Origin of the sequence: Paenibacillus sp. P36 (assembly GCF_045866505.1) — a bacterium.
GTDB classification, from domain to species: domain Bacteria; phylum Bacillota; class Bacilli; order Paenibacillales; family NBRC-103111; genus Paenibacillus_E; species Paenibacillus_E chondroitinus.
Map to the genome: position 1 here is coordinate 4,233,976 of NZ_AP038372.1, position 230,686 is coordinate 4,464,661.

A 230,686-nucleotide genomic window follows, 5' to 3' on the forward strand; every position below is an offset into this window, starting at 1 on the left:
CGTCATACAGCAAAACAGGTTGGCGCAGTGCTACGCGCGGCAGCCTGTTTCGTATGCAACAAATCATAAAAAAACACAGACCTATAAAAGTTATCACATGGCATGTAGGTTGCAATCCATGTATCATCTAAGTAACCGTTCATGGGTAAATCTGGATGCGGAGGGTGGTTGGGTGTACAAAGCATTGGTTGTTGACGACGAAAGAATTGAACGCGAAGGCATTAAATTTTTAATAGAAACGCTAGGGCTGTCTTTAATAACTGCCGAAGCGGAAAACGGAGTCAAAGCATGGGAGTACTTGCAAGCCAACGAAGTGGACATCCTGTTCACGGATATCCGCATGCCTTTTATGGATGGTTTGGCGCTTGCGACTAAGGCCAAGAAACTTAATCCCAAACTTAAAGTTATTATTGTAAGCGCATTCGGGGATTTCGAGTATGCCAAACAAGCTATTCAAATTCATGTTGTTCACTATTTGCTCAAGCCCGTTGAGGTATCTGAGTTTTTGGAGGTTGTGACGCAGGTTGTCCACTTATGCGATGAAGATCGGGAGCAAAGGGAAATAACGCTTAAGCTTCAGCAGGTGTACGAAATAGGAAACCGTTACGTACAGGAACAAACGCTGCTTAATTTATTGCAAGGAACCGCGTCTACGCGCAATGCCTTAGCGGGTGAGACTGTTTTCGAATGGCTAGATGAAAATGCAAGATATCGAGTTGTTCTAATGGATATGCGGAGAAAGTTTTTTGATTCCGTTGATCATGGATTCGAAGCCGAATTGAAATCAATGCTTCCATGGGAATGTTTGTATGTAAACTTGAATGAATATCAAAGTGTGCTCTTCTTACATATTGAAAAAAGTTGCGATGATATCACGAGCTTAGAGCCGTATGGGTTACAGCTGCAAGAGTACCTGCTTGTAACGTATCATGCTAATCATGTGCTTGTTTTCAGCAAATTACTTAACGGCTTTCAGATGCTTTCAGCTGAATTTCAGGAGATGGAAAAAAGATTGGAACACAAATTTTTCCTGCCTGAATCAGCCATAATGTTTATGGAACAAGCCTGCCCTTCACGGCAGGATGAACCTACGGATATTGAGCGATTACTCGAGGAAATCTCAACTCATATGACCTATGGCGAAACTCTTTTGATTCGAACCGGTATCGAACAAATGTTCTATACACTTCAAAACAGCAATAGCCTTTCCAACATTTATGTAAAATACATATGCACGGAAATTGCAAAGAAATATATCCAGACGTATAAACGTGAATACCATGCTTGCTTTCATAGGTTTGTCGAGCAAATCTATACAACACAAAATCTGGTCCAACTGAAAGATTTGATGATCGACCTGATCGTTGAGCGAGAGAAGCCTTCTACAGAGTCACCCAGAAAGGTGATCGGCGAAGTTCTTAGGCTGATTCACCGCAATTATGGACAGGATATCGGCTTGGATTCTTTGGCGGAGAAGGCTTATTTGTCCCCAAGCTATTTGAGCCACCTGTTCAAGAAAGAGACCGGAGCAAGCCTTGTCAAATATATAACCTGCTACAGATTGGAAAAGGCGGGTGAACTGCTTCGGAGTACCACGAAGAAAATTTCAGATATTTCGCAAGAGGTGGGCTATACCAACTTCGCTTATTTCTGTTCCATATTCAAAAATTATTACGGGAAAACGCCCGCCAAGTATCGGGAAGGGGACTCCGCATGAGTCGCTGGCTGGACGTGCTCAAGAATATGCGCTTCAAGCAAAAGCTGATCCTGTCGTACCTGGTTGTTAGCTTAATTCCACTGGCATTGCTAGGCGCCTATTCGTACAATAAATCCAAGCTTTTTCTCCAAAAACAAGCGATCCAAGGCTTGCAGAATACGGTTGGGACATTAGCAAGAGGGATGAACGATAAGTCGGAACAGGTTGAGCGGACAGTGGATTCCGTCGTTATGAATACAGGACTGCAGCGTATTTTTGCTACTGACTATGCAAGCCTTACCCTTCTTTCCGAAGATCTAAGAAACTATGTGAGTCCCTATTTTAGCATGATCAAAAATTTGAATACAGACATTCTGCAGCTCACCGTCTATACATCAGGCAAAATGCCCGAGTATGGTGAGTTTATTCTCTCATTGGACCGGATTAAGGAAGGGAGTCCGTGGTATAAGGACATAGCCGAACAAAAGAAAACGGGTTGGTATCTTGAAAGCTCTGAGCTGGCCGTATTCAGACCGTTTCCAACGATTCTGTACAATCAGATGTCCGGTATTCTGTACTTGAAGCTGAACAAGGATCGCTTTTTTGATTCGCTTACAACGGTGAGTACGGCACAGTCCGCACACGATGGACTATTTATCTCCGACCACAATAATCAAATTGTTTACTCCAACAACATTGAAGCTGCGGAACTTCAACGACAAATGCTGCAGGCTCCGTTAAAGAACAAGGATATGGTCGAAATCGATGGCCTTCGTTATATCCTGATTCAGGAGCCACTTCGCCAAGCCAATTGGACGCTTCATTATTATATACCGGAACAGGACATATCCATGGATGCGACAAGTATTGTCAAAGCGACGATTGCACTCATTATTACGTGTATGGTCATATTGGTTGTCCTTATCTCGGTATTTTCGCATACCATGATCAAACGTATTTATCACCTGAATAAATGGATGAAGCAGGTACAGCTCGGAAATTTGCAGATGGATATTCGAAGCGATAGCAGGGATGAAATAGGGGAATTAACGAATCGTTTCGGTATTATGCTCCGCCGGATTAATGAGCTGGTAACAGAAGTATACCAGAACAAACTTTTTCAGAAAGAAGCGGAGTTTAAAGCCCTCCAGGCTCAAATTAATCCGCATTTTTTATATAACACGTTGTCCGTCATTAACTGGAAATCATTGAAGATCGGGGCTACGGATATAAGCCATGTGGTCACGATGTTATCCCGCTTCTATCGGACTGCTTTAAACCGTGGTGAAAGTATGACTTCGGTGAAGGATGAGCTGCAGAACACTCAGTCTTTTGTGGAGATTCAGCTGGTTATGCACGATTACAGCTTCGACGTCAGTTACCAAATAGATGATGATGTCTATCAGTACGATACGGTGAATCTATCCATTCAGCCGCTTGTCGAGAATGCAATCGTACATGGAATCGACCAAAAGGAAGAAGGCGGAGGCAAGCTGACGATTAAGGCTATTGCTAACCAGGATACGATTGACATTCATGTAACGGACAACGGGCCTGGTATCGATAAGCATCGACTTGGTGAGATTCTGATTAAACAGTCCAAGGGATACGGATTAAAAAATGTGAATGAGCGCATTAAACTCGTGTTCGGGAAAGAGTATGGCATTGAAGTGATCAGTGAAATGGGGCAAGGAACGACGATGATCATGACAATTCCGAAATATAGAAACACAAAATCGCAATAAATCAATATTTTTCAAAAAAATGAGATAAATCAATGAAATCAACGCTGTGCTATAGTAAATAACAAGTGAATGCGCATTCATTTCAGATTTGTGGGAAAGGAGAGGGTTATTTGCAGGAATCCGTTGTCGTAACCCCAAGAGTTGAAACCGTTTCCAGAACAAAAAGTGAATTCAGACGGAAATTGAAAAACTATCGCGTTCTTTACTTTATGCTGCTTCCAGGCTTGCTTTATTTTCTTGTTTTCCACTATATCCCGATCTACGGTGTTGTGCTAGCTTTTAAAAACTTCAAAATTATGCAAGGCATTATAGCGAGTCCCTGGGTGGGATTTGATCATTTTGAAAAAGTTTTTGCAGATCCGAATTTTTATCGCGTCTTAAATAATACGCTGATTATCAGTTTGTATAAAATCGTCTTTGCTTTCCCGATTCCGATTATTTTCGCCCTCTTATTAAGTGAAATCACGAGAGAACGGTTTAAGAAACTCGTTCAGACGATTTCCTATTTGCCTCATTTCATGTCTTGGGTCATTTTGGCCGGGATATTCATTAGCATCTTCTCGCTGAAAGGTCCTATGAATGCAATTGTCAAACTATTCGGTGGCGATCCGGTTTTATTCATGGCTGATGATCGATACTTCCGTACGATTCTGGTCCTAACAGACATTTACCAAGGCTTTGGTTGGGGATCTATTGTTTATTTTGCAGCGATCGCCGGGATCGATCCGCAGCTTCAGGAAGCAGCCATTATGGATGGTGCCAGCCGTTTTAAAAGAATCATTTACATAACGCTTCCGATGCTGTTACCCGTTATCTCCATTATGCTTATCCTTCGTATGGCTCATGTGCTGGATGCTGGCTTCGATCAAATTTTCAATATGTATAACCCCAAAGTGTACGGAGTATCAGACATTCTTGATACTTTCGTGTATAGAAAGGGTTTGCTGGAAACGAACTATAGCTATGCGACAGCGGTGGGGCTCTTTAAATCCGTCGTGGCCCTTGTGCTAATCGTGCTTGTCAATAAAGCCGTTCACATGATGGGAGGAAAGGACCATACCCTTTGGTAGTCAGGCTTGAGGGAAGAGGGATGGAGGAAATCTGCTATGAATAAGACGAAAAAAACAACTGTAGAGACAATCGGTGAATTTTCGCTTTACCTGGTTATGATTGTGATTACGATAATCACCTTGTACCCTTTTTGGAATCAAGTGGTGACGTCGATTAGTTCTGAAAGCACCTTATATACGACAGGGATGCTGCTTTTTCCGAGCAAGCTTTCCTTTGAAAGCTACTATGTTATTTTTCAATACAAAGCGATCTGGTCCGGTTATGGCAACACGATTCTGCGTACAATTCTGGCCGTAAGTTTAAGTCTAACTTTTACCGCGTTGTTCGCTTATCCGTTGTCCAAGAAGGATTTGCCTTTTAACCGAACCGTCACATCGCTCGTGCTGTTCACCATGCTGTTCAGCGGAGGTTTAATTCCCAATTATTTGCTGATTAAAAAGCTGGGCATTTATAACTCCATTTGGGCTCTTGTGTTGCCAAGTATGATCAGTGCATTCAATGCGTTAATTATGAGGAACTTCTTCCGATCGATTCCGGACAGCCTTGAAGAGTCAGCGCGCGTGGATGGAGCGGGTTACTTCTTTATTTTTCGTAAAATCATTGTGCCTTTATCCAAACCGGTTCTGGCTACAGTTGCATTGTGGATCGCGGTCCAGCACTGGAACGCTTGGTTTGACGCCTTAATTTATATAACCGACCCGAAGAAGCAGGTGCTGCAGGTCATTCTCAGAAAAATCATCGTGGATAATAATATGGATCAATTAAACGCTATGCTTTATCAATTTGATCAAAAGGACATGTTCTCTACTCGTCAGCTGCAAGCTACCGTTATTATGTTTTCTGTCATTCCTATGTTAGTGATTTACCCTTTCGTGCAAAAGTATTTTGTTAAAGGGATCATGATCGGTGCCGTTAAAGGATAAACAATAGGGATTGAAAGGGTGATCAAATTGAAAAAGGTTATTCCAGTGACGATAAGCGTCGCTTTATTTGGAGCCGTTCTGGCTGGTTGTTCAACGGGAAGTGGTGTAAAAGGGGAACAAACCGCTGCACCAACGGTCGAGAAAAAAATGAAATTAAGCTATCTGAATCAGAATTTCGATAAAACCGTCAAAGATTCTTATGCGATTAAGTATGTCGAAAACAAGTTCAATGTCGATATTGAACAACTCCCACGTTCGAAAGACAATTATAAGGACGAGCTTCTGCTAAAAGTGGCTTCTGGAGAAATCCCGGATGTATGGGTGGATCTAGGTTTTCCCGAATATGAGAAACTGGTGAATCAGGGAGCTGTTGCCGAAATTCCGCAGGAGATGATTGAGAAGAATGCCCCGCATTACTGGGCTTGGCTGAAGAAGCATTTGGGTGATGACCCCTTGAAGTTATATAAGAGAGACGGTAAAAATTATTCCATGCCGATCATCCAGACGTTGGGGCCGGACCGTACGGTTGTTGGTTTGCGTAAGGACTGGCTGGAGCAAGTGGGCATCACGAAAAACCCTGAAACATTGGAAGAGTTTGAAGATGCACTGCGCAAGTTCCGCAATAACGATCCCGATAAAAATGGAAAAAAAGATACCTACGGTTGGACGGGTCAAGCTGTAGGCGTGAAAGATATTTTCAGCCCGGTATTCGGTGCGTTCGGTGTATTTCCAGGTACATTTACGGATAAGGACGGTAAAATCGTTCGGGGAGAGATTGAGCCGGGAGCGAAACAAGCGCTTACGCTGCTTAATAAATGGTACAAGGAGGAGCTGCTCGATCCGGAATTTGTGTTAAACAAAGGACAGAACGTGGATGATAAAATCATCTCCAGCAAAGCCGGAATTGTAACCGCTTCCTGGTACCAATTTATTACGAAAGCCGCTTTTTTTGATGGAAAATATTACGATAAACTTCGTGTCAATGTACCGAACGCCAATTGGGTGTTAACCGCTGGACCCAAAGGACCTGATGGACAACAGGGCACTGTACAGTTAAACCCTATCGCAAGTTCAGGCGGCCAATTCGGCAAACATATGGAAAGAGACAAGGAGAAGATGGCCAAATACTTGCAGGTTGCGGATGCCACAGCTTTTGATGCAGAGACTTTTGAGAATATTGTGTATGGGGAAAAAGGAAAAACCTATAAGAAGGGAGAGAAAGGAGATTACATATATCTCCCTCCTTACGATAAAGAAGAAGAGCAGATCAAGTTCGGTATCGGTCAGCAGTACACGTTCCTGGGCAAATCATTTAACGATTATGACTTTCAGACTCCGTATATGACTCTTAACGAGCTGATGTCATTACGTAAGTCTTCTGAGCACATTGGCAAAGGAAAATACGATATCATGCAACCAATTGCGATTCCAGCATATAACGAAAACATCGACGCGCTTGACCAATTGACGCTGAAAACTTATATCGATATCATCACCGGACAGCGTCCTGTAAGCGATTTCGATAAGTATGTGGAAGAGTGGAAAAAGGCCGGCGGTACCAAAGTCATGGCCGAAGCACAGAAGAAATATGAAGAAAACTTCAAAAAGTAATTGGGCATGATGATCAAATACACCTAAGTTTGTGTGGCGGCTTCGTGACACAAACTTAGGTGTGTTGATTTTTCATGGTATAATTTAGAAGAAATCTATTCTATCGTTTTATCACAAGGGAGTGTGCATATGAACCTAACTGATCTTAAGAAACACATTCCGTCTATGTCGAATATCTCTGATATTTCGCTGGTTACTAAGGGATTTTCTTACGATGTTAAGTACTTTTTATATGAGGAAAGCGACTCACCTAAATTTGTCTTACGCACTTCACCAAAGCAACAATTTCAGCAAAAAAAGCAAGAGTTTGATGCCGTCACACGTATCTATGAAAGGGGAGTCAAGACATCCAGGCCGTTAGAATTCGGTTCGATCGAAGCTTTAGACATTTGTTACATGATACTGAATTATGTTGAAGGGGAGGATGCTTCTGAAATTCTTCCTTCGTTATCGACAGACGAACAATATCAGATCGGTGTTGAAGCGGGCAAAGAACTAAAAGTCATGCATGAAATAGCTGCACCTGGCATGGAAAGTTGGCATGAACGAAGATTATTGAAACATAATCGCCAGTATGAAAGTTACCGGAACAGCGGGGTTCAGCTGCCAGAGGAGGATGCCATTTTATCTTTTATCAATAACAATCTAATACATATGACCGATCGCCCTAATCGATTCCAACATGATGATTTCCATCCGAGCAATCTGATTGTTCATCATCGCCGTTATTCAGGGGTCATCGATTTTAACCGCTATGATTGGGGAGATCCTTACCATGATTTTTTGAAAATCGCCTATTTCAGTAGGGAAGTAAGCATTCCATTTTGCGTTGGGCAAATCAATGGGTATTTTAATAACGAAGTTCCCCAAGAGTTCTGGAAGTTGTACGCATTGTATACAGCTATGATTATCTTTCCAACGATTACGTGGACTCTTAAAGTTGTGCCGGAGCAGCTTGAATCCATGTTGGCTAGAATTCGCGTTGTGCTGGAAGATCATCAGAATTTTGAGGAAATTGTTCCTCTCTGGTATAAAGAAAACTAGCAGGGAAACAAAAAGGAAAGCAGGACGCGTTATGACATGCGCCGCGTGCTTTCCTTTTTCTTATAGCCTGCTAATGAACTAACGCTGCCCGTAATGTCGTGATGCCGTGTTCCAGATAAGCCTTAAGGCATGTCAACGTATATACCCAGCCTTCTTTGTTGCCTACAAGTAACGGAATAGACTCCATGTCATCTGCAAAACCGTCTTCGTTCACTTCGATTATCGTGTTCATTTCGTCCTTTAACGTGAATGTTATGGTGACGAGGTGTACATGCCCGTAATCCCATTCGAATGTAATTTTCTCATCTTTCACGATCTCTTTAACTCTAATCTCGCCATCCGCATTGTATTCATCATAGCGCAGCTTGATTGTTTTGCCAGGTGCCCATCTCTCAGAACTGGAAGAGAACCAGAAGTTTCCGATCTTCTCGGGATCGACGAATGCTTCGAATACTTCATTTGCCGGTTTGGCAATGGCCATTTTGGTTACATTGTTCATCGGTTACCCTCGCTTTCGAACATTTTTTTGAACTCGTCATGCAGCTCTTGCCATCCATAAAGAACAGCGTTGCTTCCAGCCATAGAAGGCATCTGTTTGCCGTCGAGGATGCCAGTTAAGCCTTTTAAACATAAAGTCCAACCCGCTGCAAGAGAAGGTGCCATTTGATAATCTGTGAAGCGATGGCGGAGAATAAGAATGGTGTTGTTATCACTCACACTTAATTCCCAACGTAAAATGTCGTTGCCCCACTTGAAAACAAGCAGGTGAGGGGCTTCCACCGTAAGCACTTCGCCTTGTCGTTTGACGTTTTCCTCTGAATGGTTCACGTGGGATAGTGTGACCTCTCCAGTCGATACAAGGTCCCGATCCGTGGCAAAAGGGCCCCAAGCCGGTAGTTGATCCGATTCAGTTAGAGCAGCCCATACATCTTCTATCGGATGCTTCAGCGTGCGTTCAAGAATTAACACCCATTCTTCATCCGAACGGTTAAGGAGGGGCATTAGTTCTTCGCCTTGTGGTTTCATTGCAGGTTCTCCTTTTTGTTTCGTTTTTGCCGATCGAGATGTTCTTCCAGCCTATCGACGTGTTGATTCCATTTTGCGCGATATGTACTTAACCAATCATCCACACCGGCTAAAGGACTTGCATCCAAAGAATAGATACGGCGCTGTGCATCTGCTTGGACACGAACGAGGCCGCTCTCGCGCAATAATCGCAAGTGACTGGAAATCAGCGGCTGGGATAAACCCAACTCTTCGGTTAAATCTTTGACCGTTGAATCTGAACGCAGCAAACAGTCCAGGATTCTACGCCGAGAAGGCTCGGCAATTATGGTATAAATGTCGTGCAAAATCATCACCTCTTGTCTGTCTGATAATTAGTATAAGTGATCGTTTATATAAATACAAATGCATATAAAAAGACAAAAAGACACCTCGAAGGTGTCTTTTTATAGTTCACGGACTGGTTAACTAGAATCTAACGGGAATCACTAGTGCGCGAGGACTTAGAGGAGCCTACACGTCTGCCTGGCCATGTTTTTACATTCGTACCAAGCACACCCACAATAATAATAATTGCACCGATGATGTGATAATAGGCAAGCTGTTCATTTAAAAAGACGAAGCCCCCAACAATTGAAACCAAAGTAGCAAGATGATTGAACACACTTACCTTCGATGCCTCCAATTTGGATAAGGCGAAGTTGCTGAGCAAGCTGGAAACGAGCGAAGAGAGGACGCCCAAATAGAGAATAGACATTAAGAACACCGGACTGGCAAATGGCTCAAAATAAAGGGATAGCGTTCCTAATGCCAAATGCTCACTAGCCGCCATGAGGTTGAAAACAAGGAAACCAATGATGGTCATCACATAGGTCATGGCAAACACATTCAATCGCAAAGTTAGCTTTCTTGCAAGCACACTGTATCCCGCTAAAGAAAGGGCTGACAAAAGAATGAGCAGTGTACCTTTCATATTCGTTACATCAATTGTCGTGCCTTTCATGACAAAGATGAATATAACCCCTGCAACGGAGAGTAGCGTAGAAAACTGTTGCAACCTAGTTGCACGTTCCTTCAGGAAAAGTGCTGCTGCAATCATCGTGAAGATCGGCACGGTCGCATGGATAATGCCTGCTTCAGCAGAAGTGGTGAACTGTAAGCCAAACGCTTGAAAAGCAAAGAACAGCGACGGATATAAGACCGCAACTGGAAGAATAACCAGAACATCCCGCGGTTGTATCTGCAGCTTCACCCATCCTAATAGAACAGGACTGGTGGCGGCGATAAGGGAGATCGTAAATCGGTGAGCAAGGCTATCCAGTGGGGAAGCAACTGTTAAAGCTAATTTTCCAAACAGAAATGAGAGTCCTACAATGGTGGAATAAATTACGATGGCTGAGTAGGCATAGCGCTTTGTTTTGGTATCGATTTGTGCGGTTGTCATGACGTTCCTCCTATTATCTGTACTTGATATGACTATCGTATCTCACCCTCACTACATGCTACAATATAGAAAATAGCAATCTGTACCGTTACAGATTACAACTAAGGAGCTTGTCCGATGTACATGTATTTGAAGCTAATGAATGAGCTAGAGGAACTGATACAGAAGGAACCTTATAAGGATGGACAGAAACTTCCTTCTATTCGCACGCTTTCGGAGAAGTATACTTGCAGCAAAAGTACGATCATTAAGGCGTTGAATGAGTTGGAGATGCGTCATCTCATCTATGCGATGCCTAAGAGCGGCTATTACGTGGTCAAAGGGATGAACGCCGCTCAGGATGAAACGTCTCCAATTTTGAACTTTTCAGCTGCTGCTCCTGATCCAAACGTATTTCCTTATTTGGATTTTCAGCATTGCATCAATAAAGCGATTGACACCTACCAGAAGGATTTATTTGTATATGGCACTGCCAAAGGGATGTCATCCCTAATCGAAATCGTGCGTAAGCAATTAATGCGCTACCAGGTGTTTACAGATGAACGGAACATCTTTGTGGTATCCGGGGTTCAGCAGGCGTTATCACTCCTTGCCGCAATGCCATTCCCTAACGGAAAGCAGAAGGTGCTGATTGAACAGCCTAGCTATCATCTGTTTATCGAGTATTTGGAGACGCGTCGCATGCCAGTTATCGGGATAGAGCGCAGCTTTTCTGGAATAGATTTTGACAGACTGGAAAAGATTTTCCAAACCGAAGACATCAAGTTTTTTTATACCATGCCGCGGTTTCACAACCCTTTGGGCTGTTCCTATACGAGCAAAGAAAAGAAGCGGCTTGCTAAGCTTGCTGCCAAATATGATGTCTACATCGTTGAGGATGATTACCTTGCCGACTTCGAACAGGACAGCAAGGCCGATCCCATTTTTACGCAGGACGATTCATCACATGTCATTTATTTGAAAAGTTATTCCAAAATCATTTTCCCCGGTTTGCGAATAGGCATTGCGGTTATTCCTGTTCAGCTCGCTGAAACGTTCAGGCTGTACAAGAAACAAGATGATATCGACAGCTCCATGTTGTCGCAAGCCGCTCTTGAAATCTATTTACGCAGCGGAATGTTCGATCGCCATCTTGCCAAAATCCGGAGTAGATATACAGCAAGGGCGAAGCTGCTCGATGCAGCACTTACGAAGGAAGCTGCCCGCAGTGGAGGTGCCTTCACTTACGAACATTCTAAATATCCGTTTATACATACACATATCTTGTTGCATCAAACAATTCCTACTGAGAAGCTTATCGCTAAATTAAAGAGAAACTCAATTCTGCTGGAATCTATGGACAGGAATTATTTGCAGAATTTCGAGAGGAAAAATATAGTGAAGCTAAATGCTACGAACGTGAACGAGGATGAGATTGAAAGAGGGATAAAACGGATTAGCGCTGTCATAGCGGAGTCGATTCGCTTGCATTGATTTTGTATAATTTTCCACTTGGTGAGACACAATGAAGTGAGAAATTATATGGTGAAATGAGTGATTACAGTTGAAGTCAGTCCCTCCATTATGGAAGGAGCTAAGTCAATCAGCGGATTTCGTATGCTACGAACATCAAATGAACACAGTTCCTTTGTACATCGGTTATTTCAAATCACTCATTGAACCACAAGTCTTACAGCAGCATATCCTCGGATGCTTAAGCAACAGTCCAGATAAATCCTCCTTGGAGGATTTATATCCTAAATTCCACGTAGCGGAAAAAGAGATTTCTTCCGATTGGGATTTCATCCAAAACAAGATTTATCAAGGATATGTGGCTATTCAATATGGCCATCAAAGCATACCATGCATTTTGGTCAACGCAGCTTCATCCAATGGTCGTAATGTAACCAGTCCTGAAATTGAATTCACCGTGGAAGGGCCGAAAGAAGCTTTTGTTGAATCATTGGACATCAATTTGAACTTGATTCGCAAGCGAGTTCCTAGTCCTGATTTACGTATTAAAGAGTACACGGTAGGGAGTTTAGGTAAGTCAAGAGTTGCGATTTGTTATTTGGAAGGATTAACGAACAAACAATATTTACAAACTTTTATTAAGCGCATTGAGGATGTGCAATTTGATCAAATTACGGATAGCTCTTTGCTTCAACAAATGATCGAAGATAATTCCAACTCCATCTTTCCCCAGTCGATCGGGACAGAAAGACCTGATTACGTTGCGTGGGCGTTATCTTCTGGGCAAATATGCGCAATGAAGGATGGATCCCCGAGTGCGTTTTTTGCGCCGGTCAATCTGTGGCAATTTTTCATTACTTATGAAGATTATTATTTGCCATGGATTGTTGCTTCCTTATTAAGGCTGATTCGTATGTGCTCAGTTCTGTTTTCCGTCTTTGCGTCCTCATTTTATGTAGCTGTAATGACATATCACGGACAAAGTATTTCCAATGTCTTTTTGCCCACGATCGTTTCTTCGAGGATCAATGTACCTTTTCCACCAATCGTGGAAGTCATCATAATGGAACTTGTTATTGAATTATTGCGGGAGGCTGGCGCTAGATTACCTACGAAAATCGGACAGACCATTGGCATTGTTGGAGGTATTGTCCTCGGTACGGCGGCAGTCGAAGCTGCGCTTACAAGCAATTTCTTATTGATAATCGTAGCGCTATCGGCCTTAGCCTCGTTCACAACACCTATTTTTCGCATGAGCGCTACCATACGAATTCTTCGGTTTCCGTTTATCATCGCCGCACAAATATGGGGGTTATTAGGTATTTTTATTTGCACGATTACCTTGGTTGCACATCTGTTGAGGTTAACATCTCTCGGGATGCCGTACTTGGTTCCATTTTATCCTTTCCGCACTTCCGATTTATATGATACCGTCATTCGTCCGCCATATTCCAAATTTCACCATCGATTAAGCTTTCTCCGAACACTCAAGCCCACAAGATTTAATAAGAAAAATGCCAACGCAAAACGAGACATCGATGATTGAAGCAGCTCTGGGAGTGACAAACGATGAAATCAAATGAACATCCGCGATTTACAATATCACCTTATCTGGTTTTCGTTTTGATACATAGCATGCAGTTCGGACCCGAGTATCTGTCCATGTCGAACATTCCGATTCAATTGGCCGGTCAAGATACCTGGATTTCTATTATCCTCTGTGGACTCAGTTTCCACGTCATTATTTGGATGATGTATCGAATTCTTAATCGAAATGAGACGGATCTAATTCAAATCCATCAACGATTTTTCGGGAAATTGGCGGGTGGGGGTCTTAACTTTATCTTTATCATTTACTTCTTGCTCATTGCCAGTTTTCAATTGCGTTTTTTTATAGAAATTATACAAGTATGGCTATTTAAAGATCTGGAAACATGGTCATTAGCATTCGTTTTGCTCCTGCTTGTCTATTACATTGTCGCAGGGGGTTTTCGAGTTATTGTAGGTATATGTATGTTTAGCTTATTGCGAATTGTAACTATCTTAGCCATGTTTTTTCCTGCGGATTATTTTCATTTCAACAATTTAACTCCTCTATTCGATCATTCGTTAAGCGAAATCGTCAAAGCAGGCAAGGAGATGACATTTCCCTTTTTAGGCGTGGAAATGCTCTTTTTTTGCTACACATTCATCAAAACTCCTCAAAAATCTCAAAAATGGGCGCATTTCGCAAATTTCATCACCACAGTATCTTACCTACTCATTATTTTCTTCTCCTTGTTATTGTTTAAACCAGAACAATTAGCTATAGAAATATGGCCGCAATTAACCAAATATAAATTTATTCAATTCCCTTTTATTGAACGATTTGACTATATTGGCGCTGCTGCACAGCTATTGTGGGTAGTTCCTATTTTGTGCTTTTGTTTCTGGGCTGCAAGCCGAGTGTGTAAACTCATGTTTACTGTGAAACAAAGAAGTGCCTTGCCGATCTTATTAATTCTCGTTTTTGCGGCGGTATGCTTCATTCCAGATCATTCTCATATTGAAGTCGTTCAAAACATGCTATACGATATTGGATTTTACCTCATCTATGCGTATATTCCATTTGTATTTTTAGTTGACGTTATCAGAATGAAAGTGAGAAGAACCGTATGATTCGTTTCTTTTACATCCTAGTGCTCATCGCGAGTGTGCTGTTGACTGGATGCGTAAAGCAAGATGTTATTGACAAAATCACGATTTCATTCACCGGCGCTTTCGATGAAGCACCCGATGATCAAATTGAATTTACGATTGCGGCAACAAAGTTTCAAGCCGATAAATCCCGGACTGTTTCTAATGCTTTGTACTCAAAGGTCGGACATACAAGCAAAAACATTTTGGAAATAATGGATTTGCAATTAAACCGTCCTATTAAACCCGGAAAAATATCAGTCCTCTTAATCGGAAAAGAATTGGCGGAAAGAGGGTTGGCGGATGAATTAGACGTGATCTTGCGGGACGCTATAGCTTCACGAAGGATGTATGTGGCCATTGTTGATGGCAAAGGAAAGGAAATATTGCAAGCAAATTTCAGCTCGAATGAAGAAAAAGGGATGTATTTGTATAATTTACTCGACACGAATGTACGCACTGGACTTGTTCCGAGGCAGAACCTTCACGATTTTGAGTACGCTTATTTGGGCAAAGGAATGGACCCCTTTTTTCCGCTTCTTACCTTACAGCCGAACGGTCAAGTTCAGATTTCCGGATTGGCATTATTTAAGGATGACAAATACGTACTGTCACTGAGCCAAAAGCAAATGCGCGTTATGAAGCTTCTACTCGGAAATGTGAGGTACGGCACACTTGAAACGAAGCTGGAGAATGGACCATACATGGCAATCAAGAATATCGGTTCAAAAGTGAACTATCGCGTGGGTAAAGAATCGAAAAGTCCGAAAGTGACCATAAATCTGAGATTAAACGCGGAAGTTATCGACTCAAAAGGGATGGCGTTAACGAAACAAGAGCAGCAAAGCATAAAAGAGAGTTTCGAAAAGGATTTAACTACAACCGGTTTGGATCTTCTACAATTATTTAAAAAAGAAGAGATCGATCCCCTCGGTTTAGGTGATTTCTTGAGAAGCAAAACGCGAAAGTGGAACGTTGAGGCGTGGAAAGAGGAATATCCAACGATGAACGTTAAATTGAATGTGAGAGTAGATCTAACGGAGATTGGAATTAGGAAGTGAAAGAGAAATCTAAGTGCATAATATATGTAACAATGGGATAAATTACAAAAGATTCTTTTCGTCATAACTGACCATTCATAGCTGCATGTGAGGAAAATAATATGGACGGAACACAAGGAAAAATTGGGATTATATCCATCATTATGGTCATGATGCTGTTCAATGGTTTGACTAGTCATGTAATTGTTAATCCGTTGGTTTTGGATACATCGGGTAGAGATGCTTGGATTTCTGTTCTACTGACGGCTGTTCTCTACCTGCCGTGGTGCGCACTTCTTGTTTATATTATGAGAAAATCAGGTCAACAGGAGCTGCGGACATGGTTGGCAAAACAAACAAGTCCGCTTATAGCTTGGTTCATTATAGCTCCGATTTGCGTGGAACTATTTTTGATTGGAGGCATGACGGTTATCCAGACGGAGGTATGGACCGTCACCAACTATTTGCCTGCAACTCCTCAATATATTTTAATAATTACGTTAGTTTTGGTTTGTTATTACTCGGCCTATAATGGCATTCGCACGATAACAATAGTTGCGGGTATCTTACTTCCTACGGTCGTCTGCCTCGGATACTTCGTTTCCATTGCCAATATGCCGGAGAAAGATTACGCGCTTCTCAAGCCTTTTCTTGAACATGGTTGGCAGCCGGCTTTGAACGGTATGGTTTATACAGGAGGAGCATTAGTGGAGATTATGCTGCTGCTATTGTTCCAACACCGTTTTAAAACGAAGATGCGGGTCTGGGAAATGCTGCTGCTCGGTGTGATTCTCGTATACATTACATTAGGTCCTTTGGTAGGGGCAATCACGGAATTCGGACCTCAAGAAGCTGCCAAGCAGATGGTATCTCCGTATGAGCAATGGCGTCTTGTCAAAATCGGTTCGTATATCGAGCACGTCGATTTCTTGTCTGTGTACCAATGGTTGGCCGGAGCAACTATTCGAATTAGTCTTTCCCTTTTTTTAATATCGGAATTAATCCCAGTTAAAACGAGAGTAATGCGACGTTGGTTCATTCTGTCAATAACGCTTTGCACCATTATATTTTCAATAATTGTAACACACCAAAATTCGTTCTATTTATGGATGTATAAAATTTATTTTCCTGCAACTTTGATTTTCACTCTAATCATAACAATTGTTTTAGCCGTTATTGCATGGATGGCCAAACCCACCAAGGAGTGAGCAGCATGAGCGTTAGTGTTACGCAATCTGGCGATGTAACGAAAGAGCAGATGGTTCGACAATTGTTCGCAAACTGTTCTGACGTTCAAATTCAGACTTACTTATTTGGTGAGGATGACCCGTCATCCACAATTATGATGATCTATGCCGAAGGTTTATGTGATGCCGTTCAAATAGGGAAAGTTGTCCTGCCTGAGTTGAATCATGTTTATAAAGAAAATGGTTTCGAATATTTGCAAAACGGATATGTGCTTGGCTCTTTACCGCTCATTTCATTGGATGGTGAAGCAACTGAGCAAGAAATGACAGATTGCGTCTTTCAAGGGGATCTTCTCCTTGTTTTTGTAAGTTCGGATGCGATGTATAAGCTTAATATTTGCAACCGTCCTCAGCGTGCTCCTGATGAATCGAGCGTCGAGATTTCAATAAAAGGGCCGAAAGATGGATTTGTGGAAGAGTTTTCGACGAATATTGCTCTGATTCGCAAACGGATTAGAAGCAATTCCTTATGCTGTGAAACGTTCATTCTCGGAAGAAGAACAAGAACGAAGATCGGACTTATGTATATTAATGACATACTAGCACCTAATATCTTAGAGGAAGTTCGTTCTCGCTTAAATAAAGTCGATGTCGATGGCATTTATAGTATCAGTCAAGTGGAAGAAGCACTTACGGATAAGAAATTTGCGTTATTTCCAATAACGGACTTCACGGGCAGACCGGATTATGCAGTCAACTGCTTGTTGGCCGGCCGATTTATTCTTATTATCGACGGCACACCTTTGATCTTAATTGCACCAGGGACGTTTTCGTTGATTATGAAATCCCCGGAGGATATTCATTTCAGTTTTCAATACGTGACTTTTGCTCGCCTGATCCGTTTTTTAAGTTTCTGGATTTCGATTCTCTTGCCTGGTTTCTGGGTGGCCCTTACTGCATTTCACCAAGATCAAATTCCATTTCGGCTCATGGCGACCATATCGGTAGTGAGAAGCGGTTTACCTTTATCTGCACAGATGGAAATGTTTACTTTGTTGTTCCTCCTAGAGGTTTTTCGAGAGGCCGGAGTGCGATTGCCTAGCTCCATTGGACAAACATTAACGGTTATCGGTGGGTTAGTCATTGGTGATGCCTCCATACGCGCAGGTTTGGTTTCGCCTTCGGTGGTGGTGGTTGGGGCGATTACCGCAATCATGGGAGCTACGCTTGTTAATCAGACCTTGGGCACAGTTGTAAGTGTGATCCGGTTGATTATTTTCCTAGCTTCAGCCGTCATTGGTATGTATGGGCTCATATTGGGTATGGTTTTGTTGATCATTCACATGTCCAGGATCAAATCGTTCGGGATCCCTTTTTTATCCCCGTTGTCCCCGCCTAATTACAAAGACCTATTTAAGAGCTTTTTAAGGTTTCCATGGGCTAAAATGCGTTTTCGTCCGCAAGAGCTGCACACGATCGATTCAGACCATAAAGGGAAAGATGCGGAATGAGGAAAATCGGTCTTTTTCTAATCATCTTAACCTTTCTAATTCTCCAAACGGGTTGTTGGAATTCCAAAGATATTCAAACCATGGCTTATGTAACAGCGATTGGATTGGATTACGAAGATGGAAAATATATCACCTATGTACAGGTGCTCAATTTTGCCAATGTGTCCAAAACAGACTCATCACATCTAGGGAAAAATATCCCCATATGGATTGGGAAGGGGAAAGGGGAAACGGTCACTGAGACGTTTAACGCAATTTATGCGACTTCCCAACTAAGAGTTTATTGGGGACATGTGAAGTCAATAGTGTGCACGGAAAGATTTTTAAAGAATGGTAAAAGAGTCAAAGAGGCTTACGATATGATAAACCGTTATCGAGAAATCCGTTATAACGTTCTGTTGTATGGAACAAAAGAGTCGTTAAACGATTTATTTCAGCAGAAGTCAATTCTGAATCTATCTCCGACAGATTCCTTACTGGACAATCCGTCACAAATCTATTCTCAGCGCTCGTATATTTCGCCGCATTACGGTTTCAAGATTATTTCAGAGATAAATGAACCAGGGCAATACGCCATGCTTCCTTCGATCGCTCTTGACAAGGAAGAATGGACCGAAGATAAACAGCCCAGATCGATGTTTAGAATCGATGGGGCGTATTATCTAAAGGGCAGCCAAACCCTAGGGTGGATGTCCGAAAAAGAGCTGGAAGGTTTTCGATGGCTACAAGAAAAACTATCGCGTTCCCCGATCAACATTCCAGATACGAAGAAGCCTGTCGCAGCAATTGTAATCATTGAGCCGAAATCGCGTATTCTGCCTTCAATTCGAAATGATAAGGTGTACTATACGATTAAATTAAAAGTGAATGCCTATGTAGATGAAATGGTTGAGGATATTTCTCCAGAAGATATGCGGAAACTCGCTGAGAAAGTGATTGAAGATCAGCTCAGAAAAACGTATGAGATAGGGCTTAGCAAAAAAATTGACGTGCTGCAATTGGGCGAGCGGCTTTACAGGAACTACCCGGAAAAATGGCATGAACTCAACCAGCGCAACGACTTCAATTTGGATGCCGACTCTCTTGATAAAGTGGAGGTCAAAGTTAAACTGCAGCACACTGGCAAGTATAAAGCTAGAGCGCATTAACCCCATCTCACTGCCGTTTCAATTCCTTGAATTTCTGAATGACATGCTTTCCCTTTAGATGATACCAAACGATAACAGGGGCGAAGAAGTTGATGCCCAGCACACTGCCTACAACAATCCACATAAACCACTCCGTGTTTAGGATAGACAGATAGATGGGGGAATGATAAAAGTCCATTCAAGCTGCTCCTCTCTATGATTGGGGATTTTGTATTAGTGTAGCCAGCGACGGGAGGTGACATCCGTGCAGGAAATGAAGCAAGAACGCGTAAAGTTAACTTGGTCTGACAAAACCGCGGCCATTGAGGAATTGTTAGGCCATAGTGTCGATCTGCAGCGACGTGATTTTATGTTTTGCGGTAATCCGGAATTTCCTGGGTGCTGCTTCTATTTGGAGGGACTGGCGGATGCGACTGTCATTGACACGGCGCTCAAAGCGCTCGTCGTCTCGGGTAACGAACTGGTGGAGGAACCGGAACTGCTGGCCACGGCGGAGGAAATCATCAGCAGCTTAATGTTCAATGCATCAATCCGAGCCTGTGGTACGTTGGCTGTAGGTGTGGAAGGGATTCTGACAGGCGACACACTCTTCCTGATAGAAGGCGTGGAACAAACGCTGCTCGTCAGTTCGAAAGGATGGAAGGATCGCAGCGTAGAAGAGCCTTCCTCGGAAAATAACGTCCGTGGTCCGCGCGACGGCTTTACGGAAAGCATCCGCACAAATACCGCGCTTGTCCGCAGAAGGATTAAAGATCCGATGCTGCGGATGGACGGGATGGTCATCGGGACAAGATCGAAGACGGATATCAACATCGCTTATATCCAGGACTTGGTCAAAGAGGGGCTTGTTGATGAGGTGAAGCGGAGGCTTTCTCACATAAAGATCGACGCGATTCTCGAAAGCGGCTATATCGAGGAAATGATTGAGGACGCACCGTTCTCTCCGTTTAATACAATCCAGAGTTCGGAACGGCCGGATAAAGTAGCTTCTGCCTTGTTGGAGGGGAGAGTCGCCATCTTTACAGACAATACGCCGGTGGTTTTAATTGTGCCCACATTTTTTTGGCAGTTCATTCAAGCGCCGGATGATTACTATAACAGGTACTGGGTAGGTACTTTTTTTCGCATTGTGCGTTACCTGGCCTTCTTAATATCTTTGATGCTGCCTTCCATCTATGTGATGCTTGTTTCCTTCCATCATGAGATGATTCCGACTGCGCTTGCGCTAACAATTGCTTCCGGGCGTGAGGTGGTGCCATTCCCCGTACTGTTGGAAGCCGTCATGATGGAGCTTGCTTTCGAGCTCATGCGCGAAGCCGGGCTACGCATGCCGAAGCCGATCGGGCAAGCCGTGAGCATCGTCGGCTCGCTTATTATTGGCCAAGCGGCGGTGCAAGCAGGATTGGTTTCGCCCTTCATGGTCATCGTCATCGCCATTACCGGGATTTCCTCCTTTGCGATTCCCAGTTATTCTTCATCGCTTGCGCTGCGCATTTTCCGTTTTCCTTTGCTCATCGCTTCGGGAACTCTGGGACTGCTAGGATTCTCCGGCATGTTCTTCATCCTTCTGCTTCACGCACTCTCAATCCGTTCCTTCGGGGAATCGTATTTGTCACCAGCCAGTCCTTTCCGCGAAGTGGATCAGCGGGATATGATGCTCCGATTTCCGCTTTGGATGCTTGATCAGCGGCCGGCATTCGCCCAAGATACACAGCGGATGAGCGATCAACAGAAGCCGCATGTGCCGGAGGAACAAGAGACATGAGAAGACTAGTTTGCTTATTCCTAGCGATCTTGCCTATGCTGCTTACAACATCTTGCTACGGTTTGCGGCAGATCAACGAATTGGCGATCGTCACAGCAGTCGGTCTGGACGTTGGCAAAGAACCCGGCAGCGTCAAATTGTCCGTGCAGATTATTCGTCCAGCGGATGCTAGAGGGCAGACGGGCGCGCCTTCTGGCGGTACGGGAGAGCCGATTTATTCCGTCAGCGCCGAAGGCAAAAGTATTTTCGAGGCCATTCGCAATCTGGGGCACTTTACTTCACGTCGTGTCTATTGGGCGCACAATTTCTTGATTGTGATGCACGAAAGCTATGCCCGCAGAGGTATCGCAGATATGATTGATTTTTTCACCCGCAACCATGAACTTCGCATGAATACATGGGTTACAGTAACGCCGGATTCACCGAGTGAGGTTATCTCGACGATTACAGGCTTGGAGGTTGTGCCCGGCGAGGCGGTTGACCGCCTGTTCCGCAACGTGCAAATCGTAGGACTTGCTCCCGCCAGTAATATGATGAATTTGGAAGAAGCTTATTTGAGCCGCTCCGTGGAACCAGTCGTTGCCCAAGTACGGCTCGTACCTAGGGGGATTTCCAATAAGAGGCCAGAGCAGCACGGTTCGATTAAGCAAGTTGATTTGGAAGGAGCAGCGGCTTTTGTAAATGACAAGATGGTCGGATGGCTTTCACCGAAGGAAACCAAGGGGTTAATGTTTTTCTTGCAAAAACTGAAAAGCGGTATTGAAGTAATTCCTTGCCCAAATAATCAAAATAAGATTGTGACAATGGAATTCAAAGATATTGCCTTCAAAGTAAAGCCATCTTATTCGGATAATCTTCCTAACTTCCATATTCGACTAATGATCAAGGCAGATGTAGTGGAGAACAACTGCGGTGCTCCCATGACGGATATACGCGAAGAGACCGAAGAAGCGCTTGAGGCTAAGCTGAACTCCGAAATTAAAAGCGTCTTGACCAAAGCACAGCAGCAATACCATTCCGACTTTCTGAAACTCGGAGACGTATTTCGCAACAAGTTTCCGATGGAGTGGAAGCAACTCGGCTCCAACTGGGGGGCTGCGTTCTCCGAAGCGCAAACAACCGTTGAGATCAAGACAACGATTAAGTCAACCGTGCTGAAAGCAGCAGAGCAGGGGGTTAAATGAGAAAACTACAGATTACCAACGGCATGTTCATTGCAATGGTTGTCAACGTGATCTTCGCCAAGGCAATCGGTGTAACGCAAGGCGTTCTGGCACGTGCCATCGGCCAAGACATGTGGGTGGCAACGCTGCTGGGAACACTCCAAGGCGCGGCCATGATGTTTGTGACTTACATCGTTCTTCGCAGAACTCCGCATCTGAATTATATTGAACTCAGCGCACTGCTGCTCGGCAAATGGTTCGGCAAAATCATAGCGTTATTGATTTTCGTCTTCTTCTTGGGGGAATTCGGACCGATCATGATTACTTTCGTGTATCATTTGAAGGATTACTTTCTCCCTGAGGCGCCGGTCTGGCTTTTTACGGTATCTTCGTTGATCGTTGGCGCGATTGGCTGCTACTACGGCCTCGAAGTGATGGGGCGTATTGCACTGATCGGTCTACTTTTTATTTTTCTGTTAAACACACTGATTATTCTCGGCTCGACCAATGAATTCGATATTCGAAATTTGCTGCCGTTTCTCGAGCATGGCTTTCTCCGGACAGCAGCCGCGAGCCTGCACTTTGATGTGGATTGGGCGCTTGCCGTCATGCTCGGCGCGCTAATCATCCCGTACGTAAACGGTACGGCAGCACGTGGCGGCCAGCTAAGTGTCATCAGCATTCTTGCGAGCGGCATGCTGGTCATCATCTGGGCAATTCTTGAGGGTGCGGTCTTATCAGCGGAGGTAACGAGCCAATACACGATCTCCTGCATGAAATTGGCGAGGAATGCGCATATCGGTAATTTTTTGCAGAGATATGAAATGATTATGATTGCGCTATATTCCGTTTCGGTTCTGTTCGAAGTCATGTTTTGTATCTATGGTTCGTCAGTTAGCCTCGCCAGCATCCTGGGCTTGAAGAGTAATAAAACGATGATTCTGCCTGTTTGCCTCATTCTTGGTGTGTTCGGGACATGGATAGTAGAGGATCATTTTCGCGCAATTGATTATTTGGAACACATTTGGCCAAAAATTGCGCTGCCTGTGGCATTCGGGCTGCCGCTGATTCTGCTGGGGCTAAGGCTGCTTTTTCGGAAGAAGCTTGATGGTGTTGCTTCGTCATAAATGAGGCATTTGGCTAAGATACCCTTGGCGGGGGCAAATGGGGCGTTGGTTGATGTTGAAACCTGAAGGTAGGTTTCTCTGCGACGCAAAGGGAGCAAGAGTCGATCTTCAAGGATGCGCCGCTGCAGGAATGGTAAGAATCTCTAGGAATCATATGAACGTCGACCGACCAATGAAAATTCCAATCCAGAGATATCGATCGCCGTACGACGTTTTGATTTTGATTGACCTGGCGCATCCAAAACAAATCGCTGTTGGGAACAGGCGCTCGCAGACGGAACGGAGTCAATCCATGTTGTAAATGTAGGCAAAAACCCAGTTTTTGAATTTGATTATACATGTTCACAAAACCCGTATTTTATACATATGTCTATAATGGCTTTTAAAGTCTTGGTATGTCTATGTTTGTTTTATTGTCGGATGACAAGAATTTGTTCCGATAAATGACAAGAATCTATTCCGATTCACGCCACCCCGCCCCCTATGTATATCTAATGCCATAAAACGGAAATAAATATACTAAATAAACTAACTTATTTGGGGATGAAATTATGCAAGAAAGAATTATTTGGAGAAAAGAATGGCTGTCTATTTATGAATCTCCATTTAGTATCTATGATAAAATTTGTTATGCAAACGTTATAACCCAAAGTGAATTTTTTAAACACTTTGGTTCACCACTGAATAATGACGTCTCCTTTTTACTAATTCGAGGATTAGATTATTCTAAAATTGAAAACATGATTTCATATCCCTTGCTGTCACAATTTCATAATTCAATTAATAATTTATCTGAGAATTTTTTAAGTAGATTCACTCGCACAGATCATTTTTACAATAAAGATTTTTACTATTGCCAAATATGCTCATTGACTGGTTACCATAGTTTATTTTTTCAGTTCAAGTTTATTAAAGAATGTCCCTTTCATATGGAGCCACTGAAAAACATTTGTAGAGTATGTAATCAACCTTTAAATTACACTTATTATAAGAGCTCTTCTATATCACAGTGCTGTACAAATTGTAACGAACCTGTTTTGTTGCACCAGCATACATTCCCAAGCTTTAAATCCTATACAATGAGAGATATTAAATCTCAGGATATACTGGATTTTCTCAATTTGAACCTTGCTAAAAAAGAAATTCTGAAAAATACTGTATTTCCACAAATTGAAAATCAGACTACGAAAGGTGATTTAAACTTCGTTCTCTATTGCCTTAGTGAGAGATATAATTATTTACAAAATAATTTAAATGGTCAGAACACTTGATTTTTTGTCCAACTTAACTCCGATAATTTGGAAGGTGCCAAAACCCGTCCTTAAAACTGTGTGTAATTATTTTTGGATCTCGTCGGCAATCGGACGATATATTCTTGAGATGGATTTCTTTTCACTCGACAAGGAAATAAATATGTTGCCAACTCCTCCTTGCTGAAAGATCTCCAAACCATATGGAAAATAAGCGCTCCCCCTACTCGTCGATCACTCTAAAAAGTAAGTAAAAGCTAGCTGATATCCTGAATTCAAAATATTTATTCACCAGTCGCAGCGTCAATGATTCGAGTTGAGACACATTTTTCAAGCCTTTCTCCAGCAGTATGGCACTTCCTTACGGATATTGAAGAATATCGTAAGCGCGCATTATTTGATTTGGGTTTTAACTCATTCTGAAAATATCTAAATTTTTAACGTAACTTTCAGTAATACTTTTATGCGATGATAAATTTTTATTCATGGCCAATGTCATTGGATGATGTGATATTTCAGTTGGTTTGATTATTCTTTTCTTATTTGAATTAAATGGGCAAATTAAATCAATTGTTGACATTGTATCTTTATGGTCTTTTACAATAAAACTCGTATTTTTACTATCTTTGAATGAGTTACTACTTGGATAAGGCAGCTTAAATATCATCATAGGAATATCCAAATGCCTATTTCTAACTAATTCATTATAATTAGGTACCATTTTTTTAGCAGCCCCTTCCGACGCCAATTTTTTCCATGAATAAAAATTGTGCAAATAATTTACTGCGACAAATTTCATTATAATCCATTTAAATAAACCCATTTGCATTTTTTTTTTGTGATTATTCTTCCCTATTAATAATTTAATAAATTCAAACAAATCCGGTTGAAAGAAACCAGACAGTAGCTCAAATCCGTGTATTGTTTTTGAAACATCTACTATTAAATCATCACTGAAAAAATATTTGTCAGCTATTATTGAGTGTTTCCAAAAAACATATGCGTAAGCAAATGGGCAAATCTCTGGATACTCTCCTCTTTCCTCTTTTCTTAATTCACGTAACCTTTTAATACATGATTTATGTTTGCTTAATTCACCATTTAATAAGTGACTCTCTATCGATTTAAATACATTAACACTTTGTCTATACATATACTTGAAGAAAGACATATTTTCTCTTTTATAAGTAGTTATAGTGAAATCGTGATCGATATAGTAATCATGAAAGCACTTCTGATTATCGATACTAAACTGTGATATTGTTAATGGAGACTTTAGGTGGCTTGATAACGATTTACCATTACCACCGTACGTTATATGTGATTCAGCATCTTCTAATAATTCAACAATTGTTTTAATAGGATTCTTTTGAACAATTGCGTGCTCAGGCAAAAATATTACACTTTGATTTTCATAGTTATAGTTTGTATCTAGCCAACGTTTCGTATATTCACATGCTATTTCTACTCTTTTGCTCCAATTAACCCATCGATTTTGTAAATCAGCTAATTGAAAACCACATTTACATGTGTAAGCATCGGATAATGCTGTATCAGAAATTTGATAAGGTATTATCGAATTACAGTTTGTACAAGTTTGTTTTAATTCTCTCATATGAAATGGACAGTGTTTTAATAACTTGAATTGATGTAAAATGCTGTGATAACCATCTTTCATACATTTCTCACACCAATTTAAGTCTTTGTTAAACCAATCAATTGGATTTGATGAAATCCTTTGTAAATTGTTAATTATTTTATTTAAATTCTCATTATTTTGTAATATTAAATTTTCACCAATAGAATTGATTAAAGATACTCCATCAAAACCTTGCATTGTTAGTAAATTAATATGTTTTTGTGCATTAATCTGTCCTTTTATTTTTTTAACTTTTTCATTTCCCAAATGTTTTAATAGTTGTCCTCTTCTCTTTATAACATTGGAGAAGCAAAATTTTTCTAGAATGGACCAAGGCGATTCAAAGGGACGTATCCAATCTGTTCTCCAGATATTTTTTTCCATTGAATCCTTCCCCCTTTTCTCATGTATTAAGCGAGTGCCATAAAAATTTCCGATTCTACATAGCCAGAATTTTGAATGGCTTCTTTCCAATTATTTATAGTTAACCATTCTGCTCCGTTCCCCGTTGTTCCATTTACTTTCAAAGCATTTTCCACCGTAAATGTAAAATACTCCATTGGAATCTCCATTTTTTTTGATAGTCCATGTTCTTTTCTTAAGTCTTTAAATAAGTTAAACAAATCTTTAGCAAAACTTTTCAAACGTTTACCTTTATCGAAAGCATCTGGGAAAAAGTAACGCGTATAGCTATACCCACTGTTTTCAGGATAATCTGTAACTTCGTCATAGCACATTAAACAATGTTCAACCTCTTCAAGTGAACGTATTCCAAAAAACTCATGTTCGTTAGTCATAAATCTTCCGATTATCTGTGCTTTTTTTTGCTCCAGGAAAAATGTTCTTCTTGCAAGCAATTCAGTTTGACCAACTGAAATAACAGTCATACTAATCTTTTCATGATCAAGATCATTGTATATATCCATTAGCCAATTATAATGATATTCAGTCAATCGCTGTGCCTCATCAATCACCAACATGATTCTACGCATTTGGGATCTCTCCCCTTGCTCAAGCATTAGATTGACTATTTGTCTCCTCATAATTGAAGGATTTCGTTTTGATGGAAAAGCAAACTTAAAATCGGCCAACAAATCCCCGAAAAACTTTTCCTCTGTAGGTACACGATAACTTTTGCATTGTGTCCTTAAAATGGGAAAAAAAGTTCCTAGTTGAGTTGGCAAATAATTTAATGCAAATTCAACTGATCTACTTTTTCCAATCCGTGGTCTTCCATAGACAATCATTCCTGGTAAACGATTAATTACGATTTTAGTTAGACTTTCCATAAGTCTTTTCACTTCAATTGTCGGAAGTATATATCCACCTTGTTCAATTGGATGCGTGCCTGCAGGAACAATAGGTCTGCTCATTCTTGATACCCCTTCATCTTAAACTTTCACCTTCAAATTAGAATGTAATTGTTTTGTATTTTGAAAGAAATTCATCCATGCTTCCAGACTGCTTCTCCTTCTCTTCCTTTACTAATTGACGTGCTTTATCAAGAGCTTCATTTGTCTTTAAGGCTTGATCTAATATGTCCTTATGCTCCTGAGGTGTATTTTTTTTAGCAGCTGCTTTACTATCTCTAATAACTTCTTGTACTTGTGTAATTTTATTGGCAGCTTTCTTTTTTTTGCCTTCAATCGCTTCGTTCATCAAGTAGTTGGTATAGACAAATATCGGATCATCCCATTGAGTGTACTGTATTAGTCGTCGTAGTACTAACTGGTTAATAGCTTTTCTTGTTTGCAATGTATGCGCAGTGAGTGACCATTTACCTGCTGCTATCAAATATCCAAATTCGCTGCCATCGGGAAGAAAAGCTTTTACAGTTCTTATATCATCTACGTTCACATGTAAAGAAATATCTGTTCCAATTAGATGAGCACTATCAGCAAGAAGATCGCTCCGATATTCAACTCCTTCATATTGAACATAAGGCCTCTTACCATTCTTAAGTGATCCCCTTATAGTTCTAGTTATTGTGGTTTGCAAAAATAACAACTCCGATCGTTTTAATTCTACAAGCAACCGTGGAAATATACCGTTATCAAGTCGTTTGCCTATTAACTCTAGTGGTGACTGATGGTAAATTCCGCCGTGTGGAGTTCCGTTGTAATTTGATATTAGTACATCGACGAGCTGCTTTAGATGTTCAAATGTAATGTTATATTGAATAGCCTTAGCCTCTGGATCTTTTCTTCGTGGGTCAGTTGCGTTCCCACCAGTTGTATTTATTAATCTATGGAATCCATTCTCTTCAAGTGTTTGAAAAAATCGTTCAATAATGCCTCTTCTCATTGGAAGATCTACCGGTCCTAAATTTGTAGTGCAACCAAGTAAATTTCTTAAGCGATCTTTAACTAAGTTGGCTAGATGAGATTTAGCATTATCAAAGCAAATTACATCAAATACTGCCCATTCTAAATCAGGGAAAACCTCCGAATGATAACCCCCGTTCTCATTATAAGAAAGACCGTCAATTGTAAGTACCATCGTTTCGTGAGGTATTACTGCATTACGTATACAAGTCATTACATCGCTTGCACTATATTCTTTGCTTAAACTTATCGACTTACCAAGTACACAGCGGGTTGATACATCAATTAGAGTAAGAATCCAAAAACGTTCCAAGACCTTAACAATAGAATCTCCTTCGGGTGTAATAAGCTCAACAGCAAATACACCATCGATTCGATGGGCATCAAATTGAACCCTTTGAAATGGTGTCCTAGTTATTGGCTGATTTTGTTCCCCTATACCACTGTTTCTTGATTTTTGCTCAGCATCATGCCCATATCTTGATGACACTTTCCCAAAATTAGCTTGGCCAAGCATTCGTAGATATCGATAGAGCGATCTAATACCTAATCGATCAGTATTAAATGGATAGTGAGTTAAAGGAATTTTCTTCTCTTTACAAGCATCTACAAATTTTTTGTGAATATTCAGGGGTTTCATTGCTGGCTCAAGCGTTTTCCGATTCCTACCTAGATATAAGTCGTCAATTAGATCTTTTATATCAGGATATTTATCAAGTAACAATTTAAATTCACCTGTGTGACGTGATGAATTTAATTTCTGATTAATCACGTTTAAAGAATAGTTTTTTAGTGTCTTATTAGGAATCAAAGCTCTAAATCCCCATGGAACACCATTATCGTCAACTTCTATGCAACGAGAAATTAACCGATATAAATTTCGTGGACTAACGCCAGTCTCATTGTGTATTTCCTTTTGTGTTGCTTCTCTTTTAACATACATCATGATAGCTCTTTTTCGATTCTGGTAAATCGCTTGGTCATTATTATTAAGAATAGCTTCATTTACTGTTGGCCAAAGATCAGGATTTATTTGATCAGGTAGAAGTTGCTCACTTTCTATCAGTTTCATACGACTCATTAAGCCAGACCTCCGTATTAGCGCTCCATATTTGATCATTAATGTTAGCAGTGATTTCACCGTAATATGTAAGCGAGTAGCAAGTTTCTAAAATTTCTCTGATTGAATATTTTCCATTTAATTCTTTGAATATCTGTGAAATTGTAGTAGGCTGCTCCTTAACCGCGACTAATATACTATCTTTCGCAGAAATCTTAGGGGAATTTTTAATACAAGAAAGCATTTTCACCCTATTTTCAAGCCCTATAGGAAATGCCCGAATCTCTTTTTCTGTCATTACTTGATGATTAAAACCATTGTTCTTACACCATTCTTGCTGTGCAACTATTTGTCTCATGTTCCGGTTGTAATTATGGTGCTGAGGCTGTAATTCAATATCGTATTTGACTTCAATAAACTTTTCCATACCGTTTGTCTTTTTAATCCACATGTCAAAAATGCTCGAATGCAATTTACCATCGACTACAAAACTAATTTCAATTGGTTGTTCGCAATATGTTTTTATTGTTGGATCAGTTTCAGCTAACACCCAGTTTTCAAATTCTAAGTCACTATACAAGATAACTTCTCTCATATTCACTTTTGGTCCATCTGAATTCCAGTAATTGTTCCCGTACTTTTTATTTCTCGGTACAATAATTGGAGTGTACATCTGCCTCTCTCTTCCTTCTTATAAGTCTGTTATCTTTTTATTTCCAATTGTTTGTATTTCAAACATATAGGTTGTAAAAATATTTTTCATACCAATTATATTAATAATTGAATAAGGAAATACTATAGTTATAGACTATGTGAGGGGGTTGTTATATAGTGAACGAAAGCGAATATTATAAATTCGTAGGCGATCAAATTAGGAAAAAACGTTTGCTACGCAATAAGACACAAATGCAAATTAGTCATTCATTAAAGATATCCCGCCCTTCACTTGCAAACATTGAGGCTGGTAGACAGCGTATTCATTTATTTTTGTTGCATCAAATTAGTAACGAATTAGAAGTAACCATCTATGAACTCCTACTAGCAAAATAAGTTAGTTACTTTATAATAAAATTAATTAGTGTTTCTTATTTTTTTCGAAAAATTGTTCTTTTAATGCTCGTAATTTTTCCTGATAAATATTTATTATTTCTGGTGGACTTTGATTAATTTCTACTGGGGTAGCTATTACATAAGTACCGGAATCAAATATTAATAAAAAGTCTAGGTTTGGGCGCAAAAATAAGATCGGGATTTGCCAAGTTCCCTCTCTTAGTGCATGCTCAAACCATTTCTTTTTAATCATATTTGAATTCGTGTAAGTCTTGCCTTCAAAGAATAAACCCTTAGGTGTAACCTGAGCTATATCTAAATGAAGCAACTCATTATCATCAATTATCATTTTTCTTCACCTCATATTTAGTTATAGGCAAAACAAACCAAAATAATACTTATTAGTATCACAAATTTTAAATTAATGATTATACTCTAATGTATCAGCTTGATCTCATTGTTTACACTTACACTAGAGGTGTAAATATGAATGGCAACTCGATCTTAACAATGGTTGGAAAGCGTATTCGACAAATTCGTAAATTGAAAGGATATACGCAAGAAGAGTTAGGAGAAAAATGCGGTTTTCATTTTTCTTATATTGGCGGGGTTGAAAGAGCTGAGAAGAACATATCTCTGATTAATATTCAAAAGTTGGCGAATGCTTTGGAGGTTCCAGTTCAAGAGTTTTTTTCTTACGAAAAAACCTCTTTTCGTAAAAATACGGAACGTGAAGATGTATTGACTGATGTTAATGAACTATTGCTAGAAATGAAAACTCAGGATCTAAAAAAAGTAAGATTGTTCTTAACCGAAATAATGAATAACAAATAGGACACCCTTAAATCAGGGTGTCCTATTTGTTATGTAATCTCTTATAACAATAGTACTATTTATATATTTTGGTCTTGTCCGCAATCGGACTATGTTCTTGTCACTTGACACTTGTCGGGTGACAAGAACGCTGAGACTGCTGATTGGACTGATGATCAACGTGACTCTTCCATTATATCGGCTTGATCTCTGCCAAGAAAGCCAAAGGCGAACCCGTACGTATTCTGATTTAACTCGTTCTTATTACAGCTTTTGGATCGGCTTTTTTAGATAACTACAATCTTTGAGGAAACTAGTCTTTTTCTTTTCACGGGTTCATGTAATTCTCGCAGTACCTACTCTGACTTCGACTATCTTGCCTGTCGTATCAACGGTCGCTACGGCAGCGTTATCACTGCTCCACGACATTATCTGCAGTCGCTGGAGTAACGGTCGCAAAAAGCGTCTCAATCTGCCCCGACTGCAATTGAAGTGTTGTTTTGTTAAGCGTTAATTTATTTGTAAACACCTACGTATGCTTCTGGGAATTTAAACTTCCACCGACTTTCGAACTGTCTTATCCTTTCAATTGGAACAATCTGATCAACATCCCATCTAGTTTCCTGGGATTGCAAGAAGGACGGTCGTTCCGGAAATGTGTTTTTTCTTCCTCTTCCAGGTGGGGTATATGGAGAAAAAAATTGGCATATGCCTAGTACATAGAGAGATAGTAGAGAGGAGCTGTGGCATGGGAAAACGATGGTTGATGTTATCGGCGGTGGTGTTGTTGGCGATGGGTGCTTCTGGGTGCGGGTCGAGTGCGAAAGAAAACGAGACGATCAAAGCGTCGGAGGGGAACGCGACAGTGACGAAGGACGGCAACGGCGGGACGGTTAAGGTGCCATCAGGCAAGAAGTCGCTTCCGTCGGGCTTCCCGACCGATGTCCCGATGCCCGACGACGCGGTCATTCTTTCATCCGCCGATATATCCACCGAGGATGAGAAAGGCTATATGATTACCCTCACGACCGGACTGGACGTTGAGAAGTGCGCCGACTTCTACCGGGAAAAGCTGAAGCTCGATGCCTCCAAGCTAGCCGGAGCCGATGCGATTTCGCCCGTCGGCGTCACCTTGGTCGGTGAGATCGCTAAGTACAACTTGCTCGTTATTATCGCTCCGGACGGTGCCAACGGTGCCACGACGGTTACGATTACTTTGTCTGCCAAGGAATAGAGCGACCGCAAAAAACGCCTCCAGCCGGAGGCGTTTCCAAATTCAAGTGGGGGTTGTTTATTTAAAAGCTAGTATTAATTTCTTGTTAATCTCTTCCTCTGTTCTCGCTTTGTTCACTATCGTTCCTCGATAGTTCAACAAATGGGTTCGAGACGTTGTTATTCAACGATAATTGTCGTATGAACTTCACCATTATAATGACTGTCTCTCCTCGGTTCAATTTCTTACTTGTCGGTTCTGGAATTCACGCCCTCCATTTTTATTTGTTTGCTATCTGTCAAGGTAAACAGAATATAAGTATGACTGCCCTAAATTGTAAAAGACTCGTTGTTTCCAATGTAAGTGAGCGATATTGAGTAATCATCGGATACCCCCTTTTAAAGTTCTTGACACCAATCGGGATTGTTATCAAGTTCTTGTCGGTTCGGAATGACAAGAGCTTAATAACATAAAATAAAATAGCCGCTAATTAAGCAGCTTTAATATTACTATGTTCTTGTCTCCCTACACATCTCTAATATTTGAGAATCAACTTATAATGCCTATCTCTACCTTCCCCTTCTAGAACTAATAAAACTACGATATGTTTTTTTGCAAATTAGGTAGATAAGAATCAATATATTGGGCTTTGCCCGATGCAAAAAGATAGGATCCCCATGTAAAAAACTTCGCCCCTTCATTCTCACCTACCATGTGACACTAAGACTGTAGTCTGTTGTATTCATATTACCAGTTTAACCAGAGTATGCTACAATATGTATACAAACAAGCGCAGCCACTCCTTCTGTTCAGTCAAAAGCTTGATAGAGTATTTACCGACTAGGAGGAATAGCATGGAGTTGATTCCTAAACCGAATGAGCCTATGTACAGCATCAATGAAGTCATAGATGCTATGGCACAGCGGCTGCATGTATTTCAGCAGTGCAGCGATCATAGAGCTGTTTTTCAACGTGTCTACCTCCTAATGACAAAAGAGATGCAGAGACGCCTGGAATCCGCTTTTTTCAATGATCCCGTGTGGATGGAGAGAGTTCTGATCGGTTTCGCTCAATATTATTTTGATGCCATGGATGCCTTTGAAGCAGGAAAACCGTGTTCCCCTGCCTGGGAACTTGCTTTTCAACAAGCAACTAGTAAGCGTGGATTCGTTCTGCAAGATGCACTGCTGGGCATCAACGCTCATATTAATAACGACCTGCCATTGGTACTGTATCGGATTCTAGAAGAAGATCAGAGCTGGCCTGATGCTCGAATTATGCTAAAGCGTCGTTTAGACCATGAACGCATTAATGACGTGCTGGAATATCTGTTAGATCAGGTTCAAGATGAGCTTACACTGCATTATGCCCGTTTTATAGGTATTATTGATCGCGTAATGGGCAGAAAAGATGAATCCCTCTCCAGTGTCATTCTCACTCATTTCAGAACTCGGGTATGGAACAATACCGAATTTTTGCTTAACGCTCTAGATGATCATCAGCGGAAAAATGTTCAGAATCGGATTGAGCGTGAAGCGCTTGATATTGGGCAGAAGGTCGCCTATTTCCGCACCTTTAGGCGGATGAGCTATCTAGCCCCAATAACTAGGCGTAATCGATGGTTCTAGGATCACTGCTACTCAAAAAAAAGACTACAGGCCAACTCGTAATTTTCGAGTTGGCCTGTAGTCTTAAGCGAAGGACATTTACCGTTCATTTTAGACAAATGTGTTTAATAACTGTTAGAACAATTTCAGTTGTCATGTATTCCCTCCAAAAATATTACAAAAAGGGCGATTCTCCTTGAGAGGAAGAGAATCGCCCGTGACACCCCTGTAATTAGTCCAAATAAATCTGGACTATTCTAACAAATCGAAACATGAAATATGAAAATTAAAATTCTTAAATAGATTAAATTGTTAAATTATTACATGAATATTGCACTATAACCAGCTTTTTATATTGAATAGTCATATAACATAAGTATACATGCCGTTACCAGAGTTGTGATAGTTCAGTATTATATTTTACCTAGGACAAATTAGGAGTGGCAGACAAAGACAATCTGATAAATCCGGATTATCTTCTATGTCCGCTACAGAAGGAGGATACTGTGAGCATTAAAAAAAATCCCACGAGTAAAGTAGCAAAACTATGTGAGAAGAGGAGGAAAAAATTTGCTCCATGTCAAAGAAAACCCATTACTAAAAAGAGGAGCACCACTCAACTTACAAAGTCTGACCATTTCTCGCCAGACAATGAAACTTCACTTACTACTGGTAACTCAACAAACTCCTCGCAAACTGAAGGCGCATCTATAACCGATACTTCTAACAGCTTAAGCGGTGCTCACAATAATTCCGATACAGATAGCAATGCAAACGCAACGGATACTTCAAACAGCCTCAGTAGTGCAACCAATACTTCTGATGCAACCAGCTCGGCATCTGTAACGGATACATTAACTAGCACGAGCGGATCCAACAATACCTCTGATACCGATAGTACTTCGGAACTAACTGAAAATGTGTCCAACCCGAGCAGCGTAAACAATACGTCGGAAACTACTAGCTCAGCATCTGTTACGGACACTTTGACCAGCAACAGTGGATCTAACAATACTTCTGATACTGACAGCACTTCAAACTTAACGGAGAATATTACAAATCCGAGCAGCGCTACTAATACATCTGATGTCAATAGTTCCGCTTCGGTTACAGATACTTTGACTAGTACAAGTGGATCTAACAATACTTCCGATACCGACAGTACATCAAACCTTACTGAAACATCAATTAGCACTAGTAACTCAACAAACACATCAGATACGGACAGTACATCAAGCCTAACTGAGACATCAAATAGCACTAGTAACTCAACAAACACTTCAGATACTGACGCTACGTCAAACGCTGGGCCAAGCTCTTCAACAACAGGCGACAACTCTTCTAGCACAGGCAGCACTGCTACAAACACTTCAGATACTGACGCTACATCAAACGCAGGACCAAGCTCTTCAACAACCGGAGATAACTCTTCGTCTTCCAGCAGTACATCTTCCAATCCTTCTGATACCGATGCAACTTCAACAACAGGAGATAATACAACTACGAACACAAGTGATGCTGACAACTCATCAACAAATGATAATCAAAGCAATGCTAACAGTACACTCAATTCAACAAGTTGTGCAGAAAACGAATCCACCAATACAAGTGAGTCAAATAACGAGTTCGATTATAACAGTGCTCTAATGAGCACAGCTAATGGTCTAGCTAGCTCTGCGAACAATTCTGCTAATACAGTCTCCAATGGTAACAGCTTCACTGTTGGCAACAGTACGTTAATTAATTTTAGTGATAATACTGTACTCCTACTAGCTTTACTCCTTTTCAGTAAAATCTGTTGCTGTACTCCTGGGAACAGTACTACTACTTCAGGATGCTCATGCGGAGGTAAGAGTAATGCAGGAATGGAATCCTTAATTCTGAAATTAATGGAAGATGAGAAAAAGAAACATCAAATGCTAGTAGACGTATTGAAACAAAACAATTCTATTGGTTAGGAGCATGCTGCAATGACAACAGAAAATATTAATTATTCAAAAACACTTTTCACCTTTTCTAAGAAGGAAGGGCAAAATGAACTAGCAATTAATTTGATCAATAATTCGGAAAATAATCGTAATTTGAACGTAGTAATCTTAGAATCTGAGACAAGAAATATACTTTCCGCTACAATTGAGGGGAATGTTTTAGAGGATATAGTTACCATTCCTGCTAAGACTATCAGTCAATTGGTGATCAATACTACAAAAGTAAACGGGCCTATTGTTATGGAACTTTCACAAACCGGTGGAGGTATTTCAATGCGACAAAGAAGCTCTTCTTCAGGCGGAATGGTCTCCAACCTGATAGATTTGATGCTTAAATAATTTGACTAATACTCATCCAGTAAATGTAACCATCTAAGGCTCTCTGCTTGCCACTTATTCACACAATCAGTGAGCCTTAGACAGTAAGATTCGATTGAGTGCCCCATCTCCACCCTCTACTCTAATTCCCCCTCGAAGTAATTCCGAGATCAACAATTGCTTCAACTCACCTCTCGAGAATATCTCTTTCCAACTCTGAGTGCTCAACTTATTTGTGCTTTTCGACGTATAATTTATTCCTAATCAAAACGCGTAGCAATTTGACTTTTGTAGATCTATGTTCGTTTTAATTTTATAGGTTCTCTTATACAGAAATATTAGATTTTGATTCGTAATAATTTCAATTTTCCAAGTTTAGAACTCGCTTATGTCGTATAAAATTCTTACTGACTCAACTTCACTCAATTGAACCAGTTTAAAAAGCCAAGCTGCTTTAATTTAGCCGCCGTAAGAGCAAGACAAGTGAACGCATCATTTCTATAAGGTTCCTCCTGCCCTATGAAAAAAAATTTAGGACCACTTGCTGTGCAAGCATCCAAAATGCTATTTAAATGATAATTCTCATTAGTGGCTCCAACATCTATTCCTTTTGAGTAATCATAATCTAGCCCTTTAATCCGAGTAACTGCAACGCGTCCCTCGTACGCTTTGGAATATGTTGTAAGGTTTTCACAACCTTGTCGATAGCCTGGGATATCCAATCCAAAATGAAGATATTTCGTATTATTATATATTCGGTTTAACCAACTCAATTCTTCGAGCATGCTAGACTGTCGGTGAACATGTTGAGCATAAAGTGTGATACCCATAGGCAATAGTTTTTGAGCTAAATCATCTACATGATAAAAAAAGTTTTGAACAGCTTCATCGTCGATGAAAGCATGTGGTGACAAAATCGGGATTTGAAGCAAATTACAATTTAACTTTTGACAATCTACAACGATCTTTTCAATATTAATCAACAAAGTTCTGGATTCATTTAAAATGAGTGGTTCGACAACAGTACCTAAGGACGCTACTTCAATCCCCAAATAAACACAGACTCTTCTAAGTTCCATTAAATTATCAATATTTGGAAAATTGGCAACTTCAATAAATTTATATCCTAATTTTCGCACTTTTTTTAATGTGTTATAGATACCCTGCTCTTCAATTTCACCCTTTAGCATCACCATTTGAACACCAAAATTCCCTGTTACCATGTTAGTTCCCTCTCAAGGATGATTTTTGATATTAATCTACTAATCAAAATACAATCTATTGATTTAATTCCCTTAACATGATATAAAATTTAAGCAAATATCAATAGTACAAATAGCAAGATAATAGCACTCATTTTACTTATTCAACTAGACATTTACTAAAAAAGTAAGAAGGTTAACAAATCATGCAAGACATCATATTTGACCATTTAAATTTCCAAAAAACAATACAACTTTTAAATCATTTTACTAAAATGAACATCAGGTTTTTTGATCATACAAACTATGAAGCAATTGAATTCGTCGTACAACAAATCCCAACTTTATTATGTTCTGAACTAAGTGATTATAAGAATTTATCTGAAATATTTGAAAAAATTCAAACTGGTAGCTGTTTGTATGCCAAAGACAGTTTCGGATTAGAATTTATTACTGCTGAAATTCGCCGTAATGATCTGCGTCAAGGCTTCGTTCAAATCGGTCCATTTTTGTCAAGCATTCCAAATTCAGAGTGGATAAGTACAATAATCATTAATAACAATTTGCCAATAAATGAACGCAAACAGCTGCAGGAATTTTATCAATCGCTTACGGTTATAAATGCCAATGATTCTAATTGGATTGCTGATCTCTTAACTAATCTAACCATTCAACCACATGTGTTCACTCGCTTAGAATCGTCTGTTGTTATGCAGCCAATTTTGAATCATGAACAGGCAAAAAGTATCGCTGTAGAAAAGATATGCGTAATTGAGAAGAGGTTTGCGTTTGAGAAGAAAGTGATGAATGCGATTTCCCATGGAGATATAATGCAACTGAACAATCTGTATGCCGAATTTGGCGGACATCTTCTTCTTCCCGACAATGTTCCATCTAGACCAATACGTTCAGCGAAAAATGAACTCATTTCCGTAGACACACTTTGTAGAATGGCAGCGGAAAAAGGGGGACTTCCCCCTGAATACGTTTATTATATTTCAGAAAAATTCAATGTCTTAATTGAACGAACCGAATATTTGCCTGATTTGAAAGCTTTATGCAGCCATATGTTGGTAGAATACTGTGAAATTGTAAATGAGTATTCAACTAAATACCTTAATGACACAGTCAAAAATGCAGTGAATTACATTAATAGAAACCTTCTAATGGAGTTAACACTTCAAGAAATTGCTAAAAATGTTCATGCCAATTCGTCCTATCTTTCGCGCAAGTTCAGGCAGGAAGTAGGGTTAAATATTACAGATTTTATTAATAGACAGCGCGTTGAAGCTTCCAAGACCTATTTGCAAAAAGATCAATTATCGATAACCGAAGTTGCTTTCATGGTTGGTTTTAACGATTTAAATTACTTCACGCGTGTATTTAAAAAATACACCTCAAAAACCCCAACTCAATATATAAAAGAATCCCGTGTGAAACAGCATGAACTGTGACCCATAGTAGACATTTGTAATAAAGTGTCTACTATGGTTATTTTTATGTTTTATTAATTGGCGATTGCTACCTGCATTTCACGCGTTAAGATTTTCGAATTTGATTAAAGTATGTTATACACTCATCCAGTAAATCAGACTTCTTTTGTGTTCCGAGCAACCAACCGAAGGTTACCGGACTCTGCTGAAATTCAGACAGCTCCACTGGTACTATCTTTCCTTCACGTGCAAGAGGATGTTCGTAAAAAGTGTATTCATGTCCTATTGTTATGGTATTGAGTTCAAGTACGGCTGCCCCTACTGCTTCAACATTATTGGATTCAAACAGAACATTTACCTTGCCAAACTGATTTTCGAAATCCTCAATAAACCACTGAATGAAATCATCGTTATAAAGGACGAAGGTTTGTTTTTTCAACTCCTCAGGTGTAATGGTAGACCTACCCGCAAAGGGTGAATTATTTCCTACTCCAATAATGATCTTCCCGGTTGAGACAGGCTCAAAAGTATACGCTGCAAGGGATACAAGTAAACTTTTGTTTATGGTGATGAAAGCGGCATCCAAATTACCCTGTTCTATTTCTTTTATACTTTCCAAAGTCCCTCTCTCGGAGATGTCTATAGAAACATTGGGGTAATGTTTCTTTAAGTTGGATGCTAATTTTATGAAAGAACCCATTACTCCTGGTATTCCAGCCAATTTAATCTTATGACTTTGTATTTGAATATGTTGTTTCGCTTCTTTTTTTATCTCTTCAATTAATCCAAGCGCCTGGCTTGCCAACTGAATGATCCTACTCCCTTCAGATATTACTTCAGCTCCATAGCGGGTACGATTGAATATCGGATAACCGATTTCTTTTTCGAACGCGGTAATGGATTGACTTAAGCCTGATTGCGTTATATGCAGCGATTTCGCTGCATTTGCTAACGACTTGAGCTTTGCTGTTGCTACAATGTGATTTAGTTGCTCAAGATTCATTTTAAATCCACCTTTAGTTGTACTTAAGTAAATGATTTATAATTAATTATCCTAAGAATTAGATTCATGTTATTATTTTGACGAAATGCATGATGATAATAAGGAGATGGATTTATTGAAAGCCGCGGTATGGTATGGTAAACACGACATTCGAATTGAAAATAAAGAAGAGCCTAAAATTGAATCAGGGAAAATAAAAATAAAGGTTGCTTGGACAGGCATTTGTGGGAGCGATTTACACGCCTATCATGGAGCGCCGGGTATTGTTCAAGTTGGCGAGCCTCATCCTGTAACGGGTCAAATGGCTCCATTGACTCTTGGACACGAGTTCTCCGGAATCATTCAAGAAATCGGTAATGGAGTTACTGGTTTCTCAAATGGAGATCGTGTAACTATTGAACCGGCAATTAAGTGCGGCAAGTGTGACAATTGCGTAAAAGGAAATTATAATTTGTGTAACCATAACGGATTCGTTGGTTTACAGTCGAACGGTGGATTTGCAGAATTCGCGATGGTGGAACCTCATATGGTTCACAAGTTGCCAGACAATCTTTCTCTTGAAGAAGCGGCAGTTATTGAGCCAACAGCCGTTTCTTTCCACGCCTTAAAGATTAGCAATATGAAGATTGGAGACACGGTAGCTATATTTGGTGTAGGCCCAATCGGCTTGACTGCCATCCTATGTGCGAAAGCAGCCGGTGCATCTCGCATTTATGCGGTGGATGTATCTAAAGAACGACTTGATATGGCTCACAAGCTTGGTGCAACTGTAATTAACGCCATGGAAGAGAATGCTCCAGAAAAGATTCTTTTTGAAACAGGCAGTGGTGTGAATGTCGCTTTTGATTGTGCTGGTGCAGAAGCGACTGTAAACAGTGCGATCTCTTCTATCTCAAAAGGTGGACAAGTTGTTGTTGTATCCATTATCCCCCAACCGATTAAAATTGATGTTCTTGAATTAAACCTGAAAGAAGCAAGTATTCTTGGGACAATAGGTTATCGCCACGTTTATAAGGAAGTTATTTCTATGCTGGCATCTGGTCAGCTGGATCTAAAACCTATTATTACAAAAAAAATTGTTTTGGATGACATTATAGAAGAAGGCTTCAATGCCCTCGCTAACGACAAGAGTCAAGCAAAAATCCTTGTAAGTCCTAACTCTATTTAGACATAGAATATTAATATGTCGCTATAAACCTCCTTTTAGGATGTTTGTAGCGGCATTTATTTGTATTTATAGAATAAGTTTTCTATAACTTGGATACGATATCTTGGATACGATTACTGCATCCTGAAGATACAATCCGTGAGGTCTATATGTCATGAATACATCAAATTTCTTTTCCAATGTAACAGCGTTGCTCACATCCTCGCTTCATCATAGCTCGGATCTTCAATTTCGATATGTCGAATTCCATGGGATTAAGCTATGCATCGCATATTTAGAGACTTTATGCAATCCTACTAACTTAGATAAATTACTGCAGTTCCTTCAGGAATCTGAGCCATTCGAAATGAGTGACCGATTGGATACAATGAGTCAAAATTACACAGAAAATGTGTCGGATACGATTAAGGGGCTGCTGTCAGGTAATTTTGCGTTTTTTTTAGAAAGTAATCCCATAACTTATCTCTTCAATGGTAAAGTGTCTCATTCTCGTTCCATCGAAGAGCCCTCATCCGAAAAATTGCTGCAAGGGAATCATCTTGGATTTATTGAAGACTTGGACACAAACATATATCTGATTCGCAAATCGCTTCCTCTCCCAGAAATCACTGTTAAGTATTATCATGTTGGTGCCGCTAACACCAAAGTAGCCGTCATCTATAAAGCTGGTAACCAAACAGAATCAACATTATTAGAACTGGAGAAAAGACTCCAGCTAATTCCAGATAATGCCCCGATCACTGTTGGGCTACTGGAGGAATGGATAGAGGATAAAATATGGAACCTGTTCCCACAAATATTAAAGACCGAGAAACCTGATCGCGTAATTAGTCAACTTCATAATAATGGGCTAGCCATCATGTTTGAACAGTCTTCAACGGCATTGATTATCCCAGCAACCTTTATTGAAATGTTTCATACGACGGATGACTACACAATTCGGTGGATGCCCGCATCTATCTACAGACTGCTCAGATATTTTGCTTTTATTATAGCTTTGATTGCACCAGGATTTTATATTTCCGTTGTATCCTATCATTTTGAAATTATTCCAAGCGATTTAATTCTTAAGGTTAAAACTGCGGTTGAAGGTATCCCTTACCCACCGTTCATAGAAGTCATGATCATGTCAATAACGATTGAAATTATTGTGGAAGCCGGATTAAGAATGCCTACTGGAATCGGCCAAATTATAGGTATTGTTGGCGGTTTAGTTATTGGTGACGCTGTGGTTAAAGCGGGGTTCATTTCAAATATTATGATTATTACGATCGGCATTACCACACTGAGTTCATATATAATTCCTTATAATGAAATGAATATCGCGGTCCGTCTCCTAAGAATCGCATTTTCAATCGCCGCGTCTATACTTGGCTTCTATGGTATGATGCTTTTGTTTTTGTTTATGATTATTCATTTATGTCGGTCAACATCTTTCAATCGGCCATTCTTTAGTTTGGATGAGCTGCTTCAAGTTGACAAGATTTTAAACAGTATAATACGGGTACACGCCAAAATCGCTAACAAATTAGGAGATAAGCTATGACCAGTAGCCAAGGACTCAAAAGCCGTAGTATATTTTCATTGGTCGCGTTATCACAGCTCGGTGTAAGTATTTTTTCACTTCCTCTTGGACTTTTTATGGTGACAAAGCAAGGGGGCTGGGTATCTTGCTTAATAACAGGCGCTATAACGCAGCTGGCTATTTGTTGCATCTGGTATGCTTCGTATTCAGAATCAAAACAAACATCCATTGACAGATTGAGATCTATTTTTGGACGCTGGATTGGAAGCTTAATTATGTCCGGATACATTTTGTATTCTCTTTTCATAATTTCTGTAGTCTTGTACTACTGGGCCGACATAACGAGGGCATGGATATTTCGTTCTACGCCGTTGCTGTTTACAGGCGTTCTCTTGACAATGCTTGCTGTTTACTTATCGCTAGGAGGCATACAAGCAATTAGCCGATTTGCCCCAATCGGCTATCTTGGCTTATTTCTATTATTTTTTATTGTGATAACTGTAATACCAGAGTTGAAGCCAAGCAGATTATTCGTGGGAAGTAATTCGTATGGATTCATGCCCGTTACTAAGGGAGTTGGGATCGCCGTTCAGAGTATGCTAGGATTTGAAATTTTGTGGTTGTGGATCGGTCATTCAACAGATAGACCCAAAAAAATATTATTGGCCGCATCCATGGCAAATTGGTGCGTAACTTTGATTTATATGCTAATTGTGATAAGCTGCAATTCCTTTTTCAGCGACGGTCAGTTTCGATTTATCTCGTATCCGTTACTGTATTTAATTAAATCAAAAGCATTTATTTTTATTGAAAGAACTGATTTGTTTATTCTTAGTTTTTGGATCTCCAATGTACTTATCACGATGAGCGCTTACCTATCCTTAGCATCTAGTTATTTTCAAATATTATTTCCGCGTGTTGGCTTGCGTACGATAACATATTGCTTTGCGCTTATTACAGCTGTTCTAGCCTACCTAATAGGAGATAACGATATATCCGAAGCTTCTCTTACAAGATTAATATTGCCAATGGGGATCGGTTTTGCATTTCTTATTCCCTTAATCGCTACTGTAAAAGCCAAATTAACCCATCTTGCGGAGGGACGAATACGTGCTGATAAATAAAAAATGGCTCTCGCTATTCGCCTGCTTTTTACTTTCCGGCTGCTGGGATCAACGATTTCTGAAGGATGTCAAGCTAGTTCAAGGCATTAGCATTGACTATTCCATAGAGCATAAATATGAATTATCCGTGGCTTTACAGAAAACAGAAAAAGTAACATCAATGAAAAGCCTTCCTGTTCTTACCGAGAATGGATATACCTTAAGAGAAGCGAAATTAAAAATAAATAAACGTGTATCTGGTGATGTTGATACTTCAGGTAATAAAGTCATTCTAATCAATGAGAATGTAGCTCGTTACGATGTATACTCCCCTCTTGATGTCATTTTTCGAGATTCCCACAATTCTTTTACAACCAAATTGGCCATTACAGATGTGTCAGCGAGGAGTGTGCTCAATACCCAGATAGCGGACGAACCCTTTATAGGAAATCACATTTACAAATTAATTCGAACAGGTGAAAGCAAAGCCAACATTCCCAAGACGAACATTCAACAATTCTTCACAAATGAATTCGGATCAGCTACCGATGGGGTATTACCCGTACTAACCACTGAGAAGAAAGAAGGCACAAGTGTCATTTCACTTTCGGGTGCGGCATTGTTTAACGATCTGAAAATGAGCGGAAAGTTGGATACGATTCATTCCCAAGTACTTCAATTATTAAGCGGAAATAAGGGGAAAGATTTCAGCATGACAGTACAAGTCTTTGAGGGTGACAAAAATGATCCTAAAAATTATGTTACATTTATGATAAGACGAATTATCCGTCAACTGGAGGCAAATAAAACTTCTGAAACGACATGGTATGGAAATGTTATCCTAGATATTATCGCTGAAATCGTTGAAAAACCAAACACCAAAATTATTGTTAAAGAAAATGCCGAGCTTTTCAATCAGAGTCTCTCTGCAAAGCTTACAAAATATGCTTTAGAAACTATCGAGGAACTACAACAAGCACATTGCGATGCATTGGGATTTGGTATGAAAATAAGAAAGCAAAACCCTAATCAGTGGGATCGTGAGCAATGGAAAGAAATGTATCACGAGGGCGACATCGGAGCTACAATTCATCTAAGGGTCACTTCTGAAGGATTACTAGAGTAAGTGACGATGTTAGACTTTAACCAAATAAAAACGGCTGCCTAATATTGAACGTGGCAGCCGTTTTTTTTAACTCCCGACAACTCTCTTATGGAAGAACCGCGGTAGATTTTCTTATGTCCAATGATACTTAAGGAAACAACCTCTTCCATTCATGGGTTCAGCATATTCAAAATTACCGAAGCCGATTCGGCTCTCGTAGAAGCTTTGTATGGACCGAATATGTTGCCTGGTGTCATGTCGTTCGCGATTAAACCGAATTGCTTGCCCGTCGCAACGAAGTCTTTTGCCCATGAAGGAATTAAACCGTCATCGTTGTAGCCAGTCGCGCCCCCTACATTGATTTGATGCTTCGTAGCTCGAACGGCCATCGCAAGCATCTCGGAGTGTGTGATTCCCGCGCCAGGACGGAACGTTCCATCTGGATAGCCGCTAATGATGCCCAGTTGCACCGCTTGTTGGATCGCTGTAACAGCCCAAGAGCCAATTTGATCCGCATCTTCAAATGAGAGAGGCGCTGTAGGATCGGCAAGCCCTCCCGGCGTTAGAAAGCCGACCGCCTTCATCAACATCGTAGCGAATTCGGCGCGTGTGACACTTCCGTCCGGCTTAAATGACCCGTCCGGGTAGCCGTTAACGATGCCGTAGCTAGCGGCATTATTAATGATCATCTCCGCCCAATGTCCATTCGTATCTGTGAAATCTGGCTCCGTACCAGTGCTCGGCATGATCGGTTGAATTACCGTTACGTAAGCCGAAACTTGCGAACCACCATCCTCTGCGGACGCTGTAATTTTCACCGTTCCGGCTCCAACCCCGACTACCTTGCCTGTTGCGTCAACGGTCGCAACGGATGCGTTATCGCTGTTCCACGACACGTTCTTATTATTCGCAGTTGCTGGAGCAACGGTCGCAATAAGCGTCTCCACTTGCCCCGGCTGTAAATGAAGCGACGACTTGTTAAGCGTCAATTTGTTCGTAAGCACTTTGTTCAAGTTGACCACTAACTTCGAGATATCAAGATTAGGTAAATTCGTCAATGGTTTGATGAGGATGCTCGTATCAATATTCGATGCGGCGGTCGACTTGGTCTTTACCTGAGCCAGTCGTACGACCTTCCCGGGTTCATTTCCGGGATCGAGCGTATATTTATCGATAATTGGCGCTATTGTGTATGCATAGATATCCCCGTTCTTCTTACTCGTCTCTTTGTCCACGTACGATAATGTTCCTATATAGTCGGTCGTATTTTTAACTGTAAAATTTTTCGTTCCATCCGGTCCGTCGCGCTTAATCGAATAATATGTTTCCATATTCGAATTGTCCGTCCAATTCAAGGTGATTGAACCATCGTCATTAGACACGATCTCTACATCTGTAATGCTGCCTGGCTGCAGAACCGGATAGGGTCCAATCACTTCTTCATCGTAGCTGTTGCTGCCGATAACTGGATAGAAATAATCAGTCATTTTCACTTGAACCGAAACGTATCGCGGGTCCACCGGAATCGTGAATTCTCTGAAATCGCCGATCACGTCAGCCCACGCAGAGCCGTCCGGTGAGTATTTCACACCAACAAAGTCAATGGTCGAATCCGCTTTGTCTGTCCTGAATCTGATTTTGTATTTGTTGCCCGCAATCAGGTAAGCCTGAGTGTTTACCCCATTAAGCCCGACAACATTCATGTACATGATGTGAGCGGTCGCCGATGCACTGCGCATGGGACCAGCCGCGTGCAGGCCTAACATAAGCAACATCGCCGAAGTAAAAGCGACCGTCTTTCGAATCGTGATTTTCATGCGCAACCCCTTCCTTCCAATCGTTAATCATCTCTATCAAGTAATCAACTCCAGTGACAGCTACACTGAAGGTAATTGACTAACATTATAAAGTGGCAGGCATGCGAATCCTGTCGATTGGCGCAAGGATGACGTTTCCCTACTTCCGACTTAGTTGGATATGTCCAAAGCCCTGGGTATCTTTAAGTATTCGAGTACTAAGAGTAGAAATAGAATATTAATATTAATCGTCCATATATAGCCACGAAATGACTTGACATAAAACTTACTTCATTGTAAATTTATATCGCAAACGAATATTAGATGTAAGCCATTCATATCATAAAGTAATTAAATATTTGCTGTGTTTTGGAGGAGCCTGTCACCAAGGGCTCCTTTTGGTCTTTTTTAGCCATGCCGAGCCCTTGATGGGCTCTTTTTTGTGCAGAGAAAGGAGAAAATATGAATGAACTCATTAAATTTCTCGTCACCGCATCTCTTTTTCTCATATGGATGGGTGTGTTATTTGGATTCATAATTTATGCAGCATTCGATGAGAATAAACAAAGACAAAACAATTTGTTTATTGCCGCAGGAATAGTAACTATATCAAGTACAGTAGCTATTGGTTATTTAGTATCAAAACGCAAATAGCATTTAGGAGGAATTATGGAACAGCAAGCTATTTTAGCAATTGGCATCTTTCTAGTGACATACGGCATGATTATTGCCGAGAAAATTCATCGTACGATCATCGCTATGTTAGGCGGCGTTCTCATGGTCGTCTTAGGGATTGTAAATCAAGAATCAGCTTTACACCATATTGATTTTAATACGCTAGGTTTATTGATTGGCATGATGATCATTGTTAGTATTACTGCAGAAACTGGGCTCTTCAAATATATCGCTTTACTTTCTGCTAAAAAAGCGAAGGGCGACCCGGTTCGTATTTTGATATCACTCGTGATTATTACTGCGGTTGGATCGGCTTTTCTAGACAACGTTACGACTGTACTCTTAATGGTGCCCGTTACCTTTAGTATCACTCGACAGTTACGCGTAAATCCTGTACCGTTTCTTATCACTCAAATTTTGGCTTCTAATATCGGGGGTACAGCTACATTAATCGGGGATCCTCCGAATATCATGATCGGAAGCGCGGTTAAAGAATTAACATTCATGGCATTCATCTATAACCTTACTCCCATAGCATTCATTATCATGGCATGTATGCTTCCTATATTCGTCATCATGTTTCGGAAACAAATTCAGAGCACACCAGAATTAAAGATGAGCATCATGCAAATGGATGAAAAAGAGGTAATTACGAACCGTACTTTACTCATCAAGAGTGTTTCCGTGTTGGGTCTTACAATTGTTGGTTTCTTCCTGCATCAAATGCTTCATCTGGAATCAGCAACCGTCGCATTGACAGGGGCCTTTATCCTGCTTCTTCTAACTGGTGAACACGCCATGGAAAATGCTTTTACCAAAGTGGAATGGACGACAATTTTCTTCTTCGTTGGACTCTTTGTACTTGTCTCAGGTCTTGTAGAAACCGGAGTCATCTCAAAACTAGCCGCGCAAGCTATTGAGTTGACGGGAGGTAATTTAATCGCGACATCTATGTTAATTCTATGGCTTAGCGCAATCGCTTCCGCCTTTTTAGACAATATCCCATTTGTTGCGACTATGATTCCAATGATTCAAGAAATGGGTAATATGGGTGTAGACAACCTGGAGCCATTATGGTGGAGTCTAGCGCTGGGTGCATGCTTAGGTGGAAATGGAACTTTAATCGGAGCAAGCGCAAATTTAATCGTAGCAGGGCTATCAGCGAAGGAAGGCCACCCGATTAAATTTGTTACTTTTATGAAATTTGGCTTCCCCCTCATGCTGTTTTCCGTCGTATTGGCCAGCATTTACATTTATGTTCGATACTTAATATAGCGTAGGAGGTATACATGTGAAATTAACCTATGACTGGAATAAGGATATTGTAGAAATTAGCGAGACTCAAGTCTCTAATGAGCTTGAGTTTACGATACGTATTCTCTCAGACCATCACTTTAATTCGATGAAGCTCGTGCAAAAGAACTTTGAAGCCAATGACGTCATAACGGATGTCTTGGTCTACCCCTATACTAATCACGAATACCGAGTTGTTGTCAGAAACGACTTCTATGAAGACTTTATCCTTCAACTTTGCAAATATCAATTAGTAACCAAAGTTGAATGGAAAAAGGGATAAAATACTTCATCTCAGTCAGAAAAAACTGCTACTCAATAATTCGCCCAGACATCGAATGAACATTATAGGATACTGGGCTTTTTTCTTTCTCAAATGTAATTCTGTGTACAAGAGGAATACCTTCCCTAGTAGGCAGGTAACATGTGTCTGAACTGATTAAATCACTTTCCTTAAGAGTTTGATCAAACGACAGCGCCACCTGTTTAGCCTCTTCAATCGTTATCGCAGCATACATGGGTCTTCTTAGTCGTTTCTGTTCCAAATCTGGATGTAGCGTACCCTCGATCCGCTTGATGACACCTGAGCGATCTAACTCCACAAGTAACTGTTCCCCACAAACAGGCCTGTTGAATAGCATTCGCTGCATGTACACGCTGGTTGATGTGTTAGCTAATTCGACAGAAACAATACTCAAATCTTCTTCTACGCGTTTCAAACCGTACAACATCTTGATTTTATCTAAATATTCGTATGCGATCCACCCTGGGGAGTGTTGGGAGGGTATCGTTAGGTTACCTGAAAGTAATGCAGGAGTTTGAGTTTGCGGATTCCACTTTAGAGAAAGTGAATAATCACTTTGCATTCGGATCTTTTCGAGCAGTTCTGAGGATTTTTTAGAAATTGAAGGGCTTTCAAGATCTGGCACCAAAATAGATAGTGAAAGCATTGTTGACAGCATGATATTAGACGCAAGCAAGGAATGTCCTCCTCATGTATTAAATTTAGGCGATACTTATTTAAAAGTATCGCCTAATTTCACTCTACCCATGCGAAGCGTTATCCATTACTGGATCCCATCATTTATCTTAGTTGCGATATCGAAATCTGATCGCTTCGTGCGATTTTCACGTTCTTCTAAAAGAAGCCCGTTTTTCTTAGATTGTTCGAAGGTTGGAGTATTAAAACTGTCATTATCTAAACAAAAAAGAGCAACTTCAAGAAATCAAGAAGTTGCGATAAATGGCCTATATACCTATATTAAGTATATGCATGGATGTTGAACTGAGATAACCTAAATTTCTATTTGTTTATCACATTTTAATTATATACTGAAGTGAGTATTTGATAATCACATACACATCAGTTGTCGATTCGCGGATCAAAACATTTTCAATTGCTTCAGTTGAAATTTTAAATTGCCCATTTTTTTCTAAATTTTCAGTCATAACCAATAAGTCGGTTGCTTTAGATTGGACGATTTCATTGATTCAGATTGAATGAACTTGACTTCATCAATCCTTATATTCTTATTCTTCATATTGGTGAAGTATGGGAAATAGTTCTTTTTAACCACTATTTCAAGTTTCGGAGCACCGCTTGCAAACAGGCTCCATTCATTTTGAAATTGTTTCAAAGTAAGCTGAAGTGTCAAACCCCACTGATCGGTCTCGCTCACCTGAATTAACAGATACTCGGTAGTCTTCTCCTTTAGCTGATCCCCGCCTTGTCTGGCCGTATAGTGCATATGAATAACTACATCCGATATTGTATTATAGTCGAATTGGCGGAATTCGGAAGGCAGCTCAAGCTTCCATGTGCTTATTACACCAGCGCCTTCAAAAGGTAAAAACCGTTCATCATGCAAATTTGTTTCGAACATTCCACTATCATTGCTGCCGCTGCTAGTCACAATGGACTGAATTGATCCATAATAATCGATGAACCTTAAAAAATAAAAGCTTGAAATATCAAGCTTTTATTCATAGGTTTATGTAGGCACTTTTGTGTAATTGGACATCAATTGCCTAATGAGACACAAATCTGCCTACATAAATGATATTAATTTCTTACATTCCTACGATACCATTTAGATAACGATTACTGGCCACCCCGCCATCGCCGTTACATTTGTTTATAATTAATTAGGCTAATCCAGCAATCCATGGAGACAACATTAAACTTACATCACTAGTATTTATGAGATCACCGATCGTAAAACCAGTAATGTTTTGAACTCTAAAATTTATTGATGTGGCGTCATCTACAGTCCCCGTCCCAGTACTTCGACCACCTATTGAAGATCCATTAATTTGATTGTATACAGCTAAATAATATATCAAATCACCAGTTAGTGTAACTGGTGCAGTTAAAGGCAATATGAATAGTCCTGGTGTTAAGCTCGTTGCTACAGTTGTCACAGCAATAACCGTAGCAGTTGTTCCACTGACTGGTTCTAATACGGCCATCTGAAAACTTCCTGTATTAGTTCCAAGTTGTGTTACAAATGAAGCAAGTCTACTGATAGTTGAGTTTTGCCCGTCATAAGCAAGAGCCCCAGTAGCTTGATTATTTCCACTACCAGCATTGAATGCGATTAATACATTGATGTCACCCATTTTTAAAGTTTCAATAAATTGCGAATCATTACCCGCTGCTCCTGTTGCCCCCGGTGCGCCTGTTGCTCCCGGTGCGCCTGTTGCTCCTGCTGCACCTGTTGCTCCAACTGCACCTGTTGCCCCCGGTGCACCTGTTGCTCCGGCTGCTCCCGTTGCCCCCGGTGTCCCTGTTGCTCCGGCTGCACCTGTTGCTCCTGGTGCACCTGTTGCTCCAACTGCTCCTGCTGCCCCCGGTGCACCTGTTGCTCCAACTGCTCCTGCTGCTCCCGTTACACCTGTTGTTCCGGCTGCTCCCGTTGCCCCCGGTGCGCCTGTTGCTCCGGCTGCTCCCGTTGCTCCCGTTGCTCCGGCTGCACCTGTGGCTCCAATTGCACCTGTTGCCCCCGGTGCACCTGTTGCTCCGGCTGCTCCCGTTGCCCCCGGTGTCCCTGTTGCTCCGGCTGCACCTGTTGCTCCTGGTGCACCTGTTGCTCCAACTGCTCCTGCTGCCCCCGGTGCACCTGTTGCTCCAACTGCTCCTGCTGCTCCCGTTACACCTGTTGTTCCGGCTGCTCCCGTTGCCCCCGGTGCGCCTGTTGCTCCGGCTGCTCCTGCTGCTCCCGTTGCCCCCGGTGTCCCTGTTGCTCCGGCAGCTCCCGTTGCCCCCGGTGCGCCTGTTGCTCCAACTGCACCTGTTGCTCCCGGTGCGCCTGTTGCTCCAACTGCACCTGTTGCTCCCGGTGCGCCTGTTGCTCCCGGTGCACCTGTTGCTCCCGGCGCGCCTGTTGCTCCTGCTGCTCCCGTTGCTCCGGCTGCACCTGTTGCTCCAACTGCACCTGTTGCCCCAGGTGCGCCTGTTGCTCCTGCTGCTCCCGTTGCTCCTGCTGCACCTGTTGCTCCAATTGCACCTGTTGCCCCCGGTGCACCTGTTACTCCGGCTGCACCTGTTGCTCCTGGTGCACCTGTTGCTCCAACTGCTCCTGCTGCCCCCGGTGCGCCTGTTGCTCCGGCTGCGCCTGTTGCTCCGGCTGCGCCTGTTGCTCCGGCTGCACCTGTTGCGCCGGCTGTTCCCGTTGCTCCCGGTGCCCCTGTTGCTCCAGCTTCCCCTGTTGCTCCAACTGCACCTGTTGCCCCAGGTGCCCCTGTTGCTCCCGTTGCCCCCGGTGTCCCAGTTGCTCCGGCTGCACCTGTTGCTCCAACAGCTCCTGTTGCTCCCAATACCCCTGTTGCCCCGGTTGCTCCTGCTGCTCCCGTTGCCCCCGATGTCCCTGTTGCCCCTGTTGCCCCTGTTGCCCCTGTTGCCCCAGTTGCTCCAACTGCTCCAACTGCTCCTGTTGCTCCCGGAGCGCCTGTTGCACCCCTGAACCCGGGATTGCCTGTTGCTCCCCTTGACCCGGGAGCGCCTGTTGCTCCTACACTTCCTGCCAATCCAGTGGCACCGACAACTCCCCTTTCACCTTTTTCACCTTTATACCCACGTGGGCCTCGCTTTCCTCTTAATGTTCCTTTACAACATTCCTTTTGTTTCTTTTGATGGTTATTCTTAGAGTTACTATCCTTATTACTGCTACATTCGTTTCTTTTTTGAAAATAGGGTCTTCTTTTATTGCTCCTACATGTTTTATATTTCTTCAATTCCTTATTGTTTGATGAACAAGAACTGAGCTTTTCATATTGCCGACACGTAGTTCTTTCTTTTATGCAAATAATTTTATTTATGTTTAAAGAAACAATCAATTTGCTACACCTCCTTTTACCTAAGATATGCGGTACTAGCACACTGGGACTGGGTAGTAGCATCAATGTACACCTACTGGATTTTTGGAGTGACAAGAAGATCAAAACGCAATAATTATCAAAATAGCCAGTGGATCAGCAAATTTTACTGCATTAATACATGCCAAGTATTAAATTTAATAATTAGGTATCGCCTTGAAGTTGCTCTGCTGCTACAACTAGGGGTTGAATTCGATTCTGAAAATCAGGTGCCTAAGTTTAATTTAGATACGTTTGAAACCAATATTTCTAATGTATTTGTCGCTGGTGTGGTTACTGGAGGCATTACGAATAAAGTGCTTATTGATGATGGACGGCTTCATGGCATTAATACACCTAGAGAACTCGCTGCTCTATTCAAGTGAAGGATTAAGAATAGGAAAAAACGCTCTCCAAGCGCAGGTTCAATAAAACCGTCTGCCTTACTTAGGAGAGCATTTTTTATTAATTCCACTTCATAATTTAAATGCTTTTAATAATTCTTTCTCTTTACCAGTCAGAAAATATTCCTTCATTCCATTGTTCCATATTCTCACAATAAAAGCTGAATAGTGTTGTAAATATTCCTCTTCTGCTACACTTTTTAGATACTCATAAATAGATGGATCATTTGCTTGAGCTTTTTTATGATCGCTATATTTTAATATTAGACTCATCATGTTACCAGCAATCCATTCTTCATACGGCTCAGGCCTTATTGTGTGCTCTAAATATGATACCTTAAACAATTTATAACCGTATTTACTGACAATTACATCTTGAATCATACAAAGTTCTTTATTATCCAAGAGAACAATATCTTTAATTTGGTAAAAATCTCCGGTTATTTGTAAAATGAGGTTCTCTTCATTAGTAGGTAGAGATAATAAACTGTTAAATTCATCTTTAAACCCATCTGGGATAGCACCTATTAAATTCTGTACTCTATTAATAACACAGAGAATTGTTATCCAAATTTTCCCCATATTCTGTATAATGTCATTTTCATTCGGAAAACTTTTATCTCTATTCGTATCAAAATGAATTGATTCGCTTAAATGAGTGTAATTCCTATATGATAATCCAAAAATAAGTTTTTCTCTTGCAGTTGTTTGCGACATAGCTCTAATTAATTTTTGTCTTAATGTTTCTACATTTTTATTCACTTTCGGTGTTTTTGATATGCTCTTTTTATCTTTCAGATACCAACATTTTGATAACTCAATGAATGGTTCACAATCAGCAATGCTTTTAACCCAAATTTTTTTTTGAAATTCAAGATTGTTGGATGGTTTACCGAAAAACTCTGTCCAATCATCATTTTGATTCATCATTGTTTTTAATTCGTTTATTAGTAAGTAGTGTTTATAATATTGCTCGTTATTTGTTTCGCCAAATAGGATGAGGTCTACTAAAGCTTCAAGTAGTTTTCGTCCCCACAGTTGTTGTTCTTCAAATACTGCTTGAATAATGCTCCGCGTTGGAAACGAACTTGAATCGCTAATTTTTTCTCCTGAGACAAAATCTATCCATCGAAACATTGCTGTTCCTATTTTTGAAACTTCATCTAAAGCTCCAAACAAAAAGAAACCCTTTGGATTAGACATAATTAAAAGATGGTTTGATTTTGATGAAAATTGTTGTTGTGACAAATTAAAATAAGTAGAATATTCATCTAATACACTAATTGCACATTGAGCCCAGTATTTCCATTGATCAAAACTCTTTGAATCCTTCATTATTCGCCTCCACCTGCCTCATCACCTAATTTTTGTTTTAGAAAATGAGACATCTAAGTTTGAAATAATCTAATCTAACTCACTTGAACTCCAAGCGAACGAAGTGGTCGGTCGCCCTCTAACAAGCACTATAAATTATATTTTCTCATTTAAATTTGGTCACGAACATGGTGAAAGTATAGCAATTAAATAAATTTTTAATTTAATAAGAATGTGGTTAGTAAAAGGAATATAATCCAAAAATATACTACAAAGATCTATCCAGAATTTTGAGCGTAAATAAGACACCCTAGGACTCTAGGGTGCCCTATTTATTGCTTTGTAGTTTGTCTTTATTAGTAGGAAGGTTAAAGTCATAATTAATAAGTAGCTGTGTCGTCTTACCTATGTATTTGATCGATGCCAGTAGTATTCACTACATCTTACAGCCTGGCATGTTGCTCGGCACGTTTTAGAAAAAGCACTTACTTTTGACGTGTGATTTTATTAACAGATCTCGCCAAATCATTAAGTAATTTTATATAACACTTGATTAATTTTATCAGTTATTAGAGTTACCAAATTATTTGTAGATACAAAAGCCTTAATTGCTTCATCTTCTGATACGTTAGTACGACCATTATGAACAATTTCATTTCTTAATGTGTATGCTTTTAAATGCCAATGATTATATTCTTTAACGCTTAGAATAGAATTGGTGTCTACAAATGTTTTAAGATACTTTTTTAGTAAATCCTCAATTAATTTACCTTCTTGAATAGCCAGTTTAAAGTGCTTAGTATCTCTTCCAGTTTGTAATTTGTCGATATTTAATTTTTCACATGAAGAAACTAATAAGCCCTGCATAAAAATTTCAAAAGCGGTGCCTATTTTTACTACAGCTATTTCATATTTGTTTCTTATTACACCTTGTTCTATAGCATCTAGCATAAGTTCTTGATAAAGGGAAATAGCTGTACCTTCGTGGATAAATTCTTTAAATAATTTAAGGTTATCTTCAAATTGTCCAATCTTGTCTCGCTTTTTTTTCTTATGGTTAAAATTTATATGATACGGTATAAATTTGTAATCAATGTATCCATCCCCTTTTTCAGCACTCTCTGAAAACCAAACTTCAATTGCAGGGGAATCACTGGCTTGCGGTAATGGCATTTCATTCTCTTGGAAGATTAACCTATAAGCATTTATAGTATAGTTTATTATTTCAGAAGCATCTCTTTCTAACTGATCTAAATTTTTTTCCAAAAAATGTTTACTCGGAATTGTGAAGCTTACTTCAATGACGGAATAATTAGTAGGTTCAATTATGCCAGCACTAAAATGATGTTGGTCACTATAAAATTTGATATACTTCTGCACGATATCTTCAGTTGTCAGTTTTATTCTCGCAGTAACTAGGTTTTCCTGTATTTTTGTGATCCATGAGTAATCTTCACCTCTATATGACGAAATATTAGCACCCTTGATTGATTTTAATTTAATCAAGCTTTCATGGTCTTTATAATTCACCTTATATTCTGTATCCTCTGGAAGTGACAGAGCAATATTAAACAAAAACCTAAACATACACCTCGCCATCTTCAATCCTCCTTAAACAAATAATTACATAATTAGTGTCATCTACCTTTATCATTATATTATTTTTTGAGAATTATTTCCTTTATTAATATGCTTAAATTACTACATATTCAAAGTACAGTTAATCAATAAGTCTTATTTTTAGGCTTCGCCTACACCGCGGTCATATTCCTGCACTTCTGAAAGGAGTTACAACCATAAAATTCGCCTTTTAACTGTCTCTCAAAACCATCTTACTTCCGCACTTAGAACAAGTCTTATCTACCGTTGGAATGGCTTGTTTTACTTCCCTTGCTAAAGGAGTTTCACCAGTATCTAGCTTAAGAATTATCTCAATTAACTGCTCGCGGTTAATTAAGCGGATATTGTTCGATTTAACAAGCGAATAAGCTTCATCGGTATACTCTCGATTTGAAATGACAAGCCTTCTTCGGAAGTTCCGTAATGTCCAATCGAAACCTGTACCTCTTGAGCTGCTTTAAGACCGACATTTTTGCTATGTCGCTTCGCTTGGATGACAATCTTCTCTCCATTTTTGACGCTGACTAGGTCAGTACCATAAGCGCCAGCAGCCTTGTCACTTGAACCGAATAGCCATGAGCTTTAATTAAATGGCCAAAATAGTGCTCAAACTGCCTCCAATCCATTTCATCAATGTCATTAATACCCGTTTTTTTAATTTTTCTTCGTAGAGCATCTTCCGATATATAATAATCCCAACAAATAAACCTAACACACAGCCAGCTGCGACCCACCGGCAACAAGTGATTTCGTCAGATTGAAGCCCCCAATAAAGGTCCGGTAATCCCCATCATGAATGCTCAAAAGTATATAATTGGGTCTTGTCGGCAATCGGACTAAATTCTTGGCCTAGATCGGCAATCGGAACATATTCTTGACATCGAGAAATGACAAGAATATGTTCCGATAAAATAAAAAAGCCGCCATTTTGGCGGATATTAATCGGACTATATTCTTGTCACTCGACATTTATTATTGTCCAGCGACATTAAAATACTCCCCTTATTGACATTAAAATGGTTCCATCTCCAAGGCATGCTTTAGATATCTCACAGCATATGTCTTACCTAATCTGGGCCTTCCATAAACCATACCGCCAGTCGTACATTTTTGAGATCTCATCGGTACCTAAAGTGTATCTTCTTTCTTCAATTGGGTGACTTCCCAAAGGTATAAAAGGTCGTTCGAATTCATCAACAAGAGTTTCCATAATTTCACTCCCCTACAACTATTAATGAAATATGGTTCGTAAAACTTTTTTCGGTTTTACTTCTTCTAAATTTCTACGAGGATTAAGTTCTTTATTTGAAAAGTTAATTGGATCACTATTTTGTGTTACAGATTCATTCTCTTTTGTCTCATTTGCTAACTGATCTAATTTCCGATTTAATTGAGCCAATCTATTACGTGCAGATCTATTTGTTTTTGCTTTATTTTTAAGATGTTCGTGAAATATAAGCATGGGGTCATCATACTGGGTAAAGAAAATTTCTCTTTTACTTTTAAGATTAAGTATTGCTTTTCGATCTCTTAATGAATGTGGTGTTATTCCCCAGTGTCCTGCAGCAGTCAGATATCCCAAATTACTTCCATCTTTCAAGAAAACTCGAATTGCACGAAGATCTTCCACATTAACAACTAAGGTTAGCTCTGATCCAATCAATTCAGGGGATCTTGATAGGACTTCACTTCGATAATCAACACCATAAAAGTGAATCAATGGTCGTTTGCCTTGTTTTACACTACCTTGAACAGTACGAGTCGTTTGAAAAGTTAGAAATGATGCTTCTCTTCTTTTATCAGGGTCCATAACTCGCGGTTCCATGCCTCTAGCTATTCTTTGTTTCATCAAATCAATTGGAGCAAAATTATTTATTCCACCATGAGGTATTCCATTATAGTCTGAGATAATAACTTCCGTGATTTCTTCTAATTCTTCGATTGTAATATTGAATTTTTTCGCCTGCTTTTCAGGATCTTTTCTTATTGGGTCAGATGGATTACTCCCAGTCGTACTAACCATTTTGTGATAACCGCGATCTTCAAGGGTTCTAAAAAGTCTTTCAATAATTCCCCTCTTCTCGGGAAAACCAACAGGGCCTGGATTCACTCTACATTCAACAATATGGTGCATCCTGTCTTTTACCATTTTTGCAAGGTTTGCCTTTCCATTGTCAAAACTTAATTCTTCCCATAAGCCCCATTCTGCTTCTGGAATTTTGGAGGAAGGAAAGCCTCCGCTTTCTAAGTATTTAAGGCCTGAAATGGTTAAAATTTTCTTTTTATGAGGGATGATTGCATCCTTGACACATAACAGTACATCATCCGAATTGTATTCTTTGTTAATACTAATGTGTTTTCCTAAAATCGTACGAGTAGCTTCATCCACGATAATTAATAACCATAGACGATCTAATATTTCGGTAATAGTATCGCCCTCAGGTGTTGTATAAGAAATAGTAAAAATTGCATCAATTCGGTGACCGTCAAATTGTACTCTTTGATATGGTCTAATAATCATAGGTTGTTGATAATCTTCTTCGTCGGGCAACAATTTAGCACGTCTAGATGCTTCTTTTCCATATTTTTTAGCAGCTTCACCAAAATGCTCTTTTTGAAGTTTTTCTAAATATCTATATAGCGATCTTTTTGCATTGTCCTTGGTATTAAAAGGGTAATCGTGAATGCCAATTCCTTCCTTTGTGCATAAACCAATAAAATATCGATGAACTAAGTTTCCTTGAATAATGGGGATTTCATCAATCTTAATTCTGCGTTTTAGAAAAGCTTTATCTATATTTTCTTTGATACCAGGGTAGGTATCTAATAATTTTGAAAATGCACCGTTAAGACCTGTAGTTTTAGCATCTGACGATTGCTCAACTTTGCTTGACGCCTTTCGGTTGTAATCTGCGATGCGCTTTTTAGGTATCAACCCACGAAATCCCCAAATAAGTCCTGTTTTCTCGTCAGTTTCAAAACATCTTCGAATAAATCTTCTTAATTCTTTAGGACTAATCTGTGTTGCTTCTAATATTTCAGTATTCTTGATTCCTCGTAAATACATAATTACTGCTTTTTCTCTTCTTTCAAACAACTGAAAATCGTCTTCAGTAAGTAATGTTTTATTGACACTTGGCCAGAATTCTGGGTCCAAATTTTTTTCATCAACTTTTAATTTTTCAAGCAATCGTTTGCTATTCATTTTGGATATACCTCCGTAGCTCGACCTAGTGGGATTCTGTCAATATTGCTTTCAATAATACCGTCAACAATAAAGTTATAAGTTAATCTCCTTACTTTTGCTTTATGAAATTGGACTAGTTCATTTTCTATTTGATATAAATTCGTACATCCACTTTTGATTTTATGTGTAATTGCATTCATTATTTCTTCATCTGCTTTATTTGTTTGCGACATATATGATAGAAGCAACTTTTTATTCTCGAGTAATATCTGATTTTTTCTAATCTCGTTCTCTCGATTTACTGTGTATAAAATACTGTGGTCTTCACACCATAATCTTTGAGAATTGACTTTTTCAATAGCACTAATTCTATGGCGCTTGTGATCAATATCAATTTCATATGAGTAATTAACAGCAACAAACTCTTCTTTGCCATCTTTCCATTTAATCCACATATCAAAGACAGATTTTATTGGTTTTCCATTCAAAGAGTAAATGATTTCTTTAGGCTTCTCGCAGAATGTTAAAACCAAGGGATCCGTTTCGATCAAAACCCAATTGTCATACTCTAAGTCACCTTTTAAGCGAACTTCTCTTTGAATCTTTTTGCTAAATACATGCCATCTATTACTTCCAAGGTTTTCATTCATTACAGGAGTATACATTTTCCCTCTCCTTATCAATAAAATATACAACTTATTTACATGAATATTCCGATTATTCAAAATTTCGATTAATTTCTTAAATATCCTCTCTCGAATAAACACTAGTTTTGTCGTACTTTGCATTAAATCAAAAAAATTTAATAGGGCTATTTTTATGTCATCCTTTTTCTTCTTAGAAAAAAAGTTCCGCCGCGGTTAAAAGTACTATTTTAATGTCAAAAACGGAGAAAGGGAGTAGTTTAATGTCATTTAATCGTGACATTAAACTACTCCCTTAATGTTGAGAAACCCTTGATATATCTGGGAATTCAATGACCCCATTTTAGTGTCGCTATACAATTATGGTGGTCATTACACCTCTATTTGACACAGTTGCCAACCCTCAATAGTTCTACATGAGTTCTACATGCTAAGACGTGGATGACGTATTATCTCACTTCGAGAAATATTTACTGGACTTCCAAAGAAAATAATAAACGCTTTGATCAAACAGAACATTCTCCCCCTTCAATCGGTTCACCACGGTAGTTGTATTTAACAATTCTAACTTCAGCACCTAATTTATTACTTAACAATTTAGCCCTCACAGCATCAAATATTTTTTGAAATATAAATATCACTCCCACGATTGGTTCTCATACATATTTGCTGAACAAGCTTGCTTTACAAAAGAATGAAACCATCAACTGAATATTCAACTGAATATTCAACAGTTAACCCCGCAATCCTGCCCGTTAGTTTAATCATTTGGAAAATACCCCCTTGGCCTTCCGTCGGGAATGAGATAAAGTTCTTGTCAAAATCGGGAATGGGATAAAGTTCTTGTCATTTGGTTTTGACAAGAACTTTATCCCATAAAACAAAAAAGCCGCGATTTTCGCGGCACTTAATGAGATAATGTTCTTGTCACCCGACATCGGATGACAAGAACTTGATGTCATAAATGACAAACTAAATATGTTTCATTTGAGCGGGATTACGATATATCTCCAAATCCTCAAAAAATTCATTCGAATTTTGCATCTTTCATATGTCCTTTCTGGAAATTCTACATCTCGTTCAGGCAATCGGCAATCTTTCTCCTTTAGCGAAATTAACTCAATCTTTAGTACAACGAAAAAGCAGCCGATCTTTTGGGCCGGCTGCAGCACTGTTCGTATTACACTAACATTCTCGTTAGCGTAATGATCGATCTTCGAAAAATGATCATTTAAGGCATATTACCACTCTAAATGCCCCTTCCTCATTTTGGCGATGTAAGTAATTTGTGCTGTGTGACCCGGCAAATGTCTAAATTGATGCAGAAGTATTTGGAGGGCAGTAGCTTGGTTATCAACTCCGCTATTCGTCAGTGGAGATAAGCTCAAATAAGGTTGTTCAAGTAAAAGTTCAGGTTTCGCTCTTATTTTTTCCAGAACCATAATGATGCGGTCAAAAGATTTCGAAATCAGCTCCAAAGCTTGAGCTTTTGACAGCTGGAGACCACGATCAAATTCCTTTTCTCTGTCTCTTGTGTCTGGAACATTAAAGAATGCAGTTTCAATTCGTTGATGTACTGTTCCCCAAATGTGTGCCACTAAATTGGCAATGCTGTTACTATCAGGGGTGGGTGTCCATAAAATATCTTCGTCTGACAGTTGTTCAATTACTTTCAATGTCGATATCTTTTCGGATATGTATTTCTTTAAGAGAAACTCTATAAGAACCGATGTGCTATCCACTAAACTCATACCCTCCAATCGATCAGTAAACGAAGCTGGTTGTCATGACCGGCTGCCGCGATGTCTTATTGAACTATAGTTCTCCGTTAGCGCAACGAGGCTGCCGATCATCATTTTTGGCAACCTACTAGTGGATTTATGGAGCCTTCGTACCCGATAGCTCAGAATTTATGAAAATTTATACCTTTTGGGAGCCGGAATTTGCGGTGTGCCGGACGAACCAGTCTAGTGCGCCGTTCAACATGCTATCGGTAAATTGATGAGCGGCATCGAATTCGGTAATCTCGAAACGTTCTGGGCATGCCGCATAATGGTACAACACCGCCGCCCTAAATCTATGCGCTCCGTCGGGAGGCACATGACCATCTTTCGCCCCGTTCAGGAAGCGAATCGCGGGAGCATGTTCATATTTGCTCGTATTCGAGAGTGGATTGCAGCAGTGATAACAATTCCAGGCGTACGTATCCGGATGGCTCTCTTCTTCATCCGTACCCGGACGTAACCAATCCGGCGTTGAGATGCAGGCAGCGACCGCGGTGATCCGATTGTCCAGCCCTGCTGCTACCAAGGCGATGTCGCCGCCCATCGAGATGCCCCCGGCCATCACGCTGCCGGTCAGCCCAAATCGTTCTACCGCCCAGTCGATCACTCGCGGATATTCCTCCGCCGTCATTGCTATCATCGGCCAGAAATAACGGCGCTTGTTACTTCTTAGTTTACCGATAAACAGCTCACGGCTCTCCCTCATCCGCTCTCCGTGTTCGTAAGGATCGTACGATAAAGCTATGAAGCCAGCGTCAGCGAACATCCGCAGATGCGTGCGTAGTCCGTCCTTGCCGCCGGTCAGCCCCGGAAGCCAGATGACTAGGTGCCCGTTTCGCTCTCCATCCGGCTCCTCCCATATGATCGGGATATGATCCACTATTTCATGATTGAGCTTATTGGTTTCTGTTGCACCCATCGACTACCTTCCTCCCAATTACGATCATATAGTGCGCTTACGGCCTTCTCCTCATTATATAAAGGGAATCCATGGAAATCACTATTTTTGGTTCTTGTGCCCATAAACTGAACAAGCTTCCTTGATGTAGGCGCCTGGTATCGTTGTGCTAGCGTTCTTCGTTAGTTTAGCAACTTAAAGTTCTCTCTCATAACGTACTTCTTCTGAGACATCTTTAAAGCCAACAGAGTTATATAAGGACAGAGCAGATTTATTTGCTGTTTCTACTTGCAGTTCGACAAACGTACTACCATTTTCCTTGAGATATGAAAGCGCCTGAGACAGCAAATGTTTTGCTATACCTTGTTTTCGCCACGACTCTCTGACAAGTACATCTTCAATGATTCCATCTCCATCTTCATCCCTCCAAGCCATAACACTTCCTATTAAGGTGGCATCCTCCCTAACAACAAAAGCAGTCCACGCAGAATTCATCTGATTATCCATTAACCTTTTGTGCCCAATTGGGGCCTCAGGCCAAATCTCCATGTCGACTTTTAAGTATTCATTTACGCTGTCCTCCGAAGCCATTTCCCATTGCATGCATTGATAAGGAGCAGCAAGAACTGGGTGTTCAATCGTCTCGGATAAATTGCTACGCATCGTATACAAACTTTTCTTATACACGAAACCTTTTGTTATGAAATAGTTGTTGTTTTGCTCTTCAGTGGATTGGTTGCCTATGCCAATCATCGTTTGGTAGGCATTCGGTAAAGTTTTTTTCAACTCATATGCTCTATTTAACAAACGCTCATATAGGAGATCATAGAGGTGGTAGTCAGCTTCTCTTTCCGGAAGCGTTTTTAAATTGAAATAAATATAGTGCTTATGTTCTTTTGGGCTTCCTAGTGGTATAGTGCAAACAATACTAACTTGCCCCTTAGCTATAATTTGCTCTTCCTCAACCGCTATGAATACATTCGACCAATTATCTTCTTCTCCAACCCACCAAAAAACCACGTTGTCTCTAGACGTAACAGCCTGGTATAACCCGCCCGTTTTCTGTAAATCATTTTTTGTGAATTTACGGATTTCGATTTCGCTCATTTCACTAATCACCCTTTTTCATTACTTGCGAAAAGAATCAATATTAGTAATTTTATCATTTAATTTGATATAACGGTTAGTAGTAAACAGTTATATTGATTTAGGAGTTAACGCACGATTATGGCCCATAAAGTAAAACATAAAAATTCTGCTGCCACCACACTCTACTGCCCTTTAGTTGAATGGCAAAAAAGAGACCCACAGCAACGGGCTGAGGGTCTAAAGTTTATATTTAAAAGGGGGTCGAGCTTTATTATAGGCTTAATTCATTAATATCACATGAATGTAAGATTTCAATTATGTTACATTCTTTTAATTCTCGTTCTTTCGTTAGCTGAAGAGGATATTAATAAACTACCCATCAACTTTTGCAGACTTGAACAATTCTTTATTAGGATTATCACTACAACATCTAAACATTTCTAACTGAGGCGGGTTCCTATAAAAAAATACATTTCCACATTCATTACATTGATATACTGACTTAGATAAATTAACTGCTAATGATCTAATTCTCATTAGTGCTCTTTCTTTGTCTTCTGGAGTTGAGCCTGCTTTTTCAATGGCATCATCAATTTCATCTAGAAAATTAAACCAATCTTGATTTGAAATTACGTGTGCCTTATACGGCAAGTAATCGGTCTGGTCATATATTGGATGACCACACTCACACAAGAATTTCATCCTAAAACCATCCATTCTTTTTGTTGATTAAATTCATTCTATTTTCGATATTTTATTGCATTATCCTTCACATGGTTGAGAAAACGGCAGCCTTTCACAGCTGCCGTTTCTTTGTGATTGTTGAGCTATAGTCTCCGTTAGCTCAACGAGGTGAAAACAAATTTGCACCTTTTATTATCAAATACCGATAGTGTTCGGGAATATCCCCAAGAAAATTGTTATATTTACCTTTCCAACCATTCGGAATAAAAAACTCATATGATGCAGGCTCAGGAAAATACGAGGTTAATTTCTTGGCATCAAAATCCACGTAAAGAGAAGGCAACAAATCAGAAATATGGTTGAATGTTCCTTCCTCCAATAAATTCTGCAATTCATCTTTTGTAACTTCTAATTCACGAATATTATTGAGAAAGATTCCTGCATTATCCTCATTCACAATTGCAATATCAAATCTATCAGAGAAGTCTTCAGGATTATGGATTGTTAATCCTCTTTCAAGATAAGAAGCAATAAGCTTTCGTAAATCTAAAAACCATAGTTCCTTATCCGTAACAAACCATTTAAATGATGACTTGTATTTTACAAGTACTATGATGTTTTCAGCATATTTTGGCATTTGTTTCATTCATACGTCCCCCTAAACATCCATAAACACATCATTGAAATTATATCAGAAATGGCAGTAAGTTGTGTTAAACTGTCCGTTAGTTTAGTAAGTTACAGGCCAGTCTACTGCTTGTCGGCAATCGGATCAAGTTCTTGACAACCGACAATATTTTTATAAAAAGGTATCATACTCCATATATTCTTTCTTTTCCGTAATTTAAAAATAAGATTATTGTTTCAACAAAACAACAACCGCCTTTTTAAAGGGATATTTTCTATTCTATTAGCACAGAACTTAGTACATAACCTTAATCCATCTAATCAGTAATTTTTTTAAGCTCAAAAATAGTTGCCTCTGATAACATGATAAGCCTGTTGTTATTAACAACAAAAAAAGTTAGAGGTATGTTAACTTTTGTAGAAGGGTCACTTATATTTATTACTTTTACTACATCATTTATATTTAAGTCTGGGATAACTATTTTATATAATCTATAAAAAAAGTCGGAGTTATCGCATGCAGCTGTAATCTTATTCAATGGATTTTTTAGTTCATATTGATAAATATTATAGTTTTTAAGTCCTTTTGATGAAAAAAAGTCTTTTTTGATTATAATTTCATCTCCAATAAATTTTTGCCCTGTTGGATATTCAGAAGCATCATTATATGAATTTGCAAATCCTAAAAGCTTCTCAACTTTCCAAGTTCCATAGAAATATTTTTCAGTTTCACTATCCAAATTTATAATTTCTTGATTACAATATTCGGAAAGATTAGGCTTACTAGAAGTATTTTGATTTGATGTCATTTCAACATTTTCACAAGCCGATGCTAGCATCAACATTATCATAATACAAACCAATAATATTTTTTTCATATTTCACACCCTTTTTTACTTTTTTGATTGTGTCACAATCTCTTTAGACATCATATGGCTATTTACTGCGTATAATTTTTTGCGGTGATAGTAGGATTCAATATGCCAAAACACTGCCGTCCTGTTTTGTATCGTTCATGAAATGTTTAACTTGCTACGTGAATCAGAACGACTACACTTCTCTCCTATTTATGGATTTAAGACAAGATACCAGTAGGACCTCACTAGCGACCTTCGCTTCAAAAGAGTATTAATCATCAATGATAAAACAACAGCATTACAACACTTATGACAAAATGTGTATTTAGGCCATAAGCCACCATCCTTTGATAAGGAGACGCTTAGTAGCTTGTATTTGTTTCGAAGCAATTTGTGTTATACGCAATGCTGCCCGTTAGCCATACATTCAGCGCAAGCGCCGCACCACAGATGATGAAAATGGAGTACAGAATCCGTCAATACTGCTACTAAGGCTGGGAGAGGAAGGTCGATGAGCTATGGTGCCTTTGAGCCCAACCGTTAGTCTGACTCCAACGATCACGGTGCATCACAGATTGTCGCTCCCTTTCGGGAAGCACTCATGGGAGATTAATCCTACTCTGGTTGTTGCACCAGCCTCTTATCCGAATTAGCCGTAGAGAGGATGTTTTTTAAGTGGAAGTCGTCATTGAGCGTGCATGCGGTATGGATATTCACAAGGATAATATTACAGCATGTATTCTAACGTCTAAAGGAAAGGAGATTCAAACGTTTTCTACGAAAACGCTGCATCTATTACAACTTATCGACTGGATTAAACAGCATGAATGTTCTCACGTTGCAATGGAAAGTACAGGCGTATTTTGGAAGCCCATCGTCAACCTGCTTGAAGCTGAAGGAATTGAATTTTTAGTGGTTAATGCCCAACATATGAAGGCATTACCTGGACGTAAAACAGACGTTAAGGATTCGGAATGGATAGCCAAGCTTCTCCGCCATGGACTTCTCAAAGCAAGCTTCATTCCAAATCGAAATCAACGCGAACTTCGAGAACTTGTTCGGTATCGCCGCAGCATCATTGAAGAGAGATCCAGACAACACAATCGCATTCAGAAGGTACTAGAAGGAGCAAACATTAAGCTTGGCTCCGTTGTTTCTGATATTATGGGTGTCTCCTCTCGCGATATGTTGCGTGCTATTGCAGAGGGCGAAGATGATCCCGAAAAACTAGCGAATTTTGCTAGGCGCACCTTGAAACAAAAAAAGAACGAACTCGAACTTGCTCTTCAAGGATATGTAAACCCTCACCAGCGTCTGATGATCAAAACCATTTTAACTCACATTGATTTCTTAAATGAACAAGTTGAAGTGCTCGATCAGGAAGTTGCAACGCGTATAGCATCTTTTCATGAAGATGTTGAACGCTTAGATTCAATTCCTGGTATAGCTACTCGAATGGCAGAACAAATCTTGGCTGAGATCGGAACGGATATAGACAAACAGTTTCCCAGTGCAGCGCATTTATGCTCTTGGGCCGGATTGGTACCAGGACATAGTGAAAGTGCAGGAAAAAAGAAATCTGCCAAAACTACAAACGGTAACAAGTATTTAAAATCTGCTTTGGTAGAAGCGGCCCATTGCGTTGCTGCATCAAAGAATTTTCTCGGAGCAATGTATAGACGCACAGCTGCACGAAAAGGTAAAAAACGAGCTGCAATAAATGTGGCCCATGCAATGTTACGGATTGCATTTTATCTCCTAACACGTAAAGAAATGTATGTAGATCTAGGTGAAGACTACTTTGATAAACATAAGCAACAATCTATTGTGAAGTATGCCGTTCGTAGACTAGAGAACTTAGGTTACTCCGTAACAATTGCTGTTAATTCCTAGTTCTATTTTTATTCCCCCGCCTTCAGACGCTTTCAAAAAAACGGATGAACTGCGTCTTATTTAGTGCGCCCTTTTTCAGGTACTCCGGATTTAATTTTCATGGGAGCTTAGCGACGACATCGCAACAAAAGCCTTTATTTAAGCACGAAACAATATATCCATATCCCCATCTACGAACCCAATCCCGATTGCAGATGCACTTTTGAGGATGTTTGCATACTCTCCTTCTTTAAGATAACGTTCCACTAACAACGTAATGTAGTTTAGACCTTGATCCCAATGTTGAATACTTTCTGTTCTTTTTATATAGCAAATATCTTCTTCCGAAGTAAAATAGTCAGTACAAGCCCAATTTGAATCATCCTCATCGAATTCATCTGAACCAATTAATTGTATATCGTATGTATCATCTGAACCTTCATAAAGGTTAAAATTGAATGCTTTTATATCTTTGGGGATATCTTGCTCTAAAATCTGATTTAACCAATTTGAAAACAACTAATAATTCTCCATAATACCTACCCCCACTTTAATAATAGTTTTGTTATTTATGATGCTATACTGTGGAGCTATACAATTCAACTAAACTCCCGTTACTTTAATGAAACAGGGAGCAGCTGCTGTGGCATTCTGCTCCCTGTTTATTGTGCTATTGTTTTCGTTAAGAGTTTAATCAGAAGTACTTTTTAAACCCTTTACTAACTGATCCGTCATATCCTTCTCGTTCAAAGAACTTATGAGCTCTTTCACGGGTTGAATTGCTTAGAAGCATAATCCGATGACAATTTATTGACCTACAATACTCCTCAACATGTTCTAAGAGTTGCTGTCCAATGTTCGTACATCGGTGATTTTCATGTACAATAATGTTTTCGACAACTCCATACGGTCTTGTCCCATGCATTGCTTGGATACATATATTTAGCGTTACTGTCCCTAATATTTCACCATTGTTATCGAAAACAAAAAGAAAGTTATTAGAGTCATTTCTAATTATATCAATTTGTTCTTCGATTACATTCATTTTCTTACTATTTGGTACTAACATACGATAGAGCTCGTATAGTTTGTCTTTATCAGATCGTTCAGCTTGACGGATCAAACAGAATCATCCCCCTGAATAGTTTAATATCACAATTTATTCTATATTTTAATTGAGCATTCCTGCCCAATATCTTAAGGGCAAAAAGGTGCAGCTACCGTGGCATCTTCTCCTTGGTTTGTTTCAACTATCGTGTCCCGTTAACAAATTTATGTTCCATTCTAATACAAGTGTTTCTACACAATTAAATATATCTGGGATATCTTTACAGAATAACTTAAAAACATCTTTTTCATTATCCATTTTTATTATCTTAATCACTGCTTCAAATCCCTGCTGCTTTGGAATATACTCGATTAAACTAAAAGGCTTTATCCTCTTACTATTATTATGGTATGTCCAAGTTGTTATAAAGTCGGGGAGATTTCTTTCATCGTATCTAGTTAAATTCTTATCTAACTTTATAAAAAGTTTAACTGTTGAAGAAACTTTAACTTCAAATTCTGGAGGATAATATATTTCATTAACATCCTGAAACTGCATTAACTATCTATCCTCTCTTTAATAACTATAAAGTAGAGTTACATTGCTCCATACAGGCATTTAATCACTTTAACTGTTTAGACTTAGCTTCAAGTATTTTCCTCAGTTATTTATTCTTCGATTTAACCAAGTTATCCTCCTGTAAACATGGAAAAGGCAGGCGTTCATGGTCGTCTGCCTCATTTGTCTTTATTGAACTATAGTTTATCGTTAGCGTAACGTAGTTATTATAAACAATGTCTTACTTTATTCATTATTGTTTCAAGTGCAATTAAAATTTCTGCTTGCTGTTTCTCGGAATATCGACTCAAGGTTGCATTCATAACTGGATCTATATGAATAAAGTATTCTACTGCCTCTTTCGATATCTTATCATCATTTTCCCACTCGATGGCTAACTGGGTTAATACTGCACAAATCTCATCAACTTTACTTTTATCTAAACCGTTACCCATCCTTAATTTAATTAGCAATCCGTCATCTCGATGTAAAAGTAGATCTCCGAGATATTTTACTAAGTCATTTTCCATAGTATCCTCCCTAAAACAAAACTTAGTTCCTATTCGTAAATGATCCAGATGTTCAATACAAGCTCGAACAATTATTCGAGAAATACGATTAATTTCCTCCTTATTTCCAAGAGGATTTCCACGCTAATCTGCCCGTTACTTCAACGGACAACGGCAGCCGTGCGGGCCGGCTGCCGTCATGTCGTGATTGAACTATAGTTCACCGTTAGTTCAGTGGTTAGAATTTGTTTATACACTTATTGTCCCATTTAGCCACCCTTTAATAAAACTAGATAGGGAAGTACTTATCCATGTTCGGCTATCATCTTCATGATTCCAAACATAAATATCATTTTTTTCAACCTTGCCGTTTAGGATTGGAAAGGCAATTTGATCCCCATTTCCAGCATCGGAGAAAAATAAAAGATGATCGAATGGCATATAGAGATCTTTAAAGCTATCATTACTTCTAAATTCAAGATTATCTGTAACTATTCTTTCAAGTGCCCAAACAATATCACAACCATATTCATCTAATACTCCATTACTCTCCATTAATAATTCTTTCAAAGATTCTGGTAGTTCGACATGAAGTGAATCTTCCACTTCTAACAGTTGTGCTTCTGTAACGGGTGCGTGAAACTTATAATCACTATTTAGACCCTTTATTAAATCTAACCACATATCTTTTCAACCACCTTATATAAGATACATTCACAATTAAAAACTCCAGAGAGTTGCTAGGTTTACTTGTTTCATCACTCATTCCCATCTTTATATGGAATATTTTAACACAGGTGAGTTACTCATGAAACCCGCCATCACCACGCTAATCTGCCCGTTACTTGAATGGGCAAAAAAAGATGAGCTGCCGTGAAGCAAGCCCCTCAACTATAGTTCCCAAATAGCTTAATTATGCTCAGTTCATCGGAAGCTTAGGTATAGTGCGCCGTCTAGGCACAAGGGTATACGATTAAAGCCAAAAGCAGTACGTATACTGATGTTCATTGAATTTTAGTATGCGGCTTACGAGGATTAACATTGTTTGTATAGATAAATGGATTCATTCGGCACTGGGTGGGGGGTTCTATTCATTCAGCCACCGCCGCTCATACTCTTCGAGCGATTATTTGTGTTTTAACGATACAGCGGCGTATAAAAAGAAAACCACCCTACGATAGTTAGTAGTAAGGTGGCAGAATGAAAAACAATTGATAATGATCTCTTTAACGCCATTTCAAATTTTTTAAGGCATTTAAATTTTAAAGAAAAAGATTAAACTTTATTAAATTCTATTCTTTCACAAATTACTGTAATGTCAATTGGCCCGCCTTCAATCTTCAGTAAATGATAAACTTCACTTTTAGGTATGATAGGCTTGTCACTTTCACCATATTCATAAATATATTTTTTAAACTTTAAAACAATATCATCATTTTCCAACTCATGAATATTAACATCTAAAACAAAACATGGAAAACTATCTTCGTTGGGCTCAAATGCAGTGTGACAATTAAATAAGAAGATATTTTTGCAAATAACTTTTCCTAAATCATTACCATTTTCACTGTCATAAAACTCAAATTGAATGTCTTGTCGGTTATCAATAAATTTTATCTTTTCAAGCATTACATTTGAAAATATTTGCTCCATAGCCATCATCCTTATTATTTATTCGGTTTAGGAGATAGATACGTATCCTCACCAATTGGTTCTACAAACTGCCCTGTGCTATGTCCTCCATTCGGTACGGGAGTTCCATCATAATAGTACCTATTGGTAATTTTCCTAGAACCATCTGATAGAATTGGTCTTTGACGATTCATGATTTTATTTGAGGTTATGACTGCTACATTTTCCGGATCATCAAATGGCTATGGCTGTAAGATCCCTCTTTAACTCGCGACTTTCATTAATTTATCGGTCAATCCGTTTAATGATCGGATGTGGTAGGTTGTGCAAGTTGTCTGCATTAATCTCTTCATCGATAATTCCTGGTGGATCAATAAGTCTAATAATTGCATTAAAATTGGTTTATAGTTTTGTATAACTTTCTTCATTAAAAGATATTCCTCCTCTTGCAGTTAATCCAAGTGATTGCTCACCAGTTAGAATAGGATTTCTCCTAATAAATAGTGTATATCCAACTGATTTAAAAGTGATATCTCCTTGATTAGACGAAATATGCCAAGACCATTCAATATTTCTATTAATGTAATCTTTATTTCGAGGTTCTTTAGGTTCACTCCTAAACACTTTATCTATCTCAAAACCATCATATATAGATAAATTAATATCTAGTTCATAAACATTCTCAAATACCAGTGTGGAAGGTGCCACCCAAAACTTGAAGTAAATGTTGTCCTTCTCTGGCTTAACCCATTCTAAAATATAATCTATATCAAATATTAGTTTATAATTTTCATTGTCAAAAACAATTCCATACACCTTACAATCATGCCAACTCATGTTATCAAAATCTTCATCATTCCATAGATACTTATTAGTTTGCATGTTTTATCTTCCTTAATTTAGATTTCAGGTTTTCTTACATAACGTTATTAATAAACTTTGCACATTTTCTATACCTGAGGTAATCGTGCATTTACTCAACTATCCTACACCCCGTTACTTGAATGAAAAGCTGACGTTCGTGCCAGCAGCCTCCCACTTTGTTGTATATTTAACAAACGTTCCCGTTTAAAGAATCATTGGTAAATTGTTGGATCCTATCAAAGCATTTTGCTTTTAGAATATGACAATTAACAGTTGTAATTTTACTTAGTAGTTCCTTTGTTTTTATTTTTAGTTCTGTCTCAAAATCATTCCATAGTAACATCTCATTGATAATTCCCTCTTTCTTGGCATTACCGAATAATTCGATATTGGTTTGAAGAGGGCTGTCGATGTTCACTGAGATATCATTGTTCAGCTTACTAACGAGTAGTTCATTTTCTTTTCTAATGAACTCAAGCCATGTCCAAGGATTTTCAATGTACTTCAGTGCAACATAGTTGTTCATTTGAAGCTCTGAATAGGCGTCGATAAGAAACTCAAAATGTGTGAGTATTAATTCAGAATAGATACGTTTCGTCTCCAGCCTCATTTCAGTAGACGGGTATGGCAAGTACTCAATTCCATTAATGATCAAAGTAAAACAACCATAAATTTGATTGTACTCATTTATAAAAGTATGAATATCCATTCCTTGAATTTCAGCAATATCATCTTCGAAGATTTCATATTTAATCTCAAACACTCAGAATTCCTCCGAACATTAATGATTACCACCAGAGCTGGCTTAAGGATACTTATATGTTAACACATATTGGAAGTATACTGCCCGTTAGCGTGGAAAAGGCAGCCTATCAATCATGGACGGCTGCCGCGGTGTCTTTATTCAGCTATCGTCTCCCGTTAGTTGAACAATAAAAAACTTAGTTACCTCTTACTGGGACTACTTCAAGCATATTAAAGGGTGCATCATGAACTGAAAAAAATAATCGTAAATCACCATAAATCAATAATTCCCTATTACTTCCATCACCTTTTAATAACATTTTTTGAATCGTATTATCGTAAATCTTTCCTGCTATTATCTTAATTTTCAGTCCCTTATATGTTTGAAAATCAAAGCCTACTGTCATATATGGTACATCTTGCCCTTGAAAACCTGTATATGCTTGACTTCGATACCAGCTATATCCCTTTGGACTCTCTGCAATACTTGCCACCCCAAGTGCATTATGACCTTCATAAAAAATAATTGTTTCATCATTAACATTCTCAGAGGACAAAATCGAAGAACTATTAACCCCTTCTTTGATTAGTCCATTTTCAATTGCTTTATCTTTTGTATTAAACCACTGAAGTTCGGTAGTTGTGGATTCATTATTTTTACAACCAGCCAATAAAATTAGTATAGTACCAATTAAAGTTAATGTTATCCTCGTCAAAGCCAACCTCCCAAATGCTATTAAATATTTCTTTAGTATTTTTTACGCTAAAATTTACAAATAGCTCCATTGTTTTTTATTACATTATCGTATCCGTTTGTTAAATATCCTATACTATTAATTCTTGAAGTCACAAGTAAGGAACGATCCATTTAATCCAATAAGCTGCGGGAATGAATATTATTTGTGCTAATACCGTGCCACAAAATCTAGAGAACATTAGAGATCCAAAAACTTTATTAATAGATGATAACTTTGCCTCTTTTCTCAAAGCTTTATCTGTCAATAACGCCACTTGTGGATCAATTAGCAATGTTAAAAGTATAGTTGCCACTCCGTTTATTAATCCTGAAGATTGCGATGCCCCGATACTGTATTGTCCCGGTAAGAATGTTGCGTATAGAGCTGCCAAAACCCCTACTGTATAAATTGCTGTTACTAAACAATTCATAAGCATTAAGCGTCTCGGGAAACCACCTACTCTAAGACGTTGAATCATTTCCCATTTTGGGATTCGAATATGATAGAAGGCATTTCTTATGACATCGACTCGGAATGCATCTTTAACCATCTTAGGGATAGATCCGGCCTTTTCCAAATGTGATATCAAGCGCCCGGATAATGCTACAAATGTAGGAAACAATGCTATTGCTATTAGTGTACCAAGGGAAGCCGCAGCTAGAATAATTCGAAAGTTTCTAGCAAGGTCAAATTCCAAATGGCTTTTAGCAAAATCAATAACTTTCCCGGTCATAGTTCCCTGAGCAATATTTGACGTTCTTGAAACAAGAACAATCATACCAGTTAAAGAAAGTGCTATTGCTAACTTTCCTGATCGAATTCCCGCCATTCTCACCGCGTATGAGAGTGTTTCAGCAGAATGGATAATCAGCGTAAGCAACGATATTAAAACGATACGTTCAATCATGGAAATTGCCACCCCCGTCTGTTGCTTTTTTTATAAAGATCTCTCTCAACTTAACTCCTTACATATAATAACCTAGTTATTTTTTCCAAAAAAGAGAAATTCCCTTAGTATTTATTTCTTATTTTGATCTTAGTGTCAACTACGTTATCCCAAACTTCGTATTATGAAGTCTCCACCTCCTTTAATTAGATCTTAAAGTTCAATAAAATGAGCAGGCTGCCGTGGCATCTGCTCATTAATAATCTTATTTAAACTAACGTTATTCGTTAGTTGAATACAATGTGATTTAAAATATAAATCTTGAATATGGTTTTATACTACGGGTTATGTAATAATCAATTAAAAAATCTCGAAGAGTCTGAGGAAACTTAAGATCATTCCTTGCTTCGTCTTGCTGTAAAGACTCAATTACTTTTGATAAATCAATCCATTCATATCCAATCTGTGCAACATCATTCTGCAAATGTTTGATCTTGTCCTCTGTTCCAAAAGAACAGAGAAAGATGAATTCAATTGCATGTACTTGTTTAACTAAGAATGAATACTCGTTGTTAGTAGAAATATATTCTCTTACACACACCATTTCTCTTATATCCGCTTTAATATTTAATTCTTCAGTGCATTCGCGTAAAATTGTATCTTCAATTGTCTCGCCAGATTCTTGCCCACCGCCGGGTAATGTATAATAAACACCTACATTATCAAGCTTTTTCTTAATAAACAGTAGCTTATTATCGTATTCTATAATTGCTTTAGCTGTATTCCTTACCAAAAGCTTCCCTCCTATTGACTTATGCCACTCAACTAGCACCCACTTAGTTCAATGACAGTACTACTCTAATATTATTTTTCCATCGAACTTCTTATAATCTTTAAATACTCTTTCGTGATGCTTGGCAAAAAGCTCAGTTGAAGCTTCCGGTAGATTATCTAATGGGTAAAACTTAGCATCTACGCTTTCATTTGTCTCTTTTTCAAGCGTCCCTGTCCATTCATCCACTCGAAACAGATACTCTATAATGTGATGCTCATTACCCCAACGGTCTATGAATGTTTGTGTTGTTGGAGAAGAATAAATAGCAATTAATGTTGCTTTAAGAACCTCAAGACTTGTTTCTTCTTTTACTTCACGCTTCATTGCATCAAACACTGATTCATCTAGTTCCATAGCTCCTGCAGGCATACCCCACGTTTTATCCCCACTACGCTTTATAAACAATGCACGACCTTTTTCATCAAGTAAGATTGCACGTACTGAGTTTACGATAATCTTTTGTGTGCCAATAACTTTTCAAAGTTTGCCTATATAAGAGTCGTGCCAACCACTCATTTTTCTCACCCTTTGAATTATTCTGGATGTGAATATAATAATGTTTTAGTTCTATCAATAAAACAACTAATTATTGATGGATTCGTTCTAATACAGATATTGAAGACCAAACATTTTTGTTGAATTTGTATCAACCATCCTGCCTGTTAGCGGGGTGAAGGGCTGCTACTCGGCAGCCCTTCACTGTTTTACTATAGTTCTTCGTTAACGTAACAGTTTTTGTTGTATCTCTTGTTCTTCAACATAATTGCGATATTTATTACCGCTGTAATAATCAACAATGTCTTGGTTAATTTCAGGGTAGAGTTGAATCGAATTCAACTCCGAAATCGGAATCCATTTAACATCTGTTTGTTTAGGATCTGGCTTTTGTGGAAGCTTGGGATATGACTCTGAATTCAATTCACATTCAAATGTAATCCCCACAGAGTGGGTATCGCCATAAATATAATTGTTTTTAGTTGGTTGATATTCATAAACAAAGGCAACTGGACCGACTTCTACGTCGACACATGCCTCTTCTTTTGCTTCCCTTTTCACAGCTTCAACAAAGGTTTCACCTGGCTCAACACCACCTGCAGGAAGATTGTAATGGACACCGTCACCATTATCATTCTCGTACTCGATAAGTAAAATGGCATCATCCTTAATAATTAATGCACACGCACGAAGTCGTATTTTTTCCATCCATGTTCACATCCGTAATCGTATTTTGTCATATTGGGATATTATACCATATTAGATTTTTGTATAGGAGATTAATTGCATTAAACTGCCCGTTAGCTTAATCCCCACTGCTGTTAATCATATGCTCTAACCAGTAAAAAAACGTTCACCACCCAGTGATGAGTGAAGTGAACGTTTTTATTTCACATCTTTGTTTGTCATTTCAAAACTTTATTGTCTAGAAATCAAAATGACAAATAAAGTTTTGAAATTGGTTACGAGGTAAATTGTCTGAATTACAAATTAGTTTTGAAATTCATATGACAGTTCACACATACTTTTTCAATTGTTTAAGTGAAAGTGAGCTGCACATAATCCAAAAATCGTTTCACCGCTGGAGACAGATAGTGGTCGCGTTTTTTTAGAAGGCCTACTTCGCAGTAACTACCCTCATCTTTGATGGGTAGCCACGCCAAGCCCTCAAGCATCAAACCGTTTGTCTTGGGGAGCATCGATATACCGAGCCCGGCCGCGACAAAGCCTGCTACTGTCATCAAGTCTTCCGCTTCATAAGCGGTGGTAGGTGTGATTCCGATCCGATTGAAACAAGTATCAAGTGTTGCCTTCAGTCCACAATTATGTTTGACTTCTACGTACGGTTCACCAGTCAACTCCATTAAGCATATCTCCTCTCGCTGAGCGAAGCGATGAGTAGTGGGAACAACCACATATAAGGGAACGGTTTTCATCGCTATCCAATCGTATGTGTCCGACTCCAGCTTGATTGATGAAATCATTATGTCGCATTTACCGTTTTCCATCTGATTGGTGATGAACGAGTGGTTGCCTTGTACCAACTCGAATCGGATCTTTGGATATTGCTGATGGAAACCACGAATTAGTTTTGGTACCAACTCCGCACCAAGTATATTAAGATAGGCGATACAGACGCAGCCCGACTCAGGATTAGACCATTCTTCGAGTGCTTGTTTGCCCTTGTCAAGCTCGTGTAGTGCCCGCTTTACGGATTCGGCAAACATTTCCCCATATCGACTTACTATAATGTTCCGTCCGCTTCGTTCGAATAGCGGCACCCCCAATTCATCTTCTAGTTTGGAGATTGAATGGCTCAATGCCGGTTGCGTAATCGCTAATGCTTCCGCTGCTTTCGTTACATGCTGAAGTCGAGCGACAGTAAGAAAATAGTCCAGTTGAGTTAGCTCCATCTTATCTAAACTCCATTCATTATAATTTTTCATTATTATTATCAATATAATAAATTAGACGTTATAAATCATCAACGGTAAACTAATAAAAAAAGGAGATGATGAAGGTGAACGTAACTGCTGGAGTTGAAACGATAGAAATCGCAACTAATTTTAGAGGTAGGCCGGAAGTGTATCATCTTACACTCATTTGGGACAACGATGGAGCCGTCTTGGTGGACACCGGAATTCCCAACCAATTGTCAGTTATCAAAGAGGCTATGATGAAGGTGGGCATTCCATTTGATAATCTCAGTAAAATTATTATTACTCATCAAGATTTAGACCACATAGGAGGATTACCGGAAATTCTGAACTTTTTCCCTCAAAAAATCGATGTGCTGGCTACCTCGGAAGAGAAACCTTACATTCAGGGTGATCAAAGATTGCTTAAAGTAACTCCGGAATTCGTCAATCAAATTAGTTCCCTGATCCCTGCAGAAATATCGGAGGAAAGACGCAAGGCGATCCTTAATGTGTTTAATAATCCTCCAAAAGCGAAAGTTGACCAAATCATAGCTGACGGAGATGAAATCCCCATGTTTGGTGGAATCATAGTCATCCACACCCCGGGTCATACACCTGGACATATCAGCCTTTATCACAAACAATCCAAGACCCTCATTGCTGGAGATGCTTTGATTATTGAAGAGGGTCGTTTAGTTGAAACTGACAATTGCGTGGATGCGAATTTGGCTAAGAAGTCACTGAAAAAGTTCTTACCTTACGATATACAAACATTGATTTGTTATCATGGTGGCATATTTAAGGATAACGTTAATCAAAGCATATTTGACTTAGCAAACAGTTAATAGTTGTTAGCACCCTTGCACAAGCAAGGGTTTTTCTATGCTATGAAATAATGATGAAATTGATGGTTTCTTTCTTCCAAATGACATGAATATGGTAACTTATTCTGGCCCTGTATTTAAGCTTTTTCGCGAGAATTGTTGAACTATCCTTTAGTTGAATGGAAGAAAAATGATCCACGAATCTCGTGGATCATTTTTCTTTTTACCAAGGTTCCTTAAACCTTAGTATTTCGCGAATAGATGCTGAAGCTCTTCCCTTCCATTTGCAGCATATTGTTTGAAATCACCTTAATAAGGTAAGTATTTCCTTTACAGCATTATCAACAAATATTCGTTCTGGACGAGATTTCATAATCACTGTAAGTCCTATTAATGATACGACTAGTGTTTGTGCTAAACGCTTAGCGTTTATACCACTATCAAGCTCCCCTGAGCGCAAACCTCGCTCAATTGTTTCTTGAAATATTACTGAGAGATACATCTGATGTTCCCTTGTTAGAATTTCATATTTCTCATCATGTGGCGAAAGTTCCACCATCGAATTGATGCAGAAACATCCCCAGTTTGGACTTTTTTCATATTCCTTTGCCACTATATTTTCAAAAAAAGCACGGAATGCCTCTTTAACAGAGGAATTATTTTGAAGATTTGAGCGAACATAGGCAGCATGGGTACCCGTATATTTGCGTAAAGCAGCTTCAAATAGTCCTTTTTTGTCTCCAAAGGTAGAGTATATGCTTGGTCGCTGAATGCCCATTCTTAATGTCAAGTCGCTTAAAGAGGTAGCTTCAAACCCTTTTTCCCAAAATAGTTGCATAGCTGCTTCCAATGCCTTTTCCTCATCGAATTCGCGTTGTCTAGCCATAACATCCCCCTATTTACGTATCGATCGGTATAATATGATTTTATGAATAAAAAACGATCCTGTCAATAATATTAGGTCTAAATATGGCTATTCTATACAGGAATATGTTGACAGAAATCTTTTTTAGAGTTATATTTTCCAGGTATTATTTCATACCGATCAGTATATTATAAAAAGCCTTATAAACGTAAATCTAAGGAGGCGTTATGTTTGGAAAAGATTGTTGAAGAACCGGATATCATTACCATGGATTACAAAGGCAAACATGCTGAACCAGCTCAAGAAACGCTAATAGCAGAATCAATGCCCATATCTTTAATGTCTCATAAAATGGCACTCTTATTTGCAATCTCCTGCGGACTGACAGTAGCCAACATATATTACGCGCAACCGTTGCTGGACACTATTTCAAACGAGTTTGCTATTACTCATTCATCCGTCGGCATTGTTGTTACAATCACTCAAGTTTGTTACGCAGTTGGACTACTATTGCTAGTGCCCCTCGGCGATTTATTAAATCGTCGTTGGCTAATAGCTGGACAGATGCTAGTGTCAGTGCTGGCTTTAATTGTAGTTGGCACCGCTCCCATCAGTATGGTGTTATTCATAGGCATAGCTGCTATTGGATTGCTTGCCGTAGTGACACAGACGCTCGTTGCATTCGCGGCAACTTTAGCTGCCCCAGCCGAACGCGGGCGTACTGTGGGTGTTGTGACAAGTGGCATCGTAATTGGTATTCTACTGGCGCGAACTTTCGCAGGAACATTAACGGATTTAGCCGGCTGGCGTTCTGTCTACCTTGTCTCTGCACTATTAACGCTAATTATGGCAGGTGTACTGTTTCGGGTGCTGCCGCATGATGAGCGCAAAAGAGAATCATTATCCTACATGCAATTACTTCGTTCGCTGCTCATGTTGTTCGCACAACAACGAATCCTGAGAATCCGTGCTGTACTATGTCTTCTGATTTTTACCGTTTTCAGTATATTATGGACTTCCCTGGTGCTGCCTCTCAGCACTCCTCCTTTCTCTCTTTCGCATACTGCTATTGGAGCGTTTGGTCTCGCTGGAGTTGCTGGGGCATTAGCAGCAGCACGAGCAGGTCACCTTGCCGATCGAGGTTTAGGGCAAAAGACAACAGGTGTGGCATTGATTCTGTTGCTTATTTCATGGTTGCCAATAAGTTATACTCAACATTCGCTGCTCGCATTAATTATTGGTATTGTTCTTCTTGACCTGTCTGTACAGGCCGTACATGTCACCAATCAGAGCATGATTCTTCCTTTAGTTCCCGAGGCACGCAGCAGACTTACTGCTGGTTACATGATTTTCTATTCCATTGGCAGCGCCATCGGGTCAATCGCATCTACCAGTATCTATGCTTACGCAGGCTGGAACGGAGTGTGCTTGTTAGGCGCAATTGTCAGTGCTTCGGCTCTCCTTTTTTGGGCATTAACCCGCCGCCTTAAATGACTAAGATCGAAATTAACCTCGGACGGCAAACTTCGTTTTGGCATGCTAAAGAGCATCTATCGCCCCTTAAAAGGAGATAGATGCTTTTTAGCTTGTAATTAAAGTGTTCTGTATGTTAAAAATAGCATTCAGATCAATCGAATCTGCTATCTTTTGTTTCCCGCATCGCCTACTTCAGTGAATCATAAAAAGAGTTGCTTCAATGCAGCGTAATCCACACCTAAACTAGCGTTTCAACACTAATTCTCTCTTTTTCATTGAAACCATTCACATCATTTTAGAAGATAGAAATTGTTCCGTAGTCTCAAATATCCTAAAATGTTATACTTCAATAATCTATTAGTGTATTTTTAGCAACAAAAGGGGTGATCAGCATGCTGATAGCTGAACGCTATCTGACTTTATACGACCGTTTTGGCGGTGCAAACTCAAATGGCGAAGCAGTAGAGGCAACTCTGGAAGAGTTGGCAAATGCGCTATTCTGCACGTCAAGGAACGTGAAACTTGTGCTTAAGAAATTAGAGGAAGAGTGTCTCATAAATTGGCTGCCCGGTCGCGGTCGTGGTAATCGATCACGCATAATTTTCAAGGTGCATAAAGAAAACTTCTTGCTCGACCTGGCCACGTCCAAAGCAGATCAAGGCGATTATCGCACATCGTTCGAAGTGCTAAGCATGTACGGTGAAGGAACAGAAGCCAAGATCAAGTTCATTGAATGGCTACAGGGGAAATTCGGTTATCAGAAGGAAACGGTGAGAGGTCTTACCGAATGCGATACGCTTCGTTTTCCCGTCTACCGTAACGTCCAAACACTCGATCCTGCTAAAGTGAATTATGCCTTCGACTCACACATTATCCGGCAAATCTTCGATCGTCTTGTCACGTATGACGAGACGGTAGATCGGATAGTTCCCGGAATAGCTCATACGTGGAACACAGATTCGAAAGCAATGGAATGGACTTTTTACTTACGCAAAGGTGTCTTGTTCCATTCGGGTCGTGAACTGACCTCTCAGGATGTAGTCTTTACCTTCGAACGGCTTCGCTCTCAAAACATGCCTAACCGCTGGATGATGAGAAACCTTTCGGTTGTGGAAGCTCTAGGACCTCGTACTGTACGTTTTGTACTCTCGCAATCAAATCGGATTTTTGACCGTTTTTTATGCTCAGCCGCTTCTTCCATCTTGCCTCTGGATTTGAACGAACACTTTGAAGAAGACTATTGGCGACTGCCGACGGGCACAGGACCTTTCCAACTGGTCTCCTTTTCTCCACATCGCATCGAGCTGGCTGCCAATACCTCCTTCTATGCGGGAAGACCCTACTTGGATAACGTCGATATCATCATCATGCCGGAAGATTGCCAGCAGGAGTCTACAATTGGCTTGCCCTCCGTGATACAAACTCATGATGGGGATAAGTCGGTGCAGGAAGAGAATCCAGAAGAAAATTGGCAATCTCTCTTCCGGTTGTGCGACGGCTGCACAATGATGACATGGAACGGCAATAAAGAGGGGTGGACACAAAACGGGAACTTCCGCAAAGCCATAAGTCTTATGCTCGATCCTGTGGCTATGCAAACCGAACTAGGCGGAGAACGCGTTCTGCCTGCTTATTTTTTGCGCCCTGAAGACAGTTTGCAATATGAGCGCAAAACTGCAACCGATTCGGAAATCTATCATGCACTGACCCAATCGAGCTACGACGGGACCGAGCTTCGACTTGTCGTACACGATAAGTACGAACGAGACGGACGATGGATCGTAACGCGCATGACTAACTTTGGCATTGCTGTCGAGCTGTTTTTGGCGAATTGGAAGCAAGTTTTAGATCCTAAAATCATATCTAGCGCTGATTTCACTATTTCGGGGGTCATCCTAGCCGAGGATGATGTCTGCGAGATCGACATGTATGAGCATGAGGAAGGCATCTCCAGTACTTATCTAACTCCTTCACTCAAGTGCTGGATTCTTTCCAAGATTGACTTGGCTCTTGCCTCTGAAAGCCTTCAAGCCCGTAGAAGCCACATGCGCGATATCGAGGCACGTCTCAGGGAAGAGTGTCATATCATTTTCCTGCATCATCGACAGCTGAATACTTATATGCATCCTTCAGTTAGAGGCGCTTCATTCAACTCTAATGGCTGGATTGACTTTAAACAAATTTGGCTGGAAAAATGATCAAAATATGCCGTTTCAAGTATAGTGTTAAACTCCCTACCGTTATTTCATTAATGCAAAAAAACCTTTACATCCGACCGTTCATCATTGCTACCGAATCGGAGCTGGGCGTAGCTCCTTCGACGCATTACCAGTCCATCATCATCATGTCCCCGGTTGGCGCTTACTACGCGGAAGGCCTCAAGCCGGTTAACATCTATGTAGAGTCAGACTATGTTCGTGCTGTGAAAGGCGGCGTGGGAAGCGCCAAGACCAGTGTTAACTATGCAACGGGACTTCGTGCGCAGAAAGAAGCAAGTGTGCAAGGCTCTCCCAAGTGCTGTGGCTGGACCCCACTCATCGTCTCCAGCTTCTACCAACCGTTTGAGCTCGCTCAGACGTACGTGTAACTTGCGTCGGATGACTCCTCGTTCGTCACCGGCCAGGTGCTGCAGGATTAAGGCGGCATTATGACGGAACGTGAGTCTTATGCTGCACGTCCTCGGTGGTAGCCTGATGAAGAAATGCGTATTGTGTTAGAACAGCGACAGCGTTGGTGAGCTTGATAACGCTGTTTTTTGTTCGGGGTATGTTAACGGTATCCGTTAGAGTTTAATCACTTCTATTCCATTTGTTCTTAAAAACTTTTTAACTCTGACCCCTCAACTACATAACTTCTGGTTGGTTCAAATCAACATACTTCTGCTTCCATGTTGCACCATCGAGAGCCCCTAAAATCCTACTTAGTGCCAGCCGAACATCAACTGTTTCGGTATTTCACAATGAATCAATGGAAGAAGTCAAAAAGTTCAGATCAGTCCAACCCCTCGCTCGACTCCATACCCACTTGTAAGAGGACATTGACCAATTGTTTGGCTGCCGGTGATAGCTCCCCGAGGGAGTGCGCCACAATGCCGATGTCACGAGAGATACCCGGTCGAATCGTCTTGACGACCAAATCGTGAGGAACAGAAGATAGAGTAAAATTAGAGATTAGTCCAATACCCAGCCCGTTTCGAACCATACGAATCAAGGTTTCTGCCGATTGAACCGTCAAACCTTCCCCCAACTCGATTCGGTGTTCTCTCAGGATGGTGGTCATAGCGATCTCATGACCGCCTTTGCAGAAAATAACTTCGTCCCGGTAGCATTCCAGATCAATAATCGATTCCTTCGCCAATGGATGATCCGCGGGAACGAGCGCAACCATGTAGTCAGACTGTAGTCTCTTAAATTCGAATGAATAGAATGGAGACGCCACAATCCCCAACTCCACGGTCCGGTCATCCACCCAATGCTTGATTTGATCGGAGACGCCTTCCAGTAATTCAATTTTCACCAAAGGATAATTTGCGCGATAAATGGCGATAGCCTTGGGCAGCAAGTTCGTAGTTGCTGCCGGGAAGGAACCGACAGTGACCTTGCCACCTAGCAGGCGGTTTTCCCGGTCGACAATTTGATATATGCTGTTCTCGACCGCCTTCATCTGTCTGCCCAGCACGAGGACCTCCCGTCCCACTTCCGTCAGCAGCAACCCTTTATGTTTGTCCCGAATAAACAGCTGAACGTGAAGTGACGACTCCAAATTTCTGATCGCTTTGCTGACTGCCGGTTGTGAGATGAACAATGCTTTGGAAGCCTCCGTAATGTTCAATGTCTCCGCAACCTGCACGAAAATTCGGAGAAGGTTCAAATTCATTGGTGCACGCTCCTATCATAACCTAATGGTTATATCATATATTCCATTTATGTATTTCAGTTATATGAAATTATACCCTATGATGAACTTCGAGAGCGAATTTTGCTTTTCCCATTCTTTATCTAGGAGGTTTTGTAGATGGTAATGTCTCCCGATCAAGCTGAATATATCGGTTCTGCTCCGCGAGATTGGCGGATATGGACGACCGCTTGGCTTGTGACAGCAGTCTTTGTCCTGTCCAATTCAGTCACCCCGCTCTATGTTCACTGGCAGCGTGAAATGGGGTTCTCCAACGGTACGTTAACGTTAATATTCGCCGCATACATCGCTGGTTTGCTCGCGACCTTGCTTGTCGCCGGCCAGATATCTGACCGGTACGGGCGGAAACCGGTGTTGTTCCCAGGTCTTGTGGCTGCGGTCCTCGCCTGTGTCCTATTCGGTACTGCCTCCACGGTCGCCTCATTATTGCTAGCACGATTGCTGTCGGGCATTGCTGTTGGGGTCATCGTATCGGCCGGCATGGCTTCGGTCGTGGATGTCGGTGGCACCTCCCGAAGACATACAGCTTCGCTTGCCGCTTCAGTCGCCATGGTGCTGGGGGCAGGACTCGGCCCCTTGCTATCGGGCATCTTAGCCGTTTCGCTCACCCGGCCGGTCGTCCCCCTGTTCGGTATCCAACTCTTGATCTTAGCCAGCGCTTTCGCCGTTGCAGGATCGCTTCCACGAAGTCGCACAACTGCACGCAACAGCGAATGGCGGCTTAGGATGCCCAGCGTACCCCAAGCCAACCGGTTGCACCTTATTCTTGGCATCGTTATCTTCGCTCCAGGCATCACATCGACGTCGTTCATTCTCTCACTTGGCCCCTCATTGCTGAAAAAGTTGATGGGCGTTTCGAGCCCGTTCGTCGCCGGCGCAATGGCGTGTCTTATGTTTCTGTCGGCGACAAGTGTTCAATTTCTCCTTAAGAAGCTCTCCATCCGAAGCCAGTTTCTGATAGGCACGCTGTCTGTCTTCCTAGCCATGGTCTGTGTGGCAATAGCGGTCTATACATCAGTTTCCACCCCGCTAGTATTAGCCGCCGTGCTGGCCGGTATTGGCCAAGGCCTCGGCCAACTAGGTGGCTTGACGCTGATCGGCTTGCATGTCCCCGAGCATCGCAGAGCCGAAGCCAACGCTGTTCTTAACATAGGTGGGTATATCCCTGCCGCCATCCTCCCCGTGAGTACAGGCTACCTGATCGACTATTTGGGATTGGCTACGGGTGCCAGCATCTTTGCTGTAATGCTGGCTACGGCATCTGTGGCAGCAGCAGGATTTGTTTGTGTCAAACTACGATAAAAATATGGACTAACTTTCGCCTTTGTAAAGCCATAAGTAAGAAACTTAATTGGGAGCTAAGTAAAAGTTACAGTTTGATGCATGATAATTAATTTCATCCCAAATTATCGTATGCAAATAAAACCCCCTAAGGAGATTGGATCAATGAACAATAAACCATTACTCGTTATCGTTGGAGCTGGACCAGGAATAAGTGCTGGTGTTGCAAAAAAATTTGGTAATAATGGATTTCGTGTGGTTCTCGTATCAAGGACCAAAGAATCGTTAAAGCGTAGCATACAAGAACTTCATGAACAAAATATTGATTCTTATGGGATTTCCGCCGATGCTTCTGACCCAAAGTCGTTGAAAATAGCTTTTGGGCAAATCAAGTCGGAGTATGGAGTACCTGATGTTTTGGTCTACAATGTAGCAAATATTACTCAGGGAGATTCCCTTTCGTTAACAGAGCAACAACTAATTGAAGACTTTAAAGTGAATACAGTAGGTGCACTAACAAGTGCCCAACAAGTAATCCCAGAAATGATTGAACGTAAACATGGAACTCTGTTCTTCACAGGAGGTACAATTGCTCTTGAGCCGAATCCGGAATATGCCTCATTATCAATAGGAAAAGCTGGAATTCGCTCACTCGCTCTCTCATTAAGTGAAACATTGTCGCCGTATGGAATTTTTGTAGGACAGGTTTTAGTACATGGTTATGTTAAACGAGGAACCTATTACGATCCAGATCGTATTGCAGATGTTTTTTGGGATGCATATGATATTAAGGATCAAAAAGAAATAATTTTTAAAGAAGTATAACCAAGCCCTTACTTTGATGCACATTCCGTATTTAGAGGTCACCAGAACTTTCTGGTCGACCTCATTTTTTTGAGACCGTAAGATAGCGGTAGCCGGGGGATGAACTGAATAGCTTTCGGTATCCAAGTCCCACGGGCAAATAATTTATTTAAGAGGGAATTCGGTCGATTACTAAGATAAGTTTCTATCCGTATAGACTTCTTTTGCCAAAAGGAAAAATCCTTTGTGCCTTCATTGCTAGTTAGCCCTAACGTTATCATTTTTACAATCCATTCAACTAACCCGTTTAATCAACTCCCCGCATCAACTAATTTGTTAAACATATAAATATGCTCATAATAAGTAAAAAAACGTTCACCCAGAATTGTTGAGTGAACGCTTTTTTATTTCAAAACTTTATTTGAAATGAATAAAGCCTGAAAACATATGGGTTTGCAGGCTTTTTCGTGAAAATTAATCTGACAAATAAAGTTTTGAAATGGATTATGGGTCAAATTGTTTAGAATTACAAATTAGTTTTGAAATACATATGACAAATTAATAAAAACAGTGACACGTTGAACGTTCTCCGTTAGTTGAACGAATCTGGTGCCCATGTAGAGATTCCATCTCCAGGTGTAGCTTGTCATCACCAATGTTTTTCCATTGCTTCTTCACATCGAGCAAATCCATTTCTTTCATAGAACTCAACACTAGTGTTACTTGGCCAAAGAATAAGGAACTCTACATCATTTTCCTTGGACCACTTTTCCATTTTCATTTGTATTTCTGTTCCAATGCCTTGGCTTCTGAAAGCTGGACGAGTATAGACATTAGTAACATATCCGTAGTAAGGATCTTGAGTTTTCCCCGGTCTCGGTACTTTATGTATCAACTGTAAGTACATATGTGATACTATCTTTCTTTCAACTTCTGCTAACCAAATATACCAATCTCCGCTTTCAAAGGCTTTAACTAGAAACTCGCTACAAGTATGGTGAAACTCACTGAAACTAACCGTACTAACTCCGTAATCCTCTATAGAAAAATCCCAACGCATTTGAACAAGTTCATCTACATCGTCTAAAGTTGCTAATCGTACAATTGCCATCTCTCATCCTCCTCGTCCTGGTCTATGAATATTTAAGAAGCTACTAGTACGGTCTCGCGGCAGCTTCTTCTGTATAGCATTAAGCTATCGTTCACCGTCCCTCGGTTTTAAGGGTTTATCTCACATATACTCACTTATTCGCAGGATTTCAACACCTTAGATCAGATCAATCTTAGGATAGTGAACAGATGAACCGGATTGAGATGGCGGGCTGGGCATGTGGAAATAGAGGACTATTAGGAAATATTCCCCAATCAGTTTCTACTGCACACATACTCCACTGATCCCTTGGCGTTCACCTCCCATGACTCAACGGGTCATTGCCCTTACAATCCTTCGTCATACTTGTCCAAGGTGTGGAGACCGATAGCGTTTAGCGGATGGGTCATAGCCCTTATGGAGAACGAACTCGGTCCTCGTGCTTTCTTTGTGAAATCCCGCGAATGAGTCAATATACGTGATACTTCTAGCTTAAGCTTCTTCTGTCCAATTCAAAACCGTTTTCTCTGGCGTAAACTCTTCTCCTCGTTGAACAATACCAACCAAGATCCGTGCTAGTTTCCCAATCAACTTAAAGATGGACTGCTGCTTTTTCATCATTTTCTCATGCACATTATGTTCATGCAGATGGCGGAAAACGGGATTATTCCAAACAAGTTGAACCGTCGCCAGGTAGAGATATTTTCGCAAGGTGGAGTCTCCTCGTTTCGAAAGTACAATTTGTCCTTTTCGTTTTCCAGACTTACTTTGAGCTAAATTAAGGCCAGCCTTCAGTAAAACCTGACGTCCGTGCGCGTATTGCCTTAAATCCCCTGTACCAGCCAATATGGCCGCGGTGAAAATCTTCCCAAGCCCTTTTATGGTACGAAGCTGCTGCACCATTGGAATCTCCGAAAGCAGTGCTTCGATGTCCTTTTCAATCTGTTCTAGCATGGAGGTCACACGCTCAAACTCTTCAATGAGCCGTTTTAAATCTGCTTTCGCTTCGTCAACAGCAACTCGTTCTCCAACACTTCGTTTAGCTTGTGCGATCAGTAGCGCTGCCTTCTCGGTTCCCGTAGTGCCCCCGGCGCGCTGCATATGGACTCTCCAAGCACTAAAGACATCGGCTACCGTATGCTTCTCAAGGTCCTGCGGACAAGGGAAAGTCTTGAGAGTCGCCAATGAACGCTTACAGGTCCAGTCTTTGAACATCGAAGGATATTCTGGGAAACGAATGTCCAGCCAGCGTACGATTCGATTCTGCAGACGTACACTATTCGTCACCCAAAATTCTCGGTCACTCATCAAGGTCTTCAAGCGCTGGAACTCATGTGACTGGCGCGTGTACTCGTAATAGAAACCCCGGCTGACGGAATCTGCAATGGTCAGTGCATCTTTTGGGTCATTCTTTGACGGGCTATTATCCCGGTTTTCTTTATTTCTCTTCGTCGTTGCTGGATTAACCATGACTACATGCAAGTTTTTATCTGTTAACCAGTTGGCCAGGTTGAACCAGTAATGCCCTGTGGGTTCCATTCCGATAATGAGCCTATTTAATCGATGTTTCTGCAGTAATTCACTCATCCAGCGACTCAGTTTTTCAAACCCTTCAACGCTATTGGAGAATGAGAGATGACGTTTCGAAACCACTATTCCGCGGAAATTTGTTGCTTGTGCGACATGTATTTCTTTAGCCATGTCGATCCCTATTACAAGATGCGAGGTAGTAGTTTGTTCAACCCGTTAATTTTGTGCGTCTATTTCCTTAAACTTCATAGTAAGAGCTCCTCCCTGATGTGTGTTCTCGACAAACCCATCATACCGAGGAGCTCCTTTTTTTACAAAGCTCATTTCTTAAGCTCTACAGGATTGTTTAGCTTAACAATGCATTTTACTGCGTCTTGACTTCCTCCTTCATCGTTATAGACCAATCTACGTTGGTATAAAGTCGATCCACTACCTTTCGAATCAACTGAATTCGATCCGGTATTGTGGTTAGTCCTTTGGCACGGAAATCGAATGCCCCTCCTAAATTTGCTCCACCCAGTATAATATAACCATCTTTCCAATCTGATGCTTCCGTGGTCGAGGCACCGCGTCTAGTAATCATATAATCTTTGTTGCTACTAGGAACTCTTAGTATCCATTGGCTGTAGCTATCTTCATTCCGTAATCTTCCGGTCAGATGTAAGGAACCTTCGGCTTCTTTTCCATTTGTATTCGGTGGGGATTCTACTGTGAAATCTTGTAACATGAGTTCATCACCGTCAAATCGGAAAGGAACTGGTTGATCTTTCAATTTGGTAGATTCAAACTCGACCGATACACCATCACGTTCTGAGACAAAATAACCATCCAACACGAAAGTGTAGGGGGTTTCTTGAGGTAAATATTTGAACGTATAGCTCCAATGCATCAATCCATCTTTGTCGCCGGGGATATGAGACTCCGCCATTAAACTCTCTTTATGCTGCCCCTTTCTTGCGTTAACACTATGAATCTCATCCCCCTGCATATCCTCGAAATGAAACTTCAAGCCTTGTTGCTTCCACAATTCACCTGGAGAGCGGGCTAACGCTTTCTCATTGAGCTCTGTATCGATTTCTAATCGAATACCCTGCACCATTCGGGTCAACCTCTTCAAGCGAATCGTCATTCCGTCCGGAGCTGAATAACTTCCCTTTAATGGGGTAACAGTCGTTTTTTTCTTAGCTTCTTTCATATCGATAGAAAAATCGAAGTTCCATTTTCCTTCAATAGAGGGGACATTTGCGCTTGTGTTGCCCAACTGAGTAATTCGACCTTCTATCGTAATTCGGTCCGTTTGAAGAGGCTCTCTAAAGTTCGCAACCAGATAGTAAAAATCATTCGTCTTTCCCATATCATACATATCTCCGACGATTTGCCCCTTATCGTCCCTAATCTTAATGCTATTTTCTAAAGCAAAAGCAATCATTTCTCTTTCATGCTTTCCATCTGGTCCGAACAACTGTAGTGCCAGGATAACTCTGGTAGGGTCTGCTACCGCTTCATCAATTTTGACAGTATAGCCTTTATCTTTTACCTTTATGTTCGGATGCTCCACCAGACCAAACTCTTGCGCCCGGAGCAGTCCGATATCGACGTTATCACGCGTAAAAAGGGAACGGAGAGTCTCAGCCAGCGTTGGCCCGGAATACATAATCACGGTACTTAAAAGAATCAGTAACGAAGCCGCTCCGATTATTAGCTTCCAATAGTATGCGCCTCTTAGCTTGAAAATGCTTTTTCCAGCATCTGTTGGTAGAATTTCTTTGATGGTCACGGACTCATCGGAGCCTACGATCGTCGTCATTGTGCCAGGCAATGATTCTTTCATCGTATCTAGATCTACTTTCTCCAGCGCTGCCATTACTTTGGAGGTGAACGAATCAGATAAAGCTTCCGAGAACAACTGTTGAGACCATCTTGCTTGCTGTTCAAGTTCCTCAAGGTAAAGGGAACGGCACCTCGGGCAGTTGTCGATATGCTCGGCCATTTGTTGATTATGGGAAGAAGGAGCTTCCAGGAGGTATTCCTCCATCTCAACGGGGCTTAAGCATGCCATCGGTCCTCACCTCCTTGACAGTCATCATTTTTTTTAATCTCTTTTTAGCCCGATAAAGATCATTTTGAATTTTGTTAAGAGGTACATCCAATACTTCACTCATTTCCTCGTAACTCAAGTCGTTTGTGTAGCGCAGCAGTAACACGATTCGATAATTAAGTGGCAACTGCTGAATTAAAAGTTGAACCTCCGTGCGCTGTTCCTCCTGAAGCAGAACCATTTCCGGATTTTTACCAGGCAAATGGTCGGGAGGGGGATCCGCTAGCCACTCTGTGGGACGTGATCTTCTCAGAGTGTCCTTCAGCAGGTTAGCCGCTATGGTATATAACCATGCAGCAAGGCTTTTATTTGTGTCATGCGAAGCCAGTTTACGGTATGCTTTAATAAAGGTCTCCTGAGTCAAGTCTTGGGCATCCTGGTGATCCGCCCCCATTCCCCGCAGTAGGCCGTATATTTTATTTTTGTATCGGTTCACAACAAAGGCGTAATCCTCTTTACGGCCATCAAGTACATTACTAATCCATTGCATTTCACGATCTTTCTCATTTCCATCTACACATTCCTCCACTGCTAAGCCTCCTTGGAGTTCTATACAATATAGACGAGTAATATTAGCGAAAACTCTCACTCCGGAGACGAAACAATTTTTTTATAGTAAAAGCCGGCTCTCCAATGGCCGGCTTTTGATCATGTTATTTAACTATCTCCAAAAGAACAACAACAATTCGTTTCATTTTACATTAATTGGGAGGCTTTCGGCAATTTTTTATTACGCTTAACTGCCCGTTAGCTTAATCGTTTAAGGTCCTCCACACTCCTACAATCCATCGGGAATGAGATAAGGTTCTTGTCATTGGGTTTTGACAATAACCTTTTCCCATTTCACCATTTTTCAAGGGCAATTAAATTTTAAACAAATAGTCTATACTGTATTAATTTCAATTCTTTCACAAATTACTGTAATATCAATAGGTCCGCCTTCAATCTTCAGTAAATGATAAGCCGCACTTTTAGGAATGATAGGCTTATCTCCTCCAGAATATCCATAGTTATATTTTTTAAACTTTAAAACAATATCATCATTTTCCAACTCATGAATATTAACATCTAAAACAAAACATGGAAAACTCTCTTCGTTGGGCTCAAATGCAGTATGACAATTAAATAAAAAGATTTTTTCACAAATAACTTTTCCTAAATCATTACCATTTTCACTGTCATAAAACTCAAACTGGATGTCTTGCCGGTTATCAATAAATTTTATCTTATCAAGCATTACATCAGAAAATATATTCTCCATAGCCATCATCCTTTGCTACGTATTTGGGTGTAATCTTATTTGTCTTAGGCATGATCCCAACTTTACTAAGTAATATTTTAATTATGCAGCATCAGTGCCCAATAGCGTAAAGAAGCTGCCGGCAATGTCTTGCGGCAACTCCATGTTGCATTCTATTCAGCTATCTGTATTAATTACGCTATCATTCCTGCGTTAACACCTTACAAAAAGATCATATGGATGCGGTAATTGCATTTGAGTTATCAATTTCTTTCTTACCGTAGATAAGAGCTAATATAACCAATAAAATTAGAAATCCAAGGGCAATATTTAGGTATAAATTCATAATGTTCCTTTTAATGTTCTGACCTTTAAGCTTTAAAATTCAACATCTGGTTAAATTATCCTGCCCTTATTCTAAATAACAAAAAGTAACCCTCAGCAACGGACTGTGGATCATAACTATTTATATTTTAAAGGGGATCTGTTTTATTATAGGATTGATTCATTATGACCATATGAAAATAAGATTTCATCCTTGTTACATTTACTCAACTAACGTTATCCGTTAGTTGAACGAGTGCTCACCCATAATACTCTTTAGGGATTCAGCCCTGGTTTAATTGCAATAATTGATCGCGTACTTCGGTCAATGCAAATCCAAGCAGGTTTCTCCCTTTCCATTTCAACGGATTTTCTATGTCTGGGTTGTCCTTTGCTAGCCCAATACCCCAGATAGGGTCAACAGGACTCGCTTCGACCAATATTCGATTTTTTGTAGTTTTCATGTAATTCCAAAGATCTGAGTTTTGCTCAAATTTCGCATAGTTTCCACGTTTCACAATGTCATAACAGTGCTTTTCCCAAATAGCCCCATCGAAGGACTTCACTAATCGACCAAAATCTTTCATCTCTTTAGGATGCCGCGCATTCATAATTGCTTTTAACATAGCTCTATCGCCAAATAACCTTGCTTTTTCTGCCATCATGAACTGTTCTGCACAACTATAGGATTCGCCGTCAACAATGAACTGACAATTCCACCACTGACTGAAGCAACTCTGGTTGATACTTCCATCAGAAAGAGGTGTATGACCCCAGAAGAAAATAAATTTTCTTCTTTCTCCTTTTTCATAGAGATTAATCAAATCTTCGATCGAGTAAATCATTCAATTCTCCTCGCATTTTTATGAATTCATTGATAAAGCATACCAATATATAGTAACAGATAATTACCATTTACTGAAGAATTCTGCCCGTTACTTCAACGGAAAACGACAGCCGATCGTATGCCGGCTGCCGTCATGTCGTAGTTGAAATATCGTTCCTCGTTAGTTCAATGAGTGTTATGAAACCATTAGTCGTAATACCCTTTTCTAAAAACAATTACTGCTTCTACGAGTGCTCCAGGTCCCTCGTCTTCATCATAATCAGGTGCGTATAGTCCAATACCAAGTTTATTTGATGTAACTCCCACATTCTCTTCATCTTCTAATGCATTATCAAATTGTTCCAACCACTGCTTTGCTTCTATAAAAGGAACCCCATTTAATGGTCTTCCATTGAATACTGCTTTTGTTGGCTGACAAAATTCAATAGCTTCACAAATTCCATGTTCTTGCGTGTAGTAAACAAAAACTACCGAATTACCAAAAAAGTCAGTATATGCTCCCCGAATATCATGCTTTTCATCTGGCTTCTCAGGCATTACGCTCCTGACTTGTTCTTTTGTCATACCCAACGAAATTGGACCAGCACTTTCATATGGTTTTATAAGAAAATCCATTTAACTACCCCCTACAGGCTACTCTTATTAATATACAATTTGTTACGTTATGCTGCCCGTTAGCATGGAAACGACAGCCGATCGTCATGACCGGCTGCCGCAATGTATTTATTAAGCTATAGTGCCCGTTAACGCAGCGCCTACCAACCTTACGCGGTTTAACTATTCAATAACTAGAATTTCCATTTCTTCTAATTGATCATCGCTATATCCGCTTAAATTATCTGATGACACCCACTCATAATTAGTTAATCCAATTCTTTGTGCTATTAGATAAGAAGGTGGGTTTTCATAGTTTATTTTGCTATCTTTAAAATCGAAGATTTGTTCAAGATCGCTAATAGAGTTTCCCTGCTCTAAAATCAAATTTTCCAAATGTTCGAGATTAAATAGATCTTTTTCTATTACCAGACCTTCTCCTGCCCAGTCTGCTTTATAATCAAATACGAGTTCATCTTTGTTATAGACCCTTAATGACCACATATGGTCCTCGAGGTAAACGTAATGAACTAATATGCTTGGATTACTATCACTTAAAACATCATTTGTGTTTTTCCCTCTATGATCAACTACAAAGGAAATCCACCCATTTTTTTCACTGAAAATATACCCTGTCATTTCAGAGTCTCGTAAAAGAGTTACTGCTTTCGTTTGATCCAAAGTCTTAAGATGATAACTTTCACTAAATTCACTCATCTAACGTTAACCCCCTAATTGTTTCTTTATTAACTTACTTACTCACTTGACTGTATATATTCTACTATATATTCACAATTTTCACCTTTTATTTCAATGGTATTCTGCCCGTTAACGTAATAAGAGCTGCCGATCGTACCGGCAGCCTCGTCCTTAGTATTCATCAAATTTATCTATTATTTATCAGTAAAGATTTTAGTCTGGCTTCCAAATTCTCTACAATTTCCATCCATTCACTCGAGTCGCCTGTCTCCTCCCATAGCTCCAACAGTTCTGATTTACTTTTTACTCTTGCGATTGCATGACAAGCAGGCTCAAGCATTTCAACTCCTTGTCCTTTATGAGCGTTTAGCCAATCTTCCAATCCCAAAGTGTAACTGGAACCAGACTTTATTTCCTCGCCCGGTATTCCAAGTAAAGCTGCTATTACTTCTGCTGCTCCAACAACACTAGAAGCAAGATCTGCTTCAATATAATCAGATTCTAATGCTGCATCAAAAGTATTTTTAATAATAGAAATATGATTCGCCTCAATCAAATCCCATTTCCAATCAAGAACTTCATCATTTTCAAATATTCCAAATCCCCAGGCTCCCATAAATTCCCCCAATATAAAAAGAAATAACACTCAAAGCAATTCATAAAGTCTTCTAACTCTTAAACCTTTCGTCGCAACACTGATAATACCTTTTTCCCCTAATTTACATATCATTTTGCTACCCTTTGGCTTATAGCTTAAAGGTATGGAGCAGCTGCCGCCAGGTAAATTGCTCAATAATGTGTTGAACTAACGTTCCCAGTTCGTTCAGCGAATATCCAGCTAACTTAAGTCAAATGTTGACCATCCGTTATCCCGGATTCGATATAGTAAGTCTAAATAAATGCGAGTACACTTACGAGAGTTTCGCTTTGTAATTCTCTCCCAAAGCGTTTTTTTGTAAGGAATTATTATCTTTATTCTTGGTTCACTAAAAAATTCAATTTGCAACATACAGCGCCAAGCAACACATTTCGATTCAATTTCTTTTAAGTCTGTTATAGTAAAGTCGTTAGATGAATTTACATAATTCACAAAATTTTTTCTGCACTCAAGAAAATCGATATAGTGTGTATCCCCTTCATCAATGTAGTATAAACCCTGAGGAGTAATTTCTTTTATATTTTTATAATGAACCGCTTTACCACTAAGGCGGCAATATCCCACAGAATTCACCTCATTCTATAATATCCCTTGCGAATAACTGCTCGTTTAGTGAGTGATAAGCTACTACGTGGTAGCACTATCGTATCCCGTTAACGCAATGATTGTAGCCGAATGGGCTTATAGCTTAGTGCTTGTTCAACCACTTGCTCTGCTGTGAGTTCATTTTCATTCCAGTAAATTAAATCACTAACTTCAGGATGCGGGACGTTAGATTTGAGGAGTTCGATCATGTTATCGATTTCTTCCTCACTACCTTCAACGTTCATAATTTTCCTTACTAACTCGATCAATTCCTCTTTAATTAGCACCTTCATTACGGTCACCCATCCTATAAATGATGAATAATAATTCTGCGTAGTCACCACGCAATCCTGCCCGTTAGGTGAGCGAAAGGCTGCCGATCGTGCCGGCAGCCTCCCATTATTGTGTATTAAACAAACGTCTCCCGTTAGTTTAATCTGCGATGATACCAACTATTGCGGATTTTTGGATATCTGAGACAAACCATATTCGGTTAACCAACTGTCAATCTCTTTACTAGTTTCATTTTGGTACAGATCTTTTAAGCCGTGACCACCATCCGGATATAAGATCAACTTTACGGTCTTATTCATTTCTTTCATACGGTTGGCGAATTCTTGAACTGTTTGCCATACTACACTTTCATCTGCGGTACCCTGCAATAAAAGGACAGGAGACTGAATATCTGGGATTCGGTCAAGTAATGAATTTTCTTTTTCCTTGCCGGGATTTTTGCTGAAAATGTCTTTATATTCATTGGCTAGTTTTCTTTCCTTTTGAACATTATCAGGCCAGACTCCATTGGTATTATTATCCATCCATTGGATGATCGTATCCCACCCGACAAAAGGACTAACCGCAACTACAGCTTTGATGTCCTTACGTTCCGATGCAGTTCGCAATGCCACGCCACCTCCCATGGAAGCACCTGTCAAATATATTGAATCGGTCAATATATTTTCCCATGACATGGCGGCTTTGATCGCATTCCGTGTATCTAAAGTGTTCCCCGCGAGCCCTTGAACAGAACCCTCGCTCCCCATATAACCCCGATATTGCGGTGCAATTCTGACCACATTTTCAGGAGCGTTTTTCAAACTCTCAGCCTGAAACCCAAAAGAGTCATGCGTTTTGTTAGGTCGCTCATAAGCCCATCCACCATGCAGTGTTACATGAAGTGGGTACTTACCTGACTCTTTTGGTTCACTTAAAAATGCTTCTACCTTTGTTCCATCACTTATATAAAATATTTTATAAATATTAATCTTCGGGTTTTGGCCAGCTACATCTACCAATTCTTTAAACACAATAGTTCCATCTTCCTCAGATAATGATGGCGATCCCGACTGTTTATTTGGAGTTTGTCCTGACTTTTCTGGCTGGTCATTATCAACCACAGCCTCTTGTGATGTGCACCCAATGATGATGGTTAGTACAAGCACCATTATCATGATACTTTTTAGAGCATTTGATAATTTATCATTGACCCCTTTGTTCACAGGATTCTCCCCTTTTCACAAACCATATAAGTTTTAGAAAAGCCAGCATATCCCTAATATTACCATATTCAAATTGCACTATGATTAACTTTTTATGCATAACTGGCAGTTACCTAAAATAAAAAAGGAACAGCTGCCGGCCTATGGTGATCTGCTCCCTGATTATTATGCTAACGTTCCCAGTTAGGTTAACAAAGTTCTGTACTTATGAATTATTGCTTTGTGACTTTTCGCTATGTTGTCAGGCAGATCATCAACATTAATAAACTCTAAACTCATGGATTCTGTATCATTAATTCTTAAATTACCACAAAACTCCTTAGTCCAATAAGCTGTAACAACTACATAAAATTCATCACCGTTGGGAGCTTTAATAAAATTCTCTTTACCAGAGAAAACATCAATTAAATTAAGATTTCTAACTTTCAGTCCCGTTTCTTCATACACTTCTCTTTGAGCTGTTTCTGTTGTAGACTCCCCTAATTCCATTAACCCGCCAGGTAATCCATAACGTCCTACTGGATGATGCATTCGTTTTTGCAATAAAATTCTATTTTCTTCATCGATGATAATAACCACCGAGCCAACAAGAATTAATGGAGTAGTACCTACAATTTTTCTTAAGTCTTCTACATAGCCCATTATACTTCCCCATTCGTTTAATTTATTGTTAAAGTATTTCTAACTATCCACTCAAATTCCTTTATATCCTTTTATCTTTCCTTGTATATGAAAAAAGGCAGCACGCCACGTAGCCGCTACCTTCATGTTTATGTGATAGAACTAACGTTCCTCGTTAACTTAATCGATTTTCACTTAAAGTACTTTAGATATCCCCAAAGAATTAAAATCGGGATAGCTGCAAGAAAACATGCTATAGAGATACTGTCCCTTTGCTTTTTATCATTGGTGGTTTCAGTGCTATCATTAGCTCTTTGGCGGTCACCTGATATCAGTGAGCCACTTGTAAGGATTGTAGTGATAATTAGGATTAAACCAATGCCGCCCGATATTCGTTGACTAAAACCATTGTTTAGAAATAATGATAAAATAAAAATAATTAAGGTAACAATGAGTCCACTTATAAGAGATAGTTTAGCTAATTTCAAGTTTAAACGCCTCCTCTAAGCTTTTAATTTCATTTTACCACATATTGGAACTATCCTGCCCGTTAGTTTAATCATTTGGAAAATACTCCCCTTGGCCTTCCGTCGGGAATGAGATAAAGTTCTTGTCAAAATCGGGAATGGGATCAAGTTCTTGTCATTGAGTTTTGACAAGAACTTGATCCCATAAAATAAAAAAACCGCGATTCACGCGGCAATTAATGAGATAATGTTCTTGTCACCCGACATTTATTACTTGCTCCGCTCTTTCTCCAGAAACAACAGAAATTTTCCGTTTTCCCGCTAGCCGTCTTTCAACGTCCAATAAAGGTAATTCATGACTTTGATATCGAGCTATATCTTGATCTGTCCTGCTCACATTGAGGATATAAAGAATAAAATAAGGCTCTTGCATTGCTCTTACTAAATTCTTCAAAGTACCAATCGCATCAGTTGACCAGACAATGATTCTAGAATAGTGCTCTGTATTCTGTATTTGATATACATTTGAATTTGCATAACTTTCAAAACGTTTGAAGTCATCACAATTCCCTTGCTCGAAAAAACCAAATTTACTTGTCATAGTTGTTTTCCTTTCCTTAACTAACACGTGTTTCTGAGCTATCATGCCAATCGTATTAGTTCAATGAAAAAGGGAACAACTGTCGGCCGCGGCGTTTTGCTCCCCGAATGTTTAATTTTCGTTCCTACGTTAGTGCAATGCTCTTTGTTCGATGTACTGTAACAAGAACTCTTTATCTTCAGGAAAGGAAAAATGCAGGTCATGTAGCTGCTCATAGGTCTTCCAAGCAATTTCATATATAAGTCCATCAGGGTCATGGATTGTTGGTCCGCCACCTAAAATTTCAACCTCAAAATATGTAACATGGAATTCAACTGGACCAAATGCCCCTGCCTTATCCTTTATTTTTCTGTTAATTTTACAGCGGTAACCTGTCTCCTCATAAACTTCCCTAATACAGCAATCTTCTAGGGTTTCATCTCCTTCTTTCCCACCAGACGGCACCGACCATCGTTTCTCTTCTTCTGGTTTACCTTGAAGTACCATAAGTAATTGTCTATTAGCATTGACACATATAGCTGCTGCACCCACCCACCGATTCATTGTAATCCCTCCTGCTACAAGACTTACCTACACACTATATTTTAACACATATTGGAAGTAATCTTCCCATTAGTTTAATCATTTGGAAAATACCCCCCTTGGCCTTTCGTCGGGAATGGGATCAAGTTCTTGTCATTGGGTTTTGACAAGAACTTGATCCCATAAAATAAAAAAACCGCGATTCACGCGGCAATTAATGAGATAATGTTCTTGTCACCCGACAGTTATTTAGTTCTCCTAACTCAATCTGATTCCCATCAGGGACACATTAAAAACAGCAGCCCCAATTAAAACTTAATTTTCTTTCAATAAACTTAACCCCTCGTTCCTCACAGCCTAGGAAGTCATTCTCCAGTTCTATTCTTACGATCTTTGAGCCTTCAATCTTGATTAAACTATAGTGTCCTGAGAGAGCGCAATGGACTCACTCTTTTGTCACTATAATTCAAGCTATTGTGCAATTTTGCAATTCCTTTTGACAGGTCTTCACGATTCTTTCCGCTCTGAATCCAATCAGGAAGCCTGCTTGCCAAACTCTGATTTTTATTGGGTATTCTTTCACGTAAGGAAGAATTAATATAGCTATCCAAAAAATCTAAATGTTCTTTGTTATAAGCCCAAAGTACATTCCCACAACAATTTGTTCTTAACCAAAGATTCAAACCCATAAAAGTCCCGTTCCCCCACGTACCAACTACTGGATCACTTAATGCGCCACAACGTTTGCATTGGAGAATGTATCCGAACTTACCATCACTTTTCCTTAACCCTTTAGCACATTTCTTACAATGGGGACACTCAATGAGAATGGTATAATTGAATAAAAAATTATAAATTTTTTCACCATCATCTTTGAATCTTAAATTAGTCATAGATTTTAAATTCCCTTATTTAATTGTTTGCTTAAGTTTTTTCATCATTAATATAGATTAAACGTTCCTCGTTAGCGTAACGAATGATTGAAAATAATAAATTCACCCAATCCACAAAATGGTGTTTTCCGTTATAAAGCTAATGGGTAACTTTTTTATAAGCAAATCAATCCTTGTCACCATATATTCCAAATCATTATTTTCCAGATTAGCATGTGCCCATATTCTCAAATGTTTTAGTTCCAGAAGTGTAGATTCCAACTGTTCTTTTCTTAATTCTACTCCATTCTGAATACTATTTATTTTTAGCTCCTCAATTGCTGTTTGCCAAAACTTTGTAAAGAATTCTTCGTTAGAGATTGGTATTTCATAACCTAGTTCAAATGAATTATCCTCTTGATTCATTCTATACACACTAACAGACATATTTAACCCCCAAACTCCGCGGTGTATTCAAGAAAAGATTAGGCTAACGTTCTTTCGTTAGAGTAATCGACCGATTTCATAAGCTCTTTCTATTGCTGATTTGTAGTTATCCCATTTAAAGTGGAAAGGTCCAATATCGAGTGGTTGATTATTATGTTCTAAGTAAAAATTACTCCACTCAACAATATTTGACTTTTTATCAATAGCTACAGAAATATATCCGCATTCTAAATCACCACACTGCGGACAAAACAATATTGGATACCTATGATATTTTAATTCAAAAGGATATTTAAATAAAAAGTAATCAGTTATAAGCTGTTGATGCTCATCATTACCCCAACCAAAGGCAGGTATTAGGTCGTACTTTTTCAGCCTTTGAAATAAAGATACCGAATCAATGATTAAGTCAGAAAATACTGTGTTGGTTGCTTCTTTGAAACACCTTCTCCATATCTGCTGGCTAATCTTGTCTCCAGAAAGTTTACATTACTCATGGCTTAAATCCCCCAGTATAAACTCATAACACTACAATCCATATTAACACATATTGGAAGTAAACTGCCCGTTGACGTAATAAAGGCTGCTTCGCGGCAGCCGTTCAACTATCGTCTCCCGATAGCTTAGCCCATTTCTGGTGGATGACGGAATAATGTTGCCTGCTCAAAACTATAGGCGATGCTGATTAGCGTGGGCTCACTGAAAGCCCTCCCGGAAAAGACAACACCAAATGGACCCTGCGTCGAATCGCCATCAGCATCAATTGTTCCTTTTGCTGAATAACCGGCGGGCACCGTAATAAGGGGATACCCTAACCGGGCAGCAATGTACATGCCATCAACGTCACCGGGTAACATTAAAGCATCTAAGCCGTGTTGATCGAGTACATAGTCAATCCCTCGCATTACAGCCGGATGGTTATATTCTTGTCGTTTAAGTTGATATGTTGTCTCGTTTAGCGCATTTTGTTCCGAGCGAATCAGATTATCTTGGCCAAACTTCAATGCGGATGCAGCGTGTTTCTGATTATAAGCTATCAGATCTTGAAGAGAATGCACGGGCATATCCGAGTTCAACTTTGATAAATAGCGATTCAGGCCTGTTTTGAATTCGTAGCAGATAACATCATTGTTCCATGGATGCTGTTCCAAATGGAGGTTCACAGTATCGATAACTGTAGCACCTTGCTCACGCAGAACATTAATGGCGGATTCCATGATGGAGAGTCTTTCTTCATCCAACGACCGATAGTAATGTCTGGGAATCCCAATGCGAGTTTTACGCAGAAAGTCTGGGTCGAGATACGATGTGTAGTCATGAAAAGTACGATGCGGACTAGTCCAAGTTGCCTTATCGTTTTCGTCAATCCCGACGAGTGCCCCAAGTAGAATCGCTGCATCAGTGACTGTCTTTGAAATCGGTCCTGGCGTATCCTGACTTATAGAAATCGGGATAATGCCGCTGCGGCTCGCAAGCCCTACAGTAGGTTTTATTCCGACGAGAAAGTGTTGGCTGGCCGGCCCAATAATCGAACCTGCGGTTTCTGTTCCGATCGCTGCTGCTGTCAGGTTCGCCGCTACGGCTGCAGCCGATCCTGAACTTGATCCGCTGACGAAGAGCTTGCCCGGTCCATATGGATTCAACACATATCCTCCTCTGGAACTGTATCCAGCTGGCATACGATTGGACATAAAATTCGACCACTCGGTCATATTGGCCTTACCTAGAAGAACAGCGCCAGCAGCCCGGAGCTTTGCGGCTACGAACGCATCTTCAGGAGCAAACGACTCAGCCAATACGATTGAACCAGCGCTCGTATGCATCCGGTCGTACGTATCGATGTTATCCTTGAGCAGGATTGGAATTCCGTGCAGCGGCCCCCTACTACCTGTTGTATTTCGCTCAAGGTCAAGATTCCTTGCTATTTCAAGCGCATCTGGATTGATCTCTAATAAGGCATTGATCAGAGGATTATACCTATGAATGCGTTCGATATATGCAAGCACGAGAGCTTCGGATGTACATTCACCCGAAGACATTGCCTTCTGCATGCTCAGCAAATCGGCTTCATGAATCCAATCTTCTAAGTTGATGCTCATATATTAAAATACCCCCGGTACTGGTAAATTTTCGGACAACAGTAATATGGTAACATGCTGCCTTGCCAAGGGTATAGGTAAAGTTTTGATTAGAATGTATCGGTTGGGCATCGCAGTAGAGCTTGTATTTTCCCGAAGGTCAATGTTGTAACTAAAGTAATCTGCCCGTTAGTTTAATCATTTGGAAAATACCCCCTTGGCCTTCCGTCGGGAATGAGATAAAGTTCTTGTCAAAATTGGGAATGGGATAAAGTTCTTGTCATTTGGTTTTGACAAGAACTTTATCCCATAAAACAAAAAAGCCGCGATTTTCGCGGCACTTAATGAGATAATGTTCTTGTCACCCGACAGCACGTGTCGGATGACAAGACATGAAAAAGCAATCGGATAATTAGATTTAGGATATTTTTTTCTATTCAGCCCAAACCTTTTCATTATCACTTATGTTCCGTACTGGAATCCAATCAAGTCTCTTCATTTTACACCTCTTACGATTAAACTATAGTTCTGCGTTAGCGTAGCAAAGGGCTGCCCCGGGGCAGCCCTTTCTTTACTAACCGATCCATCATATCCTTCTCGTTCGAAGAACTGATGAGCTCTTTCACGGGATGAATTGCTTAGAAGCATAATTCGATGACAATTTATTTCCTTACAATAATCCTCAACATATTGTAAAAGTTGTTGTCCAATATTCTTACTTCGATCGAATGGGATCTTTCGAGTGTAATGCCCCCTCTTGTTTGTTACTTCAAGACTTTAATAGTCACCTCAAAAATTATTTCTCAACTAACACAGGATGGAAAAAGACGATGAGCATGGTCATGAGTAACCAGGAATTTAAAGTCTTGCACGTGTATCTCCATAATCGAATTTACAATTATTATATAAATGAATAGTCACAGATGAAAAATAAAGAACCTACTGATATATTATCAATAGGTTTAGGTTCAGAGTCTTCATTAACCACTTTATAAACTATCAGTTGTAACGAGTCAATAGAATGTTGCCAATAAACCTTCGGAGATAAATCGATTTTGTCTACACTGTTTGACAGTATTACGAAGTGAAGCTAACTTTATTTGTAAGGTTACGGTAATTTTATTGGTTCTTAACATTATTGAATTTTTCAATTTAATGTTTAACTACTTCAATATAAAAATAAGTAAGTTTTTTTTCGTTCTGTGATAAAACTCCATTATAAGAAGTTTGTGAGTAAATAGAAACTCGATAGATGCCTACACCATTGGATAGTGAAATAGCATACTCAAATGAACCTTTATCAATACTAATCTGTGATGTATCTGTTTTTACAAAACCTTTGACAGTTTTCTTCTCAACAATAACATCTAAATTGGAACCGACTACTTTGTTCACACTTCCAGTAAGACTAAAGGTATCGGTATTTATTTTTTCAAATCCTGATTTAGGGTTTTCAAAGACGACCGAGCTGAATGTATTTGGTGACAGTTCTGAAGGTTCTTCTATTTCAAGCAACATATTTTCCTCAGGTCGTGTGTTAACTGTCTTAGGATCATAAGTAGTTTCTTGCTCAGGACAGGGATATAAAATATCCAAATGTTGTTTAATATTATTTAATAACACTAGAGATTCTGCTCTTGTCAGAAGATCATTTCCAAGAAAACCTTCTAGTGTATTGTCTACTTTTCCTTGAACTATTTTACTATCTAATAAAAACTTTATCGAATTTACTTGATTATAGTTCCTCCCAGTGGCGTTTGTAATTAGTTTGGCTGCTTGCCCACGTGTCATATTTATATTAGATGACAAAGCACCAGATGTCGGAAAAGGAATAACGATGCTGCTTCCCCATCCGTATGAGAATGCATAGTCCATATAAGGTTTAGACCAACTGTTTTCTATTCCAGTATTTTTTTGAAAATCCGAAGGATAGTAAGAACGGATTAACATGCTAATAAATTCTTTTTGTTCGACCGGGTTATCAGGTTTAAATGTTCCATCCGGGTAGCCGTCAACAATACCTTCATTTACAGCTTTTGTTATTTCTCTGGCAGCCCAATGATTAGTATTTACATCGTTAAACGTTACACCATCAGCTCTAGAAATCTGGCCGAAAAAAAACAATGTGCAAAAAGCTAATAAAAACAACGTAGCCTTATTAAACATTATTATTTACCTCCTCCAATTTGTATATTATTAAGACGAAATTCATCCGGATATGTTGCAAAAACATATAGGATCCCCGAAGGGGATCCTATACTTATCCATGAAGCTAAGAAAAGATAGTATCTATATGTTATCTAGGAAGATTAAAAAAGATCGATACTTCATCACTGAATGGAGTACCATATACACCTGTAATGGTTCTTTGCTCATCGGCAGTTCCGTCTTTGCGTTGATAAGACGTTTTTGAGGAATCCCAATTTACAACATTTGTATCATTTGTACCTAAAAGAACATTAAAATGCTAGCCGTATAAACTGTAAGATCCATCAGTGAGGTTTAATCATTTGGAAAATACTCCCCCTGGCCTTCCGTCGGGAATGAGATAAAGTTCTTGTCAAAATCGGAAATGGGATCAAGTTCTTGTCATTGGGTTTTGACAAGAACTTGATCCCATAAAATAAAAAAACCGCGATTCACGCGGCAATTAATGAGATAGCTGACAAATAACAAATGGCTCTCGGTACTCCTTTGTTTAATACTTTCAGGTTGCTGGGATCAGCGATTTCTGAAGGATGTCAAGCTTGTTTAAGGAATTTGTATTGACTATTCCAAAGAGCAAAACTATGAACTATCTTCCTCTACTGTGAGCCTCCCGCTCGATGTGGCAGGAGGCAACGACTACCTTGCTATTCTTTCTTAGTTAAAACTTATACTTCACGATTAACATCAGTTCTTCTAAGTTTTTCAACTGATCCACACCCACGGATAAAACAAAAGATTGATCAAGTGATAAATCCTCTTGATTCCCAAAGCAAACATTCCAATCGTCGATCCGGTTAAGCAATAGGTTTGCTTCATCGATTTTTATCGTAAAGCCGACCGGATCATCCTTGACTTTGGCCACGAACATGACGTTTTCGATAGCGGCTTTAAGAGTTTGCGCCATAAAAGGCAATCTGGTTTTATCGATCTTCAGATAGATGCTGCCGTTTTTGCGGAGCACGTTCCATTCGCCGGGCAAATCGTGTTTCAAGTTCAAAGCGATGTGCAGGCCCGTTTCGTTCAGTTCCTGCTCCATATTCTCGAGCTGCTTCGACAAAGACTTAATCGCTCCGGATTTCAACCGCTCTCCGCCTTCGCAGGATGTGTATTTGACATGCAAAATCGCGTCCGAGATTTTACTGTAGTCGAATTGCCGGAAGTTCGGCATTTCGAGACGCCACCTGCTGATGACCCCTGCTCCTTCGAACGGCAAGTACCTTTCGTCCTTGAAGCTAAGCTCGAACACCCCGCTGTCGTTCTGAGCGCTGCTGGCCGCGATCGCGCTGATCGGAATATTGAATGTGCTGAATCGTCCGTCCGTCTGTTCGGTATCTTCCACGTAGTCTTTGCCCCCAATTGAAGTGTTTCGAAACTTGTTCTCGAGCAGACTTAGCGTCGCGTTAACACCGGTGTAAGGTCCGACGATGCAAGGAATCGAAAGGGATACCGACTTGATGCGGCGTTTGTAATGACCTGGATAATCCATATCGAACAACACTTCCGGCAGCGTGAATTCGCATTTGCCGGCTTCTCTGAGTTGGACGACGGCAAGCGGATTGATTTGGTAAAGAGAGATTGGCTTGACGATTTCGTAATCGTAGCCTCGCTCTTGCTGATAAGCCGCTTCCAGTTGCTTCAGCCCGACGTATAGCTGCTCACCGGCGAGCAGTCCATTCCGACCAGCATCGTAATAACCAGATTGGATGAAATTGGTGCTGGTGACGCCTCTATCAAAGCGATAGACGAGCTCAGCTTTTTTGGCAAGCTCGTAAGCCAAGGTGTATACCTGGTGATGCAGCGTATTTAAGTTATCAGCCATCCAGACGTATAGCTCTTCGTTCGAGTATTTGTTTCGGATGAAATCTTCCACTTCGTTGGCGTTATCAATCGCCTTTTGCTGGTTGGCGATTTCTTGGTTCGCAATTTCGATTCGGATGAGATTGGCGATAATTTGCTTGTCGATCTGTTTGAGCTCGAATCCGGCCGAACTGGCTTGGTGAATTCGATCTTGAAGGGCGCGGGTTAACCCGCCCTTCTTGCCCGCTTGATTAGCCCCGAACGACAAGTCGCTGGCCCTGACATGCAAGCCTTTGGCCACGGCCTGCGCAGCCGATCCAAAAAAACTACCGCCCCAAGCAACGCCTGCTCCTACGCCAAACGGTTTCCCGTCCATGGTGAAATTCGGAATCAGATGTAATGCACCGGCCAGTGTCTCCGAAATGCCCGACCAACGAGTAAAGTCCTGCGCTTCGCTCGCTTTTTCCATGTCTTCCTTTTCAAATGGAATGAGCTTCAACCCGCTATCCCCGTCTACCGTCACGATCTCGTTGGGAATTCCGTTGAATTCGACCGTATCCGAAGGAACCAAGCTTTCGTCGAGACCGCTTAATTTCAAGTAATATTTCATTCTGAATTCGGGCGATACGCGATTTTGCCTCAGGCTCTCGAGGTTTTTCTGTGCTTCGTCCAGCTGCTTCTTCTTGATTTCCATGAGGAGATTTTGCATGACTCCCTCGTGTTTGGCCCGGAGGAGCGTAATCGTCTCGTTGTTTAGTTTTTCTTTGGCGGAAAGCATAGCGCCGCCCAACGCCTTCAGCTCGTTGCACAATTCCAGTGCCTTCTGAAGCAAATAATAGAAGCGGTAGTTCGGCATCGGCGTATGAAGATCGTTCAATACCGAAGCTAGACTTAGCCCGTGAGCCGCGGCTTGTACGAGCAGAGCCGGGTCGATCGGCGGTTCGAACAACGGTAGCTTCCGGAAAACCCCTTCGATATTTTGGCTATTTCGAATCTTAAACAATCTGTCGGCTAGCGTATCCCAATAGCCCATCAGCTTGGGGTTGTTGGGGATACAGAAATACAGCGACGAAGCCGTGCCGTAAATATTGGCGGAAGCAAGCTCTCGATTCGCCAAGCCGATCGGCAAATCCGTTTGATTGCTGAACGGCGCCACCAGTTCCAGTTCGACCATCGCGTTGCCGAACGCATCCCACTTGTCCAGCAAACTCATATAGGTTTGGGGTTGAATCTTCCCTCGCTTCGGAATCATCATAGGCTGCGGACCGAATATATGGCCTGCCAACACGTAACATTGTATGGCTTGGTTGATCGATTCGATCGTATCCTGACGGAAAAGGTAGTCACCCCATGCGATCAAATTGTCAACGTAGCTCATCACGACCCATTTCATGTAAGCAACAGGCCTGCCGCGCGCCACCACGTGAGGCATAAACGGCTTGTCCCGCCATTCGTTGATGGCTTGATCCTCCGTATTCGGTTTGAGATTGTCGAATATATTATCGAGTACCCGTTGGCTATTGATGTTCCGAAACGGCATGAACTGCCAAAAGCGCGTGGCGCCCGATCCTTCCGCAAAAGGATTAAAGACGTAATGGTACCACTTCATCGCTTCCTCGTAATGCTGGGCTTTGCTGAGCGTATTGGCTATCATAACAGGCGTGTGGAAAAACAACTCCCAAGTATAAAGCGAATAAGGTCTTTTAAGCTCGTGGTAGATACAATTAGTCCCTTTCGGCAAGTTGGCCGGCTGATAAGGACCGAAATTGACGTCCGGTATCGTCAAATTCCGATTGAAGAAGGCCTCCAGTTTGCCAGAGTTCATCAGTTGCAATAAATCCTTGGAATTGGAATAGTAAAAGTCGGTGTCTTCCGGATATAGACCTTGAACCATTTCTTTGGCGTTGTCTTCATGAAAATAAATAGTCGTATTCTGTCTTTGAAGACTGACGGGATCGATTTGCCAGGAATACATGTTGTCGAAGTTGTCTTGATTAAAATAATTGATATTAAAAGATTCATTCAACAACTTTGCACTTGTCGATACCAGAGCGGAACCGTTAAACTCGAATGCTCCTTGGTACGACGGATCCAATCCCCATTGATCACCAATATTGATGATTACGCTACTATCACTTACGATGGGAATGAACCTGCAATACTGAAGATCGTGATACGTGCCAATAGGCTGAGTAAAGACGGCGCCGGTGCTCACTTGCTTCTGCGTCCATTTGCCGTTTCTGTACTCGCTCCACGCCATTTTGATTTCATAGTATTCCGTTGGCTGCGCTAAGCTGCCGGGATCATCAGCATACGATTTAACGTTGATGCCGTTCAGATCCTCGGATTGTGTTTTCTTCATAATTTGCGGGAAAAAGACGAGCAATCTATCATTCCATACGACTGGCGTAAGGAAGCTTCCGGTGTCCTTGAGGAGTGACTTTTCCACTTCGTAGCTTGGAATGTCGACCTGCATCTTCTCCCACGGATACCAGTTCATTCCCTTTAATTCCACGTACCTGTAATAAAAAATATGCGGTGCGCTGCGAGTACGGGCGAAAATATGTAGCTTGGCATTTTCGTCGGTTGCCGTTCCTTCGACGTATAACCCAACGACCTCCATGTTGGACACTTCATCCAATTTGTAAAGATAGTTCTTTAGCGCATCGGTGACGTTTTGTTTCGTAATATCCTTTTGGAGTAGCTCGCTTTCCAGTTCTTTGAAGAAGGGGCTTTTGTCGTCCCGAAGATTCGATAAGATCCAATTCTCGGGGTACAGGAACACTTTGCGGTTCGCTTCCCAAACCCTGTAATTCTGCATCCAGTCCCAACGCGGTCTGTCCAACAGTTCGGGAAGGATACCTTTTTCGAGACCCAGGAAGCAACGTTGCACGAACAATTGCACGGACGAGATCGCCTGCTTAATTCGCGAGGTTTCCACGACCGGCTCCATCTGCACATCGATGAGGAAATATTCGAATAGTCCGTTCGCATCGATCACGTTCCGCTCGATCAGTTCTTTTTGTTGTAACAAATAGGCGATCAATGCTTGCTTCTGATTGCTCCGAAGCTCGTCGCTCAGCGGCTTAACGACTTGTTCCCAGTCCGTCTGGTTGTAACGGGCTCGAATCGCATGCTTGATGCTGTCGGCGATCTTGCGGCGAACGTTAAATTTAGTGCCCGGTACCGCCCAATCGAAGAGCAGGTCGATGTCAACTCCGATTTTGTCGGCCACGGCCAACGCTTTTTGCAGCTTCAGAAGGCTTTGTTCATTGCGATAATCTTCAAGGTTGGCAAGATCAAAGTGGGAAGCCGCGATCAATTTCTTAATGCGTTCCGGCTTCCAAGTCGTCAGCTCTGCGATTTTAACCGGAAGCTCGTTCTTGTCCGAATCTTGATCGCGTATCCATTTCCAAAAGCCGAGCATGTTCAATTTCGCCGGCGGCAACGAATTTCGCAACCGGACGTAAGCCTCCAAGCGTCGCCACTGTTCAGGGGAAGGGGCTTTAAACTCAAAGCCGCCGAAGTCTCCTTTGTTCCCGTCTATAAATCGGATTTCGTCCTCGCTTAATTCAAACGTGGAAATCAGCATGGCCGCTTTTTTCAGTGCGATTAGGGCGGGCTCGCAGCGTTTAGTCGCGAACCCCGGAATTAATGCCGTGGAAGGGATCGCACTGACTTCCGTTGACGGCGTCTTCCAGTAGATTTGAGTAATATGAATACCCGAGGCAACCAAATTCACCAACGTGCCGGCGTGCAAGGTTTGGGTGTCGCTCCACCATTCTTTCCCGTTTACCAGGTCCTCCTGTTCGGTAAAAACAAGAGCTTTCCCATCCATGCTGACGGCAGGTTCGGTGTCGCTGTCTCTAACAACGAAAGTATAGAGGGCATCGGAAGCAGGATTCACGTACACCTCCCACTTCGCTTCATTAGGGTTCGCGCTTTCTTTGATATTTTCAAAGATGCCGTAAATCGGCTCATCGGACGCGTCCTGTTTCAAAACCTCCGAAACCAAGGCCTCGACGATTTTGGCATCGAGCCCGACAAACCCGGCAAGCGTATTGATCACGAAACGATGGGAGAGCTGCTGGCGCAAATAGGGAAGATAGATTTCCAGGAAAGCTGCCCGTTTGGGGCCAGCGGTATTCGGATCGGCTTCTCCATCCGGTATTTTGTCGAGCGGCTTGCTGATGTCGCCGGAATGAAAAAGGGTAATGATTCGCGGTTTATCGGTGTCCGTTTGCGCTTGTTCGATCACGCTGGCCAAAAGTTCGTTGAACATTTTGTCCTGCTGCTTTTGAATGCGAACAAAAGCATTGGCCCACTCGAGGCTATTATCGATAGCTTTATAGTCGTTCTTTTCGGCCTCGGTCAATATACCCGTAATCTGCAGGATTCCTGTCGATGGGTCGTATTGGAGCTTGTTTTTGAGTGACTGGGTGTCTTTCAACGCGATGTTCAATTTGGAGGGCGCTTTGGTCTTGAATACGTTTGTGCCTTCCAAAATACCGACGATTTTATCCACCATGCCGCTTTCAAATAGCAGACTTGCCTTGGAACGGACGAGTTCTCCAGTCGCTTGCTCCTGGATATTCAGCATTTGTGCAGCCGGATCTTGAATGGCGGGGTCGGCTTTTAAATTTTGGTGCACTTCGTCAATGGCATTGAGGCCGTCATACAGTGTTTTGCTTAACTGCAATACGTTGAGCTCGGAGGGGGCAAAAGGTTTATTCTCATCGTCCACGCCCCGAATGATGTAATTCAGCTGCTGCGGAGTAAATCCGGCTGCTTGCATACGATCCCAACGTTTGAGGAACAGAAGCGTGGAATGGGCGTCCGCAAAGAGAGGTTCGAATAACGGCAGTATTCGAATAAATGTTGGTATTCTAAGGCCTAGCGCTTTGGATAATAGACGATAGCGGTAGAGAGTGGACAGGCTGCTAAGCGTGAGCTTATTATCCAGCTTGGCATCTTGTATGATGGCTTGAATGTCATCCGCGGAGAGATTAAGGGCTGCCATCACGACCGGAACATGATCGAGCAAGGAAGTGTCTGCCAACAAATAATGACCTTTGTCGTCCGCCTTAAAAATCTTGTCGATGCCCCGCACGTTATGAGTCAGGAAAAATCGCTCATAGAGCGATTTTTCTCCCACGGTGCCGATTGGGCTCCAAAAAGTCAGCAGCTTGTCCAGCTCGAGACTGGTTTGATCCAGTAGTTTCTTAACGGCGACAAGCTGATGAATGAGATTCGGGTTAATGGCTAGCGGATGCTTGATCATATTGCCGCCGCTACCTTCGCAATCCTTGCAATCTTCGCAACAGTCGCAGTCATCCTCCCCGCAATTTTCGCATAGCGTTTCTTCTTCAGGCGCGTTATTTTGCTGCGCAACGGAGTTCGCATGGCTCAAGCCCGCAATCGCTTGATCGGTCTCGGAGATCGTCCACCCGAGCTTGCGCCACAGGCGCAAGAAACGATGAATGCTGTCGTATTCTTCGACCGTTAAGGGCGTGCCGTCCAAATGCTGAAGCATTGCCGTATCGAGATCGCAGCTGTCTTTTTGTTCCGTGTAGATCAAATGCTGTTTTCCGTCCATGGCCATAAAGACGCCTTTCTCGCCTTTATCGCTGACGAAAGAAGCGCCTTGCAAAATATTGGCATCTAGCCAAGCATGTTCGTTAAGGGATACCTTACCGGTTTTTCTATCGATTGCGCCTTGTTCGACGCCGTCATCATTATAGATCTTGCAATCTATGACTGTTGCAAACTCTCGAGTTGCAATCTCTCGAACCGATTTATAAACCTTGCCGTTCGCGCAGCCTCTTCCGCTTTCAATGACGATCATTTTGCCCGCTTTCGCGAATTCGCACTTCACCCAGCGCCGGATGTCTTTATCGGAGATATCCGGCTTGTTTGGGTCGGAATCCGCACACCCCGTAACTTTGCGGCCGATAAGTACTGCTACCTTTTCTTTCAGCGTGGGTACCAGAGCTGCCAACTCTTCGTAATTGACGAGAAGGTCCGCCATTATGTCTATACCGTTTGCTTTGGCGTAGTTTTGCAGAAACCGGTAGTTCAAATACAGGCTCTCCATGATCGCTTTGGATTTGCCTTTGGGCATATTCGGGTTAATATATTCCGTCTTTAGCAGCTCTACTAAATTCACGTAGTCGATGCCAGTGCGGCGCAGAAACTGTTTCTTGATGAGGGTAAGCCCCTCGTCTCCCATCATCGTTTGATCGTCGTCAAAGCCGTAGTATTTGCTGACTGGTTTGACGCCAATCGTTTGCCGATATTCGTCATCGGTGAAGTTTTTCTTTTTGAGCTTGTCCATCAGGTCTTTGGTTTCGAAGCACTCTTGGGTCAGAATCACGTATTCTTCCAACGTGAGTCCTAGAAATTCCGCGTCGGCGGCTCGGTTCAATGCTTCGTTCTTCAGCCGAACGACTTCGTCATCTCCATTCTTTACCTTTTTCTGGAACGTCTTGATCAGTTCGTAACGGCTCGTGTCCAGATGCTTCAAATAGATTCTTTCGGCGTCGATTGGTTGATGATAAGGCAGAGTGAACGGATACACTTCATTTTTTAGAATGCAATACGCCTGATATTCGGTATTCTGGGGCTCGGCAAGCAGCTCCCCGCTCGTTTCGTCTTCCACGTTAAACGCTTTAAGACGCTTGAAGGCCACGAAATTTTCCATCACCTCGTTAGCCAAATCGATATACGGCAAGACGGTGTTCGTATTTTCGCAAGTGAGCTTCAGACAACCCAAATCGGGCCTGCGATCGAACAGCTTCTCGAGAGGCGTGCCTGATATATCTTTCGGGTCCGCCTTCTTCTTAAGCGGGTCCAGGGTATCGAGATCGGGATCCAGATTGTTATTGCGAATATATTGAAGCAGTTCCACGTAGTAGGCAGCCGCGCTATAGACGGACGTGCACTCTCCGCATTCGCAGAAGTCGGCATCGCCAAACAGCAAGTCCCAGGATAAATTACGGTCCTTTGGCGATTGCTCGGGCTTGCCCATACTATTGTCGATCATGGCGATGCCCGTGCCTCTGTACGCTTCGCTTATCGACTGAATGGCGTGCTCGTTGCGCAACCGCACCATTTGCGCGTTCGTATGAATTTGGACAAGGGTGTTCCCTTCCAAGCCGCTCTTGCTCATCATCATTTGGAATTGCGTTTGCGGCATGGCGGAGATTTGCATGGCCGACAGCATCTTCGTATTATATAGTACCGGCACCGCATCCACGTCCGGACTTACAGCGGCTATACGCTGCAGCGTTTTGAGCTGGGTCGATACCGCTTCGCGATTTTCAGAAGGGATATCTTCCATTGCCTTGTCGTTGTTCAGGATTTCGTAGATTGAAGTCGTTTTGATATTGAAATCGGGATGCTTGTCTAGGACCTGTGCGACATTGCCGCCAATGGCGTCGTTTAGAATAGGTACTTTCGGGTCTCTGATCAAGCTTGTTAGCATCGCCGTCGACTCCATGCGGAACAGTTCGCGATGCAGGCTCTGGGCATACGCAAGCCTGTCTTCGTAGGACTCTAATGGTGCTAAAGCCACCGTTTTGTCGACGAACTGTTGCTTGGTGAGCTTGACTGCAATATCGCGCATGGAAGAGACTTCGGGGTCTTGTTGAAAGGTAGAGACGAGATTCGTGTTTCCTTTGCTCCAATCGATCAACCGGTTCGTGAATTCAAGCTTATTTATTTCCGGCTCAAAACTTTCGTCGTTGGCGAGAACCGCTTTAATGACCTCCCAATTTCCGTTGTTGGCTTGGAATAAATTCTCCAAAGTCTTTACTTGACTATCGGATTTGAGATTGGCTTTGAATAAGTCGAGTTTTTCCATAAGACGGCTCTCCTTCGTTTTGGATACTTATTAACTTGAATCTTGAAGATTTAACCTCATTTGAACTAAAATGTACAGACTTGTAGCGTATGAAGGTATTCCCATTTTAGGTGGACAGCTTGAGATGCTGCAGAATGTCGAAAAGGGATTTCTTCTCCAAGGCCTGCTGGTCGTTCTATAGATGGACGTGCACTCTTCGCATTCGCAGAAATCGGCGGCGTCGAACAGCATGTCCCAACACAAATTATGGTTATCCAGATTGGAGGAGTCGGCTTTGTCCAAACTATTGTCGATCATGGCTACGCCCGTGCCTCTATAGGTTTCGCTTAACGCCAGGATCGCTTGTTCGTTGCGGACGCGAGCCATCTGGGCATTGGCGTGAATGCCCATGATGGTGTTGTCGTCCACCCCGCTCTTGCTCAACATAGTCTTGAATTGCGCTTGCGGAATCGTAGAAATCTGCATGGCAGAATGTAAATTCTCGTTATATAGCACCGGCAACGCATCCGTTTCCGGGCTGATCGCCGCGATGCGCTGCAACGTTTTGAGCTGGGTAATCACCGTTTGATAGTTATCCAGCGGGATGTCCTTTAATGCCTCTTCATCGTTAATAACTTCATAAATTGAGGTCATTCATATATTGAATTCGGGCTGCTTTTCTAGAACAGTCGCGACATTTGCACCAATCGCACTGTTCAGGATCGAAACGTTCCGATCTTTGATCAGGTTGACCAGCAAAGCTGTCGGCTCCATATTAAACAGCTCGCGATGCAGGTTTACAGCGAAAGCCGTCTTTTCCTCGTCCGATCCCGAAGTCACGTGATCCTTCACCTTTGCAATAAACGCCGTTTTATCAAGCTTCAACGCGATTTCGCGCATGGATTGGAATGCAGCATCTTGTTGGAAATTCGCATTAAGCGCTTGGTTGCCGTTGCCCCATTCGGCCAGGCGATTGGTAAATTCGGATTGGTTTGGCATGTAAAGCCTCCCTTAAACATTCTATATTTTTTTGTGGTTAATACGTGAGAATCAGACCCTTCTCTAAATATCCGCGCGCAAGGTGGGCGGCTCGTCCGGCGTTAGTCGTAATATCGATAGCCATGCCGGACAATAACCCGCCATTGGTACCAAAGAAGTCCGCAAAGGCTCGTCTTGGACCTAAACCGACGACATGTCTCATGCCTAAGTAACCACCAGGACCTACATGCGGTGCAATAGCTGAGTCAAGTGCAAACATTGCCCGTGATCGCGATTCGACGAAAATGCCGCGTATGGCCATAGTAAATTTACCCCTTAGCAAGTTGTTTACATGGCCTGGTTTTAGAAACCGGCTTAACAATGACCTGTCTACCCTAGCAATCGCTTCATCTGCTACTCGTGCACTTTCCGTTACAATTTGCTGCATCCTTTCGATTAGCTGAATACGTTGCAGCGCTTCCGGTACCGCGTGCGATGCCGCAGCCGGCACCGCATGCGCTGCAGCTGCCGGTGCCGCATGCGCTGCAGCTATCGGTGCCGCATGCGCTGCAGCCGCCGGTGCCGCATGTGCTGCAGCTGCCGGTGCCGCATGTGCTGCAGCTGCCGGTGCCGCATGTGCTGCAGCTGCCGGTGCCGCATGTGCTGCAGCTGCCGGTGCCGCATGCGCAGCCGCTTCCGGCGCTGCATGCGATGCCGCTTCCGGTGCCGCATGAGTCAACACTTCCGATGCACCACTCACTGCCGCCTTAGTTGCTCCAATAGCAACACTAGGGCCTACCCCTGCTACAAAATCGACTCCCGCTCCGATTCGACCGGCGGTCTTCTCGCTTGCTCCTAAAGCGCGCGCAGTTCCGGACGCTGCTTGCTCAGTCAATGTATGTTGTACTTCTCCGGACACGATGGTACGAATTCCTGTTGCAGCAGTATCAATGCCATGAATGATTGCAACTACACCTAATACTTGCGTAACTCCTGTTGGAGCAGCTACTCCTGCTGATCCTGCTGAAATTTCCATTACGCCGCCGACAACCTGTAACAAACCGATTCCTCGATTTAACCATGCCCCTCTTCCATCCGGATCAGAAAACTTTATTGGATTCCCTTTTACGTAGGCATAAATGTTAAGCCCATCTTTTAATCCTGCTGGATCACAGTTTATCCACCTGACTACCCATGGCATATAGTACCTGGCACCGTGATAATATAAACCGCTTTCCTCATCTCTTTCTTTCCCTGTGTAACGGTAGCGTTTGGCAGCGGCTTTTATTGCTGCATCTTTGGATTGATAGGCACTGGTACCGTAAGGGTGGTATTCCTCGTAACTAATGACTCGAGCAGTATCATCCAACTCCAACGACGCCGAACCCAGATAATTGTGCAGTTGATAACGCACCGTTAGTTCAGGACTACTGCGTCCCATCGGTACGCCTAATACCACCCGCGGCTTGGTTTCGGTGTCTATCACCACAAATCGATGCTTCTTATCAATCAGGCTCAAGCTTGTGCGTTCCAACCCCGCATCCGCACCGCTGTGTTGTTTGTAAAGTTCATAGCCGGCTACATAAATCCGCTCGTCTTTTTTGCTTGGAACTGCCCCCGCGCCGGCTTGATTCTCGGTTATTTTCCTAATTCGCTGACCTTGACCATCATATTGGTAAAAGGTTGTTTCCGGCGTGCCGCCGTCCGTTCGTTTCTGGCGAATGGTTGTTACTAGTTCTTCTTTAAAGTTCCATCCCATTTGTTCCAAATGAGGCATAGCGGTCATAAAGCCATGTCGTGAATGATGCGGATAGCTGTAAGTATTTACTCCTATTTGCGTGCTGATCAGGCGATTATTCGCAGACTGATAGTTATAATCCCTTACCCAATTGTTGCCGACGGCTTGATGCCGCATTTGCAGGATATTGCCGACGGAGTCATATTGATAACTTTGGTTATAATTCCGCATAGCCAACGGATCGCCTTGGTTTAGTCGCTGCAAGAAAGCGGTGTCGCTCCAATTGTCTTTGCTGTCGAAGGTGAGCGACGCAAGGTTTTCCCTTCCGGTAGCCTCAGCGAGACGATAAAGGGCATCGTAGGTATAAGTAGAAACCCCGCTAATGAACTGGTTATCAAAAAATACGACCGGAATGTTCTTGTCTTCAATATGGGTGATATTGCCCATAGGATCATAAGTATAATTCCAATCTTGAAGCAGCTCGCCGTTCTCCCGTTTTGTTTCCATACGCCTAAGCCGGAATGTTTCTTTGTCATAATAAAATCGGGTGATTACATCATTCCCATAGATGATTTCATTGCGCTGGCCTTTTTCATTGTAGTCAATGTCTTTAATATAGTCAGAGGCAGCGGCTATACCTGCGTGAGTGACGCTTTCGCTGTTCAGCAATCCCGCTTCGTTATATGACGGTGTGATGACGCTTCCGTCAGGCGCGGTTTGTTTCGTGATTCTTCCGATGGCGTCCGTTTCCGTGATAAAGGTATAGCTTTCGGATTCAAGTTCCGAGTCTAAGTTGGCATCTATCCAGTTGACGACGTCTTTATAATTTTTAAATAGCTTACGGATAGTGGATTTTGGCTGTCCTTTGAAATTGTATTCAGGCGATATCAAAATTCCGCCAGTGTCATAATGCCTGATAACCTGCCCCCTGAGGTTTTTTAGCTCAGGGTTTACCTCCGTTTCACCATAAAAAATCCGATCGAATATATGGTTTAGAGGTTTTTCTCCATCCCCGCCAATCACCTTACTGTAGGTGGGACGATGCAAAAAATCGTAAAAATATTGGAATTCATGCTCTCGCTCATCCCAAGTACGCAGCGGATTGCCTAGTATATTCGTCAGCAGCCATCGAGCCCCGGCATCCATACTGCGCTGATAGACCTTGTTGCCCAGCATGTCGTACTTGTAATCCATTACCGTATTGCCGCGGGCATCGGTTACTTTGCGCACGTTTCCTACAATATCAAGATCGACTCTAGTTAAATAAAATTCATCCTCATCGGCTTTCAAATGTTTATTATGGTCTACCGATAATACTGGTCTGCCCAATGTATCAAAGTGCTGGACTTTAGGGGTGTCGGCATGCTTGGCTACTCTATCGGCAGCCGATTTTTCCCTTTCCGGGCTTTTGCCCGCCGCAATGAGATTGGCATCGATCCGTCGGTTGGCGCGATTGTCATACCAGGAAGATTCCAAAACCGTGTCGTTCTGGTCGAAAGCAACTTGTTTCCAGGAATCGAATTCCGTTCGCGACAAAGTACCGTCTGGCATTTCGGTTTTAATGAGACGTCCCGGCGCATCGTAAAATAAGATTGACGTAACCCCGGACTCCACCAATTCCTTGAGCTCTTCATACTGGTGCGCTACCGAAAAGTAGGGCTCATATTGTTTGACGGCATTGCCTTTGTTGTTAAGCACGGTCCTGCCGTTTCCGATCCATCGCAGCTGCTTGGGGTTCATCAAGGCGGTATCGATGTCCGTCACCAGGTAAGAATTATCGGGATTAACAATCACTTGCTTAGCCGGTCCCGGTTCGGATTGAGCCTTTTTCATCACTACCTGCCCAAGTCCGTTGGAGTATTCCAAACCGATCTGAACAGGTGAATTATTGTTTATTTTATAATGCTCTTCCCGTGAGATGGAGGCGACAACCACTGGTTTGCCCGAATTTTGATAAGCATCAAAGTCATAGACGAATCTTGCCGTGGCATGCTGCAATAAATCTTTTCCATGCGCAGCCGGAGCAAGGAAGAAATCATTGACGAGCGTAGCTTCCGACGGCGATGAAAACTCGTTTAAGCCTATCAGATCATCGGCTTCATCGCCTTTGCCGAATACCGCCATCGCCTTTACCAAGCCCAATTCATCCTTTATAGCTTCGGTAATATTTTGATTCGGATCTTTCATTCGCTGCACAGAAAGCGTCCTGAAATTATAAAGCTCGGCCCTGGTTCGATTGCCTGCTGCGTCCTCGATTTCCTCAATGTAGAGGCGGTAGCTGCTATCATACTGCACCTTTGTTTTGGCACCGTACGGATCGGTATAGGAAACCGGAAGATAAAAGCGGTTCCTCGCATCGGCAATGGCTTCTCCCGTATCGACAACCTGGGTCGTTCCCGAGCGAATCCACCAGCTGTCATCACCCTCTCTGTGTGTAAACTTCCCTTCCAGCATCAGATCTTCATTGACCTTCGCGCCAAAAATATTGTCTACCAGTGTAGGTGTATAGGCTAATTGATAGTTTTCGTAGGGTAGCGCCAAAGATGCCAGCTGATATAACGGCAATGCATCCTTGAGATTATCGCTGCGATAAATCGTGCGCACATGTTCAATTAATCTTTTCTGTGAAGTCCCGTGTGGAGGATTTTTATCAATCTGATGATATTCCGCTTCGACGGCAGCCGTAACCATGTTCTCAAAATCTTTCACTGCATACAGCCCGCCGTTCTTCGGAAACCCCCTCAATTCGTATGTCTTCGTTTCAGCCGGGAGCCGCAGCCTATAAGAAGCGTCGGCATCGATATCATTAGTAAAGCTGTTTTGCGTATAGGTAATCAGTGTTTTGCTCTGCTCTCTTTGTATTTCTATTGGCAAGGTTGCGTCAGCTTTGGCTCGCGGATAAACGACCAAGGCTGATTCAAGCACGTTTCCATATTCGTCAAGTTTGATGTTAAGCGTATGGGCAATGCGCGGGTCCTCCGTGTTCCGCTCGTAGCTGTAGGTGATGGCCTCGCTCTCTTTGACGATGAATACTGCGTGTTGATTTTGACCTTTCGGCTGCAAAAGCTCAATGACGCAATTGTGGGTCGCAACGGTATATGGAGTTAATTGTTTTTGGATTTGATCCGGCGTCGCCCCTGCCGGCGGGGCATCTAAAGCGAATGTTTCCGAGCGCAGTCCCATGCCTTTGCAAGCGCGCAACGCTTCTCCCCATTCCAAAGCGCCTAGATGGTCGATTAGGGAAGGGGCAAGTCCGGGCCCTGCGATGATCCTTGCATCCGGCAAAGGGACTTCAGGGTGGACGACAGCATAACCTTGCCTTGCCATGTCTTCATGCCAATATTGCCGAGCATTCTGATTGAGTAAAATGTCCGTGTCCTTGAAGGCACCGATATGGAACCAGGTTTTGATCACCACGGGATCCTGATGCAAGGTCTTGTCCACGACATGGCTTGCATCAACTTTGGCCCAATGCTCGAAATGTTCGGCATCCGTCTGTTCAACCATGCCGAAGCCCCTGAATTCTTTTTCGGCATGGTCATAATAGCCGTGATGGTAGCGGTAAGAGCTGACGAAACGATGCCCTGTAATCGTATCTCTTGTTTCCGTACTGGAAATGCAATGGACTGGGAAATGCAGTTTAGTTATCCATGGATTGCCCGTGAGCTTGTCTTCCATATAAAAGGTCGTCGAGGGAGTATATGTCAGTTTCACTTCTTTGCCGAGGTTGTTTTTGTAAGCGGTCATGATGTGGGGTTTTTTGCTGTTCATTAGGTCTATGTACTTGAATGGCGCTTGGTTATCCTTGGACAAAGAGCTTGACCAAACGATGCAGGCGACACCATTGCCAAGCAAGTCGGCAACCGTGACTTGGGCCTGTGGGTGGATGTCGGGAAACGATTCGATTTCAAAAGGCGAGTTGTGGAATGCATTTCCGCATACATTTTTCCAGCAGGAAAACTTGTTTTGGCCTAAATAAATAACATCGGCGGTACCGGAACCGTCAATATCGGCTAATCGCAAATAGGACGGATTGAATGAACCGTCATGATCGACTACCGGGGCGTTGTCCATGCCCACCTTAGCGCCAAATCGGCCGTAACCGAGGTTTGGCCAATAGCAAATTTCACCGTTCCTGATCCTGACGATATCCGTCAGCCCGTCGCCTGACATATCCGCCAAGTAAATCGTTTGCTCGGAATCGGAGAAGACGAGACAGGGGCCTTCTTCTTCATCAAACGGCTTGCTTGTTCTATGGTATTGTTCAAATCCTTGGCGGCCTGCCGATTCATACCAGGAAAATACGTGATCTTCAGTAATCAAAACCTCCGGTTTCCCATCCCCATTAAGGTCAACCATCCTGACATTCGCTTCGCCGAAATGGATATTGGGCCAGTTGTCAAACGTCCGGAACGGCAGCCAATCTTCCTGATCGCCTAATTCAAAATACCCTCTTGGTTCGTTGTTCATGCTTACCAACTGCTTGCTTCCGTCCGCATCCAGATCCATCAATTGTAACCTTGAACCGACACCAGCAAAAGAGGGCTTCGGCGAAACGAGCTTTGCCTGTGCAAACCGACCGCCGCCTAAATTTCGTTTATAATACAAGCCTTCCGCTTGTTCGGTCAGAATGCCCGATAGGCCTTCGCTGAATAAATCCGTGAATTGATAAGCCGGTTCGTCCAGTCCGGCCGGCGCATGAGTGAAATGATCCTCAGCTATCGATTTGACCTCACTGTTCCAGTCGAGCTGTTCATATTCAAACTCGTTGGGCGGCAGCTTTTTCACCGAATAGGTTCCGTCCGCTTTCTTGATATATCCGCAGGAAGTGATGGAAGTAAGGTACGTAAAACCGGCTTCGCTTGCGGTGTCGTAGCCGAAGTCCAACGATTTTACCAGAGCAGAACCGCCGGTAAGTTCGGAAAAACGGTGGAACAGCATGACTCTCCTGCATAGTCTCGTCGTTCTGATTTCGAAGCCGGCTCTGTAATCGGAAAAGGCGTCCGTCCTAAAATCCCAATCTTTTGTTTTTGAATAGGGAGCGTTAGTGTCATATTCCCCGTAATCGAATACGGTTTGAAACAGGTAATCCGCTTCATCCGGATAGGCGTCGTTTAATTGTCGGTATGGCGTTTTGTTGCCGTACAGCACCTTCTCCACATATAAATTGGCATAGGTAATCGTTCCGTCTGCCGTGCGGTTTCGATTGTGCAACAGTGCTTCGTCAAATCCTTTATCGTCTTCCTTCTTGTAAATGTAATGAACACAGTTGCCTTTATCGTCGAAGACTAACTCAGGCAGCCAAGCAAATGCTTTAGTGGCATCCTTCGGGTCGGAAATCGTTGACGCCGCACTCCATCCGAACAACGTCGTGACGTTTTGCTTCGAAATGACCCGCCATTTGACTTCTTGGGCCGATTTTCGCGACCACCGCTCAATTCTGGCAAATAGGCCTTCTATACGAGGCCTGTAATACCTAATCGTGTACAAGCCGTCCGGTGAGTCTTTTTCTTTGATCTTGTAATTTCCGTACGCATCCGTGACGTAACGGCCATGCTCATCTTTAGCAAATTGCGGAACAAGGTCTTCCGCTTCGGAAAACAGAAAGATATCCGAATCGAGCTCATCCTTATATTGCGGGAGCCCTTTGTCGGTTTTGCGTTTAATAGACGGCAGACTTAATGACCACCCTAGTCCGAAAACACCGTTCCCGGCGCCCGAGCTGTATGACAACTGCAAGGCGGGTGCAGCGCCGTCCCTGGTTTGCGAGAAGGGCAGCGGGATCGATAAGGAAGCCGTCCCATTCACGGCGTTGACCGAAAACTTTTCATCGATGCTCTTCATGGCTCCGCCGCCCTTGGGCAAAGAAATGGAAGGAATCTCAATGGCGTTGGACTTCGTTTTTCCTCCGTCTGTTTTGAGAAGGGGAAAAGTGGAGGTTGGGCTTCCTTTGTCTTCTTTCATTAATACACCTCATCTTACCGATTAATAGATTCTACTTCCTGTCAAAACCATTATATATTACTTGATATTATTTCCAATATGCTGATTATACTAATATTTTTCTGGGGTTTCGCATATTTCGGAGTATTTCACCAATTATCGACCCTGACGGAGGCTTTTGACGCTCGCATGCCTTTTCGAAAGCCTCAAAATCTGCGCCAAATAGAAGATATCCTATATGGTATCATTCACGATTTTTTGTCAACATTATATCTTTCAACTAATGTGTCCCGTTAGCCAGCGAGGCCACCGATAGAAAAATACGGCAGCTTCGCTTGTAGCTTATTGAACTCTGGTATTATGGAACCGGAATTTCTTTTTCCATAATAAAATCATCCATTACGAATCCATTCCCGATATCCACAATTTGTTCTCGCACAGTCCTGAAGCCCTTTTTCTCGTATACCGCAATACTGGATTCGTTATTTCGATTGACTGTAAGCCAAATTGAGTTTAGGTTACGGCCTTTGCATAGCATTTCTAGAAATACCATCGCTTGGCTGTCCCCAATGCTCCTTGCCTATATAAAACTTGCTCAGGAAGAGCATCTCCTCTTCTAGTCTAACTGACATATATCCGACCGCGGAAAAGCCATTGTGTTGGATTAAATTATATTCAATAGTTCTTTCTTTTTATTTTATATAGTCTACCTGCTTACATATTGAATCAACGTATTTACTAAGTTCTTTATTATACTTTGTTGGATTATCAAAAACTCTCATATACCAACGCCTTCGACAGTTCAAGGGCAACTTCTACTGTATACTTTGCAGACATGCTACAATCTCTTCTTTAAAATGTATCTATATAGATACGAAAAACTGCTGCAAAAAATTTTTCGATTTGGTGAGGAAATGTCCAAAATATCTATTAGACGTAGCACATTAATTTACAGCACTAATCTATTCGGACGATAAGAACTTAATCTAATCCCGCGGCCCGCATCATTTCAAAAATTCAAAAAGACACACCGTCTTTTAATTGGACGATGTGTCTTTTTCAACTTGATTAATAGTTGGTCAACGTATTTATTAAGTGCTTTATTGTAATCGGTGGGTTTTCAAGAATTCACACCGATACATCTTAGTTCTACACCCACATGAAGAAGTTTTTCTTCGGCATTTAGCATACATTCTTGGCCTCATTCGGCAATCGGAACAGATTCTTGTCATTGAGTCTTTCGACATTTGTCTAACAACATAAATATACAGACCATATATAACCAAATGCTGAGAAACCATTTTTCTGCTTTTAATGCAGTATGCTCTCCGAGATTGCCGATAGTATAAAAAACAACTTTAGACGGAGCAATATTCCTCCCTATGTCCCGATGAAATTCTTGCTCTCAACTACCTTATGTATACCACTCTTCAGGAATTAACTTTTTCCCATTTCTCCATTCAACTACTTCATTAACATTTTCAATATCACCGTATATATCAGCATCTGCATGGTCTAGAATAATACATTGCCAATCACCATTGGTAGACTTAACTGACTCGACTAATGTTTTAAATATACTTTTTACTGCAGTTATATCTTAAATCCCGGATCAACTATTTCGTTATCCGCTTCTTGTTTCTTTACTTTAGGGAAATATACCTGGCTTGGTTGATCAAAAACGACAAAACTAGGAACACACGACTGTTTAAGCTTCAAAAAAAATAAAGCCCCAATTAAGGGCTTTGTAGAAAATTATGGGCAACGGTGAAACACGCAATTTAAACAAAACATCGCAAAACCCTCCGTAGCTACCGAAGGCTCTTGCCAACTTCCTTAGAAAGGATTCAAAACATGGAAGAAGACATTTGGCGATGCCATCCGGTAATAATAGCTGCACCAGCCCACCCCTTTATTGGTGAACCTGTTGGTGGTGCTGTATAACAAACGCTCCTCTTCCAGCTCTTCGACTCGTCCTATCCGGCCCTCAACATATTCAAGAAGCCTAAAGGAAGCTGTCTCCAATCGATTGATGACACCGCCGTAGCGAATATCGATGACTTCCCATCCGAACGGCTTAAACATACTCAGCCACTGCGTTCGATGAGCACCTCGCAGCTCCCGCACAGCTTCCCCGATCGCAGGCAGCACATTTGTTGCAATGTGTTTCAGCGTCTCCCAATCCTTAGCATCGTATGCCCGCTTCAACTCGATGCCAATTTCGCTTTTTTGCCTAAGCACCCCACATAGCTTCTCCGGTACTTCAAACAAATAATCGAGCGCGGCATTGTCATCGCGGCGGCTGCGAATGTTCTGCTCCACTTCCGCATAATGCGCCGACATGTCGAGTCCCTCAATTTGCTTGTCAAACATCCCTAGTAGCACATCCTGATACAATAGAAACTTCGAAGGATTGCTCTGCTTCCGATTGTCCGGTTCGGATCCAGGCGTCTCGTCTAAATATTTGAGCTGCAGGTATACATCAGCTTCAATACCTGTACAGAATTTTACCCGCTCTGAGATTCGCGCCCAATCCGGTTTTTCCTCCGAGTATGCGTGTTCAGCATAAAGCTGTAAGCCTAACAAAGCGATGAACGGATTGCTCTCCATCCCATCGTCACCCCACATTGTTGCGTACACCTCGCGAATACCCTCTTTTTTGCAAACTTGAAGTGCGGTATCCGAAGCATTCAGGGACAAGCCGTAGTTTACACCGAACGTATTAAATACCCACACAGCGCCAGCGAATACCAAATTACAACCGAGCGGACGGTGTTTGGCGATCAAGCTCTCATATTCATCTCGTTCCGTATGGACGTAATCCCAATACACCAAATCCACATCTTTGGGGATGCGGCGAGCCATTTCCTCCGAAATTTGAGTATCTTCATTGTAATAGTCACCGCCGCCCTCGGAAGCAAGCTTCAAGAACATATCGCTCCACATCATAGGCTTCAAGCCGCGCCCTTTTGCAACCTTCAGCACTTTCTCCAAATGCGTCGTCATAATATCAAATCGGCTCGCGAATCCATTCAAATCCAAATATTTTCCGCGCCCGAGCTCCTCCGCCTCATCCATACCAATATGGATTTTGCGGCTGCGAAATGGCGCACTGGCAGCCTCAATCATCTGCTCCACCAATAGATCCGTCTTTTCTTCCCCTACCAACAGCGCACCTTTCGTATCCTTATAATGCTTCACGGGCTCCCATTTGAGGAACTCCTCTAGATGCGCGAGTGTCTGAATACTCGGAAATGCCTCGATACCAAATTGATCCGCGTAGTCATCGATCTCTTTTAATTCCGCCTGCGTATACCGGCCCCGCATATATCCGAAATAAGGCTCACCGCTAATTTCATACGTATCCTCCATATATAACATGACGGTGTTCAACCCCATCAAGGCCATCTTATTCAGCATGAATTTAAAGCTGTCCAAAGTCAAAATCGCATTGCGGGACAAATCGAACATCGGTCCGATCGTATCGAACTGTTGTTTTTCCTGGAGTTGAAATGCTTCTCCACAGCGGCCGTGCTGTACGAGAAGACCAAGTCCACGGAAAAACTGGTGCTTTTGCCCATAACGTATATAAGCCTTCCCTTGCTCAAGGCCTACCTCCAAATCGCCCGCGGATGGTTCCACTTGTACAATGACCCCATCTTCCTCTACGGTAATATGTAGCTCTTGTAACAATAGCTGAATTCCCTCTTGCAAATCGGTAGTATCCCCTTCAAAGCGCAACTTCATCTGCATGTCCTCCTTCACCCTTTGACTGCTCTAGCGGTCATTCCTTTCATGTTCTGCTCCTGAAACAGTAGGAAAACGATGATGGCTGGCAGTACTGCAATCGCAAGCGCCGCCATCGTAAGCCTCGTAATCGGTCACATATATCCTATCGCAACAGTTGAGAATCATAAGCTTTTTACTGTCTCGCTCGCTATGTTCTTAGTATAAGGGCGATGATTAGAAGGCGATACGGGAGAAACTTCGGTACAATGGGGGGGCATTAATCAGTTTTTCCTACTCGTTGGAATTCGGAATGCGTGAGCGGGGCAATAAATGACAATGTCAACCTCAGACCACTACGACTTTTTCTCATATTAGGTTTATTATGCCCCACCTCAAAGGTTGTTTTTAATAAATTACACGATTACCAACATTGTAATTTTCGTTATTCCGACCGTTAGTTTTACAAAGGCTGCAAACGACAAAATACCACGAAGAATTCGATTGCTTGACGTACTTAAAATATATAGTAATCCGAATTAAGAGACACTAATGTGTATTGTATTATGAAAAATAACCCTCGAGAATGCATCCTTCAATTACCTCGGGGAACATATCATCATTATGTCTATCAATGGAAAGTAAAACAACTTCTTGTCTTTTGGAAAAGACAAGAAGTTGTATCCATAAAATAAAAAAAACGTGTCATACGCGGCTGATAATATTGATATATGTTTTTGTCCTCTAAGCCGGCAGCTTATTCATGTTGTTGTGCTATCGTAATCCGCAATAAAACTGTTGGTTTGTTGTACCCAATCTATTAACTTTTTAATATAGCAAGATTCATTCTATCAACTTTATATAAATCAAATCCGGGAGTAAACCAAAATTGCTTTATTCCTATTTCCTGAATTAATTGAACTTCTTCGATATAGATCGGATACATTCCAGTTAAAAATATTGACTTACCATTTGTTTGAATTTCTATTCTATCTTTATCGAGTATTGATGGGGAAAAAACTAAGAATCCTGTCATTTTAGATTCCACACTTATAGGTTCTTCAAAGGTGAAAAAATCCCCATATGAAAATCTTTTTATGCCTCTTCTTTCCGAGGCAAGATATGCTATAGCCTCCCCCCAAGTGGGATCACTTGCCTCAAGACTTAATATTAATTCCGGTTTGCCCCCTGACCATTCGGGATGCTCACCTTCTGAAAGCCCGTACGTAATAAAAGTAAGCATTCCTTTCTCAGGAATATCCTTATATGTGAATAAGTATATAGGTTTTCCATTATCCTTGGCATCAAACTTACTGATTTTGTAATCGGTACCAAAGATCTCTTCAATGTGCTCTAAGAATATTTCAACATTTGCTTTGATCATTTTTCCTCCTAAGATGAACTCAACTACGATTCTCACTATAGTTCCCAGTTAGCTCAATGAACCAATGCCCAATGAGTGTACAGAAAGCGTGATGGTGTTAGGCGAGGTTCTCTTTCTCACAAATATTATTTCAATTCACTGAGAACTTTAAATAATACCAATTTAAATGACTCTCTATATATCGAAATTTCATATGCATCTGCTATGCATTCAAATGATTCATCATGAAACAGTAATAGAAAATGAATTCGATCTTTCCATCTTTCTTGCTTGTAATAATTGTGTATACTATTTATTTTTTCTTCTGCTTTAATCCAATTAGAATTGATGACCTTATGAGCGCTATAAAACTTAAGCCCCTTATTGTATAAAGGATGGCCATACATTACCTCATCATTTGCGCCACCAAATTTATAAGCATAGCAGCCATTAAATGTAACGTTCTTACGTTAGCTCCATGATTTTTTGTTTAAGCTGGCTAATTTCTCTATAGCCTTTTGACGAATTTCTTCATCTTTATCTTCCGAAAGAATTATTAAAACTGAATGGGTTGCTTTTTTGTTCATCACTATTCTCATCCTAACAGATGAATCGCTGTCTAGTGCCATTTTGAGTTGAACCCGTTCAGAAAGCTTATTCTTTGAAGCGACCATGAACCTTACGCGATCTGACGGATCCTCAGCAAGAATCTCTAAGACTTCAGCAGGTACCATTTTGTTCTGCGCAACCCAAAACCTCATATCTGGATAATTATCTATTATTTCTAACCAAACTTCTATGGGAGCTTCATCCCAAGCTGCACGTAGATATTCATCTGGAATGTCACTCAGTCTTAGTCGAACAAACTCCTCTGCCGAACTTATCAAATAACCAACTCCGTTATTTCAAATAATTTTTAACTATCTTCTTTCGTCAAATTAATCATTTAGAATCAACAATTTCGTCAAACCGAGCAGCTAGCTTGAGGAATTTTTCACACCAGCCATGTTCAGCCCGATTTTTGAGCGAATCCAAAATGTATTTAGTACATCCTCAACTTAATCGAATTGCGACCATATGACATAAGATGTTGGAGAATCAATTAAAGTCCTCATTTCACTATAGATGACTGAACTATCCTGCCAACTAACGTAATGGAAGCCACCGATCATGCCGGCAACCTCCCATTGGTGTGTCTATTGAACAAACGTTCTTCATTTAGCGGAATGCTCTACCTTAATTTAACTGCCTTGTGATATATCGCTCTTAGCTAGATCCAATGCTACTGCAATTTTAATCTGATACATTTTACTGAGTCCCTTCATCCACTTTTCAATTGGATACACATCAACTATCGGAGCAATAGTATCATCAAAACGGTCCAGTTCAATCTTAATCACTGTCTGGGTATCCACAAGAAAGCTAATTATATCCTCACCTTGTTCGGGTGTCCAAGATAAAACGTGTGCTGTCTTCATTGCGGGAAATGTCTTTTTAATAATGTTTAAAAACCTTCGCATGGATATATCATTGAACAAATGAAATTTCGAGGCTATTAATGTTTTCCTATATGCCTGTTCGGTCATTGTCCCTTTGATCTTCATTCCCGGCCTACTTTCTGAAGTTGCCGAACCAAAAGCGGATACGGCAAATTTATTAATTAACTTTACCTTTCTTTATTCAAGGAAGTCACTAAACTATCCTGCTCGTTACTTCAATAACAAAATAGGATCTGCTGCGAAACAGATCCTAAACTAAAGTTCTTAAGTTAGCGTAGCGTTCATCTTTTTTTAGCAATAAAGAGTTGACAAATAATAGTTAAACAATATATTCTACTTTTTCTGCTACGATTTCGAATGAGGCATTATCATCTTCATACGAGATGATTTTATGAATTCATCATCTGAAGTTGCAATACTTTCCTTACCGTTGCCTCAAGAGCTATCGGGGATTTAGGATTCTAAACTTTGAGTGTTACTTTTCCGGTAAATCATTAGCATCCAGTAAATCAGTTTATGATATACATAAGAAAGAAACCATGCTCCGACAAAAACAATTATAAAGCTAAATAATGTGTATAAATTATACTCCCAGATTGCACCGGGAGGTTTATTGAAATTTTTATATGAACTTAGTAAAAATGGATGTATTAAATATATACCAAATGAGTAATTACTAATTGAATTAAGCCAACGAATTGGCGCATACGATTTATTTAATAATAAGCCCCCTAGCCAAAGGAAGGATATCCCAATTCCTACTGAATAAAAAAGAACAGATATATCATACCATGGTGTATTTTCAAAAAGTATATTTGAATAACGACTTTCTATTAACATTCCGACATATATAAAACCTGAAAGAAAGGTAACCGGCAATATCCATATAATATTTATCTTCAACCATGATTTGAAGATCATGTAGTAAATGCCCAGATAACCCCCAATTAAAAAATAAGCAAAATATGTAGGTGATAATGATGAAACATGGGGTAATTCTTTAACCCAATTTTTATATACATAGAAAGACCCTTGTATTAGGAACCCTAAGGGGATTAAGCAATGCCTAAACCAGGTCCATCTTTTTGCTAATGTCATAAGAGCGGGAAACAGCAGATAAAACTGTAGAATAAGAATCATAAAATATAAATGGTAGCCGATTTCACCCCATTTAAAAGAAACGAAAAAATCATGTAGATTTATATTTATTCCTCTTTTAGAAATATATTGATTAAACGTGTAGTAAAATGAAGACCATACTACATAAGGAATGGCAACCCTCCATATTCTTTTTCGGAAATACTTACAAGCCAATTTTTCATTCCAGTTATCGTAATATTGATAAAATAAGACAAAACCACTGATTAGGATAAATAAAGGAACAGCAAATTGACATGCCCTGTTGATTGCATAAAAGATAATTTGTGATAAGCTTCCATCAGTCGGTTCAAGGGTTGCATCTGAAGTGGAATGAATAAGAACGACCGCAAGAATAGCCAATGCTCTTACAATATCCATTTCATAAATCTTTGATCTAACGGATATTTTCAATTAAACACCTACCACCTCAACGATATTATGTGAATTTTAAACTTTTTGTCCTTTCAAGTTTGGCTTGGATTTCGACTAACACCCTTATTTCCGCGCAATTCGCAAATCACTTCCAATTTGAAGTATCCGCAAAATCATTACGCAATCCTGCCCGCTAGCGGGGAGAAGGGCTGCCACGCGGCAGCCCTTCAATGTTTAATTATCGTCTCCCGTTAGTCCAATGATGGTTCTTATCTAAGATAAGTGTTTTTCTTTTTTTATGATTCTCGAAATTCCACGAGAAAAGGGTGGGTTTGATTATTCAACGCCATATCTATTCTCTCGATGAAATTACTCCAGGTTATCATTTCCCTTGCCTTTTCCAATGAATATTAACCTACCTCATCACTCTTCCCGAATAGTCTCCCCTTCTTCTACACATCCTTGTGGCATCTCCCATCCGCGACGACCTTTCATTAATAGAATTTCGTTATTTTCATTAAGCACAATAACACTTGCAGAAACAATGAATTTCACTACATTCGCCTCCAAAACAATTTATTATGCTTTATTGATTAAACACTTTTATGTGTTGAAGTATACATCTTAAGGAAATTTATGTAAATATCTTCTTCCTACTACCTGTTACTTTAATGGGCAAAAAAGCGCCCCACAGCAACGGGCTGTGGGGCATAACTATTGATATTTTAAAGGGGGTTAGTTTTACTCATTATGGGTTTATTTATTTTCGCAGCCATTTATTTCGGCTTTGGGGTCGTGAATCATGTGATATGGATTTGGGTTCTTTTTGCTCTATACGGTTTATATTATGCTTTTACAGAAGGCGTTCAAAAGGCTTATATATCAGATATTGTCCCTGAAGGCCAAAGAGGTGTAGCAATGGGAACGTTCAATGCTTTGACCGGGATAGCAGCTTTACCGGCTAGTTTAATTGCTGGATTTCTTTGGGAGTCTTTTGGTCCAACTGTTGCATTTGGTACAAGTAGCGTTATTGCTCTTTTGGCGGTATTATTAATCATCTTGTTAAAAGTTTAAGCAGCCGTTCTATAGAATGATCGCAGAAATCGGAAATTGGATCGTATAAAACTGTAAATCTAAAAAAGTAAAAAGACGAGTTTTTACAACAACTCGCCTACATGGTTTGATTCAAGTATTCATTCAGTTGGCACTGCACTTCACCAAATGTCCTTTCCATCAACTAATTTTACTTCATCATGGGCATGGAAAACGGAAAATATCAACTATGATCCCAATTGGAATTCGAATCGTTATAAATAATCTGTCTATCCCGCTAAAAATCCGTAATCGGATAGTGTTTCCCACAACACTTAATAAACATCCTGTAAATGTGTTAAATAGTGTTCGAACAACAACAACCCTACCAATCAAGCCTGGGGAAATACTTTTTATCCTTTTTTGTGTCTTCAAGGACACTCTTCGAGCTGTAGTTAAATGGAATTCTTTAGACATTTTTCTCTCTCCTTTTTTACTTGTTGAATTCCCATTTTCATCTCTTTTAAACTCCAAAATTGCAATCACATTTCACCATCATATTTTTAATTAGCGACTCTCAACAGCAGTTTATGGGGAGACATCTTAGTTGCACACGGCATTTGCCTAGTTTCAGGTACTTTAACGTAACTTTTCATTAATGACTGCCTTTAGAGTTGATTTTCGAATAACAAAATCCCTTAACCAATTGGCCAAGGGATTTAATAAATTTATTCGTTCCTCAAATAAAAAAGCGTTGGGAAGAGTTCATCGATACGTGCTTAAATCAAAACGTCGTTCTTCATAATTCTCCATGTCCATTCTTAGTATATCATTGTTATTGTTTGATTGAGGTAAACTGCCCGTTACTTCAACAGTCAACAGCAGCCGATCGTATTAGCCGGCTGCAGCGGTGTCTATTAATCAACTTACGTTCCTAAGTTAGCTTAGAATTTCCTGGTAAAAAATCAATGAAGGTATATCCAGCACGTTGCTCAGAATCTGACACAGAGAGGACTGAGGCGAATACTTCGAAGTTAAATATGATGTTAGGCGCTGTTGCTGACATTTGACATCTTGTATTAACCATTAATAACTCTAATTGGACCACCAAGATTAGAGGTCAAGAGTTTGGTTAAATATATTAATACACCTAAATGTACAATAAATAAAATCCAAAATATTAACTTGTTTTTCTTTCTAATCCATCTCAATCCAAAACAAATAGCAAGCGAGGCTATTAACCCTAAGAAAATCGTGAGATAAAAAAAATAAAAAGGATTATGTTTTAATAAAGATATATTATAAAAAATAGAGATTGTCTTATTACTTATGATTAAATAACTTTCTATCCAGTAGAATAAAAAAAGTACTATATACATTATTGTATTTAATAACCATCTTAGTGTCTTCAGGTGGCTTCACTTCCTTATCATTTTTTACTGTATTTAATACCATTCTTGCGGCTCCTGTTTAGTTCTCCGATTTCATATAACTCTACTCTGCAAACTTCGCATATTTTAACTTATTTGAAGTATTCTCTAAGCGATTCAACTATCGTTCACCGTTAGCGTAATTCGAAATCACTCTATACGAAAGACGATTTCATTTCCTGTCAATGTATCTTTTAATGGAGAATTGAACTCTTTGAAGATAAAATCCATACCAGAAATAACATCAGGTAATGCGGGCGATACGACATAGTTAAATGATAAATGCCCTGAACTACCTCCACCACTATCCATTCGACAATGGTAAGTTTCACCTAAATATAACTCATAGTGTTTTGTTTTATTCGACTTGACCGACTGCTCACTAATTACATCCCAATCAATATTAAAAGTTATTACGCTTGCGTTACTATACTGCCTCATAAAGGTCATGGTATAGAAAAACCCGTCTTGTTCCTTGAATTTCAGAATAGGGACATTTTTTCTGAATTCACAAGGTTCGACTATCGGTTTATAATGCTCCTCATTTCTCAGAACATGGAAAACTGATTTCAAATAATCCTCATAGAGGTTGAAGGAAATTGCCCATTTCTCAATATACTCAAATTTCGGATAACCTGGATTATTGCTTGAAATTTCTTTACGTTGTTTTAACAATTCGCAAATTTGCTTATCAATAGGAAAGATTCGCTCATCATAATGCTCGGTTGGACGTTCAAATGGCATCCGCTTCATCATTGTCCTCCTAATTGGTTTTGTCCATCAATTATCTCAACTAAATATTAACACATATTGGAAGCCCCTTTAGTTGAGCGGATCGCACAGAAACGTAAACAGGCGATGGATCGGTTCCATCGCCACGCTATCGTTCTTTCGTTAGTTTAATGTTTTCCAACCTAATCACTGTTACTCCAAGTCAATATTCCTTTATCTTCATCAAATCCATTAAGAAATGCTTTATCCATCTTTTTATTATCAATAATCACATTGAGCCACGCTTCCATGGAGTCGTCCAGTCTTTCTCTATCTATTGACATAAACTTGCCCGCTCTGTTTGTTCGAAGTAAGTCGTCTATAAAATTTGCATCTTCTATCGTTAACTTTGTTTTATTAAAACAATAATCAGACAGGTTTTTCAAAAGTAGTTTAGTGTCATCATCAAGAATTGCAAGTATTCCTTCTATTGAAGGTTGCAAACAAGAATAACCACCGACTTGGTTATAGTAAAAAACTCCCGACTTTGATTTTATAATAAGTGCAAGATGTTCCAATCCATATAGACAGACTTTACGTTCATTTTGCATGGGAGTAACCTCGTTTCATATCATCATCCATTTACCATCATATTACCATAATTAGTTTACACTTTTACGGTGCCCTTTAGCTTAATAAGGCTGCCCGAAATTATTCGCGGCAGCCTAACACTTTTGCTTTCTGAGCTAACCTTCTTCGTTAGTGTAGCGAACCAAAGTTCCACTTTATCTTGAAGCGCGATCAGCGTTAAAGCGATATAACTCAGTATTCATTACATAATCTCTTGCAGATACCATATTGTTGCTTTCAAACTCAAAAGATACTTTACCACCATCACTGAAAAGATGAAGATTGCAAAATCCATATGGCCATGAAATAACGCACTCCCACAAATATTCATCAACATTATCTGTTCTAATACATTGCCAGTCCCATATAAATACTAGGTCTGAACCATCACAATTTTTGGCTACTTTCGTTAAATTGAACTCTTTTACATTATCATAAGCATATACCTCTATATTGCCTCCAATTAGCTTGTCGATTTTTACGATACCCAATCCAGATACATACATATCTTCTGTCTCAGGTAGAGAACTATCAAACTTTTCGGAATGCTTCCATCTTGGTTCTAATAATTTAGCTCCCCAAACTTTGAACTCTAAACTAGAAGGAAGGTCATGCTGGCAATAAAAATCTATAATCTTAGCTTTTGTAAAATCAATTCTGTCAAAATTACCTTTAGTTAAATCAACAACATGGTTCATTCGTTAACCTCCAAGTTGCAATCTGATCTCTGTTTCTGAACTATCGTTACCCGTTAGAGCGTAACAACTTGAAGCACCTCGCCCAAACACACCTCATTTCCTAAGGGAAGCCTCTAAATCTCAGCGTCTCGTAACTGGGATAGGTTTAACTTCTACTTGTACAGGTGATAACTGTAGAGCTCCATCCCATCCAAACAGCCCTTGCCGATCAATTCCCCACATCCATAAGGAACCATCTTTTTTAATGACAGCATCCGTATCATTACCCGCAAATACAGCGGTAACGTCCGTTAATCCCTCGATTTGGTAAGGAGATCGATAATTTTCTTTTTCCAGCGTATCATGTGCAAATTCTCGTGGGAAATACCCCATAGACCAAACAGTTCCATCTTTCTTCAGCGCCAAAATGTGTTCATTGTATATTGAAATATCAATAATGTCAGTCAAACCATCTATTGGGGCTGGTGGCTCATCTATCCCCGATCCATCATATTTTGGATTAGACAAATAACCACCTCCCCAGACCCAAACGGTACCATCCTTTTTCAGAGCAACCTGATCGTAGGAAGAACCGTGACCTAGCTTTACGATGTCTGTTAGTCCTTGAAGCTGTACCGGATTGTTAGAACGCATCAAATTAAAAATATCACAACCCCAGGGGCTGCATTCCCAAGTCCAAACCGTTCCATCGTCTTTGAGAATTGATGAGCCCGATAGGTCTTTAATATGGTCGACTCCGTTGACTAGTATTGGTTCTGTCTGCAAGGATGGAAAATACTTTTCCCAGTCGTCTGTTTTCCAAAAACTAGGTATGTCTTTCCATATCCATAGTTTTCCGTCCTTATCGACAGCCTTGTACGGTTCAATTATCACAATGTTCTCTAGTTTGGGAACTTGAGTCAACAATTTTGGGGTTTCCATCCCCCATATGTCTTTTTCCGCATTCGTAGACGACTTTATGTATTCAACATTCCACACAGTTCCATCTTCTTTTAAAGCAAAAGCAGAGTGCACATTAGTACTGATGTTTGTGATATTGTTCAAGCCATCTACTTTTTCCATATGGCCCGGGTAACGAATAAGATCCATCCTATACGCACGTGATGAAATGGAGGTACCCCAAACATCACCTTTATCGTCCAGTACATATGGTTTATAACCTACACCTGCTATATGTACTGCTTTAGTTTCGACTATCTCAGGCGTTGTGACTTCAGCTTGCACAGATTGCGATGCTCCGATGAACAACGGAAAAACCAATACAATACTCAAGGATAAAGCAGATATTGCCACCTTACTTGTCAACATAAATAATTTCATTCTTCCAAACCTCCACGATGTTTAGTTATCAATTTTCAAACGAATATATATATATCTGACGCCACTTTAGAAAGAAAGTTTCTCCTTTTTATCCAAAAAACGGAATTATATTTTATATTAGCGACTTCTGCATCTTTATATGACTTTTGCTTGAACGGTTATATTCATGAGTTGATCGCTTGTATTCACAACAATCACTCATGTCCTACGCATGGGTCCGATTAAAGGAAGAATCGTCTGCTTTAGAAAATAAGTTTTAGACTGATCCATTAAAAAGAAACAGCGGCGGACCAAGACTCGAAAAAAGTCTTAGACTGCCGCTGTTGTTATTTAACTAGCGTTCGCCGTTAGCTCAACAAAAACAGCAGCCGGCAAGTAACCGGTTGCTGTCGAGTTATTTTAAAGTAATCATATCCTTTGCTCAGATAATACTGCTTCATTAATAAATTCTAGCTGTTTAGATAATGTTTTTTTAACTGGACAGTTCATTACCTTTCTCAATACTACTTCCTTGGTTTCTTTATCGATTGATCCTGAAATGTCAATTTGGTACTTAAATATAGTCTTTACTTCGTTACTTCTATCCAATTCAACTTTAACAATAATCCCGTCGTAAGATACATTCATAGATTCCAAAATCATTCTCGTAGTAATATTTAAACACGAAGCATAAGCTGATTCTATCAGATCATGTGGTCTAAAATATTTCCCACTCCCCCCTTTCTCTTCAGTAACATCAGAATGAATTTTGGAAGTACCATTAAAAATTTCCGTAATATAAGTTTCGCTTCCACTTGTTGAGATAACCACTGTATTCCCTCCAATTATATTCTTCATAATAAGGATAACTGTATTATTGCTCTTGCGATGATAGTAGTGAAATATATTAAAACAATTTATTTAATAGATATAACCTATAAATAATTCTTGATCGAATCTACTGCCCTTTAGTTTAACAGACTGCCGATTGCTCAAAGTTCTCTACCTCATTAATTGGACATAGGCACCAAATCGAATAAATACCGATACATACTAGAGATATTTGCGATGTAACTGGCTGGAATTCTATTTGTATTAACGTAAGCGTAATAGCCCTCATCTGGCAATCAGATGGGGGCTATTTTAAACTTGCGACTAAGGCAGCAGTTGCAGGAGTGCAAGTACTCCTATTTATTACCGAAGGAGATTGGTTTTCGCCAGTTCGATGACTTCGTTGCCTTGCCCGTTCAAAACGGCTTTCAGCATCCACATCGTAAATCCGCGAGCCTGCTCGAGGTTGATTTTCGGCGGCATTGCCAGCTCCTGACGATTGACGACGACGTCTAACACTACCGGACCGCTGTGTTTGAGCGTTCGGCGAACGGCGCTTTCCAAGTCATTCGGATCCTCGACGCGAATTCCTTCGATTCCCATGGCTTGAGCAAGTGCCGCAAAGTTTGGATTGTCGAGTTCCGTTCCGAATTCTAAAAAGCCAGCTGCTTTCATTTCCAATTCCACGAATGCAAGCGCGCCATTATTAAAGACAACGATCTTGATCGGGAGCTTTTGCTGACGAAGGGTCAATAGATCTCCGAGCAGCATCGTGAGTCCCCCGTCCCCAGACAGCGATATGACCTGGCGTCCCGGTTGCACAACCTGCGCCCCAATCGCTTGGGGCATGGCGTTCGCCATTGTACCGTGGTTAAACGAGCCAAGTAGCCTTCTTTTTCCATTCATGCTCATGTATCGGGCAGCCCACACAGTCGGCGTCCCAACATCGCAAGTAAAAATGGCATCCTCATCTGCGAGATCGCTGATTACCTTCATAAGGAATTGTGGATGAATAGGAGCTCGACCAGGAGCTGCAAGGTTGTCCAGTTCCTCGCGGACTTTGGCATAATGTTCTGCAAAGTGCTGCAGGTGATCAGGGGAGTGCGGTTCCATTAAAAGGGGTAACAGCATTTCGACCGTCGTTTTTATGTCTCCGCAGACCCCGTATGCGAGCGGCGTTCGCCGGCCTAGTCGGGAGGGATCCAAATCAACCTGAAGGATGGTCGCTTCTTGCGGATAAAATTGCCGGTATGGAAAATCGGTACCCAGCATGAGTAAGACATCGCATTCCATCATGGCGTGGTATCCTGATGAATATCCGATGAGGCCGGTTAATCCGACGGAATACGGGTTGTCATATTCCAGATATTCTTTTCCACGCAGCGCTATGACCATCGGGGATTGCAGTTTCTCGCACAGCTTCATGAGCGAAGCATGAGCTCCCGAGCAGCCAGCACCGCACAGCAAGGTGATCCTATTGCCTTTATCTAAGTAGTCGGCAAGCGTCTTCAATTCGTCTGTAGAAGGGCAGACAATTGGCCGGGTGGAATGGATGACGCTTTCTGGAACCGGGCTTTCGTCGTATTCGAAAGCGGCTACATCACCAGGAAGAACTAAGACAGACACTCCCGACCTTGCCGTCGCGGTTTGCATCGCCATCGTAACCGCTCGAGGTATTTGCCTCGGTCCGGTTACGACTTCACAAAAGAAGCTGCATTCCTGAAACAACATGTCCGGACGTGTCTCTTGAAAAAAGCCGCTGCCAATTTCACTGCTCGGAATATGAGCGGCAATCGCAAGTACTGGCACCCGGTTTCGATGGCAATCGTACAAACCGTTAATGAGATGTAAATTACCAGGTCCGCTGCTACCCGCACAAACGGCGATTCCTCCGCTGAGGGTGGCATCCGCGCCAGCCGCGAACGCTGCAACCTCTTCGTGGCGGACATGGATCCATTCTATTTTTCCGGAACGACGGATTGCATCGAGCAAGGCATTAAGCGAATCGCCGATAATGCCGTAAATTCGCTTTACGCCGGCGTTCAGAAGGGATTCCACGATGGAATCAGCTATCGTTCTTTTCAAGGGAATCTCTCCTTATTGTTTTTATTATTTTGCCATAATATGAGTAGTATATTCTTGATTTCACTACGATCGGGTTTGTTGGGCTTTAATCTTAAATTAAGTAGTCACATTTCGGTAATTTCATTCCTAATTTGTGTCGTATACATACAATGTGCCCATATTTGTGTCGTTTGCTCGCAGCACAAATGCCTTACTTTTGAGACCTAAGATAACTATATTGATTGATGAGCACACCTTCTGAACGTTCGTTCGTAGCCAGGAAACGGCAACAAGAATCTTAATTATAATAGTTCTAATAAAATCTTCCATATCCACTCGTACTAACTCTCGGAAGTAGACGCTATTACTATATACTGACCATTTTTATGGTCATTTGCTTTCGCCTAAGCTGACAACTATGATTGAGTTGGGCAACATATCCTTATACAAGGAGAATTCCGCATGATCAAAGTAGTAATGATCCGCCACGGACAGAGCGAATGGAATCTCGAGAACCGATTTACGGGCTGGACAGATGTGGATTTGTCTCCGAACGGTCTCGAAGAAGCAAGACAAGCCGGAATCATCCTGAGAAAGCAGGGTTACGTCTTCGACGCAGCGCATACATCGGTTCTGAAGCGTGCGATTCGAACGATGTGGATCATTCTTCAAGAAATGGATTTGACGTGGATTCCGGAATTCAAAAGCTGGATGCTGAACGAGCGGCATTACGGCGCCCTGCAAGGATTGAACAAAGCCGAGACGGCCGAGAAATACGGAGAAGAGCAAGTTCACTTGTGGCGCAGGTCCGTCGACGTTCGCCCACCTGCATTGAATCAAAACGATGCCCGATATGAAGCGTCCGCGCCACGCTACCGGGTTTTAAAAGAAGGGGAATTTCCGTTAACGGAAAATCTCGATGATACGGAGCGCAGAGTGTTAAAGTACTGGGAGGAGATAATCGCCCCCGCTCTCACGTCCGGCAAGCACATTCTCATTGTGGCTCACGGCAATACGTTGCGGGCGTTGGTGAAGCATCTGGATCGAGTTCCTGCCGACGGGATCGCCGATCTGAACATACCGACCGGCATCCCGCTCGTGTACGAATTGAATGAGCAATTGTTCCCGATCCGGCATTATTTCTTGGGCATTGACGGCGAGATGCAGGAAGGAACGATTCCTTCCCATATGCCCCCCACTATTAATGTCGGGCAATCACCGCTTCCGTCGGAGTGAGAGGCGCGTTAGGAGAAGTGGCCTTGATCGCGTCCATTCAGCACGTCGCGATCGACAGCGGCTATAATCAAGGCGCGGAAAATATATAACTTGCCCTTGTTTATAGTACGTTTCCCTGCGTATGATTTTAATCTATCCCGCCCGTTAGTTGAGAAAACGGCAGTCCTTATGCGGCTGCCGTTTCTTCGTGTTAATTGAGCTCTTGTTCTGAATTAGTTTAAAGATGAGGCAAAATGTCAATATGTGCTTCGACTTCAAAGATAAATCCTTCAAGGTGTTCGCAGTCAAACCACTCGCTCTTTTCATTTATCTCATATAAAACCTGATAACCATGATAATTAATCAAAAAGTCCCAACCTTCTCTTGAAATCATTGCTTCTAATATCTGACAATAATCAAACAACTTTTCAACAATAGCTTTATTCATTAAATCAGTATACTGATACTTGGTTCCAAATGGCTCAGGATAGATTCGATATGCTAACCATTTCATTTCCATATTTGCACCTCTAAGAGTTTCATCAAATAAGTTATTCGGCGATTTACAAATATTCTCGTCCACTATCCTGCCCTCTAGTTCAACGAAAAAGCAGCCGATCATTCTGGCCGGCTGCCGCGGAGTTCGTATCGAACTAACGTTCTCCGTTAGCGGAATGATGTAGATTGTTGAGAAGGCCATCTTTAGCGGGATGGCATTAACATCATGGAATACGCACTATCGTCTCGTATTTGAACACGATTTCATATGAATTGCTATCGATTGAAACAATTTTTTGATTCAGATCTTTCTGGGATCAGGGCTGCACATCATCTCCGTTAAATTGTTTGGTATAACACTTACAAGTACCTCCTGATTTCATGTCGAAAAACGGACAATGTTTGTGTCGTCCGACATCGGTTGTTGACAAGGTACGTGTCTTGCATGGCAACCCTGATATTTCTACCTCCATTGGGCAATATAAGGAAGCGACGGACACCGTGAATAGAATGCGTGCCCGCAGTCTCACTCAACACCTTGGAGGTTATCCTTTTGGCTATTCTGCATTCGGGCTACTTATTCGGCGTGCTTTGCAGCACGCTGCTTTTTGCGTCCACGTTATCAGGACAAGTATCCGCTCATACGGTCACTCAGACTTTGCGGGAAAATGGCGTATCCATGCCAAGCGCGTCTAGGGATAGACAAGCTGTCAGTGACGCCGTACAAGCGGATGCTTGTTTTAAAAATTATAAGTTTCGCAGTGGTGAAACACTTGAACGCCTGCGAATCCATTACGCGACTCTGGGAACGCCGCAACGCAATGCAAAAGGCGACATCGATAATGCTGTTCTCGTACTTCATTGGACCGACGCTGACAGCCGAGCCCTTCTCGCACCGAGTTTCATGAAGGCGCTGTACAATCCAGGAAGGCCACTCGATGCCCAGCGTTACTATCTGATCTTCGTCGACAACGTCGGGCACGGGCAATCAAGTAAGCCGAGCGATGGTCTTAAAGCTGGCTTCCCCAACTATAGTTACGGCGACCTTGTCGATCTGCAGCATAAGCTCGTCACCGAAACCCTGGGCATCGAGCGACTCCACGCCATCCTCGGCATGTCGATGGGCGGCATGAACGCTTGGCAGTGGGCTGAAGCCTATCCTGACGCTATGGATGGGGTAATGCCTGTAGTGTCTCTCCCGATCAAAGTGTCGGGCCGCAATCTATTATGGCGGCATATTGTGACCGACGCAATTCGCTCCGATCCGGAGTGGAAAGGAGGTAACTATATAGATCCGCCACGCGGTTGGCTGCAGAGTTATGCGGTGCTGCGGATGATGATCGACAGTGTCGTCCATCTGCAAGAGACCTTGCCAGACGGCGCTGCGACGGACGAATTTATCGAAAAGACCCACAAACAAGCAGCGCAGATCGATGCCAACGATATATTGTATTCGCTGAAATCGTCCGCCGACTACAATCCGGAGCCGGGCCTCTCTAAGATCAAAACGAAGCTGTTTGCGCTCAATTTCTCGGACGACGAGTTCAACCCCGAAGAACTCCATGTTCTTGAACGCCTCGTCCCCAAGGTCAAGAACGGCCGGTACGTCGTGCAGCCCGGAACTTCGATATCGCGGGGACACTTGACGATGGCGCAGCCAGAACTGTGGGCACAGCATGTCGCCGCATTCATGCGATGGATTGGCGATGCACCTCCAAGCGGAGCCGGGGTGAACTGAAACCCGGAAAAAGAACCACCCGGGCCTGTAATGCAGCCAGGCGGATGGTCGGAAATGCCTAACAGGAACTGATCGTTAAAAAAGCGCTGGAGCCAAAAGCTCAAGCGACTTTTTTGTTTCCGCGCTTGCTATAGAGTTATCCTTTTACCTGTTATATGACCGTGGTTATCCAGGTTATCTAAGATATCTAGAAAATTCTCTGAAGGGTAAACATTGTTTGTCCGGAGTTGCAGCGGCCACGCCGGGCGAAGCCGTTCCCGAGTAACATCTGCATCTTAAACACGACCCGCAGAGACCACATGCGGTTACTGTCCGATGTTCCAACTGTCAATATAATTTTAATTTGGTCAAATTATTATTTAACGTAATTAAAATATGAAGCCGACACCTCATTTAGTTCACAAGTAAGTTGTCGGATGACAAGAACTTTAAACTAACGTTTCCCGTTAGTTTAATGATAAGTGTCTATCTTTTTTCTCTGATCCAAAGGCAATCTCTTTTATCTCTCCATGCAACCCAACCTAGTGGGAGATCGGATAGTTGGATCAAGCTCGGGTCAATGTTAATTATTTGCTTTAATAATATTATGCGTGCCTCTTCCTCTTTTACTTCTCCATCATCGAGAAACTGCCACATTCCATCGTCCTCGTCATGTGTTACGTATAGAATAGGTCTTTCACGATTCATGATTTTATTTGTGGTTATGACTGCTACATTTTCAGGATCATCAAATGGCCATGGCTGTAACATCTCTTTTTAACTCACCACTTTCATTAATCTATCGTTCTCCGTAAGCGCTGTGGTCGTATCCAGGTGCTGTCCGTGAGTGACCATAAGTTATGTCATTGGCGTTCATTTGCTTCGATTTGATGGAGGATTTCGTCAACGACGTGCGCGATCGGTGCGGTGGCGTCGATTATAATCCCGTTTTTGGGAACGCCTTCTTTCGTTTGATAAATTCGTGCACTGATTTCCCGTTCCTCTGGTCTGCCACCCCAATCAGTTGGGTCCAATGCTACTCGCTCATCAATCCGCCGGAGACTGGTTTCCAAGTCGACTTCAAGGACAAACACGTCGTCGAAGAGATCGATGAATTTGGGGAAATTCCGCGAACCACCACAGAAGAATGTTACCTCCTCATCCTGATTGGCGACCAAAGCTTTTACTTTATTTACATGCCAAATGTGGTGTTCGGGTTTAAAGCCATCCGTTGGGGTACCAGTTTCCGGATCGCCTTGATAAGCCAATTCACGATCACCATGAATGGCATGGTAGCCGCGCCGCTGCAATTCGTTGCAGACCGTAGTTTTGCCAGCGCCGGAAACGCCTCCAATCAGATAATTCCTAATGCCCAAGGTTAGACCCTCCATTCAAGTGGATAAGCACATTATATTGACGCTAAACTCTCGTTAGGTGAACGAAAGGCTGCCGCACATTGCCGGCAGCCTTGTTCTTGTTGAATGTTCAACTATCGTTCGCCGTTAGCTTAACGATTCTTCTTATTACTTGATTAATTCCCAATTTTCCATTCCATTAGCATTGCCAGTTCTAGTCATCCCCAATTTCTCCAGCACGCGAGATGACGGCATATTATCTACCAGACACTCTGCAGCAATCTTTTTTACTTTCCCTGAAGAAAATGCCCATTCTATAATAGCGCCGACTGACTCGGTAGCAATGCCCTTATTATGCATCTCTGGAATGATGCCGTAACCGACTTCAACCATTCCTTGATCATCAGGCTTCCCTTTAAATCCAATATCGCCAATCACTTGGTTATTCTCAGCCAACGATACAAACCACACGCCCCAACCCAACATTTCAGAGTCTTCCTTAAGGTTGTTCAAATATTTAAAAATGTGATTTCCTAAAGTATACGATTCAGAAACTTGATTGACATTTTCCTGGCTGAAGGGAGTAATGATCAGTCGTTCAGTTCTTAATTGCAAAACAAAGCCCTCCTGTTATTGAAATAGCAGAGATGTGAATGAAAATATTGTCTCAAAAACACCATGGACTCCACAAGAGAAACTTTGTTTTTAATGAATTAAACTGCCCTTTAGTCTAATCATTAGGGAAAATACCCCCTTGGCCTTCCGTCGGGAATGAGATAAAGTTCTTGTCAAAATCGGGAATGGGATAAAGTTCTTGTCATTTGGTTTTGACAAGAACTTTATCCCATAAAACAAAAAAGCCGCGATTTTCGCGGCACTTAATGAGATAATGTTCTTGTCACCCGACAACAACACTGTCCAGCGACATTAAAATACTCCCACGTTCTAATTCTAGATACCGCTTAATAAGATCCGGCGTTGGCGACACCGATTCAACTAAACGATTGTGCAAATCATATATTTTATTTGTTTCAACACTAAGAAAGGTTACTGCTGTTCCGAATGTTGCTGGCTCTGACAATGTTAACTTGAAGCTTTGAAACAATGAACATGTTAATCTTACATTTTCAAGCCATCTCATATCTTCAGTAAGTCCACCTTGGGCTTTAACTGTGATGTGAGGCTCTACAACATCTCGAAGGCGATTGCTAGCCCATTGATTACGAAATGAGGAGATTTGTTCTTTGTAATCGTCAGGTGGAACGATACCAATAAAATATTGCAACTTGACACCCTCCATCCTACCCTTTAGTTGAGCAAAGGCTGCCGATCATGCGTTCATTGTGCTTTCGTGTCCCGTTAATTGAACAAGAAATAGAGTTTATAATTCTTTTGCCATTACGATACTCGTTTCTTCATAGCCTAACTTTTCATATAAACCACGAGCAATTTGGTTATGGGCAAAGACATGAAGTCCTATACTCTTGATGCCAATTTCTCTTCCCAACTTTTCTATATCTTCCATCGCTTGCTTGCCAAAACCTTGACCTCGGTAATCCTCCCTAATTTTTATATCGTAAATAAACCCTTTATTGTTTGATTTGACTGCAAACCAAATCATTCCAACCTCTTGGCCGTTAGAACGAATTGTAAACAATTTGTTATCAGTGGTTTTCTCGCCATCAGGCAAAAGGTGTGCATATTGTTCTGTTGCCTTACTAATAGATTCCTGTTCGTTCCAATTACCAGATTGCACGTTGCTTTTTGCATAGCTCTTAATAGCAGAATTAAGGTAGTCCTGAAATTCAGTCGAATTCATTAAATCTAATGTAATCATTATTCTCCCTCTCTGAAAATAAAATGAATAAGTTATATCATATTTCCTTTTGAAAATATTCAATATGGGCTCTTAACTCCACAATCTATATTAGCATATATTGGAAGTATTCTGCCCGTTAGCATGGAAAAGGCAGCCGATCATGGCCGGCTGCCGCGGTGCCTCTATTAAGCTATCGTTATCCGTTAGTTTAAAGATTTTATCTTACCTGTCGTCTATCGCACCACTCATGAGTGGGAATGTTTCAGCTTGTGCTGGCTCTCTTTGTATCTACGAAATGTCGAGCAATATTCTCTTGTGCAGAAAGGATAAATTCCACAGCAGCTCTTATTTTAGTTCAATCCTCTTTGTACTAGTATAAAGTTCCTGGGCAGAGATGGGTTTATAATAAATTCTGGATGAGTAAGGCATTGATGATCTTTTACTAACTGAAGCATCAACAATGAAATAGCTCCATTCTTTGATATTTTTAGGTATGATTTTCATCGGAACTCGTACAATTTTTTTAGTGTTTAATCCTTCACCAACTCTACCATCAAAATCGGGATCAAGCTTCAGATTTATGTTCTGGAGTGCCTCTAAAGATCCGTGTGTTACAATACGTTCGTATTGTTCATGATCAGTATTACAACAATTACCAATTTCATTAACAACCTGATTGAGTTCTCCAATCCCGCTTAAAGATAGTTGAATAGAGCCGTTACTGGAGTAATATGGTGTCCCTAAGTTTTCAGGATCTTTGTTATAATCCAACGTTTGTGTATAGTAAACCAAATACGAATCATTAAATTCTCGAACCGGAAACTGCACTCTGTCTGCCCCTGCAGTCCAGTATAAATCATCAATTGAATATGGAATGATTGGCAAGAAAGGATCATTCGGATCGGCCATATCAATAATATAGATACCAGTAATTTCTCCCTTATAGACCCCATCACTGGTCTCGACAGTCAATTTACTTACATCGAAGTTTTCTGGGTCAAACCCGCCTTTACCTGCCGAAATGAAATTCTGCCACATTGTAAACATATTCGTTTTGTGCCAATATACTTCAGACTGTGCTACTGCATGCTTATCCACCTGCAGTTCTTCGTGATTTCTTACCTTAAGCACACGCTCAATTATTGTAACAGCTTGGGCTCGGCTTGTTGAGTCATCCTGTCCCAAATCTCCTCGATAATCTAATCCGGTAATTAGGCCTGTCTTAGTAGCTATATACATCCACTTTCTTGGATCGGTGTTGTTCTCTTTCTCTGTTGCTCTGACAGCAAGACGGGCCATTTCTTCTCGGGTAATAGGAGAATTCCAGTCTCCACTTGTAAAGTCGCTCCACTGATGAATACTAGCTCGCACAGCTGCATTGGAGAAGGGAGAGTACCATGCATGAGCCGTCCCTTGTTGTATATCTAGCTTCAAGGCTAATACCAACATCTTTATAAATTCCGCTCGGGTTACAACTTTATCCGGATGAAAGTTACCGTCTTCGTAACCATCAATATAACCCTTTGTTGCAGCCTCTCTCACGGTATCTTTTGACCAATGTTGTTCTATATCCGAAAAGTTCTTTTGTATGTTTTCCGACCTATCAGTTGATCCAATTACAACAAATGTTGGAAAAAGTAATACGGTAATAAGAAAAATAATTATAGTTACTGCAGTTCTATACATATGATCCAACCTCTACATTAAAATATTCTACATATTGCTTCCTTAGATAGTATTTTGCAATCTATCATATTTTACATTTATTGGATCACCTTTTCAACACAACTGCCCAATAACTTAAGTTCCTGTTGTTACTGGGAGCCATACGCAGAATGGACATTCAAAAATTTGATATCTCAAACGTGCGCTCGTTCATGAAGTAAAAGTGGTCGAGTAAACCGGGGATTCCCCATTCTTCACAAAAAAAGGTTGCTCTTGCAACGTGAGTTAAATGGATCCGCTGCGGCAGATCCTTCTGCTTATATTGATCTAAAGTATCCGCTCAGATCACTGAGCATAACTGCCCGTTAGTTTAATCATTTTGAAAATACTCCCCTTGGCCTTCCGTCGGGAATGAGATCAAGTTCTTGTCATTGGGTTTTGACAAGAACTTGATCCCATAAAATAAAAAAACCGCGATTCACGTGGCAATTAATGAGATAATGTTCTTGTCACCCGACATTACATGGTTTGTGTCACAATCGTGTGTTTTATTTTTATTGTTTATTTTTTCACTCAACCCTTTCCCCGTAACGTTAAGAAAATTGAATTGAACTAGCGTTCTGCGTTAGCGTAATGACCTTGTGTAATTGTTTAATCATCTCATGCTCCTCGTTAGCCATAGTGATAGTATATTATTTAGTCATTCCTACTTCCACCACGCTAAACTGCCCGTGAACGTAATAAAGGCTGCTTCTCGGCAGCCTGTTAAGTATCGTTTACCTTTAGCTTAATTCAGCATTTGAGGTTTCTGACCAAACTTCTTCAAATAAGAACCCTAAGAGGTTCGCATCTTCAACTCGATTGCGAAAAGTGTCTGTAACGAAAATCCGTGTAGACATTATTCTTTTGTTTGTGTGCAAACGCAAATGAAAAATATCTGATTCCTTAAGTAACTCAGGTTTAAAAGCAAGTTTTGTATACCCTATTAATAGTCCTGTTGTAAGTTTTTTCTCGATTGAATGTGAAATATCAACAGCGTCTAATGCATTTAGAATATTAATTAGGAAAAACTCTCCATCGTTTTCTTGATTAAAAATGGGAAGAATCTCAACTTGACTTGTAATCAAATCTTCTAGTGTTTCAACACTCCTTTTTGAAAAAGCAAGTGTTCCTGTACTCCCCCAAAAATGTGGATTATCTCCTTTAGGTCCTTTATCTATAGAGTACAGTTGAGGTGTATTCCAATTTCTCTTTTTAACGCAGTTCTCCTTAAAGTAATGTTTATCTTGGTCAAAATTTGCTAGCTGAAAATCACCGAAATTGTTGTCACTTTTTAATTCCCAAATCTTCATTAATATTTCTCCTCTACATCGTTAGCACTACTCTTATGCCAAGTATTGTACATTATTCTTTTCAGTTAATTCTCCTGTAAACGTAATAAAGGCTGCTTCGCGGCAGCCTTTCAACTAACGTCTTACCGTTAGTTTAACGATTCGAGCTTTCTTCCAGACAGTTTGAAGCTTAATAAAGTGCCTTTTTCCCTTGGTTTCCATCCCTGATTAATTGCTTCAGGAATTATTAAGGTTACTTCAGCAGGCATTACAACTTTGTTATTGAGCTTCTCAACATGCGGAAACTCCACCCAGTACTCATTAATGTCTGATTCTATATTGACCCTGAGTAATTGGCCGTTAACTTCATTATGCTGAACGGTTAAAGTGAGATTACCCTTTGTTGAGGAGTGATAACCCATCTGTACGATTCTTGCCCGACAGTAATCTTTCTTGTCCCCTTCTTACTGATAGCCATAAAGTCAACTCCAGTGCTTTTTTATAGAAGCTATCGTTCTGCTATAGCGTAATGAATTTATGAATAGTAACCACCATCGACCATGTATTCGTTGGTTTCTCTATAATGTCTATAAATCGCTGTAAAAGCCTGTATTGCTGATCTTAGTTGCTTTCCTTCCCCTGTACATGGATTTATTATATTTATGACTTCCTCCATAGTGGTATCACCCGGCAGTTCTCCCGACAGCACCTTAGTCACATCAGTTTCGAATACCCCATCGAACGGCTTATCACAAAGACCATATTTATATTTAGCAAGATTCCCGTGTAAATCCAACAGTCTCAACTTAACACAAAAACCCAACACACATCACTCCTTTATTTCTATAATCTAATGGTCCTCGTTAGAAACAAAGCTGCCGCTGTCTTTATTTCAACTATCGTTCCTCGTCAGCGGAACATTAAAGCTATCTCTATTCAGCTCTAGGGTTTGTAAATAGACCGATAATTTCTATAATCTCGGCTTCAGCAACACGGTTTGGTCCTTCCATGAAGTACCCTTTAAGTCCTACTTTAATATCATGAATATGTCTTTCCTCTCGTGCTTTGGGAAACATGATCCACATTCTAGCGGTCCCTGATTCTAAAACTGAACATGCCTCATTAATAATTATTTCTCCGTTCTTATCTTCGAACTCAGGGTGGATGACTCTCAACTCAATCCCTGTCTCTAAAAAATCCTCTTCTAAAGCAAAATCACTTCTATATCCTTGTCTAGGAAGTATTTTCCTACCTCCTTCTTCTTTCGTAAAAAATCTATACTTTACTTTAAAATCAGGTGGAAACCCACGCTTTACTTCATTTGATATCCACATGCGAGTACCCCCAAAGATGTTATTATAAAGTTATTCTCTGCAATAGAAATTTTCCCTTTATTTGTAACTATCCTGCCCGATAGCGGGGAAAAGGCGGTCTCTAGCTCTCGGCTTCCTGAGTTGATAGCGATACTGCGGCGGAGAAAAAGAACACCACCTCACTATAGTTCGTCGCAAGGTGGTCAATGATAAACATGCACCAAATATTATTTCGATGGTAGCAGTCCTTTAATAAACTCAGAAAAACTTTCAGAAAGAAGATAAAGATATTTGTAAGATGGTCCTATTTCGTTTTCATTCAAGTTCCAATAGTAAACCGACCCATTATCACTACTTCCTACAGAGATACAAATTAAATTTCTTAAAGGATCTTCTCCAATAGGAACTATATTCTCAGGAAGTCTACCGCTTTTTGTGAACATCAAGTAATGCTCCACTACACTCTTTCCCTCTTTCTCCATAAGAGGGAATAATAGCATTAATGAACTTATTATTTTTCCATCCTTTGAAGTAAATCTTCTTTTACTTGGCTTCCCTCCATTGAATTGCAACAGAAATTCTCTGTAGTCCTCTGGAAAGTTCACCTCATATCTTCGCTCAACATATTCGATTTTTTCAACAAGAATTACTGGGAAGCTAATCTCCATCTCAATTTGCATAAAATGCTCCTCTTTCGTAGGCCACTATTCACCGGTCAAACTGCTCCATGATGGGTTGAACTAAAGTATCCGATAGTTAAATGCGCACAATGAATTAGTTAAACTTCGCAATTAGTTTTTTTACTAATTCGGTGACATCTTTTACTTCACATGATTTTTCCTGTGTAATAAATTTAATACCTTTCGTTGTACTTTGACCCATTCTCGGGATGAAATGTGCGTGGAAATGTGGGACTCCATCGATCGTTACAAGAGAATATACCCGTTCCGCACCAGTGATCTCTTTCAGGGTTGAATAGAGTTTCTTAACCAGATATCCATACGTTCTAGCTTCTTCATCAGTCATTTCAGAGAAATCCAGGAAATGTCTTTTTGATTCTATCAATAATTGCCCTAGAACTGATTGTTCAGTAGGAAAATGGCAAACCATCCAGTGCTCATCTTCATAAATATACCCACCTGGTGGTTGGTTAGAAACTCCGTTATGTTTGTCACAAATGAAGCAAGACATGCACATCGCCTCTTTCAAATTATTAAACATTCTCTAAATGAAAAATAGTTCGTTTCCTAGCTTGAATAAACTTGTGTGCTTGTCAGCTGCCTTAATTTATCTATCGTTCTTTGTGGTTCAAAATTAGCTTATACTTTTTACTTCTTCTTTCTACCTATGTAAAGCAAATGAGATGATACTCCTAATACTGATGGATCCCCAGCTATTCTTATAAGTAGTTCAATTAACTTTTCCTTTTCACCTTGGTCGGTCCAATATTGTTTCTGTTCGTTATTTATTAATGCACCGAGATTTGAAGAACCAATTAAGTCAATCGTTTCGAACCCATGGTTCTCCATAAATGGTTTGATATCTTCAATATTGTAATAATATGCACCTGTAAAACGACCTTCATCAGTGTGATTAAAAATTCCTTCTTCTATGAATTTATTAATGGTACCTATATTATCATTTGGTTTCCAAAATGTTGGGAAGAGCAAGGAAGTAAGCAACATCCTCATTCGACTTTGGAAAGCTACAAAAACGATACCGTTATTCTTTGTCACACGATGTAATTCCCTAACAGCAGCTATTCGATCATTTCCGTTCTGCAAATGATATATGGGGCCTAACATAAGAGAAGCATCGAAATTTTCATTTGATATTCCCTTTAAATTAGTAGCATTCAACGAATGGAAACCGCTAAATTTCTCAGTTAATCCCAGTTCGTTTGCCTTTTCTTTTGCAATCTCGACTAATTTAGGTGTGATATCAGAGAGGGTCACGTTATATCCTTGTCTTGCTAATTCAAACGAGTACTTTCCTGGTCCAGCGCCATTATCTAAGATAGATCCACAATTTGGCAAGTATTTCTTTATATAATGCCAATTAATAGTGAATTCTAGTGGTTCTCTATCTAACCTTCCCCACTCATCGAAACTTGAATAATACTCAATAACATTCTTCATACTTATTCCCTCCCTTTTTTAAACACAAAAAACCCATCGCCTCAAAGAGGCGATAGGTATTACCTTCGCGGTACCACTCTTTTTGATTTGCAACAAGATTTATCACAAATCCTTAGGACCAGATTACGGAGGTTACCCGTTAAGACTTACTAACTTCAGTCTAACCGCTTATGGGTGAGTTGGGGAACCTATACACTGTCTCGCACCGGGCGACAGTTCTCTGGGCAATAGATATTCCTTAATAATGCCAATCATTGCGTTTGTTATATGTAATTTTGAATTATTATGCCAGTATATAATCCCAAATAATTCCTGTCAATCTAATATTTAACCATCGATCAAATATCAAAAACAGGGAACGTTTTCCGGCTGCTGTTGTATTGCGATTAAACTTTCGTTCTGCGTTAGATTAGCAATATCATGAGATAAATTCTAACGATGGATTTCCTGCGTGTAAGCCTTCTGAACAATTACCGTTAGAATATTCCATGATAACCTTTGTCCAAAATGTCTTTGCAGGCAGATTTTTTTCCAACCAAGAAACGCTCCAATTGCCTTTAAACATCTCAAAAACTTTATGCGCTACTTTTTTACCAATTCCTTGTCCTCGGTACTTTCTTAGTATGAAAAACTCAGCAATTGAAACTTTAGGCAATTCGCCTTCTGCGATTTCCCTAACTAAAACAAATCCAGCTAGCTTATCAGACTCCATAATAAAGAAGGGAAACCGCCCTTCTTCAGTCCAGTAATGATCGAGGTACTTGTAATCAAAAAGACCATATTCGTTCACATCGTTTTCACTATCATCTTCAAATTGACTCATATCGTACTGATATAACTCCATAAGGTTACGTAGTATCATTTTCTTTTCAAAGGAAACCTTGATTAGTTCCATACAATACCCACCTCGTATCTATAATTGCAGATAATACAACCAAGTTTATTGTACCATATACTGGAACTAATCTCCCATTAACGTAATGAAGGCTGCCGATCATGCTGGCAGCCTCCCACTGGTGTGTTTATTGAACAAACGTATCCATTAACTCAATCTGAAAATGCTTCGCTCGGATCGTGGATAAACCTTCAAGGACTTAATCATGTAAATCATGTAATGATCTAAAATACTTTGCTTGTTCATCAATCTTTTTGTCTTCAATACTTCTTTCGATGATATCACTAAGAACATTCAAATATTGTTGTTTTTGTTCGTTTTCAGAAACATTTATTATTCTGTTTAACATCCAAAGAGTATGATTAGTGGGGTTTCTGTATAGTGAAACAATAAGTTTTTCTTCATACCCTTTCTTGTAATACTTTTCAACGAAATGAACAATCGGTCCTGGTGAACCGAAATCTACATCTGGATTATCTTCAAGTAGTTTAAGTAATGGTTCTATTGCATCAAATCCATCTTCTCTCATTTGAAGTTCTTCTGTCACATCATATGATGTTCCAATGAGGTCCTCGTATAGTGCATTTTTCAATCTATTAATAAGAGAAATAACTTCACTGTTCGTAAACATCAGCTCCTTATTAAGCTCTAGCGTATACGCCAGTTCTATAGAATTCGTGAATTGACTACGTTATCCTCCGTTACTCGTGAAAGAGGCAATCAATCAAACTGGACCGGATTTTCATGTTGGTATTAAGTTATAGTTCACCGTAAGTTGAGCAATTTCTAGTATATGAGTGACATATCCATATGTTATTGTTTTTTTTGAATTCGAACCCATTCATTTCCACCCGTCCAATTACGAAAATGATACCAGACTTCCCCGGTTCCGCTTATCCACTTTTCATATGCCGTTACTGTCTGTGGAGAGAAAAAGCCACGTAGATGGTATAATTCACCCGTTTGCGGATAGGCATATGTCTCGGTATCTTTCGTCAGCTCAACCGTTTCATTCGTCTGAACAATACCTATTGGTCGCTCCTGCAACCCCCGGAGTGGGTTTACCCACTTCAGTCCTATTCCTGTCTCGATATGATACCAGTCTCCCGATGCCTCTGTAGCTTTATAGGCTCCCGCATTAAGCCATTCTTTGCCGTCAATGTTTATCTGCGGATTGTCAAAATAGCGGGTTTCAGTCGGAAGTTCTACCAGCTCGTTTGTCACTCGTAAACTTGGAAGCACATCATGTTCTAAAGCTACCCATCTTATCCCTTGCTGAAGACGAATTTTGTACCAAAGCGATCCCCAAGGTCCTCTCCGATCATCCCACTTAGCTAACACTAATACCACTTGTGGTGTAATCCTTTCTCCCGACTTTACCACTATAAATGGCACGGGATACACAGTCTCCTCCCCAGTCAATTTCATGTCATAGGATAAAGGCTCCTCCTTGACGTTTTCCAATATATCCGGATTAAGAATCCATTTTTCTCCAAGCCAGGTATCGATCATGTACCATTGGCCATTACCTTGGGCGATAAAGGAGGTTGCATTGACACCTCCTGTAGGGGAAAATGCAATATTGCCAGTTGTATGAAGCTTTTGCGGAGTAATCTTTGAACCGTTAAAATAACCCGGTCGGTCATATAGTGGAATCTCGAAAATAGTTGTGATTTCCCGCTGTTCCTCGGAATATTTACCGTTTACAACACTATCGCCAGCTTTAATCCATTTGTTCCCCATCCATGTCTCCACTAAATACCATTTAGCAGCCACCTGTTCATCCTGCTTCCAATCCTGATCAACCTCGACAACCGTTACTCCTTGTGGGCCGCTCAAAACCCCTACAGCTATGTCTGGATGAGTGTAATCATCGTACATGACCGTATCTTTCAATATAGTAATATTTGAGGGCTTCACATTTATATAAGCTTCCACAGGCTTCGCATCCAGTAATAGTACCGAAAATAGACTTATTAGCACTGTAGCTACAACAGCACCATTATTCATTTTCAATATCCACAACTCCCTTCACTGTTTAACACCTTATACGATTTAAAATGGATTGTGATGCACTGGATTTTATTAAGATATTGTTAGATGTATGTAAGTAGTATGTGCCCAATTTCAGTAATTGGGCAGACATAGACTCCACACTGGCTATGCATCTCTACTGCCCGTTAGCGTGGAAAAGGCAGCCTATCAATCATGGACGGCTGCCGCGGTGTCTTTATTCAGCTATCGTTCCTCGTTAGTTCAACGCTTTACCCAATCGTAATACAATCAAATGGATATGACATTCAAGTTCCTCCCCATTTCTAAAGTTCCTCGTTAGGGTAACGCCGATTAGATGGATTGACTTAATTTAACTTCAAAACTCGGTTTAGTTACATATTCCATATATTGTGTCTTTCCATTGAAACCTAAAAAAGCTTGATATCGTTTACGAACAGCTGGCGCTGTTATCATACTAAGTGCATATCCCTTTTCAACCCAACGACAATCCGATGTCTCTGCTGATGTGCATAACTGCCCACCAATAGGCTTACAGACAAAGTCCAACATCACTTTCGTTGGGACATCTGTCACACCGTCATGCCATTTATGAACACCTGTATTCGAGAATACTCCAAATAAATGCGAAACCAGCACGTCTATTCCGCTTTCCTCTTTTATCTCTCTAATCAATGCATCCATTAAGTTTTCACCGACCTCTACTTGTCCTCCCGGACACACCCAACCCCCATGTTGAGTCTTCACCAAAAGTACTTGCCCTTGTTCATTTTCTACTACTCCACTAACTGCAACAATATGAGTTGGCCATGCCACGAACATTCCTCCATATCTAATAATTTATTTATTTTCACGCACAGTATATTAATATTACTTTTAGATTATTTCATGAAAACAGTAACAAGACTACTAATAATTTGCTTATAAATCACTTATATTTACCTGATTTGTTTGTTACCTCTACTGCCCGTAAGCGGAGAAAAGGCAGCCACTTGATGTCGACTGCCCTCCTGTTGTCTTATTTAGCTTAAGATTTTGCCCGATTTACTTCCTTATCAAATAATTCTTTATAATGGATTAAACCAAAATCCCTTTCAAGTCCTTCTACATTATTCCAGAAACTATCCTCATTAAATCCTACAAAATCCTCAGTTATAGAGAAAGCAAGATTGTGAAAAGCATGTGCAATTCTAAATACACGATCATAGTTATCTGCATTGAACTCGCCACTGTTTTTAATATCTAATAATGCTTGATAATTAAGGACTAAGTAAGCTTTCCTTATACTTTCCTGCATGCTTCTTAACACCCCTCAAACTGTCGAAATTCGTAAACTACTTATAAAAAATGCCGCAGCAACCTGCTTTTTTGTGATTCAACGTTAGTTCAATCAAATCTAAATTTTATTTTCGGAAGTTAAATCCATATTTCCGTAAAATTCATCAAGATGCTGATAGAATTTATCGAAGGCTTCATCATCAGTTGTACAATTAAACTGAATTATACTTGCCCAATTATGAACTCCATGGAAATCATAAATATCTTCTATATATTCCTGAAATCCAGTTAAGGTGTAATATGTACCTTCAATATGAAATAAACATTGTTGATATCCATGAAGAAAGTGTAGAAGAAATAGGAGTGATTTTCTTCCGAGATATAGACCTGGTCTTTTCTTGATATTTTCAAGTAGTTCAATTAACCTACTATCCATACTGCTCACTCCAATATAAAGATTTTCTTTAATATAATTCGTTTTGTTAATATTTCTTCCAAGTGTTTGTGATTTATGGCCTTCCCTTTAATGAAATAATGGCTGCTGACGATCGCGGCGAACAGCTCCTTTAATTCTCAACTATCGTTCGCCATTAGTTTAATCGTAAATTTTGCTTAGTTGAGCAATGTATTGCGATTCCTCGAAAATCATTGGAGGAATTTTATCAAGCCAATCAACTTTCGTTCCCAAACTTTCATATCCCTGAAGTAACTCTTCTCTTGTGCTCTGCAATATTCGCTCTTCATCGAGGCGACTTCAATTTTATTCACCAGTTTCACGACCAACACCTCATTTGAGCATTTTACTTCAATGATATTTTATCACGAATCACTCCGCTAAACTGCCCGTTAACGTAATAAAGCTGCCGATCGTGTCGGAAGCTTCGTCATTCAACTATAGTTCTGCGTAACGCACTACCATTGAATTGATTTCATCAGCCAGTTCAAGAATTTCCTTCCATTGAGATGATTGCCTCACCGCATTAATATTCCATTCATCACCTTGCTGTAATGCTAGAAATTCACGTCTTAAAGTTGAACTTTTAAACATTATTTCATAACTAATTAGCCCATCATAGACTAATTTTTTTAAGTTGTCGGTGTGTAAAAATGTTATAGCACCAATATCGAACTCTTCAAAGATGTTATATCCAATTACCAAATCGTCAGATTCTAATAGATAAGTTCCGCATCGCTTAATCGTATCAACATACAGTTCATAAAGTTCTTCTATTGATATTTTCTTCATCAAATCAATCCCCTTACTTAAAGGAAAATTGTCCATTAACTCCCCTCCTACTGGAATTCGTTTGGAATGAGAATATGCGGGTATAATGACACCCTTTTGTTAGTAATTACTACCATTATTATACTTCACTTTTTGAGACAATCACCACGCTAAACTGCCCGTTAGTTTAATCATTTGGAAAATACTCCCCTTGGCCTTCCGTCGAGAATGGGATCAAGTTCTTGTCATTGGGTTTTGACAAGAACTTGATCCCATAAAATAAAAAAACCGCGATTCACGCGGCAATTAATGAGATAATGTTCTTGTCACCCGACAGTTTTCATTACACTCACTGACGTGATTTCGACCATCTTACTTTTCGGTCCAGAGTTAACAGAAAACCTGAGTTCACCTACCCTCGAAGTGATTCGCTATACACGACTAGGCTCTTTTTTAGAGAATCTAGATCCTTTGTTACTCGTATTTTGGATTAATAGTATGTTTCTAAAAGTGAGTCTCTTTTTGTACGTAGCAGTTAGCAGTGTCACACATACATTCGGTCTAAAAGATCACAAACCGTTTACTTATGCAACCGCCACTTTCATGGTTCATTATTTAATAAAAAGGATACCCCTGCACATTCTTTACCTGACCAATAATTCGATTATTTAATTGAATTAAACCCTATGGACATTTATCGATAAGTTAACCTGACGATAATTCAGCAAAATAGGAGTAGCAAACGGTCACGGCGCTGCTCCCTAAACTTTCAGCAATCGTATCCCGTTGTAACTTTCTAACCACTCGGGATAATTTGCGTTTCTGATTGGACTAATGCAAAAAAAATCTTCTAGTAATTGGATACTTTCGTTTTAAATTATCAGTATCCAAAAATACCGAACGTGTACGGGCTGCCGTCATCGTTATTCACTCCACAGTTGATAATGCATCGATCAATCCTTTTAAATGCTAGATTTATCAACTAAATCGATAACTATTAATTTGTTTGTGAACTTATCTGCCGTCAGGTCGACCTGATTACCGTTGGCACGTATTAAGGTATAATATTCATAAGGCCCAATAACCGAAAAATCGTTCTGCATCACACCCGGGTAAGCCCGGTTCACCGAGAAGACTTGGCTCTTATAAGATTGCAGTGCCTGTCCCTTCAATATTCTATAATCACTGATATCCACTTTTCCTGTAATGATGCATGTACTCAAGGGGCCAACGTCCTTACAATGATCATAATAGTGAGGAACGGATATATAATAAAATTTAGGCAGCTGATCTGGGGGATAATACGCCTCCGATAAGATGACGGCCTTTTCTGAAGCAAGTGAAACGGCAATATGATCTGGATGTCCTGTGACCCCATCGAGCGGAAACGATAAGATTACATCTGGCTTTAAAGCAATAATCGTTTGACTAATACGCTCGGCCAGTTTATCCGGATCTTGATCCTTAAGGGTCCCGTCCGGGTATCTAAATAAAATTAAATCGGTAACGCCAAGTATAGAGCATGCCTTCCGTAATTCTTCTTCGCGGTGCAATGCCAACTGTTCTCGCGAGCTAAATTGAAATTCACCGGATTTCCCTTTGCAGCCCGAAGTAACGCATATTAAAAACACCTCGTGTCCCTGTTGATGGGCTTTAGCTATGGTCCCTCCGGCTGCAAAGGATTCGTCATCAGGATGAGCAAACACGAATAATAATTTCTTACTCATATCATTCAACTCCTTCCTTCAATTCAATTCGCTGCTCGAAGACTTTAGATAAACTAGCCCCATCGAAATAATGCTATTTATCGGTTCCCCCTGCATGTCAACAATTTGAGCTTGGGGTGCATATTCCTCGATTTGCGAAATCAACTGTTTCCGAACGAGGCTAATATTACGCAGTACGCCGCCCTGCAGGATTAGCTTAAACGGTTTATCCGTTAGCATTAATTGCTGAATAATAGCCCTCACACTCACAAACAATTCCCCGCTGGCTGCGAATAAAATACGATTAGCTTCACGATCCCCAGCAATTGCCGCTAAACTAACCAACTGTGATAATTCCCCTAATTTATCCACGGAGTAATCCGAACTATAGACCCAATTGAACAGATCCTCCACATGGCTGAAGCCCATATGCGGAAGCACCCATTCATGTAGTCTGGTTGCATCGCCCCGACCATCATTCGTCCTAAGAATGGCTGTCACGGCTTGTTTGCCGATCCAATAGCCGCTTCCTTCGTCCCCTACCCGATGCCCCCATCCGCCAGTCCTACCCGTTTGACCAAACTCGTTGATACCAAATACGATCGAGCCTGTACCTGCAATGACAAGCACTCCGGGCTGGCCTTCGGTTGAGCCTAATAATGCGGCTAATCCGTCATTATGAACCACTAAGTGCCCTACTTGGATAGTGAGAAGGCAGAGAGAATCCTTTACCATTTCCATTATTATTTCCCTGTCATATTCTGTATCCAAGCCTGCGATTCCAAAAACAGCGCAGTCGATCTCAATTGAAGGGAGTAATGCGAGATCCTCGGTAATACCAAGATTCAGTATCGCCTCGCGAATAGCATGAGCGATTTCCCGCATCGCCTTTTTCTTGCCAACCCCTTGATAATTACATGGACCTGCTTTTCCTTGTCCTAAAACGTTTCCTTCCCTATCCGTGAGAACGACAATGCTTTTGGTACCTCCTCCATCAAAAGCAAGTAGTGGAATTCTTCTTTTCTTCATTAGGCTTCACTCCATTGAAGAATGACTTCATCCAGATGTTGAGTGGCACTTCGTCTCTTTTCCCGGGCCTCTTGCAGCCATTGTAAATGGGACGCGTACTGGAGCCTCCGGTCATCGATGATTCTTTTCATTTCTTTAGGATTCGGCCCTCCCGGCAACGTACGGATGTCCACAAAATGAACGGGATCCATCGCTCTGCGCAAGGCTTCCTCATCCAAGGACACATCCCGGCCAATGACTTGTCTTGCAGCGTCATTCACCGATTGAAGTGTGATTTGATTCGCGTATAAACCATTAGCAAGCGCATTTTTTACCACTTCGCTGACAATATGATGGGCTTTTCTGAATGACAGCGCATCCGATCTTACTAACATATCCGCCAGCTCGGTGACTGTTGCGAAGCTTCTTTCCGTCCTCTGGCGAAGTACTTCCTTGTTGACCTCCATCGTACCCATAACAGCAGCTAACAACCTATATAACTTATCCATCATATCCAAACTTTTCCATGCGTACGGCTGCATATCATCCTCAGTATCTACAATATCTCCGAAAGGAGTGTTATGAATCATGGAAAGAATCGTATTGGTATTACCGACACAGCTCGACAATAACGCTCGCATATGTTCCAGTGAGACGGGGTTGCGTTTCTGTGGCATGATGGAACTGATCTGTACGTAAGGAGCTCCTACCTTAAGCACCGCAAACTCTTGCGTACACCACAAGAGAAGATCTTGCACAACCCGCCCTAAATTAATTGCTGCCAGTTGAATCGCTGTTGCAATTTCTCCTATGTAATCAGCACCGCTTATCGCATCATATGAATTTTCAATAAGTTCATCAAAAGCAAGTAGGTTCATCATACGTTCCCGACTGATAGCAAATCCTGAGGTCGTCAATGCCGCTGCCCCCATACTGCTTCGATTACAGTTGGCATAAGCCGCCTTCATACGTCGAATATCACGATTCAAGGAATCGAGCACAGCCGTCATGTAGTGAGCGAGAGTCGTTGGCTGCGCCTGCTGCGTATGTGTATAGCCAATCATCACCGTACCCAAATGTTCTTCTGCAAAATCCAGTAAATGGTCCTTTAAGAGAAGGGCAGAAGACAGTGTCACCGCTAATTTCTCTCTGAGCACCATTCGATAAATCGCAATACCCATATCATTACGGCTTCTCGCAATATGTAAATTACCTGCGATATCTCCGGCATGTTCCAGTAACTGATTCTCGACCTGAAAGAATAAATCTTCAAACTCTCCGGTATATGTGCTATAACGAAGGGCCTCCAAATCAAGACTCTGAATAGCTTTAGCTATTTGTTTGGATTCTTCTTTTGTGATTAGTTTTTGCTCACGCAGCATGATCAAATGTGCTTTGTTAATTGCCATCATTGGTTCTAATAGATTTTCTTTTGCTTCATTAAAAGCTGGCTCCAAAACAACCTCCGTATACGTTTTCCCCGGAAAAGAAGATCCTTCTGATTGCAGCAGTTCTTCGCGATATCCCATTTTGCGGTTCATCCTTTCCTATCACTTTTTGCTCTCATCTCAAGCCAATTCGCAATTAATTGATTCATATTCCGGATAGCCTCTTCCACAATCGACTCGCCGGCTTCCTGCGAAGTTTGCTTAATTTTACCTGTGTATCCATCCCATCCTCGTGGCGTACCTTCCACTAAAACATAAGGCATAGAAGTTAAAGGCGGACATGAATCTAATTCCAAGTCTAATTCCTTTACGGAAACCAAGTCCGGTCGAAAAGCCTTAACGGCAGACATTTCGTATGGACCCCCATGGCCTCTGCCCGCCGTCCCGTGAAAAAGTCCCTTTTGCTCAGAAAAATCTACCGCAACCATTTGCCACCAGTTGATTAACAAGATGCTCGCGTCTTTATATGTACCGGTGATGGATTCGGCTACAGTCCGGGAAGGACCCATATTGCCATCGTGAGCATTAAGTAAGATAATATTTCGAATACCCAACTGACAAATTCCGTCTAAGATGTCTGATAAGTAATCTATAAAGACAGATGGGCGGACCGTAACTGTACCAGGATAATCTTGGGTTTTGCCTGGACAAGGCGTATAGGATATTACAGGATAGATTAAGGGCTTAAGAGCAAGATCTATCTTTTGTGCAAAACCCTCAGCCAAAATAATATCCGTACCCAACGGTGAATGCGGTCCATGATATTCTAAAGAACCCAGTGGAACCACAGCAAATTGCGCTGTATGCTTAACTTCATCTACCTCTCGCCCATGAACATTCATTACATTCATATCTCCTGAACAACCTCCGAATTCATGATACATCTGGAGGCACTGATCGTGACCTCCAAATGTAATGGCTAAGCTAATTGTTATCTGACTGTTTTTGGCTAATCATATTAACGAACATACGAATTGATCCAGGTACTAGATTTGGAATTTCACGATACCAAACAATCGAGCTGTATGTGTAAACACCTTTTCCGTAAGAAGCTGTTAAGAAAGTACCTGTGAATTCTTTTTCACCCGGATCTCCGTTAGAAATCAGCTCGGTGTACTCATTACCCCATTGAGCAGGATTATAAGCGGAACGGTCCTGAATCCACGAATCCCAATCCGCATCTGTAATTTTATTAGGATAATTGAAGATCGGATGATCAGGGGCCAGCATCGTAACCTTGGAATTTTCATCGGTTACCCGCCATTGAATAAGCGGCTCGCCAATTTTGATCGGATATGGCGCAAGCTCAGGCTTCCATTTATCTTCAGGCTTGTGATATTGAACCACGAGATTCCCGCCATTCTTCACATAATCCAACAAACGTTGATTACTTGGAATCAGCTCCGGACGGAAAGCGTATGCGCGAATGCCAAGAACAATCGTATCGTATTGAGAAAGATCGCCGAATTGAATAGCCTTGTCATCCAACTTCACAACATTAACGCCTACTTGACGCAAATACTCATCAATGTTATCAAAACCGCTTGACACGTATCCAACTTTTAAGTTTTGCGGAACGGCCAAATCAAACGCTTGAATTTTCAGTTCGGCAGGCTGAATCAAATACGTTGTACCGATATGTGGATATGAAATCACTTGAACGCCTTCATTGCTTTGAACATTTTCATTCTTAGCTACCGCCGTAATCGAGTATTTACCTGTGGCCACATTGGAAGAGCCTTTGACCGTGAAGGATACGGATTTGGTTTCGCCTTTAGAAGCAAAACTTACCTCTTCTACAGACGGCTCAGCCGTCCAGCCCTCCGGCAAGTTCAAAGAAATGGATGCCTTGGAAGCGCCTGGCGTATAGTTACGTACTGTAACTTTAACCGGAATCGCCTCATTCGATTTCAATGTATTAAATACCGTTGCACTAGGGCTAAGAGACATCGCATACGCTGGAAGAACAGCAACTGCATTTTGTGGAACTGCTCTAACCGTACTTGATGTATCAAACGCCTTGTATGTAACATCAGCCGTTAGATTCGGTGCGGCATAAGGCTTGAACTCAGCAGCATCCTTAGGTACGGTCACATTGTACGTAACGGAAACCGTTTGGTTTCTGCCAATCGAATCGAAGGTAACCGGTCCTGCAGCCTTCGTTTCCCACCCTTGCGGAGCATTCAAATTAAGTTGAATGCTTTTCAGGTCTACATCGCCACCGTTGAAGGCAGAAACCACGACCTTGGCCGTTTGACCGGCTACTAGCTCACCCGTTTCTGGTTTGACTTTAACAACCAACGAAGTGGCTTCCATGCTAGCTTTGTTCAATTGCGCGTCCTTCACATTCAAACGATAGAACAAATCATCCTTTACAGCTTGATCAAGACTGGAGGACTTCACATCTGCTAAGGCGTTTTGGACATCCTTTTTCATTTCGTGAACTTCCCGAGCCACTTCCGTGAAGTTTGGATACGCCTTAATTACCTCTTCACTGTCTTTTTGAAGCTGCTGTAAGTCCTTCGTTACTTTATTATCTTTGCCTTTGGTTTCGACCTCTTTAGCCAAGTCGGCAAAAGTGAAGGCAATGCCATCGAAGAAGCTTGCTTCCTTATCATTCGCTTTTACTGTACTTGATTCGAGCGTATAGTAATTACCGTAGGGTCCTTCGTCTACGACTCTGCCCATCCCTTGACTCTTATGCATAAAGCGCGATTCCTCACCCAGCTGTACATAAGAAGCGCCGTAGATGTTATCATAATCACCTACTGGAACCATGACGTTATATTTCTTGGCGTCTGCTGGCAAATATAACTTCTTAACTTGCCAAGGCTGCAGACCTTTCTTCAGCTGCTCAGGGAAAACATTCGGGTCAGCGGCATCCTTGTAAGCCCGAACGGTAAGAACGTTAATCGTTCTATGATGGCCATGCGTCGAATCTTCATTAAGGAATGATGGGATGATGACATCTGGACGATCCTCACGAATCTTACGTATCAACCGTTCGTACGCAACAGACTCTCCCCAATGTTGAAGCGTTTCTTCTACACTTTTAGAAAATCCAAAGTCAAAAATCGGATCATTGATTTGTTCACTAAGCATACCTAGTGTTACGTTAGTGATTTTAGAGGCTTCCTGCAGTTCGCGTGTCCTGATGATTCCCAAGGGATTCCCCAGCTCGCTGCCGATTTCATTTTGCCCGCCCTCGCCACGGTTTGCAATAACGCTGAACGTATTGACACCTTTGCCAAGAGAAAGATAAGCAAGTACTGCACTATGCTCGTCATCTGGATGGGCACCTGTATTCATAGCACTTGCAATGCTCGTTAATGGCTTAATCGATTTCCATAGATCTACTACGCCTCGTTCAGCATAAGCAGGACTTGCCATTGCAGGTAGTAGCATACTTCCTGCGATCGCAACACTTGTCATCATCGATACTAATTTGGGGCTTGATTTCGACTTACCACTCAATTGAACTCCTCCTTTGATCATTCCTATCTCACACGGCAAGAAATGGCCAATTTCCCACTGTATATCATGACGTGGTTATGAACTCCTAGGTGTTCCCACGATATGACCGAATCTCCTTGAAGATCATCAATAATCGTCAGAATGCGCTACCTGCTTTATCCCCTGTAATTTTACGCGAAATAAAGAGAACAACGATGATCAGGACGATCTGCAAAACCCCATATGCACAAGCTGTGCCGAATTCGAAAGAGTACATTCTCTGAAATATTTCTACCGAGATGGGAACGGTACTTGTTTTAAAAAGCAAAATTGAAGCTACGAATTCGCCAATACCATCCACGAACGCAAGCAGTGTCCCGGCCAGTATGCCGCTAAGCGCCATCGGGAAAACCACACGCCGAAAGCTGTACCACCAGGTAGCACCCAAATTGCGTGCTGCCTCTTCTGTGGAGGCGTCCATTTGTATCAAGGTAGCGGACGTCGAACGGAAAACCAGGGGTAAATGGCGAACAAAATAGGCGATAGGCAAAATCCAGAAAGTTCCTACCAATACTTGGTTAAAGCTGAATAATGACGGCGTACTGAATGCAGCTATCAAATTAATACCTACAACAGTACCTGGCAGCGCCCATGGAAGCATAATAAAAATGTCCATGAACGATTTTCCTTTGAATTTCAAACGAACCATCGCGTAAGCAGCCGCTACGCCAAAGATGACGTTGCCTAATGTGGCAATGGAGCTCATTTTGAAACTGTTAACCACCGGCCGCCACGTTTTACTATCAGTAAAAAGCTCCACATAGTGCTTAAAGGTGTACTCTGGGGGCAAAATCTGCGTAGTCCATTTTCCATCTGCGGAAAAAGAGATAAGAATGATCACGAAAATCGGCAGAAGCAGGACTATGACACCGAGGAAGGAAAGCAGCATCGCCAAATATCGGCCCCATACCGTTTTCACCTCGGTCCTGTGCACAGAGACACCTTTACTCATATTTTGATAATTACGGAGACTTTGGTACCAACGCATTAGAATCAAAAATAAAATGGAGACAAACGATAAAATTGTTGATTGCGTCGCAGCCATATCCAGATTGCCATTTGTACGCGACAAGTAAATCTGCATCGTCATAGTCCGTTCAATTCCAAAAATGAGAGGTGCCGTATAAGAGGCCATCGAAACCATAAAAACCAATAGAGATGAAGCAATTATGGCCGGTGTCAGCATCGGAATAATAACTCGTCGCCAAATATATAATCTTCCGGCTCCAAGACTGGATGCCGCTTCCTCCAAGGAAGGATCCAAACCTCTGATAGCAGACGAAGCGGTCATGTAGAAATACGTATACATGGTAAACGTATGGACAACGAGCACTCCCCACACCCCTTTAAGCGAAAAAGGGACATGATCCATGTGAAGCAGAAGTTTCAGGGCTCGGGGAATGATTCCGCTCTCACTATATAAAAATGTAAAGGACAGCACACCAATTAATGGAGGCAAAGCCATTGGAACCATAACGAGTACGGCTAAAATTTTCCGTCCCGGGAATTCATAACGCTCAAGCAAAAAAGCCATGGCGATGCCAACGAGTGCGCACGTTATCACACTAAGGACCGATAAATAAATGCTGGTCCATAGGGCTTCCAGGTTTGCAGTATGCTCCAAGCTAAAGAACTTGGCGTAGCTTTTCATCGAAAACTGCCCATCCACTACGGCACTTTGTAGAAAGGTCTGACATAAGGGAAATAGCACGTATGCCAGTAATACAAGAAATAGCGGTGCTACTAGTACATAAACGAAATTAGGTGAATGTACGATCGAACGTCTACGAGTGACAGGCTGCGTATAGGATTGCATTTCAGATTTCATCATCGGATCCCTCGACTACCCCAGTAGGTATACGCTTTCTTTGGGAATATAGATAGACAATTCGTCCCCACGCTGCTGGACATGTGTTTTGTGATTTACAAACATGGCTTTCAGCGAGAGCGCCTGTACCTGAAGCAAATAATTGACGCTAATGCCCGTAAATTCTGAAATCAACACCTTACCGACCACCGCATTCGCTTGAAGCTGCTCCTCCGGCAGTGCTTCACGAACTGATTCAGGACGTATGGATACCGTCATTTTTGTGCCAACTGTCAATGTTGTGTTCGGTGAACAATTGCGGGCTAAAGCCGTTAGCACGAGGCTAGGGGCAACCCGGATTTTGATTTCCTCCCCACGGATCTCTTCAATTACGCCTTCCCACAAATTCGACTCACCTATGAACGAAGCTACGAACCGATTAACAGGACGGTGATATACTTCCTCGGGTGTCCCTATTTGCTGTACGACACCGCCGTGCATAACCATAATACGATCTGACATCGACATCGCTTCCGCTTGATCATGGGTAACGTAGATCGTAGTTATTCCAAGCTCCATCTGCAGACGCTTTATCTCTAAACGTGTTTCTTCTCTAAGCTTAGCGTCTAGATTGGACAAGGGTTCATCTAAAAGTAATATTTTGGGTTCAATCACGAGGGCTCTTGCTAAAGCAACACGCTGTTGTTGACCGCCTGACAATTGGTCAATTCGTCTGTGTCCGAAATCACCCAGATGTACCTGATTTAAGGCTCGCTCTACCTTCTCGGTGATTTCCGCTTTAGACTTTTTTCTAACCTCCAGGCCGAATGCTACGTTTTCAAAGACAGTTAAATGCGGGAAAAGCGCATAGTTTTGAAATACCATCCCCGTATTACGTTTATTCGGCGGCAGAACCGTAACATCTTCATGCCCGAATACAATGCGTCCTGCGCTCGGATAATAGAATCCGGCGATCATCCGAAGGGTCGTAGTTTTCCCGCATCCGCTCGGACCAAGAAAAGTGAAAAACTCTCCTGGCTTAATTCTAATATCTACATTTTGGACACCTTTCACTTTGCCGAATTCTTTGCTTACATGTTCTAGAGCCACATCAATCAAGCAGGCTACCTCCCTTGTTGTAATTGTGGCGGAGGGGATCCTCCGCCATCACATTCGACTTATTTGCCTCCTTTACCTCTGATGTTTTCGTCCCAGTACTGCATCCAGTCTTTTTCTTTATTCGCCATAACTGTCCAATCCAATTGCATAGGCTTCAATTCAACGCCCTTCAACCAAGCAGGAAGCGTATCTTTGTTAATGTCCGTTCTGGTAGGAATTTGGAATAGTTTCTCGGCTAATTCCACTCGCAATTTGGAGTCAAATAGGAATTCGTAAAACTTTTTAGCTGCGTCCATGTTTTTTGCACCTTTAACAATCCCTACACCATCTACCAGAATCGGCGCACCGCTCTTCGGATAAATAAAGTCAAATGGCTGCTTCTGCAATTCCTTCTGAATCATGATATCTTGCATGTTCCACAGAGACAGGGTTCCTTCTTCACGCGCGAGCTTCAAATATAAGTTTGTAGGATCTTGCGCATATTCTTTTGTATTCGCATCCAGCTTTTTCAGCCAGTCGTAGCCTTTCTTCGGATCTGTTGCTCCACCTTCCTTAAACACCATGGCTGAGTAAATTGTTCTCATCGTACCGGAAGCGAGAACACCGCGAATGATGACTTTTCCCTTATATTTAGCATCAAGCAGATCATCCCAATCCTGAGGAGCATCTTCCTTTTTCAGCGCTTTAGAGTTATACATAATAACCTCAGGTAGCAGCATTTCGCCGTACCAACGGTCCTTCGCATCCTTATAGAGCGCCGGTATGCTTTCGCCGAAGCTAGGTTTGAAGCTTTCGAGGAGTCCTTCATCTGCCGCTGTCATGAGCGCGGACTGGGTTCCACCCCACCAGAAATCCGCTTGAGGATTAGCTTTCTCTCCACGGACACGTTCCATGATTTGCTGAGCGCCCATCGTAAGCACTTCAACATCAACATTTGGATTCTTCTCTTTAAACTTTGGGATAATCTCATCCACAACATTTTTGTCTCTAGCTGTGTAAATGACGAGTTTTTGCTTCTCTGAGGCCTTTGGAGTTTCGGCAGTTTTAGCCGATTCCGCCGGTTTATCCGGCTGCTTGGTTGCTTCACCACTGCTAGGAGACGCGCTCCCACACGCCGTAACCGCTGTCATAACGGTGCAAAGAAGCATGCTGGTAACCCATTTCGATACATTCCCCTTTATCATTCTCATCGTTTAAATTCCTCCAGTAAATTATTTTTGGTGATTCGTTATGTAGGTTTATGTAAGGGCTTCCAAAATAATTTGAATCGCTCCAATAATTCCTGCTTTAATGCCTAATGCGGCAACTTTGACAGGTGGTACAAAGGGAACCCATTCAGCAAGAAGCCTGTTTAACTTCTTTATCCCCTGTTCGCCGATGTTGACCATTTCTCCGTTAATGATTAACAACTCTGGATCCAACACACTAATCATATTGACCATGCCATGAGCCCAGTGAACGTAAATGTCTTCCAAAAGCTGCTCTGCTTCCCGATTCCCGCCCTCCGATTGCCTCATAAGTTCGATGATCACACTCGTATCTTCATTCCACCCTGTAAGAATCAGCCTTGCTTTTTCGATGATGCCAGAAACCGAATAATTTCTTTCGAAAACGCCATATTCACCGCGTCGAGTTCGTCCTACAGGCCCAATCATCATATAGCCAATCTCACCAGCAGCTTCACGAAAGCCTCGATAAAATTGACCGTCAATAATAATTCCTGCACCGATTCCTGTACCTACATACATATGAACTTGATTTCGAATACCAAACCCAATCCCCTGATGAAATTCACCAATGGTCATTAAATTAACGTCGTTATCAATGAATACTGGAATGCGCAATCTTTCTTCCATTTCTTGCTGAACAGGCAGCCCCATCCAACCTGTGCTTGGCGCATAACTAATCGTTCCGTCCCTACGTTGCGTGATACCGGGAAGCCCGACCCCAATCCCTAGAAGACGGTCTTTATCAAATCCACTTTGCTTCAGAAGGGTATTCACTCCAACTTCCAGCGCTTGAATCGCTGTCTCCCCATTGGTCGGCTGTGATAAACGGGTCTCGTAATTATAGAGCAATTCACCGCTAAGATCTGCTATGGACATATGGAGGGTGCTACCCTCAAATACAGCGCCAATCACACCTTTAGCTTTAAAATTGTACTCAAGTAAAATCGGTTTTCTTCCTCCCTTGGATTCACCAATGCCGACCTCGTTGATGAGGCCTTCTCGTATCATTTCATCCACTAAAGAGGACACACATGGTCGACTTAATTCAGTAAGCTTAGCCAAATCCGCCCGGGATACTCGCTTATTTTCCCTAAGTTGACTTATAAGTACATGTCGATTCATTTGTTTAACTAACTTGGTATTTCCAGTTCGACCGCGTCCAAGCACTTTACTCACCCCCTTTGATAGTTAAGATGACTAACAAAGTGCCTTGATTCAAATCTTAAAACCGGAGGGAATATTTGTCAATCCTATTTATGGATATATTTTCCTTCTAATTTCGACCCTTTTCTCCTTCATAGCAAGTTCTGAAATCATAGGCTCTATTAAAAGCAAGCATTGAAATCTCTCGGTTGACCTTGTGCCATGCATATAGTTTACACATTTATCGAATAGATTCTTCTTGTTCTAATCGATCGGTTTTTGTCAATTCATATTCAGAATAATAGAGAATTAAGTCCGGTTCTATTTCCAGTATAATTTCATCAGTGACTCACATTTTCATGCTAGCTACCGGTCGAATGTACTCTTCGCAATTCCTCTACCGGATAACAGAGGAACAAAATTTTAGCCGGGTCCTCGAGCAGCTGAATCATAATTTCCCCCTTCTTATGAAAGGGTTCATCTAGTGGATATTGTAAGATGATTTGTCGTAAATTGATCGTTTCTGACACAAAAAAACACGATGCCAGTTTGGCTCGTGTTTTTTGAATATTTTTTCTAAAATCAGGTGACGGGTGCAGGGTTAAATAAAGCGAGGTCATTGTGCAGCCCCCAATGGTCTGCCCAAGTTCGCTTGTTCCCGCTCGCAACATCCAAAATGAGATGGAACAGCTCCCAGCCCACTTCTTCAATCGTCGCTTCCCCTGTCGCAATGGTTCCCGCGTTTAGATCTATCAGATCATGCCATTGCTCTGCTAACGCATTTCTCGTCGATACTTTGATGACCGGAGCGGCAGCCAATCCGTAAGGTGTGCCTCTTCCAGTTGTAAACACCTGTACATTGATGCCGGAAGCTAGTTGCAACGTACCGCATACAAAATCGCTGGCAGGCGTCGCTGCGAACAGCAACCCCTTCTGGGTTGCTCTTTCACCAGGAGATAGGACACCGACAATCGGACTCGTACCCGATTTGACGATAGATCCGAGCGACTTCTCGACGATGTTGACTAAGCCTCCTATTTTATTCCCAGGTGTCGTATTCGCGCTGCGATCCACGCTGCCACGTTGCAGGTAATCATCATACCAATCCATCTCACGGATTAAAGCTCGCCCAACATCCTCATTCACTGCACGAGGTGTTAATAAGTGAATGGCATCCCTGACCTCCGTAACTTCGGAGAACAACACCGTAGCTCCAGCACGTACCAGCAAATCAGCAGCGTATCCGACAGCCGGATTCGCTGTAACTCCCGAGAATGCATCGCTTCCCCCACATTGCAAACCAACTACTAGCGCCGATGCAGGACAAGTCATGCGTTTCCGGCTGTTTAATCTGTCAAGGCGCTTCTCCGCCATCGCCATAATCGATCTGACCATTGGCATAAACCCGTGGCTCTCCTGCAGGGTTACGATCTGATCGGTGGCGCCTCCAGGGACGATCCGTTCGGGAAGCAGCTTTTCACACCCCAGTCCGACGACCATGAGCTCCCCGCCGAAGTTCGGATTTTGCGCGAGATTCTGAATTGTGCGTATCGGAATAATGGCGTCAGGCGCGTTAATCGCCACCCCGCAGCCGTAGGTATGAGTTAGTGCGATCACGCCTTCGACGTTTGGAAATCGAGGTAGGAGTTCTTCTTTAATTTTCTTCACTGCGAAATTCAACACGCCGGCTACACATTGCACACTGGTCGTAATGCCTAAAATATTTTTACTTCCAACACTTCCGTCCTCATTCAAGTACCCCTCGAACGTATAGCCTTCCAACGGAGGAATGGTTTGTTGTAAGTTGCTAGCTATTGTGAGCTCTAACAATTGAGGCGGTGTCGGCATTCTCACCAATGATTCATCGATCCGGCTTCCCCTCGCTATCCCTCTCATCGCATACCCGATTATCTCTCCATAACGGATAATCGCCTCATCTGGATTTAAATCAGCAAGTGCCACCTTATGACCCTGTGGAACATTTTGCAGGAGCTTAAGGCCGTAGGGAAATACCGTTCCTTCCGACAGTCCGCCAGCATTGACAACAATCGCCATATTATCCTTCGGATTAACCTGAATATACAGCGGCTTTTCACTTTCAACACGTTGAACAGTCACATGGATAGTCCCCTCTCATAATCACTTGTACCTGAATTGCACTTATAGTAATCTAAAATTATCGTAAAGTAAAAGTGATTAAAATACGTTTTCTCTAAATTAATTTAAGAGTTGAGGAGCGACTGTATATGGAGTTGAAGCAGTTGGAATACATTATTCAAATTGCCGAAGACAACAACATTACCAGGGCTGCGGAAAAACTATTCATTACGCAATCTGCACTCAATCAGCAGCTCCTGAAGCTTGAGAATGAGCTGGGTACGCAGCTATTCGTTCGCTCCAGAAATAATTGGCATCTGACTCAGGCAGGGGCCATCTATGTTGAAAACGCCAAAAGTATCCTGCTTATCAAGAAAGAGACCTATAACAAAATCAATGACCTGCTTGAGATCAAAGAAGGAACACTAAAGATCGGTTTAACTCCTGAAAGAGGTACCGACATGTTTGCAGCCATTTATCCGGGCTTTTATAATAAATATCCCAAAGTCAAGATCGAGCCCCTTGAAATGACCGTCAAAGAGCAGCAACATGCCATATCTCAAGGTAATCTGGATATCGGCTTTGTCACGCTTCAGCAGACTCAGAAAACGAAAGACACCTATATTCCGATCTGCTCTGAGGAGATAATCTTGTGTATTCCGAGCTCCCACCCACTCGCACATTTAGGAGGCCGTCTCAGGGAACCACTTCCTGAAATCAGCCTTAACCACTTTGTAGAGGATTCATTCGCCGTCATGCGGAATGGCTCCACTTTACGGGAAATTTATGACGATATCTTGGCTGAAGATGATATTTCACCTCCAATATTATTGGAAACGCGAAGCTGTCAAACTTTGTTCGAATTGGTCTCCGAGGGCATTTGTTGTTCAGTCCTTCCAATCAGTTATGCCAGCTCCTCGTCGAATGTCTCCTATTTCTCTCTACGTCAGCATCCGGTGTGGGAAATTGCCGCCAGCTTTAAAAAAGACAGCTATCTGAATCAAGCAGCGAAAGAATTGATCTCCCTCTGTAAAGAATATTGGGAAAGAAAGATGAGCGGGCTTAGATAAATACCTGCCTACACACTATATTGTGTAGACTGTTTTCATGTACCTTGTCGGTAACTATTTCCAGCAATAGCATTCCACATACCTAAAATAGTGACTTCCTATTGCAGGAGCATGGTCCACATAGGAACTTTAAAGCGCGATTTCTGCAGTACGTAGGCTCCCGCAAAATCCGGACAAGGCATCCAGTTGCTCTCTGATCTGGTAAGTAAAGACGCGGCAAATGCTCTGCTTAGTTCAACAGTAAAAAAAACAGGTTTGACTCACGCATACCGCGGGTATAATGGTTGAGGATCTCACGAAGCTCTAAGTTAATTTGAAAACCATTGCTTTTCCAATGTGGTTATGGGATATTCTAGACATGGATGTTCGAGAGAACACCGATATGCAGCTTGGGTCTAGTCCTCCTTTGGGTGTTCAAGTTTCACGAAGCCGATCGTTTCCGTAAACATCAACGAGCTGCGGGGCACCTCCCATGGGATGATAAGGACAGAGGTTAGATCCAATCACGGCGACAGCCATCTCGGTCCGTCTTCCCGGATGGTTGAGCTAATCGGGGTGGCCTACGCTACTGCATTTATCGCGACGACATGGAGAGCGAAGGCTAAGCCAAATATCTCAATTAGATCGAGGAGGTTTAAACATGCATCAGCGCGCTATACTCGCTGGGGGATGCTTCTGGGGAATGCAAGACTTGATCCGCAAGCTTCCCGGCGTCGTCTCGACTCGTGTCGGCTATACTGGCGGTGATACTCCGAACGCGACTTATCGCAACCATGGCACTCATGCGGAGGGGATCGAAATCGTCTTCGAAACAGCGGAGACGAGCTACCGGCGCATCCTGGAGTATTTCTTTCAAATCCACGATCCTACGACGCAGAACCGTCAGGGCAACGATATCGGCACAAGCTACCGTTCGGCGATCTACTATGTGAGCGACGAGCAGAGAAAGGTGGCGGAGGAGACGATCGCCGACGTAAACGCGTCGGAACTCTGGCCGGGCAAGGTCGTCACCGAAGTGACGCCTGTCGGCGACTTCTGGGAAGCAGAGCCGGAGCACCAGGACTATCTGGATCGCTATCCGAACGGCTACACCTGCCACTTCCCGCGCCCCAACTGGGTCCTTCCCAAGCGGGAGGACAGTGGCGCCCCGTCAAGTTGACAACAAAAAATAAGAGCATTAAGCTGCCTTAGTTCGGTACTCCACCGCACTAAGGTTGTTTAATTTCATCTAAAACTGCTTGTTGTTGGTATTGGCAGCAGGGCAGAACCTTGCTTCTCCTTAACAACGAAAAGGCCGCATTGTTCATGCGACCCTTTCGCCAATTCAATGACTGTTCCAGCGGTTGCTTCGTCAAGTGCCTGCTGCAGTGCTGCAGCTGTACAGACCTGTATGTGTTTTACCTTTGGCGACTCTACATCTTTCATCTCATAAGCGCCTCCATCTACCTGCTCCCTATCGTTCTAAGCTTAGGAACCTGCAAGCGTTCCATTCCCTTAGAACACCCGATGCTTCCAGCCTTGCAACTTGGCAAGAGCCTCCACATAGTAATAGTCGCCGTAAATCAAAGATACGTTGACATTGGCCTCTGCCGGCTTATGCCCCGTGCCTCCATGGAGAATACCTTCATGCTGCGGTTCATCGAAAGAGGCATATTTCTCAGATAGGGACAGAAGGATACGCTCAGCAGCTAAACGGTACTTGCTGGCATCTTCTGCCCGAACGAGTTCAGCGAGTTCAAGTAACCCTGATGCTGCAATGCTCGCAGCGGACGTATCCCGTGGCGCTTCGTCCGCATTCGGAACTCGAAAATCCCAAGGAGGAACCATCTCTGCCGGCAGCGAGCTAATGAAATGATGAGCGACTTGCTGCGCTGCATGCAGATACTTTTCCTGCTTCGTGAAGCGATACGTGTTCGTCATGCCGTATAACGCCCAAGCATTCCCCCTGGACCAGCACGAGTCCGGAGCATAGCCTTGCCAGCCTTTATACTCCAACAATTCACCTGAACTTGGATTAAATACAGCGACATGGCAAGTTGATCCATCTCCTCGAATCATATGCTTAAGTACCATGTCGGCATGCGCACGGGCAATTTGAGCAAATCGCGGGTCTTCAAGCTCCTCCGAAGCCCAGAATAAGATAGATAAATTCATCATGCAGTCGATGATTGCCCATCCGTGCAAATCACGATTCCAAGCCCGAAGGAATTGCCCGGCCAGATTGAAGCGGCCCGCTAGGAAGTTGGCTGCCGCCAGCCCCCGACGTCTTCCGTCCAAATCGCCGGTCAATTTATATTTGAGGACAGATGTCGGCAAATATTGAAACCCGACATCATGATGAAAATGGTTCTCTTCCAACAGATGACGTTCCATCCGAACATCCCAATTCCAAGCTGCATCCTTATAGCGTTCCTCACCTGTCAGATCGTAGAGAATCCATAACATTCCCGGCCAGAATCCAGAGATCCACTGATCTAGCTTCAATCCGTCGTAAGCGCCTGACTTAGCCACGTGGGGCGCAAGTTCTCTATCTTGGTTCAGCATCAGATCCACTTTACTCTGTACGCCTTTCCACCATCGTTCAATATCAGCGGATTCAATCAAAGTAGGTTTTTCCATAGTTTTGTGCTTCTCCTTTATTATCCTTTAATTGCACCGATTAAAGCGCCTTTGACGAAATATTTTTGCAGGAATGGATAGATCATTAGAACCGGTACTGTTGCGATAATAATCGTAGCATGCTTCAACGTCTCACCAATGACAGATACTTCGCCTGAACCGGCGCCGCTCGCCATCGAACTCGCATCATTCTGCAGCAGAAGCTCTCTGAGCACAAGCTGAAGCGGGTAAAGCGACCGATCTTGTAAAAAAATCAGCGCGTTAAACCAAGCATTCCAGTGGCTCACTCCGTAGTACAGCAGCATGACCGCGACAACTGGCATACACAGCGGAAGCATAATTCGGAACAAAATCACAAATTCGTTCGCCCCATCCATCTTCGCGGATTCTTCAAGGCTATCCGGTATCGCTTCAAAAGCTGTTTTCATCAGAATAAGATTAAAGGCGGAAATCGCTTGCGGAATAATTAATGCCCACAGTGTATTCGCCAAGCCAAGTCCTTTAACCGTAAAATAAAACGGGATCATGCCACCACTGAAGAACATCGTAAAAACAATATAGAGCATCAGTGGCTTCCGATAACCGAGACATTTTCGGGACAGTGCATAAGCACCGAGGGAAGTAAGCAGGATGTTCAGACATAGGCCCACCACAACAATGATCATCGTATTGACATAGCCATGCATGATTGCGCCGTTATCGAACACTAATTTGTAGGCCCTAAGGTTGAAATCAAGCGGTTTCCATAGGATTCCGCTATGCTGCATATATAAGGTTGGGTCGCTTAAAGAGGCGAACAAGACATATACGAGAGGGTATATTGTTGCGATAGCCAGCAGCGATAAAAATACATAGTTTACGAGATCAAACGTCCATTCTCCGAATGATTTGCGATACATGGTCATCCCCCCGTCACCATAAACTGGTATTATTCAACTTGCGGCTTAACCAATTGGACCCGATAACCAGGGTAAAATTAATTGCCGAATTGAATAATCCGACGGCCGAGCTGAAGCTGTAATTGAATTCCTGAAGGCCCATCCGATACACATAGGAGCTAATGACATCAGCCGTGTCGTAAACTGTAGGATTATATAACAAAATAATTTTCTCCGTCCCTACGTTCATCATGCGTCCCATCTCAAGAATCAATAAAATCACGATTGTAGGCATGATACCGGGCAGCGTGATATGGAACATTTGCTTCCAACGCCCTGCGCCGTCGATTTTCGCAGCCTCATACTGCTCCGTATCAATGCCGGCTAAGGCAGCCAGATAGATAATTGTCCCCCAGCCAATATGCTGCCATACCCCTGAGGAAACGTAGATCGTACGGAAAAACTGGGCTTCAAGCAGCAGAGAGAGTCGCTCGCCGCCCAGAAAAGCAATCACATCATTGACTAATCCACTGCTGGCAGTGAATTCCTTGATCATGCCGCACACGACAACAAGCGAGACGAAATGCGGCATATAGGTAATGGTTTGGATCGATCGTTTGAAAAATGTCTTTTTAATTTCATTAAGCAGCAGCGCCAAAATAATTGGAGCTGGGAAACCAAAGATAAGATCATACAAACTGATCAGGATCGTATTTTTGAGTGTCCGCCAGAAATAAATCCCTTCGAAAAATGTTCTAAAATGTTCGAGCCCCGCCCAAGGACTTCCTAGAATGCCGAGCCTTGGAGAGAAATCTTTAAAGGCGATGATCGCGCCATACATGGGGATATAATGAAACACCCCGAAAAACAAAATGATAGGAAGTAGCATGACATAAAGCAGTTTATTTTTCTGAATATCTTTGAGAATGCCCAAACCCGGGAACACATTTGTTTTTGCTTTCACAGTTATGGCCGTCCTCGAATCTAATAGTGGTTTGATTGACATATCGTTCCACTCCTTCCGTATCCAAACCTTAGCGCTCTTCTATCTCTTGTTATATCGATCAAGCGATTTCTGATAAATCTCAACCGCACGATCAATGCCTAACTTTTTAATTTGTTCAACATATTTGTCGTAGTTTTCAAGAGGCTCCTTGCCCATAATGAACTTCGAGAACATTTCTTCTTTATAGTTGCTGACATCGTTAACGATTTTGCCTAACTCTTTACTTTCTTCGGCAGTAGGCGTCAGAAAAGCTGGAATGGTGTGCTTCGCTGCGTCTGTATTCATCCATAGTTTCACAGCTGCGTCCTGCTGCGGGTACGTATTCCAGTTGCGTCTTTCGTCCGCTTCATAAGGACCGTTTGGCTTCGTATACTGTGAGACCATTTGCTGCAAGCTGTATTTCTCATTTTTGACAATTTGATCGGTATATACAGGATTCCCGTCTTTCATAGTAAAACTTTCACCTTCGACCCCGAAGTTGAACAAGAGACTGCCTTGCGTGCTGTAGGCATAATCAAGCCAACGAACCGCCAGTTCTGGATTTTTCGTCGTTGCCGAAACCGCCTTACTTGGACCTGGATTATATTTGAAGTCCAATTGTCCTGTAAAAGGCTTCTCCCCTTTTTTGAGGGTTGGATACGGCGAGCCCACCAGATTAAACTTCGGATCTTTCGTTTTCATCGCATCCAGCCATTTCCCCAAACCGCCACTCAGCAAGCCGACCGTTGCTCCGGTTTGACCGCCAAGTATTTTCGTATCCAACGCTTTTCCGTCAGTCAATGCAAAATCTTTATCAAACAGTCCCTCTGCATACCACTTGCGGAACAGCGTTAAGAAATCCTTATATTGCGGGTCAACCGGACCATATTTGACTTTCCCTGCATCATCGAGGTAAAACGTATTCGAAGTATGATAAGCGCCGATAAAAGCATCGCGAATTTCGAAATTCCCATTGACGTAAGTGACACTAAAGGGTGCTTTTGCTCCCTTTTTATCACGGAATGCCTTTAACGTCGTCTCCCATTCATCAATCGTCTCAGGCATCGGCAATTGCAGCTCATCTAACCAGTCTTTACGAATGATAGGTCCCCGAAATACAAGTCCGGAAGGGTTACGTATCATTGGAAATACATAATATTTGCCGCTATCCGTTTTAATCATTTTGTCGAGTTCTTTATCTTCTGCCAGCTTTTTCTTCAAATTCGGCGCATACTTATCAATCAAATCATTGAGTTCCAGAATGACTTTATCATTAATCGCCTTTTCCGGACCGCCTGGGTAAGACCCCGCGCTTCTTCCTGTCCAATCATATTCAATGACATCCGGCAGTTTATCCGCAACAATCATCAGATTGAACTGCTCTTTCGTTTGCTGATCGTTCGGGTGAATATATTTCACCTCAACGCCGGTAGCTTTGGCCAGCTGTTTACCAAATGGCGTTTCAGCCAAGTTTTGATAAAACGTAGTCGCATTGTTGTTCAAACTTTCCCATGATGTTAACGTTTCCTTCGTATTCAGCGGATAAACTGCCTTCGGTGCATCCGTTGCGGATGGACTTGCACTATTCTTAGTTGTGCTGCCAGTCTCCGAGCAAGCGGAAAGTACGATACCTGTTAACATGAGAACACTTAGCCCAGCAGCGCTGTATGACCGATACTTTCTTTTTGATTTGTTACTTTCCATGTTCGTCCCCCATTCCATAGTTAAACTGTTTCTCCAATTTGAAAGCGCCTACATTGCCTATTTTGCCGAATCCATTCGCAAAAAACTATCTTCAATATCGAAACAGGTATGCAAAACCTCAAATTTCAGGTTTTGCATACCTGTTTCGTTTTGCATGTTACGGGCTGTCAGGTCCTACATCCGAGGCACTGAGCGGCACGCGGACGATGGACGTAGAGGAGCTGAAGTACTCATCGGCGCCAACATCGTTCGTCGAACGCGTTTGACCATCCATATCCTCAGTGACATAAGAATAGCTGCCAACAGCGGCATTAACGGCTGCACTGCCCGAGGTTAACTTTTGCAAGCCGCCAATCGTTGTGAATGACGGTGTGATATTCCGAATTTCCGCAGAAGTTCTCGAACGATTCGTAACCGTGCTGCCATAGCCGATATTTCCTTCAAACACGGTGTTCGATGTTTTCACTTCTTCATATAGCGTACCTGTACTGTTGTTAACGATGTTATTCGCTACTCGGCTATCAACGGGCGCTGATGTATAGCTTCTACCGATAATGATGCCGAAATCGCTGTTCACAATCGTATTGTTCGTAACTTGTGCTCGATACACGCGCCAATGCTTGCTTAAATCCCCACTGCTGTAGTTGGTGGAATTGGTCCCACCATCCCAATCTCCACCATCGAGATTAATGGCATCCGTGGTAAGACCCTCAAAATAATTGTTATAAATGCGATGATCCGTCCCATAGATTCGGAACCCGCCTACACCGGCTTTACTGCCATCGCCCAAAAAGAAGTTCCCATAGTATTGATTGTTATTGCCGTGTCTTGCCGTAACCTGACCTTGCGAATTCCGAATCGTATTGTAGCGAACCGTATTGCCGCTGCTTTTCACGGAAATAATTTCCGGATCGCCATCGCTGTTCTCGAACAGATTATTTTCTACGGTCGCGTTCCCGTTTAATAAAGAGACGCCGGATAAGCCAAGCCGAATGCTCTCTTTGCCATTTGTAATCCTAGGTGTGCTGTCATAAAAGTAATTGCGGTCGATAATCGTATAGCGCGACATATACGTACTTCCATCGCCATCTACAGCAATGATTGGCCCCGGATCCGCTTTGGATACGAATTTATTCCGATCAATCCGATTGTTGTCGCTGTTGATGCCTCTGATTTTCACCCAATTGTTCGTGGCCCCGGTTTCATTCAGATTGAATTCATTGCGTGTCACGCGAATATGGCTGGACTCATCCATTTTTACCGCATTGTTGCTTGCACTCGTCGTAGTTGTAAATTTCATTCCCGAAATGGTCACATAAGACGACTGATACAAGCTGAAATAAGCTCCCCCGGAAATAATCGCTTGCCCGCGGTTCAAGGCTTTGATGACGATTTCCTGGCCATCTTGACCGTGAATCCCATTGACTGTAAATGGACCGGATTGTGAGTAGGTACCATTTTGCAAATAAATGATCCTGCCGGGAATAGCCTGGTCGATCGCAGTCTGCAGCTGAGCCGACGTCGAAACCGTCACTGAATCTTCAACGGGAGTGCTGCCTCCATTTCCATAAACCTCGACTTCCAAATAGCTGTTCCAAGCGCTCGCCGAATTCCCATGACCAACGATACGCACATACCGGACCGATGCGACATCCGGAAAATCGAAGGTTTGTAGCCCATCTACCAAATTACTTGTTACATTGGAAAGCTGCGTCGTGAACGTCACATTGTCCGCAGAGGTCTGAATATCAAAAGATGAAGTACGCGTAGAGCCATTTAAAAAGGCAATTTTAACAAAAGCTACCGTTACGCTGGAGCCAAGATCGAATTTGATCCATTGGCCATCCCCACTGGCTGACCAACGAGTACCCATATCGCCGTCAACCGTATTCGTTGGAACATTGCCATCGTTGGAGCTTGCGGTCACGCTTGAACCCGATATGGAGAACTTCGTATCTGCAGCAGCAACGAAACGAGGAATCAAACTCATGAACAAGAGTACGCATAACAGGAAGACCGCAGCCTTCTTCGGTGACATTCTCATGTAACTAACACCGTCCTTTTTGCTGAATGTGATGAATCACTTTGAAACGAAAGCGCTTACTAAATTAATCCTTCAGGACGCTTTCCTCACCTCCCTTCCACATCAAGTCGTTTTTTTGTCCAATTTCATGATTATTGAACCTCATTTGGCTTCGTTTGTGAAATATGCAAAAGTTAAAATGACATGCAAAAGATAAACTCACTCCCTATCAATTTCGTGAATGAACTGTGAAATGGCGAGTTGAAGCATCAATTTCTACAACGGCAGCTAAATACCCATTTTGGCGGAGTCTCTTATACCAACCAAGACCCGCAGAACCTAAACCCACCCAAATGGCCATCACACTGAAAGTCTCCTCTCGACGACAGTCGCTGAAAAATGCGCTCAAATCGCTGCCTCTTCTTGCTGATTCTTATGCCGGTTGGGACCAGCATGACACCATACCGTTACAATCGGATCTTCCTCGCTTGAATTCAGATGGTGATCTTCTCCAGGCTCGATAATCACAACGTCACCGACCTTAACCTGATGAAACTCCCCATTCACTTCCATGGTTCCCGCTCCTTGCAGGATAAGAAAGGCTTCGCAATCTCCATGGACATGATAGTCACGACCATCCGGCCCGTCATTTGTATGACTGCGTTCCCCCTGCTTAGCAAAGGAAAGTCCCCCTGAAGACAAATATTTACCAGGTAATATCTCTTGTAAAAGATGACCACTTTGAACATCGTGCAGCTCGCTTAATCGCATTTTTTTCATCTGCTATTCCTCCATTCCTTGTCTAATGAACCTCACATCGCTTTGTTTGTTGATAAGCAAAAGCTAAATCTTCTGATACTTCCCAGGCGTCATCCCTTCAAATTTCTTGAAAATGCGCAAGAATGTGCTCACATCTGCATAACCCACACGCCATGCGACTTCGTTGATCGTCAGGTTGTGCTCAGACAGCAGCACTTTTGCCGCTGACAATCGCGTATGGTTAATGAGATCCAGCAGGGATTCTCCCGTATGTTCTTTAAATATTTTGGACACGTAGGAAGGTGTCAGCGAAAAAGATTCCCCAATCATCGAGATATTCAAATTGACATCTCGAAAATGCGTCTGAATATAATCGCGTATATCATCGATAAGATAAGTATGTTGATTCTTCTTGTCGGTTTGAATCCATTCGCAGACCTGTTCAAGCACTCGATTCATATGAGCCATCATGTCCTGAACCGTGTCACAGTTCAACAGCCGTTCTACATCTTCAGCATGAGCTTCAAAATTTCGTTTGCTGATCGAGCTTACCTCGTCGAGCGTTTTCAGCATGGTGCTTGCCAAATTAAACAACAGACATTTTGCAAGCGGCACTGAAACAGGATGATCTTTGAAATTCGCTTCGTAAATTTCTCCTAGCAGCGCCTGCGATTTGGACAAATTCCCCGTCTTCACGTAGTAAACGAGCTGTTGTTCAACGCTCAACGGATAATAGTAATTCCGTCCGGAGCACGCTGCCTCCATGCTAATTTCCTTGTACAAAATCAACTGCCCATTGCCGCGCACGATGCGATGCTCAAGAGTTTCCAGTGCCTCTTGGTACGATTGTGAGATCCCATACACGTCATTATGAACACCGCTCACAGCAATCGTCATTTCCGCATGGATGTGTTCCTTAATGAACACTTGCGTTTGGGTGGCCATTCGGATCAATACCAAGTCTTCTTCCTCATTTGAAGGAAGTGGTTTCAAATTAACAATACAGGCTGTCAGCTCATTCACTTCTGTGGAATAAACTGTTGCATCATCACCAGCAAGCTCCTCGATCACATTGCTAAGCACAAAATGAAGCATCTGTGTCTCCTGCCCGAATGATGCATCCGCTTCATCCGTTTGCAGCTTGCCGTAAGCATCAATGCTGAACAGCAGCACCGCAAACCGATCCGAAACAAAGTGGACATTGTGGGCGGCAAAAGAATCCGTAAGCGAAAGCTTTTTCTCCAGCTGCCCCTTCAATAAACGTGTCAGAAAATGCGCTCTGATCGTATTATTATGCAGCTTTAACAGCTTGCTAATTTCATCTTTCTCGATAAAGGTATGGTGAAGCGCATTTTGCAAAAAGGAATACTCATTCGATTTTCCGTCAAAGCGGAATCCGGACCGCTGCGTCATATTCTGCAGCAGGACTTGAATGGGCATATAATTTTTTCTCAAGAAAATAATCGTAACGATAATGCCTATCAACAAACCTAGGGCAATACCCAATCTTGTTATCGCTTTCAAATATTCCATCTTCTCATTGAAGATTTCTGCCGGGAGAACGGACACATATTTCCAGCCCGTCAGTTCGGATGTAACATAAGACAAAGCCGCTTTGTCCTGATTCATCTCAGCGTACACCAAACCTTTTTTCCCTAACAAACGCTCTGATGGCAAGTGCTCTTGCAGCTCCTGTTTATCTTTGGACGCAGCAATGAATTGATTATCTTTATCCAAAATCAGTAGCGATGAATCATTGTATTTCGGAATGCTTTCCAGCAGCTTATTCTCATTAATCAAAATGATTAGAATGGGATAAGGCTGAAGCGGATTATTCAAAACGAGCGACCGGGCAAACATCACCCCAGACATCGACGTGCCTTCGTTCCAATATTTCATTGGTGAATACTTATAGACATATTTTTGGTCAAATAGCCGTCTCCACTCCTCAAAAGAAGTCTCCTTCTCCGGCCTCATGAGGGTGAACAGCCCATGGGAATCGGTGTGATTGAACGTGGATACAACAGTATCGCTGTTCGCATACATCACGTAAATTTGCTCAATATAGTCATTAGCTCGTTGGTAAGTTCTCAGACTTTCGGCAATATTAAACAGTTGATAATAATGATCGTCGAATAACGGCTTTTCAACATTCGCGAAAGAAGAGACATTTTTGTTTAAAGCAACTTCCAAGCTTAATTGTTCCAAGCCTTTTAACTTACTATCGATAGACATTTCGATCTGCGTGAGAAGCAACTCGTTCGCCCGATTTATTTCTTTCTCCACCAGACTGTGCGTTGCCGAATAAAGAATCATACTAATTACAATAGGTACCAACAGCACAGACAAATACGAGACTAGCCATGTGGCTATAACACTCCTATTATATTTTCGAATCTTCTGCAGCATAAGAATGACCCCCCAGCACGATGAGAACGGTTACAATTAATACTTCATGAGGCTTTTGAAGGATACCCTTCATTATTAGGGAAAAGGCGATCTTAGTAAATCATCAAAATATAAACTCATACGCAATTTATAAAATACAGAAAAAACGGCTGCATTTATACTTCCCATCACGGTTCTAGGGCTTCAGTTCCAATTAGTGCCGCTAAGTAATAGATGAGCCAGTGTCCCAAATGCTACAACATCAATTCCCAATTCCCTTGAATTCGGCAAAATAACCTTCTCGATACTTTGATTGAATAGAGAATATTGGTATTCAACCAAATGAGTTGGATTATTCCGATATGTTTCACGTATCCTGCCTTAATAACTAGAAATAACCCGCCCCCTATAGATAGGAGCGGGTTTACTAATACCGTTGTAAACCAGAAGTAGCGACAAATATTTTTCAGGGGTTACAACAGATTTTTTCCAAATGATGGAGCAGATCAGCGTTCATATTATCTAGCCGGAAAGGCTGCCTGCCAAAAATGAAGAAGTTCTTGATACTCAAGGCCTTCTTTTCTCCAGCCCAGCCGCGTTAGACACGGTCAGCTTATTTTTCTGCTTTCATAAGTTATATAAACATCCCGCCGTCTACTTTGAGGATCTCTCCTGTCACAAAATGCGAATGCGCAATTAATGAATAAGCGACTTCAGCCACATCTTCCGGAGTTGCAATTCTACCAAGCGGTGTTCCCTCTGCCAGTCGCTTGATATGATCCTCCTGCCCCTCAACCCATCGGGTTTGTACAATCCCAGGCGCAATACTATTGACGCGAACTTCAGGGGCCATGATGCGGGCAAGCGATTTCGTCACACTAATAGCAGCGGCTTTCGAGGCGGCATAAGCGATCGAACTGCCTAGCCCCGTCAACCCTGCGACCGACGTAATGTTTATGATACAGCCTTTCTGCTTTTTTAATTCGACCGCTGCGGCCCGGCTGCAAAAGAAAAGCCCCTTTACATTGACATCCATGACCCTGTCCCAATACTCCTCTTTCAACCCCTCAAGATCATCATGGCTGACAAAATCGGTCACTCCTGCATTATTGACTAAAATATCTAATCGTCCGAATGAACCTACGGTTTCTTTAATCATTTGGCGTACCTGAAGATCATCGGATACCGTAGCTTTAAACAACAGACATTTTACTCCTAAAGCTTCAATTTCCTTTTGGGTCTCCAATGCTTCATTTTCCGATTTGGAATAATTGATTGTAATATGGACGCCTTCCCTTGCTAAACGAAGAGCGATGGCTTTTCCGATACCGGTTGCAGAGCCGGTAATAACAGCTACATTTCCTCTCATAATTCACCTTATCATTTTTTTATTTTGCTATTAACTTAATCACATCTGTTCCCAAGGGCAGCAGCATCGGGTCTTCCAGACCGACTACCGTGGTCAACGGTTTGAGAAACAGGATCGGCATGTCTGGAATTGCTGGCTTGGATATTCCTTCGCCGGAAATCGTAAATCGAGCTAGTTTCATCTGTAGGATCATCCACTTTGTTCGTTATTATGAACATCGTTCTAAATGTTGCCGCAAGAAAATATTCCCACAGTTTTCTGCTTGTGTCAATCGAATTTCAGGAAAATATATGAAAAAATCCCTATTCACCAGAAGTGAACAGGGATTTCTATTCTATTAGTACTCGAACGTGACGATTGAAACGAAGTTTTGTCCTATTCGAGAGGCTGTGTAAATCATTAAGCTAGCCCTACGTAACTAAAGTGTCAGTCGAAGTAGTACCTCTGACAGTGCTTGGTGTTTCTAGCCTCTCAGCTGAATCTCATAATCTGTAACAATCTTTCCATCGTACTGAATAATTTGGCCATTTTGATTCTTATCAGACAGGATAATGTCGGTACTTATCTGCCCAGCGGCTTCGGGAGACTTGACGAATCCGCCATGCGCACCAACTTCCATGCCGTTCAAGTCGGTTGCGACTGCGCCAGGCATGATACCGAAAATCTGGCGATGGCTGCCCATTTTTTCAAACTCATAAGCGTAAGTCAGTGTCATCACGTTGAGTGCTGCTTTGCTACTAATGTAAGCGAGTGGGTGCCAAAAGTCGGTTGGCGAAATCGGAACGGTGATATTGACGATTTTCGCGTTGTCTGTCAGAGATGACAGCAGACTTTTGATGAGCTCATGTGTGCCGAGAAAATTCGTTTCCATCGTCGTACGTAAATCCTCTGTAGTATAGTCAAATGTGCGTTTTGCGAGGTCGAGCGCCGCGCGCCCAGGCTTGACACTATCAGGAATTCCAGCATTATTGACCAAAATATCGAGCGAATCAACCATTTTAGCCGCTGTGTGCAAACTTTCAAGATTATTCAAATCAATCTTGATGAACGTTGCTGATATGTCTTCTGCAGCAAGTTTTTCGACTGCTGCCTGCCCACGGGCTTCATCACGCGCTCCAACGAGAATGTCATAACCACGCTTACCAAGACTTCGAGCGATTTCAAAACCGATTCCTTTATTTGCGCCAGTGACGAGTGCTTTCATAGTGAGCTCCTTTTCGTTTTTTATTTGATACAAACATATTATAACTTTTTAATTAATTTCTTTAAGTAAATTATTATAACTGATTTACAAAATTAGTCCCATAAGCACTTGTATACTCCCATCCATATTCGTGTTTCGTGTCCGTTTCTAATTGGAATTGAACCCACGCGAGACCTGTAAATGTTGGCTTGTTTTGAAAGCCTTCAAAAGAAAGCAGAATCTCAAATGGATTCTCAGGATCATTAGTTATTGAAGGACTATAGACGGTCCAGGCAGTACCAAGCAAATTAATTATCTGAAGTGTTTCGAAAACAGCTGCCTCCATTGTCATATCGTCTTTTAATTTACTTACAAACGTTGCTCCTAAAAGTGATGGCTCCCTCATAGATCTTACAAATTGTTTCGACACAATTGAGTGACCTGTTCTATTTTCAATCTGATTAATAAGGCGAACAGCTTTTTCCTCATTCTTAACCTTAAAAAAGGCATTCCAGATTATTAGAAATTTCATGCATACTCCTATACTTTCTTAAATTTTTACCAACTATATTCGTAATAATACGCCGTTAGTTAAAACTATCCTCCCGTTAACGTAATGAAGGCCGCCGAACATTCCGGCAGCTTAATGTTCGTTGTGTATGTAACTAACGTTCTGCGTTAGTTTAATCTTCAATTGCATCAAATTTGAAGTCGCCGCTTTTAAAAACATATTCTGCATCGTTTGATTCAAATGTTTGGACAAGATGACCGAACCATTGCTTAAAACCCTCTGCTAATACTTTTCTTTCATCCGAGTCATGCCACATACTTATTATTTGACCATTTCTGCCTCTGTTCACTGGTGCTAAATCAAGACAATGATGATCACCACAACCGTTATATGTTAATGGTATCCATGCAGGTTGCCACCAAACATTAGCTATATCTCCTTGTGGATCTACATCATAGTCTATGAATGATTCACTGTCATAAAGATCTTTCCAAACTTCCCATTCCTCCAGGATCCGTTTTGTGGATAGCAACTCCCAGCCCGCAACAAGCCATTTTGACTTACCCGATTGTCCGTTGTGAATACTCAACGATTCTTTCACGTCATCTGGTAATTTAAATCCCAGATTAGTCTCTAGAGCTAAAATCTCCGACTCACTTGCTCCAGGATTTAAGTCATCTAATATTTCAGGCGCATGATCTTTAAGCCACTGCTCTAGTCTTTCCCATAATAATTTCATTGTTCCTTCATCTCCTATTGATTTTCTCCGATTTTTCAATTCCCTCATAGTTGAGTCTTTAAAAATGGTTAAGTGGACCTTTTATTTAATTGAATATCGTTCTTACGTTAGCTTAATCTTCTTTTGAATTCGCTTAATGATTTGACTGCAAGTCAGAGTCGCAATACAGTTATTGATTCGTTGTTAAAAACTTCACCGTTGTCACGGAAGCCGAAACTTTCATAAAGCCTTTTGGCAACGACGTTATCGGATCTATAAGGGATCCAACAGTATTGTGCTTTCCCTGCTGGGAAGGTGCGGATAAATTCCAAGATTTTTTCTATAGATTCTCTACCATAACCCCGATTTTGGTATTGCTTGTCAATCATTAGTCGCATTATGCAATAGTTATCTTCTGCGAGTGAAGGCTCTTCGTATCCAGTAATTCCATAAGCCAACATAACGAACCCGACGGGCTGCTCATCCGCGAAAATGACAAATGGGAATGGATGTCCCCCATTGGTTAAAAGAACATAACAAGAAGCAACGCTGGACAGATTAGACGCTACAAAATGCCTTTGGTCGTCTGAAACTTCCAAGTTAAACATGGCACGCCTATTTTCCAAAGTGATTTTTCTGAGCGTAATCATGCAGGATTCCCCTCTGTACCTTTATTGAAATTCAAGCATTTATACCAACAACTCGCATACGAAAATTTAGACAAATATCTACTTCTGAAGCAAAAAAAAACACTGAAGCGATGCAAGCTCCTCAACTATCGTTCCTCGTTAGCTCAATTACGTCTGTTCAGGGTAATCTTCAGGTGGTGTGAATGAGAGGTTTTCTAATGCCTCTATTATAGCTTTTTCGATTTCCTCCGAAGTATAACTCAGCTGTAAACATTGTTCACGAACGTGATTAATACTGCATTTAATATCTACAAACAAAAACATAATCCGATTTAATAGCGGTTTAGAGGAATCTGGTTTCCATCCCATTTGATTATCTCCCCTTATAATCAGTAGCCTTGATTGAACTAAAGTTTCCCGTTTAGATTAATGAACTCATGCTTTTTCGTTTAACTTTTCGGTGAAAACAAGAAAATAGAATTCATATCTCTCTGGAAGTCGCTGTTTTAAGTAATCCCAAAACCATTTTTCATCAAATTCATTTGGGCGGTTAACAAGCAAGTCAGGTAAGTTATGAAATACATCAGCAATATTGTTTATTTCTTGCAAATCAATTTTAGCCTGTATCCATGATGAAGGTTTCCACCATCTAATACGATGAGTATAAGAAGCACTCCGAATATCTAAAAGAACACAATAAAACAGATATACGTATGCTTTTTCTTTCAAAACTTCCATCTTTAATAACTCCCTATGTATCTATAAAATCAAATCCGTTTTAAAACGGGGTTTTGCGTTCTTCCATTGTTGGAACGATCACCGAACCAAAGACCGCGTATGGTAGGTAGTCATCGAGCCACATATCCGTAATCTCAGCGTAGATTGGCTTTAGTTAAGGTATAGTATTTAAGAGTTCGTCTATAACAGTGATGTACACCATTTCATTTGCCACGTTCACAATCTCCTTTCTCGCAAAAGATCTGCCGTTTATCGGATCGGGCATGGGGTAAGCCCTATGCCGTTTATTTTTATGTGCAAACAAGGAAAATGTGTACAGCAAACAAAGCGGATGGAGTTCATGCGAGCTGAATTATGCTACTCTGTAGACGAAGCTAACAGCTGATTTAGGTTTTGTTTTGGAATGATTTATACGTTGTACTGCACTCCTTTTGAATACTTAATCTTTTTTCCCTTAGGTACGAAGGTTACTACAATTAGTTTACCATCTATCGCTAGTCTCTAGGTTGTAAAAAACACTTATAATTAAGCTATGACTGCCCTTTAGTTCAAAAAGGCTGCCGATAAATGCCGGCAGCCTCTTCTTCGTATCTTATTGAACTACCTGTCCCGTTTGTTCAACTAAAAAACCACCGTGCGACAGCACATGGTTGAGCTTAATTTTATTTCTCTATCTCTGAATGCAACTCTACGATTTTCACTTCCGGATCATAAGTTGCCAGGACCTCTATTAGTTCCATATTTGTCACAAAAACGAAATGATATATGTCCTCTTCCCGGTAGATCCCACAATTTTCTTCATGAAGCCACCGGATGTACGGAGAATTTTTAATTTTAAAGAAGCGCCAGTCCTTGTAAAAATCCTCGCCATACTTAATATTTAGATCTACAAGTAATTTTAAACGGTTCCCCTCATCAGTTGACCGATAAGAAAAGACAAATTTATTAAACGTCACATTAACCAATTTACCTTCTTCTTCTGTTTCAAAAGAAATTAAAAGTAAATCGTCATCTCGAGTAAGGCGTTTTAAATAGGTTGCTGCCGGGAGTACATCCATTTTCTCAGGTTTCCATTTTGACCATTCTTCAACCAAGTAACTCCCTCCATAATTTTGAGGACATTTCTTTACCCTCATTAAAATCATACTTCGCCAAATCAGCTCACAACCGTATTTCAACATAATCTTATTAATGATAACTCCCATTACTTGAGAAATGGCATCCAATCCACTGGGCTGGCTTCCTTTTTAATATCATTGATTGAACTATCGTCTCCCGATAGTTTAATAACGGGTTACCAACGAAATAGTAGCTCTGGTGATTAAACTATTCATTATAATTTGATATAGCCTGACTCTAACAAAGCCTGAATGTAATAAAGAAACTCTTGATTTTCTAGATTGCATTTATCTGAATCTATTCCCTTAAATACAACAAGCTCATTTAATAATTTATTACTTCTTCCTTGAAGTGTAAAACCGCTTATGTACTGATTTTCGCTTTCTAGAATTACGTTTATTCTTTTTCCTTGGTTAACTTCCAGCGACATTTCTTGACGTTTACTATCAGAGTCATCATTATTAAAATTCTGCTTTCTTAAAAACTCAATCATAATAAAGTGGTCTACCTTTTCTTTAGCGCTATATAAGCTATTAAGTACTTCTTCATTTTGAATTGCATAACACTTAGTTATTTTATTGTATTGAACATGTACGTCACCTTTTAAATCCTCAAATTCCATTTTATCAAGTTCAATTGCCATATACTTTTTCTTTAATAAATTATCAACTTCCTGTAAAGAAAATTTGTTTGGTATTTTCAACTCTTCATATTTCTCCAATAACCCCTGCATATAGGAATACAATATTGCTTCCATTAAAAATTTTCTCCTTTGTAGTATCTCATTATAGTATCTTTTTTTGTTTAATCCAAGCGTTTTGACCTAAATAATACCATAAGTTAATATAAATAAACCGAGGTACAGTTAAACAAATCTCCCGTTAACATAATGAAGGCCGCCGATCATGCTGGCTGCCTCCCACTGGTGCGTTTATTGAACAAACGTATCCCGTTAGTTCAATCCTCAATCTTCTTATAGTAAGATAATGGAAATACCCATGGAACACCGAAATCATCCTCATAATCATCATATAGACCCATAACCACACTGGGTTCTAAAAATTTATGATTATTTTCTTTTGTTAGTTTTATTTCAAGGGTTGGTCCTAATCCCTCCTCACCTAACTCAATTTGTAGTCCGTGTTCTTGTAAAACTCCTTTCATATTAATAGATAATGACGTTCTCCCTAATAGATCTCGATTAAGAGGTTTACTTCCTAAAATAGGATAAAAGTCAACTCTAACCTCGATATCATCTATCTTTTTTATTATTAATATATGTCCGACATAGTCCATCCAACTTCCGATATAATTATCAATCACATCCATAAATCAACCCCGTTCTTATATATTAATATTTGAAATATTCGTTTAGATGATGAGACTCTCCTGCCAGTTACTTTAACGAGGCTGCCGATTCATGCCGCCAGCATCGTCTTGATTTCTTATTGAACAAACGTTCACCGTTAGTTGAATTAAAAAGCCCACCTATGGTCGGGAGGCAAGCATTCGTCACGTCTATTTAAATGTAATTCCATTATTTTATTTTTATTGTTAGTGTCCCATCACTACCCATAATATGTAAATAATCTACTAGGTTAATATCTATATGATCAACTACTGTTGAACCGTCACGGTAATACTCTAGTAAAAAACATAATAAGTACTCCAACTCATTCAGAGATAGAAATACACGATTAATAGAGTCTTTAGCATAAACACATGAGTATTTTTCATCATCATTTTTATTCAAGTTCAGTTCTAATTTAATATCAGAAAGTTCTTGATGTGAGGTTAAAGATAAAGTATTACAACGTGCATATACAAGTAACTGGAGTTCTAGTATCAGGGAGGTCACTTCTTCTGGATTTAGATTAATGATAATTGACCACCATTTCTCTGGTTCATACTCCTCAGAAGACATGTTGTCACTATTTCTCAGGTATGCTTCAAAGAAATCTTTATCTATTTCACCTTTATCCAGTTTGATATAGTTTTTAAGCTTAAAAATTCTCTCCATTTTCACACCTACTCATTTTCATTCATATTGATAGTTTTCTAAGACTTGTTCTATATCTGGGGCTTTTGTACGAACAAACAGTATTCATTCCGAAGAACGATACTTTGATCTTTATCTTTTACTGGGTAGTAGAGTGGGCAATACATGTTTAGTCCTCGATACTTATTAATTTTCCTCATTCTCTATCCGTCCATTTCTGATTTCCTGCCCGTTAGCGTGGAAACGGTAGCCGATCATGGCCAGCTGCCGCGGGTGTCTTTTTATCAACTAACGTTTCCGTTTGCTTAACGATTAATTCTGCTTAAGATCACTGAAATAATCTATATAGTATCCATCGGATTCCCAGTAATTTTCATATTGTTTATAAATATCAATAATCTTTTCTTTTGGTGTTCCACAACTTTCATGAAGCCAATTCTTTATATAATCGATATCTTTATTTTCATCTTCCCAAATAAAATCTAGATTTCCAGACTCTTTTGAGCCATTGTCTGGTACATAAATAGCATAATTTGTTGTAAAATAATTGGTTAAATCTAACGTAAGTTTCCGAATATAGAGCTGAATCTCCTTGTCTCGGAGAAAACTTCTCCACCTAATATAATGATGAAAATAACAAACCTTCTCTGAGAAGGTAAGGTCGATTCCGCAAGGTCCATCTATTCCCAAAGTGCCACCAATCCCATCGTGGACCCTCCAAGGTTTTCCCACATCCTCAGGATTATATGGGAGAAAGTGAGTAATGAATTCATCGACGTGATTTAATGATCTTGAATTTAGAGCGTTACATAATAAATGAATATCATCTGAAGATAAGCTATGGCCTAAGTAAGCCGTTACATCCATCCCCATTTTTTCCCCTCCCCCGCAGCTCAATTTATTTTAACACATATTGGAACTAACCTCCCGTTAGATTAATGACGAAGAGTTATTGCTGCCTTGTTCTTCATTGTTTCATTGATTTTTCTACTTACTGGACTAACGACTAGGGCTTTTCGATTTTCAGTCTTCGTAACATAAGCAACAAATTGGTTGTACTGGATTAACTAGTTTCGACCTCTTAATTATCTCACTGGTGGCATAATCATTAAGGAAGTACGGTTATTATGAAGAAAAATATTCTTAGTAATAGGTAATTTGGAACTGTGGTTATGCTCGAATCCAAGCTACAATTAGATTATCCAAAAAAAGTAAAGAAATGGATGATCCCGATGATCACAAAAATAGCTAAAGTTTTTAGTACGATTATACTGCTATATGTTTTATTCTTAAGTTTCTTAGTATTCGCTAATCCTTTTGTTTTGTTGAAGGAGTTTTCGACTTCAATTGGCTTAACAGAAAAGGTTAAGATAAAGGCGATCACCACAGCTGATAGTGAAAAGTGGGACAGCTTGATTCGTGAAGAAACGAGTAAAGGGACGGTTTCAGCAGAAAAATTGAAAGAACTTCATAGTAAGGTTGAGAATGAGGCTCAAAACTATACTTATCGTTATAAAATTAATTACTATGCATACTTCAGATATTTGGTCGTAGGCGCTCTATTCCTAAAATGGGCACAAAGCTTAACGCTCAAACTCGCTCATACCAGAAGTGAATAAACTAACGATTAAATGCCTTGGCCTAAAGCTTGGAACTAGAAAAGCGTAACGTGGTTCCGCTAATGTGTAATACAAATAATTTCACATTAAGCTACCCGGTAATACAAAACGGCTGCCCTGCGGCAGCCGTTTTGGTGTTGCACTATCGTTATCCGTTAATTCAATGAATCCATCTATTCATCACTTTACTTAATAAATTTCTCATCGTACAGTCCCTTTTTGATGAGGTTCTCAATTTTCTCTTTTGGAACGCTTACTGACAAGTCGCCCTCCCATGCTTCCCAATCTACAAAGACAATAAAATCATCCGATATGTGCAAGATTTCATTCCATTCATATTCGTTTAGTCTCATGGATACTTCAAACATAATCTGTTCTGTTTGCTTCCACCACTCACCGTAATAATCATCTGGGTTCAACATGGAAATTAATAGTTTTTCTTTTTCTTTCAATTTTTCGTCTATTAGGTCATTCTGATACTTAGCAGGCTGTTCTCCTGAATTAAAAGAAAACCCTGAACTTTCAAAGCATTCTTGGCGATACTTTACCAATCCTAATTGTATTAGGCTAACTAATGGGTCGTAATCATCTCTATAAAGGGCGATAAAGCATACCTTATCATTATGAGGTTTATCAATCTCTGATACAGCCTTCGGAATCAAACGGATTAATTCATTAATAATTTCTTTTTTTAGTTCTTCGACCACCGTACACCTCTTGTCTGTGGAATCTCTTACAAAATATAGCATAACAATGTACTAAATATTACCACAGTGCTGTTATTCCGCCAGTCACTAACAGACTATTTTAAGGAGTGAGAAGTACCTACCATTTTTAAACAAATCTGCCCGTTAGCTGAATGCCCAAAAGTATATATTTGGGTCTTATCGGCAATCGGACTATATTCTCGGCCTAGATCGGCAATCGGAACATATTCTTGATATCGAGAAATGACAAGAATATGTTCCGATAAAATAAAAAAGCTGCCATTTTGGCGGATATTAATCGGACTATATTCACTGCCATTTTTCTCATAAAAAAACCAGCAGCTCCAAGTTGAAGCGTGCTGATTTTCATTCCATTCAATCTCAATAAGTATCAAGGTAGGATAATGTTTGTTCCACCGAATTGATCATAAAAATGAGTTCTTTAGTATTTCTCATAACTATACTCTCTAGAGAAACATGATATTTTACAAAGCCAACTGAAGGTCATTTCCATTTCCTCGCATAAGGACTGTATTATTTCTTTATTTATAGATAGAGAACACTACCGGTATTCGGCGGTAAATTGGCCTCTGTCTTCTCCGTGAAGCCATACATCCAGTCCTTCCACTCGCCGATTACAGCAGCACCATATTTTAATACTTGAATTGACTCTTCATACACTCATACTCCAATGGTACCTCAGTGAGAGCTCCATGTGGAAGGTAAAAACTGTTCATCCTCCATAATTTCCAACGAGGAATGACTGGATACCTTCTATCTCCTCTTATTTTAACCTTCCATTGAAAACTAGCTTTGATGGTCCGAAGCCAAATCCTCTTTCCTCTTCGATGTCTGGCTCCTCTTTACCAATACATTTTGTAATACTCCTATAATTTGAAGATGATAAACTAAATTATCAGATGTATGAATTAATTGTTTAAATAAACTTCTCCCCTCAATAATAAAATCGCTAGAGATAAAATGAAACGATTGAAATCGTTCTCTCCAAAAATCGTTCCCATATATTCAAATCATCAAAATAAGTATCAGAAATACGCTTTGACATCCGAAATTCATCCTGTAACTTTTTCTGGATCTCAGCTATTATCGGTCCATCATAAATCGAGCATACCGATTCCTTATTAAGATAAAAGGTGCGAGTATCAAAATTCGGGGTGCCCGTCATCACATACTTTCCATCAATGCTCAACACCTTTCCATGAAAAAATCCGTTCTGATATAAATAAATTTCCGCCCCATGTTTCAAGAGTTCTCTTAAGTACGGGTATGCAGCTTGTTTTATCATAGGGAAATTACTATTAAGCGGAACTAAAATTTTGATAGCAACACCTCGTTTTCTTGCCTCAAGCAGCTCATCCACCATTTTCTTTCCAGGTATAAAATAAGGTGATGCAATCACGATCGAATGACTTGCCTTCATTATCCAGTCTTGATATCGCTCAGCCAATCCTTTCCCGTCCGTAAATAAATAATCATAACACGTATTTCCATTTATTGAGGAGCTGGTATGAACAGGAAAACTGTCACCCGTGTTATTTTTCCAATCAAGCAAAAATTGTCTTTCCATTTCTTGAGCGCCGTCACCACTGATACGAAAGTGATAATCCTCCCAATGGCCCACTCGCTTATCTTGATCTAAATGTTCCTTTCCCATATTAAAACCGCCAATATATGCGGTCGTCCCGTCAATCACAGTAATCCGGCGATGATTCCGATTTTGTAAAGTATAGAAGAAATGTGGAAACGTAGGCTTTCCGCTAAACGTAAATTGCACCCCAGCTTTTCGTAATCCTTCTCGCGTCGATTTCTTAAACAGAAAGCTTCCCATTCGATCTGTCGATAACTTAACATCGACCCCTAGTTTTGCCTTATCCTCCAATAAAGCAAGAAATTTATTACTAATTTCATCATTCCGAATGATAAAAAAATGAATATAAATGTACTCTTTCGCTTTTTGAATATCGGAAAAAAGCGAATCATACAAATCCTGTCCCGCGTTATACATCTGAAAATCGGCATAGTGGAAAGAACTTTGTTTTGCCGCATCAGCTTCTTTTACGCCTTTTTCAATGTCTAGATAAACCCATCCTATGAGTAAAAATAATAATAAAGGTGCAAATAATACATTTCTCACACAAAATTCTCCTTTTTTGTGATTACTATTATCCGGGATGGGCATTTTTATACAGTCTAAAATATCGCGGTCTCAGATAATCACAAACGAAGGTGGCATTTGAAAAAACATTTTGGGTCAAAGAGCTCATTTTAGCCTATCATCATCTCACCAGGGAGTGGTAATTTAAGTTGAAGAAAAAACATTGTATCCTTTCCATAATAGTACAAGATGCGATTCGCATAATGTTTTATAACAGATAAATTAATTATGGTGACGCCATTTTATTGCTTGGCTTTTTATTCTTACTGTATAAGTAATCTTCTATAAAAGGGGCTGGTTGTTTTGCGTAGAAATAAGAACATGCCTCTAATCATTTTATTGTGTATCTCCTTATTAATAGTTCTTATTGTGAACGCTATCCTTAATATAAAAATATACATTGTGTATGTCACAGGTCTCGGTCCTATATTAATTATAGGACTACTAATTTTAACTATTATGATTCTTTACCTCAAAGGTAATAAATAACGAAGATTTTATCTATCCTCCCCGTTAGTTGAGAAAAGGCAGTTTCTCCACTGGCCAATTAATAAATCTCCGACCTGAGCCGTCGAGAATGGGATCAAGTTCTTGTCATTGGGTTTTGACAAGAACTTGATCCCATAAAATAAAAAAGCCGCGATTTACGCGGCAATTAATGAGATATTGTTCTTGTCACCAGACATCTTTTCTTATTTGAATTTAAATGGACAAATTAAATCAATTTATTGAAGCATTAAGCCCTTTAACAAATTTTGTAGCTTACGCGATCATGTTTGCAGTGTCAATTACTTTTTAGACGGAATCACGTTTTTCAAAACATCCTGCAAATAATCTCTTCCGATTCTTGGCGTTGTTAAATTCCCGCTGTAAGGCTTAATATGCGCCCCAGAGCCATATGGATGCTCCACACTTTGTACAGCACCTGGGTGATAATGAACCACAAACCGCCCTCGTTCCATACCTCCATTATCAAAGATTTTGCATTCACGTTCGAAGGTGTTGATGCCAGAGAGCTGGTCGGAATCACCCACATCTACCGTATAACCCTGATCCGTCATCAGTACGCAAAGCGTATTCACCCAATTATCGAATTTCGTATCGCGATTGAAGATAGAGAGCCTTTTCCCATAGATAAAGTTTGTTAGCTGCAGGGCTGTTCTGCCATTTCCCAGTGAGCCTATTTCTTGAATCAATATGTCCTGATTCCAGCGCATGCGATCCGTCAAGGTTAAACAGGTAATCAGGTCAGCTGCCGCAGCAGCTTTAGGACGCAGCGTACGAAGAACGTTAACTTTCGTGTTCGCGCCACTGGGTGTTAAATCTATCAATTGACTAATCTGAGCTGGTGTATAGTGAACCATCAGTAGCGAGTAATCCGCAGCATATTGCGGATCACAATAGACAAGTCGATCTGGCCTGGAGGCAAGCTGCTTCATATGAAGCGCAGGTACATTATCGGTGTGCAGCGTCTCCAACAGCTGCAAGCAAAGATCGTTGGCTGCGAAGCTAATCAATTCATCACATGTTAGTTGCGTTAATAAGATGTTCAATGTGGCAAGCGGAAGTTCACTCGTACAGAGATTAAAATGCTGCAATTTCACGCCATCATGAGCAATAAAATTCAGCAAATTCGGAGCTTGCTGTACCATTAGAACGATTTGCTCAGCCGTCTTGAAGTTATGACCGCATAAATCTAGGGCAGCAAGGGAAGCAGGGTCATAATTCACCAATTGGAAAAAAGCTAAGTATTCATCTCGCCTCTTCGCATAGGCTTCAGGGCCGATAACCTTAATAACGTGCTCTTCTGCTTCTTGAGCCCTATAATCAATCAGCTCGAATATCCCTTGCGTGAAGTTCCTCTCTTCTTTTTCTAGAAGAGCTTCTATCTCGGATTTTTTGGAAGGTTTCTCTAAATCCTTCTTCTGGTTTCTAGTTAAATTGTTCATCGCCTTCTCGCGACCGATTGCTGAAACTTTTTCCTTCTGCCGTTTAGAACTATCCTGAACCTTTTGAAATTCTTTCTCTCTAACGCTCTCAGCATAGGACTCGGAACCTACAACTGCTTCCAATGCAAATTCAATTTTATAATCAAAATCCTTCGCTAATTCGATAATCCCTTGCGCTTCACTTAACGTAGGTGATTCATCTACTACTTTGATTACCCATCTTAATGCTTCGTTATTTCCCTCCAAATCCTTTTGATAGTGTGTAATGAGATCGAATTGAGAGATGGTTAAAGGTGGAATCGGCAGCGCAAGCAGTTGCGTCAACCAAGCCAGTTCTTTTTCCGACTCGCCGGCATGAAGCATAAGTTTTTTCAAAATATCCATAGGAATTGGTGATTTATTTGCCCACCGTTTGAGGAAATCGCGCTGTATTTGCAACAAACCGTCCGATGGTGTGAGGGGCTCATCGCGCTCATCCTCAACTTTACGCACGTATTCGATGACCAGATCCTCCAGCTGTTCCCAGCCTTTATCCTGCGCCTTCTCTAGCAGCTTCATAGCAGCGCCGAATAATGAGCTATTCGATAAGTCCCAAGATTTAAATTGTTCAATGGCAGCTATTTCACTTTCGCTTTGTGCATACTCGATCCGTTCCTGCAGATCCTCCCAGCCATTTTGGATAGCTAACTGCAATAATTGCTTCACTTCACGACCATGTTCACTAAAAACAGTGCCTTCTTCCCAATCCTCGAAATAGATGATTGCTTCTTCCTCGCTTTTGAACTTGGGCATCAGCTGAACATGCATGCTTCCTGTTCCAGCGTTCAGCTGAACATTCTGCGCAGGATGGGGACGTACTTGATTGCGAACGAGCTGGGCGACCGCACGATTGCCAATCGTAGATTGCAAGCCCATTATACCCCGTATATCTCCCATCATCGGAGCAAAAGATTCAGATTGCTGCTGTTGTGTCTGAGTCTCTGTTGGTCTCGTTGATTCCTTACGCGATCCACGAGATTCATTAGCGTGTACCAATGGACGTGTCATACGGACTCCCTTCTTCAGGCTGTTGAGATTGATTTGGGAATTTTCCAAAAATAGGTACCTATATACTTCTATTCTGGTTGTTGGAAATCCTCTTAGCGAACCTCGACGCCTTACCCCAATACCACCATCTTCAAATGCAAAGCGAAAAAGGGAGCGTACAAATTGAGGCTGAAAATGCGTTTATGTTTTTGTCCTTTTATTTCCGATAAAATAAAAAAACCGCCACATTTGGCGGATATTAACCGGACATATTTTATTTAATTCTTTCATTCAATCTCACCTTTGTTCGGATCGTACTCCGTTAATCCAAGCGCTTGATTGTTCCATAATATTTTCTTTATCTGATCATCATTTGTCGAACCACATCTTATCATCATAACTATTTCTGTTGTTTTCCTTCTTCCAAATAGATCTAGGGAAGGCATTTTTTTTATTACGATGAACTTGATAAGGAAACCGAGTACTCCACCTAACACCAATCCGTATAGAGCCCATAAAATAGGTCCCTGTTTAAGTACAAAACCGTATATACCCCCAAGGAGCATACAGATGGCCCCTAAGATGGTAGCAAGATCGACAAAGCTAACTCCGTCTGAGTAATGTGCGTTATCAAATAACTTTTTCTTTTCATTACGGACTCGAAGCGGCAATGCAAACATGTCCGATTTCTCAACACCAATCTGTTCAAGTTCGGTCAATGCTAGTTCGATTGCAGTCGAGTGCTCGAAAGAGGCAATGATATACATTGTATTTCCCCCTGGTAGGACTGGAAGTGGCATGTCGAAAGCTGCATGTTGATATTCGGAACGCAAAAACTGCGATTGAGAGAGCTTAAATTGGAAGTTCGTAATAACGGCCTGTGAGTAAGCAAAATACACATATCCTCCGTAAATGGACGGAATAAACAAGTACCATTGTGGGTCTAATATAGTTTTCACTTTTTCAAAATTGCCAATGCATGTGTAGTAGACACCGACATAAAACCTAGAGAAACCGATCGTGATTACCCACGTGATTATGCTGAAAAAAAAGGAAATTAGATGGTTTAAATACAAGGAACCGAGACCAGGCATAATCATTTCCCAATAAGTGGATGTAATCGGGCTAACCTTGTTCAAGGTATTTACGGAAAAAGAGGATGCCTTCGTTGTTTTCGTCAAAGTTGTAGTCCGATAAGATAACACGTAATTGTTGTTCATATCTACACATCTGCGGTATGAATCAAACATGGTAAATACGTACACACCAATGTAGAGATAAAAAAAACGTAGATCTATAACGTCAATGGCAGATTGAAAGTCACCTAACATTGAGAAAAATATAGCTTTATTTACTTTTGCGAGGTTATTAACGGTGAATTCGAAGATAATGAGCGAATATCCGATCAGAGGATAGTTGACCATACAATGCCCATAACCCGGAAAGGCTGCCGACCACCAAAGAGGAATCCACGGATTAAGCGGGTATTCAATACTCGAATTAGATGGAATACTATGCATCAAATGGGAATAGCGTTTGGTTTGTTCTTGTGCCAAGTGTATATACCCCGATAAAGATCTATTTGTACTTTATTAGTATGAATGGTAAAACTTATTTTTATTCCCAAGGTATGAGTAAGTACATTGACTTCATACGAACGCTTTGCAAGAATATGTTATTTCTTGATGCCCATTTCTTTTAGAGTAACCTCAACATCCAAGCGAACGTTCAAGGTTCGATAGGCTTCTTCCCATGCTTCTTCATTCCAATTTCGCGTTCTACTCCTAACAAAATCACCTAATCCGAGTGGATCGATTCCATCCTTTTGAAATGAATGAATGAGATGCATGCCGGTTGTAGTAATTTCATTTTCTAGCCCCTTCTTTATAGCCTGCAAATCTTGACTTGGCGAATACTCACTTCTCGATTCATTAATTTCCCCTTTCATCTTAAGATTAATAATCACATTCTTATTGTTTTTATCATTGCTGACTTTATAGTGCACTTTAGAACTAGAGCTTCTAACGGTAACATAAGATCCATCATCCAGCTTTACTTCACAACTTACTTGATTTGCATTTTTTTTAAGTAGTTTCATGAGTCCCATTTCTTTTTCATTAATGGAACGTACATATTTATCGTCCTTAAATAGAGCTAAACCAGCGATTACTACTTGATCCTTTTCCAATTTAAGGAGCGGTAAGAAAGGGTCCATTCCTTTGGCCGAAAGAGCATATTCGAACTCATGGAGATTTTGTTTGAGAAGCAATCCACTTCTCGTGTTCGAATTAAGCAAATTGAATAAGAACATCCCTTTTTCCTCATCTGGACTAAAATTCGCTTGGAGCATTTTTTTTGCTTCTCCATCAACCACAGCTAGAAACATTCGACGTGAGGCTTGAGCGTCCCGCAAAGCTACATCTATTTCCTTGACCAGCCCTTTTGCCGCCAAATCTTTTCCAAACAATATCACGGAAAGCTTTCCCGGATTAATAGGCTTTGTTAATTGGTAGTCCATTATTTCCTTAATATCCACACTAGTGTGAGCAACCTTCGAGAGCAATTGGTTTGAGATGGAGTCAGGTTTTTTGGATAGAACTTTAGGTGCAGCTATTGTAAATTCAAGTTGATCGTTGGTTGCATCATCGAAAGCACAAACAATAAATAATGTGATTCTGTCTATAATCTGTTGTTTCACACACGCAGTTAACAGGAGACATGTGACCAATAGCAAGAATAGATACCGATTCATGCCACTTTTCTCACTTTCATTCTGATCATATCGACAATATATAGAAATGGGATATAGATATAGATCAAGTAGAATCCTATTTTTGATAAAATGGTTTTAACTTCCTCAATGCTGTTGCGATCTGGAATCAGACATACCGCGATAAAGATAATAATTAAAAACATAGGCAGAACAGTCGAACGCTTAACATTGACCATGATATTCATTATTCGGCCTGAAGCCCAGAGATTTAAACATATGACAGGAAATAAAGCGAATATCAAAGAAGCGGCACCAATAAACTCAATATGTTCAATAAATGGAAAACGTACAAATTTGTAGCTAGATAACTCGGGCCAAATTTCTGTTGATATTTGATGTGGTTTGAACAATAACACTAATGAAAGAATGATGATGAGATAAAACATGGTTGTAAGCATGTTGCCTAAATGAGCCCACTTCTGCGATTTTTGCGGTGTTTTAATAAACATATAGATAAATAAAAGCATCTCCACGCCAAAGTACGGAAAAGTCATTTCCTTCGCTGCTTTAAAAATACTGTTAATTGAATGATCCAGCATAGGCAATAAATTGTTAAATTGAAAAAAGGGCATTGCAAATACCAGGGAAAAAATAAGAAGATGCTGCACTAAACTAACCATAGAAATACCGACGATTGTTCGAAATCCTCCTGCAACACAATAGTAAACAAGCAGAAGCAAAATCAAAGCGAGAGACCAAGTTTCGATATCAGGAAACACCCATACTTGGACAATTTCTATAAATAGTCGCAGTTGATATATGGAACCTAACAGGAAAAAAACGATAAAAATAAAGTTAAGTCCACTACCGCCCCATTTTCCAAAAATTTGAAGATGAGTGTTGATAAGATCTGTTTCATTCCGGTTTAGGATTCCGTACATCATCCAAATAACAACATGAATACTGAGACCACAAAGAAGGACAGATATCCAAGTATCTTGACCAGCCCATTGAATCGGATTGATAGCCATAGAGAGATAGCTGACACCGAGCTGCATCGAATGAATCAATATGGAAATCAGAAACGGCGAAACGGTGAACCGTTCATTTACTGATGGTTTCAACAGCCTACCACTCCCCGTACGTATTCTTTCATTCATTGATGTCTTTCTTCGTCTTTGCTTTTTTCTTATCAAACCTTACAGGATTTAATGTTCTGAAAAAACTAAATTTGTGATGAAATTTACTATAAGGGGAACGTATCACAGAATCGAACATGTCGGAAGTTCGAAGGGGATAAAAAGGAACCAAATAAGGCATTCCAAGGGACGTTAACCGCAATAAATGAATAATCACAAAGAGAATGATGATGAATATACCTAGAATCCCCCATATTTGAGCTGCAATAATAAACGGAAAACGAAGGACACGTATCGTGGCACTCATTCGAAAAACAGGCGTTGTGAATGAAGCTAAAGCTGATAATGCTACGATGATCAATAAAAAGTTGCTTGTAATTGAAGCTTCAACGGCAGCTGTTCCGAGCACTATACCTCCCACAATTCCAATCGTTTGTCCGATTTTGGAAGGCAACCTAGCGCCAGCTTCCCGTAACAGTTCAATCACAAGTTCCATAATGATCACCTCCACAACCGGAGGGAAAGGCACATTAATTCTGGAAGAAATGATCGTTGGCAAAAAAATATTGGATATGCCTTGTCCGTGGTATGTCATTACAGCAACATATAATGGCGTGGCAAAGATCGAGAACACCACAGAGGTCATACGGATTAATCGCAATATAGAGCCGATGATCCAAGGTAGAAAATAATCTTCATAGGAAATGAAAAATATCCCCAAATTGACCGGCGCAAATACGGCTGTCGGGGACCCGTCCATGAGTATGCAAACTTGGCCTGATGATAAAGCCCAGGAGACGTAATCCGGTCTCTCGGTGCCAACTGTTTGAGGAAAAATAGAGTTAGAATTGTCTTCGATCATTTGTTGAAGCAATGTAACATCAGAAAAAACATCAAATTCTACATCTTCAATTCGCTGTATACACGTATTTACATATTGTTCATTCGTTGTTCCTTCTATGTAGCAAACCGCTACTTTCGCCTTGGATGCGCTACCTAGCGTAATTTCTCTTACACGTAACTCGGGAATGGGAATACGTCTGCGGATCAAGTTCAGATTGATGTCCAACGACTCAACGAAAGCATCTTTCGATCCCTCTACGGTGAATTCAACCTGGGGTTCCGTAACTTTACGCCCTTTGGAAAGAGAGGCTTTAACCAAGATCGTATGTTGATTCTGAAGGCCAAGTTGAACAGCCACATATCCCTGAAGTATATTATTTTGAATGATTTTCGAAGTACATGAAATTTCTTTTTCTGCAACTGGAATGAGATTGTACAGTTCATCTATTGAAACATTCGAATCCTCGGTTAGGTATCCAAGAATATCACGGTGTAAAATTTGCTCGTCAATGAGTGAACTTAGATAACCAATATAAAAAGGTTCGGATCCTGTCTTATGTTCATAACAAACAAAATCCAGTGATTCACTAAGTTCTTTCCAGATCTCAGGAACTGAATTCATGCCACATCAACTCATTTTCCAGAATTTATTTTCATGAGTTCATTATTTCATATCAAGTGGTTAATTATTCAGAATTTGGATCTCCATGGATCAAATTCACATCACACAAAAAAGAAAAGTCCCAGCTTTCAGCCGAGACCTTCCATTTACACGTCATATTCTAACTGTTTTTTCGCTTGTACGATAAACTCCAGGGGATTATTGATTTCAGCCGCATTGTACTCAACTGCACCCATTTTCAAAACAAGTTCCACCCTGTATTTCTCCGCGTATTCGCCGCGATTACGTTCTTCAACACTCTTTCTCAAACGCTCGATAACGATAGATGCCCCTGGTCGATCCGTAAATAGCAGCATGCCCCACATCGGATTCTCTTTATTGAGTAAATAAAGCGAATCGTTCGTGCGAATATTCGTTTGGCTCATTCTGGATAGATCAAGGACGGCTTCCATCACCTGTTCTTCGCCAATCATCCGTTTAATTTCATCCCAATACTTCACGCTGATCACCATCAGGGTTAAGGGAATATGATACCGGACGGAAAGTGCCATAAATACGGTTGCATCGGCTTGAAAAGAAAGCGTATTTTTCAAGCTTGTCTTCAAGTCGACGGTTGCCAAGGATTGATTTTCTTTGATTAGCTGTTCGTTCTCCGACTGCAATTGCCGATTCCCCAGCGTCAAGAGCCAAGTTGCAAGTGTAAAGATCGGAGTCACAATGAGCCAAAAATAATTCTGCGTCCCGATTAAACCGCCAGCCACAACCGTTTGGTACAAGGTGTACGTCCCATAGCCGAAGATGAACAGAATGTTTAGAATCAAGCCTGTCGTAACATTCGTAAAGTACGTAATAACGGCAATGAGAAAAGCCACATTGAGAAAAATAATATTTTGCAGGTACAGATTTGGATTGCCCGCGGTGAAAATGATGCTAACAAAGCACACTAGCAAAAACAGCAGGAAGCCGCCGTCCGAGATCATACTACTTCGTAATCGACTCATCGCAGATCCCTCCGCTTCTTCTTCGCATATTTACGAATCATTAAAATCAGCGAGAGGATCACAAGCAAGGCGACAAGTCCTGCCGCAGCCATAAAGCCGAGAACATCTTTACGCGCCAGTACATCATCAAGCGCAGTGGATGGCGCTGAAGCAGCTTCTTTCTTAAAGCGATATGCCTGCACGTTGCCATCTGCATCCGTGATTGCGCCATCGCCGAACACTTGCCATAGCGAGCCTTCCGAGCCGATGAGCTTGGAGGCCAAGTAAGCATATTCCGGACGACTGCCCGTCACTGCCATAAGGCCAAAACCGCTTTGATAAGGAGAATCAATCAATTGTAAAGAACCGATTCGTTTGCCATATCCGGATTCAATGCTGAGTTTTTCGTTAGAGACAAAACCTTGTCCCCCGGCTCCATAGCGGAAATAAAGCTTATCATTGTTCGCCGCAATCACAGCGTTGTCTTCATAGCTGCCGATCGCAATAATTTGACGGCCTTTGAGCTGATCAGGTTGAAGGTTACCTGCTAAATATTGTACATTGCCCGTATTCGTCTGCGCATAGCGGCCCAACAGATTGAATACATTTGTTAACGTTTGATACATGTACACATCTCGTGTCGTCGGCAATACAACCGTCACTTGGTTATAGCTGCCGTCACGTAGAAACGGATACGGATAGTTGTTGAACAACAGCTCCGTTCTGTCTTTTGTATTCAATTGAAGCAGCGAATCCTTCTCGACAAAGGCCCATGGCATCTGATCTTCGTTGGCAAGACAGCTATTATTTTTAAGCTCAAGATCGAATGCTGCTTTTACAGTAAAATTCCCTGAAATATTCAGGGATTTCGGAATCGTAAGCTCCATATGATCGCCGTCGGCGAGCTCTGTGGAAAGCCTCTTACTCCCGATCGGCGTATCATTCACGAGAATCGTGACCAACGAACGGTCGAAATCGACATTCCGCGCATAACGAAAGTTGATGCGCAGCTTACTGCCGTCTGCAATGGAACGATTGCCCGGCAGGGAAATAAAATACGCTTTTTCCCGGTGACGGTCACCGACAAGCTTATCTCCGGACTCCGTCAACGGCAAGGTACGGCTAACATTGACAGCCGGCGTGTCCACTTCCGTGGAAGCCAGTACTTCTTTCTGCGGCACATTAATTTGCGTAAGCAGCGTTTGGTTGGCTGCCAGCCGACCGGCCTTTATGAGGAGCGTGGCATCCTTCGACGTGATAACCAGCGTTTTGACCCCATTCAGATTAAGGAGCTGAAGAACAGCTTTTTGTGCCACGTCCCCCTCTTTGATCACAGCCTTCACTTCCGCAGGCAAATGCTCATAGAGACTGACAAGAATGAGTGCTTGCTTGTTTTTCGTCAGATCGGTGCTATAAGTCGTAAGCGGAATCGGTTTATCCGTCACTTGATTTACTTTAGCTAAGCCAGATAACGCATAGGTCGCCGCCTCCAACTCAGGAGCCGTGTTTTCCGGTGCAACAGCTATCGCAATTTGACCATTGGTAACCGAATCTTGCCCAATAAAATGCCTTTGAAAATCCTGAATACTGTCTTGAATCGGCTCACTGGTATAATTCACGGCGATTCTTGAGGATTTTGCGATTTGCAGCCAATTATCGCGATTATCGGTAGGTAGACAAGCATTCTGTACGGTTGGCGCATTCGTCTCAAGGTGCCCCTGTACCATTAGCGTATTGACGCCTTTAATAATCATTGAAGCCGGCACGGTCAAATCCAGTTGCTGCTGTACCTTCTCTCCCAACTGCGGTCGAAAAGAATGAAACGGCGTTCCATTCATATAGAGCGTGACGGAGGAGCGTTCATTTTGCAGGAGCTGTGACAGCTGATAATCCAGATGAATGTCAACGCTGGTCACATTCCAATAGTTCTCTACACGAAAAAACTGCTGCGTATATGTAATGCCGCCGGTTAAAGACGTATCGGACAAATGCGTTTGCATTTGCCCGGCGGCAGGTGACACGTTCTCTGCATGAACTGTCGGTAGAAATAACCCCAGAAATAGAATAATACTTAATGCTACTCTCACAACACTACGATTCCACATCGTCGTCAACTCCGATCCTTACTGCCCTAGAAGCGTTCGGTTTTATACCATTTTGCTTCTCGCTTAAAAATGACGTCCTTCAAATAGGTATACATGCCGTAAGCCGCCACGACCATCCACATTTGGCAGTAAGACACGTACATTAAAACAATAATCCACAAGTTAGAGAGCCGCATTTCTCCTTTTTCCGTGACGAGCGTAATGAAAGTGCCCACGATAAAGAGAATAATCGCCAGTACCCATAAAAATGAGCTAAAGCTTGCAATGGTCGTGCTAACATAGCCCAATGCGTGTAGAATCAGCAGCAAATCCGACATGACAAGCGAGGTCAGCAACAAAAAATAAATAGATAGAAAATAGCAAATATCAAATCGTATACGGCGCGCATCCGGATGGAACAGCAGCGGGATATTTTTTACTATGACGTAAATGTTCCCTTTCGCCCACCTTGTCCGCTGCTTGAACCATACTTTGACCGTCTGAGGCTCCTGCTCCCAGGTAACGGATTTAGGCTGGAACTTAATTTTGTAACCCATCAAATAAATGCGGAATGAAATTTCCGTGTCCTCCGCAATCGCCTTCACGTCCCAACCGCCGATTCGTTCAACGATTTCGCGGCGCATCAGAAAGTTTGTACCCGGGATCGTACATAGCTTAAACAGCTTCCAACGCCCCGCCTGAGCCATCCATTGGAATGAAAGCGTCTCAATATTGATAAAACGTGTCAACAGATTCGCATTTCGATTCCGAGTGCGGAATTTGCCGATTACTGCGCCAAGTCCTGGATCCTGCGTGATTTCGGCAACGAGATAAAGCAGCGCTTTCTTTTCCGGGGTATTATCTGCATCGTAGATGGCGATTAGCTCGCCACGGCTTAGCTTGAAGCCCAGATTCAAGGCGTTGGATTTGCCTTTACCACCCGTGGCTGCATCCGTGTTCAACACGATCAATTGACGCTCGGGATACTTCGCTTGAAGCTTAGCAAGCAGTTCTCGGCTATTGTCTGAGGAATTGTCATTAATCACAATTATTTCGTAGCGATCATGCGGATAATCTAAAGCGAGCAGTGATTCAACGGTTTGCGTGATCACTTTGCCTTCATTATGAGCCGGCACCATGATGGAAACGAAAGGAGGTTCCCCTTTAATCGGAGGAACCGGTTGATTCTCAATCTGCATGTAATACAGATAGCCTGCCACAATCAGGATGATATTAATCAGCAGGAGTGACCAGATACATATCACAGCAATCAGCATTAGTATGTCGGCAAGTGTCATCATTGTCTCCACGATTGCATGTATTTTCGTTTGTACATTCGGTGTCCGATGATAAGGAAAAGACCGAATAAGAAAAGCGATGTTCCGATTAAAACAATTAGTATTTTATTTTGCACGGAGAAAAGTCCGCTTAAACTTTTTTCTTCTTGCTGCACATAGACATGAGCCGGATCAATATCCTGAATGCGATTATTAAGCAGAATCTCCTGACCATTGATTAGCAAATGCCCGTTCTGTGAGCTAAATTTACTCGTTGACGTTTGAACGGAGTGCCCCCCATTTTTATAATCATCATACGTTGTCCAGCTAGATGTTAACGTCGTAAGCAGAGTCTCCAGCTTCGAAGGATCGTTAGGAAAACTGTACGCTATGGCCGTATTCATCGGCAGCTGATTCAGGCTATTTCCCTCATCCGAATAGCGCGAAAGCACATTAGCATCAATCGTATATGCTGTTGAATGGAACGCCACGGCGGTATCGGAAGGATCCAGGTATTGAACGGCTTTGTTAGGAAGAATAAGACCTGAATCAAAAAAAGAAAGTCCATCTGACGCATAATGTTTATCATAAGTCCAATACATCTCAGCACTGACGCCAAGCGGTATGATCCCTGAGCTTGCTAAATGATCAAGAAAAGAGCCCAATTCATTCCGAAGTTTATTCACATCCGGTGAATTTATAGAGTCGACAATCGGCGTTTGAACAATAATGCTGCCATTGCGGGCTTGCAAATGCTTAAGCGTCTCCATATAACGCTGCATCGCCGGGTAATCCCAATTACTAAATACCGGCTGTATACTGGCTACAAAAGGAATGCCTGCTTCATACAGTTGATCCGCCATCGCATTCACGAGTTCCAGATTTGAAAATGGAAAAATATCAGTAATTACTACATAATGCTGCGGAGCCGTGGAAACTTTCAGCCAATCCTTCAACACATAGGAAGCTGCCAGTTCTGACACGTTGCCTTTAGACAAGTACGGGATATACCCATAGTTGCCGTTTGCAATACTGTACGGTGCTTCAGATGGATGTTTGGAGGATTTCACTGTCCCATACGATTTTCCTTCAAACGAGGTCACCCATGCCATGTTGCTAACAGGAATGGAAGTTTGGCTCAGATCACTAATCTTCAATTTGATCGTATCATCCACCGTATGCTGTTCTTGAAGGTGCAGTGCTTGCTGAATCGATCCTGGAAGGCCGCTTCCAATTTGCATATACTTACCGGAGTAAGCTTTCAAATCTTGTAAAAAAGCATCAGGAAGATTCAATTCATCTGATTTATTTCGTACGAGGATTACTTTATTAAAGTTGTGCAGCTTTCCCTCTTTATATTGCTCTAAGCTCAGCAGTGTAACTGGTGTTGAGTAGCCAGCTAAGAGCCGCTGCAGAGCTTCAACATTTCCTTCCAGCGGTGTTTTAAGCGCTTTGCTGTCATAGAGAAGCAGCACAGGATCCTTTGCGCTTTCTGCGGCTGAAGTTTGTCTTGGCACACTTAGCGTACATAATATAACGAGAAGTGTGACGAAGAGGTATACTTTTCGCATGTCGCTCCCTCCTTATGCCTTACATCGCAGCCCCAACCTGTTTACTCTCCGATTCTGTGCTCCATAACTGTTTGGCAATCAAATCCCTTACCGTAAGCAAAGAAACAAGATCAAAGGTTAATGTAAATAGAAATTCATGCTTCGCTAAATCCGCATCGCCCGCTCCAATAATGGAAACGAAAATCCCCGATAATCCCATTGAAATCAATAAAATCACAATAGGCAGCTTCGTTGCTTTACGCCACTGTTGCGAGCGAATCGCATGAATAAACGATGGGACATAAAGCCCGATAATGAGCAAAGTCCAAAGTAAAATAAAGCCAAACGTTTTCGGTGCCAGCGCCTGCTTAAGCAAGCTATAGCCAGAAAAGAATACCGTGTGCGCACCAAATGGCTTCCCAACGGACTTCTCATAGTTCCCCATCGCCATGGGACGGATACTAAAGCCGTCTCTTGCCGCGATATTAAGCATCTGCCCCGCTTGTCCGGGATGTGCAACATAGTAGCTAAGAATGGAAACAAAGCCGTATTTGCTAAAAAACTGTTCTTCAAACTGTGCAGAATTCACATCAAACGATTTATAAGGCTCGTAGTACTCACTGCGGTTCAAAATTGCATATTGCTTATCAATGCCAAAGCTTTCTAATGTTTTTTCCGGATCTGTTGAGCCCATCAATACGCCGCGAGTCATTGCATGAAACTTGTTAATATTGACAAATTCTTTTGGGATCAGCACATAGGTGCCAACTCCAACACCAATCAGAGCTGCGAGGAGTCCTGCGGTTATGGCACGATACGATCGGCTTTTCCGAATATAAATGAAAAATACCCCGAATATGGCTGTCAAAATCCCAACTGGGGCGTTTTGCTGCTTACTTGCCGTTAAAATCATGGCACTAACTACGAATAAGCCAAGCATCACGTAATCGTTATATCTTTTCCGGTATAACAGGAGTCCGCTTGCTACCATGAACATCGTCATGATCAGCATCACACTCTCACCGTATAAGGAATTAAAATAAGCCGTATAGCCAGTGTCGCCAAACACAAAAACAACGATTCCCGCAATCACATAGCCGCGAAGCTTGGAAAGCTTCCAAGTCAATGCTTCAACAAGCAAATATATCGCAGCTGTATAAAGTCCGAGATACAATGCCGCTTGATAGCGTATATCAAATGTGGTTGTGCCTGGGTGGAACAACTGATTTAGACCAATAGCCGCTTTTACAAAAGACGATTGCGTCGAGAAAATAGTTGCCTGATTTTCGTTATAATACTGAAAAATTCCGTATGTTTTGACGAAAAAACCAAGATATTGACTATCATACGTCGGATCGCTGATGTAAAGCCCATTGCTATACAAAACTCGAAAAAAGTCGCCATTATCCGCAATACCGAGATAAGGATAAACAAACAGGGCGAGCACTGTAATGACCAATACGCCGGCCGCCGCGGCAGCAGCTGGTGTCATCACGCGAAGCAGTCCTCTCAAATAGCGATTCGTCACGACAAGCACTCACTCCTTTATTAATAAACATAAGCGAGCAAAGCCATGGCATTGTCGAACGAATAGGCTTGCTGCGCGAGCTCATCTCCAAAGCCTCCGTTCAGCGGGCTTCCTTGGGTATGATTTTGAAACGCGTTCATTTTCGTAATACTTTCGTTATATAGCTGTTGATCCTGTGTCACAGAACCGATCATGGCCGTGATGGCATAAATCGCCGTCGATTGGACATCGTTTAACGGCTTTCCGTTTCGATCATAAGCGCCCACCAACGTGCCCGCGGTAACCTGAGCTTTTATCCAGTGCAAACTGGTTGGCTTGACTTCTCCAATTTCAGCTAGGTTCAGGATCGTTAGTAGCGACTCCACCGAATTAATCTGCTCGGATTGATAGGTTTTCAGCTTAAAATCGTACCGAGTTTGATAAAAAGGGAACGAATCCGACAAGTAGCCCCCTTGCATAATGCCCAGCATGTCCGTTTCAAGCGCACGCTTCTTCCGGTTCGATACGGGAAGCAGCTCCATAGAAGCAACATCTATGTAGCACAACGTAATAAATGAATTCGACATCGCGTAAGTCTCGTCATAGAAATCACGCAGACGGTTCTCAGAAACGTTATAGGTATATAATTTATCCCCGTAGTACGCTAAGTCCTTCTTATAAGCGTCTGTCTGAAAAGCTTTCCCCGCTTCGTCCAGCGCGCGTAGGATTCGAAAGTCGTCCACTGTAGCGTTAACGGTGAATTTTTTATTCAGCTTGGGGCTGTAGCGGTAGCTAAGACCGGATGGCGAATCGAACGTGCGTTTGGCAAGCTTCCACTGGGCTTCGAACTTATCCTTTTGCCCCGTTAAGGCATAATAACGCATGAGCAGTCCCGCTGACTCGCTAAGTACTTCATGCCCGGTTGCGACTTCGCTGTTCTGATCGGTCTCTTGCAAGTTGGTATACGTACCATAAGGTCCGGTTAATGTTTCTGTTAGAAAATGCTGAAGCGCATTACGCTGTTCGGTGACGGGCACAAGCTGGCCATAACCAGAGATGGGCTTGCGGGCAAGCTTTTCTTTTCCGAATACAGGCAATGCTTCACAAGCTGAAAGTGTCATGACGAAGGCGAGGGGAATCAACAAAAGGTTTCGCTTCATGCTCATTAGCTAAAGAACTCCTATCGCAATCTTTTCCTGACTGCATGGCGGGATGGTATAATGGTAGGATACCATAGTTAGCCCTAGTGTAACACACGCTGCATTTCACTCAAAAGGTAATTAAAGGACGGATGGCATGAGATTGGAACAGATGGCTGCCGCGCTTGCACCACTGCATTTGGCAAGCTGCCTCATCGAACAACGCGGTGAACGAATCTTTGAACATTATCGCGATGAACAAAAAGAAACTGAAATAACGCGCATTAATTCTTGCACAAAAAGTGTTCTCTCGGCGCTGATCTGCATCGCCATGGATCAAGGGTTGCTGCCCGAGCCCGAAACGCCGGTTTCAGTATTCTTCCCTCAGCTACTTCAAGACGCTGATCCAAGGAAGCTGGAAATGAGAATCCGGCACCTGCTCACGATGACCTCCGGCATGGATTGGACCGAATTTGGGGGTCAGAATTCGTTCCCGCAGATGACCAGAACGTCTAATTGGGTCGACTTCGTCCTGTCACAACCTCTGTCTGAAGCACCTGGCACCCGCATGGAATACAACTCCGGCAATTCCCAGCTGCTTGCTGCGATTTTAGCGCAAGTTACAGGCATGCCGGTTGCCCAGTATGCGGAACAAAAGCTTTTCGGTCCACTTGGCATCGTGGACTACGCCTGGGAGACCGACCCGCAAGGTATTCATACCGGCGGATTCGGTCTCCAGCTACGGCCTGCCGATATGCTGAAATTCGGCCGGCTTTTCTTGCAGGAGGGCTTGTGGGAGCACAAGCCCCTCATCTCAAAGGCGCTGGTCGCCAGCTCCAGCGCTCCCGCCATTCCGGCTGCGCCGGTACCGCCGCGGCGCGGCTTCTACGGCTGGCATTGGTGGGTCGATACGTATGAGGCTGATGCGAACGCAGCCTCTCCCTCTTCCCCACCAATGGACTACTACAACGCCTACGGCTTTGGCGGCCAGGCGATTTACATCATTCCACGACTGGACACCGTCGTCGTGTTAACGCATGATGAGCGGAAGAAGAGCAAGATCCCGCTCCATGTGTTTCGCAATCATATTGCGCCGATGCTCGCCGCGCAAGCGATCTTGAAATGAAAAAGCAGTCCACAGCTGATTATCTCAGCTTGGACTGCTTTTTTGTTTATCCTCATTCGCGCTGCCGCGGTTCCTTAATTCAACTAATGTTCGTTCGTAATTAGTTTAAACTTTTCAGGTTTGTGGTTCCTCGTATTTGGTCCAAGTTTTATATCCATCAATATTTTCTTCCGATGTGTTTGAGGCATCGAATGTTCTGAAATAACTTGCAGAATATTTTATAAGTGGTTTTTCTTCTGAATGACTATAAATAATCAGATTAATATCGTAAATCTCACTTTTCCATTTTACGGATTTTGCAATTTCGTTTATGTTCTCAATAGTTGAGAACTGCTTTACGTTAGCCAATATGGAATTTAACGATTCTTCAGAAGGAACATCTTTCATTTCAATGCTTATTGTTAAATTGGGTCTAGTGAATGTACATTTAAAGTTTTTAATAGCTGGTATTTCTTTTTTTAACACTTTTGATAAGGAAATCGTTGATGATGTGTTAACTGTATGTGTAACACTACAACCCGAATTGATGAGTATGATTAGAAAAATAACGATTCCAAATCGACAAAAATTCATTGAATTTTTCAATAAACACCACGTCTTCTCTCTAAATTCAAATAATAGCAGTGAGCGTTGATTGAAGTAATCGCAATTGATTCAACTAACCTATGTGTTAATGTATAGATTGCTGTTAGTTTAATCAACTTTGAGTTTTTCGACGGAATCCTTCTTCAAGGATTCGTTTAAGACCTTCAGTTCTTCTATGAATAAACGTGCTCCAAAATATCTTGCCTTTATCCGCTAATTCTTTTTGTGAATAGATGCCTTCATCATACTTTCCCCAACAACCATCCTTGGTCAGCTTTTCCCATCCTAGATAATCAGCATAAAGACGGTTTTCTGAAGGTATGTCTGAACCCATAGAGTTAGATTTAACTAGTTCAGGACAAAGCCACATAGCCGTACAAACGGACAAAAGTCCACCATGCATTTCATTTAAGCCTTTCAAATTTGCTGCTTCAACTGCCTCATTCCATGCAAGATGATTATTGTGATTTGCGGAAATCAAAATAATCTCCGGATATTTGTAATTGATATGCTTAACAAATGCACCTTCCCAGTAAGAACCGCCATGTCCGGTACAGACCAAGAACTTTCTAAACCCTTGTCTTACGAGGTTGCAAACAATATCCTCTAGCATAGCTGTTAAGATGTTGGGGCTTACGGTAACTGTTCCCTTAAAATTGGCATGCTCTTCAGAAGTATTAAAGGGGATTGTAGGCAACACATAAGCATTCAATTCATTTCCATATGCGGTCGCATATAACTCAGCTATAAGCGTATCTAAATGCATAGGCAAGTACGGTCCAAATTGTTCCGTAGCCCCAACGGATAGAACAGCTGTATCAATACCACTATTTGAAATTTCCAATGTCGTGTTTTTAAAATTTAGCATTATTGCACTCCTTAAGAAGATAACTGGTTATTTCTAAGTTCACTTGGACTTTTTTTATGTTTTCTATACTGGTAAATAGCAAATGGTGTATTAATAAGGCCAGTAACCAAAGTGCAAATCAGCGGAAATATTTGTAAGAAGGTTGGATTCTGATTACCATCCCCAACAGGACCCACCTTTGGTTGAGATGCATCCCAATATCCATAAATTAAAAATACTACGGGAAGAACAATACATACTGCAGAACAGAACAAGTAAAAACCATACCTATTCACAGCCAATCACCCCATCTTAATGTTCAGACTAAAACAATAATACCACATATTGGAACTATTCTCCCGTTAGTGTAACGCGGATTCGATCCAAGTGTGCGTGTTGTTTAACATCTAAAACAGTAACTGAAAATTAATGTAATCATGTTCTTGTCACCCGACATCTACACACAATTGCTCTTAAACAATAAGCTCAATAATACCCTTATCCCAAATACAAAAAGGCCGCGATTTTCGCAACCCCTAATGAGATTATCTTAAAGTCACATGGCATTATTTTTGCAGAATCAGATACATTTGTTAATTCCAAATATGTGGACTTCTTCATCTGTATTTTCATAACGGATCTTGCCTTCAAAATTCAATCCTAATTTTTCTAATAGTTTGGCCGAAGCATGGTTATCTTCGGAAGTAATTGCCACAATGCGTTCTAGCGCTAGAACGTTTTGTGCATAACAGATTACTGCTCTAGCAGCTTCAAAGGCGTATCCTTTTCCTCTGAACTTAGGAAGAAAGGCAAATCCAACATCTACATCTGCTAGGAAATCTCTTTTTGCCAATCCACAAATGCCGATCGGAATCCCTCCATCCTTCAGCTCTGTCAAATAAAACCCGAAGCCCAAGCGGGCATACATATCTATAGCTCCTTTTAAAATATAGTCCCTCGCATCCTCAACGGTTCTCACACCTCTATCGCCTATGTACTGAATCCAAGAAGGGTCGTTCAAAAGCTCAAGAATAAAAGCCGCATCCTCAATTGTTTGCTGACGAAGAATAAGCCGTTCTGTTTCTAATACTTTCAAGGTAAGATCCCCCCAAAAAAACTTAATTTCTCTGCTAAATTGAGAGCAGAATGGTCAAAATCGTGAATTATCATATAATTATATTTCAAATGCTCTGTAATCTCTTCAAAACCTCAAGCGCTGTTAGGTGTATCTCTTCAAGTACTTCCCCTTTTGTAGGCTCGAAAGCAATTCTTCTAGTCTCTTCTTCAAAGTTCTTTATTAAATCTAGTGGTAATTCTAATACAAAAAAACGTAAACACCATTCTTTCCATATGTCATCGTGACCTCTCAGCACTTCAAATACATAGGGTATTGTTTGATGTGGAACTGTTAAAAGCACTTTTGAAATGGCTTCAGCAATTGGCCAGTTCATATCCTGTAACCACAACAAAAGATCAGGTATGATTTTTTCTAGCTCTTCCTTATCCAAAACTTTTAGAGCATTTACTCTTTCAAAATCATGTTTATTTCGTGGTAGAGAATCATTTGATTTTTTATTTATCTTCGACCTTTTTATAGTTCTGTAATCATACCAGGTAATGATGAATGTTAGTAATTAATCCATCTCAAAATGTATTCTAGAAACAATTGAGCAATCCTGCCTATTTCCCTTTGCTTCAACGAGAGAGGCAGCCGTAATGTCTGATTGAAATTCTTATTTATTACTTGAATAAAGGACGGCAAAAAACTATAATGTTCGGTTTATGTGGAAAACATATCATTTGTATATCCTACTCTGAAAAACAATGCATCATCCTGTCTTTTGAAAAGCACAAGAAGTCATATCCTTAAAATAATAAAACCGCATTATATGCGGCTGATAAAGCATTTATTTTGTTGTCCTCTTACATATTATGTAGGATGGTTTACCATTTTAACCTGGACCCTGGATGGGCTCCTAGGTGTCAGAATTATCATCATACTTTCTGGCTACAATTCTATATTACTTCAACCGTATCAGGAGAGTTCAAGCGTTGTACGCTCCTTCAGCTCGATCACTTTTAATCTGGCACGGTGGAGTCTGGATTTCACTGTCCCCTCCGAAATGTTAAGAACGGCTGCGATTTCCTTGGTCGAGAGTTGATAATGTGCATGCAAAATCAAAATTTCTCGATACTTGGGAGGCAGAGAAATTACATTTTTCCACATATCACTGGCATTAAGTTTCTCCATCACTTCGTTCTCAGCAGATTCTGATGTTCCAGTAGACTGAATAAACCCGACGTGTGTGACTTTACGCCAGAATGCCTTGCGTAAATAATCATAAGCGGTATTACGCGTTATTGTGAGCAGCCAGGTCTTCATTGAAGCTTCTCCGCGGAATGTCTTTAAATTGCGATATACCTTTAGGAAAGAATCTTGTGTAATGTCATCAGATAAATCCGTATTACGACAAATAGTAAATGCATAATTCCAAACATCATTCCCGTAGGCTTCCATTAAATTGTGAAGGACCGCCTTCTGATCGGTTGTTTCAGACAAATAGTTCATATGTTTTAATACATGGACACCGGTCGTCTCCATACTCTCACCTCATTGAATCAGATAAGCCACCCGGAATTTACTTTTCGCTATAGACTCTATTTCTCAGGTTAGGGGCTTTTATGTATTTTACTCTCCATAAAATAGAGAGAACATATTTTCTCATTGGTATTTTTTACTCTCTTTAGTGTTTCCTTACTACCTATTCTAAACCATGCATATTGAATCCCTCTAAATCGTTTATTAACAAAGTATAAACTCCTGCCTCCTCTTTCTGCTTATAATATTTTGTTAAGAAATTATTTAGTGCTGACATCAATATCATTTAGTTTTTCTGATCATCTTGTTTAGAAATCGGTACTTTAATTCTTAAAATACCATTCTATTAGTTAAATCATTCGTCATCTAATTAGATATCATTGAATTTCCTAAGTCTTTTCATATTGCTCTTAATTTTATTTTTCTGTACCGTGGTTAGTTTCGATACCCTTATTCAGTTTATTCTGAAGTACTATATAAATCATATAAACAGCATATCCCATTACACTTCCAATTAAGTTTAGAAGCACATCATCAATATCCGCTGATCCTAAATAGGTAACAAATTGAATTATTTCAATACCAAGAATACTCGCGAACGAAATTAAAAGTGTTTTAATAAATGATGGCCTTCGTACAACGAACGTAATTAAATACCCCATTGGAACAAATACGACTATATTGGCGATTAAATTGATCGATGAAGGAACCATTCCTACTCGGATGTAAGAATCAATAGATGAAGATATCGTCCTAAAGGGAATCAGTTCTAAATTCCAATAACCCATTACTTTCTGCGCTTTATTACTAACAACCCTATCGATTACCCTTTGGATATCGCCGAAGAATTTCACAACCACAAAATTAACTAATCCAATTAAGTACACAATGAAAATATGCTTTGAATTAATTTTACCCATAATAGTTAATACTTCTCTCCCTCCTGACACCAAACTTGTTTTCAATTTACCATATATTGTAACTTATCTCCCATTAGTGTAACGCGGATACCGTCCAGGCGCGAGTGTTATTTGACTCCCAAAACAGCAGCTGACATTATAAAGATTACATTTCAATCGATATCTTAGCTCGTTCCGTCGGGAATGTCCCCAAGTTCTTGTCATCTTATTTAGACAAGAACTTGAGGACATAGAAAGAAAAAGCCGCACGCCAATCCATCACGGTCAATTTTATAGTTTCTCGTTAGCTTAGAGGTCTAATTATTATCCATACAAATACTCGTTTGTTATTTTGACTGCTCGATAGTCGTATCCGTATCCGGTAGCTTGAACCAAACTGGCCCGAGCCATGATTCTGTGCGATACCAATCGTGCCACACTGCATTCACATTTACTTTTTGGGGGCTTAATGCTGCCCCTGTTTCCAACCCAGAGGGGGAGCGAAGCAGCTTTATCTCACTTTGGAGTTGAACCTCACGCGCTACCTCCTCCACACCGTACAACGATTCGTAGCGTGGAGCGATCCATCTATCGCCCTTCTGTGTTTCAATCAGATAACGGTCTCCCCATATCGACTTGACTTTGACGGTTTGGGGAGCTAATTGAATCCAAGTCGGATTGGTAAGGCCAGGATCGAAGTATATCGGTTCAACACCGAATAATTCAAGATTTGCTTGCGACGGAACTTGCTCCCCAAGCGCCGCATTGTATGGCATAATCCACGCCTTGCCGACCCAAGTGGAGATCTGGTAGATAGGTACAAAATACCCTTCCCCATGCCCAACTCTTCGTTGGCTTGTTTTAAGAATTGTAACCGTTTGGGGAGCCAGTATCCCGAGTGTATTCCCGTTATCGCTGAGCAGTGGCGTGTTTTCAAACAAGGTAATCGTGTTTTCTTTCGGTGTATTCGTCTCGGCTGACATGGCACTGGCAGAGTACTTCTCCCAAACCAAAGTCCCTACGCAATAAGCCAAAGTTATTACAAGTACCAATTTCTTTTTCATGATCTGCCTACATCTCCCTTCTTTTTTATAACTGTTTATTTTGCTTTATAACGATAGATTGAAAGCATCAGCGAATTTTATCACTGACAATGTTTCGACTCCGGACATGTCGTGGGTGATCTATAGTTTTTTATGGTGCAGCATCTTTGTACTTTTCGACCAATTCCCTAAGTATTTTGTTACGTTCCTTCATACCTCTTACATAAGAAACAGCAAACCAAATGATGAAAATTGGTCCGCCAATAGCAAGTAAAAAATAATAAATTATACTTAACCACGATAAGGTTGCGAACGCATTCATACAAGCACCTCTTCCTATTCTTAAAATTTTCCTAGATATTAGTAGGAAGCATTCAAAGTTACTGTTTTTGGAAATATCCTTACTAACGACGCGGAAAAACCTACTCTTATTTGTAAATACTACTAATTAACCAGTTCACTGTATCTAATAGATCCTTCGCAATAAAATCAGGTGATGCTTGCTCTTACCATTTGTGACGGTATTTTTCCAAAGACTGTTTACCCCAGCCTGTCTCTACAAGAATTCTTTTAGCCCCTACTGCAGCAGCTGCTAGCATATCTGTTGAACCCACATCACCTATAACAGCGCAATGTGTCAGGTCTAGTTCATGCTCAGCAGCAGCTTTCCAAAGCATCCCAGGTTGTGGTTTATGACATTCACATCCTTCTTCTGGCTCATGAGGACATATATATGCGGCATCGAATCCATAACTATCAAATTCTTTTTGAAATTCTAATTCAGTTGCCAAACCCTTGGATATGTTATGTTGATTAGTAAGGGCAAATATTTTAATTCCATGTTCTTTTAACAATTGCAATGCTGCTAAAGATGATGGGAATAACTCAAAGTCTTGAGGATGAATAAAGTGACCATTTCCACCTAATGTTCCATCACGGTCAATAAAAACAGCTTGAATTTTCAAAGGAATCCCCCCCAATCTACACTTACATATATTGGGTAATTCTCCAAATCGTCCGAATTATCCTGCCAATCAACGTAATGGAGGCCGCCGATTATGCCAGCAGCCTCCATTGGTGTGTTTATTAAGCTATACGAAGGTAACAACACACAAAATCCCAGCAAGAACTGAGTGTCACCAATTATAGCAAACCCGCTTCTCAACTTTGTAAATACCAACGGATTCTCTCCGCGCATGGCGCAGCCAATTCTATCTTGTGTCCTATTTAAGTTGACAATTTTTAAGCTCCAATTATCGCAAATGTAGCTTTGAACTAACGTACCTCGTAAGTGTAACAATTTGACCTGTAACTCAGTCTTTCATTTCTACAAATTCTAGTGGATTTGACCGAATATACACACTGATTCGTTTCAAACTATACGGAGTAGCATTTTTTTTGGAAATTATATGAAATGGACGAAACTAATTGGAAATATTTTCATCTAACAGTTACGATACATAAATTCCAAAAAGTGGAGGTATTATGAAAAAAAGAAGAAACACTAGTCTTGTATTGGCCAGCCTTTTTACATTACTTCTGGCAAGCAATTGGCGGCGAATGCCGCACCAACCGAAGTCAGGATCGATCAGGTTCAGGTACAAGAGTACGCGACGCAGTATATCAAAAAGGAGTATCCTTTTGCGAAAGATCCACTCCTGTTTGTTGACTATCAAGAGAATACGTTTGTAAAACCGAATTTTTACAATATTCGTTATATGCGAGCCATTGATGGTATTCGGTATCCAGGTAACTACATCAATCTTGATATCGATAAAACCGGGAAGGTTGTAGACAAACAAATTTTGTGGGACAAAAACGTTCAACTTCCAGAAAGCGAGCCTGTGATTTCAGCAGAAGAAGCACGCGCGAAGTTCACCGAGCAGTTGGTTCCGACGTTCTCCCAAGTATTCCCGGAACAATTAAACAAAGGTGAAAAGAAAATAGGCATTTATGAAACTGTATTATCGGATGAGTGGCAAGTCGACGCAGTTACCGGAAAAGTCCAAGGCGACATGAATCAACCGGCTTTAGAACAAAATACGAAGATGTCATCTACCAACAAAGAGATCGTACAACCAGTCGACAGCGCAGAGAAAGCATTGAAGAGAGCTAGCGAGCTAGCTCTGATTCCAACAAATGCTCTAAATCCACTTATTTATCAGGTAGTCGATGGACTCAATAGCAATTTAAGCGGACACTTTTGGAAAGTAATCTGGAGAAAACCAATAGGAACTGAATACTGCTCGTCTTCCGTGGAAATACATCAAAGCACCGGCGAGTTAACTTCTCTTTCTAATAGTTGTCCACTTGATGGCAAGCACCTTATCGTCGAGGATGAGGCTAAGCAAATATCAGCTGATTATCTAAAAAAAGTGATACCGCAAGTGGCTTCAGCACTCACGCTGTATGCAATCCATGAATCATCTTTAACGCTGCCGACACGAATGGGTGATAAAGTTTACACGTTGACTTATACTGCAAATTTATCTGGAATTTATTACGGACACGTCTCCATTCTGATCGACATTCAATCCGGCGAAGTTATCTCTGTAAACAACTCTTTGAAAGGCACATTACCTGCAGACATCCCACAGTTCGATGAACCTAAACTAAAATCAATGCTTCTGAAAGCGTACGATGTAACCCCAACCTACTATACACCTCCACTGAACCTAATTAACAAAAAAGAGGATGAGATAATTCAGACTAATCCAGTTACGATTACGGAAGATCCGGTGAAGCCTGTTCTGGTTTATACCCTTGTACGCAAAGCCAACTACAGTAATTATTTTTTGGATGCGAAAGATGCTGTATGGAGGGACTTTTCAACGGCAAAATTAATTACGGTAGATCAAATCGAATCTAGGAAATAATGAACAATTGCCCGTGCTTCAAATCAAGATACCTTCAGTTGACCCCTTAAAAGCACTCTCCCCCCGATAGCTGAACAGCCTGCCGGGACACACCGGCAGGCTGATTAATTAAACTATAGTTCTCCGTTAGCGCAATGAAATGTGGCTCGGATGATCTTCACTGTTTATCGTATGCGTCTCCTAAAGCAATAAAATTGTCTTCTAACCAAAAAATTCGATTCCCTTTAAATTGAAAAAGCTGGTCTAACAATTCTGCGAATGACAACGCAATAATCGGTGTTTCTCCCACTAAACCATGCGTTTCATGAAAACTATCATAACACCTTCCAAGGCGTTCAGGGTTCAAATCGATCGTTATAAAATCACCATTCCCACAATCAACGATAGTGTACCAATCCTTGGTGATGTCATCCTCCACTTCTTCACCAAGGATCTCTAAATTAGCCAAATTAATCTCTATTGGTGGAATCACACGATAAGGAAATTCAGAATCATTGAAAAGCTGCATACCACCGCACTCTTTATAGAACTCTTCAAGATCGGATGGCAATATGTGAGAAGAACGAAGTTTTGGTAAAGTCAATGCAGCAGGATAAACTTCACAGTTTGAAAGCGTCTTGGCTTCGTTAATAAACCGAATAACGTTACTCATGTCATCGTCCTTTCTCCGTCTGCTCAATGTTTCTTTAAGCTCTAGTTCCCCGTTTGCTTAGCGACGACATCGCAATCATTGCAACAAAAGTCTTTATTTAAGCACGAAACAGTATATCAATATCCCCATCTACGAACCCAATCCCGATTGCAGATGCACTTTTGAGGATGTTTGCATACTCTCCTTCTTTAAGATAACGTTCCACTAGTAACGTAATGTAGTTTAATCCTTGATCCCAATATTGAATACTCTCTGTTCTTTTTATATAGCAAATATCTTCTTCCGAAGTAAAATAGTCAGTACAAGCCCAATCTGAATCATCCTCATTGAATTCATCTGAACCAATTAATTGTATATCGTATGTATCTTCTGAACCTTCATATAAGTTAAAATTGAATGCTTTTATACCTTTGGGATGTCTTGCTCTAAAATTTGATTTAACCAATTTGAAAACAACTTATAATTCTCCATAATACCTACCCCCACTTTAATAATAGTTTTGTTAATTATGATGCTATACTGTGGAGCTATACAATTCAACAATACCCGTTACTTCAATGGACAACGGCAACCGCTCGTGTGCCAGCTGCCGTTGAAAAGTTTTACGTATCTCTGCTTCTTCCTCATCATCAAAAAATGCGAATCCCGTGTCATGCTCCGCACTTTTTCTTTTTACATTGACTTACTCACGCACCAAGTACTCATACAGCGCTGATCGGCCACATTGACCGTTTTGATAGGCTCAAATAGTATACCTTTTAACTCTTCCGTAGTTTTCTGTAATCTCTCCTCATCCACAAGAAAACGAATGCTCCCATCTGGAAGTTTATAACGTTCATTCCCGAGCGGCTTTACCTTCGTTTCAATTCCAATTGATGAGGCAAGTCGTACAAACATCCGTCCGCCAGGCTTAAGTACACGCCATAATTCATGCACCATTTGCTGAAAATGGGCCTCATTCTCAGCAAAATGCAGAACAGCACTACTAATAATAAAATCAAAATAGTGATCATCAAAGCTCATCTTCTCAACAGCATCAACCCTAATGCGCTCGTTCGACCAGTCAGGTGCTATGTTCATGGCAAGCTTCTGAACAGCAGCAATCGCTTCCTCAGATCGATCCACTGCATACACTTCATAACCGTTACGCAGCAAATAGACAAGATTGCGCCCCGAGCCGCATCCGGCATCGAGAATTCGCATTCCCGGCGTAATACGACCTTTTAATAGCTGATCAAATAAATAAATATCAATATCGCCAAATTGCTCTTTTAGATTCATATGCTTCACCTGTTTACCTTCAAAATATCAACATAATAGACGTTATCCTAAATCGAAAATAATCCTAATAACGCACATTATATTAGATGTTTCTATCTGACGCTAAACTCCCGTTAGGTGAACGAAAGGCTGCCGCACATTGCCGACAGCCTTGTTCTTGTTGAATGTTCAACTATTGTGTCCCTTTAGCTCTATGATCTGCAGCATTACGAAACCATTGCCACATTTCTTCTCCCTCTAGTTTCTGAGGTACACCTTCGGGACCTACATCAATCCAATCTGCTCGGATCGTATCAATCCCAATTGCCTCTCGCAAATCTGCCTTAAATAGCAAGGCACCTGTGAAATATGCTTCTTCAAGATTTGCACCCTTAAGATTAGCACATCTAAGATTTGAATCATCAAAATACGCCATTACTAAGTATGCGCTAGATAAATCTGCGTTAACTAAGCTAGCATGATTAAATTCCGCCCTGAGTGCAGATACATTGGTTAAAATAGCATTATCTAACGAGGCACCATTCAGTTTTGCTTTGTTTAATTTTGCTCCCGATAGATCCGCTTCGTTAAATGAAGACGAAAACAATAAACAACCGTACAATTCAGCGTTTGTAAAGTCGGATTTATTGAAATTTACCTCAACTAAATCGGCTCCACTTAAATGACGGTTTGATAAATCTATACCCGATAAATTAACTCCGACTATTTCAAGGTTATTCCCAATTGTACATTTACTATTTAGATAATCTTCATGCAATTTTACTTTGTCTAAAAAATCCTCTCTAACATCCATATTCCGAACTATACCTCCTCCAAATATAGTTTCAGCTATACCAACGTTCTTCGTTTAAGCCATATCAATGTCAACTGGTCCCACCTAACCACATCAAACAACTTAAACTTCAACATGAATCACCTCAATCCTTCATTGAGTTCTTCTGCCCGTTAGTTCAATCCTCTCTGCGTTTTCAAGCCTGCTATTCGCCCAATCCCGCAGTGGAAGCCGATTTTACTTCCGTAGAACAATGATAAAAGAACGGCTCCGTTCGCATCAAGAGCGAGCGTAAGAGCCGTTCTCTGTTTCTCACAAGATTTCCGAGACTAAAACCCCAACCTAACTAAAACAGGGCTATAGGAGAATTGAAATTTTCGATAGTTTCTCTTCTTAAAAAAGTCTTTTTATTTCCCCTGTAAAAGCTTTTTAATCTCCGCCAAATCTTCTTTCACTTCATTCCTAAACTCAGCAAAATCTGC

The 230,686-nt window shown here is 41.2% G+C and carries 207 protein-coding genes, 7 pseudogenes and 1 other annotated feature (1 of these 215 cut by a window edge); of the genes and pseudogenes, 49 read left to right on the forward strand and 165 right to left on the reverse strand.

The features are described from left to right. Window positions 1-118 precede the first annotated feature (118 nt). From ACKTT9_RS18990 to ACKTT9_RS19015, 6 genes are all read left to right on the forward strand, one after another. Window positions 119-1,717 carry a response regulator gene (locus ACKTT9_RS18990; RefSeq protein WP_407872829.1) on the forward strand — a complete coding sequence of 533 codons (1,599 nt, stop codon included), beginning with the start codon at window positions 119-121 and terminating at the stop codon, window positions 1,715-1,717. Next, window positions 1,714-3,441, forward strand: coding sequence for a sensor histidine kinase (locus tag ACKTT9_RS18995; protein ID WP_407872830.1), 1,728 nt, complete (start codon window positions 1,714-1,716; stop codon window positions 3,439-3,441). The genes ACKTT9_RS18990 and ACKTT9_RS18995 overlap by 4 nt, the downstream gene beginning before the upstream one ends. Window positions 3,442-3,551: 110 nt before the next feature. Beyond that, window positions 3,552-4,511 (forward strand): ABC transporter permease, encoded by a 960-nt coding sequence (locus ACKTT9_RS19000; protein WP_407872831.1) that lies wholly within the window; start codon window positions 3,552-3,554, stop codon window positions 4,509-4,511. 36 nt (window positions 4,512-4,547) lie between these two features. After that, a complete protein-coding gene (locus tag ACKTT9_RS19005; protein ID WP_407872832.1) occupies window positions 4,548-5,435 on the forward strand; it encodes a carbohydrate ABC transporter permease in 888 nt (295 codons plus the stop codon). An 18-nt stretch (window positions 5,436-5,453) separates the two neighbouring features. Then, window positions 5,454-7,046: a hypothetical protein gene (locus tag ACKTT9_RS19010; RefSeq protein WP_407872833.1), complete on the forward strand. Its 1,593-nt coding sequence runs from the start codon at window positions 5,454-5,456 to the stop codon at window positions 7,044-7,046. A gap of 129 nt (window positions 7,047-7,175) precedes the next feature. After that, a complete protein-coding gene (locus tag ACKTT9_RS19015) occupies window positions 7,176-8,090 on the forward strand; it encodes a phosphotransferase family protein (RefSeq protein WP_407872834.1) in 915 nt (304 codons plus the stop codon). A gap of 70 nt (window positions 8,091-8,160) precedes the next feature. On the opposite strand, the gene ACKTT9_RS19020 is transcribed toward ACKTT9_RS19015, so the two are convergent. The 4 genes from ACKTT9_RS19020 to ACKTT9_RS19035 all read right to left on the reverse strand — a co-directional run bounded on the left by ACKTT9_RS19020 (window position 8,161) and on the right by ACKTT9_RS19035 (window position 10,539). Further along, complete coding sequence (locus ACKTT9_RS19020; protein ID WP_407872835.1) at window positions 8,161-8,589, reverse strand: SRPBCC family protein; 429 nt, start codon at window positions 8,587-8,589, stop codon at window positions 8,161-8,163. Beyond that, window positions 8,586-9,116: an SRPBCC family protein gene (locus ACKTT9_RS19025; RefSeq protein ID WP_407872836.1), complete on the reverse strand. Its 531-nt coding sequence runs from the start codon at window positions 9,114-9,116 to the stop codon at window positions 8,586-8,588. Before ACKTT9_RS19025 ends, ACKTT9_RS19020 begins: the two co-directional genes overlap by 4 nt. Further along, on the reverse strand, window positions 9,113-9,442 hold the full coding sequence (locus tag ACKTT9_RS19030; protein WP_407872837.1) for an ArsR/SmtB family transcription factor: 330 nt from the start codon (window positions 9,440-9,442) through the stop codon (window positions 9,113-9,115). Before ACKTT9_RS19030 ends, ACKTT9_RS19025 begins: the two co-directional genes overlap by 4 nt. A 128-nt stretch (window positions 9,443-9,570) precedes the next feature. After that, window positions 9,571-10,539 carry a DMT family transporter gene (locus tag ACKTT9_RS19035; protein WP_407872838.1) on the reverse strand — a complete coding sequence of 323 codons (969 nt, stop codon included), beginning with the start codon at window positions 10,537-10,539 and terminating at the stop codon, window positions 9,571-9,573. Window positions 10,540-10,656: 117 nt separating this feature from the next. Between ACKTT9_RS19035 and ACKTT9_RS19040 the strand changes: the two genes are divergently transcribed. The 7 genes from ACKTT9_RS19040 to ACKTT9_RS19070 all read left to right on the forward strand — a co-directional run bounded on the left by ACKTT9_RS19040 (window position 10,657) and on the right by ACKTT9_RS19070 (window position 19,553). Then, a complete protein-coding gene (locus ACKTT9_RS19040; RefSeq protein WP_407872839.1) occupies window positions 10,657-12,012 on the forward strand; it encodes a PLP-dependent aminotransferase family protein in 1,356 nt (451 codons plus the stop codon). Window positions 12,013-12,082: 70 nt separating this feature from the next. Continuing rightward, complete coding sequence (locus ACKTT9_RS19045) at window positions 12,083-13,537, forward strand: spore germination protein (protein ID WP_407872840.1); 1,455 nt, start codon at window positions 12,083-12,085, stop codon at window positions 13,535-13,537. 23 nt (window positions 13,538-13,560) lie between these two features. Next, the gene (locus ACKTT9_RS19050; RefSeq protein WP_407872841.1) at window positions 13,561-14,649 is read left to right on the forward strand and encodes a GerAB/ArcD/ProY family transporter; all 1,089 of its coding nucleotides are present in this window, start codon (window positions 13,561-13,563) and stop codon (window positions 14,647-14,649) included. Further along, window positions 14,646-15,728, forward strand: coding sequence for a Ger(x)C family spore germination protein (locus ACKTT9_RS19055; RefSeq protein ID WP_407872842.1), 1,083 nt, complete (start codon window positions 14,646-14,648; stop codon window positions 15,726-15,728). The genes ACKTT9_RS19050 and ACKTT9_RS19055 overlap by 4 nt, the downstream gene beginning before the upstream one ends. Window positions 15,729-15,829: 101 nt before the next feature. Beyond that, complete coding sequence (locus tag ACKTT9_RS19060) at window positions 15,830-16,915, forward strand: endospore germination permease (RefSeq protein WP_407872843.1); 1,086 nt, start codon at window positions 15,830-15,832, stop codon at window positions 16,913-16,915. 5 nt (window positions 16,916-16,920) lie between these two features. Then, window positions 16,921-18,405: a spore germination protein gene (locus ACKTT9_RS19065; RefSeq protein ID WP_407872844.1), complete on the forward strand. Its 1,485-nt coding sequence runs from the start codon at window positions 16,921-16,923 to the stop codon at window positions 18,403-18,405. Further along, entirely contained in the window at window positions 18,402-19,553 is a 1,152-nt protein-coding gene (locus ACKTT9_RS19070; RefSeq protein ID WP_407872845.1) for a Ger(x)C family spore germination protein, read from the forward strand. Before ACKTT9_RS19065 ends, ACKTT9_RS19070 begins: the two co-directional genes overlap by 4 nt. A 7-nt stretch (window positions 19,554-19,560) precedes the next feature. On the opposite strand, the gene ACKTT9_RS19075 is transcribed toward ACKTT9_RS19070, so the two are convergent. Continuing rightward, on the reverse strand, window positions 19,561-19,731 hold the full coding sequence (locus ACKTT9_RS19075; protein ID WP_407872846.1) for a hypothetical protein: 171 nt from the start codon (window positions 19,729-19,731) through the stop codon (window positions 19,561-19,563). 75 nt (window positions 19,732-19,806) lie between these two features. On the opposite strand from ACKTT9_RS19075, the gene ACKTT9_RS19080 reads away from it, so the two are divergent. From ACKTT9_RS19080 to ACKTT9_RS19095, 4 genes are all read left to right on the forward strand, one after another. Then, window positions 19,807-21,318, forward strand: a complete 1,512-nt coding sequence (locus ACKTT9_RS19080) for a spore germination protein (RefSeq protein ID WP_407873071.1) — start codon at window positions 19,807-19,809, stop codon at window positions 21,316-21,318. Then, window positions 21,315-22,502, forward strand: a complete 1,188-nt coding sequence (locus ACKTT9_RS19085; RefSeq protein ID WP_407872847.1) for a Ger(x)C family spore germination protein — start codon at window positions 21,315-21,317, stop codon at window positions 22,500-22,502. The genes ACKTT9_RS19080 and ACKTT9_RS19085 overlap by 4 nt, the downstream gene beginning before the upstream one ends. Next, complete coding sequence (locus ACKTT9_RS19090) at window positions 22,499-23,608, forward strand: GerAB/ArcD/ProY family transporter (RefSeq protein ID WP_407872848.1); 1,110 nt, start codon at window positions 22,499-22,501, stop codon at window positions 23,606-23,608. The genes ACKTT9_RS19085 and ACKTT9_RS19090 overlap by 4 nt, the downstream gene beginning before the upstream one ends. Window positions 23,609-24,159: 551 nt before the next feature. Next, window positions 24,160-24,879, forward strand: coding sequence for a hypothetical protein (locus ACKTT9_RS19095; RefSeq protein WP_407872849.1), 720 nt, complete (start codon window positions 24,160-24,162; stop codon window positions 24,877-24,879). A 388-nt stretch (window positions 24,880-25,267) separates the two neighbouring features. On the opposite strand, the gene ACKTT9_RS19100 is transcribed toward ACKTT9_RS19095, so the two are convergent. Genes ACKTT9_RS19100 through ACKTT9_RS19115 form a run of 4 tightly spaced genes read right to left on the reverse strand, consistent with a single transcriptional unit; the run spans window position 25,268 to window position 30,554 of the window. Further along, a complete protein-coding gene (locus ACKTT9_RS19100; protein ID WP_407872850.1) occupies window positions 25,268-26,881 on the reverse strand; it encodes a hypothetical protein in 1,614 nt (537 codons plus the stop codon). A gap of 26 nt (window positions 26,882-26,907) precedes the next feature. Beyond that, complete coding sequence (locus tag ACKTT9_RS19105) at window positions 26,908-27,870, reverse strand: AAA family ATPase (protein WP_407872851.1); 963 nt, start codon at window positions 27,868-27,870, stop codon at window positions 26,908-26,910. A gap of 37 nt (window positions 27,871-27,907) precedes the next feature. Beyond that, a complete protein-coding gene (locus ACKTT9_RS19110; RefSeq protein ID WP_407872852.1) occupies window positions 27,908-29,902 on the reverse strand; it encodes a hypothetical protein in 1,995 nt (664 codons plus the stop codon). Further along, window positions 29,874-30,554, reverse strand: a complete 681-nt coding sequence (locus ACKTT9_RS19115) for a Tn7 transposase TnsA N-terminal domain-containing protein (protein WP_407872853.1) — start codon at window positions 30,552-30,554, stop codon at window positions 29,874-29,876. The genes ACKTT9_RS19110 and ACKTT9_RS19115 overlap by 29 nt, the downstream gene beginning before the upstream one ends. 158 nt (window positions 30,555-30,712) lie before the next feature. On the opposite strand from ACKTT9_RS19115, the gene ACKTT9_RS19120 reads away from it, so the two are divergent. After that, a complete protein-coding gene (locus ACKTT9_RS19120; protein ID WP_407872854.1) occupies window positions 30,713-30,931 on the forward strand; it encodes a helix-turn-helix domain-containing protein in 219 nt (72 codons plus the stop codon). 25 nt (window positions 30,932-30,956) lie between these two features. Here ACKTT9_RS19120 and ACKTT9_RS19125 read toward each other — a convergent pair whose 3' ends face one another. After that, window positions 30,957-31,280 carry a hypothetical protein gene (locus ACKTT9_RS19125; protein WP_407872855.1) on the reverse strand — a complete coding sequence of 108 codons (324 nt, stop codon included), beginning with the start codon at window positions 31,278-31,280 and terminating at the stop codon, window positions 30,957-30,959. Between the two features lie 137 nt (window positions 31,281-31,417). Between ACKTT9_RS19125 and ACKTT9_RS19130 the strand changes: the two genes are divergently transcribed. From ACKTT9_RS19130 to ACKTT9_RS19140, 3 genes are all read left to right on the forward strand, one after another. Next, window positions 31,418-31,765, forward strand: coding sequence for a helix-turn-helix domain-containing protein (locus ACKTT9_RS19130; protein ID WP_407872856.1), 348 nt, complete (start codon window positions 31,418-31,420; stop codon window positions 31,763-31,765). A 667-nt stretch (window positions 31,766-32,432) separates the two neighbouring features. After that, on the forward strand, window positions 32,433-32,978 hold the full coding sequence (locus ACKTT9_RS19135) for a hypothetical protein (RefSeq protein WP_407872857.1): 546 nt from the start codon (window positions 32,433-32,435) through the stop codon (window positions 32,976-32,978). An 833-nt stretch (window positions 32,979-33,811) separates the two neighbouring features. Next, window positions 33,812-34,585: a DUF5995 family protein gene (locus ACKTT9_RS19140; protein WP_407872858.1), complete on the forward strand. Its 774-nt coding sequence runs from the start codon at window positions 33,812-33,814 to the stop codon at window positions 34,583-34,585. A gap of 721 nt (window positions 34,586-35,306) precedes the next feature. Here the strand turns inward: ACKTT9_RS19140 and ACKTT9_RS19145 are convergent. Beyond that, window positions 35,307-36,074: a hypothetical protein gene (locus tag ACKTT9_RS19145; protein ID WP_407872859.1), complete on the reverse strand. Its 768-nt coding sequence runs from the start codon at window positions 36,072-36,074 to the stop codon at window positions 35,307-35,309. A gap of 460 nt (window positions 36,075-36,534) precedes the next feature. Here ACKTT9_RS19145 and ACKTT9_RS19150 point away from each other — a divergent pair, with 460 nt between their 5' ends. Further along, a complete protein-coding gene (locus tag ACKTT9_RS19150; protein ID WP_407872860.1) occupies window positions 36,535-36,891 on the forward strand; it encodes a hypothetical protein in 357 nt (118 codons plus the stop codon). Between the two features lie 401 nt (window positions 36,892-37,292). Here the strand turns inward: ACKTT9_RS19150 and ACKTT9_RS19155 are convergent, their stop codons facing one another. After that, the gene (locus ACKTT9_RS19155; RefSeq protein WP_407872861.1) at window positions 37,293-38,093 is read right to left on the reverse strand and encodes a hypothetical protein; all 801 of its coding nucleotides are present in this window, start codon (window positions 38,091-38,093) and stop codon (window positions 37,293-37,295) included. Between the two features lie 185 nt (window positions 38,094-38,278). Between ACKTT9_RS19155 and ACKTT9_RS19160 the strand changes: the two genes are divergently transcribed. Further along, window positions 38,279-39,526: a helix-turn-helix domain-containing protein gene (locus tag ACKTT9_RS19160; protein ID WP_407872862.1), complete on the forward strand. Its 1,248-nt coding sequence runs from the start codon at window positions 38,279-38,281 to the stop codon at window positions 39,524-39,526. Between the two features lie 85 nt (window positions 39,527-39,611). On the opposite strand, the gene ACKTT9_RS19165 is transcribed toward ACKTT9_RS19160, so the two are convergent. Next, window positions 39,612-40,508, reverse strand: coding sequence for a LysR family transcriptional regulator (locus ACKTT9_RS19165; RefSeq protein WP_407872863.1), 897 nt, complete (start codon window positions 40,506-40,508; stop codon window positions 39,612-39,614). Window positions 40,509-40,614: 106 nt separating this feature from the next. Between ACKTT9_RS19165 and ACKTT9_RS19170 the strand changes: the two genes are divergently transcribed. The 4 genes from ACKTT9_RS19170 to ACKTT9_RS19185 all read left to right on the forward strand — a co-directional run bounded on the left by ACKTT9_RS19170 (window position 40,615) and on the right by ACKTT9_RS19185 (window position 45,430). Beyond that, window positions 40,615-41,676, forward strand: a complete 1,062-nt coding sequence (locus ACKTT9_RS19170) for a 2,3-butanediol dehydrogenase (protein WP_407872864.1) — start codon at window positions 40,615-40,617, stop codon at window positions 41,674-41,676. A gap of 154 nt (window positions 41,677-41,830) precedes the next feature. Further along, entirely contained in the window at window positions 41,831-43,222 is a 1,392-nt protein-coding gene (locus ACKTT9_RS19175; protein WP_407872865.1) for a spore germination protein, read from the forward strand. Continuing rightward, window positions 43,219-44,325: a GerAB/ArcD/ProY family transporter gene (locus ACKTT9_RS19180; RefSeq protein WP_407872866.1), complete on the forward strand. Its 1,107-nt coding sequence runs from the start codon at window positions 43,219-43,221 to the stop codon at window positions 44,323-44,325. The genes ACKTT9_RS19175 and ACKTT9_RS19180 overlap by 4 nt, the downstream gene beginning before the upstream one ends. Then, window positions 44,312-45,430 carry a Ger(x)C family spore germination protein gene (locus ACKTT9_RS19185; protein WP_407872867.1) on the forward strand — a complete coding sequence of 373 codons (1,119 nt, stop codon included), beginning with the start codon at window positions 44,312-44,314 and terminating at the stop codon, window positions 45,428-45,430. Before ACKTT9_RS19180 ends, ACKTT9_RS19185 begins: the two co-directional genes overlap by 14 nt. A 149-nt stretch (window positions 45,431-45,579) precedes the next feature. Here ACKTT9_RS19185 and ACKTT9_RS19190 read toward each other — a convergent pair whose 3' ends face one another. Then, window positions 45,580-47,226: an S-layer homology domain-containing protein gene (locus ACKTT9_RS19190; RefSeq protein WP_407872868.1), complete on the reverse strand. Its 1,647-nt coding sequence runs from the start codon at window positions 47,224-47,226 to the stop codon at window positions 45,580-45,582. Between the two features lie 441 nt (window positions 47,227-47,667). On the opposite strand from ACKTT9_RS19190, the gene ACKTT9_RS19195 reads away from it, so the two are divergent. Genes ACKTT9_RS19195 through ACKTT9_RS19205 form a run of 3 tightly spaced genes read left to right on the forward strand, consistent with a single transcriptional unit; the run spans window position 47,668 to window position 49,456 of the window. Then, window positions 47,668-47,859 carry a hypothetical protein gene (locus ACKTT9_RS19195; RefSeq protein WP_407872869.1) on the forward strand — a complete coding sequence of 64 codons (192 nt, stop codon included), beginning with the start codon at window positions 47,668-47,670 and terminating at the stop codon, window positions 47,857-47,859. A 15-nt stretch (window positions 47,860-47,874) separates the two neighbouring features. Beyond that, a complete protein-coding gene (locus ACKTT9_RS19200) occupies window positions 47,875-49,155 on the forward strand; it encodes an SLC13 family permease (protein ID WP_407872870.1) in 1,281 nt (426 codons plus the stop codon). A 16-nt stretch (window positions 49,156-49,171) separates the two neighbouring features. After that, window positions 49,172-49,456 (forward strand): hypothetical protein, encoded by a 285-nt coding sequence (locus tag ACKTT9_RS19205; protein WP_407872871.1) that lies wholly within the window; start codon window positions 49,172-49,174, stop codon window positions 49,454-49,456. A gap of 28 nt (window positions 49,457-49,484) precedes the next feature. Here ACKTT9_RS19205 and ACKTT9_RS19210 read toward each other — a convergent pair whose 3' ends face one another. The 3 genes and pseudogenes from ACKTT9_RS19210 to ACKTT9_RS19220 form a co-directional block, all read right to left on the reverse strand. Next, a complete protein-coding gene (locus tag ACKTT9_RS19210) occupies window positions 49,485-50,153 on the reverse strand; it encodes a hypothetical protein (RefSeq protein ID WP_407872872.1) in 669 nt (222 codons plus the stop codon). A gap of 465 nt (window positions 50,154-50,618) precedes the next feature. Further along, entirely contained in the window at window positions 50,619-51,143 is a 525-nt protein-coding gene (locus ACKTT9_RS19215) for a hypothetical protein (RefSeq protein ID WP_407873072.1), read from the reverse strand. A 175-nt stretch (window positions 51,144-51,318) separates the two neighbouring features. After that, a pseudogene (locus ACKTT9_RS19220) lies at window positions 51,319-53,265 on the reverse strand (collagen-like protein); the annotation flags it as partial. 308 nt (window positions 53,266-53,573) lie between these two features. Here ACKTT9_RS19220 and ACKTT9_RS19225 point away from each other — a divergent pair. Then, a complete protein-coding gene (locus tag ACKTT9_RS19225) occupies window positions 53,574-53,912 on the forward strand; it encodes a hypothetical protein (RefSeq protein ID WP_407872873.1) in 339 nt (112 codons plus the stop codon). 90 nt (window positions 53,913-54,002) lie between these two features. On the opposite strand, the gene ACKTT9_RS19230 is transcribed toward ACKTT9_RS19225, so the two are convergent. From ACKTT9_RS19230 to ACKTT9_RS19285, 12 genes and pseudogenes are all read right to left on the reverse strand, one after another. Further along, the gene (locus ACKTT9_RS19230) at window positions 54,003-55,265 is read right to left on the reverse strand and encodes a hypothetical protein (RefSeq protein WP_407872874.1); all 1,263 of its coding nucleotides are present in this window, start codon (window positions 55,263-55,265) and stop codon (window positions 54,003-54,005) included. A gap of 507 nt (window positions 55,266-55,772) precedes the next feature. Further along, window positions 55,773-56,843, reverse strand: coding sequence for a hypothetical protein (locus ACKTT9_RS19235; RefSeq protein ID WP_407872875.1), 1,071 nt, complete (start codon window positions 56,841-56,843; stop codon window positions 55,773-55,775). Window positions 56,844-57,054: 211 nt separating this feature from the next. Further along, window positions 57,055-57,264, reverse strand: a pseudogene (locus tag ACKTT9_RS19240) (hypothetical protein); the annotation flags it as partial. Beyond that, a pseudogene (locus ACKTT9_RS19245) lies at window positions 57,198-57,490 on the reverse strand (restriction endonuclease). The pseudogenes ACKTT9_RS19240 and ACKTT9_RS19245, both read right to left, overlap by 67 nt. A 605-nt stretch (window positions 57,491-58,095) precedes the next feature. Then, window positions 58,096-60,069, reverse strand: coding sequence for a helix-turn-helix domain-containing protein (locus ACKTT9_RS19250; RefSeq protein ID WP_407872876.1), 1,974 nt, complete (start codon window positions 60,067-60,069; stop codon window positions 58,096-58,098). Then, the gene (locus ACKTT9_RS19255) at window positions 60,066-60,716 is read right to left on the reverse strand and encodes a hypothetical protein (RefSeq protein ID WP_407872877.1); all 651 of its coding nucleotides are present in this window, start codon (window positions 60,714-60,716) and stop codon (window positions 60,066-60,068) included. Before ACKTT9_RS19255 ends, ACKTT9_RS19250 begins: the two co-directional genes overlap by 4 nt. 1,220 nt (window positions 60,717-61,936) lie before the next feature. After that, the gene (locus tag ACKTT9_RS19260; RefSeq protein ID WP_407872878.1) at window positions 61,937-62,437 is read right to left on the reverse strand and encodes a DUF1572 family protein; all 501 of its coding nucleotides are present in this window, start codon (window positions 62,435-62,437) and stop codon (window positions 61,937-61,939) included. A gap of 178 nt (window positions 62,438-62,615) precedes the next feature. Next, complete coding sequence (locus tag ACKTT9_RS19265) at window positions 62,616-63,398, reverse strand: dienelactone hydrolase family protein (protein ID WP_407872879.1); 783 nt, start codon at window positions 63,396-63,398, stop codon at window positions 62,616-62,618. A gap of 174 nt (window positions 63,399-63,572) precedes the next feature. Then, window positions 63,573-64,484, reverse strand: coding sequence for a GNAT family N-acetyltransferase (locus ACKTT9_RS19270; protein WP_407872880.1), 912 nt, complete (start codon window positions 64,482-64,484; stop codon window positions 63,573-63,575). A 354-nt stretch (window positions 64,485-64,838) separates the two neighbouring features. After that, on the reverse strand, window positions 64,839-65,168 hold the full coding sequence (locus ACKTT9_RS19275) for a hypothetical protein (RefSeq protein ID WP_407872881.1): 330 nt from the start codon (window positions 65,166-65,168) through the stop codon (window positions 64,839-64,841). 142 nt (window positions 65,169-65,310) lie between these two features. Next, complete coding sequence (locus ACKTT9_RS19280) at window positions 65,311-65,796, reverse strand: hypothetical protein (RefSeq protein WP_407872882.1); 486 nt, start codon at window positions 65,794-65,796, stop codon at window positions 65,311-65,313. A gap of 298 nt (window positions 65,797-66,094) precedes the next feature. Continuing rightward, window positions 66,095-66,655 (reverse strand): hypothetical protein, encoded by a 561-nt coding sequence (locus tag ACKTT9_RS19285; RefSeq protein ID WP_407872883.1) that lies wholly within the window; start codon window positions 66,653-66,655, stop codon window positions 66,095-66,097. A 654-nt stretch (window positions 66,656-67,309) separates the two neighbouring features. On the opposite strand from ACKTT9_RS19285, the gene ACKTT9_RS19290 reads away from it, so the two are divergent. Further along, a complete protein-coding gene (locus ACKTT9_RS19290) occupies window positions 67,310-68,527 on the forward strand; it encodes an IS110 family transposase (protein WP_407872884.1) in 1,218 nt (405 codons plus the stop codon). A 138-nt stretch (window positions 68,528-68,665) separates the two neighbouring features. On the opposite strand, the gene ACKTT9_RS19295 is transcribed toward ACKTT9_RS19290, so the two are convergent. The 14 genes from ACKTT9_RS19295 to ACKTT9_RS19360 form a co-directional block, all read right to left on the reverse strand. Continuing rightward, a complete protein-coding gene (locus ACKTT9_RS19295; RefSeq protein WP_407872885.1) occupies window positions 68,666-69,025 on the reverse strand; it encodes a hypothetical protein in 360 nt (119 codons plus the stop codon). Between the two features lie 175 nt (window positions 69,026-69,200). Beyond that, window positions 69,201-69,629 carry a GNAT family N-acetyltransferase gene (locus ACKTT9_RS19300; protein WP_407872886.1) on the reverse strand — a complete coding sequence of 143 codons (429 nt, stop codon included), beginning with the start codon at window positions 69,627-69,629 and terminating at the stop codon, window positions 69,201-69,203. Window positions 69,630-69,752: 123 nt separating this feature from the next. Further along, complete coding sequence (locus ACKTT9_RS19305) at window positions 69,753-70,112, reverse strand: hypothetical protein (protein WP_407872887.1); 360 nt, start codon at window positions 70,110-70,112, stop codon at window positions 69,753-69,755. 227 nt (window positions 70,113-70,339) lie between these two features. Further along, window positions 70,340-70,642 (reverse strand): hypothetical protein, encoded by a 303-nt coding sequence (locus ACKTT9_RS19310; RefSeq protein ID WP_407872888.1) that lies wholly within the window; start codon window positions 70,640-70,642, stop codon window positions 70,340-70,342. A 228-nt stretch (window positions 70,643-70,870) separates the two neighbouring features. Continuing rightward, window positions 70,871-71,305 carry an SMI1/KNR4 family protein gene (locus ACKTT9_RS19315; protein ID WP_407872889.1) on the reverse strand — a complete coding sequence of 145 codons (435 nt, stop codon included), beginning with the start codon at window positions 71,303-71,305 and terminating at the stop codon, window positions 70,871-70,873. A 591-nt stretch (window positions 71,306-71,896) separates the two neighbouring features. After that, window positions 71,897-72,274: a hypothetical protein gene (locus tag ACKTT9_RS19320; RefSeq protein WP_407872890.1), complete on the reverse strand. Its 378-nt coding sequence runs from the start codon at window positions 72,272-72,274 to the stop codon at window positions 71,897-71,899. Between the two features lie 381 nt (window positions 72,275-72,655). Then, on the reverse strand, window positions 72,656-73,135 hold the full coding sequence (locus ACKTT9_RS19325) for a hypothetical protein (protein WP_407872891.1): 480 nt from the start codon (window positions 73,133-73,135) through the stop codon (window positions 72,656-72,658). Window positions 73,136-73,304: 169 nt separating this feature from the next. After that, the gene (locus ACKTT9_RS19330) at window positions 73,305-73,880 is read right to left on the reverse strand and encodes a hypothetical protein (protein WP_407872892.1); all 576 of its coding nucleotides are present in this window, start codon (window positions 73,878-73,880) and stop codon (window positions 73,305-73,307) included. 178 nt (window positions 73,881-74,058) lie between these two features. Next, window positions 74,059-74,577, reverse strand: coding sequence for a hypothetical protein (locus ACKTT9_RS19335; RefSeq protein ID WP_407872893.1), 519 nt, complete (start codon window positions 74,575-74,577; stop codon window positions 74,059-74,061). Window positions 74,578-74,707: 130 nt separating this feature from the next. Beyond that, a complete protein-coding gene (locus ACKTT9_RS19340) occupies window positions 74,708-75,505 on the reverse strand; it encodes a lipid II flippase Amj family protein (RefSeq protein ID WP_407872894.1) in 798 nt (265 codons plus the stop codon). A 286-nt stretch (window positions 75,506-75,791) separates the two neighbouring features. Next, entirely contained in the window at window positions 75,792-76,277 is a 486-nt protein-coding gene (locus ACKTT9_RS19345; RefSeq protein ID WP_407872895.1) for an NUDIX domain-containing protein, read from the reverse strand. A 60-nt stretch (window positions 76,278-76,337) separates the two neighbouring features. Further along, window positions 76,338-76,790 (reverse strand): NUDIX domain-containing protein, encoded by a 453-nt coding sequence (locus tag ACKTT9_RS19350; RefSeq protein ID WP_407873073.1) that lies wholly within the window; start codon window positions 76,788-76,790, stop codon window positions 76,338-76,340. A gap of 249 nt (window positions 76,791-77,039) precedes the next feature. Then, a complete protein-coding gene (locus ACKTT9_RS19355) occupies window positions 77,040-77,522 on the reverse strand; it encodes an NUDIX domain-containing protein (RefSeq protein WP_407872896.1) in 483 nt (160 codons plus the stop codon). A 329-nt stretch (window positions 77,523-77,851) separates the two neighbouring features. Further along, window positions 77,852-78,727, reverse strand: coding sequence for a LysR family transcriptional regulator (locus ACKTT9_RS19360; protein WP_407872897.1), 876 nt, complete (start codon window positions 78,725-78,727; stop codon window positions 77,852-77,854). Between the two features lie 107 nt (window positions 78,728-78,834). Here ACKTT9_RS19360 and ACKTT9_RS19365 point away from each other — a divergent pair, with 107 nt between their 5' ends. Then, the gene (locus ACKTT9_RS19365; RefSeq protein WP_407872898.1) at window positions 78,835-79,578 is read left to right on the forward strand and encodes an MBL fold metallo-hydrolase; all 744 of its coding nucleotides are present in this window, start codon (window positions 78,835-78,837) and stop codon (window positions 79,576-79,578) included. 283 nt (window positions 79,579-79,861) lie between these two features. Here the strand turns inward: ACKTT9_RS19365 and ACKTT9_RS19370 are convergent, their stop codons facing one another. Further along, a complete protein-coding gene (locus ACKTT9_RS19370) occupies window positions 79,862-80,443 on the reverse strand; it encodes a TetR/AcrR family transcriptional regulator (RefSeq protein ID WP_407872899.1) in 582 nt (193 codons plus the stop codon). A 303-nt stretch (window positions 80,444-80,746) separates the two neighbouring features. Between ACKTT9_RS19370 and ACKTT9_RS19375 the strand changes: the two genes are divergently transcribed. From ACKTT9_RS19375 to ACKTT9_RS19385, 3 genes and pseudogenes are all read left to right on the forward strand, one after another. Beyond that, window positions 80,747-81,916, forward strand: coding sequence for an MFS transporter (locus ACKTT9_RS19375; RefSeq protein ID WP_407873074.1), 1,170 nt, complete (start codon window positions 80,747-80,749; stop codon window positions 81,914-81,916). A gap of 374 nt (window positions 81,917-82,290) precedes the next feature. After that, window positions 82,291-84,096: an ABC transporter substrate-binding protein gene (locus ACKTT9_RS19380; protein WP_407872900.1), complete on the forward strand. Its 1,806-nt coding sequence runs from the start codon at window positions 82,291-82,293 to the stop codon at window positions 84,094-84,096. Window positions 84,097-84,158: 62 nt separating this feature from the next. Next, window positions 84,159-84,439: pseudogene (locus tag ACKTT9_RS19385) on the forward strand (branched chain amino acid aminotransferase); the annotation flags it as partial. Between the two features lie 450 nt (window positions 84,440-84,889). On the opposite strand, the gene ACKTT9_RS19390 reads toward ACKTT9_RS19385, so the two are convergent. Continuing rightward, a complete protein-coding gene (locus tag ACKTT9_RS19390; protein ID WP_407872901.1) occupies window positions 84,890-85,774 on the reverse strand; it encodes a LysR family transcriptional regulator in 885 nt (294 codons plus the stop codon). A 144-nt stretch (window positions 85,775-85,918) separates the two neighbouring features. Here ACKTT9_RS19390 and ACKTT9_RS19395 point away from each other — a divergent pair, with 144 nt between their 5' ends. Together ACKTT9_RS19395 and ACKTT9_RS19400 are read left to right on the forward strand one after the other, a co-directional pair. Then, complete coding sequence (locus ACKTT9_RS19395; protein ID WP_407873075.1) at window positions 85,919-87,115, forward strand: MFS transporter; 1,197 nt, start codon at window positions 85,919-85,921, stop codon at window positions 87,113-87,115. 144 nt (window positions 87,116-87,259) lie between these two features. Beyond that, window positions 87,260-87,919 (forward strand): SDR family NAD(P)-dependent oxidoreductase, encoded by a 660-nt coding sequence (locus tag ACKTT9_RS19400; RefSeq protein WP_407872902.1) that lies wholly within the window; start codon window positions 87,260-87,262, stop codon window positions 87,917-87,919. A 628-nt stretch (window positions 87,920-88,547) separates the two neighbouring features. Here the strand turns inward: ACKTT9_RS19400 and ACKTT9_RS19405 are convergent. From ACKTT9_RS19405 to ACKTT9_RS19575, 35 genes and pseudogenes are all read right to left on the reverse strand, one after another. Next, window positions 88,548-89,009: a GNAT family N-acetyltransferase gene (locus ACKTT9_RS19405; RefSeq protein ID WP_407872903.1), complete on the reverse strand. Its 462-nt coding sequence runs from the start codon at window positions 89,007-89,009 to the stop codon at window positions 88,548-88,550. Between the two features lie 471 nt (window positions 89,010-89,480). Next, window positions 89,481-90,701 carry an IS110 family transposase gene (locus tag ACKTT9_RS19410; protein ID WP_407873076.1) on the reverse strand — a complete coding sequence of 407 codons (1,221 nt, stop codon included), beginning with the start codon at window positions 90,699-90,701 and terminating at the stop codon, window positions 89,481-89,483. Window positions 90,702-90,882: 181 nt separating this feature from the next. Further along, on the reverse strand, window positions 90,883-92,577 hold the full coding sequence (locus ACKTT9_RS19415) for a DUF4179 domain-containing protein (protein WP_407872904.1): 1,695 nt from the start codon (window positions 92,575-92,577) through the stop codon (window positions 90,883-90,885). Then, on the reverse strand, window positions 92,555-93,145 hold the full coding sequence (locus ACKTT9_RS19420; RefSeq protein ID WP_407872905.1) for an RNA polymerase sigma factor: 591 nt from the start codon (window positions 93,143-93,145) through the stop codon (window positions 92,555-92,557). The genes ACKTT9_RS19415 and ACKTT9_RS19420 overlap by 23 nt, the downstream gene beginning before the upstream one ends. Window positions 93,146-93,499: 354 nt before the next feature. Continuing rightward, window positions 93,500-93,877, reverse strand: a complete 378-nt coding sequence (locus tag ACKTT9_RS19425; protein ID WP_407872906.1) for a hypothetical protein — start codon at window positions 93,875-93,877, stop codon at window positions 93,500-93,502. A 587-nt stretch (window positions 93,878-94,464) separates the two neighbouring features. Further along, window positions 94,465-95,025: an NADAR family protein gene (locus ACKTT9_RS19430; RefSeq protein ID WP_407872907.1), complete on the reverse strand. Its 561-nt coding sequence runs from the start codon at window positions 95,023-95,025 to the stop codon at window positions 94,465-94,467. Between the two features lie 188 nt (window positions 95,026-95,213). Then, window positions 95,214-95,642 (reverse strand): hypothetical protein, encoded by a 429-nt coding sequence (locus ACKTT9_RS19435; protein ID WP_407872908.1) that lies wholly within the window; start codon window positions 95,640-95,642, stop codon window positions 95,214-95,216. Window positions 95,643-95,804: 162 nt separating this feature from the next. Next, entirely contained in the window at window positions 95,805-96,338 is a 534-nt protein-coding gene (locus ACKTT9_RS19440) for a hypothetical protein (protein WP_407872909.1), read from the reverse strand. A gap of 169 nt (window positions 96,339-96,507) precedes the next feature. Continuing rightward, complete coding sequence (locus tag ACKTT9_RS19445; protein ID WP_407872910.1) at window positions 96,508-96,936, reverse strand: DUF4259 domain-containing protein; 429 nt, start codon at window positions 96,934-96,936, stop codon at window positions 96,508-96,510. 222 nt (window positions 96,937-97,158) lie between these two features. Next, window positions 97,159-97,542: a hypothetical protein gene (locus ACKTT9_RS19450; protein WP_407872911.1), complete on the reverse strand. Its 384-nt coding sequence runs from the start codon at window positions 97,540-97,542 to the stop codon at window positions 97,159-97,161. Window positions 97,543-97,631: 89 nt separating this feature from the next. After that, a complete protein-coding gene (locus ACKTT9_RS19455) occupies window positions 97,632-97,856 on the reverse strand; it encodes a bacteriocin immunity protein (protein WP_407872912.1) in 225 nt (74 codons plus the stop codon). Between the two features lie 159 nt (window positions 97,857-98,015). Beyond that, a complete protein-coding gene (locus ACKTT9_RS19460) occupies window positions 98,016-99,062 on the reverse strand; it encodes an alpha/beta hydrolase family protein (protein ID WP_407872913.1) in 1,047 nt (348 codons plus the stop codon). A 183-nt stretch (window positions 99,063-99,245) separates the two neighbouring features. Beyond that, window positions 99,246-99,704 (reverse strand): NUDIX hydrolase, encoded by a 459-nt coding sequence (locus tag ACKTT9_RS19465; RefSeq protein ID WP_407872914.1) that lies wholly within the window; start codon window positions 99,702-99,704, stop codon window positions 99,246-99,248. A gap of 170 nt (window positions 99,705-99,874) precedes the next feature. Further along, window positions 99,875-100,171 (reverse strand): DUF5316 family protein, encoded by a 297-nt coding sequence (locus ACKTT9_RS19470; RefSeq protein WP_407872915.1) that lies wholly within the window; start codon window positions 100,169-100,171, stop codon window positions 99,875-99,877. Window positions 100,172-100,406: 235 nt separating this feature from the next. Continuing rightward, the gene (locus tag ACKTT9_RS19475) at window positions 100,407-100,751 is read right to left on the reverse strand and encodes a hypothetical protein (RefSeq protein WP_407872916.1); all 345 of its coding nucleotides are present in this window, start codon (window positions 100,749-100,751) and stop codon (window positions 100,407-100,409) included. A gap of 129 nt (window positions 100,752-100,880) precedes the next feature. Further along, a complete protein-coding gene (locus ACKTT9_RS19480) occupies window positions 100,881-101,294 on the reverse strand; it encodes an NUDIX hydrolase (protein ID WP_407872917.1) in 414 nt (137 codons plus the stop codon). Between the two features lie 395 nt (window positions 101,295-101,689). Next, window positions 101,690-102,166, reverse strand: a complete 477-nt coding sequence (locus ACKTT9_RS19485; RefSeq protein WP_407872918.1) for a hypothetical protein — start codon at window positions 102,164-102,166, stop codon at window positions 101,690-101,692. Between the two features lie 102 nt (window positions 102,167-102,268). Then, window positions 102,269-102,592 (reverse strand): hypothetical protein, encoded by a 324-nt coding sequence (locus ACKTT9_RS19490; RefSeq protein ID WP_407872919.1) that lies wholly within the window; start codon window positions 102,590-102,592, stop codon window positions 102,269-102,271. 623 nt (window positions 102,593-103,215) lie between these two features. Beyond that, window positions 103,216-104,691 carry an amidase family protein gene (locus tag ACKTT9_RS19495; RefSeq protein WP_407872920.1) on the reverse strand — a complete coding sequence of 492 codons (1,476 nt, stop codon included), beginning with the start codon at window positions 104,689-104,691 and terminating at the stop codon, window positions 103,216-103,218. Window positions 104,692-105,165: 474 nt separating this feature from the next. After that, window positions 105,166-105,405 carry a GNAT family N-acetyltransferase gene (locus ACKTT9_RS19500; RefSeq protein ID WP_407873077.1) on the reverse strand — a complete coding sequence of 80 codons (240 nt, stop codon included), beginning with the start codon at window positions 105,403-105,405 and terminating at the stop codon, window positions 105,166-105,168. 417 nt (window positions 105,406-105,822) lie between these two features. Next, window positions 105,823-106,836 carry an S-layer homology domain-containing protein gene (locus ACKTT9_RS19505; protein ID WP_407872921.1) on the reverse strand — a complete coding sequence of 338 codons (1,014 nt, stop codon included), beginning with the start codon at window positions 106,834-106,836 and terminating at the stop codon, window positions 105,823-105,825. A 700-nt stretch (window positions 106,837-107,536) separates the two neighbouring features. Then, window positions 107,537-116,536 carry a neuraminidase-like domain-containing protein gene (locus ACKTT9_RS19510; protein ID WP_407872922.1) on the reverse strand — a complete coding sequence of 3,000 codons (9,000 nt, stop codon included), beginning with the start codon at window positions 116,534-116,536 and terminating at the stop codon, window positions 107,537-107,539. A 30-nt stretch (window positions 116,537-116,566) separates the two neighbouring features. Next, a complete protein-coding gene (locus ACKTT9_RS19515; protein ID WP_407872923.1) occupies window positions 116,567-117,169 on the reverse strand; it encodes a hypothetical protein in 603 nt (200 codons plus the stop codon). Further along, a complete protein-coding gene (locus ACKTT9_RS19520) occupies window positions 117,170-117,514 on the reverse strand; it encodes a hypothetical protein (protein WP_407872924.1) in 345 nt (114 codons plus the stop codon). Between the two features lie 37 nt (window positions 117,515-117,551). Next, window positions 117,552-125,195 carry a SpvB/TcaC N-terminal domain-containing protein gene (locus tag ACKTT9_RS19525; protein WP_407872925.1) on the reverse strand — a complete coding sequence of 2,548 codons (7,644 nt, stop codon included), beginning with the start codon at window positions 125,193-125,195 and terminating at the stop codon, window positions 117,552-117,554. A 337-nt stretch (window positions 125,196-125,532) separates the two neighbouring features. Beyond that, on the reverse strand, window positions 125,533-125,727 hold the full coding sequence (locus tag ACKTT9_RS19530; RefSeq protein WP_407872926.1) for a GNAT family N-acetyltransferase: 195 nt from the start codon (window positions 125,725-125,727) through the stop codon (window positions 125,533-125,535). Window positions 125,728-126,588: 861 nt separating this feature from the next. Further along, window positions 126,589-126,771, reverse strand: a complete 183-nt coding sequence (locus ACKTT9_RS19535; protein ID WP_181646186.1) for a DUF3732 domain-containing protein — start codon at window positions 126,769-126,771, stop codon at window positions 126,589-126,591. Beyond that, a complete protein-coding gene (locus ACKTT9_RS19540; protein ID WP_157320152.1) occupies window positions 126,768-126,893 on the reverse strand; it encodes a DUF3732 domain-containing protein in 126 nt (41 codons plus the stop codon). The genes ACKTT9_RS19535 and ACKTT9_RS19540 overlap by 4 nt, the downstream gene beginning before the upstream one ends. 117 nt (window positions 126,894-127,010) lie before the next feature. Beyond that, on the reverse strand, window positions 127,011-128,921 hold the full coding sequence (locus ACKTT9_RS19545; protein WP_407872927.1) for a beta-N-acetylhexosaminidase: 1,911 nt from the start codon (window positions 128,919-128,921) through the stop codon (window positions 127,011-127,013). 14 nt (window positions 128,922-128,935) lie between these two features. Next, window positions 128,936-129,046 (reverse strand): annotated as a pseudogene (locus ACKTT9_RS19550) (carbohydrate ABC transporter permease); the annotation flags it as partial. 674 nt (window positions 129,047-129,720) lie between these two features. Further along, complete coding sequence (locus ACKTT9_RS19555; RefSeq protein ID WP_407872928.1) at window positions 129,721-130,284, reverse strand: suppressor of fused domain protein; 564 nt, start codon at window positions 130,282-130,284, stop codon at window positions 129,721-129,723. 449 nt (window positions 130,285-130,733) lie between these two features. Then, on the reverse strand, window positions 130,734-131,150 hold the full coding sequence (locus ACKTT9_RS19560; RefSeq protein ID WP_407872929.1) for a hypothetical protein: 417 nt from the start codon (window positions 131,148-131,150) through the stop codon (window positions 130,734-130,736). Window positions 131,151-131,504: 354 nt separating this feature from the next. Further along, window positions 131,505-131,867: a hypothetical protein gene (locus ACKTT9_RS19565; protein ID WP_407872930.1), complete on the reverse strand. Its 363-nt coding sequence runs from the start codon at window positions 131,865-131,867 to the stop codon at window positions 131,505-131,507. A 348-nt stretch (window positions 131,868-132,215) separates the two neighbouring features. Continuing rightward, on the reverse strand, window positions 132,216-133,313 hold the full coding sequence (locus tag ACKTT9_RS19570; protein ID WP_407872931.1) for an acyltransferase: 1,098 nt from the start codon (window positions 133,311-133,313) through the stop codon (window positions 132,216-132,218). A 384-nt stretch (window positions 133,314-133,697) separates the two neighbouring features. After that, entirely contained in the window at window positions 133,698-133,829 is a 132-nt protein-coding gene (locus ACKTT9_RS19575) for an NUDIX hydrolase (protein ID WP_407872932.1), read from the reverse strand. A gap of 195 nt (window positions 133,830-134,024) precedes the next feature. On the opposite strand from ACKTT9_RS19575, the gene ACKTT9_RS19580 reads away from it, so the two are divergent. Continuing rightward, window positions 134,025-134,348 carry an MFS transporter gene (locus ACKTT9_RS19580; RefSeq protein WP_407867197.1) on the forward strand — a complete coding sequence of 108 codons (324 nt, stop codon included), beginning with the start codon at window positions 134,025-134,027 and terminating at the stop codon, window positions 134,346-134,348. A gap of 1,538 nt (window positions 134,349-135,886) precedes the next feature. Here the strand turns inward: ACKTT9_RS19580 and ACKTT9_RS19585 are convergent. From ACKTT9_RS19585 to poxB, 6 genes are all read right to left on the reverse strand, one after another. After that, window positions 135,887-136,492 (reverse strand): hypothetical protein, encoded by a 606-nt coding sequence (locus ACKTT9_RS19585; RefSeq protein ID WP_407867198.1) that lies wholly within the window; start codon window positions 136,490-136,492, stop codon window positions 135,887-135,889. 158 nt (window positions 136,493-136,650) lie between these two features. Beyond that, window positions 136,651-137,058 (reverse strand): DUF6210 family protein, encoded by a 408-nt coding sequence (locus ACKTT9_RS19590; protein ID WP_407867199.1) that lies wholly within the window; start codon window positions 137,056-137,058, stop codon window positions 136,651-136,653. Window positions 137,059-137,232: 174 nt separating this feature from the next. Further along, the gene (locus ACKTT9_RS19595) at window positions 137,233-137,775 is read right to left on the reverse strand and encodes a hypothetical protein (protein WP_407867200.1); all 543 of its coding nucleotides are present in this window, start codon (window positions 137,773-137,775) and stop codon (window positions 137,233-137,235) included. A gap of 120 nt (window positions 137,776-137,895) precedes the next feature. Next, the gene (locus ACKTT9_RS19600) at window positions 137,896-139,095 is read right to left on the reverse strand and encodes an RCC1 domain-containing protein (protein WP_407867201.1); all 1,200 of its coding nucleotides are present in this window, start codon (window positions 139,093-139,095) and stop codon (window positions 137,896-137,898) included. A 408-nt stretch (window positions 139,096-139,503) separates the two neighbouring features. Then, window positions 139,504-139,905 (reverse strand): OsmC family protein, encoded by a 402-nt coding sequence (locus tag ACKTT9_RS19605; RefSeq protein ID WP_407867202.1) that lies wholly within the window; start codon window positions 139,903-139,905, stop codon window positions 139,504-139,506. Window positions 139,906-140,268: 363 nt separating this feature from the next. Continuing rightward, window positions 140,269-141,990: a ubiquinone-dependent pyruvate dehydrogenase gene (gene poxB, locus ACKTT9_RS19610; protein ID WP_407867203.1), complete on the reverse strand. Its 1,722-nt coding sequence runs from the start codon at window positions 141,988-141,990 to the stop codon at window positions 140,269-140,271. 441 nt (window positions 141,991-142,431) lie between these two features. Here poxB and gpmA point away from each other — a divergent pair, with 441 nt between their 5' ends. Beyond that, complete coding sequence (gpmA, locus tag ACKTT9_RS19615) at window positions 142,432-143,205, forward strand: 2,3-diphosphoglycerate-dependent phosphoglycerate mutase (RefSeq protein ID WP_407867204.1); 774 nt, start codon at window positions 142,432-142,434, stop codon at window positions 143,203-143,205. 217 nt (window positions 143,206-143,422) lie between these two features. Here the strand turns inward: gpmA and ACKTT9_RS19620 are convergent, their stop codons facing one another. Further along, window positions 143,423-143,767, reverse strand: coding sequence for a hypothetical protein (locus ACKTT9_RS19620; RefSeq protein ID WP_407867205.1), 345 nt, complete (start codon window positions 143,765-143,767; stop codon window positions 143,423-143,425). A 468-nt stretch (window positions 143,768-144,235) separates the two neighbouring features. Between ACKTT9_RS19620 and ACKTT9_RS19625 the strand changes: the two genes are divergently transcribed. After that, window positions 144,236-145,420, forward strand: a complete 1,185-nt coding sequence (locus ACKTT9_RS19625; RefSeq protein ID WP_407867206.1) for an alpha/beta fold hydrolase — start codon at window positions 144,236-144,238, stop codon at window positions 145,418-145,420. 465 nt (window positions 145,421-145,885) lie between these two features. On the opposite strand, the gene ACKTT9_RS19630 is transcribed toward ACKTT9_RS19625, so the two are convergent. The 19 genes and pseudogenes from ACKTT9_RS19630 to ACKTT9_RS19720 form a co-directional block, all read right to left on the reverse strand. Further along, a complete protein-coding gene (locus tag ACKTT9_RS19630; protein ID WP_407867207.1) occupies window positions 145,886-146,170 on the reverse strand; it encodes a hypothetical protein in 285 nt (94 codons plus the stop codon). Between the two features lie 92 nt (window positions 146,171-146,262). Beyond that, window positions 146,263-146,775: an AAA family ATPase gene (locus ACKTT9_RS19635; RefSeq protein ID WP_407867208.1), complete on the reverse strand. Its 513-nt coding sequence runs from the start codon at window positions 146,773-146,775 to the stop codon at window positions 146,263-146,265. 207 nt (window positions 146,776-146,982) lie between these two features. Next, window positions 146,983-147,369 (reverse strand): annotated as a pseudogene (locus tag ACKTT9_RS19640) (GNAT family N-acetyltransferase); the annotation flags it as partial. Window positions 147,370-147,652: 283 nt separating this feature from the next. Further along, window positions 147,653-148,039 carry a 2'-5' RNA ligase family protein gene (locus ACKTT9_RS19645; protein WP_407867209.1) on the reverse strand — a complete coding sequence of 129 codons (387 nt, stop codon included), beginning with the start codon at window positions 148,037-148,039 and terminating at the stop codon, window positions 147,653-147,655. A gap of 96 nt (window positions 148,040-148,135) precedes the next feature. After that, on the reverse strand, window positions 148,136-148,591 hold the full coding sequence (locus ACKTT9_RS19650; RefSeq protein WP_315954871.1) for a GNAT family N-acetyltransferase: 456 nt from the start codon (window positions 148,589-148,591) through the stop codon (window positions 148,136-148,138). A 327-nt stretch (window positions 148,592-148,918) separates the two neighbouring features. After that, window positions 148,919-150,259: an S-layer homology domain-containing protein gene (locus ACKTT9_RS19655; protein WP_407867210.1), complete on the reverse strand. Its 1,341-nt coding sequence runs from the start codon at window positions 150,257-150,259 to the stop codon at window positions 148,919-148,921. Between the two features lie 761 nt (window positions 150,260-151,020). Beyond that, a complete protein-coding gene (locus ACKTT9_RS19660; protein ID WP_407867211.1) occupies window positions 151,021-151,590 on the reverse strand; it encodes an imm11 family protein in 570 nt (189 codons plus the stop codon). A 514-nt stretch (window positions 151,591-152,104) separates the two neighbouring features. Beyond that, window positions 152,105-152,392, reverse strand: coding sequence for a hypothetical protein (locus ACKTT9_RS19665; protein WP_407867212.1), 288 nt, complete (start codon window positions 152,390-152,392; stop codon window positions 152,105-152,107). A 109-nt stretch (window positions 152,393-152,501) separates the two neighbouring features. Then, a complete protein-coding gene (locus ACKTT9_RS19670) occupies window positions 152,502-152,903 on the reverse strand; it encodes a hypothetical protein (RefSeq protein ID WP_407867213.1) in 402 nt (133 codons plus the stop codon). Between the two features lie 206 nt (window positions 152,904-153,109). Beyond that, window positions 153,110-153,562: an SMI1/KNR4 family protein gene (locus ACKTT9_RS19675; protein WP_407867214.1), complete on the reverse strand. Its 453-nt coding sequence runs from the start codon at window positions 153,560-153,562 to the stop codon at window positions 153,110-153,112. Between the two features lie 94 nt (window positions 153,563-153,656). Beyond that, the gene (locus ACKTT9_RS19680) at window positions 153,657-154,073 is read right to left on the reverse strand and encodes an HIT family protein (RefSeq protein WP_407867215.1); all 417 of its coding nucleotides are present in this window, start codon (window positions 154,071-154,073) and stop codon (window positions 153,657-153,659) included. A 137-nt stretch (window positions 154,074-154,210) separates the two neighbouring features. Continuing rightward, window positions 154,211-155,020, reverse strand: coding sequence for a class I SAM-dependent methyltransferase (locus ACKTT9_RS19685; RefSeq protein WP_407867216.1), 810 nt, complete (start codon window positions 155,018-155,020; stop codon window positions 154,211-154,213). A gap of 42 nt (window positions 155,021-155,062) precedes the next feature. After that, window positions 155,063-155,284: a binding site (T-box leader), on the reverse strand. A 154-nt stretch (window positions 155,285-155,438) separates the two neighbouring features. Beyond that, window positions 155,439-155,915 (reverse strand): GNAT family N-acetyltransferase, encoded by a 477-nt coding sequence (locus ACKTT9_RS19690; RefSeq protein WP_407867217.1) that lies wholly within the window; start codon window positions 155,913-155,915, stop codon window positions 155,439-155,441. Between the two features lie 199 nt (window positions 155,916-156,114). After that, the gene (locus tag ACKTT9_RS19695; RefSeq protein WP_407867218.1) at window positions 156,115-156,546 is read right to left on the reverse strand and encodes a hypothetical protein; all 432 of its coding nucleotides are present in this window, start codon (window positions 156,544-156,546) and stop codon (window positions 156,115-156,117) included. Window positions 156,547-156,728: 182 nt separating this feature from the next. Beyond that, window positions 156,729-157,931 (reverse strand): hypothetical protein, encoded by a 1,203-nt coding sequence (locus tag ACKTT9_RS19700; RefSeq protein ID WP_407867219.1) that lies wholly within the window; start codon window positions 157,929-157,931, stop codon window positions 156,729-156,731. Window positions 157,932-158,261: 330 nt separating this feature from the next. Continuing rightward, complete coding sequence (locus tag ACKTT9_RS19705) at window positions 158,262-158,744, reverse strand: NUDIX hydrolase (RefSeq protein ID WP_407867220.1); 483 nt, start codon at window positions 158,742-158,744, stop codon at window positions 158,262-158,264. 211 nt (window positions 158,745-158,955) lie between these two features. Continuing rightward, the gene (locus ACKTT9_RS19710; protein WP_407867221.1) at window positions 158,956-159,225 is read right to left on the reverse strand and encodes a hypothetical protein; all 270 of its coding nucleotides are present in this window, start codon (window positions 159,223-159,225) and stop codon (window positions 158,956-158,958) included. Window positions 159,226-159,324: 99 nt separating this feature from the next. Beyond that, a complete protein-coding gene (locus ACKTT9_RS19715; RefSeq protein ID WP_407867222.1) occupies window positions 159,325-159,642 on the reverse strand; it encodes a hypothetical protein in 318 nt (105 codons plus the stop codon). Window positions 159,643-160,098: 456 nt separating this feature from the next. Further along, window positions 160,099-160,488, reverse strand: a complete 390-nt coding sequence (locus ACKTT9_RS19720) for a hypothetical protein (protein ID WP_407867223.1) — start codon at window positions 160,486-160,488, stop codon at window positions 160,099-160,101. A gap of 285 nt (window positions 160,489-160,773) precedes the next feature. Between ACKTT9_RS19720 and ACKTT9_RS19725 the strand changes: the two genes are divergently transcribed. Next, window positions 160,774-161,103, forward strand: coding sequence for a GerAB/ArcD/ProY family transporter (locus tag ACKTT9_RS19725; protein ID WP_407873078.1), 330 nt, complete (start codon window positions 160,774-160,776; stop codon window positions 161,101-161,103). A 290-nt stretch (window positions 161,104-161,393) separates the two neighbouring features. Here ACKTT9_RS19725 and ACKTT9_RS19730 read toward each other — a convergent pair whose 3' ends face one another. The 10 genes from ACKTT9_RS19730 to garD form a co-directional block, all read right to left on the reverse strand. Next, window positions 161,394-162,158, reverse strand: a complete 765-nt coding sequence (locus ACKTT9_RS19730) for a PIG-L deacetylase family protein (protein WP_407867224.1) — start codon at window positions 162,156-162,158, stop codon at window positions 161,394-161,396. Between the two features lie 18 nt (window positions 162,159-162,176). Continuing rightward, on the reverse strand, window positions 162,177-163,166 hold the full coding sequence (locus tag ACKTT9_RS19735) for an N-acetylglucosamine kinase (RefSeq protein ID WP_407867225.1): 990 nt from the start codon (window positions 163,164-163,166) through the stop codon (window positions 162,177-162,179). Next, entirely contained in the window at window positions 163,166-164,674 is a 1,509-nt protein-coding gene (argH, locus tag ACKTT9_RS19740) for an argininosuccinate lyase (RefSeq protein WP_407867226.1), read from the reverse strand. The genes ACKTT9_RS19735 and argH overlap by 1 nt, the downstream gene beginning before the upstream one ends. Before the next feature lie 8 nt (window positions 164,675-164,682). Continuing rightward, the gene (locus ACKTT9_RS19745; protein ID WP_407867227.1) at window positions 164,683-165,435 is read right to left on the reverse strand and encodes a creatininase family protein; all 753 of its coding nucleotides are present in this window, start codon (window positions 165,433-165,435) and stop codon (window positions 164,683-164,685) included. An 82-nt stretch (window positions 165,436-165,517) separates the two neighbouring features. Next, window positions 165,518-168,028, reverse strand: coding sequence for an NEW3 domain-containing protein (locus ACKTT9_RS19750; RefSeq protein WP_407873079.1), 2,511 nt, complete (start codon window positions 168,026-168,028; stop codon window positions 165,518-165,520). A gap of 175 nt (window positions 168,029-168,203) precedes the next feature. Further along, a complete protein-coding gene (locus tag ACKTT9_RS19755; protein WP_407867228.1) occupies window positions 168,204-169,937 on the reverse strand; it encodes an ABC transporter permease in 1,734 nt (577 codons plus the stop codon). A 12-nt stretch (window positions 169,938-169,949) separates the two neighbouring features. Next, window positions 169,950-171,032 (reverse strand): ABC transporter ATP-binding protein, encoded by a 1,083-nt coding sequence (locus tag ACKTT9_RS19760; protein WP_407867229.1) that lies wholly within the window; start codon window positions 171,030-171,032, stop codon window positions 169,950-169,952. A gap of 59 nt (window positions 171,033-171,091) precedes the next feature. Then, entirely contained in the window at window positions 171,092-172,222 is a 1,131-nt protein-coding gene (locus ACKTT9_RS19765; RefSeq protein ID WP_407867230.1) for an extracellular solute-binding protein, read from the reverse strand. A 48-nt stretch (window positions 172,223-172,270) separates the two neighbouring features. Next, window positions 172,271-173,428: an ROK family protein gene (locus ACKTT9_RS19770; protein ID WP_407867231.1), complete on the reverse strand. Its 1,158-nt coding sequence runs from the start codon at window positions 173,426-173,428 to the stop codon at window positions 172,271-172,273. 558 nt (window positions 173,429-173,986) lie between these two features. Continuing rightward, on the reverse strand, window positions 173,987-175,522 hold the full coding sequence (garD, locus tag ACKTT9_RS19775) for a galactarate dehydratase (RefSeq protein ID WP_407867232.1): 1,536 nt from the start codon (window positions 175,520-175,522) through the stop codon (window positions 173,987-173,989). A 128-nt stretch (window positions 175,523-175,650) separates the two neighbouring features. On the opposite strand from garD, the gene ACKTT9_RS19780 reads away from it, so the two are divergent. From ACKTT9_RS19780 to msrA, 3 genes and pseudogenes are all read left to right on the forward strand, one after another. Beyond that, entirely contained in the window at window positions 175,651-176,571 is a 921-nt protein-coding gene (locus ACKTT9_RS19780) for a LysR family transcriptional regulator (protein ID WP_407867233.1), read from the forward strand. A 399-nt stretch (window positions 176,572-176,970) separates the two neighbouring features. Continuing rightward, a pseudogene (locus ACKTT9_RS19785) lies at window positions 176,971-177,113 on the forward strand (peptide-methionine (R)-S-oxide reductase); the annotation flags it as partial. Between the two features lie 98 nt (window positions 177,114-177,211). Continuing rightward, window positions 177,212-177,730, forward strand: a complete 519-nt coding sequence (gene msrA / locus ACKTT9_RS19790) for a peptide-methionine (S)-S-oxide reductase MsrA (RefSeq protein WP_407867234.1) — start codon at window positions 177,212-177,214, stop codon at window positions 177,728-177,730. A gap of 65 nt (window positions 177,731-177,795) precedes the next feature. Here msrA and ACKTT9_RS19795 read toward each other — a convergent pair whose 3' ends face one another. The 20 genes from ACKTT9_RS19795 to ACKTT9_RS19890 all read right to left on the reverse strand — a co-directional run bounded on the left by ACKTT9_RS19795 (window position 177,796) and on the right by ACKTT9_RS19890 (window position 196,214). Continuing rightward, window positions 177,796-177,996 (reverse strand): hypothetical protein, encoded by a 201-nt coding sequence (locus ACKTT9_RS19795; RefSeq protein ID WP_407867235.1) that lies wholly within the window; start codon window positions 177,994-177,996, stop codon window positions 177,796-177,798. A 69-nt stretch (window positions 177,997-178,065) separates the two neighbouring features. After that, window positions 178,066-179,190: a glycoside hydrolase family 88 protein gene (locus ACKTT9_RS19800; protein WP_407867236.1), complete on the reverse strand. Its 1,125-nt coding sequence runs from the start codon at window positions 179,188-179,190 to the stop codon at window positions 178,066-178,068. Between the two features lie 20 nt (window positions 179,191-179,210). After that, a complete protein-coding gene (locus tag ACKTT9_RS19805; protein ID WP_157320215.1) occupies window positions 179,211-180,089 on the reverse strand; it encodes a carbohydrate ABC transporter permease in 879 nt (292 codons plus the stop codon). 13 nt (window positions 180,090-180,102) lie between these two features. Beyond that, the gene (locus ACKTT9_RS19810) at window positions 180,103-180,957 is read right to left on the reverse strand and encodes an ABC transporter permease (protein WP_397369239.1); all 855 of its coding nucleotides are present in this window, start codon (window positions 180,955-180,957) and stop codon (window positions 180,103-180,105) included. Window positions 180,958-181,113: 156 nt separating this feature from the next. After that, window positions 181,114-182,757, reverse strand: a complete 1,644-nt coding sequence (locus ACKTT9_RS19815; RefSeq protein WP_407867237.1) for an ABC transporter substrate-binding protein — start codon at window positions 182,755-182,757, stop codon at window positions 181,114-181,116. Window positions 182,758-182,914: 157 nt separating this feature from the next. Beyond that, window positions 182,915-184,801 (reverse strand): chondroitinase-B domain-containing protein, encoded by a 1,887-nt coding sequence (locus tag ACKTT9_RS19820; RefSeq protein ID WP_407867238.1) that lies wholly within the window; start codon window positions 184,799-184,801, stop codon window positions 182,915-182,917. Between the two features lie 384 nt (window positions 184,802-185,185). Next, on the reverse strand, window positions 185,186-185,560 hold the full coding sequence (locus tag ACKTT9_RS19825; RefSeq protein WP_407867239.1) for a cupin domain-containing protein: 375 nt from the start codon (window positions 185,558-185,560) through the stop codon (window positions 185,186-185,188). 63 nt (window positions 185,561-185,623) lie between these two features. Beyond that, on the reverse strand, window positions 185,624-187,948 hold the full coding sequence (locus ACKTT9_RS19830; protein WP_407867240.1) for a helix-turn-helix domain-containing protein: 2,325 nt from the start codon (window positions 187,946-187,948) through the stop codon (window positions 185,624-185,626). A 613-nt stretch (window positions 187,949-188,561) separates the two neighbouring features. Further along, window positions 188,562-189,296 carry an SDR family NAD(P)-dependent oxidoreductase gene (locus tag ACKTT9_RS19835; RefSeq protein WP_407867241.1) on the reverse strand — a complete coding sequence of 245 codons (735 nt, stop codon included), beginning with the start codon at window positions 189,294-189,296 and terminating at the stop codon, window positions 188,562-188,564. A 19-nt stretch (window positions 189,297-189,315) separates the two neighbouring features. Then, the gene (locus ACKTT9_RS19840; RefSeq protein WP_407867242.1) at window positions 189,316-189,477 is read right to left on the reverse strand and encodes a hypothetical protein; all 162 of its coding nucleotides are present in this window, start codon (window positions 189,475-189,477) and stop codon (window positions 189,316-189,318) included. A gap of 282 nt (window positions 189,478-189,759) precedes the next feature. After that, window positions 189,760-190,500, reverse strand: coding sequence for an SDR family NAD(P)-dependent oxidoreductase (locus ACKTT9_RS19845; protein WP_407867243.1), 741 nt, complete (start codon window positions 190,498-190,500; stop codon window positions 189,760-189,762). A 73-nt stretch (window positions 190,501-190,573) separates the two neighbouring features. Continuing rightward, window positions 190,574-191,011, reverse strand: coding sequence for a hypothetical protein (locus tag ACKTT9_RS19850; protein WP_407867244.1), 438 nt, complete (start codon window positions 191,009-191,011; stop codon window positions 190,574-190,576). 151 nt (window positions 191,012-191,162) lie between these two features. Beyond that, window positions 191,163-191,729, reverse strand: coding sequence for an SMI1/KNR4 family protein (locus ACKTT9_RS19855; RefSeq protein WP_407867245.1), 567 nt, complete (start codon window positions 191,727-191,729; stop codon window positions 191,163-191,165). A gap of 152 nt (window positions 191,730-191,881) precedes the next feature. Then, window positions 191,882-192,358: a GNAT family N-acetyltransferase gene (locus ACKTT9_RS19860; RefSeq protein WP_407867246.1), complete on the reverse strand. Its 477-nt coding sequence runs from the start codon at window positions 192,356-192,358 to the stop codon at window positions 191,882-191,884. 147 nt (window positions 192,359-192,505) lie between these two features. Further along, the gene (locus tag ACKTT9_RS19865; RefSeq protein ID WP_407867247.1) at window positions 192,506-192,706 is read right to left on the reverse strand and encodes a hypothetical protein; all 201 of its coding nucleotides are present in this window, start codon (window positions 192,704-192,706) and stop codon (window positions 192,506-192,508) included. Between the two features lie 66 nt (window positions 192,707-192,772). After that, the gene (locus ACKTT9_RS19870) at window positions 192,773-193,075 is read right to left on the reverse strand and encodes a hypothetical protein (RefSeq protein ID WP_407867248.1); all 303 of its coding nucleotides are present in this window, start codon (window positions 193,073-193,075) and stop codon (window positions 192,773-192,775) included. A 662-nt stretch (window positions 193,076-193,737) separates the two neighbouring features. Further along, window positions 193,738-194,169 carry a hypothetical protein gene (locus ACKTT9_RS19875; RefSeq protein ID WP_407867249.1) on the reverse strand — a complete coding sequence of 144 codons (432 nt, stop codon included), beginning with the start codon at window positions 194,167-194,169 and terminating at the stop codon, window positions 193,738-193,740. A 239-nt stretch (window positions 194,170-194,408) separates the two neighbouring features. Continuing rightward, window positions 194,409-194,951 carry a hypothetical protein gene (locus tag ACKTT9_RS19880; RefSeq protein WP_407867250.1) on the reverse strand — a complete coding sequence of 181 codons (543 nt, stop codon included), beginning with the start codon at window positions 194,949-194,951 and terminating at the stop codon, window positions 194,409-194,411. A 200-nt stretch (window positions 194,952-195,151) separates the two neighbouring features. Continuing rightward, window positions 195,152-195,523 (reverse strand): hypothetical protein, encoded by a 372-nt coding sequence (locus tag ACKTT9_RS19885; protein WP_407867251.1) that lies wholly within the window; start codon window positions 195,521-195,523, stop codon window positions 195,152-195,154. Window positions 195,524-195,731: 208 nt separating this feature from the next. Further along, complete coding sequence (locus tag ACKTT9_RS19890; protein WP_407867252.1) at window positions 195,732-196,214, reverse strand: hypothetical protein; 483 nt, start codon at window positions 196,212-196,214, stop codon at window positions 195,732-195,734. A gap of 144 nt (window positions 196,215-196,358) precedes the next feature. Here ACKTT9_RS19890 and ACKTT9_RS19895 point away from each other — a divergent pair, with 144 nt between their 5' ends. After that, the gene (locus ACKTT9_RS19895) at window positions 196,359-196,502 is read left to right on the forward strand and encodes a hypothetical protein (protein WP_407867253.1); all 144 of its coding nucleotides are present in this window, start codon (window positions 196,359-196,361) and stop codon (window positions 196,500-196,502) included. A 3-nt stretch (window positions 196,503-196,505) separates the two neighbouring features. Here the strand turns inward: ACKTT9_RS19895 and ACKTT9_RS19900 are convergent, their stop codons facing one another. After that, window positions 196,506-197,066 carry a hypothetical protein gene (locus ACKTT9_RS19900; protein ID WP_407867254.1) on the reverse strand — a complete coding sequence of 187 codons (561 nt, stop codon included), beginning with the start codon at window positions 197,064-197,066 and terminating at the stop codon, window positions 196,506-196,508. A gap of 299 nt (window positions 197,067-197,365) precedes the next feature. Between ACKTT9_RS19900 and ACKTT9_RS19905 the strand changes: the two genes are divergently transcribed. Next, window positions 197,366-197,812, forward strand: a complete 447-nt coding sequence (locus ACKTT9_RS19905) for a hypothetical protein (protein ID WP_407867255.1) — start codon at window positions 197,366-197,368, stop codon at window positions 197,810-197,812. A gap of 185 nt (window positions 197,813-197,997) precedes the next feature. On the opposite strand, the gene ACKTT9_RS19910 is transcribed toward ACKTT9_RS19905, so the two are convergent. From ACKTT9_RS19910 to ACKTT9_RS19975, 14 genes are all read right to left on the reverse strand, one after another. Next, window positions 197,998-198,519 (reverse strand): hypothetical protein, encoded by a 522-nt coding sequence (locus tag ACKTT9_RS19910; RefSeq protein WP_407867256.1) that lies wholly within the window; start codon window positions 198,517-198,519, stop codon window positions 197,998-198,000. Between the two features lie 546 nt (window positions 198,520-199,065). After that, window positions 199,066-199,200: a hypothetical protein gene (locus ACKTT9_RS19915; RefSeq protein WP_407867257.1), complete on the reverse strand. Its 135-nt coding sequence runs from the start codon at window positions 199,198-199,200 to the stop codon at window positions 199,066-199,068. A 289-nt stretch (window positions 199,201-199,489) separates the two neighbouring features. Next, entirely contained in the window at window positions 199,490-200,674 is a 1,185-nt protein-coding gene (locus tag ACKTT9_RS19920; RefSeq protein ID WP_407867258.1) for a phospholipase D-like domain-containing protein, read from the reverse strand. Window positions 200,675-201,483: 809 nt separating this feature from the next. Next, a complete protein-coding gene (locus tag ACKTT9_RS19925) occupies window positions 201,484-203,691 on the reverse strand; it encodes a hypothetical protein (protein WP_407867259.1) in 2,208 nt (735 codons plus the stop codon). A gap of 266 nt (window positions 203,692-203,957) precedes the next feature. Next, entirely contained in the window at window positions 203,958-205,226 is a 1,269-nt protein-coding gene (locus tag ACKTT9_RS19930) for a hypothetical protein (RefSeq protein WP_407867260.1), read from the reverse strand. Window positions 205,227-205,345: 119 nt separating this feature from the next. Continuing rightward, window positions 205,346-206,422, reverse strand: a complete 1,077-nt coding sequence (locus tag ACKTT9_RS19935; RefSeq protein WP_407867261.1) for a Ger(x)C family spore germination protein — start codon at window positions 206,420-206,422, stop codon at window positions 205,346-205,348. Continuing rightward, window positions 206,419-207,507, reverse strand: coding sequence for a GerAB/ArcD/ProY family transporter (locus tag ACKTT9_RS19940; RefSeq protein WP_407867262.1), 1,089 nt, complete (start codon window positions 207,505-207,507; stop codon window positions 206,419-206,421). Before ACKTT9_RS19940 ends, ACKTT9_RS19935 begins: the two co-directional genes overlap by 4 nt. Window positions 207,508-207,535: 28 nt before the next feature. Next, window positions 207,536-208,987, reverse strand: coding sequence for a spore germination protein (locus tag ACKTT9_RS19945; protein ID WP_407867263.1), 1,452 nt, complete (start codon window positions 208,985-208,987; stop codon window positions 207,536-207,538). A gap of 146 nt (window positions 208,988-209,133) precedes the next feature. Continuing rightward, window positions 209,134-209,988 carry a diguanylate cyclase domain-containing protein gene (locus ACKTT9_RS19950; protein ID WP_407867264.1) on the reverse strand — a complete coding sequence of 285 codons (855 nt, stop codon included), beginning with the start codon at window positions 209,986-209,988 and terminating at the stop codon, window positions 209,134-209,136. Then, window positions 209,985-212,072 (reverse strand): cellulose biosynthesis cyclic di-GMP-binding regulatory protein BcsB, encoded by a 2,088-nt coding sequence (locus ACKTT9_RS19955; protein WP_407867265.1) that lies wholly within the window; start codon window positions 212,070-212,072, stop codon window positions 209,985-209,987. Before ACKTT9_RS19955 ends, ACKTT9_RS19950 begins: the two co-directional genes overlap by 4 nt. 26 nt (window positions 212,073-212,098) lie before the next feature. Continuing rightward, window positions 212,099-213,349, reverse strand: a complete 1,251-nt coding sequence (locus ACKTT9_RS19960) for a glycosyltransferase family 2 protein (protein ID WP_407873080.1) — start codon at window positions 213,347-213,349, stop codon at window positions 212,099-212,101. Beyond that, the gene (locus tag ACKTT9_RS19965; protein WP_407867266.1) at window positions 213,349-214,899 is read right to left on the reverse strand and encodes a hypothetical protein; all 1,551 of its coding nucleotides are present in this window, start codon (window positions 214,897-214,899) and stop codon (window positions 213,349-213,351) included. The genes ACKTT9_RS19960 and ACKTT9_RS19965 overlap by 1 nt, the downstream gene beginning before the upstream one ends. A gap of 19 nt (window positions 214,900-214,918) precedes the next feature. After that, window positions 214,919-216,406: a hypothetical protein gene (locus tag ACKTT9_RS19970; RefSeq protein WP_407867267.1), complete on the reverse strand. Its 1,488-nt coding sequence runs from the start codon at window positions 216,404-216,406 to the stop codon at window positions 214,919-214,921. A 20-nt stretch (window positions 216,407-216,426) separates the two neighbouring features. After that, the gene (locus tag ACKTT9_RS19975) at window positions 216,427-217,551 is read right to left on the reverse strand and encodes a hypothetical protein (RefSeq protein WP_407867268.1); all 1,125 of its coding nucleotides are present in this window, start codon (window positions 217,549-217,551) and stop codon (window positions 216,427-216,429) included. 130 nt (window positions 217,552-217,681) lie between these two features. Between ACKTT9_RS19975 and ACKTT9_RS19980 the strand changes: the two genes are divergently transcribed. Then, the gene (locus ACKTT9_RS19980) at window positions 217,682-218,650 is read left to right on the forward strand and encodes a serine hydrolase domain-containing protein (RefSeq protein WP_407867269.1); all 969 of its coding nucleotides are present in this window, start codon (window positions 217,682-217,684) and stop codon (window positions 218,648-218,650) included. 114 nt (window positions 218,651-218,764) lie between these two features. Here ACKTT9_RS19980 and ACKTT9_RS19985 read toward each other — a convergent pair whose 3' ends face one another. From ACKTT9_RS19985 to ACKTT9_RS20025, 9 genes are all read right to left on the reverse strand, one after another. After that, window positions 218,765-219,235 (reverse strand): hypothetical protein, encoded by a 471-nt coding sequence (locus tag ACKTT9_RS19985; RefSeq protein ID WP_407867270.1) that lies wholly within the window; start codon window positions 219,233-219,235, stop codon window positions 218,765-218,767. 112 nt (window positions 219,236-219,347) lie between these two features. Next, entirely contained in the window at window positions 219,348-220,103 is a 756-nt protein-coding gene (locus ACKTT9_RS19990) for a creatininase family protein (RefSeq protein WP_407867271.1), read from the reverse strand. Between the two features lie 559 nt (window positions 220,104-220,662). Continuing rightward, window positions 220,663-221,178: a GNAT family N-acetyltransferase gene (locus ACKTT9_RS19995; RefSeq protein ID WP_407867272.1), complete on the reverse strand. Its 516-nt coding sequence runs from the start codon at window positions 221,176-221,178 to the stop codon at window positions 220,663-220,665. A gap of 85 nt (window positions 221,179-221,263) precedes the next feature. Then, window positions 221,264-221,704 carry a DUF5071 domain-containing protein gene (locus tag ACKTT9_RS20000; RefSeq protein ID WP_407873081.1) on the reverse strand — a complete coding sequence of 147 codons (441 nt, stop codon included), beginning with the start codon at window positions 221,702-221,704 and terminating at the stop codon, window positions 221,264-221,266. A 413-nt stretch (window positions 221,705-222,117) separates the two neighbouring features. Beyond that, on the reverse strand, window positions 222,118-222,684 hold the full coding sequence (locus ACKTT9_RS20005) for an RNA polymerase sigma factor (RefSeq protein ID WP_407867273.1): 567 nt from the start codon (window positions 222,682-222,684) through the stop codon (window positions 222,118-222,120). A 413-nt stretch (window positions 222,685-223,097) separates the two neighbouring features. Further along, the gene (locus tag ACKTT9_RS20010; protein WP_407867274.1) at window positions 223,098-223,601 is read right to left on the reverse strand and encodes a VanZ family protein; all 504 of its coding nucleotides are present in this window, start codon (window positions 223,599-223,601) and stop codon (window positions 223,098-223,100) included. Window positions 223,602-223,927: 326 nt separating this feature from the next. Next, window positions 223,928-224,644 (reverse strand): hypothetical protein, encoded by a 717-nt coding sequence (locus ACKTT9_RS20015; RefSeq protein WP_407867275.1) that lies wholly within the window; start codon window positions 224,642-224,644, stop codon window positions 223,928-223,930. 130 nt (window positions 224,645-224,774) lie between these two features. Further along, window positions 224,775-224,945 (reverse strand): hypothetical protein, encoded by a 171-nt coding sequence (locus ACKTT9_RS20020; protein ID WP_407867276.1) that lies wholly within the window; start codon window positions 224,943-224,945, stop codon window positions 224,775-224,777. 184 nt (window positions 224,946-225,129) lie between these two features. Further along, window positions 225,130-225,588, reverse strand: a complete 459-nt coding sequence (locus ACKTT9_RS20025; protein WP_407867277.1) for an HAD-IIIA family hydrolase — start codon at window positions 225,586-225,588, stop codon at window positions 225,130-225,132. A 585-nt stretch (window positions 225,589-226,173) separates the two neighbouring features. Between ACKTT9_RS20025 and ACKTT9_RS20030 the strand changes: the two genes are divergently transcribed. Continuing rightward, on the forward strand, window positions 226,174-227,499 hold the full coding sequence (locus ACKTT9_RS20030) for a YcdB/YcdC domain-containing protein (protein WP_407867278.1): 1,326 nt from the start codon (window positions 226,174-226,176) through the stop codon (window positions 227,497-227,499). Between the two features lie 157 nt (window positions 227,500-227,656). Here the strand turns inward: ACKTT9_RS20030 and ACKTT9_RS20035 are convergent, their stop codons facing one another. The 5 genes from ACKTT9_RS20035 to ACKTT9_RS20055 all read right to left on the reverse strand — a co-directional run. Next, window positions 227,657-228,151, reverse strand: coding sequence for an SMI1/KNR4 family protein (locus tag ACKTT9_RS20035; protein WP_407867279.1), 495 nt, complete (start codon window positions 228,149-228,151; stop codon window positions 227,657-227,659). Between the two features lie 97 nt (window positions 228,152-228,248). Beyond that, on the reverse strand, window positions 228,249-228,596 hold the full coding sequence (locus ACKTT9_RS20040) for a hypothetical protein (RefSeq protein WP_407867280.1): 348 nt from the start codon (window positions 228,594-228,596) through the stop codon (window positions 228,249-228,251). Between the two features lie 227 nt (window positions 228,597-228,823). Continuing rightward, on the reverse strand, window positions 228,824-229,432 hold the full coding sequence (locus ACKTT9_RS20045; protein WP_407867281.1) for a class I SAM-dependent methyltransferase: 609 nt from the start codon (window positions 229,430-229,432) through the stop codon (window positions 228,824-228,826). Between the two features lie 172 nt (window positions 229,433-229,604). Continuing rightward, window positions 229,605-230,225 carry a pentapeptide repeat-containing protein gene (locus ACKTT9_RS20050; protein WP_407867282.1) on the reverse strand — a complete coding sequence of 207 codons (621 nt, stop codon included), beginning with the start codon at window positions 230,223-230,225 and terminating at the stop codon, window positions 229,605-229,607. 386 nt (window positions 230,226-230,611) lie between these two features. Beyond that, window positions 230,612-230,686, reverse strand: partial view of a DUF1003 domain-containing protein gene (locus tag ACKTT9_RS20055; protein ID WP_127458603.1) — the final stretch only. The gene runs 438 nt beyond the window's last position; 75 of the gene's 513 nt are visible here — the last part of the coding sequence; its start codon lies off the right edge, out of view; it ends in the stop codon at window positions 230,612-230,614.

Coding starts and splice junctions, on each gene's coding strand:
- ACKTT9_RS19545 (WP_407872927.1), bottom strand. CDS start 128,921: ATGAAGTTGCGCTTTGAAGGGGATACTACCGATTTGCAAGAGGGAATT.
- ACKTT9_RS19735 (WP_407867225.1), bottom strand. CDS start 163,166: ATGAAGAAAAGAAGAATTCCACTACTTGCTTTTGATGGAGGAGGTACC.
- ACKTT9_RS19235 (WP_407872875.1), bottom strand. CDS start 56,843: ATGGCGAGGTGTATGTTTAGGTTTTTGTTTAATATTGCTCTGTCACTT.
- ACKTT9_RS20035 (WP_407867279.1), bottom strand. CDS start 228,151: ATGAGTAACGTTATTCGGTTTATTAACGAAGCCAAGACGCTTTCAAAC.
- ACKTT9_RS19305 (WP_407872887.1), bottom strand. CDS start 70,112: ATGCAGTTTCAGGATGTTAATGAAATATATTATCCTCCAGAATTTGAA.
- ACKTT9_RS19055 (WP_407872842.1), top strand. CDS start 14,646: ATGATTCGTTTCTTTTACATCCTAGTGCTCATCGCGAGTGTGCTGTTG.
- ACKTT9_RS19250 (WP_407872876.1), bottom strand. CDS start 60,069: ATGAATAGCAAACGATTGCTTGAAAAATTAAAAGTTGATGAAAAAAAT.
- ACKTT9_RS19745 (WP_407867227.1), bottom strand. CDS start 165,435: ATGAATGTTCATGGGCGAGAGGTAGATGAAGTTAAGCATACAGCGCAA.
- msrA (WP_407867234.1), top strand. CDS start 177,212: ATGCATCAGCGCGCTATACTCGCTGGGGGATGCTTCTGGGGAATGCAA.
- ACKTT9_RS19475 (WP_407872916.1), bottom strand. CDS start 100,751: ATGACAAGTAAATTTGGTTTTTTCGAGCAAGGGAATTGTGATGACTTC.
- argH (WP_407867226.1), bottom strand. CDS start 164,674: ATGGGATATCGCGAAGAACTGCTGCAATCAGAAGGATCTTCTTTTCCG.
- ACKTT9_RS20015 (WP_407867275.1), bottom strand. CDS start 224,644: ATGAAAAAGAAATTGGTACTTGTAATAACTTTGGCTTATTGCGTAGGG.
- ACKTT9_RS19890 (WP_407867252.1), bottom strand. CDS start 196,214: ATGGAGAGAATTTTTAAGCTTAAAAACTATATCAAACTGGATAAAGGT.
- ACKTT9_RS19375 (WP_407873074.1), top strand. CDS start 80,747: ATGCCCATATCTTTAATGTCTCATAAAATGGCACTCTTATTTGCAATC.
- ACKTT9_RS19820 (WP_407867238.1), bottom strand. CDS start 184,801: ATGAGAATGTCACCGAAGAAGGCTGCGGTCTTCCTGTTATGCGTACTC.
- ACKTT9_RS19060 (WP_407872843.1), top strand. CDS start 15,830: ATGGACGGAACACAAGGAAAAATTGGGATTATATCCATCATTATGGTC.
- ACKTT9_RS19960 (WP_407873080.1), bottom strand. CDS start 213,349: ATGACACTTGCCGACATACTAATGCTGATTGCTGTGATATGTATCTGG.
- ACKTT9_RS19490 (WP_407872919.1), bottom strand. CDS start 102,592: ATGTCTGTTAGTGTGTATAGAATGAATCAAGAGGATAATTCATTTGAA.
- ACKTT9_RS19155 (WP_407872861.1), bottom strand. CDS start 38,093: ATGGTAACAGGGAATTTTGGTGTTCAAATGGTGATGCTAAAGGGTGAA.
- ACKTT9_RS19195 (WP_407872869.1), top strand. CDS start 47,668: ATGAATGAACTCATTAAATTTCTCGTCACCGCATCTCTTTTTCTCATA.
- ACKTT9_RS19680 (WP_407867215.1), bottom strand. CDS start 154,073: ATGTCTTGCTTCATTTGTGACAAACATAACGGAGTTTCTAACCAACCA.
- ACKTT9_RS19495 (WP_407872920.1), bottom strand. CDS start 104,691: ATGAGCATCAACTTAGAAGATTGGATTCATGAAGCCGATTTGCTGAGC.
- ACKTT9_RS20020 (WP_407867276.1), bottom strand. CDS start 224,945: ATGAATGCGTTCGCAACCTTATCGTGGTTAAGTATAATTTATTATTTT.
- ACKTT9_RS19710 (WP_407867221.1), bottom strand. CDS start 159,225: ATGCAGGAAAGTATAAGGAAAGCTTACTTAGTCCTTAATTATCAAGCA.
- ACKTT9_RS19895 (WP_407867253.1), top strand. CDS start 196,359: ATGTTTAGTCCTCGATACTTATTAATTTTCCTCATTCTCTATCCGTCC.
- ACKTT9_RS19440 (WP_407872909.1), bottom strand. CDS start 96,338: ATGAGTGAATTTAGTGAAAGTTATCATCTTAAGACTTTGGATCAAACG.
- ACKTT9_RS19685 (WP_407867216.1), bottom strand. CDS start 155,020: ATGAAGAATGTTATTGAGTATTATTCAAGTTTCGATGAGTGGGGAAGG.
- ACKTT9_RS19150 (WP_407872860.1), top strand. CDS start 36,535: ATGACAACAGAAAATATTAATTATTCAAAAACACTTTTCACCTTTTCT.
- ACKTT9_RS19430 (WP_407872907.1), bottom strand. CDS start 95,025: ATGATTTACTCGATCGAAGATTTGATTAATCTCTATGAAAAAGGAGAA.
- ACKTT9_RS19935 (WP_407867261.1), bottom strand. CDS start 206,422: ATGAATCGGTATCTATTCTTGCTATTGGTCACATGTCTCCTGTTAACT.
- ACKTT9_RS19075 (WP_407872846.1), bottom strand. CDS start 19,731: ATGGACTTTTATCATTCCCCCATCTATCTGTCTATCCTAAACACGGAG.
- ACKTT9_RS19160 (WP_407872862.1), top strand. CDS start 38,279: ATGCAAGACATCATATTTGACCATTTAAATTTCCAAAAAACAATACAA.
- ACKTT9_RS19275 (WP_407872881.1), bottom strand. CDS start 65,168: ATGAAATTCTTGTGTGAGTGTGGTCATCCAATATATGACCAGACCGAT.
- ACKTT9_RS19900 (WP_407867254.1), bottom strand. CDS start 197,066: ATGGGGATGGATGTAACGGCTTACTTAGGCCATAGCTTATCTTCAGAT.
- ACKTT9_RS19825 (WP_407867239.1), bottom strand. CDS start 185,560: ATGAAAAAAATGCGATTAAGCGAGCTGCACGATGTTCAAAGTGGTCAT.
- ACKTT9_RS19320 (WP_407872890.1), bottom strand. CDS start 72,274: ATGGAGCAAATATTTTCAAATGTAATGCTTGAAAAGATAAAATTTATT.
- ACKTT9_RS19580 (WP_407867197.1), top strand. CDS start 134,025: ATGGGTTTATTTATTTTCGCAGCCATTTATTTCGGCTTTGGGGTCGTG.
- ACKTT9_RS19435 (WP_407872908.1), bottom strand. CDS start 95,642: ATGGATTTTCTTATAAAACCATATGAAAGTGCTGGTCCAATTTCGTTG.
- ACKTT9_RS19035 (WP_407872838.1), bottom strand. CDS start 10,539: ATGACAACCGCACAAATCGATACCAAAACAAAGCGCTATGCCTACTCA.
- ACKTT9_RS19720 (WP_407867223.1), bottom strand. CDS start 160,488: ATGGACAATTTTCCTTTAAGTAAGGGGATTGATTTGATGAAGAAAATA.
- ACKTT9_RS19945 (WP_407867263.1), bottom strand. CDS start 208,987: ATGAATTCAGTTCCTGAGATCTGGAAAGAACTTAGTGAATCACTGGAT.
- ACKTT9_RS19415 (WP_407872904.1), bottom strand. CDS start 92,577: ATGGCATGCTTAAGCCCCGTTGAGATGGAGGAATACCTCCTGGAAGCT.
- ACKTT9_RS19255 (WP_407872877.1), bottom strand. CDS start 60,716: ATGTATACTCCTGTAATGAATGAAAACCTTGGAAGTAATAGATGGCAT.
- ACKTT9_RS19200 (WP_407872870.1), top strand. CDS start 47,875: ATGGAACAGCAAGCTATTTTAGCAATTGGCATCTTTCTAGTGACATAC.
- ACKTT9_RS18995 (WP_407872830.1), top strand. CDS start 1,714: ATGAGTCGCTGGCTGGACGTGCTCAAGAATATGCGCTTCAAGCAAAAG.
- ACKTT9_RS19355 (WP_407872896.1), bottom strand. CDS start 77,522: ATGGAAAAAATACGACTTCGTGCGTGTGCATTAATTATTAAGGATGAT.
- ACKTT9_RS19955 (WP_407867265.1), bottom strand. CDS start 212,072: ATGTGGAATCGTAGTGTTGTGAGAGTAGCATTAAGTATTATTCTATTT.
- ACKTT9_RS20045 (WP_407867281.1), bottom strand. CDS start 229,432: ATGAATCTAAAAGAGCAATTTGGCGATATTGATATTTATTTATTTGAT.
- ACKTT9_RS19190 (WP_407872868.1), bottom strand. CDS start 47,226: ATGAAAATCACGATTCGAAAGACGGTCGCTTTTACTTCGGCGATGTTG.
- ACKTT9_RS19600 (WP_407867201.1), bottom strand. CDS start 139,095: ATGAAATTATTTATGTTGACAAGTAAGGTGGCAATATCTGCTTTATCC.
- ACKTT9_RS19950 (WP_407867264.1), bottom strand. CDS start 209,988: ATGAGTCGATTACGAAGTAGTATGATCTCGGACGGCGGCTTCCTGCTG.
- ACKTT9_RS19105 (WP_407872851.1), bottom strand. CDS start 27,870: ATGAGCAGACCTATTGTTCCTGCAGGCACGCATCCAATTGAACAAGGT.
- ACKTT9_RS19850 (WP_407867244.1), bottom strand. CDS start 191,011: ATGAAATTTCTAATAATCTGGAATGCCTTTTTTAAGGTTAAGAATGAG.
- ACKTT9_RS19810 (WP_397369239.1), bottom strand. CDS start 180,957: ATGCTACTTCCTATCATTTTGTTTTTCGGGGTGTTTCATTATATCCCC.
- ACKTT9_RS19670 (WP_407867213.1), bottom strand. CDS start 152,903: ATGTGGATATCAAATGAAGTAAAGCGTGGGTTTCCACCTGATTTTAAA.
- ACKTT9_RS19170 (WP_407872864.1), top strand. CDS start 40,615: ATGGATTTATTGAAAGCCGCGGTATGGTATGGTAAACACGACATTCGA.
- ACKTT9_RS19400 (WP_407872902.1), top strand. CDS start 87,260: ATGAACAATAAACCATTACTCGTTATCGTTGGAGCTGGACCAGGAATA.
- ACKTT9_RS20050 (WP_407867282.1), bottom strand. CDS start 230,225: ATGGATGTTAGAGAGGATTTTTTAGACAAAGTAAAATTGCATGAAGAT.
- ACKTT9_RS19865 (WP_407867247.1), bottom strand. CDS start 192,706: ATGGGATGGAAACCAGATTCCTCTAAACCGCTATTAAATCGGATTATG.
- ACKTT9_RS19445 (WP_407872910.1), bottom strand. CDS start 96,936: ATGGGAGCCTGGGGATTTGGAATATTTGAAAATGATGAAGTTCTTGAT.
- ACKTT9_RS19425 (WP_407872906.1), bottom strand. CDS start 93,877: ATGGAGAATATATTTTCTGATGTAATGCTTGATAAGATAAAATTTATT.
- ACKTT9_RS18990 (WP_407872829.1), top strand. CDS start 119: ATGTATCATCTAAGTAACCGTTCATGGGTAAATCTGGATGCGGAGGGT.
- ACKTT9_RS19515 (WP_407872923.1), bottom strand. CDS start 117,169: ATGACCTCAATTTATGAAGTTATTAACGATGAAGAGGCATTAAAGGAC.
- ACKTT9_RS19310 (WP_407872888.1), bottom strand. CDS start 70,642: ATGGAAAATGACTTAGTAAAATATCTCGGAGATCTACTTTTACATCGA.
- ACKTT9_RS19015 (WP_407872834.1), top strand. CDS start 7,176: ATGAACCTAACTGATCTTAAGAAACACATTCCGTCTATGTCGAATATC.
- ACKTT9_RS19225 (WP_407872873.1), top strand. CDS start 53,574: ATGTACACCTACTGGATTTTTGGAGTGACAAGAAGATCAAAACGCAAT.
- ACKTT9_RS19380 (WP_407872900.1), top strand. CDS start 82,291: ATGCTGATAGCTGAACGCTATCTGACTTTATACGACCGTTTTGGCGGT.
- ACKTT9_RS19505 (WP_407872921.1), bottom strand. CDS start 106,836: ATGTTTAATAAGGCTACGTTGTTTTTATTAGCTTTTTGCACATTGTTT.
- ACKTT9_RS19485 (WP_407872918.1), bottom strand. CDS start 102,166: ATGACTAATTTAAGATTCAAAGATGATGGTGAAAAAATTTATAATTTT.
- ACKTT9_RS19315 (WP_407872889.1), bottom strand. CDS start 71,305: ATGTGGTTAGATTTAATAAAGGGTCTAAATAGTGATTATAAGTTTCAC.
- ACKTT9_RS19585 (WP_407867198.1), bottom strand. CDS start 136,492: ATGATGAAGCGGATGCCATTTGAACGTCCAACCGAGCATTATGATGAG.
- ACKTT9_RS19780 (WP_407867233.1), top strand. CDS start 175,651: ATGGAGTTGAAGCAGTTGGAATACATTATTCAAATTGCCGAAGACAAC.
- ACKTT9_RS19065 (WP_407872844.1), top strand. CDS start 16,921: ATGAGCGTTAGTGTTACGCAATCTGGCGATGTAACGAAAGAGCAGATG.
- ACKTT9_RS19340 (WP_407872894.1), bottom strand. CDS start 75,505: ATGATTGAACGTATCGTTTTAATATCGTTGCTTACGCTGATTATCCAT.
- ACKTT9_RS19765 (WP_407867230.1), bottom strand. CDS start 172,222: ATGAGAATGATAAAGGGGAATGTATCGAAATGGGTTACCAGCATGCTT.
- ACKTT9_RS20005 (WP_407867273.1), bottom strand. CDS start 222,684: ATGGAGACGACCGGTGTCCATGTATTAAAACATATGAACTATTTGTCT.
- ACKTT9_RS19370 (WP_407872899.1), bottom strand. CDS start 80,443: ATGGCTAGACAACGCGAATTCGATGAGGAAAAGGCATTGGAAGCAGCT.
- ACKTT9_RS19845 (WP_407867243.1), bottom strand. CDS start 190,500: ATGAAAGCACTCGTCACTGGCGCAAATAAAGGAATCGGTTTTGAAATC.
- ACKTT9_RS19270 (WP_407872880.1), bottom strand. CDS start 64,484: ATGAGCGAAATCGAAATCCGTAAATTCACAAAAAATGATTTACAGAAA.
- ACKTT9_RS19860 (WP_407867246.1), bottom strand. CDS start 192,358: ATGATTACGCTCAGAAAAATCACTTTGGAAAATAGGCGTGCCATGTTT.
- ACKTT9_RS19285 (WP_407872883.1), bottom strand. CDS start 66,655: ATGAAAAAAATATTATTGGTTTGTATTATGATAATGTTGATGCTAGCA.
- ACKTT9_RS19090 (WP_407872848.1), top strand. CDS start 22,499: ATGAGAAAACTACAGATTACCAACGGCATGTTCATTGCAATGGTTGTC.
- ACKTT9_RS19650 (WP_315954871.1), bottom strand. CDS start 148,591: ATGATTACATTAGATTTAATGAATTCGACTGAATTTCAGGACTACCTT.
- ACKTT9_RS19405 (WP_407872903.1), bottom strand. CDS start 89,009: ATGGCAATTGTACGATTAGCAACTTTAGACGATGTAGATGAACTTGTT.
- ACKTT9_RS19325 (WP_407872891.1), bottom strand. CDS start 73,135: ATGCAAACTAATAAGTATCTATGGAATGATGAAGATTTTGATAACATG.
- ACKTT9_RS19565 (WP_407872930.1), bottom strand. CDS start 131,867: ATGAAGATCAAAGGGACAATGACCGAACAGGCATATAGGAAAACATTA.
- ACKTT9_RS19165 (WP_407872863.1), bottom strand. CDS start 40,508: ATGAATCTTGAGCAACTAAATCACATTGTAGCAACAGCAAAGCTCAAG.
- ACKTT9_RS19465 (WP_407872914.1), bottom strand. CDS start 99,704: ATGGGCTATGTAGAAGACTTAAGAAAAATTGTAGGTACTACTCCATTA.
- ACKTT9_RS19265 (WP_407872879.1), bottom strand. CDS start 63,398: ATGGGTGCAACAGAAACCAATAAGCTCAATCATGAAATAGTGGATCAT.
- ACKTT9_RS19800 (WP_407867236.1), bottom strand. CDS start 179,190: ATGGAAAAACCTACTTTGATTGAATCCGCTGATATTGAACGATGGTGG.
- ACKTT9_RS19830 (WP_407867240.1), bottom strand. CDS start 187,948: ATGCTGCAGAAGATTCGAAAATATAATAGGAGTGTTATAGCCACATGG.
- ACKTT9_RS19080 (WP_407873071.1), top strand. CDS start 19,807: ATGAAGCAAGAACGCGTAAAGTTAACTTGGTCTGACAAAACCGCGGCC.
- ACKTT9_RS19100 (WP_407872850.1), bottom strand. CDS start 26,881: ATGGAAAAAAATATCTGGAGAACAGATTGGATACGTCCCTTTGAATCG.
- ACKTT9_RS19510 (WP_407872922.1), bottom strand. CDS start 116,536: ATGGAAAAACTCGACTTATTCAAAGCCAATCTCAAATCCGATAGTCAA.
- ACKTT9_RS19795 (WP_407867235.1), bottom strand. CDS start 177,996: ATGAAAGATGTAGAGTCGCCAAAGGTAAAACACATACAGGTCTGTACA.
- ACKTT9_RS19905 (WP_407867255.1), top strand. CDS start 197,366: ATGCTCGAATCCAAGCTACAATTAGATTATCCAAAAAAAGTAAAGAAA.
- gpmA (WP_407867204.1), top strand. CDS start 142,432: ATGATCAAAGTAGTAATGATCCGCCACGGACAGAGCGAATGGAATCTC.
- ACKTT9_RS19675 (WP_407867214.1), bottom strand. CDS start 153,562: ATGCAAATTGAGATGGAGATTAGCTTCCCAGTAATTCTTGTTGAAAAA.
- ACKTT9_RS19005 (WP_407872832.1), top strand. CDS start 4,548: ATGAATAAGACGAAAAAAACAACTGTAGAGACAATCGGTGAATTTTCG.
- ACKTT9_RS19135 (WP_407872857.1), top strand. CDS start 32,433: ATGGAGAAAAAAATTGGCATATGCCTAGTACATAGAGAGATAGTAGAG.
- ACKTT9_RS19040 (WP_407872839.1), top strand. CDS start 10,657: ATGTACATGTATTTGAAGCTAATGAATGAGCTAGAGGAACTGATACAG.
- ACKTT9_RS19520 (WP_407872924.1), bottom strand. CDS start 117,514: ATGCCAAACCAATCCGAATTTACCAATCGCCTGGCCGAATGGGGCAAC.
- ACKTT9_RS19085 (WP_407872847.1), top strand. CDS start 21,315: ATGAGAAGACTAGTTTGCTTATTCCTAGCGATCTTGCCTATGCTGCTT.
- ACKTT9_RS19755 (WP_407867228.1), bottom strand. CDS start 169,937: ATGATGAAATCTGAAATGCAATCCTATACGCAGCCTGTCACTCGTAGA.
- ACKTT9_RS19590 (WP_407867199.1), bottom strand. CDS start 137,058: ATGCAAAATGAACGTAAAGTCTGTCTATATGGATTGGAACATCTTGCA.
- ACKTT9_RS19130 (WP_407872856.1), top strand. CDS start 31,418: ATGAATGGCAACTCGATCTTAACAATGGTTGGAAAGCGTATTCGACAA.
- ACKTT9_RS19730 (WP_407867224.1), bottom strand. CDS start 162,158: ATGAGTAAGAAATTATTATTCGTGTTTGCTCATCCTGATGACGAATCC.
- ACKTT9_RS19230 (WP_407872874.1), bottom strand. CDS start 55,265: ATGAAGGATTCAAAGAGTTTTGATCAATGGAAATACTGGGCTCAATGT.
- ACKTT9_RS19990 (WP_407867271.1), bottom strand. CDS start 220,103: ATGCTAAATTTTAAAAACACGACATTGGAAATTTCAAATAGTGGTATT.
- ACKTT9_RS19885 (WP_407867251.1), bottom strand. CDS start 195,523: ATGGATGTGATTGATAATTATATCGGAAGTTGGATGGACTATGTCGGA.
- ACKTT9_RS20010 (WP_407867274.1), bottom strand. CDS start 223,601: ATGGGTAAAATTAATTCAAAGCATATTTTCATTGTGTACTTAATTGGA.
- ACKTT9_RS19390 (WP_407872901.1), bottom strand. CDS start 85,774: ATGAATTTGAACCTTCTCCGAATTTTCGTGCAGGTTGCGGAGACATTG.
- ACKTT9_RS19175 (WP_407872865.1), top strand. CDS start 41,831: ATGAATACATCAAATTTCTTTTCCAATGTAACAGCGTTGCTCACATCC.
- ACKTT9_RS19630 (WP_407867207.1), bottom strand. CDS start 146,170: ATGTTACAGCCATGGCCATTTGATGATCCTGAAAATGTAGCAGTCATA.
- ACKTT9_RS19880 (WP_407867250.1), bottom strand. CDS start 194,951: ATGGAAGCAATATTGTATTCCTATATGCAGGGGTTATTGGAGAAATAT.
- ACKTT9_RS19660 (WP_407867211.1), bottom strand. CDS start 151,590: ATGAAGATTTGGGAATTAAAAAGTGACAACAATTTCGGTGATTTTCAG.
- ACKTT9_RS19110 (WP_407872852.1), bottom strand. CDS start 29,902: ATGAGTCGTATGAAACTGATAGAAAGTGAGCAACTTCTACCTGATCAA.
- ACKTT9_RS19020 (WP_407872835.1), bottom strand. CDS start 8,589: ATGAACAATGTAACCAAAATGGCCATTGCCAAACCGGCAAATGAAGTA.
- ACKTT9_RS19750 (WP_407873079.1), bottom strand. CDS start 168,028: ATGATGACAAGTGTTGCGATCGCAGGAAGTATGCTACTACCTGCAATG.
- ACKTT9_RS19555 (WP_407872928.1), bottom strand. CDS start 130,284: ATGATCAAAGCAAATGTTGAAATATTCTTAGAGCACATTGAAGAGATC.
- ACKTT9_RS19455 (WP_407872912.1), bottom strand. CDS start 97,856: ATGAAGGTGCTAATTAAAGAGGAATTGATCGAGTTAGTAAGGAAAATT.
- ACKTT9_RS19965 (WP_407867266.1), bottom strand. CDS start 214,899: ATGCGAAAAGTATACCTCTTCGTCACACTTCTCGTTATATTATGTACG.
- ACKTT9_RS19480 (WP_407872917.1), bottom strand. CDS start 101,294: ATGAATCGGTGGGTGGGTGCAGCAGCTATATGTGTCAATGCTAATAGA.
- ACKTT9_RS19070 (WP_407872845.1), top strand. CDS start 18,402: ATGAGGAAAATCGGTCTTTTTCTAATCATCTTAACCTTTCTAATTCTC.
- ACKTT9_RS19050 (WP_407872841.1), top strand. CDS start 13,561: ATGAAATCAAATGAACATCCGCGATTTACAATATCACCTTATCTGGTT.
- ACKTT9_RS19855 (WP_407867245.1), bottom strand. CDS start 191,729: ATGAAATTATTATGGGAAAGACTAGAGCAGTGGCTTAAAGATCATGCG.
- ACKTT9_RS19115 (WP_407872853.1), bottom strand. CDS start 30,554: ATGTACACTCCAATTATTGTACCGAGAAATAAAAAGTACGGGAACAAT.
- ACKTT9_RS19140 (WP_407872858.1), top strand. CDS start 33,812: ATGGAGTTGATTCCTAAACCGAATGAGCCTATGTACAGCATCAATGAA.
- ACKTT9_RS19595 (WP_407867200.1), bottom strand. CDS start 137,775: ATGAACCATGTTGTTGATTTAACTAAAGGTAATTTTGACAGAATTGAT.
- ACKTT9_RS19180 (WP_407872866.1), top strand. CDS start 43,219: ATGACCAGTAGCCAAGGACTCAAAAGCCGTAGTATATTTTCATTGGTC.
- ACKTT9_RS19835 (WP_407867241.1), bottom strand. CDS start 189,296: ATGAGAGGAAATGTAGCTGTTATTACCGGCTCTGCAACCGGTATCGGA.
- ACKTT9_RS19395 (WP_407873075.1), top strand. CDS start 85,919: ATGTCTCCCGATCAAGCTGAATATATCGGTTCTGCTCCGCGAGATTGG.
- ACKTT9_RS19025 (WP_407872836.1), bottom strand. CDS start 9,116: ATGAAACCACAAGGCGAAGAACTAATGCCCCTCCTTAACCGTTCGGAT.
- ACKTT9_RS19805 (WP_157320215.1), bottom strand. CDS start 180,089: ATGTATCGCAAATCATTCGGAGAATGGACGTTTGATCTCGTAAACTAT.
- ACKTT9_RS19695 (WP_407867218.1), bottom strand. CDS start 156,546: ATGTTTACGAACAGTGAAGTTATTTCTCTTATTAATAGATTGAAAAAT.
- ACKTT9_RS19360 (WP_407872897.1), bottom strand. CDS start 78,727: ATGGAGCTAACTCAACTGGACTATTTTCTTACTGTCGCTCGACTTCAG.
- ACKTT9_RS19690 (WP_407867217.1), bottom strand. CDS start 155,915: ATGGAACTAATCAAGGTTTCCTTTGAAAAGAAAATGATACTACGTAAC.
- ACKTT9_RS19840 (WP_407867242.1), bottom strand. CDS start 189,477: ATGAAACTAGCTCGATTTACGATTTCCGGCGAAGGAATATCCAAGCCA.
- ACKTT9_RS19525 (WP_407872925.1), bottom strand. CDS start 125,195: ATGAAAGAAGACAAAGGAAGCCCAACCTCCACTTTTCCCCTTCTCAAA.
- ACKTT9_RS19715 (WP_407867222.1), bottom strand. CDS start 159,642: ATGGATAGTAGGTTAATTGAACTACTTGAAAATATCAAGAAAAGACCA.
- ACKTT9_RS19655 (WP_407867210.1), bottom strand. CDS start 150,259: ATGTATAGAACTGCAGTAACTATAATTATTTTTCTTATTACCGTATTA.
- ACKTT9_RS19280 (WP_407872882.1), bottom strand. CDS start 65,796: ATGAAACAAATGCCAAAATATGCTGAAAACATCATAGTACTTGTAAAA.
- ACKTT9_RS19125 (WP_407872855.1), bottom strand. CDS start 31,280: ATGATAATTGATGATAATGAGTTGCTTCATTTAGATATAGCTCAGGTT.
- ACKTT9_RS19815 (WP_407867237.1), bottom strand. CDS start 182,757: ATGGAAAGTAACAAATCAAAAAGAAAGTATCGGTCATACAGCGCTGCT.
- ACKTT9_RS19095 (WP_407872849.1), top strand. CDS start 24,160: ATGCAAGAAAGAATTATTTGGAGAAAAGAATGGCTGTCTATTTATGAA.
- ACKTT9_RS19925 (WP_407867259.1), bottom strand. CDS start 203,691: ATGACACGTCCATTGGTACACGCTAATGAATCTCGTGGATCGCGTAAG.
- ACKTT9_RS19980 (WP_407867269.1), top strand. CDS start 217,682: ATGAGATTGGAACAGATGGCTGCCGCGCTTGCACCACTGCATTTGGCA.
- ACKTT9_RS19870 (WP_407867248.1), bottom strand. CDS start 193,075: ATGGAAGTTTTGAAAGAAAAAGCATACGTATATCTGTTTTATTGTGTT.
- ACKTT9_RS19530 (WP_407872926.1), bottom strand. CDS start 125,727: ATGGTATTTCTAGAAATGCTATGCAAAGGCCGTAACCTAAACTCAATT.
- ACKTT9_RS19975 (WP_407867268.1), bottom strand. CDS start 217,551: ATGAGCATGAAGCGAAACCTTTTGTTGATTCCCCTCGCCTTCGTCATG.